This window comes from Streptomyces abikoensis, assembly GCF_014648775.1.
Taxonomy (GTDB): domain Bacteria; phylum Actinomycetota; class Actinomycetes; order Streptomycetales; family Streptomycetaceae; genus Streptomyces; species Streptomyces abikoensis.
Genome location: NZ_BMRT01000003.1, coordinates 627,175 through 824,050 on the forward strand (window position 1 = coordinate 627,175; position 196,876 = coordinate 824,050).

The window sequence follows — 196,876 nt, forward strand, 5'->3', positions numbered from 1 at the left end:
CTACTCGGCCAGACGACGGACCGCCGCCTCCACCCGCTCGTCGGTGGCGGTGAACGCGATCCGTACGAAGCGCTCGCCCGCCGGACCGTAGAAATCACCCGGCGCGACGAGGATGCCGCGCTTGGAGAGCTCGCCGACCGTCTCCCAGCACGACTCGTCGCGCGTGGCCCACAGGTACAGCGACGCCTCGCTGTGCTCGATGCGGAAGCCCGCCGCCTCGAAGGCGGCGCGCAGCGCGTCCCGGCGCCGGGCGTAGCGGGCCCGCTGCTCGGCGACGTGCGCGGAGTCGCCCAGGGCCGCGACGGTGGCGGCCTGGACGGGGGCGGCGACCATCATCCCGCCGTGCTTGCGGATCTGGAGCAGCTCGCCGAGGACGGCCGGGTCGCCGGCGACGAACGCGGCGCGGTAGCCGGCGAGGTTCGAGCGCTTGGAGAGCGAGTGGACGGCGACGATCCCCTCGTACGAGCCGCCGCAGACGTCCGGGTGGAGCACGGAGACGGGCTCCGCCTCCCAGCCCAGCTCCAGGTAGCACTCGTCGCTGAAGACCAGCACGCCGTGCTCGCGCGCCCAGGCCACCGCGCGGCGCAGCTCCTCCTTGGACAGCACCCGGCCGGTGGGGTTGGACGGCGAGTTCAGCCAGAGCAGCTTCAGGCCGGCCGGGTCGAGCTCCGTGGGGTCGTCGTAGACGACGGGCTCGGCGCCCGCCAGACGCGCGCCGACCTCGTAGGTCGGGTAGGCGAGGCGGGGGTAGGCGACCTTGTCACCGGGGCCCAGGCCCAGCTGGGTCGGCAGCCAGGCCACCAGCTCCTTGGAGCCGACGACCGGCAGCACGTTGGCGTGCGTCAGGCCCCGGGCGCCCAGGCGGCCCTCCACCCAGCCGGTCAGCGCGTCGCGCAGCGCGGCCGTGCCCCACACCGTGGGATAGCCGGGGCTGTCGGCCGCGTCGGCCAGCGCCCGCTGGACCACGGCGGGCACCGGGTCGACCGGGGTGCCCACCGACAGGTCCACGATGCCGTCGGGGTGGGCGGCCGCGGTGGCCTTGTAGGGCTCGAGCCGGTCCCAGGGGAAGACGGGGAGACGGGAAGAGACTGCGCTCACGGTGCTCGCTGCTCGCTCTCGTGCGCTAGGGGTGGCCGGCGGGGGAGAACGCCGATGGGAAAAGCCGCGGCCCCGTACGGCGGTGGCCGTACGGGGCCGCGGTCGGGACCGCTGTCGGTCAGTGCTCCGCCGGGTTGATGTCCGCGGGCAGAGCGGCGATGAAGGGGTGGTCGCGCTCGATCAGGCCCAGCTTGGAGGCGCCACCGGGCGAACCGAGCTCGTCGAAGAACTCGACGTTCGCCTTGTAGTAGTCCTTCCACTCCTCCGGCGTGTCGTCCTCGTAGAAGATCGCCTCGACGGGGCAGACCGGCTCACAGGCACCACAGTCGACGCATTCGTCCGGGTGGATGTACAAGGACCGGGAGCCCTCGTAGATGCAGTCGACGGGGCACTCCTCGATGCACGCCTTGTCCTTCACGTCGACACAAGGCTGCGCGATGACGTAGGTCACGCTGTCGTTCCTCCTCGGTAGGGCTCATCTCGCGCGGGAGCGCGGCGTCGTCGATGCCCACACCTAGTATCTCCCTCCCCGGGCACATGACGAACAAGAGGGGCGGACAGAGCTGTGGAATTCACCACGGGCGGAAGACTGGAGGTCCGGATCTCCACGGCAGATGTGGGAAAAAGGGTCTCCGTACGACGGCTGAACGAGTCGGGGAGTTCGGAGCGTTTCACCGACGCGGTGGGGGTACTGACCTCCTGGAGCGGCGGTGTGCTGCGAATCACACGGCGTACCGGTGAGATCGTGGAGGTCCCCGAGGCCACCCTGGTCGCGGGCAAGGTCGTGCCCATGACCCCCGCCCGGCGGCGCGGCCCCGCCGCCGGGCTGCGCGAGCTCCAGGAGGTCGCGGCGCGCGGCTGGCCCGCGCGCGAGACCGCCCGGCTGGGCGGCTGGGCGCTGCGCGCCGCGGGCGGCTTCACCCACCGGGCCAATTCCGCCCTGCCCCTCGGCGACCCCGGGCTGCCCCTGCCGGAGGCCCTGGAGCGGGTGGCCGCCTGGTACGCGGAGCGCGGCCTGCCGGCGTACGTCCAGGTCGTCACGGGTCACCCGGACGCGGACGAGCGGCTGGACGCGGAGCTCGCCCGGCGCGGCTGGACGGCCGAGCGGCACGCCCTGACCCGGACGGCCACGCTGGCGCCCGTCGCCGACGCCGTGGCCCCCGGCTCGGGCGAGGTACGGCTGACCCGCGAGCCGGACGCGGCCTGGCTCGCCGCCTACGGGCGGGGCGGCGCGGACCCGGCGGACGCGCGGGCCGTGCTGGGCGGCGGGCCGTCGGTGTGGTTCGCGACCGTGCCGGGAGCCGCCGGGGAGCGCCCGGCGGCCGTCGCGCGCTGTGTCGTCGACGGCCGGTGGGCCGGGTTCGCGGCGCTGGACGTGGCCCCGGAGCGGCGCCGCGAGGGGCTGGGCACGCTGGTGATGGCCCGGCTGGCCCAGGAGGCGCTCCGCGAGGGCGCCTCGGCCGCGTACCTCCAGGTGGAGGCGGACAACACGGCCGCCGCCGCGCTCTACGACGAGCTCGGCTTCACCACCCACCACGCCTACCACTACCGTCGCGGCCCGCAGCGCTGACACGGTCGCACCATGGACAGTGGCGGTGGCTGCGCCACCGCCCCGAGGGGTACGAGGCACGCATGTACGACGACACCACCGAGCGGCGCCGCCGCTTCGCCGGGGCCGCCCGGGACGACCGGCCCGACCTCGCGCTGCTGTGCCTGCTGATCGCCGAGGAGGCCGAGGCCGTCGCGGCCGGGGAACCCGGTGGGAAGGCGGGCGACGCCATGACCGACGCGGCGCAGATCGAGCTCGACCGGCTCGCCGGGTCGCTGCCCGCGCTGGACCGCGGGGCGGCGCCCGTCCTCTGGGCGGACGCCCTGGCCGCGCTCCTCGGCGAGCGCCACGGCTTCCACGGCACGCCCGCGGACTACCGGCGGCTGGAGTCCTCGCTCCTGCCCGAGGTGCTGCGGCGGCGGCGCGGGCTGCCGATCCTGCTGTCCGTGGTGTGGATGGAGGTGGCCCGCCGGGCGGGCGCGCCCGTGTACGGGGTGGCGCTCCCCGGCCACTTCGTCGTCGGCCTCGGCGACCCGCAGGGCGAGCACGTGCTCGTCGACCCCTTCGACGGCGGCCGGGTCCTCTCCGAGGAGGACGCGGGGCTGCTGGTCGCGGGCGCGACGGGCACACCCCTGACGCCGTCGATGTTCTCCCCGGCGGCCCCCCAGGAGATCGTGCTGCGCGTCCTGAACAACATCCGCGCCTGGGCGGCGGCGCGCCCCGAGCGCAGCGACGTCCAGCTGTGGGCCGTCGAGCTGTCGCTCCTGCTGCCCAGCCACCCCGCCCGGCTCCGCTACGAGCGCGCCGAGCTCCTCGTCGAGCGCGGCGACTTCGCACGCGGGGCGCGGGAGCTGGAGGAGTACGCGGAGGTCATCGCGACGGTGGAGCCGGACGCGGCGGAGACGGTCCGCCACCAGGCGCTGGCCGCGCGGGCGATGCTGAACTGAGGGGCGCGGCCCCGTCTCCGGGCCACGGCTGGTTCGGCACCGCCGGGCACCTCGCGGTGGGCTGGTCACCGTTGCGACGGGGAGGAGGCCCCTACAGCCACCCCTTGTCCCGCGCGATGCGGACGGCCTCCGCACGATTCCGCGCCCCCGTTTTCTGGATCGCCGTCGACAGATAATTCCGCACCGTCCCGTGCGAAAGATGCAGCTTCCGGGCCAGCTCGGCATTGGTGGAGCCGTCCGCCGACGCCGTGAGAACCGCCCGCTCGCGGTCGGTCAGCGGGTTCGCCCCCTCCGCGAGCGCCGCCGCCGCCAGCGTCGGGTCGATGACGCGCTCGCCGCGCAGCACCCGCCGCACCGCGTCCGCCAGCTGGGACGCCGGCGCGTCCTTGACCAGGAACGCGTCGGCGCCGGACTCCATGGCCCGGCGCAGATAGCCGGGCCGGCCGAAGGTCGTCAGGATGACGACCTTGAGCCCCGGCAACTCCCGCCGCAGCAGCGCCGCCGCGTCGAGCCCGGTCATCCCGGGCATCTCGATGTCCAGCAGCGCCACGTCGAGGGCCGTGGCACGAGCCGCGTCCAGGACCTCGTCACCCCGGGCCACCTGCGCGACGACCTCGATGTCGTCCTCCAGGCCGAGGAGCGCGGCCAGCGCCTCCCTGACCATCGACTGGTCCTCGGCGAGGAGGACACGAATATTCCCGGGCGGCTGTGCTGAAGTCACAGCGACAGGGTAGAGGTCAGACGGCCACCCGCCGCGAGAGCGGTACGCACGCCCGCAGCCGGAACCCGCCGCGCGGGCCCGTGCCGGTCTCCAGCCGACCGTCGGCGAGGACGAGCCGCTCGCTCAGGCCCGTCAGCCCGTTCCCGTAACCGCGCCCCGGCCCCCGGCCGTTGTCGGTGACGGTCAGGCACATGTCGTCGCCCGCCTCCGTGAGCGTCACCTCGCAGCGCGTGGCGCCGCTGTGCCGGACGACGTTGGTGACCGCCTCGCGCAGCGCCCAGGCCAGGGCGCCCTCCTCGTCGGGCGGCAGATCGGGGTGGCCGGTCGCGGCCCGGGTCAGGTCGGCGGCGATGCCGGCGGCGGCCAGGGCGGTACGGGCCCCGGCCAGCTCGGCCTCCAGGGTGGGGCGGCGAAAGCCGCTCACCGCCTCCCGGACGTCCACGAGCGCCTGCCGGCTCACCCGCTCGATGTCGGCGACCTGCCGGGCCGCGTCCTCCGGCCGGTCCGGGAGCATCCGCCCGGCCAGCTCGCTCTTGAGCGTGATGAGCGAGAGCGAGTGGCCGAGCAGGTCGTGGAGGTCGCGGGCGAGCCGCAACCGCTCCTCGTTGGCGGCGAGATGGGCCACCGTCGCCCGCGCCTCGCGCAGCGCGCGGGTCGTCAGGGCCATCTGCCGCACCCCCACCATCGCGAAGCCGCCGAGCAGCGCGGGGACGACGAGCGCCACCACGAACTCGGCCACCGGGCCCCGCATGCTCGCGCCGACGGCCACCAGTACCCCCGTGACCAGTGGAACGGCGGCGCGAGCGATCTTGGTGGGGAAGACCGCCCCGCAGGCGATGCTGGAGAAGACGAACAGCACCAGCCAGGGCGTCCCCAGGGTGAGGGACAGGACGAGGGCCAGGCCCAGCATCACCCCGATCCAGCCCAGTACCTTGGGCCGGTCCAGGGCCCGTGAGGTGTGGCGGAAGACCAGGGTCAGATAGGCGGCCACGAAGGCCACCAGGCCCGCGCCGCCCAGGACGTCGCCGACCAGGGTGTGGTGGTCGCCGAGGACGTCCTCCGCCGGGGCGGCGAGGTAGAAGAACCAGATGGAGATCCACAGCAGTTTGATCACTACCTGGCGGCGGTTCTCGGGCTGGGTTCCCATGCCGTTGTGGGTCTCGGCGGCCGACGGGTCGTCCTCGATCTCCATGACGGCTCGCCAGGGGTTGCGGCGTCGTTCGCGTCCGGCCATCGGCCCGTCTCTCCCTCCGTCCGTCCCGGCAACCGTCCCGCTTCGGCTCAGGCCTTGCGGGTGTCCTTGCGGTAGAGCCAGGCCGCGCACCCGGCGAAGACGACAAGATAAGCCAGCAGCAGGCCGACGTCCTTCAGGTGCGGCGCGTCGCCCCCCTCGATGGAGTGGCCGAGCGCGGCGTAGGCGTAGGTCGGCGTCCACTTGGCGACGGACTGCAGCCAGTCCGGGAAGGTCGTGGTCGGCATCCACAGGCCGCCCAGCATGGACAGCGCGAAGTAGACGATCATCGTGACGGGCCGGACGGCGTCACCGGAGACCAGGTAGCCCAGGGCCACGCCCAGCGCGGCGAAGACGATGCTGCCGGCCCAGATCGAGCCCGTGAGCGCGCCCCACTGCCACGCGTCGAGCCGGACGTTCTTGACCGCCACGGCGACGGCGAAGACGACCAGGATGGAGGGGAGGGAGACCACGGCGGCCGAGGCCACCTTGGCGGCCACGTAGCCGCGGCCGGGCAGGGCGGTGAGGCGCAGCTGGCGCACCCAGCCCTTCTCGCGCTCCTTGGCGATGCGCTCGCTGTTGCCGACGAGGACGGCGGTGATGGCGCCGAAGGAGGCCATCGAGACCATCATCAGCAGCGGCAGCGTCAGGTTCGTGCCCTTGACGAGCTCCTTCTCGCTCGCACCACCGGCGATGAGCAGGAACAGCAGCGCCGGGTAGAGGATGGAGAAGAACATGAACTTCTTGTTGCGCAGGGTGCGCGTTATTTCCAGCGTGATGAGAGTCTTCACTTGGCCGCCTCCTCGGCGGTCGCGGCGTCGTTGATGGCGAGGAAGGCCTGCTCCAGGCCGAGGCCCGCGACCTCGAGGTTGCGCGGGTAGAGGCCCAGCCCGTAGAGGGCGTGGACGGTGGCGTCGGCGTCGTGGGACTGGATGCGCACCGTGCGGCCGGACACCTCCAGCGAGGAGAGGAACGGCAGCTCGCGCAGCGCGCCCTCGCCGACCGGCTGGTCGAGGTCGAAGACGATCCGGCGGGCGCCGGCCTTGGCCTTGATCTCGGCGGCCGAGCCGTCGGCGAGCAGCTTTCCGCCGCGCAGCACGATGACGCGGTCGGCGATGGCGTCGGCCTCTTCGAGGTAGTGGGTGGCGAAGAGGACCGTACGGCCCTGGCGGGTCTGCTCGCGCATCACGCCCCAGAACGCCTGGCGGGCCGAGACGTCCATGCCGGTCGTCGGCTCGTCCAGCACGATGAGGTCGTTGGCGCCCGCCGTGGCCATGGCGAAGCGCACGCGCTGCTCCTGGCCGCCGGAGAGCTTGTTGACCATGCGGTCGGCGATGCCGGTGAGGTCGGCGGCCTCCAGCACCTGCTCGACGGGGAACGCCTTGGGGTGGAGGTCGCAGGCGAGCTTCACGATCTCGCGGACCTTCACCTCCTCCATCAGCCCGCCGGTCTGGAGCATGGCGCCCACCCGGCCCTGGAGGATGGCCTGCTGGGGCGTGGTGCCGAAGATCTCGACGCGCCCGGCGTCGGGATTGCGCAGGCCCAGCAGCAGGTCCAGGGTCGAGGACTTGCCCGCGCCGTTGGGGCCGAGCAGGGCGACGGTCTCGCCCGGGTAGAGGTCGAGGCTCAGATCGGACACGGCGCGCACGGTGCCGTAGTTCTTGCTGACGTTCTCAAAGCTGACCACGGGGGCGCCCGTGCGGCGCCCGTCCCCCGTGTTGACGCTTGCAGTAGTGGTCATGGAAGACATCTTCGCTGGTCAGGGGGTGCCGCCGGCAGTGTCGGACGTCGTGGACCGGGGATGACAGATGTCATGGACAAAGCCATGCCCGGACGCACACGAGCCCCCGTGCCGCGGGGGCACGGGGGCTCGTGAGTACGGGCCGGGGCTCGCTCAGCCGGTCTGCATGATCGTTCCGACGCGCTCGGCGGGCGTCTTGCCGCGCAGCGCCTTGCCGAGGGCGCCCGCGACGTCCTGCGGGGTGACGGGCTTCTTGGTGCCGTCGCCGCGCTGGATGAGGACGCCGTCGAACTTCTTGCCGTAGAGCTTCTTGAGCTCCTCCAGGTCGTAGCTCTCGACCAGCTTGCCGCCCACCTCCTTGACGGAGAGGATCTTCGGCAGCGAGAGCTCCGGCCCGAACTGGATGCTGTGGGCCGGGTCCGTCTGCACGGTGACCAGGCCGGACATCGCGGGCTTCGCGAAGTCCTGCATCATCCGGTCGACCTCGGCGTTGGACACCTTCGGCTGCTGCGAGGACGTCGTCAGCTCGACGGGCTTGTCCTTGCCGGTGGCCGCGCGGTCGCGGTACGCCTGGGCGATCACCTTGACCGACTTGTCCACGTCCACGCCCTCGTACGGCTTCCCGTACACGGCCACGGCCTTGCCCGGCTCGAACTTGATCGTGCCGTCCGTCGCCGAGCCGCTCTCGCCGGCCAGCGACTTGAGGGCGGCGGCGACCTTCTCCTCGTCGACGCTCAGGGCCGGCTCGGCGGCGTGGGTGTTGCCGATGAGCGAGCCGAGGACGGTGACGGGGTTGTAGTCCCGGCCGGACGCGTCGCGCACGGTGGCCTGGGTGTCGATGGACAGGCCCGCCACGGACGGCTTGAGGGCGGCCGGCTTGCCGCCGATGGAGAGCTTCAGCGGGGCGGTGGCGCGGTCACCGAGGGCCGAGTCGAGCTTCTTGACGGCCTCGTCCTTGGACTTGCCGCCGATGTCGACGCCGAGGACGGTGGTGCCGTTCGGCACGTCGGCGTGGTCGAGCAGCAGGCCCGCCGCGTAGGCGGCGGCGACGAGGCCGATGACCCCGCCGGCCAGGAGGACGAGCTTGGAGCGGCCCTTCTTCTTGGGCGCGGCCTTGGGTGCCGGCTTGGGCGCCGACTTGCCCGCCGGGGCGGGCGGCTTGGGCACGCCGGTGCCGGACGGCGCCGGCGGCGGCGGGACGGACCCCTTGGGCTTGGGCACGGCGACGCGCGGCGCACCGGCGTCCGCCGGGGCCTTCGGCCCCTGTCCGGCGGCCGGCTTCGGCGCGGGCACGCCCGTAGGGGCGGAAGCGGAGGGGGAAGCGGAGTCCTTCGGGCCGCGCTTCTTGCCCTTGCCCTTGCCCGCGCCACCGCTCTGCGGGGCGCCGGCCTGCGGAGCTCCGGCCTGCGGGCCCGGCGGCGGGACCATGGGCACGCCCTGGCGGGGCGTGTCGGTACGCCCGGTGGCGAACGCGGCACCCCCGGCGGGCACGCCACCGATGGTGGGGCCGACGGTGGGCATGGACATCTGCTGGGTGGTCCCGGCGTTCGGCACGGCACCGCCCTTGGCGTCACGGGGACGCCCCTTGCCACCCGGCTGCGGAACGCCGCCACCGGGCTGCGAGGCGCCGCCCGGCGTCGAGGCGTCACCCGGCCACGGCGCACCGCCGTTGCCGACGGGACCACCGGGGCGGCCCTTGCCACCGGCCGCACCGGGAACGCCCGGCTGCGGCACGGCACCGGTCGTGGAGGCGTCACCGGGCCAGGGCGCACCACCGTTGGCGGCACCCGGGCCACCGGGGTGGCCCTTGCCACCCGCCTGCGGGGCGCCGCCGGTCGTCGAAGCGTCACCCGGCCACGGAGCGCCGCCGTTGGCGACCGGGCCGCCGGGCTGCGGCACGGCGCCCGTCGTCGAGGCGTCAGCGGGCCACGGCGCACCGGCGCCACCCGGGTGACCCTTGCCACCCGCCTGCGGGGCGCCACCGGTCGTCGAAGCGTCACCCGGCCACGGAGCGCCGCCGTTGGCGACCGGACCACCCGTCTGCGGGACGCCGCCAGTCGTCAGGGCGTCACCCGGCCACGGAGCGCCGCCGTTGCCGACGGGACCGCCGGGCTGCGGCACCGCGCCGGTCGTCGAGGCGTCAGCGGGCCACGGCGCGCCGGCGCCACCCGGGTGGCCCTTGCCGCCCGCCTGCGGAGCACCGCCCGGCATCGAGGCGTCACCCTGCCACGGGGCGCCTCCCGTCGGCGCGGGGTCGTTCGGGTGCTGCATGGCGCCCGGGGTCGCGGGGGTGCCGCCGGGCCAGTCGTCGCCGGAGGCGGCCGCGCGGCGGCGTGCGGCGCCCTTGCCGGTGGGGAGGCCCTGCTGGGCGCCACCGGTCGAGGCGTCACCCTGCCACGGGGCGCCGCCGTTGCCGACGGGACCACCGGCCTGCGGGGCGCCACCCGGCGTCGAGGCGTCACCCGGCCACGGCGCACCGCCGTTCGCGGCACCCGGGCCACCCGGGCGGCCCTTGCCACCCGCCTGCGGAGCACCGCCCGGCGTCGCGGTGTCGCCGGGCCACGGCGCACCGGCACCCGGCGTGCCGGCCTGCGGCACCGCGCCCGTCGTGGTGGCGTCGCCCGGCCACGGGGCGTCGGCGCCCGGGACGGGCGGCTGGGGCATCGCGGCGGTGGTCGAGGGGTCCTGCGGCCAGGAGCCGCCGGAGCCGGCGGCCGGGGCCTGGTTGCCGCCGAACGCGCCACGGGCGGCCGCGCCACGGCGCGGCAGCGGCGGCGCGTGGCCGGCGGCGCCGGCGCCCGCGCCGCCCACGGGCGGCTGGCGGCGGGCGGCGGCGGGCGGCGGCGGGGTCGTCCCGGAGGACTTGCGGGGCGCGAACCAGTCGCTCGTCCCCGAGCCCGAACCGGAATCGGAAGCGGAACCGCCGCCTGCGGCCGCGGCCGCACCGGCCGCCGCGGCGGGGGACTTCTTGCCCGTCTTGGGGCGCGTCGGCAGCCCCGACTTACGGGAGCCGGCGGGCGCGGAAGCGGAGGACGCGGAAGGCGCGGCGGGCGCGGCCGGCCCGGCGGACGCGCCGGGCCCGGACGGCGCGGCGGCGGCCGCGTCGGCGGCACCGCCCTCGCTGTCGACGGGCGTCCGCATGACGACGGGCGGAATGGGCCGCGAACCCGGGATGTTGATGCGGATCCGCGTCGTCATCGTGGTCTCGGTCTTCGGCTCGCTCGGCCTGGCGCCCGAGGCCGGCGAACCGGCGGAGCCGGACGCGGCGGCTTCCTCCCCCTGGGGGGACCCGTAGGGCGTGGTGCCCGAGGGGTAGGCGGCACCGCCGCGGCCCTGGGCCCCGGAGGACGAACTGTCAGATGCACGGCTCAAAGCAGGATCTCCCGGTTACTCTTCGCCGCCCTCTTTTGACCTCGCTATGGGTCGCCCATTGCCGGAGGCCAGGGGAGGCTCGGCGGCGCGCACCACCATACTGGGGACCACGGGCCCGTATTCGACGACTGCTGGATCGCTCCCCCGACCGGCCGGATGACAGTCGGGTAGAAATCATCACGACACTTCCCAAGTCGGGCCTAAGCGCCGTCCGGTTGCGGCACTTTCGCAACCGTGGCGCACATCACAGCGACAGCCATGCCGCCCAGGAGGTAGGCGTACGAGCCCAGGCCCGCCTCGAAGAGGAAGTCGCCCTCGGCCCGGTTGGCCGCCAGGAGCACCACGGAGACGAGCCAGCCCGTGCCGGCCGCCGCGCCGCCCGCCCGGCCGCGCATGGCGACGACCGAGCCGTAGCAGAGCCCGCCGACGGCGAGGAGGGCCAGCAGCAGTCCGCCGGGGAACCAGCCGCCCTGGACGAGGGCGCCCGCGACGCCCGTGACGAAGCCGAGGACGGCCAGCCCCAGATAGGCGGCGAGCCGGCCGGGGCCGGGCAGGGTGAAGAGTCCGTTGTTGTCCATGGGCCCGGCCATCACACGCCCGTCCCGGCGAACAGGTCGTCCTCGCGGACGCCCTCGGCCGCCCCCGGCTCGCCCCGGACGAGCCGGTAGTACTCGACGGGGAAGAGCGGCTGGCCCAGATCGTTGGAGAGGGCGAAGAAGGGGCCGTCCACGGCGATCTGCGTGGCGTGGGCGCGCATCGCCGCCGCCTTCCGGTCGGCGTGGGCGGAGGCGTCGACCGCCGCCGTGACCTCCTCGTCGGGCAGCACGCCGGGGACGTCGTCGACGGAGGCGATGCCGGGGAAGAGGTCGCCCTCCCGGCCGGCCTCGCGCAGCCGGGCGAAGCCGGCCTCGACCACGGAGCGGGGGACGCAGTTCCAGTAGATCTTCGCGATCTCGTGGGGGTCGCCCAGGTCGCGGCGGAAGACCGGCTCGGCGGCCAGCTCGGCGGCGCGCATGGCGACGCGGTGCGCCTGGATGTGGTCGGGGTGGCCGTAGCCGCCGTTCTCGTCGTAGGTGACGAGGACCTGGGGGCGGACCCGGCGGATCACCTCCACGAGGGACGCGGCGGCCTCGTCGACGTCGGCGCGCCAGAAGCAGTCCGGGTGCTCGTTCTGCGGGGCGCCCATCATGCCGGAGTCCCGGTAACGGCCGGGACCGCCGAGGAAGACGTGGTCGGTGACGCCCAGCTCGGCCATGGCGGCGGCCAGTTCGCCCGCGCGGTGGGCGCCGAGGGTGTCGTCCCGGTCGGCGGCGAGGTGCGCCAGGGCCGGCGGGATGACCTCGCCCTCCTCGCCGAGCGTGCAGGTCACCAGCGTGACGTGGGCACCCTCGGCGGCGTACTTGGCCATGGTCGCGCCATTGTTGATCGACTCGTCGTCCGGGTGCGCGTGCACCAGGAGCAGCCGGCGGCCGGGAAGATCGGTCATGGGGACAGCCTACGGTTCACGGCGGCCCGCCGGGGCGCCCCCCGCGACCGCCGCACCCGCGCGCCGCGCCGCCCGTCGCTCCGGCCGGCCCGGCCCGTTCGGCCCTCAGAACTTGATGTTGCTGACCATGGCCGTGACGCTGGACGTGAACTGGTGGATGGTCGGGCCCACGGAGGAGCTGGCGAGGTAGAACCCCAGCAGCACGCAGATCGCGGCGTGGCCCGTCTTCAGCCCGGATTTCCGGACCAGCAGGATGACGATGATCGCCAGCAGCACCACCGCCGAAATCGAGAGTGCCACAGCGGCTCACCTCCAGGTACGCGCGGTCGGTCGGACGGCTTCGAGCGGATGGCATACGAATGCCCGAGGGCACGCGGACACCGGAGTTCTTACCCACTATGCGCGAGCGATCATAACTTTCCGTGCGCGTGCATGACTCGGAGCACAGGAGCAAACACGGGGCGCACGGCGAGTTCTCGCCGTCTTGGGTGAACCCGGTGGTAGGGGCCGTAGGCTCCCCCGCATGACCGGTCAGCTCTCGTTTCCCCGTCAGCACGCCCGTACTCAGCGCTTCACCCTCGGCGCGCCCCGTTCCTTCAGCGTCTCCCCGGACGGCACGCGCGTCGTCTTCCTGCGCTCCCGCGCGGGCACCGACCGGGCCAACGTCCTGTGGGTGCTGGATCTGGAGGAGGGCCGGGAGTATCCGGCCGCCGACCCGTTCGCCCTGCTGGGCGGCGCGGACGAGGAGCTGTCCGCCGAGGAGCGGGCACGCCGCGAGCGCAGCCGTGAGGGGGCGGCGGGCATCGTGGCGTACGCGGTGGACGCCGCCGTGGAGTTGGCCGCTTTCGCGCTCTCCGGACGGCTGTTCGTGGCCGAGCTGCGCGGCGGCACGGCCCGTGAACTGGACGTGCCGGGCCCGGTGAGCGACCCCCGGCCGTCCCCCGACGGCCGTTATGTGGCGTATGTCGCGGACGGCGCCCTGCGGGTCGTGGGGACCGGCGGCGAGGGCCACGACAGGGCGCTGGCCGAGCCGGACGGCGCGACCGTCTCCTGGGGGCTGGCGGAGTTCGTCGCGGCCGAGGAGATGGACCGTTCGCGCGGCTTCTGGTGGTCGCCGGAGAGCGACGCGCTGCTGGTCGCCCGCGTGGACGACGCGCCCGTGCGCCGCTGGTGGATCGCCGACCCGGCCAACCCGGACAGCGCGCCCGCCGAGGTCGCCTACCCGGCGGCCGGCACCCCCAACGCGGAGGTCTCGCTGGCCCTGCTGGGCCTGGACGGTTCGCGGACGGACGTCGAGTGGGACCGCGAGCGCTTCCCCTATCTCGCGCGGACGCACTGGTCGGCGGACGGGGCGCCGCTGCTGCTCGTCCAGGCGCGCGACCAGCGGACGCAGGCGTACCTCACCGTCGACACGGGCTCCGGGGCCACGCGTGTGCTGCGCACGGACGAGGATCCGAAGTGGCTTGAACTTTTCGACGGTGTGCCCGCCTGGACGCCCTCCGGAGAGCTGTTGCGGATCTCCGACGAGAGCGGCGCCCGCGCCCTGCTGGCCGGCGACCGGGCCCTGACGGGACCGGAGCTGCACGTGCTGGCGGTCCTGGACATCGGGGAGGACGACGTCCTGATCTCCGCCTCCGCCGGAGCGGGAGCCTCCGATCCCGAGCTGGGCGAGGCCCATGTGTACCGGGTCGGCGAGCGGGGCGTCGAGCGCGTCTCGGAGGGCCGGGGCCGGCACTCGGCGGTCCGCACGGGCGCGGTGACCGTCCTGGCGACGGCGACCCCCGAGCGGCCCGGGACGGAGGTCCGGGTGCTGCGCGACGGCAAGCAGATCTCCTCCGTGGTCTCCCACGCCGAGACGCCGGTGCTGGCCGCCCGGCCCCGCCTCGTCGCGGCGGGCGCGCGCCGGATCCCCACCGCCGTGCTGCTGCCGAGCGGCTACCGGGAGGGCGACGGCCCGCTGCCGGTGCTCATGGACCCCTACGGCGGCCCGCACGGGCTGCGCGTCGCCGCCACCCACAACGCCCACCTGACGTCGCAGTGGTTCGCCGACCAGGGCTTCGCGGTCGTCGTCGCGGACGGCCGGGGCACCCCGCACACCTCGCCGGCCTGGGAGAAGGCCGTCCACGAGGACTTCGCGGGCGTCACCCTGGACGACCAGGTGGAGGCGCTGCGCGCGCTGGCGGAGGAGTTCCCGCTGGACCTCGGCCGGGTGGGCATCCGCGGCTGGTCGTACGGCGGCTACCTGGCGGCCCTCGCGGTGCTGCGCCGCCCCGACGTCTTCCACGCCGCCGTGGCGGGTGCGCCGGTCACCGACTGGCGGCTGTACGACACCCACTACACCGAGCGCTATCTGGGCCTGCCCGGGGAGCGGCCGGAGGTGTACGCCCACAACTCCCTCGTCACCGACGACGGTCTGTCGTCGCCGGCGGATCAAACCCGTCCGCTGATGATCGTCCACGGGCTGGCGGACGACAACGTGGTCGCCGCCCACACCCTGCGGCTCTCCTCCGCGCTGCTGGCGGCGGGCCGTCCGCACGAGGTGCTGCCGCTGTCGGGCGTGACCCACATGACCCCGCAGGAGCAGGTGGCGGAGAACCTGCTGCTGCTCCAAGTGGACTTCCTCAAGCGCTCGTTGAAGATCGACTGACGCTCGTGGGGTGAGCTCGGGCGCGGCGTGCTTGACCTGCTGTCAAGCACGCCGCCACCTCAATCCGCACAACCTTCGCTCAAAATGCGGGAGAAGAGCGCGTCTCGCGCACCGGCCCCCTTGACTGCACCGCGCGCCCATTGCGAAAGTCCGCTCAGCTCACCCGTGTTGGTGATTGCCACGAGTGGCCGTGGTGACGAGAGTTGCGGGGGATGTGCGCGATGACGAGTCCTTCCCAGAGCCCTTCCGAGGCGCCCTCCCCGGCCGCCCCTCCCGACGGGGCCGTCGCCGTACCCGGGACGGCCGGGCTCGTGGGCCGCTCCCCCGGACAGCTGATGTGGCGGCGCTTCCGGCGCGACCGCACCGGCGTCGTCTCCGCCTGGATCGTGCTGTTCTTCTTCGTCGTGGCGCTGGCGGCCCCGCTGATCTCCCTGCTCTACGGCAAGGACCCCACCACGACCTACGGGCTCAACGAGCCCGGGCTGCTCAATCAGTACGGCTATCCGGTCCGGCCCAACGGCGGGATCTCCGGGGAGTTCTGGTTCGGCGTGGAGCCGACGCTGGGCCGCGACGTCCTCACCCAGCTCGTCTACGGCATCCGCACCTCGCTGCTGATCGCCGCCGCGGCCACGGTGCTGTGCGTGCTCACCGGCATCGTCGTCGGGGTGACCGCCGGCTACGTCGGCGGCCGGACCGACTACTTCCTCGGCCGCTTCATCGACCTGCTGCTGGCCTTCCCGGCCCAGCTGTCGTTCGTCGCCTTCACGCCCGTCGTCTACTCGCTCTTCGTCAGCCCCGGCAAGGAGACCCCGACCTATCTGCGGGTGATCACACTGATCCTGGTGCTGTGGGTGCTGGGCTGGATGGGGCTCGCGCGACTGCTGCGCGGGCAGGTGCTGAGCCTGCGGGAGCGGGAGTTCATCGAGGCGGCGAAGGTCACCGGCGCCTCGCCCTGGCGGATCATCACCAAGGAGCTGCTGCCCAACCTCTGGACGCCGATCCTGGTGCAGGCGACGCTGATGCTCCCCACCACCGTGACCATCGAGGCGGGGCTGTCCTTCATCGGCGTGGGGATCCTGGAGCCCACGCCCGACTGGGGCCGGATGTTCGCCAACGGCGCCAAGTACTACGAAAGCGACATCACCTACATCTTCTTCCCCGGGCTCGCGATGATCGTCTTCGTGGTCGCCTTCAATCTGCTCGGGGACTCGGTCCGGGACGCCTTCGACCCCCGGACCAGACGCTGACGGCCCACCGGCCACGCGTCACTGCCATGACATGTCCCGATCCGTCCGGCGAACAGGCAGGTGCAGCGATCCATGACTCGAACGTCGAGGTCCCTCAGATACCGGGTCCGGTTCTCGGCCGTCGCCGTGGCGGCGGGCGCCGTGGTGCTCTCCGCGTGCAGCAGCGGCGGCGGTGGCGGCGGGGACGGTGACAAGAGCCAGGGGCCGGGCGAGGACAAGACCAGGTCCGCCAACTACTCCATCGGCACCAAGGCCGACTCCACCGGCCCTGCCCCCGCGGTCGCGGGTGCCAGGAAGGGCGGCACGGTCGGCGTCCTCCAGCGCGACGCCTTCAACCACCTGGACCCGGGCCAGATCTACTACGCCGACGTCCTCACCAACCAGATGCTCTACAACCGCACCCTGACCTCCTACAAGACGGACGACAAGGGCCGGGTCAAGGTCGTCGGCGATCTGGCCACCGACGCGGGCACGGCCTCGGACGGCGGCCGCACCTGGAAGTTCACCCTCAAGGACGGGCTGAAGTTCGAGGACGGCTCGCCGATCACCGCCCAGGACGTCCGCTGGGGCGTCGAGCGGCTCTACGCCTCCTTCGAGACGGACGGGCCCCTCTACATCCCTCAGTGGCTCTCCGGCGACGGCAACGACTTCCGCAAGGCGCTGCCCGACGGCCCCTACAAGGGGCAGCACCTCCCGGCGTCCGTCCTGGACACCCCGGACGACAAGACGGTGATCTTCCACTTCCGCACGCCGCACGCCGACACCCCCTTCGCCACCGCCATGCCCAACATCGGCCCGGTGAAGGCCGAGAAGGACACACAGGCGAAGTACGACAACGCGCCCTTCTCCTCCGGCCCGTACAAGGTCGGCGACTACAAGGTCGGCAAATCCCTCACGCTCGTGCGCAACGAGCACTGGGACCCGAAGACGGACCCCATCCGCCACCAGTACGCGGACCGCTTCCAGATCAGCTTCGGCCACCAGTACGCCGACTCGACCCGGCGCTTCCTGGCCGACCAGGGCGACGACAAGAACGTCATGTCGTTCAGCAACGCCGTCGCCCCGGAGATGACGGAGAAGGTCCTCGCCCAGGCCGACACCAAGAACCGCCGGCTGCTGGAGATCCAGCCCTACGTCGACTACATCAGCTTCAACACCGACCGCCTCAAGGACGTACGGGTCCGCAAGGCCCTCGCCTACGCCATGCCCAACGGGCAGATCCTCCAGCAGAACGGCGGGGCGACCGCCGGGGTGATCGCCACCAACTTCCTCTCCCCCGCCATGGACGGCTACCAGCCCACCGACCCCTTCGGGAAGAAGGCCAAGCCCGCCGGCGACCCCGACAAGGCCAAGGAGCTGCTGAAGGAGGCCGGGAAGCTCGGCCAGGAGGTCGTCTACGCCTACGCGAACACCGACGTCCAGCAGAAGGTCCAGGTCGTGGTCGTCCAGGCCCTGGAGCGGGCGGGTTTCAAGGTGCAGCGCAAGGAGATCGACTCCAATGTCTGGCGCACCGAGATCGCGAAGGTGAAGAACGACTACGACCTCTACCGCACCTCCTGGGGCGCGGACTGGCCCGTCTCCTCGACCGTCGTCCCGCCGCTCTTCGACGGCCGGCAGATCGCCGACGGCGCCCAGAACTACGGCCACCTCAACGACCCCGAGGTGAACAAGGAGATCGACCGCATCAGCGCCCTGCCCGACGTCAAGCAGGCGGCCCCCGCGTGGCAGAAGCTCGCCGACAAGGTCCTCACCGAGGACGTGCCGGGCGTGCCGACCTTCTACAACAACCAGTTCTCGCTGTGGGGTTCGAACCTCGGCGGGATCAAGTACCACCCGGTGTACGGGACCGTGGACCCGACCGGCGTGTTCCTGAAGCGGTGAGCTCGTGCTGAGATTCCTCGCCCGCCGGACCCTCGGCGCGATCGTCATCATCCTGCTGATCAGCGCGATCACGTTCTTCCTCTTCTTCGCGCTGCCCGCCGAGCCCGCCCTGATGTCCTGCGGCAAGAACTGCACCGCCGACTCCCTCGCGGTCATCAACAAGAACCTGGGCCTCGACCAGCCCGTGCCCGTCCAGTACTGGCACTACATGGTGGGCCTCTTCGCCGGCCGCGACCTCACCGTCGGCCACTGCCCGGCCCCCTGCTTCGGCTACTCCTTCTCCAACCAGCAGCCGGTCTGGGGCACGATCGTCGACCGCTTCCCCACCACGCTCTCCATCACCCTCGGCGGCGCGGCCGTCTTCCTGACCGTCGGCGTCGGCATCGGCATGCTCGCCGCCGCCTTCCGGGGCACCTGGATCGACAAGGCCGTCAGCTCCCTGTCCCTCCTCGGCAACGCCCTGCAGATCTACTTCGTGGGCGTCATCGCGCTGGCCGTCCTGGTCAGCGGGCTCCACTGGATGGACAACCCCGCCTACTACCCGATCACCGAGAACCCGGTGAAGTGGTTCACCGGAATGATCATCCCCTGGCTGGTGCTCTCCATCATCTTCATCGCCAACTACAGCCGGATGACCCGCTCCCAGATGATCGAGCAGCTCGCCGAGGACCATGTGCGCACCGCGCGCGCCAAGGGCCTGGGCAGACGCACGGTCTTCTTCCGCTACGCGTGGCGCGGGGCGATGGCGCCGATCGTCACCATCTTCGGCATCGACCTGGGCTCGCTGTTCGGCGGGGCGATCATCACGGAGTTCACCTTCAGCCTCCACGGGCTGGGGCGGCTCGCGGTGTCCTCCGTCAGCGAGACGGACCTGCCGACGCTGATGGCCGTGATGCTCGTCGGCTGCACGGCGATCGTCGTCGCCAACATCGTCGTCGACGCGGCGTACGCCTTCATCGACCCGAGGGTACGGCTGGCATGACCACGAGCCCCGCGGGCCGCTCCCCCCGGGCACACCCCCGGCGGCGGCCGCCGTCCGGCTCACCGCAGGCGCCCCGCACAGCCGCAGACCGCCCGCCGTCAGGAGCCCCATGACCACCCCCTTCCTCTCCGTGCGAAGCCTCCGCGTCCGCTTCGCCACAGAAGACGGCACCGTCCACGCCGTGGACGATCTCTCCCTCGACCTCCACCGTGGCCGCACCCTCGGCGTCGTCGGCGAGTCCGGCTCCGGCAAGTCCGTCACCGGCCTCGCCGTGCTGGGGCTCCACGACCCGCGCAACACCGCGATCCAGGGCGAGATCCTCCTCGACGGCCAGGAGATGACCACCGCCCCCGAGCCCGTCCTGGAGAAGCTCCGCGGCGACAAGGTCGCCATGATCTTCCAGGACTCGCTGACCGCCCTCTCGCCCTACTACACCGTCGGCCGGCAGATCGCCGAGCCCTTCCGCAAGCACACCGGCGCCTCCCGCCGCGACGCGCGGCTGCGCGCCATCGAGATGCTGGAGAAGGTCGGCATCCCCAACGCCGCGCTGCGCGTGGACGACTACCCCCACCAGTTCTCCGGCGGCATGCGGCAGCGGGCGATGATCGCCATGTCCCTGGTCTGCGACCCCGAGCTGCTGATCGCCGACGAGCCGACCACGGCCCTCGACGTCACCGTCCAGGCGCAGATCCTCGATCTGCTGGGGGACCTCCGGCGGCAGTCCGGCTCGTCGATCGTCCTCATCACCCACGACCTGGGCGTCGTCGCCAACACCGTCGACGACCTGCTGGTGATGTACGCGGGCCGGGTCGTCGAGCGCGGCCCGGTCCGCGAGGTGCTGCGCGAGCCCTACCACCCCTACACCTGGGGCCTGTTGGGCTCGATGCCGCGCCTCACCTCGGACGTGGACACGCCGCTCACCCCCATTCCCGGCACCCCGCCGAGCCTGCTGGCGCCACCGCCGGGCTGCCCGTTCCAGCCGCGCTGCGCGTACACCTCCCTCGTCGGGGGCGACCGGTGCCGAACGGAACGCCCGGAGGCACCGGCGGGCCGCGGGGCGGCCTGCCACCTCACGGCGGAACAGCGGCGGACCGTCTTCACCGAGCAGATCAGGCCCCTACTGGGCTGAGGAGCGCCTCCATGACCCACAGCATTCCCGCCCAGGCCCGCGACGGCGAGCCGCTGCTCGTCGCCGAGGGGCTGACCAAACACTTCCCGATCATGGGCGGTTTCCCGGTGAAGCGGAAGGTCGGCGCCGTCCAGGCGGTCGACGGCATCGACCTGGCCGTGCGCGCCGGGGAGAGCTTCGGCCTCGTCGGCGAGTCCGGCTGCGGCAAGTCGACGACGGGCCGGCTGCTGACCCGGCTGCTGGAGCCGACGGCCGGCCGGATCCACTACCGGGGCGAGGACATCACCCACGCCGACCGCAGACGGCTGGCCCCGATCCGCTCCGAGATCCAAATGATCTTCCAGGACCCCTACTCCTCGCTCAACCCCCGGCAGACGGTCGGCAAGATCATCGCCGGGCCGATGGAGATCAACGGCATCGCGCCCCCGGGCGGCCGCGAGGCCCGGGTCCGCGAGCTGCTGGAGGTCGTCGGCCTCAGTCCCGAGCACTACAACCGCTTCCCCCACGAGTTCTCCGGCGGCCAGCGGCAGCGGATCGGCGTGGCCCGCGCGCTGGCGCTGGAGCCCAAGGTGATCGTCGCGGACGAGCCGGTGTCGGCCCTGGACGTCTCCATCCAGGCCCAGGTGGTCAACCTGCTGGCCCGGCTGCGTCGGGAGCTGGGCATCGCGTTCCTGTTCATCGCCCACGACCTGGCCGTCGTACGGCACTTCTCCCAGCGCGTCGCGGTGATGTACCTGGGCAGGATCGTGGAATCCGGCGACCGCGACGACATCTACCGCCGCCCCCGCCACCCGTACACCCACGCGCTGCTGTCGGCGGTACCGGAGGTGTCAGGGCTGTCGGACGCCGCCGGAACGGCCCGGGAGAGGATCCGGCTGACCGGGGACGTCCCCTCCCCGATCCTGCCGCCGTCCGGCTGCCGTTTCCGTACGCGCTGCTGGAAGGCGCGGGAGAAGTGCGCGGAGGAGGTGCCTCCGCTGGTACCGGCGGAGGGCGACGGCGAGGGCCACCTGACCGCGTGCCACTTTCCCGAGTTCCCGCCCGGCCCGTAATGGGAGGCTCCGGGTTACGGTGAAAGGGCGCGCGAAACCGGCGCTCGGCAAGCGGAACACCACCCGCCGAACCACGCGCGCGGGACATCTGTCAACTCTTGTTATCCCAGAGGCACATGCCTACTGTCTCCCCCATCGCGGAGCGGTGGTGGCCACACCAGGAAGCGAACCCTCAGGGAATCGACGAGCTCGAGAAGGAGGTGCACGCCATGCGCAAGATGATCCTCACCGGGGCCCTTTTCGCCCGGCTCACTCGTAAGGACCGCCTCACCCTGCCGTACTCGTACTACTAAACCGGCACGGTGACTCACCCGGTGGCCGCGGCAGCGATGCCGCGGCCACCGGCCTTCCGGCTCCCGACCGGCCTCCTTCCGGCCTCCGACCGACCTGCGAGGCGTCCATGACCACCGCCGCTTCCCCCAGCGCCGGCACCGGCATCCCGGGCCCGGGCGGGGACAAGTACCTCGGAAACCTCCACGCGTTCAGCACGGACCCGCTCGGCTTCCTCACCGAGTGCTCCCGCACCTACGGGGACGTGGTGCGGCTCGGCGCCAACAACGTACTGCTGACCTCGCCGGGCGACGTCGAGCGGATGCTGGTCGACCGCAACGCGAAGTTCTCCAAGGCCAGCGCGGACACCCGACGCGGCTCGCGCCGCCAGGGCTTCCCGCGCTCGACCATGAACAGCGACGGCGCCACCTGGCAGGCCAAACGCCACCGGATGCAGCCCGCCTTCGGTCGCAAGCTCTCCACCAAAGCGGCGGAGATCGTCGCCGACCAGGGCGAACGCATGCTCGCCGGCTGGCGCCCCGGCACCCCTCGCGACCTCCAGGACGACGTCTCCGTGCTCACGCTGCGACTGGTGACGTCCCTGATGTTCGGTGACGAGTTCGGCGAGGAGGACACCGCCGAGGTCGCCCGGCTGGTCGCCCCCATCATGGATATGTCGACCTCCCCCGTGCTGCTGCCCGAATGGGTGCCCACCCCGCGCAAGCTGCGCATCCGGCGCTCGATGGCCCGCGTCGACCGCACCCTGCGCGCCCTCGCCGCCTCCCCGGCCGCCGCCGACCCCGACCGGGCGCCCGTCCTCCACGCGCTCGTCCACGGCGACCCGCCCCCGACCCCGGACGAGCTCCGCGACGAGCTCGCCACCCTGATCATGGCCGGGTTCGAGACGACGAACGACGCCGTCGTCTGGACGAGCGTCCTCCTCGCCCGGCACCCCGGGATCGCCGAACGCGTACGCGCGGAGGCCGAGGCGGCCTTCGCCGCCACCCCGGCCGGGCTCGCCCGCATGGAAGCCCTGCCGTACACCAACGCGGTGGTCCGCGAGTCCCTGCGGCTCTACTCGCCGGTCTGGCTGACCAGCCGGGACGCCATGGAGGACATGGAGTTCAGCGGCCACGTCATCCCCGCCGGGACGACGGTGACCGTCAGCCAGTGGGTCGCCCACCGCGACCCCCGCCACTGGGAGGACGCCGAGGAGTTCCGCCCCGAACGCTGGCTGGGCAAGGGCCCGTCGGTGCCGCGCGGCTCGTACTTCCCCTTCGGCCTCGGGCCGCGCGTCTGCATCGGCGCGGCGGTCGCGACGACGGAGACGGTCCACATCGTCGCGGACATCTGGCGCCGCTTCCGGCTCGAACTCGTCCGCCCGGAACGGATCCGGCCCCGGCCGGCGCTGGCACTCCAGCCAGTGGGCGTGGAGGTCGTCCCTCGGGAGTGGTAGGCCCCGGTCCCGCCCTTTCACCGTTTCCGAGCGGGGCTGCACCCCCTCGCACCCCCGCCGGACGGGCTGATTTCAGCCCGTCCGGCGTTTGAGGAGCGGGGTCTGGGGCGGAGCCCCAGGAAACGGGAAGGGGCGGGACCGGGGCACCCTCACCCCGGAACAACCCGCCGCTCCTCCGCGAAATGGCACGCCGAGACATGGGCCACGGGGCCCCCGCCCCGAAACCACTCCGGCACCTCCAACCCCGGCACAACCTCCGCACACTTCTCCCGCGCCTTCCAGCACCGCGTGCGGAACCGGCACCCCGACGGCGGGTCCGCCGGGGACGGAATGTCGCCGGACAGCAGGATCCGGTCCCGACGGGCCCGCGCGAGCGGATCCGGCACCGGCACCGCCGACAGCAACGCCTGCGTGTACGGATGCGTCGGATGCTCGTAGATCTCCGCGTCCGTCCCCACCTCCGCGAAGCGCCCGAGGTACATCACCGCCACCCGGTCGGAGATGTGCCGCACCACCGACAGGTCGTGCGCGATGAAGACGTACGACAGCTCGAACTCCTCCTGGAGCCGCGCCAGCAGGTTGACCACCTGGGCCTGCACCGAGACGTCCAGCGCCGAGACCGGCTCGTCGGCCACGATCACCTCGGGCCGTAGCGCCAGCCCCCGCGCGATGCCGATGCGCTGCCGCTGCCCCCCGCTGAACTGGTGCGGATAGCGGTTGATGTGCTCGGGGTTGAGCCCGACCACCTCCAGCAGCTCCCGCACCCGCGCCCGCCGGCTGCCCTTGGGGGCCGCCTCCGGGTGGATCTCGAAGGGCTCGCCGACGATGTCCCCGACCGTCATCCGGGGGTTGAGCGAGGTGTACGGGTCCTGGAACACCATCTGGATGTTGCGCCGGACCGCCTTCAGCGCGCGCCCGGACAGCCGGGTGACGTCCTCGCCCTTGTAGAGGATCCGCCCGGCCGTCGGCCGTTCCAGGTGGACGAGCAGCTTGGCGACGGTGGACTTGCCGCAGCCGGACTCCCCCACGATGCCGAGCGTCTCGCCGCGCCGCAGGTCGAAGGAGAGGTCGTCCACGGCGTGGACGGCGCCGACCTGCTTCCTGAAGAGAATTCCCCGGTGCAGCGGGTAGTGCTTGACCAGCTCCCGTACCTCGAGGATCGCCTCGCCGTCAGCCCTCACCGAGGGTCTCCTTCCAGAAGTGGCACGCGCTGCCGCGCCCCGGCGCCACGTCGTACAGCGGCGGCCGGTCCGTGCGGCAGACGTCCCGGGCCAGCGGGCAGCGCGGGTTGAAGGGGCAGCCGGGCGGGACGGCGGTGAGGCTGGGCGGCATGCCCTTGATCGCGTAGAGCTCGCGGCCCTTGCGGTCCAGGCGGGGGATGGATTCGAGCAGGCCCTTGGTGTACGGGTGGGCGGGCGCGGCGTAGAGCTCGCGCACGGGGGCGGTCTCGACGATGCGGCCCGCGTACATCACCGCGATCCTGTCGGCGACGTCGGCGACGACGCCCAGGTCGTGGGTGATGAGGATGAGCCCCATGTCGTACTCGTTCCGCAACTCCGCCAGCAGGTCCATGACCTGCGCCTGGACGGTCACGTCCAGGGCGGTCGTCGGCTCGTCGGCGATGATCAGGTCGGGCTCCAGGGCCAGCGCCATCGCGATCATGATGCGCTGGCGCATGCCGCCGGAGAACTGGTGGGGGTAGTCCCCGGCCCGCTGCGCGGCCGCCGGGATGCGGACGCGGTCCATCAGCCCGACGGCGCGGGCGCGGGCGTCCTTGCGGGTCATGCCCTCGTGGACCTCGTACATCTCGCCGAGCTGGGCGCCGACGGTCATCACGGGGTTGAGCGCGGAGAGCGCGTCCTGGAAGATCATGGCCAGTTTGGCGCCACGGATCCGCCGGCGGTCCTCCGCGCCCATGGTGAGCAGGTCACGGCCGCGGAAGAGGACCTCGCCGCCGGTGACACGTCCGGGCGGCGAGTCGAGGATGCCCATGACGGCCTGCGCGGTCACGGACTTGCCGGAACCGGACTCGCCGAGCACGGCCAGGGTCTCGCCCGCGTCGACGGAGTAGCTGACGCCGTTGACGGCCTTGGCGACCCCGTCCCGGGTGCGGAACTCCACGCGCAGGTCGCGTACGTCGAGCAGGGTGTTCGTCATGTCGCCGTTCCTCAGCGCAGCTTGGGGTCGAGGGCGTCGCGGACCGCGTCGCCGAGCATGATGAACGCGAGGACGGTGACGCTCAGCGCGCCCGCCGGCCACAGCAGCATGTGCGGGGCGTTGCGGATCTGGATCGAGGCGTTGGAGATGTCGATCCCCCAGGAGACGGTGGGCGGCCGGAGGCCGACGCCGACGAAGGACAGGGTGGCCTCCAGCGCGATGTACGTGCCGAGGGCGATGGTCGCGACGACGATGACGGGCGCGACGGCGTTGGGCGCGATGTGGCGGAGCAGCAGGCGCGCGTCGCCGGCGCCGAGGGCGCGGGCGGCCTGGACGTAGTCGTGCTGTTTGGCGCCGACGACCGCGCCGCGGGCGATCCGGGAGATCTGTGGCCAGCCCAGCAGCACGATGAAGCCGACGACCGGCCAGACGGAGCCGCTGGGGACGACGGAGAGGAAGACGAGTCCGCCGAGGATGATCGGGATGCCGAAGAAGATGTCGGCGAGCCGGGAGAGCAGGGCATCCCACCAGCCGCCGTAGAACCCGGCGAGCCCGCCGAGGACGCTGCCGAGCAGCGCGGCCCCGGCGGTGGCACAGACGCCGACGGTGATGGAGGCCCGCGCTCCGTGGACGGTACGGGTGTAGACGTCGCAACCCTGGGTGTCGAAGCCGAAGGGGTGGCCGGGCGCGGGGCCGTCCTGGGCCCTGGCGAGGTCGCAGCTGAGCGGGTTGCCACTGGCGACGAGGCCCGGCCAGATCGCGATGAGGAGGAGGAAGACGATGACGAGCGCCGAGACGAGGAAGACGGGGTTGCGGCGCAGGTCGTGCCAGGCGTCGGACCAGAGGCTGCGGGCCTTGCCGCTGCCGGTGCCGCCGGGCAGGGGGCCGTTCTCGAGGGTGGCGGCGTCGCTGGTGGCGAGGGTCATGGCACCGCCGTCCCCGGGGGTGATGGTGGCGTTGGGGTCGGACGGGTCGGCGTACGGGGGCCCCGGCGGTCCCTGGGGCGGGTCGGGAGAGGGTGCCGGCGGGGTCTCAGGCATAGCGGATCCTCGGGTCGAGCACGGCGTAGAGGAGGTCGACGAGCAGGTTCGCCATGAGGAAGACGATGACGAGGATGGTCACGAAGCCGACGACGGTGGGTGAGTTCTGCCGGAGGATCCCCTGGTAGAGCTGGAAGCCGACGCCGTGGATGTTGAAGATCCGCTCGGTGACGATGGCGCCGCCCATCAGGGCGCCGATGTCGGTGCCGATGAAGGTGACGACGGGGATGAGGGAGTTGCGCAGCAGGTGCCGGGTGATGACGCGGTGCCGGGGCAGGCCCTTGGCCACGGCGGTGCGGAGGTAGTCGGCGCGGGAGTTCTCGGCGATGGAGGTGCGGGTGAGGCGGGTGACGTAGGCGAGCGAGGTGAGGGCGAGCACGACGCCCGGCAGGAGGAGTTCGCCGAAGGGCGCCTCGGGCGAGACGGACGGGGAGACCGCCGCCCATTTGACGCCGATGAGGTACTGGAGCACGTAGCCGCTGACGAAGGTCGGCACGGAGACCACGATCAGGGTGAGCAGCAGCACGCCGGTGTCGAGGGAGCGGCCGCGGCGCAGCCCGCTGAGGAGGCCGAGGGTGACGCCGATGACGATCTCGAAGAGGATCGCGACGAGCGTGAGGCGGACGGTCACGGGGAAGGCGTCGGCCATCAGCTCGGTGACCTCCTGCCCGTTGAAGGCGACGCCGAAGTCCCCGGTGAGGATCTGCCCCATGTAGTGCGCGTACTGGAGCCACAGGGGCTTGTCGAGGTAGAGCTCCTGGCGGATGCGCGCGGCGGTGGCGGGGTCGGGGGCCTTGTCGCCGAAGAGCGCGGCGATGGGGTCGCCCAGGGCGTAGACCATGAGGAAGATCAGGAACGTGCTGCCGATGAACACGGGGATCATCTGGAGCAGCCGCCGGATCACGTACCGTCCCACCAGGACTCCTGACTGTCTTGACCGAGGGACTACTTCACGGTGATCCGCTCGTAGACGGGCACGCTGAAGGGGTTGAGCTCGACGTCGGCGATGTCGGTGGAGTAGCCGGCGCTGCCGTTCTGGTACCAGAGCGGGATGGCCGCCATCCGGTCGGCGAGGATCCGCTCCGCCTGCTGGAACTTGGCGACGGCCTTGGCCGTGTCGGATTCGGCGTTGGCCTCGTCGACGAGCTTGTCGAAGCGCGGGTCGCTGAACTTGCCGTAGTTGGAGGAGGCGTCGGTGTAGTAGAGCGGCTGGAGGAAGTTCTGGACCAGCGGGTAGTCCATCTGCCAGCCGGAGCGGAACATGCCGGTCATCCGGTGGTCGGTGATCTGGTTGCGGAAGTCGGCGAAGGTGCCGACGGGGTTGACGGTGCAGGCCTGGTCCTTGCCCAGGGCGTTGTTGATGCTGTTGCAGACGGCGTCCATCCACAGCCGGTGGGAGCCGGTGTCGACGTTCGAGGTGATGGTGACCCGGCCGCCGGGGAGCCCGCCGCCCTCCTCGATGAGCTTTCTGGCCGTGGTGGGGTCGTAGCCGCAGGCGTCGCCGCACAGCCCTTCCTTGTAGCCGCCCTTGGCGCCGAGGACGGGTGAGGTCCAGTCGGTGGCGGGGGTGCGGGTGCGCCGGTAGATCTGCTCGGTGATCTGCTTGCGGTCGATGGCCATGGACAGGCCCCGGCGGACCTTCTCCATGCCGGGCTTGTTCCAGGCGGGGTCGTACATGGGGAAGTCGAGGGTCTGGATGATGCCGGCGGGCTGGTTGATGTAGCGGTCGCCGAGGTCCTTCCTGACGTTCTTCAGCTGGGCGCTGGGGATGTCGTCGACGAGGTCGATGTTGCCGGCCTGGAGGTCGGTGTAGGCGGTGTTGTTGTCGGTGTAGACCCGCAGCTCCACGCCGCTGTTGCGGGCCTTGTCGGGCCCGGCGTAGCCGTCCCAGCGGGTGAGCCGCATCTGGGAGCCCTTGGTGTAGGAGTCGATGACGTACGGCCCGTTGCCGATGGGCTTCTTCAGCCATTGCTCGTGGTGGTCGTAGAAGGCCCTGGGCAGGGGCGAGTAGGCGGTGTAGCCGAGGGTGTCGGGCCAGGTGGAGAAGGTGGTGCGCAGCGCGACGGTGAAGGTCCGCTCGTCCTTGACGGCGAGGCCGGAGAGGACTCTGGCCGTGGCGGACCCCTGGGTGGGATGGACCTGGTCGTAACCCTCGATGTCCTGGAAGAAGGGGGCGTTCTTCTGTTTGTTGTCGACGAGGGCGGCGTAGTTCCAGGCGTCGACGAAGGATCGCGCGGTGACCTTCTCGCCGTCGCTGAAGATCCAGCCGTCCTTGAGGGTGATGGTGAAGTGCCGCTGGTCGGGGCTGTCGATCCGCTCGGCGACCATGTTGACGGCGGCGCCGGTGCGGGGGTCGTACCGCTTCAGCCCCCGGAAGATCATGTCGAGGACCTTGCCGCCCTGCACCTCATTGGTGTTGGCCGGCTCCAGCGGCCCCTGCGGGTCGCCCCAGGAGGCCCGTACCGCGCCCACGGCGGTGCCGCCCCGGCTGCTTCCGCAGCCGCTGATCACGCCCGCCAGCAGGGCGGCGACCGCGCAGACGGCGAGCCCGTAACCGCGTGGCCGCATGCGTGCCTCCTCTGGTGGGCGGGGTCCGGTTCCGGCCACATCACACCTCATGCGATGCCGGGATGTGACCCTTCTCGTGGTGTTCGTCATGGAAACCGCCCGTATGCGGGAGTGATGATCACCACCGGACCGGGGCAAGGATGAGTGGCCGAAGGGGGGGCACACCGCACGAGAGGCCCCCGATGCCCACGACCGCCCCGCAGCTCCACAAGACCTGGTTCGTCACCGGCACCTCCTCGGGCATCGGCCGCCAGCTGGCCGAGCTGCTGCTCGTCCGTGGCTGCCGCGTCGCCGCGACGGCGCGCAGGACCGAGACGCTGGCCGACCTCGCGGCGGAGCACGGCGACCGGCTGCGGGTCCTCTCCCTGGACGTCACCGACACCCCGGCCGTCCGGCGCGTCGTCGACGAGGCGTTCGCGGCGTTCGGCCGCGTCGACGTCGTGGTGAACAACGCGGGCTACGGGCTCTTCGGCGCGGCCGAGGAGCTGACGGACGAACAGATCGACCGGCAGATCGCCACCAACCTCACCGGCTCCATCCAGGTGGCCCGGGCGGCGCTGCCCCACCTGCGGAGGCAGGGCGGGGGCCGGATCGTCCAGATCTCCAGCATCGGCGGCCAGGTCGCCTTCCCGCTGCTGAGCCTCTACCACGCCACCAAATGGGGCATCGAGGGCTTCTTCGAATCGCTGCGCCAGGAGGTCGCCCCCTTCGGCATCCAGACGACGATCGTCGAGCCGGGCGCGATCCGCACCGCCTTCATCGACCGGGGCCTCGACCAGGCGGCCCCCTTGGAGGCGTACGAGGACACCGACCTGGGCGAGTACCGGCGCAGCATGCTGGCCGGGACCGCGATCGACCCCATCGGCGACCCGGCCAGAGTGGCCCGCGCCGTCATCGACAGCGCGGACAGCGATCCCGCCCCCGCCCGCCTCGTCCTCGGCAGCGACGCGTACGAGATGGGGCGCACGGCGCTGTCCCTGCGGCTGGCCGACCTGGAGGCGCAGCGGAGCGTGGCGTACTCGACGGACGCGGAGGACGCGCGGGGCTGAGGGGGCGGCGAGGCCGAGGGGGGGCCATCGTCACACGCGTGTACCGAAAAAACGGGTGTGTCAGTCGCTTATGGCAAGGTGTCATATGAAGCGATCGAACATGTGATGGGGACCGGGGGATCGGGGGATTCTGTGACAGCGTGGGACATTCGTCCGGCGGAAGTGGGCGGTGTGCTCCAGCGGACGGCGACGGCGGCCGAGGGCCTGTCGAAGGCGGGCGAGAGCGTGCAGAAGACCCTGCCGAGCGCGGCGACGGCGGCGGGCACGATCAGCGGCATGGTCTGCGGCCCGGTGCCGAGCGGTCCCGTCGCGGCGGCGCTGGCGGAGTTCGCCAACAAGTGGTCGGGCGACCTGCAGTACATCGCCAAGCGCACGGCCGCCTCGCTCAACGGCGCGTCAGAGGCCACCCGTCACTACGTCGAGGGCGACCTGGAGATGGCCGCGACCACCCAGAGCGACGCCCTGAAGGAGCCCAAGACAGACCTGCCCGGACAGGGCGGCGGCGAGGGTGACGGCAAGGGCGGCGGTGAGAAGAAGTGAGCGACGAGGAGCTCATCGTCCCGTCGGGCATACCCCAGTTCACGGGCAACGTCGACACGCTGGTGTCCGACGCCAAGACCATGACCTCGGACGCCAAGCTCTTCCGCGACTCGGGCGCGTCCGTCCACTCCACGTTCCAGGGCCTCCATGCCTGCTACAAGGCGCCGGAGGCGGAGAAGCTCTTCGCGACGACGGCACCGGTGGCGGCGAAGGCCGGCGCGTTCGCGAGCGACCTGGAGAAGGTCTCGGGCGCGCTGAGCACGTACGCGACCGAGATACGCCCGCTGGCGAAGAAGCTCGGCGACCTCAAGGACGAGGCCATCGCCTTCGTCGCGAGCGTCGAGGGCGACGACCACTGGCGCCGGGACAAGAAGAAGGTCGACCACAACAACAACCTGTGGCGCAGCGTCAACGCCACGGTCGCCGCCTTCACCGACGCCGAACGCTCCTGCCACGACAAGATCGTCGCCCTGGTCGGCGGCGACAAGCTCATCGCCGACGACGGCACCCACAAGCCGAACATGTACGGCTACAAGGCGAGCGACCTCGACCACGCCGAGCAGACGCCCTGGGGCTCGATGGCGGAACGCGAGTACACGGGCATCGCCTGGCTGGGCCACCAGATCAAGAGCTTCGTCTGGGACGGCTTCATCGTCGACGGCGTCTGGGGCACGATCAAGGGCCTCGGCACCCTCGTCGGCACCGACGGCTGGGACAAGGCCGGCCAGGCCTGGACGGGCCTCGCCAAACTCGCCACGGGCCTGGCCATCACCGCCTCACCGCTGGGCGCGGCCTACTGGATGACCCCCGACGACAAACTCCCCAGCTGGCTGCGCGACTCGCGCACGGCGATGAAGGAGACCGGCAAGGCCCTGGTCGCCTACGACCAGTGGGGCAAGAACCCGGCCCGCGCGGCGGGCGGGGTCACCTTCAACGTTCTCACCACGGTTTTCACGGGCGGATCGGGCGCGGCGGCAAAGGGTGGCGCTGTCGCGAAGACGGTCGGGGCGCTGAGCAAGGTCGCCAAGGTCGTCGACCCGATGACGTACGTGGGCAAGGCGGGCAAGTTCGCCTTCGTCAAGGTCGGCGACCTGATGTCGGGCCTGAAGAACCTCCGGGTGGGCTCGACGGTCCATCTCGCCGAAGAAACGTTCAAGCTCCCCGGGGAGGGCGCGACCCTCCCGAAACGCCCGCCGAACCTGCCGGAGACCGCGGTCCCGTTCCTCGCCGACGGCAACAAGGTCGTCTACCTCGACAAGGGCAGCAGCCGCTTCTTCGACGCGGAGGGCAAGGAACTCCAGGCCGCGACGAAGGAACTCTCGGCGGACGAACGCGCCGCGAAGGCAGCCGCCGAGCGGCAGAAGCAGCCGCAGCACTCCACCGTTTCGGAGCACGAAAAGGTCCCGGTCGCGGCGGGCGTCCACGTGGGCGGCGACGCGACGTCGCCGGCGGCTCGCGGCGGGGAGCACATACCGGGCGGCGGCCACGGGCCGGGCAGCGGCCCGGCGGGGCACGTGCCGGGCGGGCCTGGCGGGCACGTACCGGGCGGGTCGGCGGGCCACACCCCGACCGGCGGCATCGGCGGCCACACGCCGGGCGGGTCCGCCCAGCACATACCGGGCGGCGGCGCCGGCAGCCACGTGCCGGGCGGCGCGGCACACGACGTCGGCCGGGGACCGTCGGCGAGCCACGAGGTTCCGGGCACGGGTGGCGGTAACGGTGGGCACGGCTCGGCTCACTCCGGCGGCGGGGGCCATGACATACCGGGCTCCGGCCACGGCGCGTCCCCGCACCCCGGCCACGACGCTCCTTCCTCCGGCGCAGGCGGCGGCCACAACTCCGGGGGCCACGGCGGCCACGGCGACTCCCCGTCGGGCCCGCACGAGCCCGCCGGTCCGCGCCACGGCGACGAGGCCCCGCCTCGGGACGGCGGCGGCCACGGCGGCGACCACGACACCCACCCGGGCAACGCCCACGAGGGTGACGGTGCGCACGCGCCCGGGCCGCACGGCACGGAGAACGCCGGTCACGGCGGCGCCCACCACCCCGACGGCGACGCCGCTGCCCCGCATACCCCGAGTGGCCCGTCCCGCCCGCCCGTCGGCGACCTCATCCCCGGCGGCAAGGGCGTGGAGCTCACCGCGGAGCAGCTCCAGGAAGGACTGCAGAAGGCGCTCGACGGCACCTACGGAGGACTCCGGATCAAGGTCGACGGTGCGTTCCCCATGGGTGACGGCGTCCTGGGCTGGAGCGCGAAGATCGTCGACGAGGCCGGGAACACCGTCGGCCGGATGGAACGGGACTTCATCCGCAAGGACGACGGTTCCCTCGTGGTCAAGCACCTCATGTTCAAGATCGACAATCCGGCCTTCCGAGGAAAGGGTGCCGGTTCGGCGATCAGCAAGGAATTGGAGAACTGGTACCGCCGATCCGGCGTCTCGGAGATTCAGCTCACGGCCGCCAAGGAAAACGGTGCGTACACTTGGGCACGCCGCGGATACGACTGGGTCAACGAGAAATCGGCCAAGAAAATCATCAACCGCGTCGGCATGAAGATGAAGGATCCTGAGTTCCCGCTCTCCAAGGACGAGTTCGAGGCGGCTCAGGACATTGTGGACCGCGCGAGGAAGTACCCGTTCGGAAGTCCCGCTTACCCGACTCCCGCAGAGATCGCGGACATCGGCCGTGAAGCGGCAGGCAAGGGTGGCGACTCCTTCGGCAAGCGCGTTCTCGTGAATCAGAGATGGGAAGGCAGGAAGATTCTGTGACCGAGCGTGGCAAGGTGGAGCCGTCGGAGCCGGTTCACCCCTTGGTGGTCAAGCGGCACCGACTCCTCTCGGAGTGGTCGTACGAGTTCTGCGCCAAATACGGCGTCGACTATCCGGACGAGGCGACGCCGGAACAGGAGGCGGAATACGACGCCGGCGTGAAGGCTATCTACGCTCGGATCCGTGAGGAATTCGCAGCCGAAGAGGAAGCCGCCGAGCGCGGCGACTGACCGGGCTCTCACCTACCCGGAATCCGTCTGTCGAGGGCGATGCGCCCGCCCTCGACAGCCACGGGCCACTTACGTTCGCATTCGCGCCGGCGGGCAGAAGTCTGCCGTCGGTTGAGAGAGACACATGAGTACGTTCCGACTGCGGCCGGTCGATGCCCTGTGGGCGGCCGCCCGTTCCATTGAGGTCGCCCCTCGGTGGTCAACGGAGGCCGAGCGGTCGGTCATGGTCGGGGATGTGGATGAGATCGCCGAGCTGGCCAATCTCTTGGAAGTCGATCCGTCGGGCAGACCCTTCGACTGCATGTGCTTGGGAGACGTCAGCTTCACGGTCCGGGGTGAGATGGGTGCAGTGCTCGGCGTGCTGACGCTTCACCTGGACAGTCGCTTGGACTGGCCTCAGTGGGACGGCCAGATGCCGCTGCTGCGTCCCGACCGGCTGAACCAATGGCTGGTCGAGCACGGTGTGATCGACCCGCACCCCTGACGCCGGCCTGCCCGTCCCATTCCGCCCCTCAGGAGAGACATGAAAGACGTCATAGCCCTCACCCCCAAGATGCCCGACTCGTGGGCCGTCGTGGCCGGGCTCTACGCGGGTGGGCCGGAGGCCGAGGCGGCTGGGGTCAATGACGGGGCCGTGGTGCAGTTGCGGACGGCGGATGGGCGGCCGTTGGTGGCTGTCGAGGCGCCGTTGCTGGTGCATGTGGCCGGGGAGGCCGAGCGGCTGCTCGGGGACGGGGTCGGGGCGCCCCCGGTGCCGTATTGGTGGACCGAGGTGCGGGCCTCGACCGCCGTGCCCGAGGCCGCGCCGCTCGCCGGGTCCGTGGCGGGGCGGCTGCGCATGCTGCTCGGCGGCGCGGTGTGGCCCGCCGAGGCGGCGTCGCTCGATGTCGTCCCCGTGCCGTCCGCCACGGATGCCGGTGAGGTCACCGCCACCACCGCCGAGGCCGGGCTCGCCGTCGACGTGCTCACCGGCTCCACCGCCGTCGTCCTCGTCGACCGGCCCGTCGTTCCCCTCAACGCGTGGATGTCCGAGATCCTGCGGACGGTCGCCGCGGCCGGCCTCGCCCTCCAGATCGTCACACCGCCCCACGTACGCCTCACCCTCCCCCTGCGTACCGCCCTCGCCGGGGCGCCCAACCGGTGGGTCGTCCAAGACAGCGGGAACCTCTACTACGACGGGCTCTCCGGCGCGGAACTGCGCTGGCAGGACGGGACGTTCGCCCCCGTCCGGACGGACGCCGGCGAGGGCCGAGTGGCCGAGGTGTTCGCGGACGCCTCCCCCACCACCGACCGGCAACTGATCGTCTCCTTCCGCGTCCTCCACGAGAACGTCACCGACGACCTCGTCCTCGGCGGCGCCCTCCGCACCGCCTGGACCACCCTCACCGGCAGCGGACCCGTGGGCTGGGGCACCGCCGAGCCCGTCAACCTCCCCTGGTCCACCGGCCAGTTGACCGCCCTCGCCCGCGACCGCTCCCCCGAGCCCACCCACCTCCTCGCCGTCGGCCACCCCGACCGCCCGGCCCTCGCCACCCTCCGCGTCAGCCGCACCGAGGGCGGCGTCGCCGAGGACGTCACGCTCACCCTCGGGTACGGCCCGGACGAGGCGCCGCCGCTCGACGCCGTCGAGCCCCTCGCCCGTGCGCTCGCCACCGAGCACGGCCTGACGTCCATGCTCGCCTCGCTGCGCCGGGGCCGCCGCGACCTCACCGTCCCGCCGCGGTTCGAGGCCCCGCCGATCCCCCTCTCCTTCACCCTGGGCGGCGCCGACGTGCGCGCGGCCGGCCTCGACCACGCCCTCCGCCCACCGCTCGACCTCAGCCCCGTACGCCTCGGGCCCGCCGTCCACTACCCGCTCGGCGACGGCACCGACGCCCAGGCATGGACGGTGCTCCAGCGGTTGTCCGCCCACCTCAAGGCCGTTCCGGCGGCTGGTTAGGGTGGTCCGGTGATCGAATCGCGTCCCCACACCCTGTTCTCCTTCGGCACGCTGCTGGACGAGAAGGTCCAGAAAGAGCTCTTCGGGCGAGCCGTGCCCACCTCCCCCGCCTCGCTGGCCGGGCATACGACCAGGCCGATTCGGATCACCGACGAGTCCGTGATCGCCACCAGCGGTCTCGACGTCCACCTGACCCTGGAACGCAGGATCGGCGCCGCGGTCGAGGGCGCCGTCCTCCACCTCACCGACGCGGACCTCGCCGCCGCCGACGACTACGAAGTCGACGACTACACCCGCCGGCGCGTGCGGCTCTCCTCCGGCGAGACCGCCTGGGCCTACCTGGACGCGAATCCGCTCCGCCCGGCGGAGCGCATCGTGATCGTGGGCGACAGCATCGCCTACGGCCGCTGCGATCCGCAGGGCGGCTGGGCGGCCCGGCTGGCCGCCGCCCACATCGCGCGAAACGAGTCCGCGCACCGGGTCTTCAACCTGGCCATCCCCGGCAGCACCCTCGCCGACGTCAGCGAGCAGACTCCCACGCTGCTGGCCCCACGCCTCCCCGACACCCTCCTCGTCGCCGCCGGCATCAACGACTCGGCCGCCCACGACGGGCTGACGCTTCTCACCGACAACCTCGGCTCCCTCGCCTCCACCGCCCTGCGCCACAACGCGCGACTCGTCGTCGCGGGGCCGATCTGGCTCGACGAGGAGCACACCCCCGACTACGAGGGCCTGTCCTTCACCCGGGCCCGAGCCCTGGAACTCCGCGCGTCCCTGCGGGCGTGGTGCGCCGCGCACCACGTCGACTTCGTCGACATGTGGGAGCCCCTGCGCGAGCGGCCCGATCTGCTCGTCGACGGCCTCCACCCGTCCGCGGAAGGGCACGAGGTCCTCTACCGGCACCTCAGTACCCTCGGCGGCTAGAACCCTCGAGGGCCCTTCCTCGTCTTCGAGATCGGCGCTTGGTCCCACCTGGCATACTCATGCACCCTGAAGCTACTTTCGACAACCGGCTGGCATAGGTGGGGATATGAGCGCGAGCGAAGCCGTCCACAGCGAGACCTACGAGAAGCTGGTCGCCCTGCTCGACGAGCGCGGCGCCGCCTACCGGGTGATCGAGCACGCGGCCGAGGGCGGCACCGAGGCCGTGAGCCGGCTGCGGGGGCATTCGCCGGCGCAGGCCGCCAAGTGCATCGTCGTCATGGTGAAGCTGGGCAAGAAGGAGAAGCGGTACGTGCTCGCCGTCGTGTCCGGCGACAAGCGCGTCGACCTCGGGGCGATCAAGGGGCTGCTCGGCGGGAGTTACGCCGGTTTCGCCTCGCAGGACGTCGCCGAGCGACTCTCCCAGTGCGTCAGCGGGACGATCCTGCCGTTCTCGTTCGACCCGGAGCTGGAGCTGATCGTCGACCCGGCGCTGCTCGAGCACCCCGAGTTCTTCTTCAACGCCGCCCGTCTCGACCGCTCGCTCGCCCTCTCCACCAGCGATTATCTCAAGGTCGCCGAGCCTCGGGTCGAGAGCATCGCTGTCGGCTGACACGGAAGCGCGAAAACGTGAAAACGTGGAAGCGCCCGGGCCGATCCCGTCAGGAATCGACCCGGGCGCTTCCATGAAGGCGACGGGCTTACGCCGCCCCCACCACGTCCTTCTCCTCCGCGAAGTGGCACGCCGACTCGTGCGCCGCCGGCGTGGACTTGCCCACGAAGACCTGCGGCACCGCCAGCAGCGGCACCTCCTCCGCGCACTTGTCCTGCGCCTTCCAGCAGCGGGTGCGGAAGCGGCAGCCCGACGGCGGGTTGGCCGGCGACGGCACGTCGCCCGTCAGGATGATCCGCTCGCGGCGCTCGCGCGCGTCCGGGTCCGGGACCGGGACGGCGGAGAGGAGCGCCTGGGTGTAGGGGTGGGTCGGGTGGTCGTAGATCTCGGCGTCCGTGCCGATCTCCGCCATCTTGCCCAGGTACATCACGCCCACGCGGTCCGAGATGTGCCGCACGATGGACAGGTCGTGGGCGATGAAGACGTAGGAGAGGTTGAACTCGTCCTGGAGCTTCTCCATCAGGTTGATGACCTGCGCCTGCACCGAGACGTCCAGCGCCGAGACGGGCTCGTCGCAGATGATGATCTCGGGGTTGAGGGCCAGACCGCGCGCGATGCCGATGCGCTGCCGCTGGCCGCCCGAGAACTGGTGCGGATAGCGGTTGATGTACTCCGGGTTGAGGCCCACGACGTCCAGGAGCTCCTGGACCCGCTTGCGGCGGTCGCCCTTGGGGGCCACCTCCGGGTGGATCTCGAAGGGCTCCCCGATGATGTCGCCCACCGTCATCCGGGGGTTGAGCGAGGTGTACGGGTCCTGGAAGACCATCTGGATGTTGCGGCGGACGGCCTTCAGCGCACGCCCGGACAGCTTGGTGATGTCCTGGCCCTTGTAGAAGACCTCGCCGGAGGTGGCCGTCTCCAGGGTCATCAGCAGCTTGGCGACGGTGGACTTGCCACAGCCGGACTCGCCGACGATGCCGAGCGTCTCGCCCTGGTAGAGGTCGAAGGAGACGCCGTCGACGGCCTTGACCGCGCCGACCTGCTTCTTGAAGAGGATGCCCTGGGTCAGCGGGAAGTGCTTGACCAGGTTGCGCACCTGCAGGATCGGCTCGCCGCGCTCCACGGGGGCGTCCAGGACGGCCTCGACCTCCTGGGTCGTCGACGCGTCGCTGACGTGTACCTCGGAGACGTTCGGTGTCGCGGCGACGTCCTTCTTACCCGTCTCAGCCATGGATCGTCTCCTTCCAGAAGTGGCACGCGCTGCCGCGGCCGGCGAGCTCCGTGCCGTCCCGCTCGGTCACCTGGTGGAGGACGGGGACGTCCACGCCGCAGGTTTCCTGCGCCATGGGGCAGCGCGGGTTGAACGCGCAACCGGCCGGGATGCGCAGCAGGTTGGGCGGCAGGCCCTTGATCGCGTAGAGCTCCTGGCCCTTCTGGTCCAGGCGCGGGATGGAGTCGAGCAGACCCTTGGTGTACGGGTGGGCCGGGCGCTTGTAGAGCTCGTGGACCGGCGCGGTCTCGACGATGCGGCCCGCGTACATCACCGCGATCTTGTCGGCGACGTCGGCGACGACGCCCAGGTCGTGGGTGATCAGGATCAGGCCCATGTTGTATTCCTGCTGGAGCTCCGCCAGCAGGTCCATCACCTGGGCCTGGACGGTGACGTCCAGGGCGGTCGTGGGCTCGTCCGCAATGATCAGGTCCGGCTCCAGGGCCAGCGCCATCGCGATCATGATGCGCTGACGCATACCGCCCGAGAACTGGTGGGGGTAGTCGTCGACGCGCTGCTTGGCGGCCGGGATGCGGACGCGGTCCATCAGCTCGATGGCCTTGGCCTTGGCCTCCTTCTTGGAGAGGCCCTGGTGCACCCGGTACATCTCGCCGAGCTGGTAGCCGACGCTGAGGACGGGGTTCAGCGAGGAGAGGGCGTCCTGGAAGATCATGGCGATCTTCCGGCCCCGGATCTTCCGCCGCTCGTCGGCGGACATGGTGAGCATGTCCTGGCCGCGGAAGAGGATCTGGCCCTGCGGGATCTTCCCCGGGGGCATGTCGAGGATGCCCATGATGGCCTGCGCGGTCACGGACTTACCGGACCCGGACTCGCCGAGCACGGCCAGGGTCTCACCGGCGTCGACGGTGTAGTTGACGCCGTTGACGGCCTTGGCGACGCCCTCGCGGGTGTGGAACTCCACGTGGAGGTCGCGCACCTCGAGCAGCGGGGCCTTCTTGTCGCCGTCGGTCCCCGGCTCGGGGGCGTTCGCGGTCTTCTCTGTCACGGTCACGTACGCCTCCCTCAGCGCAGCTTGGGGTCGAGGGCGTCGCGCACCGCGTCGCCGAGCATGATGAACGCGAGCACGGTGATGCAGAGCATGCCGGCGGGGAAGAACATCACATGCGGGTTGTCCCGGATGGAGTCCTTGGCGTCCGAGATGTCGATGCCCCAGGAGATCGTCGGCTCGGAGAGGCCGAGACCGAGGTAGGACAGCGTGGCCTCGGCCGCGATGTAGCCGCCGAGGGCGATGGTGGCGACGACGATGACGGGCGCGATGGCGTTCGGCAGGATGTGCCGGAACATGATGCGCCCGGTGCCCGCGCCCAGCGCGCGGGCGGCCGTCACGTAGTCGGACTGCTTGGTGGTGATCACCGAGCCGCGCATCACGCGGGCTATCTGGGTCCAGCCCAGGAAGGCCATGGCGGAGGCCACGACCCACACCTTCCGGTCGGAGAAGCTCACCAGGATGACCATCGAGCCGAGGAAGAAGGGGATGCCGAAGAAGATGTCGGTGACGCGGGAGAGCACCGAGTCGACCCAGCCGCCGTAGTAGCCGGCGATCATGCCGACCAGGCCGCCGAGGAGCGTCACGGCGATGGTGACGAGCACGCCGACGCTGATCGAGGCGCGGGCGCCGTAGATGACACGCGCGTAGATGCTGCGGCCCTGCTTGTCGTAGCCGAACCAGTCGGCCGAGAAGACGTCGCCGTACTCCGGCTTGGTGAGGAAGTGGTGGGTGAGGTCACCATTGCGCGGGTTGGTGCTGGTGAACAGCGACGGCCAGGCGGCCATCACCAGCAGCAGCACGATCAGCAGCGCGGAGATCACGAAGAACGGGTTGCGGCGCAGGTCGCCCCAGGCGTCGCTCCACAGGCTGCGGGGCTTGCCGGACGACGCGGGGGCGGCCACCACCGCGGCCTCGCCCGCGGCCGCCGCGGTCTCCGCCGCGCTCTCCGCCGCCGTGCCGGGGGTCTTGGTCACGTCAGGCATACCGGATCCTCGGGTCCAGGACCGCGTAGAGCAGGTCGACGATCAGGCTGGTGAACAGGAAGACGAGGACCAGGACGGTGACGATGCCGACGGTGGTCGTGCCCTCGCCCTGGTTGACGGCCCGGTAGAGCTGCTGGCCGACGCCCTGGACGTTGAAGATGCCCTCGGTGACGATCGCGCCGCCCATCAGGGCGCCGATGTCGGTGCCGAGGAAGGTGACGACGGGGATCAGCGAGTTGCGCAGCAGGTGGACACCGACGATCCGGCGCCGGGGCAGGCCCTTGGCGAGCGCGGTGCGCATGTAGTCGGAGCGCAGGTTCTCGCTGATGGTGGTGCGGGTCAGCCGCGCCACGTACGCCAGCGACAGCGAGCCGAGCACGGCGCCCGGCAGGATCAGCTCCGTGATGTCCTCGGAGTTCCTGACGTTGGGAGTCACCCAGCCGAGCTGGACGCCGAAGACGGTCTGGAAGATGTAGCCGAGGACGAAGACCGGCACCGAGATCACCAGCAGGGTGAAGACCAGGACGGCGGTGTCCAGCGCCTTGCCCGCCTTGAGGCCCGCGAAGACGCCGAGGGTGATGCCGAGGACGACCTCGATGACGAACGCGACGACCGCCAGCCGGATGGTGACGGGGAAGGCCTCACCCATCACGTCGGAGACCTGCCGGCCGCCGAAGGTCTCACCGAAATTGCCCTGGAACAGATCGGTCATGTAGTTCCAGTACTGGTGCCACAGCGGCAGGTCGAAGCCGTACTTGTGGCGCAGCGCCTCGACCTGGGCCGGGTCGGGCACCTTGTCGCCCCACAGCGCCTTGATCGGGTCGCCGGGGAGCCAGTGCACCATCAGGAAAATCAGTAGCGTGGTCCCGATGAACACCGGGATCATCTGGAGCAGTCGCCGCGCGACATAACGCCCCATCATGCCTCCAAGTCAGTCGCAGCCCGCGACGCCGGACAGCCTGACTTCCCTTGCGCGTGGGGGGAATTGCCGTGCCGGGGATGTGCGGGAGCGCCGGTGCCGCCGACGGGTCGGCGGCACCGGCCTTGCGGGTGTACGAGTACCTGGGCGTCGCCGCCCTTGGTGTTACTTCTGCTTGACCTGGATGGCCCAGAAGAGGGGCTCGCCGTCCTGGCCGTACTTGATCTTGTCGTACACCTTGGTGGACTGGCCGGAGTTCACGGCGTAGTACCACAGCGGGATGACGGGAAGCTTCTTGGTCAGGGCCTTCTCGGCCTCCTGGTAGAGCTTCACCGACTCGTCCAGGGAGTTGACGTTGTCCGCCTTGGCGGCGAGCTCGTCGAACTCCTTGTTCTCGTAACCACCCTGGTTGCCGTCGGCCTTGGAGCCGTAGAGGTCACGCAGGAAGTTGGCGTTGACGGGGTAGTCGAGGTTCCAGCCCGACCGGTACAGCGACTTGACCTGCTTCTTCTCGCGGGTGTCGAGGTCGGCCTTGAAGTTCGGCTTGGAGTCGCCGACGCAGTCCACACCGGTGTTGGTGCGGATGCTGTTGCAGACCGCGTCGACCCACGGCTTGTGGTTCAGGTCGGCGTTGTACTGGATGAAGATCTTGTTGCCCGGGACGCCGCCGCCCTCCTTGATGAGCTGCTTGGCCTTCTCCGGGTTGAAGGTGCAGGCCTCGCCGCAGGAGTTGGCCTGGTAGCCCAGCACGCCCTTGGCGACGAAGCTGTTGGCCGGGATGCGGGTGCCGTGGAGGGTGTTCTTGGTGATGGTCTCGCGGTCGACCGCCATCGACAGGCCCTGGACGACCTTGTTGTCGATGCTCTTCCACTGGTCCGAGTAGTACGCGACGGCGACGTCCTGGATCGCCGAGTACTCCACCGTGGCCGCGCGGTCGCCGAGGTCCTGCTTGTAGCTGGTCAGCGACGTGTCCGGGATCTGCTCGACCCAGTCGAGGTTGTCCGAGCGGAGGTCGTTGTAGGCGGCGTCGGCGGTGGTGTAGTTCTTGAAGGTGATGCCGCCGTTCTTGGCCTTGTTCGGGCCCGTGTAGCCGTCCCACTTCTTCACAACGATCTTGTCGTTGTGCGCCCAGGAGTCGAACTGGTAGGGACCGTTGCCGACCGGCTTCTCACCGAAGCCCTTGGGGTCCTTGAAGAAGGCCTTGGGCAGCGGCGCCCAGACGATGTACCCCAGCTTGTAGTTGAAGTACGGGACCTTGGTCTTGAGCGAGATCGTGAACTCGTTGTCGTTGACGACCTTCAGGCCCGACATCGTGTCCGACTTGGGCTCCGCGCCCTTCTCCGCCGGGTGGACGTCGTCGAAGCCCTCGATGTCGCTGAACCAGTTCGAGTTGATCTGGTTGTTCTTGGTGTTGGCCGACCAGTTCCAGGAGTCCACGTAGGACTGCGCGGTCACGGTCTCGCCGTTGTGGAACTTCCAGCCCGGCTTGAGCTTGACCGTCCAGTGCTGGGCGTCCGTGGACGTCACCGACTCGGCATTGACGTTCACGATCTTGGCCGTGCCGGACTCGTACGTCACCAGGGTCGAGAACAGGGTGTTCAGCACCCGGTGCCCCTGGCTCTCCTTGGCGTTCGCCGGCTGGAGCGGGTTCTGCGGCTCATTGGTCTGGACGGTGATCGTCCCGTTGGGGTCGACCTTTCCGTCCGTCAGACCGCCACCGCTGTCGCTCTTGTCACCGCCACAGGCCGTCGCGGCCAGCGCCACGACTATCGCGCACGTGACCCACTTGGCGCTCCTGGCACCGCGCATGGGTTTGCCTCCTCAAGAGTCCACTTTTCGCTACAAGTGAGGCGCCGGTCCCTCGCTGACACCCCTGACAGCGAAGTCGGAACCGGCACCTCGAGTGTGCTCGTGAGTCGGCGCTCCCCACAGCGCGTGACCCATTGACCCGAGCTCAGTGAACCCAACTATTGAGTACGACCGCCCTTTAAACCACACTTACAGGGTCTCGCTTTGGTCACATCGATCTTCGCCGACATCGGTAAATCCGGACAAAGCAACTACAGACAGACACGTCTGAAACGGACTGTTAACACAACATCCGGACCTGAGGGACCGACTTCCGGACAATCCCTCAGTGACGGCCGCCCGTCATCGGTACGTGCCGTAGTCGCGCCCCGCGCGCATCCGGAACCATTCCGGCCCGACGTACGCGTCCACGGTCCACTCCAGTTGCCCCGCCCCGAGCGCCTGCCGGGCCAGCAGCGGAAGCCGGCCGGCGATCCCCGGCCGGACGCCCAGCAGGCGCGGCCCGTCCGGGGTGCGGCGGAAGACGGAGTGCGCCGGGCCGGTACGTAATCGGAGGGCGTCGAGCGCGGCGAGGGCGGCGGACACGAGCCGGTCCGCCTCGGCCCCCCGCCGGGGGAGCAGCTCCACCTCGCCCGCCGGGTCCCAGACGTCGGCGCCCGGGGGGCCCGGCGCCCGCCAGACGTCGCAGATGTGATGCAGGCCGTCCAGGCTCACCGTATTGACGTGAAACGTATCCCCCGCGGAGGTTTCCTCGCGGCCCACTTCACCGCCCGGCAGGGGACCCACCGCGCGGGCCGCGATCGGCCCCGTGCCGTTGCCGGGCAGGCCGAGGCCCTCGGCGAGGAGATCCGCGAGCCCCGCCCCGCCCGGGGCGCCGGCCAGCACGGCGACCGGACGGTGCGCGGCGACGTCCGCGAGGAGATCACCGCCCCCGGGGAGCTCCTCGCGGACGTGCAGCACCGCGTAGCCGCGCTCCCGGAGGAGCGGGCCGAGGTGGCCCGCGGTGCCCTGCGCGTCGACGACGGCGACGACGGGGTTCCGTAACATCTCGGCCTCCTCCCCCGGGTCCTAGGCCCCGGCGATCCGGACGATCATCTTTCCGGTGTTCTCCCCGCGCAGCATGCCGAGGAACGCGTCGACGACGTGGTCGAAGCCGTCGGCCACCGTCTCGTCCGGCACCAGCCGCCCGGAGCGGATGTGCGGTATCAGCGCCTCCTCCATTTCCTCCTGGACGTGGGGGTACTCGCGGACCAGGAAGCCCTCCAGGCGGAGGCTCTTGCCGACCACCTCGTAGAGGTTGCGGGGGGCGGCCGGGGGGTTCTCCGGGTCGTTGTACGTGGAGACGGCGCCGCACCACACGATGCGCCCGTGGGGACGCACGACGTCGATGGCCGCCTCCAGGTGATCACCGCCGACGTTCTCCAGGCAGGCGTCCACACCGTCGGGTGCCGCCTCGCGCAGGAGCGCGGTGACGGGCCCGTCGTGGTAGTCGAAGGCGGCGTCGAAGCCGAGGTCCTCGACGAGGTGGCGCACCTTGGCCGCAGACCCGGCGCTGCCGATGACGCGCCCGGCGCCGAGGATGCGGGCGAGCTGCCCGGCGGCGGTGCCGACGCCGCCCGCGGCGGCGGAGATGAACAGGGACTCGCCCTCCTGGAGCCGGGCGATCCGGGTGAGCGCCACATAGGCGCTGAGCCCGGTGCCGCCCAGGACGCTGAGGTAGGCGCTGAGGGGGACGCCCTCGGCCTGCCGGATCACCCGGGCCTCGTCGGCCGTGACCAGCGCGTGGGTGCGCCAGCCCTGCCGGTGGAAGACGAGGTCCCCGACGGCGAGGCGGGGGTCCTCGGAGGCGAGGACGCGTCCGACGGAGCGGCCCTCCAGGGGGGCGTTCAGCTCCCAGACCCCGTTCATGCACTCGCGCATATAGGGGTCGACGGACAGGTAGAGGTTCTCGACCAGGGCCTGGCCCGCCCCGGGGTCGGGCAGGGTGCCGGTGACGAAGGCGAAGTCGTCGGCCGTCGGCATCCCCTTGGGCTGGGCGACCTGGTGTACGGCGCGGAACGTGGTGGGCATGCTGGGGTCCTCACTTCTTCCGGGGTTCGGCGGCCGGGGTGATGCCGGCGAGGATCGGCTCCCCGCCCACGGGGTTGACGACGACGCCGCTGACCCGCGGCGAGTGGAGCGTCGAGCCCCGGACGTACCAGACGGGCATGGCGGGCATGTCCTCGGCCACCAGGTCCTCGGCCTTCTGGTAGGCGGCGATGGCCTCGTCCTGGCTCGCGGCCCGGTTCCCCTGGGCGACGAGTTCGTCGAAGCGGGGGTCGGTCCAGCCGGTGACGGCCGTCGAACCGTTCTTGCCGTAGAGCGGGTTGAGGAAGTTCTCCATGCTCGGGTAGTCGGAGTTCCAGCCGCTGCGGAACATCCCGGTCATGGTGTTGGTGTGGATCTTGTCCACGTACTGCGAGTAGGGCAGGTCGGCCTTGACCTCGTAGTCGATGCCCAGGTTCTTCTTCAGCTGCTCACCGAGCGCGGCCATCCACACCTGGTGGTCGGCGCCGGAGTTGGTCCACAGCTCCAGCTTGCCGCCCTGCCAGCCGCCCGCTTCCGCCAGCAGCTTCCGGGCCCGCTCCGGGTCGTACGCGCAGTAGCCGCAGGAGTTCCGGGCGCCGGGGAAGACCGGGGAGACGAAGCCCGCGGCCGGCACGTGGGCGCCGGCGTAGAGGTCGTCGACGAGCGCCTTGCGGTCGACGGCCATGGACAGCGCCTGGCGCACCCGCTTGTCCTTGAAGCGCGCGTCGTAGGTGGGGAAGGCGATCCGCTGGAGGGAGGCCATGGGCACCTCGATGAGGGTGTCCTTGTGCTTCTGGCGGGCGTCGCGGAGCTTGTCGCCGGGCAGCAGCTTGCGGACCACGTCGAGCTCGCCGCGCTCCAGGGCGTCGTAGCCGTCCGACACGTTGTTCATCAGCTTGAACGTGATGCGCCGGGACTTGCCCTTGGGGGCGCCCTTGTAGCCGTCGAAGCGGACGGTCCGGATGACCTTGCCGTGCTCCCAGGACTCCATCCGGTAGGGGCCGTTGCCGATCGGCTTCTCGTCGCATGCCTTGACGTCGGCGAGGCACGCCTTGGCGAGCGGGTGGAAGCCGATGTAGCCGAGCATCGTCCGGAAGCCGCTGTAGGGCTCGGAGAGGGTGACGGTGAACGTCCGGCGGTCGGTCTTCTTGAGGCCGGAGAGGGTCTTCGCCTTGCCCTGCTGGACGTCGCCGTAGCCCTGGACGCTGCGGAAGAAGTCGTTGTTGGCCTGCTGGTTGGGGCCGTAGGCGGTGTAGTTCCAGGCCCTGATGTAGGCGTCGGCGTCGACCGGCTCGCCGTTGTGGAAGGTCAGGCCCTTCTTCAGCCTGACGGTCCAGACCTTCTGGTCGGCGGACGGCGTGATGGACTCCGCCTGGACGTTCACCGGCTGGAGGGTCTTGGGGTCGTAGCGCACCAGCCCGCTGTAGAGCACCGAGTCGACGATGAGGCTCTCGCTCTGGTCGACGTTGCCGGGCATCAGATGGCCCGGTTCCTCGGCGAAGACGCGCAGCTCCCCGCCACCGCCCGGGCCGGTGGCGCCGGCGGGCGCGGTGGTGCTCACGAGGGCGCATGCGGTGGCCGCGCAGACGGCCAGTCTGGCGAGGGTGGATCTGGTCAGCATCAGTGTTCCCTGGCGATAGCGGTGGTCACGGACACGAAGTACGGAGTACGGAAGGGAGCGGGAGGCTCAGCCCACGGGCACCCGGGGCCGGAAGCGCGCGGCCACCCAGACGCCGCACAGGGCGAAGGCCAGCATGATCGCGGCCACCCCGGCGTAGCCGGTGCCGAGCGAGACCTTCGCCGCCCGGCCCACGGCCGGCATCAGCAGCACCGAGCCCAGGCCGATGGCCAGCAGCCGCAGCGAGGCCATCTTGGCCTTGTCCCCCTCGCCCGCGTGCTGCTGGAGCGAGGCCAGCAGCCAGACGAGGCTGTTGAGGTTGGCGAAGCCGCCCAGCAGGAACGCCGCGAAGTGCACGACCGGGTTCCCGCCGGCGGACAGCAGCAGCGCGATCGCCGCCTGTACCGCCAGCCAGAACGGCAGCAGCTTCTGCTTCGCCGTGCGGGAGGTGAAGAAGGAGGCAGTGACCATGCCCACGCCGAAGGTGGCCTCCAGCGCGGAGACGTACCAGCTCCGGCCCTCGTAGAAGCGGTCGACCAGCGGGACGACCAGGGTGCTCATGCTGTTCGCGAAGAGGAAGTCGGCGGCGCAGGTCACCACCATGGCGAAGACGACGGCCTCGCCCCGGTAGCGGCCGAACATCCGCCGCCAGTCCCCCAGCATGCCCGTCAGCGCGGCGCGCAGCAGCGCCGGGGACAGCGGCCGGGTGTTCTCCGTCCTCTCCGGCCGGACGCCCCGGGCCACCCCGGCGCACAGGGCGGAGGCGGCCACGCTCACCAGCAGCGCCCTGGCGGGCGTGCCGAAGGCCAGGACGACGCCGAGCAGCGCCATCCCGATCACCACGCCGACCTGGAAGGCCATGCCGGTGACGGCGTTGAACCGCACCACCAGGCCCCGGTCGATGTGGTGCGCCGTGAACTTGAACAGCGCGGCCCGCTCGACGTTGTCGAAGACGGCCAGCAGCACGGCCGCCGCCATGATGAACGGCACCGGATCGCCGACGGGCGCGGCGGCGAAGCCCGCGATGGCCAGCACGCAGGCGGCCTTGCAGAGGGCCGCCGTCACATAGACCCGCGTGGAGCGCAGCGCGTCGACGACCGGCCCGCAGAAGGGCAGGACGCAGATCGCGCCGATGCCCTGCGAGGCGAGCACGGTCACGAACGCGCCGGTGCTGCCGGTGAGTTCGAAGAGGAGCTGGCCGAGCGCGAGGACGTTCAGGCCGAAGCCGAGGCTGGACATCAGGATCGCGCCGAGCATCCGGCGCGCCCTCGGGTCCTGCCAGACGGTTCTCATCTCACCCACCGGCCTTGACGAGCCCACCGGCCTCGGCGAGCCCACCGGCTTCAGCGGGCTCGACCGTGATCGTCCGGGCGCACTCCCGCAGGAACGCGCCGAGCTCCTCCGGGTCCTCGTGCGACGCCTCGATGAAGACGGGCACCAGCCACTCGTGGTAGGTGACGTGGTCGGGCAGCGGCCGCTCGCGGTCGAGGACGTACAGCGCGTCCACGGCGGGGTGGTCCCGCAGCTCCGGCGGCACGTGGATGGTGTGGCCCGGGGCGGGGTCGAGGTGGTGGCCGGGGACGGCCAGCCAGCCGTGGTGGCGGCCGCTGGGCTGGGCGGGGGCCGGTCGCTGGAGCCCCAGCCGGATGGCGATCTCGTGGGAGGGCAGGTGCACTCCCGTGTGACGCAGGTGGGCGTCCACGACTCCGGCGCCGCCCATGCGGTTGGCGACCTCCAGGAAGACGAGCTCGCCCTCCTCGGTCTCGAAGAGCTCCAGGTGGAGGGTGCCGGCCTCGATCTCCAGCGCCTCGACCACGCGCTCGGCGAAGTCCCGGTAGCGGCCGTCGCGGTCGGGGATCTGGTGGGAGGCCAGCGGGAAGCCGCCCAGGTAGTCGACGGGCTTGTTGACGTACCGGCTGACCGCGAGGTCGACGAGCGTGCCGCCGCTCACCAGGCCGTCGGCGTGGAGGATGGCGCCGTCGATGTACTCCTCCAGCTGGACGTCCTGCCGGTGCTCCAGCTTCCAGTAGGCCGTCAGCGCGTCGCGGGCGGTGTCGTGGACGGTGACGCCCTCGCTGGAGGCGCCCTGCCGGGGCTTGATGACGGTCCGGCCCGTCCAGGGCAGGGCGTCGCAGGGGGCGGGGGCGGCCTCGAAGCGGGGGTAGCGGATGCCGGAGTCGGCGAGGGCCCGCTTCATGCTGACCTTGTCGCGGACCCGTTCGAGGTGTTCCAGGGAGGGCCCGGCAAGGCCCAGGTGGCGGCGGATGTGCCAGGACTCCAGCATGCCGAACTCGGAGAGGGACAGCATCCCCTCGTAGCCGTCGGCGCGGGAGACGCGGGCGGTGACGCCCGCCACCAGGTCCTCGCCCTCGGCGAGTTCGATCCGCCGGCAGCGCAGACCTGTGGGGAGGTCCGCCATGCGCGCGGGGTGCCCGATGTAGGTGACCTCGTGCCGCTCGTGGTCGAGGCCGAGGTGGTAGGAAATCTTGCGGTACGGGACCTGGTGGATGACCAGAATCTTCATGCGTGAAACTCCAAGGCCGTGATCCCCCAGCTGAAGCCCATGGCGCTGCTGGCCAGCAGCACCAGGTCGCCGCGCGCCAGTTTCTTGTCCGTGAGCAGGCCCTGGAGGGCGATGAGGGTGTCGGCTCCGCCCATGTGGCCCAGCCGGTGGTAGTTGAAGACGCTCTTCTCCCGGGGCAGGCCGATGCTCTCCAGCAGCCGCTCGTGCATGTCCTTGTCGCCGTGGTTGATCAGGAAGTAGGCGACATCCGCCAGTTCCTTGCCCAGGGCTTTCAGGGTCTCGTCGACGAGCGCGCCGAAGTTCTCGACGTAGGCGTCGGCGAGGCCCGCGCGGTGTGGGGCCCGCCGGATGACGACCCGGTTGTCCCGGTGCTCGCCGTAGTAGTAGTCCGACCAGGAGGGGTCGGTGCGCATCGCCGAGTGGAGCAGGGAGAAGGACAGGTCGCCGCCGGAGAGGAGCACGGCGGCCGCCGCGTCCCCGAAGTTGAACAGCGCCTTCGAGCCGGGGTCGGTGTGGTCGACCATGCGGCTGAGCCGGTCCCCGATGAGCACCAGGGTGTATCCGGTCCGGCCCAGGGTGATGGCGTCGGTCGCGATCCGCAGCGCGGTCATGCCCGCGTTGCAGAAGTTCGCGACCTCGAAGGCGTGCGCCCCCTCGATGCCGAGGGCGTCGGCCACCCGGGCCGCCGGCGACCAGAACGGCTTGTCCCAGTCGCCGGAGCCCGCGTAGATGACCTGTCCGATGTCGGCGGGGCGGACGGCGGTGCGGGCCAGTACGGCCCGCGCCGCCTCGGCCGCGAGTTCCCACGCCTGCTCCCGCTCGCCGAGGACGGGGAAGCCCTCGCCGTGGGTGATCCGGCGGATGCCGTCCTCGGGCACGCCCGAGGAGGCGGACATCTCCTTCACTCCCAGGTACGAGGCGGGGAAGCGGACGTCGAAGTCGACTATGCCGCCCACGGCTCACTCACCCGCGTCGATGCTGACCCGGTGGACGGTCCGGGAGACGCCCGGCTCGACGGCGGTGGCCTGGTGGAAGGTCGTCTTCGTCTTCCAGATCACGAGGTCCTTGGGCGTCCAGCGGTGGGTGTAGACGTGGTCCTCGTCGGCGAGCAGCTCGTCGACGAGCGAGAAGAACGCCTCGTTCTCGTTGGGGTCGAAGCCCGCGACCGAGTCCATGTACTCACGGGAGCCGTAGAGGTACGGTCGCCCGGTCACCGGGTCGGTCTGCACCAGCGGGTGCTCCACCTTGGGGTGCTCGATGTCGATGAGCGCGCGGAACTCGGCGACCGACAGGCCGACGTGCTCGGGCCGGATGCGCAGCCGCTTGCCGACGGTGTGGACGCCGGTGCGCCCGGCGAGCTTGTCCTTCCACTCCTGGGGCAGCCGGTCGTAGACGTCCAGCGCGCTGGCGTAGAGGGTGTGGCCGCTGGTGCCGGGGACGTTGACGCCGTGGAGCATCGTGTACGGCGCCGGGTCGGCGACGAACGTGGAGTCCTGGTGCCAGAAGTTGCCGACGCGGGCGACGCCCAGCGGCTTGTCGTTCTTGACCTCGTTGGACGAGATCATGATCTCGGGGTACTCCGGGTGCCGGTACTTCTGGATGACGAACGGCACCGGCCGGCCGAGGCGGGCGGCCAGGGAGATCTGCTGCTCGGGGGTGAGCTCCAGCTCGCGTACGACGACGAGTTCGTGGCGGTGGAGCCGGTCCACGAGCTCCTGGAAGACCTCGGGGCGGGTCAGGTCCTCGTAGGTGACGCCGGTGAACTCGGCGCCGATGAACGGGGTGATCTCACGGATCTTCACGATGTCTCTCTCAGTCCTCCGCCAGGCACTGCTTCAGCGCGCCGACGAAACGGTCGATCTGCTCATGGGTGCGGTAGGGCGGGGCGGTGACGCGGAAGCGCTCGCCGCCCCGGGGCACCGAGGGGAAGTTGATGGGCTGGACGTAGATCCCGAACTCGCCGAAGAGGCGCTGGGAGATCCGCCGGACGCGGTCGCTGCCGGGCACCATGACGGGCACCAGGTGGCTCTCGGCGTCGATGAAGTCGATGTTCTCGGCCCGCAGCCGGGCCTTGAGGTACTCGGCGTTGGCCATCACGTCGCGGCGCAGGTCGTTTCCGGTCTGGACGAGTTCCAGGCCCCGGAGGGTGGCGTCCATGCTGGCCTTGGGCAGCGCCGTGGTGAAGATGAAGCCGGGGGCGGTGGAGCGTACGTAGTCCATCGCGACGTCGGGGCCCACGACATAGCCGCCGACCGTGCCGATGGCCTTGCCGAACACGCCCTGGACGAAGGTGGCCCGGTGGTCGCCGAGCAGCTCGGAGAGCCCGGCGCCCGTGGCGCCCATGATGCCGATGGCGTGGGTCTCGTCGAGGAACGTCAGCGCGTTGTGGCGCTCGGCCAGATCGAGGATGGCCGTCAGGGGCGATACGTCCCCGTCCATGGAGTAGACGGACTCGAAGACGATCAGCTTCGGGCGGTCGGGGCCGTAGGCGGCCAGCGCCGTCTCCAGCGCGTCGACGTCGTTGTGGGGGAAGACGACCTTCTCGCAGCCGCTGCGGACGATGCCCTCGATCAGGGAGCGGTGGTTGAGGGCGTCCGAGAAGACGACCATGTCCGGGACGGCCGCGATCAGGGTGCTCAGCGTCTCGAAGTTGGCCACGTAGCCGCTGGAGAAGACGAGGGCGCGCTCCTTGCGGTGCCAGGCGGCCAGCCTGGCCTCCAGCTCGACGTGGGTGGAGCTGGTGCCGGCGATGTTGCGCGAGCCGCCGTTGCCGGTGCCGTGGAGGCCGGTCGACTCGGACTGGATCTTGATGAGGTCCGGGTGCTGGCTCATGCCGAGGTAGTCGTTGCTGCACCAGACCTGCACCCGGCGCCCGTGGTGGAGCGTCTGGCCGGGGTCGTCCGCGAGGTGGCCGACGGGAATGAATTCCCGGTAGAGGCCGTCGCTCTTCAGCCGGTCTATCTTCCGTCGGTACACATCGAATATCGCGCCGGAATCCACGGCGCGCACAGCCGTCGTCACTTCTTTGTCTCCGATTTCGTGTGCGGTTTACGGATACGGGGTACCGTCCGTCAGCCCCAGGCCGAGTCGCCCGGGGTGGCCGGGGCCGGTGCGGCCTCCGCCGTCACCACCGAATCCGCGGCCCCGCCCGTCGGAGCCATCGCGCCGAGAGCCGCGAGAAGAGCGACCGTGAACGCGCCAATAAATTTCCGCAAAGAATTCGTGAGCCGCATGGCCCCCGTCCCCCTATTCACCGGCGGGGCGTGATCGCCCTCGCTTCGATAAATCGATCCTGCCCGAGGAACCGAATCGGAAGACAGCCGTCACTGGCATCATGATCATGCAATTGAGGAACCTGAAGGGGGAACGGATGTGCACAAAGGGGAGCAATCCCGGTGTAGTCGACCTCGTCGAGGTGTGCCCGGCGGGCCTGGACGTCTACGGCAAGGCACTGGAGGAGGGCGGGGTCACGGGTGAGGTGCCCGAGTGCCTCACCGCCCTGGGACTGCTCCGGCCCGTGCCCGGTGCCGCCGGACGGTTCCTGCCCGTGGCCCCGGACGTCGCGGCGGCCGCGCTGGCCCGCCCCGTCGAGCGCGCCCTCCTGGAGCACCAGCAGGCCCTGGCCGCCATCCGGGACTCGGTCGCCGGCGTGGAGGCCGTCCACCGCGCCGCCCGGTCGCGCGGGGACCAGTCCGTCCGGCTGCTCCAGGGCAAGGAGGCGATCAGCACCGCCCTGGAACGGGCCGTCGGCGCCTGCCGCGAGGAGATGCTCACGGCCCAGCCGGGCGGCGGCCGGGCGCCGGAGCTGCTGGCCGAGGCGCTCCCCCGCGACCTGGACCTCAGCGGGCGCGGCGTGCGCCAGCGGACGCTCTACCAGCACACCGTGCGCAGCCACGGCCCGACCCTGGCCTACATCGAGCGGATGTCGGCGGCGGGCGCCGAACTGCGCACCCTCAACGAGGTCTTCGACCGGGTGATCGTCTGCGACCGGACGATCGCCTTCATCCCCGACCACCGCTACGAGGTCAACGGCGCGGCCCTCGCCGTCGAGCACCCGGGGATCATCCGCTTCCTGGTCACCGCCTTCGAGAACGCCTGGGCCCGCGCCGAGCCCATCGTCTACACGCCCAGCCACCAGCGCCCGCAGCTGCTCACCAACGAGACCCGCCGCACGGTCCTGAGCCTGATGGTCAGCGGGTACACCGACGACGCCATCGCCGGCCGGCTGGGCCTGAGCACCCGCACGGTGGCCACCCACATCAAGAAGACCGCCGAGACCCTGGGCAGCCGCAGCCGGGCGCAGCTCGCCTATCTCGTGGCGCGCTCGGGGCTGCTGGAGGAGGAGCCGCCGGAGCCGCCGGTGTCCGGATAGGCCGAAGGCCCGGCCCCCGCGCATGCGGGTGCCGGGCCTTCGGGAGCGGACGCCGGGGCGTCAGCGCTTGGCGCGGGAAGCCGTGCGGCCGCGCTCCTTCTGGTCCAGGACGACCTTGCGGATGCGGACCGCCTCCGGGGTGACCTCGACGCACTCGTCGTCGCGGCAGAACTCCAGGGACTGCTCCAGCGACAGCTTGCGCGGCGGGACGATCGCCTCGAAGGAGTCGGCGGAGGAGGAGCGCATGTTGGTGAGCTTCTTCTCCTTGGTGATGTTGACGTCCATGTCGTCGGCGCGGGAGTTCTCGCCGACGATCATGCCCTCGTACACCTCGGTGCCCGGGTCGGTGAAGAGGACGCCGCGCTCCTGGAGGTTCGTCATCGCGAAGGCGGTGACGGCACCGGCGCGGTCGGCGACCAGCGAACCGTTGTTGCGGGTCTTCAGCTCGCCGAACCACGGCTCGTGGCCCTCGTGGATGGAGTGGGCGATACCGGTACCGCGGGTGTTCGTCAGGAACTCCGTGCGGAAGCCGATGAGGCCGCGGGACGGGACGACGAACTCCATGCGGACCCAGCCGGAGCCGTGGTTGGACATGTTGTCCATGCGGCCCTTGCGGGTGCCCATGAGCTGGGTGACGGCACCCATGTGCTCCTCGGGGACGTCGACCGTGAGGCGCTCGACCGGCTCGTGGAGCTTGCCGTCGATCTCCTTGGTGACGACCTGCGGCTTGCCGATGGTCATCTCGAAGCCCTCGCGGCGCATCTGCTCGACCAGGATGGCCAGCGCCAGCTCACCGCGGCCCTGCACCTCCCAGGCGTCGGGGCGCTCGGTGTCCAGGACGCGCAGCGAGACGTTACCGATCAGCTCGCGGTCCAGACGGTCCTTGACCTGGCGGGCGGTGACCTTGCGGTCCTTGACGGCGGACTTGGCGTCCGCGCCCTTGCCGGTGCCGCCACGGCCGACCAGCGGCGAGGTGTTGGTGCCGATGGTCATGGAGATCGCGGGCTCGTCGACCGTGATCAGGGGCAGCGCGACCGGGTTCTCCGGGTCGGCCAGGGTCTCACCGATCATGATGTCGGGGATACCGGCGACGGCGCAGATGTCACCGGGGCCGGCCACCTCGGCGGGCTTGCGGGTGAGGGCCTCGGTCATCATCAGCTCGGTGATGCGGACGTTGGAGATCGTGCCGTCCCGCTTGATCCACGCGACGGTCTGGCCCTTGCGGAGCTCGCCCTGCTCGATGCGGAGCAGCGCGATGCGGCCGAGGAAGTTGTCGGCGTCGAGGTTGGTGACGTGGGCCTGGAGCGGCGCGTCCTCCTCGTACGTCGGGGCCGGGACGTGCTCCAGGATCGTGGAGAAGAACGGCTCCAGGTTCTCGCTGTCGGCGGGGACGGTGCCGTCCTCCGGCTTGGTCAGCGAGGCGATGCCGTCACGGCCGCAGGCGTAGACGATCGGGAACTCGATCTGGTCCTCGTCGGCGTCCAGGTCGAGGAAGAGGTCGTAGGTCTCGTTGACGACCTCGTCGATGCGGGAGTCCGGGCGGTCCGTCTTGTTGATGCACAGGATGACCGGCTTGCGCTGCTGGAGCGCCTTGCGGAGCACGAAGCGGGTCTGCGGCAGCGGGCCCTCGGAGGCGTCGACGAGCAGGACGACCGCGTCGACCATCGACAGACCGCGCTCGACCTCGCCACCGAAGTCGGCGTGGCCGGGGGTGTCGATGATGTTGATCGTGATCGGGGCGCCGCCGTCCTTGGGGTGGTACTTCACCGCCGTGTTCTTGGCGAGGATCGTGATGCCCTTCTCACGCTCCAGGTCGTTCGAGTCCATGACGCGGTCGTCGACGGAGTCGAGCTGGTGCGCGGCGAAGGCGCCGGCCTGCTTGAGCATGGCGTCGACGATGGTCGTCTTGCCGTGGTCGACGTGGGCGACGATGGCGACGTTACGAATGTCGTGGCGCGTGGGCATACTTGCGGCGCTTCTCCCGGAATCGTGGATGGCGGCGCGTACGGTCCGGTACGCGTGCCTCGCCGGGCGGAACAGGCCACGGCTGCCTTCCATGGTACGGGGACGCCGCGCGCTTGGCGTTCCGGGACCGGGTGCACCCTCGCTGACCTGCGATTTTACTCCCGGGTCCCAGCTCCGGACGGGCTGGAATCAGCCCCTCCGGAGCTTGCGGTCACCGCGTGTCAGCGTTCGAAGCCGATGTCCTGGTACCTCGGGCTCGCCAGCCCGAAGGCGCCCGCGTTCACGACCGTCTTCCGGGCCCCCACCAGCTCGGGCCGCTGGTAGAGCGGCAGGGACGCCGCCACGGCCCAGATCCGGGCGTCCGCCCGGCCGATCAGGTCCCGGGATGCCTCGTCGTCGAGTTCGGTCGACGCCTGGTCGAAGAGCCGGTCGATCTGGTCGGTGCCGACGCGGGTGTAGTTCTGCTCGACGACCAGGGAGCCGTCGGCCGCCGGCTGGGGCTTGGCGAAGACGGGGCGGGCGTCGGTGGCCGGGTAGGGGCCGGTGGGCCAGCCGTAGAGGGCCAGGTCGAAGTCGCCGGAGGCGATGTGGTCCTTGAAGAAGCCGCCGTCGTCGACGGTGACGAGCTCGGTGCGGACGCCGATGGCGTCCAGCTGGCGGGCGATCCGCTCGCCCACGGCCCGGAGCGGCTCGGCGCCGCTGCCCTTGGGCAGAACGAAGCGGAGGACGAGCTTCTTGCCGTCCTTGAAGCGGGCGGGGGCGGCCCCCGCCTTGCCCCCGTTGTCGTACGCGGTGCCGTGGCCGGCCTTGCCGTCGGCGACGGCGCCCGCGTTGCTCTGGTCGTCTCCGCCGCCGTCGTCGTCATCGTCCTCGTCCCCGTCGTCGCCCTTGCCGAGGCCGGGCACGCCGCCTGCGTCGGCGGCCTTCTTCCCGGGGGCGGCGCCGTGGCCCTCCTTCCAGCCCGCGTCGGTGAGCAGGGCCATGGCGGCGTGGGGGTCGACGGAGCCGACGGCGTCGCTGTTGTCCTCGTAGCCCGGCTGCCCGGCCACCAGGAGGTGGCTGCCGAGCGGCTGGGCGGGCAGGCCCAGCGGGGTGAGGACGTACTCGGCGAGGGCCTTGCGGTCGACGGCCCGGGCGATGGCGCGGCGGACGCGCTCGTCCGCGAGCGGGCCGGAGGCGGCGTTGAGGGCGAGCTGGGTGTAGGCGGGCTCCAGGGACTTGCGGACGACCAGGCCGCGCAGGGCGGTCACGTCGGCGGCGGCGGGCTTGTTCGCCCCGTCCAGCCGGGAGCCGTCGGGGCGGGCCCGGCCGCCCGGCGCGGAGGGGCTGCCGACGACGGAGGGGTGGTCGGCCGGCGGGGTCACGGGGGAGCGGCTCCCGGTGAGGCCCGGGGAGCGGCCGTCCTTGTCGGACTTGTCCTTCGGCGCCGCGGTGACCTTCATGATGCGTTCGGCGGCGGCCGGGGTGAGCTCGGCGAGGTCGGCCTTGCCGCTCGCCAGGGCCTCCACGCGCTGGTCGCGCGGGACGGCCCGGAGCACCAGCTTCTCCAGCCGGGCCCGGTCGCCCCACCAGCGGGGGTTGCGGGCGAGGGTGAGCGTGCCCTGCTTGTCGTCCCGGGCGGCGACCTGGAAGGGGCCGGCGGCCTGGGGGGCCTCCTTGCGGAGGGAGTCGTTGAAGGCGGCGCCGTTGCCCATGACCGACTTCGGGTACAGGGGTGTGAAGAGCGCGGGCCAGTCGGCGAGGCTCTTGGCGAAGGTGACCTTGACCTCGCGGTCGTCCGCGCCGCGCTCGACGCGGTCGATGCGGTCGTAGCCGGCGTTGTGGGCCGCCCAGAAGGCGCTGTCCTTGCCGCGCAGGGCCTTCCACTGGGCCTCGAAGTCGGCGGCGGTGATCGCGCCGCCGTCGCCCCAGACGGCCTTCGGGTTGAGCTTGTAGACGACTACCTGCCGGGGGCGGCGCTGGGTGACGGCGGCGGAGACCAGATAGTCCGGGTTCCGCTGCGGGCGGCCCCGCTCGTCGAGGGTGAACAGGGCGGGCAGCACCGCGCCGGCGACCCGCTGGGTCGCCGCGTCCGCGTCGGCCTGGAAGGCGTTGTAGGTGCTGGGCAGCGCGTCGACGGCCCAGGTCAGGGTGCCCCGGTCGGCGACCTTGGCCCGGGCGGCGGCCGCGATGTCCCGGGGGGCGGGCGGGCCCTCGGCGTCGTCCTCCTCCCCGCCGCCGGAGCAGCCGGCGAGCAGCGGCAGGGGCAGCAGCACGGCGGCCGCGAGGAGGACGGCTCCCCGGCGCGGCCGGCGGGCGCGCCGCGTACGGCCGGCCCGGGAGCGGTCGGCGGCAGCGGCGGCACCGGGCCCGGGCGGGGGCGACGGCGGGGACGACAGGGGTGCCACGCGTGCCATGGGTGCTCCCTCCGCCGGACCGGTCCGGGATCGTTCGCGGCCGGCGCGGTGGCGCCGCGCCAGGGCGTCTGCTGCCGCCCACTGAAAGCGACGGCCCGTTCGAAGCCGTGCCGACACGTCGCCGTCCCGGCCGAGGCCACCCACCCGGCCGAACGAAGAGGCGGCCAAAGGGGGTCGGGTGAACGCGTTCCGCCATTGGCGCGATCGCGGCGGCTATCTTCCCCTCAAGGGGTGTGACGCGCGACACTCTCTGTCGCATGACCGGGCGCCACCCGCCATCACCGAAGCGGAAGGCCACATCATGTCCGTCAACGATGACTTGAACGCCATTCAGCGCAGCCTCGACGAGCTCGGCCGCTCGGTGGACCGGCTGGAGAGGCAGCTGGGCAAGGGCGGGCTGGAAGTGCGCAGGCTGCGCACCGACTCGGACCATCTGCGCGACGACCTGGCCCTGCTCCGGGAGCGCGCCACGCGGTCCGGACGGCAGCCGCAGCCGGTCCAGCAGATGGTGACGATCCCCGACGCCCCGTACGACACGTCGCTGTGGACGGACGCGGACGAGGAGGGGCTCGGCTGCCGGGACCGGCGCGCGCCCTAGGGGCCGTCGCGCAGCGGCGAGTCCACCGTCCACTCCTGACCGGAGTCCTCCTTGGCCACTGGTACCGACCCCGAAACCGCCGCCGCGGGCCACGCGCCCGCGCGCGGCGTCCACCACTCCACGCGCGCCGCGATCCCGGCCCCCCATCTGCGCGCCGACCGCTGGTGGCTGTCACCCGCCGTCACGGCCGCCGGGCTGCTCGCCTTCGTCGTGTACTCCACCTGGCGGGCCTTCGCCGGCGCCGACTACTACGCGGCCCCCTACGTCTCGCCCTTCTACTCCCCCTGTCTCGCCGACAACTGCGTGGAGATGAAGGGCGGCGCCGACTGGGGGCTCGTCGGCTCGTGGTGGGGACTGTCGCCCGCCCTGCTGGTGCTGATCTTCCCGCTGGGCTTCCGGCTGACCTGCTACTACTACCGCAAGGCGTACTACCGGGGGTTCTGGGCCTCTCCCCCGGCCTGCGCAGTGCCCGAGCCGCACAAGAAGTACAGCGGTGAGACGCGCTTTCCGCTGATCCTGCAGAACGTCCACCGCTACTTCTTCTACTTCGCGGTGCTCGTCGCGGGGATCCTCACCTACGACGCGGTCCTGGGCTTCCGCGACGCGGACGGCGCCTGGGGCCACATGGGGCTCGGCACGCTCGTCCTGCTCGCCAACATCGCGCTGATCTGGGCGTACACGCTGTCCTGCCACTCCTGTCGGCACATCGTCGGCGGCCGGCTGCGCAACTTCTCCAAGCACCCCGTGCGCTACCGCATGTGGGGCTGGGTGAGCGCGCTCAACGCCCGCCACATGCAGCTGGCCTGGGCGTCGCTGGTGAGCGTGGCGGTGGCGGACTTCTACGTCTATCTGGTCGCGAGCGGCGCCTTCAGCGACCCGCGCTTCTTCTGACGCGCGCCTCTTCTGACGCGCGCTTCTCCTGACAAACGAACAAAGGGATCTTCTCTCACATGACTCGGGTGGACCGGCAGTCCTGGGACGTGGTCGTGGTGGGCGCCGGGGGCGCCGGGCTGCGGGCGGCGATCGAGGCGCGCGAGCAGGGGCTGCGCTGCGCGGTGATCTGCAAATCGCTGTTCGGCAAGGCGCACACGGTGATGGCGGAGGGCGGCATCGCCGCCTCCATGGCCAACGTCAACCACAACGACAACTGGCAGGTGCACTTCCGCGACACCATGCGCGGCGGCAAGTTCCTCAACAACTGGCGGATGGCCGAGCTCCACGCCCAGGAGGCCCCCGACCGGGTGTGGGAGCTGGAGACCTGGGGCGCCGTCTTCGACCGCACCCCGGACGGCCGGATCTCCCAGCGGAACTTCGGCGGCCACGAGTACCCGCGGCTGGCGCACGTCGGCGACCGTACGGGCCTGGAGCTGATCCGCACCCTCCAGCAGAAGATCGTCTCGCTCCAGCAGGAGGACCACCGGGAGTACGGGGACTACGAGGCGCGGCTGAAGGTCTTCCAGGAGTGCACGGTCACCCGCGTGCTGAAGGACGGCGGCAGGGTCTCCGGCGTCTTCGGCTACGAGCGCGAGTCCGGCCGTTTCTTCGTCATCGAAGCGCCGGCGGTGGTGCTGGCGACCGGCGGCATCGGCAAGTCGTTCAAGGTGACCTCGAACTCCTGGGAGTACACGGGCGACGGGCACGCGCTGGCGCTGCTGGCGGGGGCCCGGCTGGTCAACATGGAGTTCGTGCAGTTCCACCCGACGGGCATGGTCTGGCCGCCGTCGGTGAAGGGCATCCTCGTCACCGAGTCGGTGCGCGGTGACGGCGGGGTGCTGCGCAACAGCGACGGCAAACGGTTCATGTTCGACTACGTGCCGGACGTGTTCAAGGAGAAGTACGCCGAGTCCGAGGCCGAGGGCGACCGCTGGTACACCGACCCGGACAACAACCGCCGCCCGCCGGAGCTGCTCCCCCGCGACGAGGTGGCGCGCGCCATCAACGCCGAGGTCAAGGCGGGCCGGGGCTCCCCGCACGGCGGGGTGTTCCTGGACGTGTCGACGCGGATGCCGGCCGAGGCGATCAAGCGGAAGCTGCCGTCCATGCACCACCAGTTCAAGGAGCTGGCGGACGTGGACATCACGGCCGAGCCCATGGAGGTCGGCCCGACCTGCCACTACGTCATGGGCGGGGTGGAGGTGGATCCGGACACCGCCGCCGCCGTGGGCGTGCCGGGTCTCTTCGCGGCGGGCGAGGTCGCGGGCGGGATGCACGGCTCGAACCGGCTCGGCGGCAACTCGCTGTCCGACCTGCTGGTGTTCGGGCGACGCGCGGGGCTGTACGCGGCGCGGTACGCGGCCTCCTTCGCCACGGAGGCGGCGCCCGTGGTCGCGGACGCCGACGTCGAGCTGGCGGAGGCGGAGGCGCTGCGGCCGTTCGGGGCGGAGGCGCCGGACGGGGCGGCCGAGAACCCGTACGCCCTCCACCAGGAGCTCCAGCAGGGGATGAGCGACCTGGTCGGCATCATCCGCCGGGCCGGGGAGATGGAGGAGGCGCTGCACCGGCTGTCCGGGCTGCGGGCGCGGGCCCGGCGGGCCGGGGTGGAGGGCCACCGGCAGTTCAACCCGGGCTGGCACCTGGCGCTGGACCTGCGGAACATGCTGCTGGTCAGCGAGTGCGTGGCGCGGGCGGCGCTGGAGCGCGAGGAGAGCCGGGGCGGGCACACCCGGGACGACCACCCGGGGATGGACCGGCGGTGGCGGCGGATCAATCTGGTCTGCCGGCTGGCCGACGAGTCGGCCGAGCCGGCCGCGGCGGACTCCGCGCTGGGGCTGGTGCGGCTGGAGCGGCAGGAGGCGCAGCCGATCCGGGAGGATCTGCTGGCGCTCTTCGAGAAGGAAGAACTGGCGAAGTACCTGACCGACGAGGAGCTCACCTCATGAGTTATCAGGCCCGCTTCAAGGTGTGGCGGGGCGATGCGGACGGTGGTGGCCTCGCCGACTTCGAGGTGACCGTCAACGAGGGCGAGGTCGTCCTCGACGTCGTCCACCGCCTCCAGGCGACCGCGGCGCCCGACCTCGCGGTGCGCTGGAACTGCAAGGCGGGCAAGTGCGGTTCGTGCAGCGCGGAGATCAACGGCCGGCCCAGGCTGCTGTGCATGACCCGGATGTCGGTCTTCGACCCGGCGGAGACGGTCACGATCACCCCGCTGCGGGCCTTCCCGGTGCTGCGGGACCTGGTCACGGACGTGTCGTACAACTACGCCAAGGCGCGCGAGGTGCCCTCCTTCGTCCCGCCCGCCGAACTGGGGCCCGGGCAGTACCGGATGAAGCAGGAGGACGTGAACCGCGTCCAGGAGTTCCGCAAGTGCATCGAGTGCTTCCTGTGCCAGAACACCTGCCATGTGGTGCGGGACCACGAGGAGAACAAGCAGGCGTTCGCCGGGCCGCGCTTCCTGATGCGCGTCGCCGAGCTGGACATGCACCCGCTGGACGCGGCCGCCGAGGCCGGGGTGGACCGCAGGCGGGGGGCGCGCGAGGAGCACGGACTGGGGTACTGCAACATCACCAAGTGCTGCACCGAGGTCTGCCCCGAGCACATCAAGATCACGGACAATGCCCTGATCCCGCTGAAGGAGCGGGTCGTCGACCGCTCGTACGACCCGCTGGTGTGGCTGGGGAGCAAGATCCGGCGCCGCAAGGCGTAGCGGGTCATCGCCTCCCCATCCGCCATCCGGCGTAGCCGGGGTACGTCCGACCGGGCGCACGAGACCCGGCGCGCGATCGGCGGCGTGCGTAACGACGGAGGCGCCCGCACATGGGCGTGAACACCCTCCGTATAACCTCGCACGCCCCCGGTAGCGGGTCGACCAATCCGGTCATACGCTCCAAAACGTGACGCGGCTTTCGTGGGGGTACGGGCCGAGGGCGCCGGGCTGGGCCATGATCTGCGCCCTCGTCGCACTGTGCGCCCTGCTGCTGCCGACCGTGCCCGCCTCGCGCGCCGACACCCCGCTCGACCTGGACGCCGCCGGCCGGATCACCGACACGGTCGGCGCGCTGGGCAAACGGCGCACCCAGGTCGAGGCCGCCCTGGACCGGCTGCACACCGACCACCACATCCAGCTCTACGTCACCTACGTCCACGACTTCTCCGGACGCGCCGCCCACACCTGGGCCGACGCCACGGCCGACCGCAACGGCTTCGGCCCCCACGACATCCTCCTGGCCATCGCCACCCACGGCGGCCAGTACGCCGTCTCGGCCGACAAGCAGTCCGGCTTCCGCAAGGACCAGCTGGAGCTGGTCGCCACCGCCGCCATCGCCCCCGCCCTCCGGGAGCACGACTGGGCCGGGGCCGCCATCGGCGCCGCCGACGGCTACCGGGCCGTGCTCCGGGGCGAGCCGGTGCACGCCCCCCTCATCCTGCCCGGCACCACCGACCCGGGCGGCGACGGACTCCTCCCCGGCCATCGCGCGGTCTGGGTGCCCATCGCGGGCGGCGCCCTCGTCCTCCTCACCGGCCTGGCCCTGCGCTCCCGCCGCTCCCGGCGGGCCCGCACCGCCGCCCTCCGCCGCCCCGGCGCGGCCCGCGACGGCGGGCGCGGCCGCGAGCGCCCGGCCGTCGCCACGAGCACCGAACCGGGCCTGGCCCGGCTGGCACAGCCCCTCACCCCGCTGCCCGACCTGGACGCCGAGGCGTCGGCGAACCTCGTCGACACCGACGACGCCGTCCGCACCAGCGCCGAGGAACTCCGCTTCGCCACCGCCCAGCTGGGCCCGGCCGCCACCCGGCCGTTCGCCGAGGCCGTCGCCTACGCCCGCGGCGAGCTGGCCGACGCCTTCCGGCTCCGCCAGCACCTGGACGACGCCCCCTACGAGGAGGAACGGATCCGCCGGCACGCCCTGGACGAGATCTGCTCCCGCTGCACCAGCGCCAACCGGCGCCTCGACGCCGAGTCCGAGGCCTTCGACCGGCTCCGGGACCTCAAGGCCAACGCCGCCGGGATCCTCGACCGCGCCGAGGCCACCGCCCGCGCCCTCGCCCCGCGCCTCGCCGCCGCCGAGGCCGCGCTCGCCGCCCTCGCCCGCTGCCGCGCGCGCAGCGCGCTGGCCCCCGTCGCGGAGCACGTCGCGGAGGCCCGCGACCGGCTCTCCTTCGCCGACACCGCGCTCGCCGAGGCCCGCACGGCCCTCCTGGTCGCCGACCCCGACCACGCCGCGGTCTCCGTGCGCGCCGCCGAGGCCGCCCTCTCCCAGGCCGCCACCCTCACCGCCGCCGTGCTCCGCCACACCCACGCCCTCACCGCCGCCACGACCCGGCTCCACACCGTCCTCGCCGAGGCCGCCCACCGGCCCGACGCGGCCCCGGCCGTCAAGGCCGCCCGCCGCGCGATGGCCCACGGCCCCTACGACCCCCGCGAGGTGCTGCGCCTCCTCGACGAGGCCATGACCACCGAGGCCCGGGCCGCGCGCACGGTGCTGGCCGCCCGCGCGGAGGTGTCGGCGGCACGCGACTACATCAGCACCCACCGGGGCGCCATCGGCTGCCGGGCACGCACCCGGCTGACGGAGGCGGAGCGGCACATCGCCCTGTGCGGCGACGACGTGCCGACCGCCGTCGCGAAGGCGACACGCGCGATGGCCCTCGCACAGCAGGCGCGGGCGCTGGCGGAGGACGACGTCGTCACGTACGGCACGTCGTACGACGCCGAGTCGACCCCGGAACCGGCACGGGCACTGGGCGGGGCGCTGCTCGGGGGGATCATCCTGGCGGGGTTGCTGCCGGCGACGTTCGGGGGTGGAGCCACGCGGGGCCGGCTGGCGGGGTGACGCCCCCGAAGGGGCGCGGGACAATGTCGATATGCGGCTACCGCCGCGTGGGCGCGACCAGCCACGACGGGCCCGCGGACGACTCACCGCGCATTCGGCGGAGCGCTCAGTACAGGCTCAGCAGCGCCTCCACCGCGTCCGGCGCCGGGGAATCGCCATCGGGGAGCCCCAGCTCGAACCACACCGTCTTCCCGTGGGGAATGCGACGGCTGCCCCAGGCGGCGCTCAGCAAGCCCACCAGCTGCAACCCCCGACCCCCCTCGTCCGTATCCCGCGCCCGCCGCCGCCGAGGCTGCACGTGCCCGCTGTCCCAGACCTCGCACACGAGCGTCCGGTCCAGCAGCAGCCGCAGCCGGATCTCGCCCTCGCCGTACCGCAGGGCGTTGGTGACCAGCTCGCTGACCAGCAGCTCCGTGGTGTCGACGAGATCCCCGAGCTCCCAGCCCTCCAGCTGCTCGCGGGCCAGCTCCCGGGCCCGGGCGACCGAGCGGGGCTCGGGCGGCAGGGTCCAGTCGCCGACGCAGCCGGGGCTCAGGCCGCGCAGCCGGGCCATCAGCAGGGCGATGTCGTCCTCGCCGTGGTGGGTGTCCAGCGCGCTGAGGACGTGGTCGCAGACGTCCTCCAGGGGCCGCTCCGGGTCGGCGAGGGCCTCGCGGAAGGCGTGGAGGCCCTCGTCCAGGGGATGGTCGCGGGACTCGACGAGGCCGTCGGTGTAGAGGGCGAGCAGCGCCCCGTCCGGGAGCTCGATCTCGGTCTCCTCGAAGGGCTCGCCGCCCACGCCCAGCGGCATGCCGGGCGGCACCTCCAGGAGCATCGCGGGCTCCCCGGCCTCGACGAGGACGGGCGGCAGATGGCCGGCGTTGGCGACCGTGCAGCGCCGGGTGACCGGGTCGTACACGGCGTAGACGCACGTCGCGAGGTAGACCTCGGAGAGGTCGGCGGGGCGTACCGAGCCGCGCACGCCGCGCGAGGCGGACTGCTTGCCGCCGGGGCGGCCGAGGCCGTGGGCGATCTCGTCGAGCGCGGAGAGCACCTCGGCCGGCTCCAGGTCGAGCATGGCCAGGGTGCGGACGGCCGTACGGAGCTCGCCCATGGCGACGGCGGCCCGCAGGCCGCGGCCCATGACGTCGCCGACGACGAGGGCCGTGCGGTGCCCGGGCAGCTCGATGACGTCGAACCAGTCGCCGCCGACCTCGGTGGCGGCGTTGCCGGGCAGATAGCGGCAGGCGATCTCGACGCCGGCGGCCTCCGGGTCGCCGGGGGGCAGCAGGCTGCGCTGGAGGATCAGGGCGCGCTCGTGCTCACGGCGGTAGAGGCGGGCGTTGTCGATGCAGACGGCCGCGCGGGCGGCGAGCTCGACGGCCAGGGCCGTGTCCCGCTCGCCGAAGGGCTCGCTGCCCTTCGTACGCGAGAACTGGGCGATGCCCAGCACCGCGTCCCGGGCGACCATCGGCACGGCGAGGGTGGACTGCACGACGGCGCCGAGCCCGTCGCCGTCCTCGCTCTCGCGGCCGGGCACGACCTGGACGTGGGCGGTGCGCAGGGCCTGGGCGCACGGCGAGTGGAAAGGGTAGCGGTGGACCTCGCCGACCTGGACGGGCTTGGCGCCGGTCCCGGCGACCGGCGCCCCGGAGACGGCGCTGGAGTAGGCCACGCGGCGCAGCTCGGCGCTGCCGTCGGCGAGCCCCGGCGGGGCCTCGTCGCCGACGAGCAGGCCCTGGTAGAGGTCGACGGAGGCGAGGTCGCAGAACTGGGGGACGGCCACGTCGAGGAGTTCGCGGGCGGTCTTCTCCAGGTCGAGGGAGTTGCCGATGCGGGCGCCGGCCTCGTTGAGGAGGGCCAGGTTGCGGCGGACGCCCGCGGCCTCGCGCTCGGCGCGGCGCCGCCCGGTGACGTCGGTGGCGATCGCGGCCACCCCGATGGGGCGGCCGCTGCCGCTGTGCAGCCGGTAGAGCGAGACCGACCAGCGGCGGCGTTCGTTGTGGCCGGGCACGGGGCCGACGAGCTGGATGTCCGCCACCGGTTTGCCGGTGTCGAGGACCTGGCGCAGCGCGGCGGTGAGCCGGTCGGCCTCGGTGCGGGGCAGGAAGTCGTGCGGGGTGCGGCCGCGGTGCCAGGCGGCGGGGCGGCCGAAAGTCTGGGCGAAACTCTCGTTGACGCGCAGCAGGGTCAGGTCCGTGCCGAAGAAGAAGAAGCCGAGCGGAGATTGGCCGAAAACGGCTTCCGAGGCGGCGATGTCCGTCTCTATTCCGCGCAGCGCCCGGACGTCGACGGCGACGCAGAGCGCGGCACGGTCGCCGCGGCCGTTCTCACTGGGCATCACATAGATCTCGGCGAGGCCCTCTTGCCGGTCGCCCCGCTCACCGCGCTGATAGGGCACCAGGCCCGTCCAGGCCCGGCCGTCGAGCCCGCCCTCGGTGAGGAAGGGCGCGGCGGGGGCCCGCCCGCGCCGGCCGTCCCCGACGGGGGCCAGGACCTCCAAGGGGTCCCGGCCGACGGCCTGCCGGGCCGTTATTCCGAAGAGCTCGGCGGCCCGTTCGCTCCATTGGTCGATCCGGCCGTCCGGGCCGAGGGAGAACGACGCCACGCGGATGTGGTCGTACAGGGAGCCGGGCGGACTGTTCTGCCACATCACCGTGGCGTCCCTGCTCTCTGGCCTGCCCGCCGTACCCGCTGGCTTTTCGCTCACGTGCCCGTCCCCTCCGGCTCTCGTGCTCGCACCGGCATCAGAAGGCCGAGTATCCAGCACAGGGGGCCTTCGGAACACGGACTTCACGATCACAGCACGGTCTCAACCCGCTATGTCTTCCCACCGGGTTACTAACCAGGCAGGGACAGCTCGAACCACACCGTCTTCCCGGTGTTGCCCGGGCGGGTGCCCCAGCGCCGGGAGGCCAGGGCGACGAGCTGGAGTCCGCGGCCGCCCTCGTCGTCCGCGTCGGCGACGCGTTCGCGGGGCGGGTCGGGCAGCGGGTCGGAGACTTCCACCAGAAGGGTGGGTCCCGCGTGGGAGTACATCCGCACCCCGATGGGGCCGCTGGCGTAGCGCAGGGAGTTGGTGACGAGCTCGCTGACCAGGAGGACGGTGACGTCGGTGACGGACTCCAGGCCCCATTCGCGCAGGGTGTCGCGCACGAGCGTGCGGGCGGTGCGGACGGCCGCGGCGTCGGCGGGGAAGCTCCACTCGGCGAAGCCGGGCGTATGTGCCAAGGTCCCCGTGCTGTCGCTCACGCCGACCACTTCCCAGACCGCTGACCGCAGACCTCTGGCGTCTTCGACGCCGCTGACCCTGACCCGTGGCCGCCTCCGGCATGTCCGCCTTTGGGGCCAATAATCAGCACATACCCGGTATAGGGGTCCGGCTATCTTCTTCAGCCGGGTCCATGGGTGGCGGTTGCCGCATTCGGCGTAGCGCTCACGCGTCCGCCCCGGCGCGCAACCGGGCCACGGCCTCGGCGACGGCGGGGCGGTCCTGCTCCAGCCAGTCGACCTCGTCGACGCGCTCGGGGGTGAGCCAGCGCAGCTCGTCGTGGTCCTCCAGGGGGCGGGGCTCGCCCGCCAGCAGCCGGGCCGTCCACACCTGGAGGACGTAGCCGGGCTTCAGGGGCCATTCTCCGGCGATGCGCCCGACCGGCTCGGTCTCCACGCCGAGCTCCTCCCGGAGCTCCCGTACGAGCGCCTCGGGGGCCGTCTCGCCGGGCTCCAGCTTGCCGCCGGGCAGCTCCCAGCGGCCGGCCAGCTCGGGCGGGGCGCTGCGCCGCGCGGCCAGCAGCCGCCCCTGGTGAAACACCGCTCCCGCCACCACCACACGCACCGTCGTCATGGCGGTAAAGCGTAGACGCCGGGTGGTACCGAGATCTTCTCTCGGTACCACCCGGCGTCCGGGAGGCCGTGGGCCTAGGTGACCGTGTGGCCGACCCGCTCGACGACGTACAGCCTGCGGCTGCCCTCCGTGTCGAGCCGGTCGGCGACGCGCTCCGCTTCCGTCCTGGTGGCGTAGCGGCCGACCCGGTAGCGGTTGCCGTTCTCGTCCTGGCGGATCACCAGCCAGGGCAGGACCGGTCCGGTGTCAGTCATCGCTCCTGCCCTCCCGTCCCGCGCGCACCGGCGCACGCCCGTCGGTGAATCCTCCGGGGGTTCCCGGAGAAACCGCAGTACGCATATGCCCGAGCCTACGCCCGACCTTTACGCACCGGATACGGGTTTTCACGAAGAGGTACGCATTCGGCCACCCGTCGGGGTTACTTGCTCTTGGCGAGCTCCGGCTCCTCGGCGGCCTCGGCCACCTCGGCGGCCAGGATTTCCTTCTCGACCTGCTCAAGGGTGGGGTTGCGCCACGCGCTGCGCACGCCCCACACGTAGAAGGTCAGCGCGATCAGGACAACGACGGCGATGTCGACGCCCTGCGGCAGGTAGCCCTTGCCGCCGAACTCGGTGCCGCCGGCCCACGAGACCACGGCCATGACGAGCAGGTAGGCCACCATCCAGGAGCCGGCCTTCAGGTGCGGCTTGAGCTCGGCCCACGGCTTGCGCAGCTCGTACCAGGCCCAGATCGGCAGACCGATGGCCATGATGAAGATGACCTTGCCCGTCAGCGGCCAGCGGGCCCAGTACATGACCAGCGAGCCGAAGATCATCGCGATGGGGGCGATGACCGGCATGGCCTTCAGCTTGACCGGGCGCTTCATGTCCGGGGCGATCCGGCGCAGCGACATCACGGCGACGGGGCCGGTGATGTACGAGATGACGGTGGCGACACCGACGATCTCGGCGATCGAGCCCCAGCCGCGGAAGACGGCCAGGAAGATGAAGGAGATCACGAGGTTGAGCAGCAGGGCCGGCTTCGGGACACCGGTCTTGGGGTCGACCTTGCCGAAGACCTTCGGCAGGTGGCCGTTCTCCTGGACGCCGTTGATCATGCGCGAGGTGGTGGCCGCGTAGATCATGCCGGTGCCCGACGGGGAGATGAAGGCGTCCGCGTAGAGCAGCAGCGCGAGCCAGTTCAGGCCCCAGGTGATGGAGAGGTCCGCGAGCGGGGACTTGTAGGCCAGGGTGTTCCAGCCACCGGAGAGGTCCGCGGCCGGGACGGCCATCAGGAAGGCGACCTGCAGCGCGATGTAGATCACCAGGGCGATCAGGATCGAGCCGATGACGGCCTTCGGCAGCGACTTGCCGGGGTTGCGGGCCTCGGCGGCCATGTTCAGCGGCGACTGGAAGCCGTTGAAGGCCCAGACGATGCCCGCGACGGCGACGGCGCTGAAGACGGCGCTCCAGCCGTTGGGGGCGAAGCCGCCGTGGGCGGAGCCGACGTTGCTGGTGTCGAAGTGCGCGAAGATCAGCGCGCCCGCGGTGAGCACCGGGACGACGACCTTGAACACGGTGATCGCGTTGTTCGTCTTGGCGAACAGGGTGATCGCGAACCAGTTCAGGAAAAAGTAGAAGACCACCAGCACGCTCGCGGCGGCGAGACCGGTACCGGTGAGCTCCTTGCCGTCGAAGAGGTGCTCGGCCCAGCCGAACTTCCACGAGCTCATGTACTGGATCGAGGCGGTGGCCTCACCCGGGATCACGGAGACGATCGCGATCCAGTTGGCCCAGGCGGCCATGTAGCCGGCCAGCGAGCCGTGCGAGAACTGGCCGTACCGCACCATGCCGCCCGCCTTGGGGAACATCGAGCCGAGCTCGGTGTAGGTGAGGGCGATGGTCAGCGCCACGACGGCGCCGATGACCCAGGCGAAGATGGCGGCCGGCCCGGCGAGCACGGCGGCACGCTCGGCACCGAACAGCCAGCCGGAGCCGATGATCGACCCGAGGCCGACGGCGGTCAGCGCCGTCGTGCCGAGGGTCCGGCGGTAATTCGAGTGGGAACCCTGTTCGGTGCTCAAACCCCGGATCTCCTTTGCTTTCTACTCCCCCACGGCAGGACACAAACCGCGCCATCGTACGAGCGATTTGGCCGAGTTGGTTCTGCCAAAAGGCCCTGACCTGGGCCTATGTGAGGTTTGCAACACCGGGAGCCCCCATTTCAAATGGGGGCAAACCGGGGCACAGGGCACAGTTCCTACCGGCCGGTACGGTCCGGGAGGCGGGGTTTTGCGAGATCGAAAACTTACTTGGGAGTCAGCAGGGAACCGTTTCACGCGCCGTTCACGTCTACTTCACCGGCAGGTGGTAGGCGACCCGGTACCGCTCGGCGAGCATCACGATGTCGGCCGTCTCGACGGGACAGCCGCCCGCGAAGTACGTCCGCGAGACGACCACCACGCAGTGCCCGGGCACCCCGCCGAGGGCCAGCGTCTCCCCGGCCAGCCCCGGCCGGGCGCTGACCTCCTCGGTGACGTTGTCCACGACGATGTCGATGGCGGCCATCCGCTCCACCACGCCCCGGCCCGCCAGCGGCCCCTCCTCGGGCAGCATCACCGGCGTGCGCCCGGTGACGGCCAGCGGCTCCCAGGAGGCCGAGAGCATGCACGGCTCACCCGCGGAGCGGAAGAGGTAGTCCGTGCGCATCACCCGGTCGCCGGGGCCGATCCGCAGCCGCCGGGCGATCCGCGGCTCGGCCGCGACCTGCTCGCTGCGGGACTCCCAGGTGCCCTTGACCCGGTCGTCCCCCTGCTCCTGCCGGAACGGCGTGGACTCCCCCGCCGCCCGGTACCCCGTGCGCACCACGGGCCGCGAGACGGGCTGCTCGCGCACATACGTCCCGGAGCCCGACCGGCCCTCGACCAGGCCCTCGGCCATGAGGACCTTGCGAGCCTCCAGGGCGACGGTGTCGGAGACGCCGTACTGCTCCCGGATGCGCGCCTGGGAGGGGAGCCGGGTGTGCGGCGGCAGCTCGCCGGCGACGATTTTCTGCCGTAGATCACCGGCTACTCGAAGGTATGCGGGCTGGTCACCGAAGGCCACGTCCACTCCCAAGGGGTTGACAGTCCGCAACAGCTTGGCAACCGTAGGTTGCGATCCGCAACCTTAACCCAAAGATTCACAGGAAGTAGCGAAGTCCAGCTCAGAAAGGCCGAGTTGAGATCGCGGGGCACATGCGGAGGGCACTCACCCGCGGCATTCCCGCAACTATGCGCAAACCCTCCGCCACATTGCGGGCGGACATACGGCCACTTACCGTGATCTTGCGATGCTCTCGGTCATCACTGCTGGAGGTGCGGTGAGCGTGCGGTGATCCCCCGGAAGGCGGCACTCGCCCTCGCGGCCTTCGTGTGGTGGACGGCGCAACCGGCGTGGGCCGTCACGGGGACGACCGAAGCGACCGCCTGCCCGGCGATCCGGCGACCCGAGAAGATCGATCTCCGTTACAAGCTCACCTTCAACCAGCACCACACCGACTTCGTCGAGGTGCGACAGCTGACGAGCATCGACATTCCGGCAGCGCAGTGGCCACTCGCCAACGATCTGACGCTCAGCGAGGACAGCCCCAAGTACCGAAACGCCATGCGCTGCCTTCTGCACGAGAAGAGGAACGCGCCGGCGAAGTTCGGCACGTGGCATCCGGAGTGGCACGACGTTTCCGGGGCGACCGAGCAGCAGGACGTGGTCGCGGTGCAGTACGAGTCACGGAACCTGGTCGGCAACACCGCCGGTCAGTTCGAGGCGGGACCGTGGACGGTCGACGCCGAACCGGACAAGGACTGGAAGGTCGCCCTCCACTCGCCGGAGGTCCTTCGCGGGGTCCCCCGGAGGACGGTCGAGATCGACCCGGGCGGCCTGGAGATCAGCAACGCCCCCGGAGCGTCGAGCGCGAACGAGACCCACCGGGTGTGGACCCCACCCGGCCCGGACGCGGAAGCCTCGATCATGCGGCCGAAGCACCTCATCTCCCTGAGCCGCCGCGACTCCTTGGTCGCGTACCTGGGCATCACCTCGTGGTGGGTCTTCGGCTCGGCCTTGATCGCCGTGTCGGCATGGCCCTTCCGGAGGAAGAACGGTGACGACGACAAGGCCGCCGCCGGCCGCCCGGAGACGGCCGCTGCCAGAACGCTGGCCCACACGACCGTGCAGTGGGCCGGACTGAGTGCGGCCCTCGCCCTGACGCTGTCCCTCCTGCTCCAGCTCTACCCCGCCACGATCCGCTGGCGCGCCCTCATCGGCATCTCGTCAGGACTCGCTCTCGTCCTCTTCGCCCAGCCATGGCTTCCCGTCGTCGAGCACTCCGACGACAGCGGGAAACAGCTGACGAAACGCACGGTGCTCGCCACCGCCCTCACGGCGGCGGCGATCGGCCTGCTGGTGGTCGTGTCCCCCCAGCTCTTCGGCCTCCCGGCGCAGCTCATGCCCGCGGCCTCGCCCTCGCCCTCGCCCCTGGGCATCGTGGGACTGGCCCTGCTGGAAGCGTCCATGTTGTGGCTGTGGTTCACCGCGATGGCCGCATGGGCCTGGCGTTTCGCTCGGGAAGGAAAACTGGGCGGCTCCCCGGCCGAAGGCGGCCGGAACGAACCCGGACGCCACCTGCGCCGGGTCATGGTGGCCGGAGCCGCACTCGCCGTGATCACGGCCCTGGTGGTGCTCTGGCATGTGCTGTCCTTCGAAGCCAGATGGCAACGCGCCAACTGGCTGGGGGAAGCCGATTCGCTCTTCGGCAGTGACCACATGGGCATCCTGGGCCAGCAACTGGCGCAATTCCTGTTCTTCGGCCCCCTGTGGACGTACACCCACACGGGCGTGCTGACGGTGATCGCGCTCGTGGCCCTCCTCCATCTCAGCTCCCGGGACGGTTCCGGGGCCAAGTCCCTCGGGCCGATGAGCTGGGATCTTCTGCTGGTTACCGCCATCTTCGCCCTTGTCGCATCGCGCGTGACCAAGCTCGCGGGAACGGCGGGGAACCTCTACGGCCTCTGGCTGCCTCTGAACATGCTCGCGCTCTACGCCCTGGTGAAGGCGGGCCGTAGATGGTCGACGCTGGGCCGAGTGGACCGAAAAGCAATGAACTGTCTCGGGGCGAACACGGCGAGGGGCGAAAGCCGCGTCACGGCGGAGCTGAGCACCCGGGCGGGGTACCAGCGGCTGATGAGCGACGCCCGCCGCTGCCGTGACCTGCTCCACCGGCTGCAGCTCGTCGATCATGATCACGCGGAGAGCAGCACAAGACGGGCACTGGAGGATCAGCTCAGCGAACTGCACCACTGGCGGCCGGCCGGATGCAGCCGCGACTGCCTGCCGGATCCCGTATCCGTGCTCGACGTCGCCCTCTCCTGGGGCCCGCGTCGGCGCTGGTGGCGCAACGCCCTCAACGCCGCGCGCTGGGCCGCCGTCTTCGGCGTTCTCCCGAGCATGGTCACCGTCTGGTTCGAGTACGCCTCCGACCCGGACCAGTGGGCGCTCACGCTCGACGGGGCGACGGGTATTCCGGATGTGGTCTGGAGGTTCGTGTCCCTGGAGGTCTTCTTCGCCGGCGCGGGGCTGGTCATGGGAGCCCTGTGGCGTGTACTGCCCGGAGGGCGCGGCCCGCTGCGGGCCCTGAGCCTCTTCGTCGCCTGGCTCGTCCCCATCGGCATGGTCGCCGCCTTCAGCCACGGCATCGACCGCAGGACGGTGGGCCTGGCCCTCGTGAACATCGTCCTGATGCTCATGGTGCTGACCCTGACGAGCATGTGGATGGACACCGACACGTTCAGCCGTGAACGGCCCTACTGGACGAAGCGCCTGAGCCTCCTGGCGTCGATCTACCAGGTGCACGGCCTCTCCGGGCAGCTCGCCTTCCTGGTCATGCAGGCGGTGGCCGCGGTGACGATCTGGCGGCAGATCGCGACGGGATAGCGAAGGGGACCGCCCTCGTGTCCCGGCCCGACAGACGCCGTCTTCGGGTCGGCGACCACTGGGTGATCTGGGCACGTCAGACGTTGAAGCGGAACGTTTAGCAAAGAGCTCCGACCTGCGAAAACGCGGTTTTGGGCGCCCTTGTCCAGCACCGATCCAGCACAGTGTGGGTTCATCCAGCACATCCAGCACGCGCGCCACAACAAAGGGGGCCGCTCCACCCCGCACCATTGTGTACACATAGGACACTCGGTACGCTTGAGCGCATGACGCAGCCGCTGCCCATAGAGTCCATCCGCGACGTGCGCGCCCACCTGGCGGAGGTCGTGGAGCGCGCGGACCGCGACGACGTACCCACGGTGATCACGCGCCGCGGCAAGGAAGTCGCCGCAGTCGTCTCCATCGAGGTGCTGCGCAAGTACCAGGAGTGGGAAGAGCGCGAAATCAATCGGATCATCGACGAGCGCATGGCAAACCCCGCACCCGGCATCCCGATCGAGGACATCATGAGGGAGACGCTGGCGCGCAGTGAGTGAGTACCGAACCGTCTTCCGCCCCGAGGCGCAGGCCGAACTTCGGAAGATCCCTCGCGACATGGCGCTGCGCATCCTGGCCAAACTGACCGAACTGGAAAGCGACCCGCTCGGCTTCAACACCACCGCACTCGTGTCCCAGCCAGATCGCCGCCGACTGCGGGTCGGCGACTACCGCGTCGTCTACACGATCGACAACGGGGAACTGGTGGTCTGGATCGTTCACGTGGGCCACCGGTCCACCGTTTACGACACCTGATTGCCGCTGACCACACGTCAGAATATCCAGCACCCATCCAGCACGGTGACGACGAAGGGGTCGGACTCGACAGAGCCCGACCCCTTCTGACTTGCGCGTTTGACTCAACGCCTAACGTGCAGTATGCACGCGGCTACACGTTGAAGCGGAACTCCACCACGTCCCCGTCGACCATCACGTACTCCTTGCCCTCCATGCGGGCCTTGCCGGCGGCGCGGGCCTCGGCGACGGAGCCGGTGGCGACGAGGTCGTCGAAGGAGATGACCTCGGCCTTGATGAAGCCCTTCTGGAAGTCGGTGTGGATGACACCGGCCGCCTCGGGGGCCGTGGCGCCCTTCTTGATCGTCCAGGCGCGGGATTCCTTGGGGCCGGCCGTCAGGTAGGTCTGGAGGCCCAGCGTGGCGAAGCCGACGCGGGCCAGCGTGGCCAGGCCCGGCTCCTCGGCGCCGACGGACTGGAGGAGCTCCATGGCGTCCTCCTCGTCCAGCTCGGCGAGGTCGGCCTCCAGCTTGGCGTTGAGGAAGATGGCCTCGGCCGGGGCGACCAGGGCGCGCTGCGCGTCCTTGAAGGCGTCGTCGGTCAGCTCGTCCTCGTCGACGTTGAAGACGTACAGGAACGGCTTCGTGGTCAGCAGGTGGAGGTCGTGGAGCAGCTCGGCCTTCTCGGAGCCCTGGACGATGCCGGCGGAGAAGAGCGTCTCGCCCTTCTCCAGGAGCTCCTTGGCCGCCTCGACGGCCGCCACCTTCGGGGCGACGTCCTTCTTGATCCGGGACTCCTTGACCAGACGCGGCAGGACCTTCTCGATGGTCTGCAGGTCGGCGAGGATCAGCTCGGTGTTGATGGTCTCGATGTCGTCCTTCGGCGAGACCTTGCCGTCGACGTGGACGACGTTCTCGTCCTTGAAGGCGCGGATGACCTGGCAGATCGCGTCCGACTCGCGGATGTTCGCCAGGAACTTGTTGCCCAGGCCCTCGCCCTCCGAGGCGCCGCGCACGATGCCGGCGATGTCGACGAAGTCGACGGTGGCGGGCAGGATCCGCTGCGAGCCGAAGATCTCCGCGAGCTTGGTCAGCCGGGCGTCCGGGACGCCGACGACGCCCACGTTGGGCTCGATGGTGGCGAACGGGTAGTTGGCCGCCAGCACGTCGTTCTTGGTCAGGGCGTTGAACAGGGTCGACTTGCCGACATTCGGCAGACCGACGATTCCGATCGTGAGCGACACGTGGCGACTTCCCGTTGTTCCCGTAGTAGCGAGGGTTCCGCGCCCCGTGACGCGCCCGGTCATCCAGTCTACGGGTCCGCGTCGCCGACCGGCCCCGGACGGAGGATTATCCGAACGCATGCCCAAGGTGGCGCAAACGGCGTGTCCAACGTGGGATTCCCCCGGCCCGCCTGCCTAGTTTGGTCGCGTGGAGCAACCGAGCACGCGCATCCCCCAGGGCAAGGTCCGCCGCGGCTCCCCCGTGCCCCGGCCCGCCGCGCCCCCCGGCCAGCGGCGGGGCGCCACCGCGCGAGGGCCCGCCGCCGGGCGCTCCTCCTCCGCGCTGGACCGCCTGCCGGCCGCCCGGCTGACCGGGCTCGGCAGCGGGCTGCTCACGGCGCTGGGCATGCTCACGATCGGCGGCCTGGACGCGCTGGTGGGCGGCTCGCCCCGGATCTACGGCGTGTTCTTCCTGCTCGGCAGCGCGGCCTGCGCCCTGTGGGTGCGCCCGGCGGAGCTGATGACCGCGCCCGTCAGCGTGCCCATCGCCTTCGCGGTGGGGGCGTTGCCCCTGAGCGACGGCACGGGCGGCCTCGGCGGCCGGGTGATGAGCCTGGTGACCCTGCTGTCGCTGAACGCCGGCTGGCTCTACGCGGGCACCCTGCTGGCCACGCTGATCGCGCTCGTCCGCCGGGTCTCCCTCGTCAGGCTGCGGCGGCGGGAACGACTCCGGCAGCGGCAGCGGCCATCGCGGCCCCCACGATCCCCGCGTTGTTCTCCAGCCGAGCGGGGACGACCTCGGCGCTGACGCCCTCCAGCAGCGGCAGGAACTTCTCCGCCTTGCGGCTGACCCCGCCGCCGATCACGAACAGCTCGGGCGAGAAGAGCATCTCCACGTGGGCGAGGTAGCGGCTGACCCGCTTGGCCCAGCGGCTCCAGTTGAGGCCCTCGTCCTCCTTGACCCGTGTGGACGCCCGCGTCTCGGCGTCGTGCCCGTGCAGCTCCAGATGCCCGAGCTCGGTATTGGGCACCAGGCTGCCCCCGGTGAAGACCGCGCTGCCGATGCCCGTGCCGAAGGTCAGCACGATCACCGTGCCCGTGCGCCCCCGGCCCGCGCCGTGGGACATCTCCGCGAGCCCGGCGGCGTCGGCGTCGTTGAGGACGGTCACGGGCGCGCCGACGCGCTCGCCGAGCAGCCGGGCGGCGTCCTGGCCGAGCCAGCTCTTGTCGACGTTGGCGGCCGTCCGGGTCGTCCCGCCGACCACCACGCCGGGGAACGTCACACCGACCGGCCCGACGGGCAGCCCGAAGTGCCGGACCACCTGCCGGACGCAGTCGGCGACGGCGTCCGGCGTGGACGGCTTCGGCGTGAGCACCTTGAAGCGCTCTTCCGAGAGCTCACCGCGCGCCAGGTCCACCGGTGCGCCCTTGATGCCCGATCCGCCGATGTCCACGCCGAATACGTCCATGCCCAGCAGCGTAGGCGCGGACGGGGTGGTTCACCCCTCGACGGCGGCCCGGGCCTCGGCCCGCAGGTCGCGGCGGAGCTCCTTGGGGAGGGAGAAGGTGATGGACTCCTCGGCGGCCTTCACCGTCTCGACGTCCTCGAAACCACGCTGGGCGAGCCACTCCAGCACGCCCTCGACGAGGATCTCCGGGACGGAGGCACCGGAGGTGACACCGACCGTGCTCACACCCTCCAGCCAGGTCTCGTCGATCTCCTCGGCGTAGTCCACCAGGTGCGCGTCCCGCGCGCCGGCGCCGAGCGCCACCTCGACGAGCCGCACGGAGTTCGAGGAGTTCTTCGACCCCACGACGATCACCAGGTCCGCCTCGGCGCCCATCTGCTTGACGGCCGTCTGGCGGTTCTGCGTGGCGTAGCAGATGTCGTCGCTGGGCGGCGACAGCAGGTTCGGGAACCGGCCCTTCAGGGCATCCACCGTCTCCATGGTCTCGTCGACCGAGAGCGTGGTCTGCGACAGCCACACGACCTTGTCCGGGTCGCGCACCTCGACCTTGGCCACGTCCTCCGGGCCGTCGACCAGCGTGATGTGATCGGGCGCCTCGCCGCTGGTCCCGATGACCTCCTCGTGGCCCTCGTGACCGATCAGGAGGATGTCGTAGTCCTCCTTGGCGAAGCGGACGGCCTCCTTGTGGACCTTCGTCACCAGGGGGCACGTCGCGTCGATGGTGGCGAGCTTGCCGCGCGCGGCCTCCTCGTGCACCACGGGGGCGACACCGTGCGCGGAGAAGATGACGATGTTGCCCTCGGGCACCTCCTCCGTCTCGTCGACGAAGATCGCGCCCTTCTTCTCCAGGGTCTTCACCACGTACTTGTTGTGGACGATCTCGTGCCGCACGTAGACGGGGGCGCCGTACTGCTCGAGCGCCTTCTCGACGGCGATCACGGCACGGTCCACGCCCGCGCAGTAGCCACGGGGGGCGGCGAGCAGAACCTTGCGGGCGGGGGAAGCTGTCATGCGGTCCATCGTAAGGGCCCGCCTCCACCGGCGTGGCCCGGCCGCCGCCCGGCCGGGGCGCCCGAATACTGACCCCATGGCCACCCCTCCCCCCTTCGCCGACGAGGGGACACTCCATCGCGCCCTCGGCTTCCGCGACCTCGTGGTCTACGGCCTGCTGTTCATCGCCCCCATGGCACCGGTGGGCGTCTTCGGCACGCTGTCGGCGAAGTCGCACGGGGCGGTCGCGCTGGTCTACGTCATGGCGACGGTCGCGATGGCCTTCACGGCCCACTCCTACGCCCGCATGGTGCGCGTCGCCCCGCAGGCGGGCTCGGTCTACACCTACGCGCGCGTGGGCCTCGGCGAGGGCCCGGGGTTCATCGCGGGCTGGATGGCGATGCTGGACTACCTGCTGATCCCGGCGGTCGCCTACCTCTTCTCGGGCATCGCGATGCACGCGCTGGTGCCGTCCGTCCCGTCATGGCTCTGGACGGCGGCGGCGGTGGCCGTGACGACGGCCCTGAACCTGTGGGGAGTGCGGGCCGCGGCGGCCGTGGGGTTCGTCGTCCTCGCGGTGGAGCTGGCGGTGCTGGCGGTCTTCGTGGTCACGGCGGTCATCGCCCTGGCGCAGGACGGGCCGCGCCGGGGCTGGCTGACGCCCTTCACGGGCGAGGGGGACTTCGACGCGGGGGCGGTCCTGTCGGCGGTATCGGTGGCGGTCCTGTCCTACCTGGGGTTCGACGCGATCGCGGCCTTCGCGGAGGAGTCGGCGGGCGGCTCGCCGAAGGTGGCGCGGGCGCTCGTCACGTGCCTGGCCGTGGCCGGGACCCTCTTCGTGCTCCAGGGCTGTCTGGCGGCCCTGCTCGCCCCCATGTCCCCGGCCGAGCTGGCGGCGCGGCCGGCGGGCCAGGGCGCGGCGTTCTACGACACGGTCGACGCGGCGACGGGCCTGTGGCTGCACCACCTGGTGGCGGCGAGCAAGGCGCTCGGCGCGGCCTTCGCCGCGCTGGCGGGCCAGGCGGCGGCGGGCCGCCTCCTCTTCGCGATGGCCCGCGACCGCCGTCTGCCCGGCCGCCTGGCGAAGGTCGACCGCGCCTCGGGCGTCCCCCGGCTCGCCGTCCTGGGCGCGGCGGCGGTCACGCTGCTCGCGGCGGTGTGGGCGGCCCAGCGGCCCGACGGGCTGGGCCGGCTGGTGTCGGTGGTGGACGTGGGGGCGCTCACCGCGTTCGGGTTGCTGCACGTCTCCGTCGTGGGGTGGTACGCGCGACAAGGCGCGGAGCGCCTGCTGTCCCGGCACGTGGTGGTGCCGCTGCTGGGGCTGGCCGTCGTGACCGCGGTGATCGCCACGGCGGCGACGGCCGCCCAGCTGGTCGGAGCGGTCTGGCTGGCCGCCGGCCTCCTCGTCCTGGCGGGCCAGGCGGCGCGGCGCCCCCACGCGCCTGCCGGCTGACTTCCGGGTACCCCCGGTGGGGGCTTTCCGCGCCTGCGGCGCGGGTTCTACCCCACCCACCCGCCCGATTGCCCGGCACGGATTGCCCCGGGTAGGGGGCCGGCCCGGCCGGGGTGACGTGAGGGGGCGGGGTGGGGTGGATGGGCCCTGGTAGGGGCGTAAAGAGCTCTTCGCCGCTGGAGACAAGGGCGGGGCAACCAGCACCGTGTTACCAGGCACCGCGAAGAGCTCAGCCCCGGAAGGGCCCGTCCGCCCCACCCCGCCCCCGACCCACCAACCACCTGTCACCCACCCCCGCTACGCTCAACCGCATGGCCGCCCAAACGTCCCCCGACGCCCCCCTCCCCGTCGGGGAGGTGTCCCGCCTCATCGGCGGGTGGATCGACCGGCTCGGTGCCGTCTGGGTCGAAGGGCAGATCACCCAGCTCTCCCGCCGCCCCGGCGCCGGCGTCGTGTTCCTCACCCTTCGCGACCCCTCCCACGACATCTCCCTCTCCGTCACCTGCTACCGCGCCGTCTTCGACCGCGTCGCCGACGTCGTCTCCGAGGGCGCCCGCGTCGTCGTCCACGCCAAGCCCGAGTGGTACGCCCCCCGCGGCCAGCTCTCCCTCCGCGCCGCCGAGATCCGCCCGGTAGGCGTCGGCGAGCTGCTGGCCCGCCTCGAACAGCTCAAGAAGTCCCTCGCCGCCGAGGGCCTCTTCGCCGCCGAACGCAAGCGCGCGCTCCCCTTCCTCCCGCAGCTCATCGGCCTCGTCTGCGGCCGCGCCTCCGCCGCCGAGCGCGACGTGCTGGAGAACGCCCGCCACCGCTGGCCGGCCGTCCGCTTCGAGGTGCGCAACGTCCCCGTCCAGGGCGTCCACGCCGTGCCGGGCGTCATCGAGGCCGTCCAGGAACTGGATGCCCACCCGGACGTGGACGTGATCGTCGTGGCCCGCGGCGGCGGCAGCGTCGAGGACCTCCTCCCCTTCTCGGACGAACAACTCGTCCGCACCGTGGCCGCCTGCCGCACCCCCGTCGTCTCGGCGATCGGCCACGAGCCGGACACCCCGCTCCTCGACCTGGTGGCCGACCTGCGCGCGTCGACGCCCACGGACGCGGCGAAGCGGGTCGTCCCGGACGTGGGCGAGGAGCTCACCCGCGTCCGCCACCTCCGCGACCGCGCGCTGCGCTGCGTCGAGTCGCTGCTGGACCGCGAGGAGCGGGGCCTGGCGGCCGCGCGGGCGCGCCCCTGCATGGAGCGCCCGCACCGCATGGTGGACGAGCGCGCGGAGCAGATCGACGCGCTGGCCGCGCGCGGCCGCCGCACGCTGGGCCACCTGCTGGACCGGGCGGCGTCCGAGCTGACGCACACCCACGCGCGCGTGGTGGCCCTGTCCCCGGCGGCGACGCTGCGCCGCGGCTACGCGGTGCTGCAGCACGAGGACGGCCGGGTCGTGCGCGCGGCGACGGAGGTCGGCCCGGAGGAGGAGCTCCGCGCCCGGGTCGCCGAGGGCGAGTTCGCGGTACGGGCCGTGGCACCGGCGCCCGGCGCGACGGACGAGCCGGCGCCCGCTGTCACACCCCCCGCCTAGGCTGTGGGCCATGGCGACGACAACGGACGCGGGTACGACGGACGACGCGCTGGGCTATGAGCAGGCGCGGGACGAACTGATCGACGTGGTGCGCCGGCTGGAGGCGGGCGGCACGACGCTGGAGGAGTCGCTGGCCCTGTGGGAGCGGGGCGAGGCGCTGGCGAAGGTGTGCCGCCGCTGGCTGGAGGGCGCGCGGGCGCGCCTGGACGCGGCCCTGGCGGAGGAAGAGGCGGAAGAGGCGGCGGAAGCCACCGGCTGACCCAGACCTTCCTTCTCGGATCTGTGAGCCGGGTCTCACGCACCCCCGATTTAGTTGAAGCTTCACTCATCTAGTTGTAGATTCAACTTCATCGGCCGGGCAGCCCCGCCCACCGGTAAGCCGCAAGGCGCACACGCAAGCCGCACTCCCCCGAGAAGGTGCACCCCCATGACTCTCGCCCTCGACGCCGCCGCCCAGGACCTGCTCTTCCGCGAGGCCCACACGGCCAACACCTTCACCGACGAGCCCGTCACGGACGAGCAGATCCAGGCCGTCTACGACCTGATCAAGCTCGCCCCCACCGCGTTCAACCAGTCGCCGCTGCGCATCGTGCTGGTCCGCTCGGAGGAGGCCCGCGCCCGCCTCGTGCCGCTGATGGCCGAGGGCAACCAGCCCAAGACGGCCGCCGCCCCGCTGGTCGCGATCCTCGCCGCGGACAACGAGTTCCACGAGGAGCTGCCCACGCTGTTCCCGCACTTCCCGCAGGCCAAGGACGTGTTCTTCAGCGAGCGCCCGGTCCGTGAGCAGGCCGCCGCGATGAACGCCACCCTGCAGGCCGCCTACTTCATCCTCGGCCTCCGCGCCGCCGGCCTGGCCGCCGGCCCGATGACCGGCTTCGACTTCGCGGCCGTGCAGAAGGAGTTCCTGGACGGCGACCACAGCCCGCTGATGATCATCAACATCGGCAAGCCGGGCGAGGGCGCCTTCCACCCGCGCTCGCCGCGCCTGTCCTTCGAGCAGGCCGTCACCACGGTCTGACGCCGAAAACGCACGGTCTGACGTCGAAAACGACAGACATGACAGCCGTGGCCCAAGGGCCACGGCTGTAGTGCGTCCGGCGCGTCCGCCTACCCCTTCGCGGGAGCCTTCAGCGCCGCCGCCATCTCCTTCAGCCGCTCCGCGCCCGCCGTCCCCGTGACGACGGTCGTCACACCGGACTCCCGGCGCACGAGCGCGTCGTACTTCGGCCCCTCGTAGCGCTGCCAGACGCTGTCGCCGATCTTCTCCGTGGCGTGGGTCTTCTCCGCGCGCTGGCTCACGTTCTCGATGAACGGGCCGGCCGGGGCGTCGCTCTGCTCGACCGCCACGTACTGCCGCTGCGGGTCGAGGAAGCCCAGGTGCCAGGCCGAGCCCTCCTTGTCGCCCGGCTTGTACGACACGGACGTCGCGCGCCAGCCGTCGCCGAGGCCCTCGGGGGCGGCCACCGCGTACGGCGCCGCGCGCCGGGCGGTGTCCAGCTCCACGCGGTAGTTCACCGTCCTGACGGGGTCCTTCTTCTCGTCATGGGGAATGAAGAGATAGCTGAATCCCGCTACGGGAACCACGACCGCCATCGAGAGCAGCATGTTCCGAATCGTCTGCGTCTTGCCGTTCCTACCTGCCACGCCCCCATCGTCCCCCATGCCGTGATCGATCTTGACGGCGACCTGCCCGCATTCCCCGGCCCCACCCCGGCCCCATCCCCGACCTCACGCCCTTGACGCCGCTCATGCGTGGGGCCCTCTGCTCAATCTGGCAGTCAGCAGATAAAGTCATCATCACCCTCACCCTCCTGACCCAATCGGGGTAAGGAGGGGCCCTACGGCCGCCGCCGTACAGAAAGGTGCGCATCCGATGTCCGATCACCATCTGCCGTCCCAGCTCGAGGTCAGCCCGGAAGCCCCGGACCGCAACCTCGCGCTGGAGCTCGTCCGGGTCACCGAGGCGGGTGCCATGGCTTCGGGCCGCTGGGTGGGCCGCGGTGACAAGAACGGCGCGGACGGCGCGGCCGTGCGCGCCATGCGCTCGCTGATCCACACCGTCTCCATGAACGGTGTCGTCGTCATCGGCGAGGGCGAGAAGGACAACGCCCCGATGCTCTACAACGGCGAGCGCGTGGGCGACGGGACCGGCGCCGAGTGCGACGTCGCCGTGGACCCCGTGGACGGCACCACCCTCACCGCCAAGGGCATGGCCAACGCCGTCTCCGTGATGGCCGTCGCCGAGCGCGGCACCATGTTCGACCCGTCCGCGGTCTTCTACATGGACAAGCTGGTGACCGGCCCCGAGGCCGCCGACTTCGTCGACATCGACGCCCCGGTCGCCGTGAACATCCGCCGGATCGCCAAGGCGAAGCGCTCCGCCGTCGAGGACGTCACCGTCGTCGTCCTGGACCGTCCCCGGCACGAGGGCCTGGTCAGGGAGATCCGCGAGGCGGGCGCCCGGATCAAGTTCATCTCCGACGGCGATGTCGCCGGCGCGATCATGGCCGCGCGCGAGAACACCGGCATCGACCTGCTGCTGGGCGTCGGCGGTACGCCGGAGGGCATCATCGCGGCCTGCGCGATGAAGTGCCTCGGCGGCACCATCCAGGCCAAGCTGTGGCCGAAGGACGACGAGGAGCGCGAGCGCGCCCTGGCCGCCGGCCACGACCTGGACCGCGTCCTCCACACCGACGACCTGGTCAGCGGTGAGAACGTGTTCTTCGTCGCCACCGGCATCACCGACGGCGAGCTGCTGCGCGGCGTGCGCTACCGCGCCGAGACGGCGACGACGCAGTCGCTGGTCATGCGCTCCAAGTCGGGCACGATCCGCCTGATCGACTCCGAGCACCGGCTGTCGAAGCTGCGCGCCTACAGCTCGGTCGACTTCGAGCGCCCCAGCTGACCGTCCCGTCGTCCTGACCGGGCACGCCAACGGGCCGGGCCCCGCCGTCAGTCGGCGGGGCCCGGCCCGTTGGCGTGAAAAATGGCGCGGGCTACCCCGCCGCCGCGACACGCGTGGCGCGCTGCAGCTCGGCCTCGCGGCGCCGGCGGCGGGCCAGCACCACGCGGCGCTCGGCGGCCGTGAGACCGCCCCACACCCCATAGGGCTCCGGCTGGAGCAGCGCGTGCTCCCGGCACTCCACCATGACGGGGCAACGGGCGCATACGCGTTTGGCGGCCTCTTCACGGGAAAGGCGGGCAGCCGTGGGCTCCTTTGATGGTGCGAAGAAAAGCCCGGCTTCATCCCGGCGGCACACCGCCTCCGAATGCCAGGGGCCGGCCTGTTCCCTGGCGGAAATCCGCTGGGCCGGAACGGCGGCTTCCTGCAGGGGCTGATGCGGTAGCAGCACGGTCTACTCCTGACGACGGCTTTGCTTGGCCGATTGAGTCACCTTTGCCCGTCTCGACGCGCACGGCCATTCGCACCCGCAGCCGTACGAGAGACGATGCACCAAGCTTTACCCGCTGTGCGCGAGCTTATTCACACCGTTGCCATGACCGGAATGACGTACGGACGCCGCCGGACTCGGCGGAGCGCCCGTACCGGAGGTCACCCCGAGGTCATCCCGGGGACTTCCGGAGGTTCTTCAGCCGCTTTCCTCGCTTGGCCTTCGCCTCCACACCGCCGAAGACCGCCGTGCCCCTGACCACGACGACCGGGGCGTCCGGATCCGGGGACTCCGACGTCCGCACGTCGAAGGCGCCGAAGACACCGGTGCCGGCACCGTGCACGGACACGTTCTCCGGCACCTTGATCTCGACACCGCCGAAGACGCAGTTGACGTTGATCACGATCTCCCGCTGTTCGAAGACCGCCTCCGTCAGGTCGATCTCCACCCCGCCGAACAGCGCGAAGACATTGGTGCGCGGCCGGGGGCGCCAGCGCCCCTTGCGGGTGGCGCCGGCGAAGACGGCGACCAGGCTCTCCGCCTCGCTCACGGCGGGGCGCACGGAGGCGTCGTACGGGCGCGCGGGGGCCGGGGCCGCGGCGTGCCGCGCGCCGACGGGCAGATCGCGCACCAGCGGCTCCAGCTCGCCGACCGTCTTCGCCTCGTACGCCGCGCCGACCCGCTCCGCGTGCTCCTCGGCCGTGAGCCGGCCCTCGGCCAGCGCCTCACGGAGGATCTCGGCGATCCGGTCACGGTCGGCGTCGGAGGCGCGCAGCGCCACCGGCGCGGCGTCCTTCCGCAGCGACACCTTGTTCTCGGGGGAAGACTCGTCCACGGACAGCAGCGTAAGCCAGACGCGATAGATCGCGACAGTGGGCGGCACGACGAACTGAGCCTTACCTCACAAACTCACCACGCCGCCCGCCCCCTACCCTGAGAATTGCGCTGTCGACGACGCCAGCCACCGTTTTCCGCAGAGTGAGTGAGGAATCTCCGCGATGTCTGCCGGCCCCGAGTTCGCCTACACCGACCTCCTGCCCCTGGGCGAGGACAACACGCCGTACCGTCTGGTCACCGCCGAGGGCGTATCGACCTTCGAGGCCGACGGCCGTACGTTCCTGAAGGTCGAGCCGGAGGCGCTGCGCAAGCTCGCCGCCGAGGCCATGCACGACATCTCGCACTACCTGCGCCCGGCCCACCTGGCCCAGCTGCGCAAGATCCTGGACGACCCCGAGGCCTCGCCCAACGACCGCTTCGTCGCCCTGGACCTGCTGAAGAACGCGAACATCGCGGCCGCCGGCGTGCTCCCGATGTGCCAGGACACCGGCACCGCGATCGTCATGGGCAAGCGCGGCCAGAACGTCCTCACCGAGGGCCGTGACGAGGAGGCCCTCTCGCGCGGCATCTTCGACGCCTACACCAAGCTCAATCTGCGCTACTCGCAGATGGCCCCGGTGACGATGTGGGACGAGAAGAACACCGGCTCCAACCTGCCCGCGCAGATCGAGCTCTACGCGACCGACGGCGGCGCCTACAAGTTCCTCTTCATGGCCAAGGGCGGCGGCTCGGCCAACAAGTCCTTCCTCTTCCAGGAGACGAAGGCCGTGCTCAACGAGGCGAGCATGATGAAGTTCCTGGAGGAGAAGATCCGCTCGCTCGGCACGGCCGCCTGCCCGCCGTACCACCTGGCGATCGTCGTCGGCGGCACGTCCGCCGAGTACGCGCTGAAGACCGCGAAGTACGCCTCCGCGCACTACCTCGACGAGCTGCCGGAGGAGGGCTCCCCGCTGGGCCACGGCTTCCGTGACAAGGAGCTGGAGGAGAAGGTCTTCGAGCTCACGCAGAAGATCGGCATCGGCGCCCAGTTCGGCGGCAAGTACTTCTGCCACGACGTCCGCGTCGTCCGCCTCCCGCGCCACGGCGCGTCCTGCCCGGTGGCCATCGCGGTCTCGTGCTCCGCCGACCGCCAGGCCGTCGCGAAGATCACCGCCGAGGGCGTCTTCCTGGAGCAGCTGGAGACGGACCCGGCGCGCTTCCTGCCGGAGACCACGGACGAGCATCTGGACGCGGACGGCGACGTCGTCAAGGTCGACCTCAACCGCCCGATGGACGAGATCCTCGCCGAGCTCACCAAGTACCCGGTGAAGACCCGTCTGTCGCTGACCGGCCCGCTGGTCGTCGCGCGTGACATCGCCCACGCGAAGATCAAGGAGCGGCTGGACGCGGGCGAGGAGATGCCGCAGTACCTCAAGGACCACCCGGTCTACTACGCCGGCCCCGCCAAGACCCCCGAGGGCTACGCCTCGGGCTCCTTCGGCCCGACCACGGCCGGCCGCATGGACTCCTACGTCGAGCAGTTCCAGGCGGCGGGCGGCTCCATGGTCATGCTCGCCAAGGGCAACCGCAGCAAGCAGGTCACCGACGCGTGCGGCACCCACGGCGGCTTCTACCTCGGCTCGATCGGCGGCCCGGCGGCGCGGCTGGCGCAGGACTGCATCAAGAAGGTCGAGGTCGTCGAGTACGAGGAGCTCGGCATGGAGGCGGTCTGGAAGATCGAGGTCGAGGACTTCCCGGCGTTCATCGTCGTCGACGACAAGGGCAACGACTTCTTCGTCGACCCGGCGCCGGCCCCGACGTTCACCTCGATCCCCGTGCGGGGGTAGTCGCGCCCTTCGGTGGGTGTTTCCTCAGGGGGCTGCCGCCCCCTGAGGATCCCCGCCCGGGGTCACGCGAAGCGCTGGGCCGCCGATCCGTCGCACTTCTGCAGCCGGACCGGCTCCTTGGCCCCCGCCAGGGTCAGGCACAGACCCGGCGCGGCCGCCGGGCTGAACGCCGCGCCCGTCCGCGTGAACTTCTGGTTCGCCCCGCCGTGGCAGTCCCACAGCACCACGGCCGCCCCGGCCGCGTACTTCCCCTCCGGCACGTCCACGCACCGGTCGTGCGTCAGCGCGGTGTGCAGCGAGCCGCGCTGCCCGTCGAACCACCACTGCTGGTTCCGGGCCCCGGAGCAGTCCCAGCCGCCGACCTCGGTCCCGTTGGCGGAACCCGCCCCGTAGGCGTCCACGCACGTCCCCGTGGCCGCGCTCTTCAGCGGCCGGAAGGCGTCGTCCCACGCGCCCTCGTGCAGCACCGGCGACCCCGTGCTCGCCGGGTCCGCGCAGCTCGCCTCGCGCAGGCCCGAGCGGTAGAGCTGGGTGAGGCAGGACGCGAAGGCCGCGTGGCCGCGCGCGTTGGGGTGGAAGGACTGCCGCACGGAGTTCTCGTTCGGCGGGAAGGGGTTCGTCACGTCGACGTACAGCCCCCGGGCCCAGGTGTTCTCCATGCACACCTCGTGCCCGTGGAAGAGCCGCGAGTTGTCGAGGTAGGTCGCGCCCGTCTCCCGGGCGGCCTTCCTCATGCCCCGCTCGAACGCGGGCACCGCGGTGTTCCGTCCCCACGCGGAGTCCGAGGTGTAGCCGACGCAGCCGCCGGGGAGCTTGCCGGGGTAGTCGGGGTTGTCCTCGATGTCGGGGCCGATGGGGCTCGGGTAGCCCATGACGACGAGCTTGTAGTCGCCGTCCGCGTAGCCCGCGTCCGTCATGACCTTGCGCAGGTCGCGGACGGTCGCCTCGACCTTGGGCACCAGGCCGTCGACGCGCGCCTGCCAGCCGGGCGCGTACTTGGGCTCGCACGGCCCCTGGAGGGTCAGGTAGCGGGTGACGCAGTCGGTGATGACCGGGCCGAACTGGAGGTCGTCGTTGGCGCCGGCGACGAGCAGCACCAGCTTCACGCGCGTGTTGCGGGCCTTGACGGCGAGCGCGTCGCTCTGCACGAGCTCGTCCGCGTACTGCTTGCCGCCGCCGATGCGGATGTTGCCGGTGGTCGCGCCGGAGCAGGCGACGTTGTAGGTGACGTCCGCGGGGATGCCGGTGCGGTGGATGGCGGAGTCGGGCGAGCGGTGGCACCAGTTGTCCGGGCCGTTCGTGCCGGGCTCGTACGTGCCGACGCCCTCGCCGGAGATCTCGCTGTCGCCGAGGGAGAGCAGCGAGGACTTGCGCTGTGCGAGGGGGCGCTCGGCGGCGTCGCCGTAGAGCTTGACCGCCTCGGCGGCGCGGATCCTCTCCAGTTCGGGCGACAGGGGGGTGGACGCGGCCGCCCCGCGCGACCGGTCGGCCGCCGGGGCCGCGGTGGCGGACGTGACGGACAGTCCGCCGAGCGCCGCCGCGAAGGCGGCGAGCGCGGCGAGGGAACAGCGCAGGGTGGGTCTGCGTGTCCGGGTCATGGAGCCTCCCCGAGTTCTGTTGTTACTCGCGGTATTTAGTAGCCACGAGCGACTTTTGGGAACACGGGGATCAGGACAAACGCTGTGACCGGCAGGAGGTAAGTGATGACGACCGACAGTGGGACGACCGACAGCGGGACGACCGGCAGCGCGCGGTACCGGATCGAGCACGACTCCATGGGCGAGGTGAGGGTCCCGGCGGACGCCAAGTGGCGGGCCCAGACCCAGCGCGCCGTGGAGAACTTCCCCGTCAGCGGGCAGCGCCTGGAACGCGCGCACATCGAGGCGCTGGGCCGGATCAAGGCCGCGGCGGCGAAGGTCAACGCCGAGCTGGGCGTGATCGACGAGGACGTGGCGGCGGCGGTCGTGGCGGCGGCCGGCGAGGTCGCCGAGGGCCGCTGGGACGACCACTTCCCCGTCGACGTCTTCCAGACCGGCTCCGGCACGTCGTCGAACATGAACGCCAACGAGGTCATCGCCACCCTCGCCACGGAGCGCCTGGGCCGCCCCGTCCACCCCAACGACCACGTCAACGCGAGCCAGTCCTCCAACGACGTCTTCCCGTCCTCCATCCACATCGCCGCGACGGCCGCCGTGACCGGCGAGCTGATCCCGGCGCTGGAGCACCTCGCGGCCGCCCTGGAGCGCAAGGCCGAGGAGTTCGCGGAGGTCGTCAAGGCGGGCCGGACGCATCTGATGGACGCCACGCCCGTGACGCTGGGCCAGGAGTTCGGCGGCTACGCCGCCCAGGTCCGGTACGGCGTCGAGCGGCTGCGCGCCTCGCTGCCCCGGCTCGCCGAACTGCCCCTGGGCGGGACGGCCGTGGGCACCGGCATCAACACCCCGGCCGGCTTCTCCGGCGCGGTCATCGCCGAGGTGGCCCGCACGACGGGGCTGCCGCTGACGGAGGCCCGCGACCACTTCGAGGCGCAGGGCGCGCGGGACGGTCTGGTGGAGACCAGCGGGCAGCTGCGCGTGATCGCCGTGGGCCTGACCAAGATCGCCAACGATCTGCGCTGGATGGGCTCTGGCCCGCGCACCGGGCTCGCGGAGATCGCCCTGCCCGACCTCCAGCCGGGCTCCTCGATCATGCCGGGCAAGGTCAACCCGGTGGTCTGCGAGGCCGTCCTGATGGTCGCCGCGCAGGTCATGGGCAATGACGCGACGGTCGCCACGGCGGGCGCCGCCGGGAACTTCGAGCTCAACGTGATGCTCCCGGTGATGGCGAAGAACCTCCTGGAGTCCGTCCGGCTGCTCGCCAACGTCTCCCGGCTGCTCGCCGACCGCACGATCGACGGCATCACCGCCAACGTCGAGCGGGCGCGCGAGTACGCCGAGTCCTCGCCCTCCGTCGTCACTCCGCTGAACCGGTACATCGGCTACGAGGAGGCCGCGAAGGTGGCCAAGAAGTCCCTTGCGGAGCGGAAGACGATCCGGGAGGTCGTGCTCGAATCGGGCTATGTGGACCGCGGGCTGCTGACGACGGAGCAGCTCGACGAGGCGCTCGACGTCCTGCGCATGACCCGCCCGTAGCCGAAGCCCCTCCGTTCGTCCCTGCGGTATTCGTCCCTGCGGTATTCGTCACGGCGCATAGGTGTCCCCGGCACCTAAGATCTGCGCATGGCAGCGGAGACCACGGACACGACGGGCACGGCGGGCGCGGGTGGCAGCGGGAACGGCCGCTGGGCGCCGGGCGACCAGATCCTCTGGCGCTACCGCGGCAACGCCAGACCGGGCACCGGGGGCGGCATCCACATCTGCCGTCCCGTCACCGTCGTCGAGGACACCGCCGAGCTGCTCGCGGTGTGGATGGCGCCCGGCACGGACTGCGTCAAACCGCTGCTCGCCGACGGCACGCCCGTCCACCGCGAGCCGCTGGCCACGCGCTACACCAAACCGCGGACGACGTCGGTGACCCGCTGGTACGGTCCGGGCGTGCTCAAGCTCGCCCGGCCCGGCGAGCCCTGGTCCGTCTGGCTCTTCTGGGACCTCGACTGGCGCTTCCGGAACTGGTACGTGAACCTCGAGGAACCGCTCGCGCGCTGGGCCGGCGGCGTGGACTCCGAGGACCACTTCCTGGACATCGCCGTCTACCCCGACCGCAGTTGGGAGTGGAAGGACGAGGACGAGTTCGCCCAGGCCCGCCGGGCCGGGCTGATGACGGACGCTCAGGCGGAGCGGGTGCGGGCCGCGGGGCGCGCCGCCGTCGAGCTCGTCGAGGCCTGGGGCCCGCCGTTCACCGCCGGCTGGGAGCGGTGGCGGCCCGACCCGGCGTGGCCGGTGCCGGCGCTCCCCGAGGACTGGGACCGCGCGCCGGTCGACCACCTGCCGGCGGACCGCGCGCCGGTGGACCGTGCGCCGGCGCGCGTTGAGGGCGTGAACCCGGTGTGAACCCGATGTGAGCAGGATGCGAGCCGGTGGGGCGACAGCGTGTGAATCGGGGCCCGAACCGCTTGCCGACTCCCCGCGCGGCAACCGTAGGATCGGCCTCCGCGATACTTCGGTCAGTACGGCACTTCACTCGGTACGGCACTGCACTCAGTACGGCACTGCACTCAGTACGGCACTGCACGACCCGGCACACCGGCACAACGGACAGACAGCACAGCCACAGTCAGCAGGAGGGGCGGAGCCGTGAGCGGTGACGACCAGCGGGACTACGACGGCTTCGCCCTGTTAGGGCTGGACCGCACCGGCCAGGCCGAGGCGTTCGACGCCATCGGCGACCGTTACGACGAGGCGTTCCCGCACAAGGACGGCCAACTGGCCGCCGGCGAGTGGCTGGCCGGGGCCCTGCCGCCCGGCTCCCGGGTCCTGGACCTGGGCTGCGGCACGGGCCTGCCGACGGCCCGGCAACTCGTGGACGCCGGCCATGAGGTCGTCGGCGTCGACCTCTCCCCCGGCATGCTCGACCTCGCCCGCGCCAATGTGCCGGACGCGACCTTCCACCTGGCCGACCTCGCCGATCTGCGCGACGGCCGGCTGGGCGTCTTCGATGGCGCGGCCGCGTTCTTCTCCCTGCTGATGCTGCCGCGCCCGGAGATCCCGCACGCCCTGCGGATGCTGCACGGCCTGCTCAGACCCGGTGGCCTGCTGGCCCTCTCCATGGTCGAGGCCGACGTCGACGACTACGCGATCCCGTTCCTCGGCAGCACGATCCGGGTATCCGGATATCTGCGGGACGAACTGCGCCAGGTCGTGCGGGACGCGGGATTCGACATCGCCGGGGAGAGCTCGTGGGCGTACGCCCCGGCGAGCACGGACGTACCACCCGAGATCCAGCTCTTCCTCGACCTGCGCCGCGTCTGACCCACGTGTGCCCGCCCGCCCCCGGGCGGGCGCACGGCCCCTACGGATGGAACCCCACGCGTGACGGAGCACTCCAACTCCCACGGAAGACCACGGCCCGCGCCGCGCTCCGGCGCCGACGCGCCGGGCGCGCCCGAGCACGCCACCGTGCCCCGGCAGTGCGGCGCCCCGGCCGCCGAAGCGACCCCGGCGGCCCACGGCGCCGCCCACCCGGACCCGGCCGGCCTGCCGGCCGGGTCCGCAGCCCACGAGGCCCACGGCCCGGCGGCCACCGCCGGCCGGGACGACGTACCGGCCCGCCGGAGCCCGGGTGTCGACGCCGACGCGCCGTCCGCGCCTGCGGCAGGCGAGGCACACGCCGTCGCCGGACCCGATGGTGGCGCCGACGAGCCGACGGACGAGACCCACGCCCCGGCCGGCCCCGACGACGGACAGGGGCCCGGCCCCGAAGGACGCGAACGACCCGCGCCCGGCACCGACGAGCCGGCCGACGACGCCCACGGCCCGGCGGAACCGGCCGGGGCCGGAGGCCGGTCGGGCCGCCGCGCGGGCCGGAAGGCGGCGGCCGACGACGCCCAGCGGACCGCCGAGAGCCACGGCCCGGCGGGGCGCCGGCCTGCCCGGAGGACAGCCGCCGCGTCCGGTGACGTGGCCGATGGCCCGGGCGAGGCCATGGCCGACGAGCCGGCCGGGGCCGGAGGCCGGGCGGGCCGTCGCGCGGCCCGGAAGGCGGCGGCCGCCGGGGCCGGGGGCCCCGGCGAGGCCGATGCCGGCGGAACCCCGGGCGGGGCCCCCGGCGTACCGCCGCACGGCGGCAGCGGTGGCGGGGGCGGCATCGGGCCCGCCGACAACGCGCGGGAGCGGGCCGGGACGTCCGGTGGCGGGGAGCGGCTGCGGTTCGTCGGGGCCGCGACACGCCGGATCGCGCGCGGCATCGATCTGGACGAGATCGTGCTGGGGCTGTGCCGGGCGACCGTGCCGACCTTCGCCGACGCCATCCTCGTCTACCTGCGCGACCCCCTGCCCGTCGGCGACGAACGCCCGGTGGGCCCCGTCGTGCTGCGGCTGCGCCGCACCGACCGGCTGCCCGAGTACGTCCAGGCCGGCGAGGCCGCCGTCGAGGGCGAGGCCGCCCCGCCCGACCCGGGGCCGGAGCTCGCCGACTCGGCGGCGGAGCGCTGCGAGGTGCGCATAGGCGGGCCGCTCGCGGAGGTGCTGCGGGGTGTCAGGCCCGTCTTCGGGGACTCCTCAGCCGCGCGGGCGGCCCTGCCCGAGCTCCTCGGCGAAGGCCGGCACGTGCCCGACCGGCACCGCACCATCCTGGCGCCGCTGCGCGGCCGCCGCCGGGTGATCGGCGCGGCCGTGTTCGTCCGCCGCCAGGACCGGCCCGCCTTCGAGGGCGACGACCTGCTGGTCGCCGCGCAACTGGCGACGCACACCGCCCTCGGCGTGGACAAGGCCGTCCTCTACGGCCGCGAGGTCTACATCGCCGACGAGCTCCAGCGCACCATGCTGCCCGACTCCCTCCCCCAGCCCACGGGCGTCCGGCTCGCCAGCCGCTACCTCCCGGCGGCCGAGACCGCCCGGGTCGGCGGCGACTGGTACGACGCGATCCCGCTGCCGGGCAATCGCGTGGCCCTGGTCGTCGGCGACGTCATGGGCCACTCCATGACCTCCGCCGCGATCATGGGCCAGCTGCGCACCACCGCGCAGACCCTCGCGGGCCTGGACCTGCCGCCCCAGGAGGTGCTCCACCACCTCGACGAGCAGGCGCAGCGCCTGGGCAGCGACCGCATGGCCACCTGCCTGTACGCGGTCTACGACCCGGTCGCCCACCGCATCGTCATCGCCAACGCGGGCCATCCGCCGCCGGTCCTGCTCCACCGGGGCGGCCGGGCCGAGGTGCTGCGGGTGCCGCCGGGCGCGCCGATCGGCGTGGGCGGGGTGGACTTCGAGGCCGTGGAGCTGGACGCGCCCGCCGGGGCGACGCTGCTGCTGTACACGGACGGCCTGGTGGAGTCCCGGATACGGGACGTGTGGACCGGCATAGAGCAGCTGCGCGAGCGGCTGATCGACACGGCCCGGCTGACCGGCCCCAACCCGCCGCCGCTGGAGCCGCTGTGCGACGAGGTGCTGGGCATGCTCGGGCCGGGCGACCGGGACGACGACATCGCCCTGCTCGCCGCCCGCTTCGAGGGCATCGCGCCCAGCGACGTCGCGTACTGGTTCCTCGACCCGCGTCCCCAGACGCCCCGCCAGGCCCGTCGGCTGGCCCGCCGGGCGCTCGCCCGCTGGGGTCTGGAGGATCTGACGGACGGGGTGGAGCTGCTGGTCAGCGAGGTGATCACCAATGCCGTGCGGTACGCCGAGCGCCCGATAACGCTGCGGCTGCTGCGTACGGACGTGCTGCGCTGCGAGGTGGGCGACGACGTGCCGCAGCTGCCGCGGCTGCGTCAGGCCAGGCCCTCGGACGAGGGCGGCCGGGGGCTGTACCTGGTGAACAAGATGGCCCGGAGGTGGGGTGCGACGCGGCTGAGCACGGGGAAGGTGGTGTGGTTCGAGCTGCCGCTGCCGGCTCACGGACGGTGACGAGCGCTCACCGGTTCCGGACAGAGTCCGGAGCCCCGTTGCCGACACTTTGTCGGCGCGGTTGACTGGCTCGGACGGAGGGCGGTTCCTCACGCGCCCTCACCGGTCCCCGTCCCGGGAGGCGTCCCATGTCCGACTCGGCGCAGAACACCCCGTACACCACGAACAACGTCGGCATACCGGTGGAGAGCGACGAGCACTCGCTCACCATCGGTGACACCGGCCCCATCCTGCTCCAGGACCACTATCTGATCGAGAAGATGGCCCAGTTCAACCGGGAACGGGTCCCCGAGCGGGTGGTCCACGCCAAGGGCGGCGGCGCCTACGGCACCTTCCAGGTGACCAACGACGTCAGCCAGTTCACCAAGGCCGCTCTCTTCCAGCCCGGCCGGCGGACGGAGATGCTGGCCCGCTTCTCGACCGTGGCCGGCGAGCAGGGCTCCCCGGACACCTGGCGCGACCCCCGCGGCTTCGCGCTCAAGTTCTATACGGAACACGGCAATTACGATCTGGTCGGCAACAACACCCCGGTGTTCTTCGTGCGCGACCCGCAGAAGTTCCAGGACTTCATCCGCTCCCAGAAGCGCCATCCACGCACGGGGCTGCGGAACAACGACATGCAGTGGGACTTCTGGACGCTCTCGCCGGAGTCGGCCCACATGGTCACCTGGCTGATGGGCGACCGGGGCGTCCCGAGGACCTGGCGGCACATGAACGGGTACGGCTCGCACACGTTCATGTGGGTCAACGGCGGCGGCGAGAAATTCTGGATCAAGTACCACATCAAGACCGACCAGGGCATCGAGTTCCTCACCCAGGCGGAGGCCGACGAGCTGGCGGGCGCGGACGCCGACAAGCACCGCCGGGACCTGTACGAGGCCATCGAGGGCGGCGACGCCCCCTCCTGGACCATGTACGTGCAGGTCATGCCGTTCGGTGACGCGGCGGACTACCGCTTCAACCCCTTCGACCTCACCAAGGTCTGGCCGCACGGCGACTACCCGCTGATCGAGGTCGGGCGGATGACGCTCGACCGGAACCCGGAAGACTTCTTCGTCCACATCGAGCAGGCCGCCTTCGAGCCCTCCAACCTGGTGCCCGGCATCGGCCCGTCACCCGACAAGATGCTGCTGGGCCGGCTCTTCTCGTACCCGGACACCCACCGCTACCGGATCGGCCCGAACTACGCCCAGCTCCCGCCCAACCGCCCCCACTCGGCCGTGAACTCGTACGCCAAGGACGGCCCCATGCGCTACGAGCCCGCGAACACGGCCCGCCCGTACGCGCCCAACTCCTACGGCGGCCCGGCCGCCGACACCGCCCGCTTCGGCGAGATCGCGGGCTGGGCGGCCTCGGGCGAGATGGTGCGCGAGGCGTACCGGCTCCACCGCGAGGACGACGACTGGGGCCAGGCCGGCACGATGGTCCGCAAGGTCCTCGACGACGCGGCCCGTGAGCGGCTGGTCTCGAACGTCGCCGGCCATCTGAAGGCGGGCGTGAGCCGCCCCGTCCTGGACCGGGCGTTCCAGTACTGGCGCAACATCGACAAGAACGTCGGCGACGCCATCGCCACCCGCGTCAACGGGACCTGACCGCCCCGCCCGGAAACGGGACCGGCCGCCCTTCCCCCGTGGGGAAGGGCGGCCGGTCCGTCCGGGTCACGGCAGCTGTTGCTGTCCGGCCCCGTTGGAGTGGACGTCGGGGTCCGGCTTGGTGGTGTCGGTCGGGCGGGTGGTGCCCGTCTTCGTCGGGACCGGCTGGGTGGACGGCGAGTGCTTGTCCCCCGTCGGCGTCGGGTCCTTCGACGGCGTCTGCTTGCCCGACGAGGACGGGTCCTTCGACGGCGTCTGCTTGCCCGAGGCGGTCGGCGTCGGCGTGACCTTGCCCTGGCTGGGCGTGCCGGCCGGGGTGCGCGGCGGGGGCGGCGGTGCGTAGCCGTCCTCGGTCTCCAGGTCGAACTTCGACTCGTCGTCGTCACCGAAGACGGCGGAGTTGTACGCGTTCCAGATCTTCGCCGGGTACGTACCACCGTTCACACGGCCGTTGCCACCGGTGTTCATCAGGGTGACCTGCTTGCCGCCCTGGCCCTCACCGAAGAGGCCGACGGTGGTGACCAGGCTGGGCGTGTAGCCCGCGAACCAGGCCGACTTGTCGTCGTCGGACGTACCGGTCTTGCCCGCCACCTGGTAGGCGCCGCTGGCCACCCTGTTGGCCGTACCGTCGTTGACCACCTGGGTCATGACGGAGGTCATGCCGTCGGCGGTGTTGCGGGAGACGACGCGGTCGCCGACGGCGTGGGGCAGCGAGAACTCCTGGCCGCCCTGGGTCGCCGACTTGATGATGCTCGGGGTGACCTTCTTGCCATGGTTGTCGAGCGTGGCGTAGACGCCGGCCATCTCCATCGGGCTCGCACCCATGGCGCCGAGCGCCATGGCCGGGGTCTCCTGGAAGTCGCCCTTCATACCGAGCTCGGTGGCGGTCTTCTTGACCTTGTCCATGCCGACGTCGACGATCATCTGGGCGAAGACGGTGTTGACCGACTTGTTCATCGCTTCCTGGACGGTGATCGAGGGGTTCGAGTAGCCGTCCTCGTTCTCCGGCGCGTAGCCGCCACCGCCGGGGCCGACGACCGCGCGCTTGTCGGTACCGTCGTAGATCGTGCTCGGCGTGACCGGCCGCTTGTCCTGGGTCTTGGACTCGTTCTGCAGGGCGGAGGCCAGGATGATCGGCTTGAACGTCGACGCGGGCTGGTAGTCGGCGCGGGTGGCGTTGCTGATCTGGTGCTGGACGAAGTCCTGGCCGCCGTAGAGCGCCACGACCTTGCCGGTCTTGGGGTCCACGGAGACCGCGCCGGCCTGGACGTGGCCGTCGACCTCACGGGACTTGGGGTCCAGGTCGTCGATCAGCTCGTCCTTGACGGCCTTCTCCAGGGCCTTCTGCTTCTTGGAGTCGATGCTGAGCGTGATGGTCCAGCCGCCCGCCGCGAACTCGCTCTCCTTGCGGCCCTGGGCCGCCAGGTCGCGGATGATCTCGCGCTTGGCCGCCTCGACCAGGTAGCCGTTCTGACCGGAGAGGCCGAGGGCCGCCTTGGGCTTGCCGGGCTCCTTGAACGTCATGCGCTGACGCTCGTCGGGCTTGAGCCACTTCTGCTCGACCATCTTGTCGAGGACGTAGCCCCAGCGGGCCTTGGCGTTCGCCTTGCCGGCCTCGGTGGCGGTGGCCCAGTCGTACTGGCTCGGCGCCTGCAGCAGGGCGGCCAGGTAGGCGCCCTCCTCCAGGGTGACCTTGTCGATGTCCTTGTTGTAGTACGCCCGCGCGGCGGCCTGGATGCCGTAGGCGCCACGGCCGTAGTAGCTGGTGTTGAGGTAGCCCTCGAGGATGTCGTCCTTGGACTTCTCGTCCTGGACCTTCAGCGAGATGATCAGCTCCTTCACCTTGCGGGTGACGGTCTGACGCTGGTCCAGGTAGTAGTTCTTGACGTACTGCTGGGTGATCGTCGAACCACCCTGCTTGCCACGGCCCATGACCGTGTTGACGATGCCTCGGGCGGTGCCCTTCAGGTCGACGCCGGGGTCGTTGTAGAAGTTCTTGTTCTCCGCGGCGACCACCGCGTGCTGAACGACCACGGGGACCTTCGACAGCGGGACTTCCTCGCGGTTGACCTCACCGATGCGGGCGATGGTCTTGCCGTCGCTGGTCTTGTAGATGTTGCTCTGCAGCTTGGCCGCCGAGTTGCCCTTCGGCACGTCCACATAGAGGTAGAGCGCGTAGAACGTGCCCAGCCCGAGGGCTATGACGGCCACGAAGTAGGCCAGCAGCATCTTCCATGTGAAGAACCGGCGTATGCCCTTCTTCTTGGGCTTCCCGCCGCCCTGTTCGGGGCGACCGCCCTTCTTCTGCGCCCGTCGCGCTTCCGCTCGGCCCATCTCTCCCGTAGCTCCAGTCCGTCCGCCCCCAACCCAGCTCACGAAGCTAACACCGCAACTGTCATCAAACGCCCATCGATCACGGCAATAACGGACGTGACATACAGCACCCCGGTTGGCGGGAACCGGGCACGGAGTCGTGCGGAAAACCGTACAGGGCCTCGATCCGCCGCTTAATGTGCTATCACTTTGATAGGGCCGCACGGCGGCTCCCACGACCGAACGAAACGGGGGACCCTCATGTCCGAAGCCATGGCCACCGCGACCTCGCGACCACGCATCCACGAGCACCCGGCCGCCGACATCGGCGGCGGCACGGCCCTGACGCTGGGCCTCCTGGGCCTGCTCGCCGGCGCGGGCACCATCGCCACCGGCGCCGCCACCAGCTCCCACGTGGCCGGCGGGGTGACGGCCGCGCTGGTCGCGGGCGGCATCCTGATCGGCCTGGCCTCGCTCGTCGCGATGTCCGGGCTGTGCACCGTCGCCCCGGGCCAGGCCCAGGTCGTCCAGCTCTTCGGCCGCTACCGGGGCACCATCCGCACCGAGGGCCTGCGCTGGGTCAACCCGTTCACCAGCCGCGAGAAGCTCTCCACCCGGGTCCGCAACCACGAGACCGCCGTACTGAAGGTCAACGACGCCTACGGCAACCCCATCGAGCTGGCCGCCGTCGTCGTGTGGCGGGTCGAGGACACCGCGCAGGCGATGTTCGAGGTGGAGGACTTCCAGGAGTTCGTCGCCACCCAGACCGAGGCGGCCGTCCGCCACATCGCCATCGAGTACCCCTACGACGCCCACGACGAGGACGCCCTCTCCCTGCGCGGCAACGCCGAGGAGATCACCGAGAAGCTGGCCCAGGAGCTCCACGAGCGCGTCGAGGCGGCCGGCGTGCGCATCATCGAGTCGCGCTTCACCCACCTCGCCTACGCCCCGGAGATCGCCTCGGCGATGCTCCAGCGCCAGCAGGCGGGCGCGGTCGTCGCGGCCCGCAAGATGATCGTCGAGGGCGCGGTGGGCATGGTCGAGATGGCGCTGGAGCGCATCACCGAGCAGGACATCGTGGAACTGGACGACGAGCGGAAGGCGGCGATGGTGAGCAATCTGATGGTGGTGCTGTGCGGTGACCGGGCCGCCCAGCCCGTGCTGAACACCGGCACCCTCTACCAGTGACGGAGGAAGCGGAGCCGGACCGGCCCGCGCGGCGGCCGCAGCAGCGCAAACAGGTGCTGCTGCGGCTCGACCCGTCGGTCCACGACGCGCTGGCCCGCTGGGCGGGCGAGGAGCTGCGCAGCGCCAACGCCCAGATCGAGTTCCTCCTGCGCAAGGCCCTCGCGGACGCGGGCCGGCTGCCCAAGGACGTGACCGCGATCCGCAGACGCGGGCGTCCACCGAAGGCGGAGTAGCGGTCCTGACGCGGTCGTACGCACCGGACACCGGAGTGCGTACGGCCGCTCCGGCCGCTCCCGGCGCCGACGGCGGCGCGGCCGCCGTCCCGGCCGGCGCAAGGCGCCGCCACCGGCCCGCAACCCTCTGACCAGCGCGTATCCCACGCCGACGCCCAGCCCCACACCTCTATACACACTGTGTATACACACGGTGTAGAGTCGCCCGCATGTCCATCGCGCACACCCTTCTCGGCCTCCTGGAGGCCGGCCCCCGCCATGGCTACGACCTCAAGCGCGCCTTCGACGAGCGCTTCGGCCACGACCGCCCCCTGCACTACGGCCAGGTCTACTCGACCATGTCGCGGTTGCTGAAGAACGGGCTCGTCGAGGTCGACGGCGTCGAAGCCGGCGGCGGCCCCGAACGCAAGCGGTACGCCATCACCGACGCCGGCGTCACGGACGTCGAGCAGTGGCTCGGCCGGCCCGAGAAGCCCGAGCCGTACCTCCAGTCGACGCTCTACACCAAGGTCGTCCTCGCTCTGCTGACCGGCCGCCCCGCCGACGCCATCCTCGACGCCCAGCGCGCCGAGCACCTGCGGCTGATGCGCGACCTGACCCGCCGCAAGAGCTCCGGCGACCTCGCCGACCAGCTGATATGCGACCACGCCCTGTTCCACCTGGAGGCCGACCTGCGCTGGCTGGAACTGACGGCCGCCCGGCTCGACCGGCTCTCGAAGGAGGTCCAGGCGTGATCCCCGCCGGTTCCCTCCTCGCCGCCTCCGGCCTGCGCAAGGCGTACGGGCTGACGACCGCGCTCGACGGCGCGGACTTCTCCATCCACCCCGGCGAGGTCGTCGCCGTCATGGGCCCCTCCGGCTCCGGCAAGTCCACGCTCCTCCACTGCCTCGCCGGCATCCTCCGCCCCGACGCCGGCACCGTCCGCTACGACGGCCGCGACCTGTCCGCCCTCTCGGACGCCGAGCGCAGCGCCCTGCGCCGCAGCGAGTTCGGCTTCGTCTTCCAGTTCGGCCAGCTCGTGCCCGAGCTCACCTGCCTGGAGAACGCCGCCCTCCCGCTGCGCCTGACCGGCACCAAGCGCAAGGACGCCGAGGCCACCGCGCTGCGCTGGCTGGAGCACCTGGAGGTCGCCGACGTCCGCCACCACCGGCCCGGCCAGATATCCGGCGGCCAGCAGCAGCGCGTCGCCGTCGCCCGCTCCCTGGTCACCACCCCGCGCGTGATCTTCGCCGACGAGCCCACCGGCGCCCTCGACTCCCTCAACGGCGAGCGCGTCCTGGAGCTGCTGACCAAGGCCGCGCGCGAGACCCGCGCCGCCGTCGTCCTCGTCACCCACGAGGCGCGCGTCGCCGCCTACTCCGACCGCGAGGTCGTCGTCCGCGACGGCCGGGCACGCGACATGGCGGGTGTCCATGGCGCGGCCTGAGCCCACGACGGGCCCCGACTCCCCGGGCACCGACTCCACAGGCCCCGACTCCCCGAAACCTGACCGCCCCCGCCCCACCGGCCCCACGGGCCCCGCCGCCTGGGCCCGCGACCTCGCCATGGGCGCCCGGTTCGCCGTCACCGGAGGCCGCGAGAGCCTCCTGCGCACCGCGCTCGTCGCCATCGGCGTCGGCCTCGGCGTGGCCCTGCTGGCGATCGCCGCGTCGGTGCCCCATCTGTCCGCCGCCCGGGAGCACCGCGAGAACGCGCGCTCCGTGAACGACGAGGGCAACAGCCGGAGCATCAAGGCGAGCGACCGCACCCTGCTCTACCAGGCGGTCACCACCGACTTCCACGACAAGCCCGTAGAAGGGGCCCTGCTGCGCCCCGAGGGCCCCCTGGCCCCGCTCCCGCCGGGCGTGTCGGCCATGCCCGCCCCCGGCGAGATGGTGGTCTCCCCCGCGCTGGACGACCTGCTGCGCTCCGCCGACGGCAAGCTGCTGCGCGAGCGGTTCCCCTACCGCGTCGCGGGCGTCATCGGCGAAGCGGGCGTCATGGGCCCCGACGAGCTCTTCTACTACGCGGGCAGCGACCGGATCCGGCCGGACGCGCCCCACGGGCCCGGCATCCACGACGCCACCGTGCGCATCGACCGGTTCGGCCACGAGGAGGGCGGCGACCCCGTCAGCCCGGTGCTCGTGGTGCTGATGAACATGACGTGCGTGGTGCTGCTGCTGCCGATCGGCATCTTCATCGCCACGGCCGTCCGCGCCGGCGGCGAACGCCGCGACCGGCGGCTGGCCGCGCTGCGGCTCGTGGGCACCGACATCCGCGCCACCCGGCGGATCGCCTCCGGCGAGGCGCTGTGCGGCGCCCTGCTGGGCCTGGTCGTCGGCGCGGGGGTCTTCCTCGTCCTCCGCGACTTCGCCTCCGGCATCACGATCCGGGACGTCGCGGTCTCCCCCGCCGATCTGGTCCCGTCCCCCGCCCTGGCGGCGCTGATCGCCGTCGCGGTACCGGCCGTCGCCGTCCTCGTCACCCTGATCACCCTGCGCCGCGTCACCATCGAACCGCTGGGCGTCATGCGCCACACCGCGCCCCGGCGCCGCCGCCTCTGGTGGCGCCTGCTGATCCCGGCGGCGGGCCTGGCCCTGCTGCTCCCGCTCTTCGGCGGCGTGACGATGGACCCGTACGCGGGCGACGCCAGCACCTACCAGGTGGCCGGCGGCGGCATCCTCGTCCTGGTCGGCATCGCGGCCCTGCTGCCCTGGCTGCTGGAGGCGGGTGTGGCCCGCTTCCGGGGCGGCCCGGTCTCCTGGCAACTGGCCACCCGGCGCATCGAGTCGAACCCCGGCCCGGCCGCCCGCGCGGTCGGAGGCATCACCGTGGCCATGGCCGGAGCCATCGCCATCCAGATGCTCTTCGCGGGCGTCCAGGGCGAGTTCGTCGAGGACCTGCCGACCCACTCCCAGATGATGGGCGTCTACCGGGGAAGCACACCCGCCGAGGCCCGGAGCTACACCAACAGCTTCCGCGCCACCCAGGGCGTCCGGGACGCGCTCGTCAGCGTGGAGCAGTTCGCGCACAAGAGCGACAGACCGGCGACCGGCTTCACCGGCGTGACCGTCGGCGACTGCGACACCCTGCGCCGGCTGGCCAGGCTCGACTCCTGCCGGGACGGCGACGTCTTCATCGCGGACGCGCCCGACCGCTCCGCCGAACTCCTGCCCGGAACGGCGCTGTCCATGGAGGACCGGCCCTACGAGCGCGACGGCCGCAAGCCCCGGACGTACGAGTGGACGATCCCCGCTTCCGCCAGGACCGTCCAGGCGGTCGAGGACCCGCTGGGCCGCTACCACCGCGGGGTACTCGCCACCCCGTCCACCATCGACGTCGCGGCCCTGCCCGACCCCTCGACCGAGGTGGCGATCCAGCTCGAACCGGGGAACCTCGAAGCCGTCGAACGCGTCCGCAACACGGCGGCGTCCATAGACCCGTTGATGCGGGTCCACCGCATGGGCGGTGTGCGGAAGGAGTCCAACTACGCCATGATCCAGCAGGCCCTGCTCGTCGGCACCGGCCTCCTGCTGGCGCTGATCGGCGCGGGTCTCGCGGCGACGACGCTGGAGCAACTGCGCGAGCGCAGGCGCCTGATGTCCACGCTCGCGGCCCTGGGCGCGCGGCGTACGTCCGTCGTCGGCTCGGTGCTCTGGCAGACCGCGATCCCCGTGGCCCTGGGCACGGCCCTCGCGGTGGCGGGCGGCCTGGGCCTGGGGTGGGTGATGCTCAAGGTCGTCAACGGCACGGTCCGCGACTGGCTGGGCTTCCTCCCGGTGGTGGGGGTGGGCGTAGGCATGATCGCCCTGGTGACGACCCTCTCCCTCCCGGCCGTCCACCACATGACCCGCCCGAACGGCTTGCGAACGGAGTAGAGCCAGCCAGCCGGTTTGTGGGCAGTCGTTCCGCAGGGCTGGGGGCACCTCCCAGCGGTAGCTGGGGGAGGGTGGGCACAAACCGGCCACCGGCCCGCACCCGCCCCGCAAACCTCAGCCAGTGACAACCCGTACGGGCAACCTCGCCAACTCCTTCCGCAACGCCGAGGCGAACGCCTCGAACTCCCCCTGCCGCGCCGCCCCCACCCGCATCGCCAACGCGATCCGCCGCGAAGGCGCCGGCTCCGCGAAGTACCCCGTCGCGAGCCGGTCGCTCCGCCCGGTCTCCACCCGCAACGCGGTCCGCGGCAGCAGCGTGACACCCAGCCCACCCCCCACCAACTGCACGAGCGTGGAGAGCCCGGCCGCACTGGTGGTCGTCTGGATCCCGTCCGTGCGCCCGGCCTCGTGGCACACGTCGAGCGCCTGGTCCCGCAGGCAGTGCCCCTCGTCGAGCAGCAGCAGGTCGAGTTCGCGCAGCGCCTCGCGCGGGATGTCGTGCCGCCCGGCCAGCCAGTGGTCACAGGGCGTGACGAGGACGAAGTCCTCGTCGAAGAGCGGGATCTCGCTGACGCCGGGCACCCCGAGCGGCACGGCGAGCAGCAGCAGGTCGAGCCGCCCCTGGGTGAGCCCGTCGAGCAACGACGAGGTCTGCTCCTCATGGACCTGGAGATCCAGGTCCGGATACGAGTCGTGCACCAACCGCAGAACGATCGGCAGCAGATACGGAGCAACGGTAGGGATCACCCCGAGCCGCAGCACACCCGTGAACGGCGCCCGCGCGGCATCGGCTTCCTCCATCAGCGCGCCCACCGCGTCGAGGACCGTGCGGGCACGGGCGGCCAGCCGCTCACCCGCCGGGCTGAGGAGCACCTTCCTCGTCGTACGCTCGAGAAGCTGAATGTCGAGCGTCTCCTCCAGCGCCGAGACGGCGCTGGAGAGGGCGGGCTGGCTCATCCCGATGGCCGTGGCGGCGTCCCGGAAGTGGAGATGCTCGGCGACGGCCACGAAGGCGCGCAGCTGCGCCAGGCTGGGCTGGCGGGGGCGCGCCGGAGACCCTCCGGGCCCTCGTTCCGGCCGCCCCTGGGTTATGGACGACGACATCACTGATAACCACCTCCGATCAACATCACCCAGTCTAGCTATTTCCGCTATCAATGCCTCCTGTGGCACTGTGGTTCCTGTCCAACCCGCAGGAAACCCCACGAACGGGAGGTTTCCTCGTTGCAAGGAGAGCGCGTGCTCACTGTCGGTGACAAGTTCCCCGAGTTCGACCTGACCGCCTGTGTGGACCTCGACGCGGACAAGGCCTTCGCGCAGATCGACCACAAGACCTACGAGGGCAAGTGGAAGGTCGTCTTCTTCTGGCCGAAGGACTTCACCTTCGTCTGCCCGACCGAGATCGCCGCGTTCGGCCAGCTGAACGACGAGTTCGCCGACCGTGACGCCCAGATCCTCGGCGTCTCCGGCGACTCCGAGTTCGTGCACCACGCCTGGCGCAAGGACCACAAGGACCTGCGCGACCTGCCCTTCCCGATGCTGGCCGACGCCAAGCACGAGCTGATGCAGGCCTGCGGCGTCGAGGGCGAGGACGGCTACGCCCAGCGCGCCGTCTTCATCGTGGACCCGAACAACGAGATCCAGTTCGTCATGGTGACCGCCGGTTCCGTCGGCCGTAACCCCAAGGAGGTCCTGCGGGTCCTCGACGCCCTGCAGACGGACGAGCTGTGCCCCTGCAACTGGAACAAGGGCGAGGACACCCTCGACGCCGTCAAGCTCCTCTCGGGCGAGTGAGCTGATCTCCCATGGCCCTCGATGAGCTGAAGTCCGCCATACCGGACTACGCCAAGGACCTGAAGCTGAACCTCGGCTCGGTCATCGGCAACTCCGACCTGCCGCAGCAGCAGCTGTGGGGCACCGTCCTCTCCTGCGCGATCGCGACCCGTTCGCCGATCGTCCTGCGCGAGCTGGAGCCCCAGGCCAAGGAGAACCTCTCCCCGGAGGCGTACACCGCCGCCAAGGCCGCTGCCGCGATCATGGCGATGAACAACGTCTACTACCGCACCCGGCACCTGCTGTCGGACCCGGAGTACGGCAACCTGCGCGCGGGCCTGCGGATGAACGTCATCGGCAACCCGGGCGTGGAGAAGGTCGACTTCGAGCTGTGGTCCCTGGCCGTCTCCGCCATCAACGGCTGCGGCATGTGCCTCGACTCCCACGAGCAGGTGCTGCGCAAGGCCGGTGTGAGCCGTGAGGTGATCCAGGAAGCGTTCAAGATCGCCTCGGTCCTCCAGGCCGTCGGCGCCACGCTGGACGCCGAGGCCGTGCTGAACGGCTGAGCCTTCGCTCCACACGGAACGGGCCCCCGACCGACCGGTCGGGGGCCCGTTCCGTCATGTGCGGCGACGCCGTCAGGAGGAGACCTCCGGTGGGGTCTCCTCCTTCGCGTACGCCCGTAGGTATCCGACGACCGTATTGGTCACCGCCACCAGCGGCACCGCGACGACCGCGCCGCCGATGCCCGCGGTCATCGAGCCCGCGGCGACGGCGAGGACCACGGCCAGCGGGTGGACGCGCACGGCGCGGCCGAGGATGAAGGGCTGGAGGACGTGGCCCTCGATCTGCTGCACCGCGAGGACCACGACGAGCACCATCGCCGCCGTGAAGACGTCCCGGGTGACGAGCGCCACGACGACCGCCAGGGCGCCGGAGACGACGGCGCCGACCAGCGGGATGAAGGCGAACAGGAAGATGAAGACGGCCAGCGGCACGTACATGGGCACCTTGAGGAAGTAGAGCCCTATGCCGATGAAGATCGCGTCGATCAGGGCCACTATCACCGTGCCGCGCACATAGGCCGTCAGCGTCGCCCAGGCGCGCGGGCCCGCGCCCGCGACGCCCTCGCGGGCGGCCTCGGGCACCAGCTTGAGGAGCCACTGCCAGATGCGGGGGCCGTCGTAGAGCAGGAAGAGCGTGCTGAACATCGCGAGCAGGATGCCCGTGAGCACCTCGATGATGACCTGCACGCCCTCTATGCCGGCGGAGGTGATGTCCTTGGTGCTGGTGCCGATGGCCTCGCTGAGCTTGTCGGCGATGTTGTTGATCTGGCCCTGGGTGACGTGGAAGGGGCTGTTGAGCAGCCAGCGCTTGAGCTCGGTGATGCCGTGCTGGACCTGCTTGGACAGGTCGTCGAGGTTCTCCGTCACCTGCCAGACCACGAACCAGCCGACCAGGCCCATGACCACGAAGCCGGACAGGAAGGTCAGGGCCGTGGCGAGCCCGCGCGGCACACCGCGCCGCTTGAGCAGGGCCACGGTGGGCTGGAGCAGGGCGGTGATCAGTAGTCCGGCGACGAAGGCCAGCACCACCAGCCGCACCGCGCTGATCACCCGCATCAGCACCCACAGGGTGCCCGCGAGTACCAGCAGCCGCCAGCCGACCTCGGCCGCGACCCGGACGCCCCAGGGGACGGCGGCGACGGGATCGGGGCGCGCGCCGGGCGCGGCCCGGTCCACCGGGACGGACGGCGGCACGGCTCCGGCACCGGATCCCGTCGCGGGATCGGGCACGGGACCGGATGCCGGTCCCGCCGGGCCGGCCGGGGCGGCCCCCGGCGCGGAGGGCGAGGCGGCGGACGGGGGGACGGGCGTGGCGGCGGACGCGGCGGGCGCGGGCACCGGCGTGGCTACGGCCCCGGACGCGGCCCCGGGCGTCGAGCCGGCCGCGGGCTCCGCCTCGGCGGTCGCCTTGCGGGCCTCGAGCCGTTCGCCGAGCCGTACCAGACCGGAGCCCAGCCCGCCCAGCCATTGTGGCAATCTGGACATTTTTCTTCCTCTACCCCCACTCCCCCGTGGCCATACCCGTCGACGTTACCTGGCCGGTGGGACAACGAAGCCCCCGACCTTCGCAGGTCGGGGGCTTCCGCTGGTCAAGAGGTGGCGGCGGGGCCTAGTACCACTGGTTGGCCTGCCAGAACGACCAGGCGCCACAAGGGCTGCCGTAGCGCTCGTTCATGTAGCTGAGGCCCCACTTGATCTGGGTGGCCGGGTTGGTGCGCCAGTCGGCGCCCGCGGACTCCATCTTGGTGCCGGGCAGCGCCTGGACGAGACCGTAGGCACCGGAGGAGGCGTTGGTGGCGGTGTAGTCCCAGGTGCTCTCGTTGTTCACGATGTTGCTGAAGCACTGGAACTGATCGCCCGGGACCATCTGCCGGGCCATCGCCTGGACCTCGGCGACGGAGTAGGAGCCCTTGACCGCGAAGGACGAGGCATCGCGGGTGGCGGAGCGGCTGGAGACCTGCTCCTTCTCCTCGCGCTCCTTGGCCTTCTTCTCGGCCTCTTCCTTCTCCTTGGCCTCGGCCGCTTCCTTCTTCGCCGTGGCGTCCTCGGCGGCCTGCTTGCGCGCGGCCTCCTCGACGTCCTTCTTCGCGGCGTCGTCGGCGGCCTGGGACTGCGTCTCCGCCTGCTGCGTGAGGGAAGCGGTCTGCGCCTGGACGTTCTGTCCCGAGGGGATGGCGGCGAGAAGCGTCGTGTCCGCTGCGGTGGCCTCGACGTGATCCGTCGTGCCCTGATCGTTGCCCGCTGCGACACCGACGACGGCGCCCACGGTGGTGACCGCGGTGGCGGATGCCACGGCGAATCCCCGGACAGAAATCCGGCTCACACGTTTTCCTTCCAGCATCGCCCGCATAGGTGACCTCGCGGACGCGACGTGCCCCTGGCGCGGGCCTCCGTCAGCACCGGTCCCGATGGGGACCGGCCGGTCACTGGAGGCACTGACCCGGTGGGCCCTCCTTGCGGAGGTCCGCGAATGCTCGGGCGGCATACGGCGACGCTGTTCAGTTGTCCGTTCCGCATCGCCCCCGGAGGGGCTCAAGTGCCGTATGCGGGGCCTGACAGGAAGCAGACTCTGCCTGAACGCCGCACTCCGAGGCAATTCTTGGTCACGTGGGAAAGCTCACACCCTGTTTATCCCTGCGGCTTTGCGGAAACAGCGGCGGCACACGACGGCGCGCGGCTAAGCTCCTCGGCTTCGCCGCGCGCCCGCCGGGACGGAGCCGGTCAGATACGACCGTCCTCCAGCAATTCGGTCACCAGCGCCGCGATGGGCGAACGCTCCGACCGCGTCAGGGTCACGTGCGAGAAGAGGGGATGCCCCTTGAGCTTCTCGACCACGGCGACCACGCCGTCGTAGCGCCCGACGCGGAGGTTGTCGCGCTGGGCCACGTCATGGGTGAGCACCACCCGGGAGTTGGCCCCGATCCGCGACAGGACCGTGAGCAGCACGTTCCGCTCCAGCGACTGGGCCTCGTCGACGATGACGAAGGCGTCGTGCAGCGAGCGGCCGCGGATGTGGGTGAGCGGGAGGACCTCCAGCATGCCCCGCCCCACGACCTCCTCGATCACCTCGGTGGTCGTCACGGCCGAGAGGGTGTCGAAGACCGCCTGGGCCCAGGGGCTCATCTTCTCGGCCTCGCTGCCGGGCAGGTACCCCAACTCCTGCCCGCCCACCGCGTACAGCGGCCGGAAGACCATCACCTTGCGGTGCTGGCGGCGCTCCAGCACCGCCTCCAGGCCCGCGCACAGCGCCAGCGCCGACTTGCCCGTGCCCGCGCGGCCGCCCATGGAGACGATCCCGATGTCCGGGTCCAGCAGCATGTCCAGGGCCACCCGCTGCTCGGCGCTGCGGCCGTGGATGCCGAACGCCTCCCGGTCGCCGCGCACCAGCCGCACCTCGCCGTCCGCCGTGACCCTGCCGAGCGCCTTGCCGCGCGCGGACTGGAGCACCAGTCCGGTGTGCACGGGCAGTTCGGCGGCCTCGGGGACGTACACGCGCTCGGCGGTGAAGAGTTCGTCCACCTGCTCGGCGGTGACGGTGAGCTCGGCCATCCCCGTCCAGCCGGAGTCGGTGATGGCGAGCTCGGCGCGGTACTCCTCGGCCAGCAGTCCGACCGCGGACGCCTTGATGCGCAGCGGCAGGTCCTTGGAGACGACGGTGACGTCGTACCCCTCGGCCTGGAGGTTGCGGGCGACCGCGAGGATGCGCGAGTCGTTGTCACCGAGGCGGAAGCCGGCGGGCAGTATGCCCGGATCCGAGTGGTTGAGCTCCACCCTGATCGTGCCGCCGAGGTCGCCGGTCGGGATCGGCGAGTCGAGCCGGCCGTACCGCACGCGGTACTCGTCGAGCAGGCGCAGCGCCTTGCGGGCGAAGTAGCCGAGCTCGGGGTGGTGCCTCTTGGCCTCCAACTCCGTGACCACCACGACGGGCAGCACGACCTCGTGCTCCTCGAAGCGGGACACGGCTCCTGGGTCGGCCAGCAGGACGCTGGTGTCGAGGACATAGGTGCGCCGGTCGCCATCACGGCGCTTCTTGCTGTTCACCACGGGTGGACGAACCCCCTCGTGCTTCAGGTAAGGGCGCACCGCCGTTGCGAGAAACGGTGGCGCGGGAGATGGGCCGGGGCCTGGCCCTCCAGGGTCGCCGGTCGTCATCCGGCCCACCGTCCTTGCCGCGCGGGCGCTCCGGCCCGCTCGGTCCGCACGGTCGTCGTCCTGGTGCAAAGGGCCTCCCGGGCGGGCGGCCCCGTGCCGCCCACTGGCAGAGCGACGGTCGCGGTTCCGACCGTCGGCCTGCTGGGGATATTCCCGCTGTACCGCGTGAGCATGCAACGGCATATGCGTCGCGCAGGTGAACGATTGATCCGCCGTTACCCGTACGCCAGTTCGCCAGGCGTGGGAGCGGGCGTTCCGTCAGCACCCGTAGCCGGGCCCGTACGCGGGCCCCTCGGATCAGCCGCCGTAGCGGCGGTGGCGCGCGGCGTAGTCGCGGAGCGCGCGGAGGAAGTCGACCTTGCGGAAGGCCGGCCAGAAGACCTCGCAGAAGTAGTACTCGGAGTGGGCGCTCTGCCAGAGCATGAAGCCGGACAGCCGCTGCTCGCCGCTGGTGCGGATGATGAGGTCCGGGTCGGGCTGGCCGCGCGTGTAGAGGTGCTTGGTGATGGCGTCGATGTCGACGGTCTCGGCCAGCTCCTCGTGGGAGACGCCGTTCTCCGCGGCTTCCAGGACCAGGGAGCGGACCGCGTCCGCGATCTCCTGCCGGCCGCCGTAGCCGACCGCGACATTGACCAGTATGCCCTCGCGGTCGATCGTGTCCTGCTCGGCCTCCTTCAGGACCGACTGGGTCCGGGCCGGGAGGAGGTCGAGGGTGCCCACGTGGTGGACGCGCCAGCGGCCGTCCGCGGCCAGGCCGCGCACCGTGTTCTCGATGATGCCGAGCAGCGGGTTGAGCTCCTCGGCCGGACGGTCCAGGTTGTCCGTGGAGAGCATCCACAGCGTGACGACCTCGACGTCGGTCTCCGCGCACCAGCCGAGCAGCTCGGAGATCTTGTCCGCGCCCGCCTGGTGGCCCTGCTCGGTGGTCCGGCCGTCCGCGCGCGCCCAGCGGCGGTTGCCGTCGAGGATGACACCGATGTGCTTGGGCACCTGGGCGTGGTCGAGGCGGCCCTCCACCCGGCGTGCGTAAAGCCTGTACACCAGGTCGCGCAACTTCACTCTTCCTGCCCCTCCATGCCACGGCGGTCGCCCCGAGGGCGCCACACTACTGCCAGCGTGTCGCGAGGACCCAACTCGGCCTGTCACAGGACCGTGATAGTCAGATGCACATGACCGATTCCTCGCTCTACCGCGCGGCCGAAACACGCTACGACTCCATGGAGTACCGGCGTACGGGCCGCAGCGGGCTGAAGCTGCCTGCCATCTCCTTGGGACTGTGGCACAACTTCGGTGACGACCGCACCCTCGACTCGCAGCGGGCCATTCTGCGCCGGGCCTTCGACCTGGGCGTCACCCACTTCGACCTGGCCAACAACTACGGGCCGCCGCCCGGTTCGGCCGAGCTCAACTTCGGGAAGCTCTTCGCCCAGGATTTCCGGCCCTACCGGGACGAAATCATCATCTCCACCAAGGCCGGCTATCTGATGCACCCCGGCCCGTACGGCGAATGGGGCTCGCGGAAGTACCTGCTGTCGTCACTCGACGCGTCGTTGCGCCGGATGGGTGTCGATTACGTCGACATCTTCTATTCGCACCGTTTCGACCCGCACACCCCGCTCGAGGAGACGATGGGCGCCCTGGCGTCGGCCGTCCGGCAGGGCAAGGCGCTGTACGCGGGCATCTCCTCGTACAACTCCCAGCAGACCCGTGAGGCCGCCCGGCTGCTGCGCGAGATGGGCGTGCCCGCGCTGATCCACCAGCCGTCCTACTCGATGATCAACCGCTGGACGGAGGACGACGCGCTGCTCGACACCCTGGAGGACGAGGGCATGGGCTGCATCGCCTTCGCACCCCTCGCCCAGGGCCTGCTCACGGACAAGTACCTGCTCGGCGTCCCGGAGGGCTCCCGTGCCTCCCAGGGCAAGTCGCTCGACCCGGCGCTGCTCACGGAGGACGTGGTGCGCCGGCTGAGCGGCCTGAACGAGATCGCGGCCCGGCGGGGGCAGTCCCTGGCCCAGCTGGCGCTGACCTGGGTGCTGCGGGACGAGCGGATGACCTCGGCGCTCATCGGCGCGTCCAGCGTGGCGCAGCTGGAGGCCAATATCGCCGCGCTGGGCGCCGCCCCGCTGGACAAGGCGGAACTGGCCGAAATCGATGCCCTGGCGGTCAGCACGGAGGGCGTGAACATCTGGGCCCGCCGGGGAGATTCCTAGTTCGTCAGCGGCCGGAATCCCGGTCCGCGTCCTCTTCGGGATACCCGGCGATGGTTGGCCAGGCCATGATCATCGCATTGGCGTGGCACAACTCGACACGGAGAGTGACGAGGGGGAAAGAAAACGGGCCGGTCCGTGGGGGGGATACGGACCGGCCCGAGGGGGGGTTTCCACCATAACCGGTCCGAGGCCCTCCTTGCTGCATCGGCGGGGGTGACAATGCGTGGCGTGCTGACTTGCGGCCAAGAAGTTGATCTTGTGCGGGCCGTTTTGCGGAGCCGGGCCGAGCCTCCTCGAACCCTTCATTGCTGGGCTGAAGGCGCAGAACCGGCCATCCGGTCGCTATCCGGAATCCGGCCCACCGCTCCGCTGAAAATGTCTTGCAAAGTCATCATCGGCTTGACGTGATTCCGCATTCCGGACGTCATTCACATCACGGCGAAGTCACGAGGACATCACGCGGGCCTCTCGACGGGCTCCCCGGCCGTCCTCCGCCATCCTCATCGGCTTGATGAGGACGTCGGGAACGAGGGTGAGGGCGCCGACCGCCGCCAAACCGGCTCCGAGCCACAGCGGCGCGCGAAGGCCGAAATCGGCTATCGCCAGTCCACCGATCGACGAGCCGATGAGGACCCCGAAGGTGATGAAGGACGAGTGGACGGTGTTGACCAGCGGCCGGGCATTGCCGACCCGCTGCACACGCGTCACCATCGCGGGATTCATGGTCACGCCAACGAGTCCGACACCCATCATGAACACCACCGTCGGCGCCTTGAGATGGGCCAGCAGTGCGAATCCCGTGAGAAAGAACAGGTTAAGGACTAGACCAAAGAGCAGGACGGCCACGGCGTGGCGATCGGCGAGCCGCCCCACGATGTTGTTGCCGATCACGGTCGCGGCCCCATAGCCGATAAGCAGCAGCGGGACGGTACCGCCGCCGAAACCCGTCACCTCGGTGAGGATCGGGTGGAAATACGAGAACGCGCAGAACGTCGCGCCGATGACGCAGGTGCTGGTGGAGAGGGCACGCCAGAGCCGGCGATTCCGGAAGACGCCCATCTCCTCGCGCAGGCTTCCGCCACCCCCGGCGTGCGGCGCGTCCGGCACCCCGGCGAGCGTGCACAGCGCCGCGACGGCGGCGAGGCCCGTGATGACCCAGAAGGCGGCGCGCCAGCCCAGCCGCTCCCCGATCACCGTGGACACCGGCAGCCCCAGCAGCGTGCCCAGCATCAGCCCGTTCATCAGCACGGCCACCGCCCGGCCCCGGGCCTCGGGACGGGTCAGCTGGGCGCAGAGCGAGACGGCCGTGCCGAAGAAGGCCTGCGAGGCCATGCCGGTGACCACCCGCGCCACCAGCATGACCCCGTAGCCGGGTGCCGTGGCGGCCAGCACGTTGCCGAGCAGGAAGACCACGAAGAGCACGGCCAGCGCCCGCTTGGGCCGCAGCCTCAGCACGGCGACGGCCAGGAAGGGCCCGCCGAGGGACATGGCGGCCGCGAACGCGGTGATGAGGTAGCCGATCTGCGGAACGGTCGCGTCCAGCCCGGCGGCCATCTGCGGCATCAGTCCGGCGACGACGAATTCGCTGGTCACCATGGCGAAGACGCCTAGGGCCAGGACGTATACGGCTCGGGGCATGGGAGTTCCCTGGTCTGGTTCGGTTCGGTCGAGTTTTTGTATCGATCAGTTCAAAACGCGGGTATGCGTGAGTGCGCGTGGATGGAGACGGTGGATGGGGACGAAGGAAGGCGATCCGGGGTCAGATCGCGTCGAGGGCGGTACGGGCGACGGCGCGCAGCGCCGCCTCGCCCGCACCGGCGCGGGCCGCGACGCGGATGCCGCTGACGGTCGCGGTCACGAAGTGCGCGAGCGCGCTCGCGTCCTTGGCCCGGTCGATGTCGCCGGCTCGCCGCCCGGCCTCAAGGGCCGCGGTGAGCGCGTCGTGGCGCCGGGCGTAGTCACGCTCCAGCTCGTGCGCCACCTCGGGGTCGCGCGAGGCGAGTTCGACGGCGGTGTTGACGTAGAGACAGCCCCGGCCGTCGTCCTCGGCGCCGGTCTCCTCGGCGATGACGCTGTCCAGCAGGGCGCGGACCTTCTCGCGGGCGGGAACGTCCTCCTCCAGGAGCGCGGCCAGTTGCTCGCTCCTGCGCCGCATGTACAGCGCGAGGGCGCGCCGGAAGAGGTCGCGCTTGCTGTGGAAGGTGTTGTAGACGCTGCTGCGGCCCAGACCGGTGGCCTCGCAGAGGTCCTGGGTCGAGGTCGCCTCGTACCCGGCGGTCCAGAACGCCTCCAGCGCGGCGTCGACCGCCCGCTCCTCGTCGAACTTCCTCGGTCGGGCCATGGGGCGACCGTAACAGCTTTTGGATCAGTCGGTCCAATACTGGTGCGCCCGCTAGACGACCTGGAAGTCGCCCATCATGGCCATGTCCTCGTGTTCGAGGTTGTGACAGTGCAGCATGTAGCGGCCTCTGTAGCCGGCGAACCGTGCGAGAACCTCCACCACCTCGTACGGGCGGACGTCCACGGTGTCCTTCCAGCCGGCGTCCGCGGCGGCCGGTGGCCTGCCGCCCCGGGCGACGACCTGGAACTGGGCGAGGTGGACATGCACGGGGTGGTGGAAATCGCTGCTGAAACGCCACCGCTCCACACTGCCCAGGCGCGGGGACGCCAGCACGGCGCCGGTGCGGAACGGCCGACCGTTGATGGTCCACATCTGCCGGTCCTCGCCGCCCCCGCCGGTGTGGGTCCGGCGGAAGTCGAAGACCCGCACCGGCATCGCCGCGCTCGGCGAGAGCCTCTCGAAGGAGGCGGCGAGCCGGGCCGGGACGCGGCTGTCGTCCCGTTCCCCGCGCCGCCCCCGGCGCACGACGTGGAACCTCATGACGTCGCGCATGCCGCCCTCGGCCGCGGTGTTGCGGAGGGTGATCCGGCTGCCGAGGGGAAAGCCTGCGAAGTCGACGACGGCGTCGCAGCGTTCGCCCGGCGCCATGTCGATCGCGGCGAGTGACTGGGGCGCGGCCAGCAGCCCACCATCGCTGCCGATCTGGACGAACCGGCCGCCGGGTCTGCCTCCTTCGGCTTCGAGGCGGAGCCGGTAGCGGCGGGCGTTGGAGGCGTTGAGGAAACGGAAGCGGTAGCGGGTGGCGGACACCTCCAGGACGGGCCAGGGCGCGCCGTTGACGAGCTGGACGTCGCCGAGCACCCCGTCGGGAAAGGCGTCGTGACCGTGCCCGGGGGCGGGGGCGCTTGTGGGGGCGGGGGCGGGATGGCGAAAGGAACCGTCCTCCTCGAAGGAGCGGTCGCACAGCATCAGCGGGACGTCGCGGTCACCGCCAGGCAGCGGGAGCCTCGCTTCTTCCTCGTCGCCGATGAGGAAGAAGCCGGCCAGGCCGCGCCAGACCTGCGGGGCGCTGAAGTCCATGCGGTGGTCGTGGTACCAGAGCGTCGCGGCCCGCTGCGGCAGCGGGTACTCGTAGGTGCGGTAGCCGATGGATACCCGGCCGTCATGCTCGTCCCCCATGCCGTCGTCCCCCATGCCGTCGTGCGCCTGGCTCGGACCGCCGGGTGAGCAACGGGCGGGCAGGAGCAGGTCGGTGGGGTAGCCGTCGGACTCCGGCGGGGTGACGCCGCCGTGCAGGTGCGTCACGGTCGGGACGGCGAGGCCGTTGCGCACCCGGAGCACGGTCCTGCGCCCCGAGCGGGCGACGAAGGTCGGGCCGGGGAAGATCCCGTCGTACCCCCACACCGTGGTCTTCCGGCCCGGCAGGATCTCCACGCGGCCCTCGCGCTGCTCGACCTCGTAGACGTCGGCTCCGCCCTCGCCGCGTACCGGCCGGGCGACCGGCGGAACCGGCAGCGGGACGCCGAACGGCTCGGGCAACGGCCCCTCGCTCGCCAGCACCCGGCCCGTCGACGCCCCGGCCAGGCGGGCCCAGCCCGCCGCGCCCACGGTCATCGCCGCGCCGACCCCGGCCGTCAGGCCGAGGAACCCGCGCCGGCTGCTCGGTCTGCCCAGGCGTCTCATCCGGCCATCTCCAAGGGCTGGCCCGCCTGTTGCGCGACGCGGGTGCTGGTGCTGATGCTGATTCGGTTGGTGAACGCCCAGCAGGCCAAGGCCGTGGCACAGCCGAAGATGGCCATCCCCAGCGGTATGTGGCCCGCGAGCACGCGGGCCTCGCCGAGCCCCCGCTGCGCGCTCACCAACGCCACCAGCACCACGCTCGCCACCACGGGCCAGTGTGGACCGCGCAGGCGCCGCCACACCAGCAACGCCGCCATCGCCTCCAGGACGGTCAAGGCGCTCAGCACGCCGGCGTTGGCGGCGTGCCAGGCCAGGAGGTCGAGATCCCCGGTGACGAAGAGACCGGCCAGTGCGGCCTGCGCGAGCGTGTCCAGCAGCACGAGCACGGCCGTGGCGCGCAGCAGCCGCAAGGGCCAGCGACGCTCGTATCCCGTCCGCGCGTTCACCGGGCGTCGTTCCGGGTCTGCTCGTACGCCTGGAAGCCGTCCTCGACGCCCAGGAAGATCTCGCCGAAGGTGAGGTAGCCCTCGGCGATGACCGGTGTGTCGCGCAGGGCCTCGATCAGGAAGTAGTACGCGCCCAGGTCCTCGGTCTCCAGCACGACGAAGTCCGAGAAACGGCCGCTGAACGCCTCGGCGTCGAAGAACCGGGCCCGGACGCGGTCGGCGTAGGCGGCGAAGGCCGGCTCCAGATGCGCCTCGCGCATCGCGTTGCGCTGCTCGCGCGACAGCGCCAGCCACCGCTCGGTGACGGTGTAGGTGAGGACGATGCCGTACTTCATGGGACTCCCCCGACAAGCAATTGCTAACGGTGTTAACTTTCGAGGGAAAGGTAAAGTGATAGGCGTTAACTTTGTCAAGGGAAGCGTCGAGGGAAGGCGGGCCGAGCCCCATGTCCAGCACCACGGGAGCCCGTACCGGCCGCAAGCACCGCGTTCGCGAGGAGGCGCTGGCGGAGATCCTGCGCACGGGGCGGCGACTGCTGGTCGAGGAAGGGCCGGGGGCCGTCACGCTGCGGGCCATCGCCCGCGAGATGGGCATGACCGCACCCGGCCTGTACCGCTACTACGCGGGCCACCGTGACCTGATCCAGGCCCTGGCCTCGTCCCTCTACGACGAGCTGGCCACCGCGCTCGCCGAGGCCCGCGACCGCCACCCGGCCGGCGAGCCCGGACGACGGCTGCGCGAGGTGTGCCGCGAACTGCGCCGCTGGGCGCTGGACCACCCCCGCGAGTTCGGCCTGCTGTTCGCCAAGCCGGACGCCGACGCCGACACCACGCCCGGCACCGCCGCCCACGACTCCAGCTGGCGCTTCGGCGGCGTCGTCCTCGACCTGATGGTCCAGCTGTGGCGGAACGGCGGCGTCCAGCCGCCGCCCACCACCCTGGACCCCGCCTGGGCGGCCCAACTCGAGGAGGTCCGCGAACACCTCTCCGGCGAACCCGTGCCCCTGGACGGCATCTACGTCTTCGTCGCCTGCTGGGCCCGTCTGTACGGAGCAGTCGCCGTGGAAGCCTTCGGCCACCTCGACTTCGCCCTCACCGACCCCGAACCCCTCTTCGAGCACACCCTCGACGACATCCTGACCGCACTGGGCGCCACCCCCGACGCCAACCACCGCTGAGAACCGCTGCCAGAACGCTGTGACCGGGATGGTCCACCGTGATCGGAAGGCGGCTCGCGGGACGAGCGCACGCGCAACGGCTGGTAATACTGGGGCATGCAGGAAGAGACGGCACGCTCCGCGATCGACACGTTCATCTCCGCGTTCAACGCCTCGGACGACAGCTATGTGACTGCCCTGCTCTCCCAGGCCCTGACCTCGGACGTGGTCTTCTGGGGGCCGTTGGGCCGCAGCGAAGGAATCGCGGCGGTCGAGCGGTTCGTGCTGGACATCCGGCGCCACCCGGCGGGGACCGGCACGATGGTGCGCTGCTCGGCGGTGGACATGCCTGACGAGTGGGCCCGGTACCAGTGGGTCTTCACCACGCCGAACGGAGGCCCCCGCCTGGCGGGAACGGACGTCGTCCACCTGCGGCGGAGCCTCATCGACCAGGTCATCGTCTTCGCGGGGGAGATCGAGCCGTCCGCCTCCTGAGTCGTCCTTCCGCTGTCCTTCTCGCGGACTTGTCCCTTTCGCCCCCTCCCCCTCCCCCTCCCCCACCCCTCGCCCCTCGCCCCTCGTTCAGCCCTTGGCTCGTAGGGCGCCTGCCAGGACGCCGGCCCAGGCGCCCGCGATCAGGAACGGGCCCAGGGGTATGGACGCGCCTCGGGGTACGCGGCGGGTGATGCGCAGGACGTTGCCGTAGCAGGAGGCGAGGAGCAGACCTGCCAGAGCGCCCTGGAGCAGGGGCCACCAGCCGTACCAGCCGAGGGCGCAGCCCAGGCCCGCGGCGAGTTTCACGTCGCCGAAGCCCATGCCGCTCGGGTGGAGGAGGAACAGCACGAGATAGCCGCCGCCCAGCGCCAGCCCGCCCAGGAGGGCATGGGGCCAGGAGCCCGCCGCGCCCGGTATCAGCGAGGCCGCTCCGAGCAGGAGCGCCACCCCCGCCGCCAGTGGCAGGGTCAGGACGTCCGGCAGGCGGTGCACCTGCCGGTCGACACCCGCCAGCACCACCCCCAAGGGCACCGCGAGCAGCCATACGGCCAGCTCGGGCCGTATCCCGACCGCCGCCGCGAGCCCCCCGCACACCACGGCCGTCATGACCGCCGGCCACCACGGCGGCGCCGGCGCGCCCGGCCCGTACCTCTCTCCGCACACGCCGCAGCGTGCCGCGCCCACCCAGCCGCCGACGGCATGCCCGCACGGGGCCGTGGATCTCCACCCCTCCCCCGGCTCCACGGCCAGCCGGAACCGCGCGCGCCGTGTCAACACCCCGGCGAGGGCGCCATACACAGCGGCAACGGCGATCAACACAACGTCCATGCCCCGAGGTTACGTACGTTCGCCGATTCTCGCCGGGGCCTGTGGATAACCTTGGCGCATGGCCCGCCACCAGGACGGTTCCGCTCAACTCCACGTCGTTTCCAGCGGGATGATCACACCGCTGGAGATCGCCGCCTCCTACCGGGCCCGGACGCGCGGCCTCCTCGGCCGCGATTCCCTCACGGGCGCCCTCCTGCTGACCCCCGCCTCCGGCGTCCACACCTGGCGCATGCGCTTCCCCATCGACGTCGCGTATCTCGACCGGCACTTCACCGTGCTCACCGTCCGCACCATGCGACCCGGGCGCCTCGGGCTCCCCCGGATCAGGGCCCGTCACGTCCTGGAAAGCGCGGCGGGCGCGATGGCGGAGTGGGGCGTGGCGCCCGGCGTGCGCGTCGAGATCCTCCCGTCCGGCTGACCCCCGCCCGCCACGGCCCCTCCCCGCCCCACGTCTGCGCCGGGCACGGAGCGGGTAGTACGGATTTATCCGGCACGTCCCTTCTGCGCGCCCCTCCTGTACGCGCGTCTCACGAGGAGCCAGCCACCATGAGCGCCACGTCCCCCGGCCCTGACGCCCTCCTGCGGATCGCCTCCGGCTTCATGACCGCGAAGGTCCTGCTCACCGCCAGTTCCCTCGGTCTCTTCTCGGAGCTGGCCGAGCGCCCGCTCACCGGCGACGAACTACGCGCCCGCCTCACCCTTCACCCGCGTTCCGCGCACGACTTCCTCGACACCCTCGTCGCCCTCGGCCTCCTGGAGCGCACCGACGGCACATACGCCAACACCCCCGCCACCGCCCGCTACCTTGTCCGCGGCGAACCCACCTACCTCGGCGGATTCCTGGAGATGACCGATGCCAGGATGTACGGGCTCTGGGGCCGGCTCGAAGCGGCGCTGCGCACGGGCGAGCCGCAGAACGAGATCGAGTCCGGCGACGAGGACATCTACGCCACCCTCTATGCCGACCCCGATCGCCTCGCCGCCTTCCAGCAGGCCATGACGGGGCTGTCCATGGGGTCCATCCTCGCCCTGGTCGACGCGATCGACTGGTCCCCCTACCGCACGGTCGCGGACATCGGCTGCGCCGAGGGCTTCCTGCTGACCAGGCTGCTCCGCCGCCACCCACACCTCCGGGGCACCGGCTTCGACCTGTCCGCCGTCGCGCCCGGCTTCCAGCAGCGGCTCGCGGAGTCCGGTCTCACAGACCGGCTCGCCTTCCGCGCCGGCGATTTCTTCACCGAACCGCTGCCACAAGCGGACGTGCTCATCTTCGGCCACATCCTCAGCAACTGGGACCTCCCCACATGCCGGACGCTGCTGCGCAAGGCCCACGAGGCGCTGCCGGACGGCGGACTCGTCGTCATCTACGAGACGCTTCTCGACGACGACCGCCGGGAGAACGTCGACGGTCTGCTCATGAGCCTCACCATGCTCCTGGAGACCCCCGGCGGCTTCGAGTACACCGGCGCCGACTGCCGGGGCTGGCTGGCCGACGCCGGATTCCGCGAGAGCCATGTGCGGCACCTGGCCGGGCCCGAGTCGATGGTGATCGGCAGGAAATGACCCTCGGCGTCCCCGTCCAAGCCGTCATCCGGACCGCCCCCCTGGCCCCCCGGCCGTCACCCGTCACGCCTACGCGCCAGCAGTGCCCACGCCCCCAACCCCAGCAGCAACGTCGTCCCCGTGCCGATCCCCACATAGCCGATCGTCCGCAGCCACTCCTTGCGCGGCCCGGTCCCGGCCGAGGCCACCAGTTCCCCTCCCACGCCGCCGCCCTCGCCGCCCGGGTGGCCGCCGCTCCCCTGCGACCGTCCGACACCCTGGTCGGCCTTGCGCGCGCCCGCGACGTCCACCCGCAATGTGACCGGCACGCCCGCCCCACGCGATCCCTGCCGCACCTTCGGGCTCAGGCTCACCTGGAGGTAGTACCAGCCCGCGAAACGCATGCCCCGCACGGCCTCACCACCGCCACCAGCACCACCGCCGTACGCCGCCGGGGGCGTGGCCAGCGAGACGGTGGCCGGTTTGCCCTGGTAGCCGGTGGTCTTGTTCATGACGAAGCCGCGCGCGGCGTTGTTCAGCCCCAGCCGTACGCCGCCGATCACCATCGGAACCCCCTTGTCCGACCCGCCGAACTCCGCGTCCGCGAAGAGCTGTTCGCCCGCGTCGACCGATACGCGGTAGAACCGCGTGTCCCCGGGCCTGAGCTCGTCGCGCCAGATCCCCGGGCGCAGTTCGGCGGCGTCGTTGAAACCCGTGCCGCCCGTGACGCCCTCCGCCGCGCCCTGCGGCGGTTTCGGCGGCGCCTGCGAGCTCCACGCCCCCGGCGCCGACAACGTATCGGCGGATTCCGTGCGTTGCGGCGGCTCCGCCACGTACTTCAGCTCGATCGGTACGGCCGAGGCGTCCCCGCCCAGCGCGTCCCCCCGCTCCACGACAAACCGGTACGAACCCGGCGCCCCGCACGCCGCGCCCGGCTTCACCACGCGTTCCGCGTAGTCCGCGACGGGGTACGCGCCCCCGACCGACAGGAACGACCGGTGCCGCACCGTCCCGCACTGCGTACCGTCCGGCGCCTGTAACGACACGTCGATCCCGTCCCGCAACCCCATCGCACTCCCGGCCTTCGGAACCGCCACCGCCGACACGTACGCGCTCGACTGAGCGTCCAATTCGACCGTGTAGTACTTCGTTTCCTTCGGCTTGATGCTGTCGGTGTACGTACTCGCGCCCGCCTTCAGCTCAGGACCGCGATCAGCGCTGTTTTCAGCCCCCTGCACGGCAGTCGCCCCCGACGCCATCCGGTACGCCGCCGGCTCATCCGCCGCCCCGGCCGCCTCCGCCTTACCCGCAGCCCCGACGAGCACTCCGAACGCCGTCGCCACCACGACGAGCCCGCCCCTCATGTCCCGCCTCCCTCACCGCTCCCCGCTCGGGCGGCCCCATCCTGCCCTGCCATCCCGCATACGCGCGACCGCTCCAACTCGTATACGGTGAACGATCAGTTCCGGCCAAACGTGTGGCTGGATTGATCCGTATCTCTCGGTAAGGAAACCTATGCGTCGTCGCATATCCGCACTTGTCCTGACCGCCGTCATGGCCGGCACCGGTGCCGCTCTCGTCACCGCCCCCACCGCCCAGGCCGCCGCCATCACCTGCGACGTGGCGAAGCTCCACCGCGACGCCGACGTCCTGAAGCAGAAGGCCGCCCGCCAGAAGCGCGCGGGCCAGCGCGAGGCCGCCCGCCGCACCCTCGCCCAGGCCGACGCCCTCCAGCGCCGCGCCGCCCAGTGCGACGCCTCGGACCGCAACGCGTCGCACCACTTCTGACGGGTTGCCGGCCAGGGCCGAACCACCGCGTCGCGGTGAACCGACCCTGAACGTGCGGCACCTTCTGTCAGCAGAGCGCCGCCGCGTAGTCGGCTGCCCCTTGGCGCGGGAGGTTCACCCATACCCGGGTGCCCTCCCGCGCCGGGGCCGGGCGGATCACCCCCCAGCTCCCCTTGCACTCGTGCACCACGCACGCGAGGAGATAGAGCATCTTGCTGCGGCGCGCCGCACACTTCGCGGAACCGTCCGGATCCACGTGCCGCGTGTGCGGATCCCACACGACGATCCTCACCCCTTCCTGCTGCCAGCCGACGGACAGGTACAGGACCTGTCCCGGCTCGAACAGCGCCGCGCACGCGACGAGTTCGCCGGTTGCCTGGAGGGCCGGTGGCAGCAGGTCCGCCAGCCCGTGCGCGGCGAGCGCGTTGTGCACGCTCGTGCGGGCCACCGAGACCGCGTGCGGTTCGCCCGGGATGGCGTAGCTGTACGCGAGCGATTCCGGGGAGCGGGTGGTGAGGGTGGTGAGTGAGAGGTGGTCGGAGGGGTCGGTTGCGCTTGGGGTGACGGATGGGCAAATGCTTGCGGATGGCATGGCGACGACTCCCGTGTGGGTGGTCTGAACTTGCGGAGTTCGCACGCGCGCTGCGGTGTACGCCGGTGGCTTGTCTCCCTGACGCGGGCACGCCCCTCCCAGGGACGGAGAGTTCGGGCATGCCCACGTGATGCGCTTCCGGCTACGCGCCTGGCGTTGGCGGTGCGCAGTTGAAGGTACGCGGCACTGTGACACGTTGCCACGATGGGAGTGGCTATTGCCTCGATCGAGTGAAGCCGGGACTTCTGTGTACGGCTGCCGCCCTGCCCGCTGTAGGAATTGGGCTATGCCGCCCAGAAAGACACCCACAGAACGCCAGAAGCGCCTTGGGGCCGAACTGCGCAGGATGCGCCTTGCCGCCGGCCGCTCCACCGACTACGCCGCCGGACTGCTCGGCGTCGACCGCACGAAGATCTCCAACATCGAGTCCGCCGTGCGCGTCATCACCCCTGAACGCGTCCGCACGCTTGCTTGCCACTACGCCTGCTCCGACCAGGCCTATATCGACGCACTCGCCGACATGGCTGCAGATCGCAAGCGCGGTTGGTGGGAGCACTTTCGTGGCACATTGCCCGCTGGGATGTTGGACATTGCCGAGTTGGAGTGGCACGCCGAACGGGTACGGACTTCACAGGTCATGCATCTCCCCGGACTGCTGCAGACTGAGGACTACGCCCGCTCGATCTTCGGGTCCGTGCTGCCGCCCATGCCCCGACTGGAGGTCGAACTCCTCGTGGCACATCGCATGCAACGACAACAGGTATTCGAGCGGGATCAGCCGCTGGACTACATCGGGTACATCCATGAGGCAGCGCTGCGCATGCAATTCGGTGGCAGGAAGGTGACCCGCGAGCAACTCAACCACCTGCTGCTCGCGTCCGAGCGCGACCGCACCGTGCTGCGTGTGATCCCAGTGGAAACCGGTGCGTTCCCCGGAGCAGGTCACGCCATGCTGTACGCAGAGGGCCCGGTTCCAGCGCTCGACACCGTCCAGCTGGACTCGGCAGGTGGACCACTCTTCGTTGACGCGGAGTCGGAGCTCGCCAGGTACCGCTCGCACTTGGACTGGATGCAGCAATCTGCGCTCGATGCTTCCCGCTCCCGCGACTTCATTCACCGCATCGCGTGCGATCTCTGAAGGGGCAAGCCATGAGCCACATCACCTGGGAAGAACCGTTCTGCGGCGCGGGCAACAACTGCTTCCGAATAGGCACCGACGGCGAGGGCCGGGCCTACATCGCCGTCGCCGGTGCCGAAGACCACTACCTCACCGACACCCACGAAGCGCTCCGCGCCCTCATCCGCGACATCAAGGCCGGCAAGGCCGACCACCTCCTCTGAGGAGCGCGCCCTCATGCCCGACATCCGCTGGGGAGCCCCGTTCTGCGGCGAAGGCAGCGCCTGCTTCCGCGTCGGTACAGACAGCGCCGGCCACGCGTACATCGCCGTCGCCGGTGCTGAAAACGTCTACCTCACCGGCACCCACGAAGCGCTCCGCGCCCTGATCCGCGACATCAAGGCGGGCAAGGCCGACCACCTCCTCCAGGCTCCGGGACCGCCGGGCGATGCCCGGAAACCGACCGGGCGCGGCCGCCGGGGGGCGGCGCGCCGCAAGGTGGTCGCCCGGTAGGCGATCTCTTGCCCGGGCCAGGCGGAGGTTGCTACCGCCGCGCCGGCGCGAGAGGCGCGTGATCGTGGGGCAGGCATGCCCTTGTCCGGACCGCGCGTCAGCAGAGCGGTGCCTGTCCGAGGTCGCCGGGGTTCTCGGCAACACCAGGTCCGTCGACTGGGCGGACGACTTCCCCGCCGAAGGCGACCGCGTCGTCGCCAGCCTCTTCGAGCAGTACCCCGACTGACAGCGGTCTGGTGGTGGGCTCGATCGGACTGTTCTGGCCGCCCAGCGAGGGAGCCCTCGAAATCGGGTACGGCATCGTGGGTTCCCGGCACGGGTGGGGTTATGCCCCAAGGCCACGCGAGCCCTCACCGAGTTCGCTCTCACCGCCCCCGGCGTCCACACGGTGTTCGCCGACGTGGAGCCGGCCAACCCGGCCTCCGTCCGCGTCCTGGAGAAGGCCGGCTTCCGGCGACGGGCCGCCGACGAGGGCGAGGACACGGCCCGTTTCACGATCACGAAGCCGGGGCACCACGAACGGTGATCAAGTAGGAGGCGTCGGCCAGGGCTACGGGATACGCCCCTGGTCCTAGGCCCAAAAGGCGAGCCGGCCCCGTCGATATACAGAGGCGCGGACCGCGCTCCACCGCCTACCGTCGAGCCGTACGGAACGTTGAACCCGAAAGGGATGGACATGACGCAGGCCGACTCCGGACGCGGGTGGCACGGTGATCAGCTGGACCTGGACGCCTACCTGGCCCGTATCGGGTACGAGGGGGAGCGGGCGCCGACGCTGAAGGTGCTGCGGGGGCTGCAGCGGGCGCACGTCACGTCGATCCCGTTCGAGAACGTCAACGCCGTGCTGGGCGTGCCCGTGCTGCTGGACCTCGAGTCCGTGCAGGACAAGCTGGTGCGCGGCCGGCGCGGAGGCTACTGCTTCGAGCACGTCGTGCTGTTCGCCGCCGCGCTCGAACGGCTCGGGTTCACGTTCACCGGGCTGATAGGCCGGGTGACGATGGGTGCGCGGAAGGTGCTGCCGGCCACGCACGCCCTGCTGGCGGTCACGGCCGTGGACGACGACCGGCTGTGGCTGTGCGATGTGGGATTCGGCGCCGGGCCGCTGGAGCCGGTCGAGATCGCCGACGGCGTGGAGGCCGACCTCGACGGCTGGCGGTTCCGGATGGAGCGGCGGGACGGCACGTTCGGCATCGACGACTGGTGGCTCCACCAGTACCGGGCGGACGGCTGGGAGGACCGGCACACCTTCACACTGCGACCCGCGTACACGATCGACTACGTGGTGGCCAGCCACTACGTCGGCACGCACGCGCGCTCGCCGTTCGTGAAGCGCCTGTTCGCCCAGAAGTTCAGCTCCACAGAGCACCACCGGCTCGACGCCACGACGTGGACCACGTTCAGCCCCGACGGTTCGCCGACCGAGCGGAAGGTCGAACCGGACGAGCTGGGGCAGGTGCTGGAGGAGACGTTCGGGATCGTGCTCGGCGCGGAGGAGCTCGCACGGCTGTGCGAGGAAGGGCTCGACTCGGACTGACCCGGGAGAGCCGGAATCCCTACTTCCTGGGGAAGCTCACCTCCACGCGGCGGTTCTTGCGCCGGCCGTCCTCCGTGGCGTTGTCGGCGATCGGGTACTGCTCGCCGTAGCCGCGGATCTCGTACTGGATCGTGGCCGAGCCCAGGTCCTTGGCCAGCTCGCGCTGGACCATGTTGGCGCGCTCCTTGCTGAGGGAGACGCCGTGGTCGGCGTCGCCGAGGTTGTCCGTGAAGCCGAAGACGCGCAGGGCCGTCGCCTTCTGCTTCTTCACCTCGTCCGCGATCGCGCGGATGCGGGCGCGCGCGGCGTCGCCCAGGTCGGCGCTGTCCTTGTCGAAGATGACCTCCGCCTGGAGGGCGAAGGTGACGTCGACATTGGTGTCCTCGCGGCGCTCGCCGCCGTCGTCCGTCTCGACGACCGACTTGATGTCGAGGACGCGCCCCGGGGCGAGCTTCCTGCCCGGCCGGAGCTTGAGGCCCGGGGCCGTGGGGTCGAGTCTCACCGGTGGGGTGGTGTTCGCCTGGCGGCCGGGGCCCGCGTCCGCGTACGCGTTCACCGCCGCCGGGCCCGGCATCGTGACAGCGAAAGCCAGCGTCACCGCCAGGAAGGTCCCCAAGGGAATCGCTGCCGGAGTCACGCCGCTCACCCCGCTCACCCCGAGATCCTGATCCGCGCGGACGGCATCGCTGGCAGCTGGAAGTCCACGTCCGTGACGGACGCGGGCGGCGCCGGGAACTGGGCGAAGACGGGACGGCTCTCACCGGGACGGATGTTGACGAGGCCCGTGGTGCACAGGCACTCGCCGTCCGTGTCGCGCAGGACCAGATACCGCTTCTTCCCCGCCGAATCGATCAGCGAGGCGCCCGAGACCGAGGACTGCGACTTCATCTCCGTCTCCTTCGAACGCCAGGTCAGCGGCGTGTACGGCTTGCTGCCCCGGTTCGCGACCGTGCCGTTGACGGTGACGAAACCGCCCTTGTCGCGGACGGCCGACGTAAGGGTGACGACCACGCCGTCCGGGCCCTTGATCTCGCCCAGCTTCGCGCCGCCCGACGAGGACGCGGGCGCCTCCGACGACTTCGGCGCGGTGCCGTCGGGCCCGGAGCCTCTCGCCGCGTTCAGGTCGATCGTCTTCTTTCCGTCATCGTTCCCCTCACCTCCACAGCCCGCCAGAGCGAGGGATATGACGATCACAAGGGCCGCACCTGCGATACGAGAGCTCATGGTGCCGTTCCTTCACTGGTCGGACGGACGGTGGGATCACTCTGCGAGGCGTACGGCGAACAGGTCCGTCGCCTTCACCGTCGCCTCGGGACGCCTGGGGTCGATCACCAGCACCTTCCCGCCGTCGCAGGTGAGGTCGATGACCGGAGGAGGGGACGGAGCAGGGGACGGGGTTGAAGTCGAGGTGGGCGTAGGCGTGGGGGGTGTCGGACGGGCGTCGCAGCGCGGGGTCACCGTCGCCTTCGCCGTCGCCGTCGCGTGCTTGTCGCCCGTACCGGGGACGACGGACTCCCCCACCGTCCGCTCCGACGTGACCGTCACCGTGAACGAACCCGGCTCACCGCCCGGATCGCAAGTGATCGTCGGCTGGGCGCCGTTCAGCCGCGCGTAGGACTCCGCCGCCTCGCAGGCCCGGCCGTCCCGGCCGCCCCGGCCCGCGAGCCAGTCGGCCCAGCCACCGGTGCCCACCGCGCCGCCCGTACCGACCGCCAGCAGGAAGCCCGTACGGAGCTGGTCGCGGTAGTCCTGGGCGGCGGCCAGGGCGGCCGCGTCGGCGGCGGTCTGGGCGGCGTTCTTGACGGCGCCCGCCCGGCCGACGGCGAAGAAGGCGAGCGCGAGGAAGAGCAGGGCCGCCACGGCCGTGATGTACAGCGGGAACGCCTGCCCCGCGTCGCCGTGGAACCGCCGCTCGGGCGGCCGGTTCAGCCGGTGATGCGGCTGATCTGGTTGGTGATCGCCGTCGCGATCATCGTGCCGAAGTCCGTCGTCGTCAGGACGAGGATGATGGCGACGACCACGGCGATGATGCCCAAATACTCGACCGAGGTCTGTCCCCGATCGTCGGCCGAGAGTCGCAGCCGCTGGATTCGCTTGCTCCTCATGTTCTCCTCCTAGGGAGATCTCCGTACGGACCGTACGGTCCCGTTCCCTTCCCTCACCGGGAAGTTGGGACACCATCTGTCTCACCCCCGTTCGGCGGCGATGCCCTCGGACGTCGACGCCGACGACTGTCCCACATCCGATTGCAGGCGCGAAGGCCCTTCACGGTCTTCCCTCAACTCCCCCAACGGGTGGGCCCCGGCGGGCTCGGAGCAGGGGGCGGCGTGGTGCGGGGATATGTGTATGTGCTGCGAGGCGTGCGTCATGGTGGTGGTTCTCCTCTCACAGGTGGTGATCACCAGTTGGCCCTCACTCCCCCGTGATGGAGCCGAAATCCGTGCCCGAGCCCAGGAAGAACCCCGCGATCAGCAGGATCACCGTGCCCGGAACCATGAACGTCGTGATGACCATCGTCGCCTTGGGCACCGCCCTGGCCGCTCGCCGCCGGGCCAGCTGGGCGTCCGTGCGGCGCATGTCCTTGGCGATGCCGATCAGGGTGTCGGCGATGGGCGTGCCCAGTTCCTCGCCCTGCTGGAGGGCGGTGACGAACTGGGCGACCTGCTCGGAGTCATTGCGCTTGCGCAGCTCGTCGAAGGCCTGGCGGCGGGCGACTCCCATGTCCAGCTGGCGCAGCACGATCCGCAGCTCGTCCGCCCACGGGCCCTCGTAGTGCTCGGCCACCCGGTCGAGCGCCTGCCGGAAGCTCAGCCCGGCGCTCACGACGACGGCGAGGACGTCGAGGAAGTCCGGCAGGGTCCGTTCGATGGCGGCCCGGCGCTCCCGGACGGCCGCCCTGATGCCGACCTCGATCCAGAACAGGCCGAAGGCGACCATCAGCACGGCGAGCAGGGGCTGGCCCTTGGCCAGCATCACCAGCGCCCCGACGGAGCCGAGCGCGCCGTAGACGGCGCGGCGGGCCGCGTAGCGGTCGACGGTCAGGCCGGCCGGGTTGCCGGCGCGGTCGATGCGGCGCCGTACGGCCGCGACGCGCTTCTCGCCCATCAGGCGGAGCACCAGCGGCGCGTGGCGCATGCCGAGCCGGTCGACGGCCGAGCCGACGGCCGTGGTGCGCGTGGAGCCGACCTCGAGGGCCAGGACGAGGTCCGGCGGCAGTCTGGCCTCGCTGCGGACGAGCGCGATGCCGTAGCAGGCGCCTACGACGGACACGCCGGCCAGCAGCGCCAGCAGGATTCCCACGCCGCTCATCTCCCCACGCCCCGAGTCCCCACGCCCCCAGTCCCCACGTCCCGGGCCCGGCTCATACGGCGATCCTCGACATCCGGCGGATGAGGAAGAACCCCACCCCGTAGAGGCAGAAGGCCGCCACGACCGCGGCCTGCCCCAGCCAGCTTCCCGTCATCCTGTCCAGCGATCCCGGGGCGATGCGGTCCATCAGCAGCAGCGTCCCGATACCCATCAGCGGTACGACGTAGGCCGTGACCGTCACTTGCGAGAGCTGCGTCCGCACCTCGCGCCGGGTCTCCTTGCGCTCTTCGAGAGTGGCGGTGAGATTGCGCAGGGAGCTGACGACCGTGCCGCCCGCGCGATGGGAGAGGACGAGCGTGGTCACGAGCACCACCAGTTCGCGGGAGGGCAGCCGCCGGGCGAGCTCGCCCAGGGCGTCGTCGACGGAGTGGCCGACGGCGAGCCCGTCGGCGACCTTGGCGAGCTCCTCGCCCGCAGGGGCCTCCATCTCCTCGGCCGCCATGCCGAGGGCCGTGCGGAGGGCGAGCCCGGCCTGGGTGGCGTTGGCGAGGATCCGGGAGAGCTCGGGAAGCTGGTTGATGAACTTCTCGGTGCGTTTGCGGCGCTGCCACACCAGGAACGCGTGGGAGGACCAGACGGCGACGGCGGCCGCCAGCGGCCCGAAGAACGGCGCGAGGAGCAGCGCGGCGGCGATCCACAGCGCGGCCGCCGCGCCGATCGTCGCGGCTGTGAACTCGCCCACGGTGATGTCCAGTCCGGTCGCCGCGATCTCCCACTCCAGCCGTCGGCCGGGGCGGGTGGCCCTCAGCCACCGGTCCAGGCGCCGGAAGGGCCGGGCGGGGCCGGCGGGGGGTGGGGCGGGGGCGTCGGAGAGCCGGTCGACGAGCGCCTGGTGGCGGTCCCTGCCGGTGACGTACGTCCGTACGCCCGCGACGGCCAGCGTCCCGCACAGCGCGGTGGCGCCGACGGTCAGCAGTGCGAGCTCGTCCAGGTGGTCCATGTCCGCTTCCTCGGCTACCTATTCCCTCTGATGCCTTGCCGGCTCTGTCCGGTTCCTGTTCCTGGCCCGGTTCCTGTTCCGGTTCCTGTTCCGGTCCCGGTTCCTGTTCCTGTCCCCATCCCGGTTCCCCGGACGGTGAGTTCCTGGGGGTACGCGGCGACGCCGAAGGCCGGTGGTACGGGCTCGTTCGCGAGCCGTAGCCGCTCGGCGGCGCGTTCGGGGAGCGGGAAGTGCGTGAACGTGCCGCGTACGACGCGGTCGGCGCCGATGGGCTCGGCGTCGAAGCGGGCGACGGTGGCGAGGCGGTGGTCGCCGCGCCCGTCGGTCCCGTACCCGTCCTGGGCCGAGGCCAGCAGGGCTATCTCCGCGATGCGGCGCGTGCCGTCCGCGTGGCGGACGAGCTGCACCAGACAGTCCACGGCGCTGTCGATCTGGTCGCGCAGCGCCTCGTAGGGGATCTTGACCTCGGACATCGACGCCAGCGTGCGCAGCCGCATCAGCGCGTCCTCGGCGCTGTTGGCGTGGACTGTCGCGAGGGAGCCGTCGTGGCCGGTGGACATGGCCTGGAGCATGTCGAGGGTCTCCCCGCCGCGCACCTCGCCGACGATGATGCGGTCGGGGCGCATGCGCAGGGAGTTGCGGACGAGGTCGCGGATGGTGATCCGCCCCTTCCCCTCGACGTTCGGGGGGCGGGACTCCAGACGGATCACGTGCCGCTGTTGCAGTTGCAGTTCGGCGGCGTCCTCGACGGTGATGATGCGTTCGCCGTCCGGGATGAGGCCGGAGAGGGCGTTGAGGAGCGTCGTCTTGCCGGCGCCGGTCGGCCCGGAGACGACCACGTTGAACTTCGCCCGGACGAGCGCGGCGAGCAGCATCAGCATGGGCTCGTCCAGCGTGCCCGTCGCGATCAGCTCCTGGAGGGTGTACGCGCGGGGGAAGCGGCGGATGGTGAGGGTCGCGCCGTTCAGCGCGAGCGGCGGGATGATGACGTTGACGCGCTCCCCGGTGGGGAGCCGGGCGTCGACCATCGGATTCGACTCGTCCACGCGGCGGTTGACGGTGGACACGATCCGCTCGATCGTCTGCATCAGCTGCTCGTGGGAGGCGAACCGCACGGGGACGGGCTCGACGCGGCCGGCGCGCTCGACGAAGACCTGGTCGGGGCCGTTGACCATGATCTCGGTGATGGACGGGTCCTCCAGGAGCGGCTCCAGCACGCCCAGGCCGAGGGCCTCGTCGACGACCCTGCGGATCAGGCTGTCGCGTTCGGCGGTCGACAGGACGGGGCCCTCGCGGCTGATGATGTGGCCGAGCACGCGCTCCAGGCGCGAGCGGCGCTCGTCGGCGGCGAGCGCGGACATCTCGGCGAGGTCGATCTCCTCCAGCAGCTTGGCCCGGTAGACGGGGACGAGATGGCCGGGCTCCCGGCCGTCGGGGCGGGCCTCGGGGGCGGCGGTGATACGGGCGCGGAGACTCATGGGGTGGTCCTCGCCAGGGGACAGGCCATGGTGGCGCTGCGGGTGACGGTGAAGCCGGTGCCGGGGAGGAGGGGCGGGACGTCGACGGTCACGGTGGCCGTCGCCCGGTCCGCGCCGGGGGCGCAGGGGGCGGCGTCGACGTCCGCCCTGGCCGCGACCCAGGGGCTCACGGCCGCGCGGGCGGCTGCCGCCGGGGCGGTCCTCGGGGTGTCGACGGTGGCGGTCCGGGCGGCCGCGCGGGCGGCGGTGCCGGCTTGCTGGGTGGCGTAGGCGGCTATGCCCAGGTAGGCGGCGGCCAGGGCGAGGGTGAGGAGGAGGGGGAGGAAGCCGAGGAATTCGATGGAGGCCGAGCCTCGGTCGTTCCCGGGGGCTCCGCCCCCGGACCCCCGCTCCTCAAGCGCCGGAGGGGCTGGATTGTTGCCCGGAGAGGCTAAGTTCCCCATCTCTCAGTCCTCCCTCGCCACGCCCGCCGTGCTTTCCACCGTCCATGGCCAGTCGGCGGCGCCCGGGAAGAGGAGGGGGACCTTCACGCGGACGCTCGCGCTGTAGACCCCGGCCGCCGGGCCCGGTCCGCAGGACGGTTCCGTGTGCCAGGACTTCGGCATGTCCGCGCGGGCCGCCGCCGCGCAGTCGCGGCCGACGACGCCCGCGCGGGCGCCCTTGTCGGCGGCGTGCCCGGCCAGGGAGTAGCTGTAGCCGACCAGGACGCACTGCCAGACGACGGCCAGCGCGACGAGGATCAGCGGCAGGATCCCGACGAACTCCACCGCGACCTGACCCCGGTCGCCGAAACGCTCGCCGAAGCGGTCTCGTCGCCGGAAGCGGCCGCCGGCCGGGGGCACCGGGGACAGCTGCTCCGGGCCCGTGCCCGGGCCCGTGCCCCCGCCGGTGGGAGCCGTGGCAGCGCCGCCCTCTATGGCACGGCGCCTCCGCAGGCCGCCCAGCGCTGCCGGGCGTTCGGCGGCGCCCGTACGGGCCGGGGACGTGGCCAGGCCCAGTTCGCCGGCCAGGGTCCACAGGGCCTGGCGGACGCCGGAGCGGGCGTCGAGGTCCTGCATCCGGCCGGAGTCCACGGCGCCCTGGAGCTCCTTGTAGCCGGCCGGGATGGTCGTGCGGGCGGCGCGGGTGCCGGTGGAGCGGGCGATGAGGGGCGGCTGGATCTCCGCGTTGCGGGTGTGGCGGTTGACCACGGTGGTCGTCTCCTCGGCCGTGCGGATCTGAAGCCGTTCCCAGAGCCGGACCATGCGCTTGGCCGCCCTGACGGACACCACGTCCGGCGTGGTGACCAGTAACGCCAGGTCGGCCGCCTCGATGACGGCGGCGCCCGCCGCGGTGATCTGGGTGCCGCAGTCGGCGACGACGAGTTCGTAGCGGCCGCGCAGGGCGGCGGTGATCTGCCGCGCGGCGGGTTCGCCGACGTCCTCGCCGCGTTCGCCCTCGGCCGGGGCGAGGAGCAGGCCGAGGCCGGTGGGGTGGGGGAAGACGGCGTCCGCCAGGACGCGCGGGGTGATGTCGCTGATGCCGGCGAGGTCGGCGATGGACCGGCGGAACTGTACGTCGAGGTAGGAGGCGACGTCGCCGGACTGGAGGTCCAGGTCGGCGAGGGCGACGGCCCGGCCGGCGGCGGAGGCGGCCAGGGCGAGCTGGACGGCGGTGACGGTCGTGCCGACGCCGCCCTTGGCGCCGACGACGGCGACGAGCGTGCCGCCCGCCCGGTCGGAGGCGGCGCTTCCGTCAGCGGTTCCCTCGGCCGCCGCGCCCAGATGACGGCGGACCCCGCTGGCCCAGTGCGCGGCGGCCTGGACGCGGGCGCCCAGTTCCTCGTAGGTCGGCGGCAGTATGGCGAGGCCGCGCGCGCCGACGTCCATGGCGGCGGCGTAGAGGGCGGGCCCGGCGTCCGCCGACATGAGGATCACGCCGGTGGCGGGGAAGCGCAGGGCGATCTCGCGGACGCTTTCGAGGGCGGGCGCGGGCCCGAGGCGCTCGTGCACGAGGACGACCTCGGGCAGGTGGGCGATCCCGCCCGCGCCCAGCGCGGCGAGCGCGTCCAGCAGGCGGGCGGAGTCGCCGACGCCGGGCAGGACCGCCACGCCGGGGAGTCCGGCGAGCACTCCGGCGACGGCGCGGGCGGTGCCGGGGTCGCCGACGGCCGGGAGGATTCTGATCGTCACCGGGAGCCTGCCTCCTCCATCCACACTCGGGTCCTCGAATCCTCGGGTCCGGCTACTTGTCACCGTCGAGGGTGTACGTGCGGTCGCTTCCGCCGACGGGTTCCTGGCTGCCGGGGGCGACGAGGGCGAGCCGGACGTGCGAGGCGAACGACTCGGCGTAGGCGACGCGCTGGGCGTCCTTGGTGTCCAGGGCGAAGGTGATCGGCACGGCCTCGCCCGCCTGCCGGGTGGTGGCGGCGGACCGGCTGTCGCCGTCCCGCTTGAAGGGCGTGAGCTTGCCGACGTCGATGACCTGGGCACCGCTGACGATCACCTTGGAGACGGGCTTGGCGCCCTGTTCCTTGGCGTCGAAGGTGGCGTAGATGTTGACCCGCGCGCCCGGCTGGATCTTGCCGGCGACGCCCGTGGCCGCGTCGATCATGATGGCGATCTCCTGCTTGCCGGGGGCGAGGGCGGGCCGGGCGACGATCATGTCGCTCTGGAGCAACGAGCCCTTCCGCAGCGGGGTGACGGCGATCTTGCCGTGCACGGCGGAGAGGTCGGTGACGGCGGTGACGGGGAGCCAGCGCCTGGGCATGGAGATCTTCTCGAACTCGTCCGTGTCCAGGTCGCGGTAGGCGGGGATGTCGGTCTTCAGCCGGTACGCGGTGATCTCGGGTCCGGTCTTCGACTCGGCGTCGTGGATGACCGAGAACACCCCGGCGAACGCGCCGACGGCGCAGAGGGCCGACAGGAGCAGCAGGACGATGCCGCGTCGCTGGCGTGAATTCATGGGGTGGCGAACCTCGTTCGGACCGGGGTCGGGGGCGGGACGGGCATCGGGTCAGGCATCGGGGCGGGCTGCGGGTCAGGCATCGGGGCAGGCATCGAAACGGTCATCGGACGGTCGCGCCCGCTCAGCGGCCGCTCGTCGCCTGGGCGGCGTGGCGGGCGCCGGGCCCCCGGGCGACGGGCGGGCCGAGGGCGTGGGAGTGGGCGCGGGAGTGGGCGGTGCGGTCGCCGGCTGCGCCGGCCTCGCCGGTCGCGGCGTCCGCGCGCGGCACGGGCGCGGAGCAGAAACCGCAGCGGTCACCGATGAGTTCGAGGCCGCACCAGCGGCACTCCTCGCGGCGCACGGAGGTGACGAGCTGGTAGAGCACGGACGGGTCGGGGATGGCGGCCGCGAACTCGACGGCCCGCCGGTTGCCCCACCAGCGCCGGGAGTCGGCGGGCAGCGGGAGGATCTCCTGGACGCCCTGGACGCGCCAGCCCGGGGCGAGGGTGTCGGTGACCCAGTCCTCCCCGGTGCCGGAGCGGGGGCGGGAGCGGGCGACGGTCAGCCGGGTGGCGAAGCCGGGGCCGTCGGGGGTCTCGCCGGGCCCGGTGCGCAGCAGTCTGCGGGCGGGATTGACGAGGACGCCGAAGCGGGTGCCCGGAACGAGCGAGCTGACGTGCGCGCCGATGCCCACGTCCACGCGGTCGCAGCGGGCGACGGAGGACAGCTGGGCGCCCGCGTAGATGTAGTGGGTGAGCAGCCGGGCGGCGGAGGCGAGCACGCCGGGGCTGAGGTCGGAGACCGACAACTGCCGTAACTGCCGGGCCAGGACGCCGACGGCGAGCGGTGGCAGGGCGACGGGCAGCAGGGCGACGCGGTCGCTCTCCAGGACCGAGCGCACGGTGTGCAGCCGGCGGACGTAGGCGGCGGGGAGGGAGTCGGGGTAGAGGACGACGAGGTGCCCGCACTGTTCGAGCAGGAGGGCGGCCTGGGTGACGGCGGTCTCCAGGGGCTGCTCCTCGGGGGGCCGCAGCACGGCGGCCGCCGGGACGGGCCCGCCGGGCGGGGGGAGCACCAGATCGGAGCTGGTGACCGCTATCGCAATCGGCACGTCGGCTTCCCCGTTCACTCCGGCCGCGGGGGCTCCGGCGGTCGCAGATCGATACTGCCCAGTGCTGGCGCCTCCGCACTTTATCCACGAATGGAGCGGCTGAGAACAGTTCCTCGATGTTTGCCCCACGGGGTGGTGGCGGTGGTGCCGAAGCCTTGACGAAAGCATTGGTCTGGACCACATTGGCGCCACGGACGGTGGCCACCGTTCCGTATGAACACCCCCCAATCACACCTCATCGCAGCGTCAACTTCCTTCCCACCGGAGGCAGTAGTGGAACGCATACCCGACCATCGGCACCGGCCACGTCCGCCCCGCCCACCCCTCAGACGCCGACTCGGACGACGACTCGGACGACGCTTCGGCGGCGCCCTCGCCGCCGTCGCGCTCGCGACCGGCGGACTCGTGGCCCTGGGCGGTACGAGCGCGGGGGCCGCCCGGGCCGCCGCCCCGGCCGCCGACGGCCCGAATCTCGTCAAGAACCCCGGCTTCGAGTCCGGCCTCTCCTCCTGGAGCTGTACCGGCGGCAGCGGCACGACGGTCGCCTCACCCGCGCACTCCGGCTCCGCCGCGCTCCGGGCCGCCCCCACCGGCTCGGACACCGCCACGTGTGCGCAGAGCGTGAACGTGCGGCCCAACTCCTCCTACACGCTGAGCGCGTGGGTGCGGGGCTCGTACGTCTACCTCGGCGCGAGCGGGACGGGCACCACGGACGCGTCGACGTGGACGCCGAACGCGGCCGACTGGCAGCAGCTCACCACCGGTTTCACAACCGGAGCGAACACCACCTCCGTCACGGTGTTCACCCATGGGTGGTACGGGCAGCCCGCCTACTTCGCCGACGACATCACCCTCACGGGTCCCGGCGGCGGCGACCCGGGCGATCCCGGCGGCCAGGTGCCCGACGCGCCGGGCGGGCTGGCGGCCGGCGCGGTCACCGCGTCGTCCGTGGCCCTGAGCTGGCAGGCCGTGCCCGGCGCGACCGGCTACACCGTCTACCGGGACGGCGCCAGGGCACTGTCGACGACCGGTACGTCCACCACCGTCACCGGGCTGGCGGCGGCCACCTCGTACCGCTTCCAGGTGACGGCTTCCAACGCCGCCGGCGAATCGGCCGCCTCGGCGGCCGTCACCGCCACGACGGCCGGGGGCGGGGGCGGCACCCCGGGCGTGCCCCGGCACGCGGTGACCGGCTACTGGCAGAACTTCGACAACGGCGCCACCGTCCAGAAGATCGCCGACGTCCCGGCCGCGTACGACATCATCGCCGTCGCCTTCGCGGACGCGACGACCACACCCGGGGCCGTCGACTTCGCCCTCGACCCGGCGCTGAAATACCCGGAGGCGGCGTTTAAAGCGGACATCGCCGCCAAACAGGCGGCGGGAAAGTCCGTCGTCATCTCCGTCGGGGGCGAGCGGGGCGCGGTGAGCGTCAACGACGCGACGTCCGCGAACAACTTCGCCGACAGCGTGTACGCGCTGATGCGGAAATACGGCTTCAACGGCGTCGACATCGACCTGGAGAACGGGCTGAACCCGACGTACATGACGCAGGCGCTGCGCGCGCTGTCGGCGAAGGCGGGCGACAAGCTCGTCATCACGATGGCGCCGCAGACGATCGACATGCAGTCGACGTCCTCGGCCTACTTCAGGACCGCGCTCGACATCAAGGACATCCTGACCGTCGTCAACACGCAGTTCTACAACAGCGGCGCGATGAACGGCTGCGACGGGAACGTGTACGCGCAGGGCTCGGTGGACTTCCTGACCGCGCTGGCCTGCGTCCAGCTGGAGGGCGGGCTGGACCCCTCCCAGGTGGGCCTGGGGGTGCCCGCCTCGCCGCGTGGGGCGGGCAGCGGGTACGTGGCGCCGTCCGTGGTCAACGCGGCCCTGGACTGCCTCACCAAGGGGACGGGCTGTGGTTCGTTCAAGCCGTCGCGTACGTACCCGGGGCTGCGGGGCGCGATGACGTGGTCCACGAACTGGGACGCCACGGCGGGCAACGCCTGGTCGAACGCGGTGGGGGCGCACGTTCACGGTTTGCCGTAGGCGACCGGGTGCCGGACGGGCCGAGGTCAGCCCGCCCGGCACCGCAGGACCGAGCCGGTCAGCGGCGGGTCAGTTCCTCCCCCGCCGGCTTCGGGAGCTCGCAGCCCGGCAGGTCGAGGTCGATCTTGTTGCCGGTGCCGACGCACTTCGTGATGCCGTACGTCTGCTCGGCGTAGTTGATGCCCCGGCGGACGGTGACGGTGCCGTTCTCGTCGACCTCGCACGGGTTGTTCATCGTGCAGCGCTCGCCGTTCTCGTTGCCCGTGTTGTTGATGGCGACGACCTTGCCGGAGTTCACGTCGATGACGGGCGAGCCGGACGTGCCACCTATGGTGTTGCAGGACGGGGTGTAGCGGAGCGAGTCCTTCCAGGTCCAGTCGGCCTCGCGGAGCTGGTGGACGAACCCGTCGACGTTGCAGGAGTAAATGCGCTTCCAGTAGCCGGAGACGACCTTGATGGGCGTGCCGGCGACGGGGTGGTCGCCCGAGAGACGGAGGGCGTCGATGCCGTACTGCTGCTTGATCCGCGCGTAGGTGGTGTTCAGCTCGTAGAGCGTGACGTCGGTGTCCGTCATCGTCGCGTACGAGACCTTGGTGGCCTGGAGCGTGGCGACCTTGCCGGCGGTGGAGTTGAGCAGGCTGAAGGTGCGGCTGGAGGGCTGGTCGACAAGGACCTCGCCGGGGCCGGGCATGCCGGTCTCCAGGCAGTGGCCGTTGGTCATCACGAGGGCGGGGTCGTTGTCCGCCGAGCTTGGCATGCGGATCAGCGAGCCGGAACAGTTGCTCAGCGCCACGGTGCCGGCGAAGTCGACGGCTTTGGTCTTGGCCTTGGCCTGCGCGGCGGCCGGTGTGGCCGGTGCGGCCGTGGCGGGTCCGGCGCCGACGCCGGCGACGGTCGCCCCGGTGAGCAGCAGCGTCGTGAGCGCACCGACGAGAGGTCGTCTCATGGGGGGTGGTCCTCTCCGTTCAGAAGTGCATCCGGTTTTGACGTGTGCATTGTTGGGGCCGGTGTGGGCGCCCGGCAATCAAGCGGTCTGAAGTGGTGGGGAAGTTGGCCTGTTTCCCTCGCACACTTCTCCTTGACCCGCTCATGACATCCCTCGAACACTGGGGAGGATCGGCACAGCGAACACCCCCCTCATTCGTCGCACGAACGCCCCTCAGGAGGCCGCATGCGACCCCACACCCCCCGTACCCGCAGGAGCCACGGCCGGTGGGCCGCCGCCACGGGCGCCGCCCTGCTCACCCTGGCCATGGCCGCCCCTGCGTCCTCGCACGGCGCGGACCGCCCGGACCGCTCGAACGGAACCTTCTCGAACGGAACGTTCTCGAACGGCACCCGGACGGACGGCACTCACGCGGATGAGATCCGTGCGAACGACACCCGCTCGTACGAGGTCGCCGGGCCGAGAACCGCCGCCCAGCGCACCGCCGTCGCCGCGACCGGCGTCTCGGTCGACGCCGTGCGGAAGGACTCCGTCGTCGTCACCGCCAACGCCGCGCAGGTCGAGCGCATCCGCGCCATGGGCCACCGGGTGACGGCCCTGCCCGGCGCCCCGGACCGCGGCCGCGCCGCCCAGCCGTACGACTTCCCGCCGGCGGACTCGAAGTACCACAACTACGCCCGCGCCATGGCGGAGATCGACGCGGACATCGCCGCGTACCCGTCCCTCATGAGCAAGCAGGTCATCGGCAAGTCCTACGAGGGCCGGGACATCATCGCCGTGAAGGTCACCAACGGCTCGGCGCCGACGGACGCCGCCAAACCCGAGGTCCTCTTCACCCACCACCAGCACGCCCGCGAGCACCTGACCGTCGAGATGGCGCTGTACCTGCTCAAGGAGTTCGGCTCCCAGTACGGCAAGGACGCGCGCGTCACCAAGATGCTCGACAGCCGGGTGATCTGGATCGTGCCCGACGTCAATCCCGACGGCGGCGAATACGACATCGCCACCGGCACCTACCGCGGCTGGCGCAAGAACCGGCAGCCCAACGCCGGTTCGAACTCCCGGGGCACGGACACCAACCGCAACTGGGACTACAAGTGGGGCTGCTGCGGCGGCTCGTCGGGCAGCACCGGCTCGGAGACCTACCGCGGCTCCGGCCCGGAGTCGGCCCCCGAGGTGAAGGTCGTCGCGGACTTCGTCCGCAGCCGCGTCGTCGGCGGCAAGCAGCAGATCAAGGCCGCCATCGACTTCCACACCTACAGCGAGCTGGTGCTCTGGCCGTTCGGCTGGACGCACGACGACACGGCGCCCGGCATGACGCAGGACGACCGCGACGCGTTCGCGACCGTCGGGAAGTCCATGGCCGCGAGCAACGGCTACACGCCGGAGCAGTCCAGCGACCTGTACATCACGGACGGGTCGATCGACGACTGGCTCTGGGGCAACCAGAAGATCTTCGCCTACACCTTCGAGATGTACCCGGACTCGAGCGGGGCGGGCGGCGGCTTCTACCCGCCGGCATCGGTCATCGACCGCGAGGTGGCGCGCAACCGGGAGGCGGTGCTCCAGCTCCTGGAGAACGCGGACTGCATGTACCGGTCGATCGGGAAGGAGCAGCAGTACTGCTCATGACCGCCCCGCTCCGCCCCTGCTGGGTCCGGGCCCGCTGACGTCCGGGCCCGCTGAGGCTCAGCCCAGGACCGCGAGCGCGTCGATCTCGATCAGGAGGCCCTTCGGCAGGCCGACGTAGACCGTCGTCCGGGCCGCGGGGGCCTCCTTCAGGTCGGCGAAGTAGTCGTTCCAGATCTCGTTCATCTCCGCGAAGTGCTCCGTGTCCGTCAGGTAGACGCGCAGCATCACCACGTCCTCCCAGCTCGCGCCGCCCGCCTCCAGCACGGACCGGACGTTGGCCAGCGTCTGGAGCGTCTGCTCGCGCAGACCCGGGCCGGCGACGACGGGGCCGTCCTGCCCGGGCTCGGCGGGCAGGAAGCCGACCTGCCCGGCGACCTGGAGGATGTTCCCCTTGCGCACGCCGTGCGAGAACGTGGCGGGCGGGGTGGTGTGGCCGGCGGGGGTGACGGCGGTTTTGGAGATCTTGTCGCTCATGGCATCGCTTTCGTCGGGGAAACGGTGGACGGGAGTGAGATTCCGGAGTACTCGGCGCTGATCGCGTCCGCTGTGCGGCGCAGCAGCGGCAGCAGGGCGAGGAGTTCGTCGGAGGAGACGACGACGTTGGGCGCCGAGACCGAGCAGGCGGCGACGACCCGTCCGTCCGGGCCGCGGACGGGGGCGCCGACGCAGTTGATGGACTCCTCGTGGCCGCCGAAGTCGGTGGCCCAGCCGCGTTCCCGTACGGCGGCCAGCTCCTGGAGGAAGGCGGTGGCGTCGGGGGTGGAACGGGCGGTGTAGGCGGGGTAGTCGAGGCGCCCGGCGACGGCGCGGCGCTCGGGCTCGGGGAGGTCGGCGAGGAGCAGCTTGGCCACGGCCGCCACGGTGATCGCCACGGGCTTGCCGATGCGGGAGTACATCCGTACGGGGTAGCGGCTCTCGACCTTGTCGATGTAGAGGACCTCGTCCTCCTCGTACACCGCGAGGTGGACGGTGTGGCCGCACTTCTCGTTGAGGGCGACGAGGTGGGGGTGGGCGATCTCCCGGATGTCGAGGCTCTCGACGGCCTGCTGGGCGAGGGCGAAGAGGCGGGCACCGAGGCGGTAGCGCTGGTCCTGCTGCCGGTAGACGATGCCGTGCTCGTGGAGGGTGCGCAGCAGGCGCAGCGCGGTGGACTTGTGCACGCCGAGGCGGCCCGCCACCTGTTCGAGGTTGGCGGGGCCCTCGGCGAGCAGCGGCAGGATGCTCAGGGCGCGGTCGACGGTCTGGCTCATGTGCGGGGGTTGTCCTTCGTCCGTGTGTCCGTGGTCCAGCCCGGGGCGAGTCGCAGTCTTCCCCAGGCGGCGGCGTCCAGTCCCGCCAGGGCGTCCGCGAGGGCGGTGGGCGGCGGTTCGGCGAGGTCGCCGGGGACGGTGAGGGCTGCGGCGGCCATGAGGTGGCCGTACCGCAGGCGTGCGGGCAGCGGGAGTCCGCGCAGGGTGGCGGAGAGGAAGCCGGCCGCGAAGGCGTCGCCCGCGCCGACGGGCGCGACGACGTCGACGGCGGGCGCGGGCACGGAGACGACGGCTTCACGGGTGTGGGCCGTGGCCCCGGCGGCGCCCTGTTTGACGACGAGCACGGCGGGTTCGGGCAGGGCGGCCCGTATCGCTTCGGGGGCGCCGTCGATGCCCCAGGCGGCCTCGGCCTCGTCCTCGCCGACGAAGACGATGTCGCAGGCGCGGGCGAGCTCGGCGAGGACGCGCGGGCTCGTTCCGGTGTTCCGCCACAGCGCGGCGCGGTAGTTGACGTCGAAGGAGAGCAGCGGGCCGCTGCCGGGGGCCCGGTCGACGAGCTCGCGGAGCAGGGCGAGGCAGTCGGGGGAGAGGGCGGCCGTGATGCCGGTGAGGTGGAGGATCCGTCCGGCGTGGGCGGCCGTGCGGGGGATCAGGGCGGGCGACATCGCGGAGGCGGCCGATCCGGCGCGGTAGTAGAGGGTCTCCGCGTGGTGCGGGGCGGTCGCGCCGGTGGTCGTGGGCCGCTCCCCCGCCGTCCGGAAGTACACGCCGGTGGGGCGGGCGGGGTCGTACTGGACGTGCGTGGTGTCCACGCCGTGGGCGGCGACGGCGGTCACCAGGTGGGTGCCGAAGGCGTCGGCGCCGACGCGGCTGATCCAGCGGGCGCGGTGGCCGCTACGGGCCAGGACGCAGGCGACGTTCGACTCGGCGCCGCCGATGCCGCGGTCGAAGGAGGGCACGTCGGCGAGGCGTCGCCCTGCTCCGGCCGGGCCCGGGCGGAGGACGACCATCGACTCGCCGAGGCACACGACGTCGGGGCCGCTCACCACATCCCCCTACCGTTGACCCGGCACTTGCGGGGATGTTAGACACCGTGCAGCGCCACACGCAATGAACGTTGCGGTAATTGCAACGCACCCACCGCACCGCACCCTCGAACCTTTGGGGAGGCCCCATGGCCAGCACGGCCCGAACGGCCAGCACGGCCGGCACGCCCGCCGCCATAGCCACCGACGCCGTCGCCGAGCTCGCCCGGGAGCGGGTGGACCACCGCTTCAAGGGGCTGCCCCCGGACGCGGACGGCCGGAGCGTCGGCGAGCTGGCGGCCGAGCGGCGCTCGCTGTTCACCGGCGGCTTCACCACGCCCGTGCTGGCCCTCTCCGCCGAGGCGCTGGACCACAACCTCGGGCTCATGGAGCAGTGGTCCGCACGGCACGGCCTGGCCTTCGCCCCGCACGGCAAGACGTCGATGGCCCCGCGGCTCTTCGAGCGCCAGCTCGACCGCGGCGCCTGGGGCATCACCGCCGCCACCCCCGCGCAGGTCCGCGTCTACCGCGCCTTCGGCGTGCGGCGGATCTTCCTCGCCAACGAGGTCGTCGACGCCGCCGCGCTGCGCTGGCTCGCGGCCGAGCTGGCCGCCGACGCGGAGCTGCGGATCGTCACCTACGTCGACTCCGTGCGCGGCGTCGAGCTGATGGACGCCGCCCTGCGCGACGCGGGCGCGGGCCGCCCGCTGGACGTCGTCGTCGAGCTCGGCGCGGAGGGCGCCCGTACGGGCGTCCGCACGGAGGCGCAGGCCGAGGCCGTCGCGGACGCGGTGGCCGCCACCGGCACCCTGCGCCTGGTCGGCGTCGCCGGCTACGAGGCCGAGATCCCGGACGCGGACGCCGAGGCCGTCGACGCGTGGCTGCGCCGGCTGACGGGGCTGGCGGTCGCCTTCGACAAGGCGGGCCGCTTCGCCGGGGTCGAGGAGATCGTGGTCAGCGCGGGCGGCAGCGCGTGGTTCGACGCCGTCGCGAGGGTCTTCGCGGAGCTTCCGCCGCTGTCCGCGCCGGTGCTCAAGCTGCTGCGCTCCGGCGCGTACGTCACGCACGACGACGGCCAGTACCGCCGCAAGACCCCCTTCAACCGCCACCCCGACGAGGGCGCCCTCCACCCCGCCTTCCGCCTCTGGGCCCAGGTCGTCTCCCGCCCCGAGACCGGCATGGCCTACCTCAACGCGGGCAAGCGCGATGTCTCCTACGACCTGGACCTCCCGGAACCGCAGGTCGTCCGCTCCGCCCGCGACGGCTCCCTCCGCCCGGCCACGGGCCTGACCGTCACCCGCCTCGCCGACCAGCACGCCTTCGTCTCCCTCACGGGCGAGGAAGCGGAACGGCTGGAGGTCGGCGACTGGGTGGGCCTGGGCCTGTCGCACCCGTGCACGGTCTTCGAGAAGTGGCCGCTCATCCCACTGGCGACGGCGGACGGAACGGTCACGGAGTACGTGCGGACGTTTTTCTGACGGATGCCGCCGGTTGTGGGCAGTCGTTCCGCTGGGCTGGGGGCACCTCCCAGCGGTAGCTGGGGGAGGGTGGGCACAACCGGCCCACGGACCGCACCGACCGGGGTCCGGGGCGCAGCCCCGGGAAACGGGAAGGGGCGGGACCGGGGAAGGGACCACGCATGGACCTCGTCATCCGCGACGCCCGCGTAGTGGACGGCACCGGCCGCCCCTCCTACCGCGCCGACGTCGCCCTCGCCGACGGCCGGATCGCCGAGATCCGCCGTCCGGGGGCGGGCCCCAGACCATGGGCCCCCCGCACCCTGGACGCCACCGGCCTCGCCTTGTCCCCCGGCTTCATCGACATGCACGCCCACAGCGACCTCGCCCTCCTCCGCGACCCCGCCCACACCGCGAAGGCCGCGCAGGGCGTGACCCTGGAGGTCATCGGCCAGGACGGCCTGTCGTACGCGCCCGTCGACGACCGCACCCTCGCCGAGGTGCGCGCCCAGATCACCGGCTGGAACGGCGACGGCGCGGACATCGACTTCACCTGGCGCACCGTGGGCGGCTACCTGGACCGCCTCGACCACGGCTTCGCCGGCGAGGGCATCGCCGTCAACGCCGCCTACCTCGTCCCCCAGGGCACCGTCCGCATGCTGGCCGTCGGCTGGGAGGACCGCCCGGCGACGGCCGCCGAACTCGACCGCATGAAGCGCCTGGTCGCCGAGGGCCTGGAGCAGGGCGCGGTGGGCCTGTCCTCCGGGCTCACCTACACCCCGGGGATGTACGCCGACGACGCCGAGTTAGCCGAGCTGTGCCGGGTCGTGGCGCGGTACGGCGGCTACTACTGCCCGCACCACCGCTCGTACGGGGCGGGCGCGCTCCGGGCGTACGCGGAGATGATCGAGCTCTCCCGGACGGCGGGCTGCGCCCTCCACCTGGCGCACGCCGTCATGAACTTCGGGGTGAACGAGGGCCGCGCCCCCGAGCTGCTGGCCCTGCTGGACGCCGCGCTGGCCGACGGCGCGGACGTCTCCCTCGACACCTATCCCTACACCCCCGGCTCCACCACGCTCGCCGCGCTGCTCCCGGGCTGGGCGGGCGAGGGCGGCCCGGAGGCGGTCCTGGCACGGCTGCGCGACGACGCCACGGCCGCCAGGATCCGGCACGCGCTGGAGGTGACGGGTTCGGACGGCTGCCACGGGGTGACCGTCGACTGGGAGAGCGTGGAGATCTCGGGCGTCTGGGACTCGGCCCTCGCGCCGTATGTCGGCCGGAGCATCGCCCGCTCGGCGCACGAGCGCGGCGAGGAGCCATGGGCGACGGCCCGCCGGCTCCTGCTCGAAGACCGGCTGGGCCCCACGATCCTCCAGCACGTCGGCCACGAGGAGAACGTCCGCACGATCATGCGGCACGCGGTGCACACGGGCGGCAGCGACGGGATCCTGCACGGCGCGAAACCGCATCCGCGCGCCTACGGAACGTTCCCGCACTACCTCGGCCACTACGTCCGCGAGCTGGGAGTGCTCTCCCTGGAGGAGTGCGTGGCGCATCTCACGTCGCGTCCGGCGGCCCGGCTGAGGCTGCCGGACCGGGGCTTGATCCGCGAGGGACACCGCGCCGATCTCGTTCTCTTCGATCCGGAAACGGTTGCGGCCGGTGCCACTTTCGAAGCCCCACGGACGCTTCCGACCGGCATTCCTTATGTCCTGATTGCCGGACGCTTTGTGATGGAAGACGGACACCGGACGGACGTACTGGCCGGACGGACAGTACGGCGCACGCCGACGAGCTGACCAGGGCGTTACGGGCGAGCCGCGTGGGACCAAAGCGACGGAAGAAAGCGCGCGCACAGCGTGTGGCGCCCCCGTATGGTGGCCGTCATGCAGGTGATCCAGTCAACGAAGCTCGCCAACGTCTGCTACGAAATCCGTGGCCCGGTGCTCGAGGAGGCCATGCGGCTGGAAGCGGCAGGTGAGCGCATCCTCAAGCTGAACACCGGCAACCCGGCGATCTTCGGTTTCGAGTGCCCGCCCGAGATCCTCGAGGACATGCTGCGCAACGTGGGCGACGCCCACGGCTACGGCGACGCCAAGGGTCTGCTCTCCGCCCGCCGCGCGGTGGTGCAGCACTACGAGACCAAGGGCATCGAGCTGTCCGTCGAGGACGTCTACCTCGGCAACGGCGTCTCCGAGCTGATCCAGATGTCGATGCAGGCGCTGCTCGACGACGGCGACGAGGTCCTCGTCCCCGCGCCGGACTACCCCCTGTGGACCGCGTCCGTCTCCCTCGCGGGCGGCACGGCGGTGCACTACCGCTGCGACGAGCAGTCGGACTGGATGCCGGACCTGGCCGACATCGAGAGCAAGGTGACGGACCGCACCAAGGCGATCGTCATCATCAACCCCAACAACCCCACGGGTGCGGTCTACGACGACGAGATGCTGCGGTCCCTCACGGAGATCGCCCGTCGCCACAATCTGATCGTCTGCTCCGACGAGATCTACGACAAGATCCTCTACGACGGCGTCACCCACACCCCGACCGCCGCCATCGCCCCGGACCTGCTGACCCTCACCTTCAACGGCCTGTCCAAGGCGTACCGGGTGGCGGGCTACCGCAGCGGCTGGATGGCGGTCTGCGGCCCCAAGGCCCACGCCGACAGCTATATCGAGGGCCTGACGATCCTCGCCAACATGCGGCTGTGCGCCAACATGCCCGCGCAGTACGCGGTGGCCACCGCGCTCGGCGGCCGGCAGTCGATCAACGACCTGGTACTTCCGGGCGGCCGGCTGCTGGAGCAGCGCGACGTGGCGCACGAGCTGCTCACGCAGATCCCGGGCGTCACCTGCGTCAAGCCGAAGGGCGCGCTCTACGCGTTCCCCCGGCTGGACCCCAAGGTCTACAAGATCAAGGACGACCGGCAGATGGTCCTCGACCTGCTCCGGGCCGAGAAGATCATGGTGGTCCACGGCACGGGCTTCAACTGGCCGGAGCCGGACCACTTCCGCCTGGTCACCCTGCCCTCCGCCAAGGACCTGGCGGACGCGGTCACCCGGATCGGGAACTTCCTGGACGGCTACGGACAGCCGTAAGGCCACTCCACTCTGCTAACCGAGACAACTTTAGACTGGGTCTAAGTTAGGATGGCCTTCAGAGGTAACTCAGGAGGCCATCCATGTACGAGCCGACCCGCACCAAGCACACGGTTTGCACGCACGGGCCGCACCGCTCCCGCGAGGAGGAGCTCACCATCCGGCTCGCCGGCCACCTCACGGCCCTGCTCACCGTGACGGACGAGCTCCGCGCGCTGACCCCGTCGCCCGAGCTGGACGACGCCGCACGCCGCCTGGCCCTGCGCGTGCGGCACCTGCGCGGCAGCGCCCCGCTCCGCGCCCGGCCGACGACCCCCACCGCCACCCCGACCCGCGTCACCGCCCTCCACCAGCGCGCCCACACCCTCGCCGGCCAGGCCCTGGTCGTCGCCACCCAACGCGGCGACGCCACGGGCGCCACCCTGGCGGCCGAACGCCTCCACGCCCACGCGGCGGAACTGGGCATCACGGACGCGGTGTAGCGCCCGTGCCGACTTCCGGGCAGGGCAGACCGGGGGCGGCGCGGTTGGGGGAGCAGGTCACGAGGGCGACGGAGTGGAAGACGGTGCCGTTGAGGTAGTGGCCGAGGGATACGTCGCCTCCCCACGCCAGCCGCTCCACGGCGGCCTTCACCAGGACAACCAGCCTGGTCACCTCCCGGTCTTCCTCGGAGGCGAACCGGGGTGCGAACTCGGCGAGCTGGAGGCCGAGCCATGCGCCGGCATCCTTGGGCTCCTCCCACGTCCCCCGGATCATCGAGGGCGGTTTCATCAGCCAGTGCGCCGTCTGGATCGGCGGCACGTCAGAGGTGGGGAAGGTGGCCACCGCCTCCCGGTACCGGTCGACCACATCCTTCTCACTGCTCGCGGTCGGGGCCTGGCCGGGCGGTCTGCGGATGCTCTCCTTGTCGAAGGTCTTCTTCTCCCCGAGCCATGCGTAACCGTGGTGGTGCACCGCTGCTCCGTTCCATGGAATGGCGTCGGCCCCGCCCGTCGGCGCGAGGGCGGGGCCGTCAGTTCAGGTGGTCCGGATGGTTCAGGCGGACAGTGTGAAGCGGTCGGGGTCGATGCCCGCCGCGTTCAGCTCCGCCGTGGTGAAGCGCAGCGGTGTGGTGTCGGGGCACTTGCTGTCGCCCAGGGCCCACCCGTCCGGCCCGATCTTCGCGAGCGTCACGCACGCTTCGCCGTCCGGGTGGGTGTTGCCTCCGCACGCCTTGGAGAACGCGGCTCCCTCGATCGGGAGCTCGTACAGGTCGGTCATCGGTATGTCCTTCCTGATGTGCCTGACGGCCGCTGGAGGCCGTCCTCCGCCCGCAGTGGGCGGAAGCCTTGAAGGTGGGTGCTCCGGCTTCCCTGGGTCCGGAGCGGTGCCCTCACCGCCCAGGGCGGCACCCCAGCCAAGGGGCGGACCGGGGGAGAGAACCTGAGCACGTCAGCCCAGACGGGACACGTCCTGTCCCTGTTCAAGCCTTGTCCGGTCGGGGGCTTGCCTGTCACTCCGCCGGGGAGACGCCAGTGACAGGGGCCATCACACCGCAGCCGTTCCCGACGCGGGCACTGTCCCGCATGTCGGTACACCACCACGGGTGGACCAGAAGCCCGCTCAATGGTTCCCCTGCGGACCGGGTCGAGAGACCTCACGTCGCAGCGGCAGACCACGCACTTCTCCCCCTGGGGCGCGTAGGTCACGTACTCCCATTCATCGGTCCCGGCCGCCATCACGTACCCCTTCACTGCCGTCTGTGCGCGTCAGGAGTCGATGGTGTCCGGGCCGGGGCGTCGGGATCTAGCTGGTTTCCTGTTCGTGCAACAACTCATCTCGGATACGCACCAGCATGGCGCGCATGTCGTCACCGGACAGAGCCGCCGACGCGAAGCGCTCGAACTTCTCGACATACAAGGAAACATCCCGGGGATCGGTGACAACGATCTCAGCATGGATCGTCTCGACCGTCACGGTCCTGTCGTCCCGGATGACGAATGCGTGGTTGGCGATGTCCGGTTGTGGCGCCGACAGGGGAACGGTCCGAATGTCAATGTTGCGGAGGCGCGAGAGGGAAACGAGTCGGTCCAGTTGTTCCGCCATCCTGGCGGCCGACACAATCCGCCATCGCAGCACGGACTCGGTGATGACGAAGTGGAGGTCCTTGGCTGAGTCGTAGAGCACCTGCTGGCGGTCGATCCTCGCGCTGATGGTGCGGGTGAGAACCTCCTCGCCAAGGTTATGCCGAGCAAGAATGGCCCGTATGTACTCGGGCGTTTGAAGCAGTCCCGGGATCAGGGCCGGTTGGAAGAGGCGCAGCACGGCCATCTGGGCCTCTAGCGATCTCGTCTGCTCCTGCGCCTTGTGCACGCCCATCCGACGGACCAGGCGCCAGGCCGTGGCTTCCGTGGACGCCGCCCGGGCGACTTCCAGGTACTCGGCCTTGACCTCGTCCGAGACCCCGATGGCGGTAAGGATGCGTTCGACGTCCGCCGGGGACGGTGCGGCCTTGCCCGTTTCAATCTTGCTGAGCTTGCTTGTGGACATCACAGCGCTGCGGGCGACGGTTTTGGCCTCCTTTCCGGATGCCTGCCGAAGCGCCCGCAGCGCTGCTCCGAGCTGCCCTTTGTTCACGCGCCGGCGTGCTTCTCCCACCAGTCGGAGAACGGCTCGGCGTGCGCCAGCGCTGTATCCCGGATGGTGACGAAGTCTTGTGCCCGGCTGTCAGGCATCGTTTCCCGCCCTGTGACGGCTCCTGTGTCGTCGTAATGCATGACGACTGCCGTTCTCTCGTCGAAGAGCCAGAAGTCTCCTGCCCCTTCGAGCGGGTTTGGCTTGTTCGTCGCATCAAGGATGAAGAACTCTTCGCCCCCGGTCGCGTTCTTCCGGTATCCCCAGCCGAGTTCGAACCGAAGATACGGCGTGAGGGGGCGCGACAGGATGTGCACGCGGTAAACGCGCTTTCCGAGGTTCGTGAGGGTCCGGAGTTCCGACACCCAGGCTTCGTTGTAGTCGTCGGGCTGTGGCTGCCCGGAGAGGAAGGCTCGGTAGGCGTCCACGTTGCCCGACCCGCTGTAGTCGGCGAGGGTCTCCAGCCTGAATGCTTCTCGCTCGAAGGAGTCGAACAGCTCCCCGAGAGTCTTAAGCGTCACGGAGGCCCTTCCGGATCAGGTCGAACACGAGCTGCATCGGGATCTCCACGAGGGTCTCGTGCGCCGGAATCTCCAGGCCGTGATCGGTAGGCGTCTCACCCTGGACCAAGAGGGTGTCCCTGTCCGTGGCGTAGATGGTTGGGCAGTCCTTGATGTCGCACGTGCTCACGAGCTTGGTGACCTTCACGCTGCTCCCTCCCCGGTCTGCTCCGGTGTGTCCGGTTCGATGCTTCCGACCTCGCAGGGTGAGGCGCAAGAGGTTCCGGTTTCCGAAACGGGAAAGCGGGGCGGGAGGGGGTGAGCGGCGGCGCGTCGCAGCCTCACCGCTACCCGCATGGGCGCAGCGCCGCTCGTGCTGTCGCCACGCCCCATGTGGCAGCAGAATGGGGCGTCTCCGTGGCGGTCGGGGTGGTGGTTTCCGCTGCCTGTTCCCGGCGGCAGGCCGGGCACAAGGTCTCCTCCGCCACCGGGCGGAACAGGCGCGGCTGGACGTGCTCGCCCCGGCATTCGCGCATGCTCGCCACGCGCGGCTCGATGGCAGGGTTTCCTGGACCCGCTGCTCAGTGAACGACGGCATCGGCGGCAGCTTGCGCGTCAGGCGGTTGCGGGCGAGGGCCGCTGCCGAGTGGACGCGTTCGGGAAGTCCCGAGGTCAGCGCCTCACGGAGGTCGGTCAGCGAAGCGCCGCGCAGGAACCACTCGGCGGCCAACGGGGCGAGCTCGGCCACCTCCCGCCCCGTCAGGCGAAGTTGGCGTTCGCGGTGCGAGACGGAGGAGAGCGCCAGGGCGCCGCGCTCGATCAGCCGGGAGGGTCGGGAGGGAGGGTTCTGCGTGTTCTCCTCAGTGTTGTTTTGGGAGCGACCGACGGACCGGTCGTCCGGCTCACCGATGGCCGGTTCCACGGCCGTCGGCGGCTCGGCGGGACGGCCCCCGTCCCGAACCACCAGCGCCTCCTCGGCGCTCAGCGGTACGTTCGAGACGAGCTGCCTGGTCGCCCAGCGGCCGTGCGGGCCCTGGCCGCGCCACTCGTGGACGTACCCCTCCGCGATCAGCTCCCGCTTCGCGCGCTGGAACGCGGTCTTCTTGATCCCCGCACGTTTCGCCGTCTCCGACAACAGCTGGTCAACGCCGTCGGGGAGCGAGAGCTGCCACATCAACAGGCGTACGGCTTCGGCCGATAGACGCGGATGGCGGATGATGTCGTTCGAGACCTGCGTGAAGAAACGCGCAGGAGGGATAGCATGCTTGTGCATTCGCGAGTCTCCTTGGGATAGCACCTCGCGGGTGTAGACCCCCTTCGCCGGTTGCAGCCAGCGTCGGGGGTCGCTTCATTCACTCTACGAAGCGACCCGATTACTCGCGACCGTAGCGCATCCCCACACACGGACGCGGCCCTTCCGATGGAACGCGCGCCATCAGAACCAGGAGGCTCCCCCTCGCCGCCTCCTCTTGACCTTGCGCTGCTCCTTGTCGAACTCCTTCATGACGTCGGGATCGATCGTCATGACATAGGCCACGGTGAGGCGGATGGGCTCACTGTCCTGCCTGGCGACAGTTGCCGAGGCCCGATCCGTTTCTTCGACCAAGGTTTCGACGAACGACTCGAAGCTGACGATCGATGCACGCATAAAGCGCGCTGCCAGCTCGAACAGCCGGAGCATGTGCGCAGGTGGACTTACCGATCGCAGGTCGATGGACCAGTCGATCAGGGATTCGTAGATACCCAGGAAGCGCCTGGCGAGGTGCGTGATGAGGTCGCGATCCCCCGGTTCCCCGGGGAGACCGAACGCTTTGTCCTGCGCTTCTTGAGACATCCATCTGTCGACGTCCGAGCCGATCCGTTGTGCCTCGGCGAAGGCCGCTGCGAGATAGGCGTTCGCTTCGACCTCGTCCCGAAGCGTTCGACCGATTACGCGATGCCCCAGGCTGTAGTCGAACCGCTTCAGCTCAAGTTCCTTCAGCCCCACATACAACTCTCCTGCGAAGAGGAGGTACTCCCAGACGGCAGGCATCGCCTCGCGCGTCCTTGCGAGCTCCTCGCGAGTCCGGAGCACCGTCGCCCCCAGAGCCCCGGCAGCCGGAACCTCGCTTGCCGGTGGATCGGGGGCCACGACTGGGTCGGCCTGGTAATTGAGGGTGACGTTGTGCACCACCCCGGCTTGAATGACCGGCCCCGTGACATTCCCGGAAAGGTCGTTGGTCACCTGCCTCGGCGGTTGGAGGAGGTAGTCCCCGTCATGAGGCCCTGCTGACAGCACACCCACCCCATCCCCCCGGAAATCCTCAGCGACACACTTCTGCGGTCCAGGTCAGTGCTGGATCAGGGGCACGCATGGTCGGATGTGACATCACTGTCCGGCCGTCCCGGCTGGAGCAGCCGCTCGAAGCACAGGGAGCCCTCCACGCCCGCGTACGCGCCGAAGTTGGGGATCGAACCCGGCTCGACGTACATGTGCTTGACCTCGCCGACGCCCGCGCCGAGGTCGCAGAGCCCGTCGCAGCCGACGACCGTGCCGTCGGGCGTGTGGGCGAAGGAGAACGCCGCGCCACGCGGTGGTGGCCCCGGCCCGGCGGGGAGCCGGCGCGGGGCCACCGTACCTCGGCGGAATCGGCCGGGGTCAGCCCAGCCGCTGGACCAGTGCCCGGTACTCGTCCCACAGTTCCTTCGGCGTGTGGTCGCCGAAGGTCTCCAGGTGCTGGGGCACCAGGGCCGCCTCCTCGCGCCAGACGTCCTTGTCGACCGTGAGGAGCAGGTCGAGGTCGGCGTCCGGGATGTCGAGGCCGTCGGTGTCGAGGGCGTCGCGCGTCGGGAGGATGCCGATGGGGGTCTCGACGCCGTCGGCCGTGCCGTCGAGGCGCTCGACGATCCACTTCAGGACGCGGCTGTTCTCGCCGAAGCCGGGCCAGACGAAGCGGCCGCCCGCGTCCTTGCGGAACCAGTTGACGTAGTAGATCTTGGGGAGCTTCGACTGGTCCTTGCCGGCGCCGACCTTGACCCAATGGCCCATGTAGTCACCCATGTTGTAGCCGCAGAACGGCAGCATGGCGAACGGGTCGCGGCGCAGCTCGCCGACCTTGCCCTCGGCCGCGGCGGTCTTCTCGGAGGCGACATTGGCACCGAGGAAGACGCCGTGCTGCCAGTTGAAGGACTCGGTCACCAGCGGGACGGCCGTGGCGCGGCGGCCGCCGAAGAGGATGGCCGAGATCGGCACGCCCTTGGGGTCCTCCCACTCCGGGGCGATGATCGGGCACTGCGACGCCGGGACGGTGAAGCGGGCGTTGGGGTGGGCGGCCGGGGTGTCCGAGGACGGGGTCCAGTCGTTGCCCTTCCAGTCGATGAGGTGCTCGGGGGCCTCCTCCGTCATGCCCTCCCACCACACGTCGTCGTCATCGGTGCGGGCGACGTTGGTGAAGACGGCGTTGCCCCAGAGGGTCTTCATGGCGTTGGCGTTGGTGTGCTCGCCGGTGCCGGGGGCGACGCCGAAGAAGCCGGCCTCGGGGTTGATGGCGTAGAGGCGGCCGTCCTCGCCGAAGCGCATCCAGGCGATGTCGTCGCCGATGGTCTCCACCGTCCAGCCGGAGACGGTGGGCTCCAGCATGGCGAGGTTGGTCTTGCCGCAGGCGGAGGGGAAGGCGGCGGCGACGTACTTCGGCTCGCCGTGCGGCGGGGTGAGCTTGAGGATGAGCATGTGCTCGGCGAGCCAGCCCTCGTCCCGGGCCATCACGGAGGCGATGCGCAGGGCGTAGCACTTCTTGCCCAGCAGGGCGTTGCCGCCGTAGCCGGAACCGTAGGACCAGATCTCGCGTTCCTCCGGGAAGTGCGAGATGTATTTGGTGGAGTTGCAGGGCCAGGGCACGTCCTGCTCGCCCTCGGCCAGCGGGGCGCCCAGGGTGTGAACGGCCTTGACGAAGAAGCCGTCGGTGCCGAGCTCGTCGAGGACGGCCTGGCCCATGCGGGTCATGGTGCGCATCGAGACGGCGACGTAGGCGGAGTCGGTGATCTCGACGCCGATCGCGGAGAGCGGCGAGCCGACGGGGCCCATGCAGAAGGGCACGACGTACATGGTGCGGCCGCGCATGGAGCCGCGGAAGATCCCCTGCTCACCGGAGAAGATCTCGCGCATCTCCGCCGGGGCCTTCCAGTGGTTGGTCGGGCCCGCGTCCTCCTCCTTCTCGGAGCAGATGAACGTACGGTCCTCGACGCGCGCCACGTCGCTGGGGTCGGAGGCGGCGTAGTAGGAGTTGGGGCGCTTGACCGGGTCGAGTTTCCGGAAGGTCCCCTTGGCGACGAGCTCCTCGCTCAGGCGCTCGTACTCGGCCTCGGAACCGTCGCACCAGACCACCTGGTCCGGCTGGGTGAGGGCGGCGATCTCGTCGACCCAGGAGATCAGCTCCTGGTGGTTGGTGGGGGTGGTGGGAGCCGCACTGGTGCGCGCCACGATCGCTCCGTCCCGCCGGAACCCGCTGTCCGGCGTCGCTATTGAGGGTGGAACGGCCCATGGGCACCGGGGATCGCCGGTGCCGGACCGTCTCTGCACATTGGTTGCCCCTTGGGGGCCGCGACCCAGACGCTTCGTGACCGCTCATCCGGTGCCGCCCGCACTCATTTGATCATCCGACTCATCATCCGATCTGTCCAGGGGGCGCCCCCGTGACCATCACCACCCGATACCCGCCCGTAACCTACGGTTGCGTAGGTAGCATGACGGCCATGACACCCGCGCCCGACACAGCGCCCTCTCCGTCCTCCGGTTCCCCCGGGGCGCCGCATGCCGCAATCCTGAACGCCAGTTCGTCCGATTCCGGTTCGCCAGCCGCCGATGTCACCGGCGTGGCCGAGGCCGTCGCCGCGGCGGCCCCGGTCAAGCCACGGCTGCGCGGCTGGCTGCACGCCGGGATGTTTCCCGCGGTGCTGATCTCCGGCGTCTTCCTCACCGCCCTGGCGGACAGCACCCGGGGCAGAATCGCCTGCGCGGTCTACGTCCTGACCGCCTGCCTGCTGTTCGGCATCAGCGCGCTCTACCACCGGGGCGACTGGAGCCCGCGCGCGGCGGCCGTGCTGCGCCGGCTCGATCACGCCAATATCTTCCTGATCATCGCGGGTACCTACACCCCCCTGACCATGCTGCTCGTGCCCGGCGGCCGGGGACGGCTGCTGCTCTGGGCCGTATGGCTCGCGGCCGCCGCCGGAATCGCCTTCCGCGTCTTCTGGGTCGGCGCGCCGCGCTGGCTCTACACCCCCTGCTACATCGCGATGGGCTGGGCCGCCGTCTTCTTCCTGCCGGACTTCCTCCGCAAGGGCGGCATCGCCGTCCTCGTGCTGGTGATCGTCGGCGGCCTGCTCTACTCGGCGGGCGGCGTGATCTACGGGATCAAGCGCCCGAACCCCTCACCCCGGTGGTTCGGATTCCACGAGGTGTTCCACTCACTCACGCTCGCCGCGTTCATCACCCACTACGTGGGCATCTCACTGGTGGCCTATTCGCACGCCTGAGCGCGAGCCGGAGGGGGCACGACGCGCTCCGCGGCCCCCGCGCGGCGGCCGCGGCCTCGACGCCGCGGCCACCCGCCACGTCAGCCCGCCCACGCCGGCCACGACCACGGCCAGCACGGCGACCTCCCCCACGAACACGTACCCGGCGACGCTCAACACGGCCACCAGCAAAGCGGCAACGGTCATGACATACCCCCTCCATCACCTTTTGGCTGACTCCCCGCTCCCCTGCCCCGCACACAGCGTCACACACCCCACTGACAATCAGCGTCCCGTCAAAGCCGGCCACTCCCGCGCTCGGTGTGGTCCGTGAAAAGACCGATGCCGGAGAATGCGGCCATGGCCACAGCCCACTCCTCCCCCGCGGCGCCGACCGCGCCCGTCCTCGGGCTGCGCGAGCGGAAGAAGATCCAGACCCGCCGCGCGATCCGGGGTGCCGCCTACCGCCTCTTCGAACGGCAGGGGTACGACGCCACGCCCGTCGACCAGATCGCCGAGGCCGCCGACGTCTCCACCAGCACGGTCTTCCGCTACTTCCCCACCAAGGAGGACATCGTCCTCACCGACGAGTACGACGCGGTGATGGAGGCCGCGATCCGCTCGCGCCCGGCGGACGAGCACCCCGTCGAGTCCATCCGGCACGGCGTCACCGGCGCCGTCCGCCAGCTCGTCGAACGCGACATCGCCGAGCTGCGCCAGCGCACCCGGCTCGTGCACGAGGTGCCCGCGCTGCGCGGCCGGACGGCGGAGGGCATGGCGGAGTCGGCCCGCGTGCTCTGCGCCGTCCTGGCCGGACGCACGGGCCGGTCGCCCGGCGACCTGGAGCTGCGGGTCGTGGTCGCCGCCGTCCTGGGGGCGATGCAGGAGGCGACGATGCACTGGGTCGAGCAGGGGCAGACGGACGATTTGCCCGCGCTGATCGACCGGGCGCTCGGGGTGCTCGTGCGTGGGCTGACGCTTTAGCGCTTCGCGGGTCCGGTATGTCGGCCGCGGGTGCGTCGTGGTTGATCGCGCAGTTCCTCGCGCCCCTTCGGGCGCTACCCGCCCAGTTGTCCCGACAAAGCCTCCGCGTCCGTTGTCGGGGCGTCGCACGTGAAGGCGCGGCATACGTACGCCGCCGGGCGGGCGTCCAGGAGGGTGCGGCCCGCGAGGAGGGGGATCTCCTCCGAGCCCGGCTCGCCGACCGCGACGACCAGGCCCGGGGCCGTCGACAGCAGCGCGGTGCGGTGCAGCCGCGCCGTCGCCGGGTGGTCCGCCGGGCCCACGACGGCCACCTCGCGGGGCCCGTCCAGCAACGCCTCGGCGACCGCCAGGCCCCAGCTGATGAAGCGCGGCGCCTTCGGCCCCAGCGCCGTCACCACGCCGAGCGCCTTCTCCGCCGCCTCCCGGTGCCGGGCGCTGCCCGTGTACGCGGCGTACGACAGGAGCGCCCCGGCCGCCGCCGTCCAGCCCGACGGCGTGGCGTTGTCGGTGGGGTCCTGCGGGCGGCGGATCAGCTTCTCGGCGTCGTCGGCGGTGTCGAACAGCGCGCCGTCGGGCGTGGTGAAGCGGTCCAGGACGGTGCCCAGGAGCAGCCCGGCGAAGTCGATCCACACGCCCTCGCCCGTGACGCCGGCCAGCGCGAGGAAGCCCTCGGCGACGTCCGCGTAGTCCTCCAGGACGCCCGCGTGGGTGCCGGGGGCGCCGTCCAGCGAGGTGCGGGCGAGCCGCCCGTGCCAGTCCATGTGGACGCGGACGATCAGGTCGGCGGTGTCCGTGGCGGCCTGGATCAGGTCGGGGCGGTCGAAGTAGGCGCCGGCCTCCGCGAGCGCGGCGATGGCCAGCCCGTTCCAGGCGGCGACGATCTTGTCGTCGCGGCCGGGCCGGGGCCGCCGGTCGCGGGCGGCCAGCAGCCGCGCCCGGACGGACGCGACCTTCCCCGCCTCCCACAGCCGCTCGGTGTCGGGGAGCTGGAGGACGGACGCGCCCTCCTCGAACGTGCCCTCCTCGGTGACGCCGAAGTGCTCCGCCGCGAGCGCCGCGTCCTCTTCGCCCAGCACCTCGCGCAACTGCGCGGGCGTCCAGACGTAGTACGCGCCCTCGACGTGCCGGCCGCTGCCGTCGTCGCTGTCGGCGTCCAGCGCGGACGCGAAGCCGCCCTCGGCCGTGCGGAGTTCGCGGATCATGAAGTCCGCCGTCTCCAGGGCCACGCGCCGGGCGAGCTCCGAGCCGGTGGCCCGCCAGAGGTGGGCGTACGCCCGGCAGAGCAGGGCGTTGTCGTAGAGCATCTTCTCGAAGTGCGGGACCGTCCACGTGGCGTCGACCGCGTAGCGGGCGAAGCCGCCGCCGAGCTGGTCGTAGATCCCGCCCCGGGCCATGGCCTCGCAGGTGGCCGTGGCCATCTCCAGGGCGGCCTCGGAGCCGGTGCGCACGTGGTGGCGCAGCAGGAACTCCAGCGTCATGGACGGCGGGAACTTGGGGGCGCCGCCGAAGCCGCCGCGCGTGGCGTCGAAGTCGCGGGTGAGCCCGAGCAGGGCGGCGTGGAGCTCCTCCGGGCCGGGGGGCCGGACGGCGTCCACGGCGAGGGAGCGCTCGGAGAGGTCGCGGACGATGCGCCGGGCGACCTGGCCCACCTCGTCGCGGCGGTCGCTCCAGGCGGCCCGGACGCCCTCCAGGACCTGCCGGAAGCCGGGCATGCCGTGCCGGGGGCCGGGCGGGAAGTAGGTGCCGAAGTAGAAGGGCTCGGCGTCGGGGGTGAGGAAGACGGTCATGGGCCAGCCGCCGTGGCCGGTGGCGGCCTGGACGGCCTCCATGTAGACCGCGTCGACGTCGGGCCGCTCCTCGCGGTCGACCTTGACGGAGACGAAGTGCTCGTTGAGGTAGGCGGCCGTCGTTTCGTCCTCGAAGGATTCGTGCGCCATCACATGGCACCAGTGACAGCTCGAATACCCCACGCTCAGGAGCACGGGCACGCCTCGGCGCCGCGCCTCGGCGAAGGCCTCGGGCGACCAGGGCCACCAGTCGACGGGGTTGTCGGCGTGCTGGAGGAGGTAGGGGGACGTCTCGTGCGCCAGGCGATTGGGCATGGGCCCATCCTCGCGCACGACGGGCTCCGGGGCGGGCTCCGGCGGCGCCGGACGGGCCGCGGGGGCCCGTCCGGTCATGCCGTCGTGTACGCCACCGTCACGATGCCGCCGTGAACGACGCCGCCGTCACGGACACCGCCGTTACGCCGCCGGCGTCAGGCGGTCGTCTTGCCGGCCTCGCCCGACGGGTCGGGCGCCTCCTCGAAGTCCACCCGCTTCATGTGCTTGTTCATGGACTTCATCAGAAACCACACGGCCCCGCCGATGACGGCGAAGACGATGAAGCCGAGGACTCCGGGGGTGACCTTGTTCTGGTCGAGATCCGCGGCGGCAAGCGTAAGGGCGCTCATCATCATGGGGTCAATTGTTGCGGATGCCCGCGAAGAGGTCGTCCTCGGGGAGGGAAGTGTCGACGAGGGACTTCGCCAGCTCGTACTCCTCGGTCGGCCAGACCTCGCGCTGGATGTCCATCGGCACCCGGAACCAGCCGCCGTCCGGGTCGATCTGCGTGGCGTGGGCGATCAGGGCCTTGTCGCGGATCTCGAAGAAGTCGGCGCACGGCACGAACGTGGTCAGGGTGCGCTCGCGGCCCATCTCGTCCCAGCGCTTGAGCCACTCGCCGTACGGGGACTCCAGGCCGCGCTCGATCAGCGCGTCGTGGAGGGCCTGGGTGCGCTGACGGTTGAAGCCCTGGTTGTAGTAGAGCTTCTGCGGCTGCCAGGGCTCGCCGGCCTCGGGGTAGCGCTCGGGGTCGCCCGCGGCGTCGAAGGCCACCATCGAGATCTTGTGGGTCATGATGTGGTCGGGGTGCGGGTAGCCGCCGTTCTCGTCGTACGTGGTGATCACGTGCGGGCGGAACTCGCGGATCAGCTTCACCAGCCGGCCGGCCGCCTCCTCGACGTCCTGCAGTGCGAAGCAGCCCTCGGGCAGCGGCGGGAGCGGATCGCCCTCGGGGAGACCGGAGTCGACGAAGCCCAGCCACTCCTGCTTGACGCCGAGGATGTCGCGGGCCTCGGCCATCTCCTTGGCGCGGACCTCGTGGATGTTCTTCTCGATGTACGGGTCGCCCTGGAGCTTGGGGTTGAGGATGGAGCCGCGCTCACCACCCGTGCAGGTGGCGACCAGCACGTCCACCCCCTCGGACACGTACTTGGCCATCGTGGCCGCGCCCTTGCTCGACTCGTCGTCGGGGTGGGCGTGAACGGCCATCATTCGCAGCTGCTCAGTCAACGCTCGGTCCTCAGTCACTGGTCATGGCCCCTCCCATTGGACATCCGGGGCGCCTCCTATAGTGACCGAAGCGGGACGCGTTTCATTCCGCGTTCACAAATCGGCGCCCAGGAGGAACGATCATGGCTGCGGAGCGCGATGCCCTGCCCGAGGGCCGCTACGGCCGCTCGGCGGACGAGCGCGCCGACCGCAAGCTGAAGATCGTCGGGGCGGTGCTCGGCGCGGCGCTGCTCGGCTTCGTCGGCTGGGCCGGTGTGCACTACATCACCTCGTCGGAGGTGACCGGTCAGCTCATCCGGTCGAAGACCGTCTCCGACACGGCCGTGCAGGCGGTCGTGGAGGTGCGCAAGGAGAAGGACGCCGTCGCGGTGTGCACCCTGCGCTCGCTGGGGGCGGACGGCGGCGAGGTGGCCCGCAAGGACGTGACCTTCGACCGGCGCGAGGACCACTTCAGCCAGCTGGTGGAGATCCGGACGACGGCCCACGCCAGCGCCACGGAGCTGGAGGGCTGCCGGACCGCGTCGCGGGGCTGACACCGCCGGGCGTACCGCCGAGTGTTACCCGGAGATACCGCGCTGACCTGCGTTAACAGGATTCTTGCGCGTTTTCTCCCGCTTACTCCTTCCCCCCTTCGGGACGTAATTGTTAGGCTCGTGGTTTCGCCCCGCTTTGAAGGTGCACCCTTCTGAGTAGGGCGTTCATTTGTATCGAGATGCATCCCCAGCATTCCCCAGTACCGACGAGGAGCACCTGTGACCCAGACCAGCGACAACGTCACCTGGCTGACTCAGGAGGCGTACAACCAGCTCAAGGCCGAGCTGGAGTACCTGTCTGGTCCCGCTCGCACCGAGATCGCCGCGAAGATCGCGGCGGCCCGCGAGGAAGGTGACCTGCGAGAGAACGGCGGGTACCACGCGGCCAAGGAGGAGCAGGGCAAGCAGGAGCTCCGCGTCCGGCAGCTGACGCAGCTCCTCGAGTCCGCCAAGGTCGGCGAGGCCCCCGCCACGGACGGCGTGGTGGCCCCCGGCATGGTCGTCACCATCGCCTTCGACGGCGACCCGGACGACACCCTGGACTTCCTGCTGGCCTCCCGCGAGTACGCCAGCTCGGACATCGAGACGTACTCCCCGCAGTCCCCGCTCGGCAGCGGCGTCAACGGCAAGAAGATCGGCGAGGACGCCCAGTACGAGCTGCCGAACGGCAAGAAGGCCATGGTCCGCATCCTGGAGGCCAAGCCCTACAGCGGCTGAGCGCCCCCGGAGCGACGCGCCGGAGCTCCGGACCCGTGCACGGGTCCGGAGCTCCGGCGTATCCGCACCGCGTTCACGCCGTCGCCGAGCGGTACTTGCGCACCGACAGCGCCCGGAAGACCGCGATGATCAGCAGGGACCAGAGCACCGACGCCCACACCGGGTGCTGCATCGGCCACGCGGCCGGTACCGGATAGCCCTGCGGCACGTTGCCGAACAGCTCCCGGGCGGCCTGCACGGTGGCGCTGAAGGGGTTCCACTCCGCGATGGTGCGCAGCACGGTGGGCATATTGCCCGAGGGCACGAAGGCGTTGGAGATGAAGGTGAGCGGGAAGAGCCAGATCAGCCCGCCCGAGGTGGCCGCCTCCGGGGTCCGGACGGACAGCCCGATGAGCGCGCCGATCCAGGAGAACGCGTAGCCCAGCAGGAGCAGCAGGGCGAAGCCGCCGAGCGCCTTGAGGACGCCCTCGTGGATCCGCCAGCCGACGATGACCGCCACGATCGCCAGGACGACGAGGGTGAGGGCCGTCTGCACCAGGTCGGCGAGGGTGCGGCCGGTGAGCACCGCGCCCCGGGCCATGGGCAGGGAGCGGAAGCGGTCGATGAGGCCCTTGTGCATGTCGTCGGCGATGCCCGCGCCCGCGCCGGCCGTGGCGAAGGTGACGGTCTGGGCGAAGATGCCCGCCATGAGGAACTCGCGGTAGGTGCCGGGGTCGGTGCTGCCGCCCACGGCGATCGAGCCGCCGAAGACATAGCTGAACAGCACCACGAACATGATCGGCTGGACGAGGCCGAAGACGACGACCTCGGGGATCCGGATCATGCGGATCAGGTTCCGCTGGGCGACGACCAGGGAGTCGCGGACGGACTGGACGGCCGCCCCGCCGCGTGCCGCGGGCACGGGCCGCCGGGACAGGGTGGTGCCGGTCACGGTCATGGCCCCGCCACCTCCTTCGGCTCGACAGAACGCTCGACGGAATCGTCCGGACCGGAGGCGGATCCGCCCGGGCCGGGTTCGTCGCTCGCGGCCGCGTGCCCGGTGAGCGAGATGAAGACGTCGTCGAGGGTCGGGCGGCGCAGGGCGATGTCGTCGATCTCGATGCCGCGCCCGTCCAGCTCCCGGATGACCTCGGCGAGCAGCTTGGCGCCGCCGGAGACGGGGACGATGACCTTGCGGGTGTGCTCCTCGACGGTGGGCTCGCCCTTGCCGAAGGCGCGGATGACGCCGAGGGCGGGGGCGATGTGCTCGCGCTCGTGGACGACCAGTTCGACGCGCTCCCCGCCCGTGCGCGCCTTGAGCTGGTCGGAGGTGCCGCGGGCGATGACCCTGCCGTGGTCGATCACGCAGATGTCGTGGGCGAGGTGGTCGGCCTCCTCCAGGTACTGCGTGGTGAGCAGCAGGGTCGTCCCGCCGGCGACGAGCTCCTGGATGACCTCCCAGAGCGCCTGGCGGTTGCGGGGGTCCAGGCCGGTGGTGGGCTCGTCCATGAACATCACGGGCGGGCTGACGACCAGGGCGGCGGCGAGGTCGAGGCGGCGGCGCATGCCGCCGGAGTAGGTCTTGGCGGGCCGGTCGGCGGCCTCGGCGAGGTTGAAGCGCTCCAGCAGCTCGCCGGCGCGGGCCTTGGCGTCGCGCCCGCTGAGCTGGTAGAGCCGGCCGACCATCCGGAGGTTCTCACGGCCCGTCAGGTATTCGTCGACGGCGGCGAATTGGCCGGACAGGCCGATGGCGTGCCGGACGTCGTTGGGTTTCCTCAGTACGTCGATGCCCGCCACCACGGCTTTACCGCGGTCGGGTTTGATCAGGGTGGTGAGCACGCGCACGGCGGTGGTCTTGCCGGCGCCATTGGGGCCGAGCAGTCCTAGAACGGACCCTTCCGGAACGTCGAGATCGACGCCGTTCAGAGCCGTGACGTCGCCGAAGGTCTTGACCAGGCCTTCGGCGTAAATAGCGCCTGGCATGGATGTTCTCCCCGTTTGGGTGACGTAATAGTTGATTTTACGTTCATCGGTGGCGATCCGCCCTCTGAATGAATGCCACCGGATAATGGGTGGCCCTTACTTCCGGATATCGGGGGCGGCCCGGATATCCGGGGACGGTCAGAGGGACAGCGGATAACCGGCGGCGCGCAGGGCCTCGCGCACCTCCGCGCGGTGCTCCGGGCCCGCCGTCTCCAGGTGGAGCTCGACCTCGGCCTCCGTCAGTCCCAGGCGGGGGTCGGTGCGTTCGTGGACGACGTCGACGACGTTGGCGTTCGCGACGGAGAGCACTTCCAGCAGCGCGGCGAGCGCCCCGGGGCGGTCCGGCAGCGGCAGCCGCAGCGACAGGTAGCGGCCCTCGGCGGCCATACCGTGGCGCAGGACCCGCTGCAACAGCAGCGGATCGACGTTGCCGCCCGACAGCACGGCCACCACCGGGCCCCGGTCCCGGAACGAGCCGGGGTCCGCCAGCAGCGCCGCCACCGGGCTCGCGCCCGCCGGCTCGACGACGAGCTTGGCCCGCTCCAGACAGAGCAGCAGGGCGGCGGCGATCCCGTCCTCGGAGACGGTGCGCACCTCGTCGACCAGCCGCGCGACGATCCGGAACGGCACCTCGCCGGGGCGGGCGACGTTGATGCCGTCCGCCATCGTCACGGCGTCCGCCACCGCCACCGGGTGGCCGGCGGCCAGCGACGGCGGGTACGCGGCGGCGCCCGCCGCCTGGACGCCCACGATCCGCACGTCCGGCCGCAGCGCCTTGACCGCCACCGCGATCCCGGCGATCAGCCCGCCCCCGCCGACCGCCACGACGACGGTGCGCACCTCGGGGCACTGCTGGAGGATCTCCAGCCCGACCGTGCCCTGGCCGGCCACGATGTCCGGGTGGTCGTAGGGGTGGACGAGCACCGCGCCCGTCCGCTCCGCCCACGCGCGGGCCGCGCCCAGCGCCTCGTCCAGGCCCTGGCCACAGGCGCGCACCTCGGCGCCGTACTCGCGGGTGGCGGCCATCTTCGGCAGCGGGGCGCCCTCCGGCATGAACACCGTCGACCGCACCCCCAGCAGGGAGGCGGCCAGCGCGACGCCCTGCGCGTGGTTGCCGGCGCTGGCGGCGACGACGCCCGCCGCGCGCTCGGGGGGCGTCAGGGCGGCGATCCGCGCATAGGCGCCGCGGATCTTGAACGAGCCGGTGCGCTGGAGGTTCTCGCACTTGAGGCGGACGGGCGCGCCGACGAGCCCGGACAGGTGGCGGCTGCTCTGCAGGGCGGTGACCCGGGCGATCCCCGACAGCGTCTCCCGCGCCCGGCGCACATCGTCGAGGGTCACCGGACGTGCGGCCATGTCCTCAGTATCGCGCCGTGGCGAAGGCCCCGGCCGGGGCGGATAAATGGGGCATACAGCAAGGACGTAAGGGGCGATCCGGGCGGCGCATACATACATACCGACCGGTTTGCGGAGCACTGGTACAACAGCGTGCGGGGACGCGTACTCTGTCCCCCATTCTCAGCGATTCCAGCTCCGCATCCCCTGCCCGCCGTACGAAGTGAGCCCCAGGCCATGCCCACCTCTCAGGACATGACGACCGACCTCGCCCCCGGTGTCCTCGACGCCCTCCAGCACCAGGTGGCCGTCTTCGCCCGCCGCGCCGAGCAGACCCGGCTCGGGGGCGTAGGCCGGGTCCACAACTCCATGGACCGCGCCGCCTACCTCCTGCTCAACCGCCTCGACCAGGAAGGCCCCATGGGCGTCAAGGCGCTCGCCGCGGGCATGGGCATCGACTCCTCGACCGTCACCCGCCAGGTGGCGCCGCTCGTCGACACCGGTCTGGTCAAGCGCACCTCGCACCCCGAGGACGGCCGCGCCGTCGTCCTTCAGCTCTCCCCGCGCGGCAAGGCCCGCCTGGAGGAGGTCCGCGCCTCCCGGCGCGAGCTGATGGCGCTGTGCACCCAGGGGTGGTCCGAGGACGAGCGGGACGTCTTCTGCACCCTGCTCACCCGCTTCAACTCGGCCCTGTCCGACATCCACTTCACCCAGCCCCAGCAGGTTCCGCCGGCCTCTTGACCGGATCGCGCGGCTGTCCTCTTCTGGAGGGGTGCGAGCCTCTTCTGGAGGGGTGCGAGAGCGGCGGGACGCCCGGGAGCGCCGCCGCGCCCGGGAGTTCGAAGCGTTCGCCGGCGGCGCGGGCGGCAGGCTGCTGCGCACCGCGCTGCTGCTGACCGGCGACCGGGAGGCCGCCGAACGACTGCTGACCCGCGCCCTCGCCCGCACGTACGCCGCCTGGGACGGCCTCGGCGGCGAGGATCCGTACGAGCGCACCCGCCAGGAGCTCGTGGCGCGTTACGCCCGCTCCCGCTCGGCGAGGTGTCACCGCCAGGGGGACGGGGACGGGCCGTTGGCCCGGCTCACGTCGCGGGAGCGGCTGGTGGTCGTGCTGCGGCTGTACGAGGGGGTCGCCGAGGAACAGACGGCGGCGGCGCTCGGGGTATCCGTGGAGCGCGTGCGCGCGCTGTGCGCGCGGGCCGTCCTCACGGTGGCCGCGTGAGCGGCCAGGACCGCCGGGAGGCGGAGGTCCGGCGGCTGCTGGACGGGCCGCGTCCGGCGGTGCCGGCGGAGGTGGTGGCACGGGCGGCCGCGCGGGGCGCGCGCATGGTGCGCAGGCGACGGGTGGTTCGGGCCGTGGCCTGGGCAGCGCTTTTCCTCGCCGTGGTGGCGTTCGGGGTGTGGGCGGCGATGGCGGAACCGTGGCATCCGCCGGCGTCGGGGACGGCGCCACCGCTGTGGGGCGGGGACTGAGGATGCCCCGGTCCCGCCCCTTCTCCGTTTCCCGGGGGCTCCGCCCCCGGGCCCCCCGCTCCTCAAGCGCCGGAGGGGCTGAGAATCAGCCCCCCGGTCGTCAGCCGAGCGCCTGCGTCAGGTCGGCCAGCAGGTCGTCGGCCGACTCGATGCCCACCGAGGCGCGGACCAGGTCCGCCGGGACCTCCAGCTGGGAGCCGGCGACCGAGGCGTGGGTCATCCGGCCCGGGTGCTCGATCAGGGACTCGACGCCGCCCAGGGACTCGCCCAGCGTGAAGAGCTTGGCACGGTTGCAGACCTCGACGGCCGCCTCCTCGCCGCCCGCGACGCGGAAGGACACCATGCCGCCGAAGGCGCGCATCTGCTTGGCCGCGACCTCGTGCAGCGGGTGCTCGGGCAGGCCCGGGTAGTAGACCTGCGTCACCTTCGGGTGCGAGACGAGCAGGTCCACCACGCGCTCGGCGTTGGCCGTGTGGCGGTCCATGCGCACGGCGAGGGTCTTGATGCCGCGCAGCGTCAGCCAGGAGTCGAAGGGGCCGGCGACGGCGCCCATCGCGTTCTGGTGATAGGCGAGCTCCTCGCCCAGGCCGGTGTCCGCCGTGATCAGGGCACCGCCGACGACGTCGGAGTGGCCGCCCATGTACTTGGTGGTGGAGTGGACGACGACGTCCGCGCCCAGGGACAGCGGCTGCTGCAGGTAGGGGCTGGCGAAGGTGTTGTCGACGACGAGCTTGGCACCGGCCTCGTGGGCGACGCCCGCGACGGCGGCGATGTCGGTGATGCCGAGCAGCGGGTTGGACGGGGTCTCGACCCAGACCGCCTTGGTCTCGGGCCGGATGGCCGCGCGCACGGCGTCCGGGCTGGAGGTGTTGGCGACCGACCACTCCACGCCCCAGCGGCTGACGACCTTGGCGAAGAGCCGGAACGTTCCGCCGTAGGCGTCGTTCGGGATGACCACGTGGTCACCCGGCGCGAGCAGCGTGCGCAGGAGGGTGTCCTCGGCGGCCAGGCCCGAGGCGAAGGCGAGGCCCCGGACGCCCCCCTCGAGGGCCGCCAGGTTCTCCTCCAGGGCCGTGCGCGTGGGGTTGGCGCTGCGGCTGTACTCGTAACCGCCGCGCAGACCGCCGACGCCGTCCTGCTTGTACGTGGACACTTGGTAGATGGGCGGTACGACGGCCCCGGTCAGCGGGTCCGCTTCCTGCCCGGCGTGGATCGCGAGGGTCTCGAAGCTGTGCTGGTCGCTCATTCACCCGAGGGTAGTGCCCGTTCGCCCGATCGCTCCTGTTCACTTGTAACCGGCAGATGAACGATTCGCCGGTTTGTCACGTTGTACCGTCGTCCAGCCTCTTCCTTCGGCCCGTTCGGCTCCTTCCGTCAGCCTCTTCGTTCATCAGGACAGTTCATGGAGATTCTGCTCATCCTCCTCGCCGTCACCGTGATCTGCGGTGTCGTGGTGGCCCCCGCGATCCGGCGGTACCGGGCCGTGCGAGGTGTCGTCCAGGGCGCCGAGGCGGCCACGGACCCGGTCGGCGGGCTCGGCCTCGTCCCGCCCGAGCGGCTCGACGTACGGCTGCCCGGCCCGGACGAGGAGCTGCTGGCCGCCGTGGCGGAGGCCCGCCGCACCCAGGACTGGAAGCCGGCGGCCGATCTGCTGGCCCGGACGCCCGCCACGGGCGACGCCGAGCTGCGCTGGCAGCGGGTGCAGACGCTGGCCGGCGCGGCGGCCCAGGAGCTGGCCGAGGCGCCGGGCACGGGCGGGATGTGGCTGCGGCACTGGCGCGTGGTGGCGCCCAAGGACGCGGGCGGCGCGGCGGTGCAGGCGGAGTTCCTGGTCCAGCAGGCGATGCGGAACCCGTCCTCGCAGGACTTCCGGATGATCCTGGAGGAGGCGCGCACGGTCTGCGCCGAGGCGGCCCTGCTGGCGCCGGGTGACCCCGTCCCGTACATCGTCGAGCTGGGCGTCGCCCGGGGGATGGGCGCGAGCGAGGCGGAGTTCCAGTCCGTGTGGGAGACCGTGACCACCCGCGCGCCGGGCCACATGGGGGCGCACCTGAGCGCGCTGCGCTACTGGAGCGCGAAGTGGCACGGCTCCCGGGAGCAGGCCGAGTCCTTCGCCCGGCGCGCGGCCTCCACCGCGCCGGAGGGCAGTCTGCTGCCCGCGCTGCCGCTGTTCGCGGTCTTCGACCACCTGCCCGACGTGCAGCTGGTGCGCGGCCTGTTCCAGAGCGCGGTGGTCGGCGACGCGATCGAGGCCGCCCAGTACGCGGTGCACCACGCGCCGGAGAACCACCCGGTACTGCCGCACGTCCGGCACCTGCTGGCGTGGTTCCTGGTCCGGGCCGAGCGTCACGCGGAGGCCCTGGAGCAGTTCCGGAAGGTCGACGGCCACATCGGAGCCCTCCCGTGGACGTACGAGCCGGACCCGGTGGCCACGTACACCGCGTACCGGGCGATGGCCGTGGCGGGGGCACGGCAGGGACCGGTCTGACCTCGGACGGGCGCCCGGGCCGTCGCACAGTCGTCGCACATATGATCCCCACATTCCGTTTCTCGCGGATCTTTCGCACCTTTCGAACCCGTGTGGGGGTCTTCGCCCAGTGGGCACATCTCTGCGTGCGCTGCGCGCGCTCGTCCTCCTGGCCGGCTTCTATCTGATCGCCGTCCTCATGCTCGGCGTCCTCGTGGCCGCCGACGTCGCCGCGACGCTCTGGGCCCCCGGCCTGGCCATGGTGAAGGTGTACTTCTGTTCCGTCGTGCTCGCCGTCCCGGTGCTGCGGGGCGTCTTCGTGTTCAGCACCGCCCGGGCGAAGGAGCCGGACGGACTGCCCGTCACCGAGGCCGGGCAGCCGGAACTCTGGCGTACCGTCCGCTCCCTGGCCGAGCGGACGGGCACCCGGGCGCCCGACGCGATCGTCCTCACCGGCGACGTCAACGCGGGCGTCACCGAGGACACCCGGCTGCTCGGCCTGCTCCCCGGCCCCCGCCGGCTCTACCTCGGCGCCCCGCTGCTGACCGGGCTGACCGAGGCCCAGTTGCACGCCGTCATCGCCCACGAGCTCGCCCACTACGGCAACACCGACACCCGCCTGGCGGGCATCGCCCTGCGGGGACGCGCCGGCGTGCTGCGCACGGTGGAGACCTTCCGGGAGCGGGAGGAGGAGCGGATCGCCAAGGAGCGGGCCATCCAGGAGAAGGCGGCCGAGGAAGCCGTCCGCAAGGGCCGCAAGCCCAAGAAGATCGACGCCGACCGCGCGGGCGCCGGCCACCGCCTGATGGTCAAGCCCTTCCTGGCGTACGCGGCGTTCTACCTGCGCGCCACGCACAGCACCGGCCGGCAGCAGGAGCTCGCCGCCGACCGTCTGGCCGCCCGGGTCGCGGGCCGGGACGCGACCGCCTCCGCGCTGCGCGAGACCGCCGCCCTCGACGCCGCCCACGACTTCTACATGAGCCGCTACGCCACCGCCGGCGTGGACATCGGCCTCCTGCCACCGCGCGGCGAAGTCTTCGGCGGCCTCCACCGGCTGCTCACCGCGCCCGGACGGCAGGAGGGCCTGGCCGGCCTGCGCGACGAACTGCCGCCGGCGGAGCCTTCCCCGTACGACACCCACCCGCCGGTGGCCGTGCGCGTGGAGCTGGTCGAGGCGCTGCCCGACGACGGCCGAGCCCTGGACGGCCGAACCCTGGACGGCCGAACCCTGGGGGACGCCCGTCCCTCGCTGGGGTTCGCGCTGGGGTTGCTGCGCGATCGCGAGCGGGTCATGGCGGATCTCGAGGGCGCGGTCCTGACGCCCAAGGCGCGGGCCATGACGCGGGTGGACTGGCCCGAGCTGATGCACCGGTCCGTCCACGCCCGGACGGAGGAGGCGGCCGAGCCGCTGCGCACGGCGCTGGGCGCGACGGGCGCCCGGGTTGCCGGGGCCGGCGCGCTCGCCGACCTGTCCGTCCTCCTCGACCTGGCCGACGCCGGACGGCTGTGGGAGGTGGCCGACCACCTGCCCAAGTCGCCGGAGGCCGCCAGGGCCGGCGGCCGCGCGGCCCGCGAGTTCGCGCGGCCGGCGCTGTACGCGGGGCTGCGCGAACTGACCGAGCTCGCGCTGGCCGAGTCGGCGGGCGCGCGCTGGGAACTGTCGTGGTCGGGCCCGGCACGGCTCCTGCTGCCGGACGGCGGGCCGACGGACGTGAGCGCCGAACCCCTGGCCGAGCTCGTGGCCGACGCGGTACGCCCCGTCGTGGAGGACGAGCCGGACACGAGACGCGTGCGCGACCTGATCGCCTACGCGAACTGATCGGCTACGCGAACTGATCGTCCTCCCCACCCCCGCTTGATTGGAAGAACCCCACCCCCATGCTCCTGATCTCCCTCATCGTCGTGGCCGTCCTGGCCGTGGCAGCCGCCTTCTGGATCCGGCGGCAACTGCACTGGGCCCGCATAGGCCGCTACATCAACGCGGCGGGCATGCTGCCCGAGGAGCAGCAGATCACCGACCGGACGGGCCCGGACCCCGAGGGGGACGCCCTGCGGGAGGCCGTCTCGCGCGGCGAGTGGCGGGCGGCCGCCGAGGCCCTGGCGGCGGCCGGCACGGACTGGGAGCGGCGCTACGAGATCGTCGCCACCCTGGCGGAGGCGGCCGCAGAGGACGACGCCTGGCTGAGGGCCTGGCGTGCGGAGCGTCCGGACGACCCGGGCGCGGCCGTCGTCCACGCCGACGCGAAGATCTCCCTGGCGTGGGAGATCCGTGGCAGTGCCACGGCGAACCGGACCACCGCCGAGCAGTTCGCCGGCTTCCACCGGGTGCTGGGCGAGGCGCGCGAGGACTTCGCGCGCGCCGTCGCGCTGGCCGACCCCGCCGACCCCACCCCGTACGCGGCGCAGATCCCGCTCTACATGGGCACGGGGGCCGCGCACGAGGCGATGGGCGAGCTGTGGGCGGAGATCACCGCGCGGGCGCCGCACCACTACCAGGCGCACAAGGCCGCGCTCCAGTACTGGTGCGCGAAGTGGCGGGGCTCGGAGGAGCTGGCCCGCGAGTTCACGGCGAGGGCGGTGGCCGCGGCCCCGCCCGGCAGCGTACTGACGGTGCTCCCGCTGATCAGCTGGTACGAGCACAAGGACACCGGCGCCACCGAGGCCGACTACCGCTCCCCGGAGCTGACGGCCCTGGTGGACGCGGCCCTCCGCGACGTGGCGGCGGCCCGCCCCGGCCACCCGCGCGTGGCGGGCGCCCGCCACCTGCTGGCGTACTTCCTCACCCGCCAGGGGCGCCACGAGGAGGCCGTCGCGCAGTTCCGCGTGATCGACGGCTACGTCGGCGCCTTTCCGTGGACGTACTCCACCGACCCCGCCGAATTCTTCTGCGCCGTGCGCACCCAGGCGCTGGCGGGCGCTGCCACGAGCGGACGGCGGAATCCCGGGGGCGGCGCGTACGTTGTCCCGGACGGACCGCCGAAGCGAGGAGCCCTGTGATGTTCGTCAGCCGCCACCGGAACCACCTCCCCACCCCCGAGGAGACCCTGCCCGGCCGCCCGGCCCCGGCCTTCCCCCTCCAGGAGCGCCACAGCGTCCTGGACACGCCCCTGGCCGCCCCCTACCCGGAGGGCCTGGCCGTCGCCGACTTCGGCCTGGGCTGCTTCTGGGGCGCGGAACGGAAGTTCTGGCAGACCGAGGGCGTCTGGACGACCCTGGCCGGCTACCAGGGCGGCACCACGCCGCACCCGACGTACGAGGAGGTGTGCAGCGGCCTGACGGGCCACACGGAGGTCGTCCGCGTCGTCTTCGACCCGTCCCGCGTCTCGTACGAATCCCTGCTCAAGCTCTTCTGGGAGTCCCACGACCCCACCCAGGGCAACCGCCAGGGCAACGACCGCGGCACCCAGTACCGCTCGGCGGTCTACACCCACTCCCCCGACCAGCAGACCGCGGCCGAGGCCTCGCGCGAGGCGTACCAGTCGGTGCTCAGCGCGTCGGGCTACGGCGCCATCACCACGGAAATCCTCCCGGCGGCCCCGTTCTACTACGCGGAGTCCTACCACCAGCAGTACCTCTCGGACGCCAAGAACCCGACGGGCTACTGCGGCATCGGCGGCACGGGCGTCTCCTGTCCGGTGGGGATAGCGTCCGCCGGCGACTAGGCCAGGGGTGCCGCCTCCGCTTCCACGATCGAGGCGAAGCCCGGGGTGGGGAGGGTGCGGACGTGGCGGAGGCCGGATCGGGTGAAGAGGGTGGCCAGTTCGGTGGGGGTGCGGGTGCTGCCGCCTAGGGCCGTCAGCATCAGGAGGTCGAGGTCCTTGCCGGGGTGGGGGGCGTTGCCCGGCGGCGGGGCGGCGTCGATGACCAGGACGCGGCCGCCCGGGGCCAGGGCTTGGCGGCAGGAGCGCAGGATGCGGACGCAGTCGTCGTCGCTCCAGTCGGGCAGGACGTGCTTGAGGAGGTGGACGTCGCCCTTCGGGACGGCGGTGAAGAAGTCGCCGGGCTCGGCGCGCCAGCGTCCCGTCAACTCGTCTGCGGCGAGGAGGGGTTCGCGCAGCGCCGGTGCCTGGTCGAAGAGGACGCCCGACAGGCCGGGGTGGCGCAGCAGGACGGACCGGAGCAGGCCGCCGCGGCCGCCGCCGACGTCCACGACCGTGCCGTGGTCCGGGAACGGGTACGCGGCGGCGACCACGTCGTCGAGGGGGCCGGAGAAGGCCGCCATGCCGGCGTCGAAGACCTCGCGGGCCGCGTCGTCGGTCCGGAGGTGCTCGAAGAAGGGAGTGCCGAAGACCCTGGGGAAGGCGGATTCGCCGGTGCGTACGGTCTCGGCGAGGTCGGCCGCGGGGCGCAGGAACATGTCGTCGGTGAGCAGGAGCACCGCGTCGTGCAGCGAGCCCGGTATGCCGGTGCGCAGGGCGGACGCGGCGGGGGTCAGCCCGAACGCGCCCGCCTCGTCCTCCTGGAAGACGTCGCGCGAGGCCAGGAGCCGCAGCAGCCGGCGCAGTGTCGTCGCGTCGGTGCCGGTGGCCCCGGCGAGTTCGTTGGGGGTGCGCGGTCCGTCGGCGAGGTGGTCGGCGAGCCGGAGGCGCGCGGCGGTCCGCAGTGCGGCGGAGTGGAGGAAGCCGAAGGTCTCCTCCATCAGCCGGAGGGCGCCCGAGGGGTCCAAGGGGGGTTCCGGGGCGGTTTCGGGGGTGTGGGCCGGGGTGGTGGCGGGGTCCATCACGGCCTCCCTGGCGGCGGTTCCGGTGGGTATCGGAGGATCATCACCCTTTCAGCCCCCGGCCGGACCACGGCTCCGCCGCTGTGTCGATCTCCGGTAGGACTTCCGCCCTAGGGCCGCCGCGCCCCGTTCGGTCCGGCTCAGACCGCCAGGTGGAAGCCCGCGCCGACGCCGCCGTTGGTGTTCATCTCGGCGATGATGTCCAGGATCGCCGAACTGTGCTGCACGCCCCAGGCGTTGCCGACCAGCGTCTGGCCGCTGACCACGGGGGAGCCGGAGTCCCCGCCGTTGGTCCAGATGAGGTGGGTGAACCAGATGTCGTGGGTGCCCAGCTTGATGCCGCAGGTCAGGCCCGTGCGGTGGCCCTGCTTGCACATGCGGACGCCGTTGGGGGGCGGGGCGCCGATCGAGGTGATGGTGACGCCGCCGACGGTGGCGGTGGGGGCGACCCTCGTCTCGTCCAGCTTGATGACCGCGAAGTCGAGGCCCTTGGGACCGGCGTTGAGCAGGTTGTTGGGCGTGCTGACGTACGTCACCGTGCCGATGGCGCCCGTCTCCAGGTCGGCGCGGCTGGCGTTGAGGTCGGCGGGGGCGGCCGCGGTTCCGGCGGGGGAGGTGTCCCGGTAGACCTTCTCGCCGACGAGCTTGTTGCCCTTCTCGTCGATGAAGCAGTGGGCGTTGGTCAGGCCCACCAGGTTGCCCGCGTTGTCGCGGCCGACGGCGGTGAGGGTGCAGACGTAGAAGCTCTGGCGCTCCTCCGGGGTCGGGGTGATCCGGAAGATGATGCCGGTGCCGCCGCCGATGGGCGTCAGCGGCCGTTCGGCCGCGGGGGCGGCGGCCGAACCGGCGGCGGGGGTGGCGGCGGTGGCGGCCGGGACGGCGGTGAGGGTCAGGCCGGCCGTGAGAACGGCGAGGCCGAGGGCGCGTAACGCGCGCAGCATGCGATCACTCCTGTACGGGACGGGAACAGGGACGGGAACGGCCGGGGTGGGGACGACGGACGACGGCCCCGGCCGACTGCCGCAGCGGCAATCACGCACATCGAAGAACACGGATGCGGGTTTGTCACTAGTGGTCGAGTGAAGCTCGAGTACCGCTTCACGGCGATTTCACTGCCGCCGCGCTACCCCGTCTCCTCCGGCCCCATCTGCTCCAGCCGCGCCGCGATCTCGCGCGGGTCGCCGTGGTGGTGGCAGATCGCGTCGCGGTCGCGGCCGGGGCGGGGGTCGCGGAGGGAGACGGCGACCTCCGCTGCCTCGCGGAGGGTGCACCGATCGCGTCCCAGCACTTCCCTCAACGCGATCAGCGTGCCGATGCTGGAAACCGTGCGCTCGGCGAACCACAGCGCGACGGCCTCCATGCCGCCCGCCGCATACTTCTCCCGCACGGTCCCGGTGAGGTCCTCGTAGGCGACGGCCAGCCGGGCGTACGCGCTCGGCTCGTCCGGCACATGACTCCGGGACAGGGCGGCGGCGAAGCGCACCAGGTAGCCACCGCCGGTCTCCGTGTCGTCCGGGTAGTCCTTCTCGAACTCGGGCCAGTCGATCTCTCCCGCCTCCGCGAGGACGGACGGGATGTCGGCCCACTCCCCCGCCGCCGAGAGGACGCGGTCCAGGAGCTCGTACGGCGCGGTGACGCTCTCCGCGAGGAGAACGGCGTCGTAGAGGTCCTTGGCCTCGGGGTGGGTGTCGCTCACCAGCCACATGACCTTCCAGACGAGCGAGAGCTCCGGGCTCGCCGCCATGAGGGTGACGGGGGCGCCCTCGCCGCCTGCGAGGGGCGGGATCGCGGTGCGGACGGGCGGGGCGGGCAGGGGCTCGTTGAAGACGAAGTCGAGCTGGACCGTGCCGGACGGGGCGTCGTCCGTTCCGGTGGCCGTCCAGGGCAGGACGAGCCGGCGGCCCGGCACCCGGTCGTACGTCCAGATCTCGTCGCTGACGGCGCCCGCCGCGTCGATGCGGACCGGGCTGCCGGACGCCCGCGCGGCGGCCTCGGCGGCGCGAGCCACTCCGTCGAGCATGGCGTCCGTGCGGTCGTCCTCCAGCCGCCAGGTGTCGGGGACGACGACGAAGTCCAGGTCACCGGGCTCGCGGGCCGCGTCGCCGAACCACGCCTTGAGCAGCACGCTGCCGCGCAGCACCAGGTGCCCGGCCCACGGGGAGGCCGCGACCGCCGCGAGCGCGTGGTCGAGGGCGTGACGCCGGGCCGCGAACCACGCCTCGCCCCGGTCCGGGTCCGCGAACCGGGGCTCGCTCAGCCGCATGCCGAGGAGGTGGTGGTTGGCCGCCGGGTCGTACACGGGAAGCTGCACGACGCCCTCGCCGGGCACCGGGCGCAGCGTCGCCGGCAGGTCCTTCTTCCGCCGCGTGGCCTCGTCGGGCGGGAGCTGCGGGACGACCGTCGTGGCCTCCCACGGTCCGTACGGGAACTCTTCCCACGGTGTCGTCGTCATCGTCATCGCTTCACGTCCTCGGTGGTGGTCTCTTCGCCGGATGTCGCTTCGTCGATCCAGCCGTCGTCTGTCTCTTCGTCGATCCAGCCGTCGTCGACCGTCTCGTCACTGTCGTGGACGACGAATTCCCGTTCACTGGAGGCCATGTCGTACCCCGCGTCCCGCAGGGCCGCCAGCAGCGCGTCCAGCCGTCGCTCCGCCGTCGGGCGGCCCACGAGGCGGCAGCGCTGGGTGACGAACCGCTCGGCGCGGCCGTCCGCCCGCACCCGGCGGGCGTTGCGCGACAGGTGCGCGGCGTGGGCCTCGGCGAGCGCCGTGAGGGCGGAGGTGTCGGTGCCGGGGGTGAGCAGGAGTTTCACGTGGTGCTCGAAGTAGTACCGCGCCCCGAGGGCCGCCGCCTCCGCGTCGGTGCCGGGCACGCCCTCCGCCCAGGGGGTCGCCTCGATCTTCGTCCGGACGACCGCGAACCCGGCCCCCCGCACGTCGCGCGCCGCGTCCTCCACCGCCGCCCGGACCACGGGCAGCGGCCCGGAGCCGCGCAGGGTGAGCATCGGCTGGCTGGGCGTCCGGCCCCGGTCCAGCACGATGTGCGCGCACTTCATGCCGTGTCCGGCCGCGTACCGTTCGAGCGCGTCCACGGTCGCGGGCCCGTCATCGGCGCGCACGGTGAGGTGGGCCTCGAAGTCCCCCTCGAAGTCCCCGGCGAAGCGAGCTGTGGTGGTCGCGGTGGTGCTGGATATCACCGGGGGATGATCTCAGGGCACGACCTCGCAGGTCATCGGCGCCCTCGCGGCGGCGGGCGGCGGCGCTCCGGCACGTGATTCGGCCAACGCCGCGCTGGGGCGGAAGCAGACGCGGTACAACGCCTCCATGAATATTCGTTCGATGGCGATGGCGGGAAGTCTGGTGGCGGCGCTGGTCCTTGGCGCGCCGGGAGTGGCGGGAGCGGCGAGTGCCACGGCGGCCGGGAACGCCGAGCGCCCCGACCGGTGCGGGCGGCCGGCGGCCGTCTCCGTGTTCCACGACGGTGGCGCGCCCCTGCTGGACTGGCGGGAGAACCTGGAGTTCGACGGGCGCGGCACCTTATGGGTCTCCCATGTGACCAGGAACCGCGTCGAGGGGTACGCCCCCGACGGGACGCTGAAGGCGTCCTTCCCCGTGCCCGGCCCCGGCGGGATCCGCCGGGGGCCGGACGGGCTGATGTACGTCAACTTCGGTGTGAACCCGCTGGAGCGGGACGGCGGTGTCATGCGCTTCGACCCGGCCGCGGCCGAGCCCCGCGCCGAGAAGGTCTTCGGCGGCACGCCCAGGATCAACGGCCTCGCCATCGACTCCGCCGGCAACTTCTACCTCAGCCGCGAGCTGGCCACCGGCATCCTCAAGATCCGGCCGGACGGCACCCGGGACGAGGAGTGGACGCGGAAGGCCGACGTCTTCGGCACCAACGGCCTGGAGATCGTCGGCGATCAGCTCTACGCGAGCGTTCTCGTCAACGGCACGTCCCCGGTCGTCCGCGTCCCCCTGGCCGACCCGGCGCGGCACACCGCAGTCACCCGGCTCAGCCGCACCGTCCTGGACGGCAAGTTCCTCGACGACCTCACCGCCTTCGGCGGCGACCTGGTCGTCGCGGCCTTCCGGAGCGGCGAGCTGATCAAGGTGGACCCGGTGACCGGACGGTCCTGCGTGCTGGTGAGCGGGCTGCGGATGCCGACGAGCGTCCGCGTGCCGCGTGCGTTCGGCGACCACGACGGGCGCCGCGAGCTGTTCGTCACGGAGGCCTCCGGCCGCGTCGTCACGGTGACGCTCGGCTGACCGTACGAGCGCGGTACCGCCCCGCCGCCCGACCCCCGTACGGACGGCGGGGCCACCCGCTACCCCACCGGGACGGCTCGTACCGCCCGGAAGCGGAAGCTGCCCGTCCCCACTTCCACCGCCACCTCCGTGAACCCCGCCGCCCGCAACCGCGTCTCCAGAGTCGCGGGCGGCACCGGCACACACGTGTCGCCCCAATGGATCAACCGCCAGCGCCAGTTGCTCAGCGAGTCGCAGCCGGCGAAGACACCGCCCGGGCGCAGCACGCGGTGCGCCTCGGCGAAGAGGGCGTCCTGCCGGGCGGGCGAGGGGACGTGGTGGAGCATGGTGAAGCAGGCGACGGAGTCGAAGCGGCCGTCGGGCCAGGGCAGGGCGGTGCCGTCGCCGTGCACGACCTCGACCTCGGCTCCGCCCCCGACTCCCCCCTTGGCCCGGTCGCCGAACTCGCGGCGCAATCGGGCCGCGTACTCCGCGTCGACCTCGACGACGCTCAGCCGCGCGAGGCCCTCCCGGCGCAGCAGGACGCGCGTGGTGGCCCCGTAACCCGGCCCGATCTCCAACGCGTCGGGCCCGAGCGGCACTCCGTCCAGGACCCACGGCAGTAAACGGTCCTCGACGGCGCGGGCCCACTTCTCGGAACTGCACAGACGGCGGTGAACGAGATTCATCGGCATGCGGCAAGGCTAGGAATCAGGCGACCGTGTCGTATACGGGCCAGGAGGCCAACTCATGTCGCCGAAAGGACATACCGCCGTCACGGGGGTACATCCCGCCGCCCACGTCGTCGCCCCGGCCGGCAGTGCCATAGCCGTCGGGAGCTTCGCGCTCGGCGAGGACGAATGGTTCGACGTTCATCGGCACAGCGCCCATCAACTGGCGTGGGCGCCGCGCGGCGTCCTGGCCGTGCGCGCGGCGGGACGTACGTGGGTGCTGCCGTCGACCGTCGCGCTGTGGATCCCGGCGGGCGTCCCGCACGCCACGGGCGCCACGTGCGCCGCGCTGATGCGGAGTCTGTACTTCTGGCCGGACCGTTGCCCGTTCGGCTGGGAGACGCCGCAAGTCATGGCGGTATCCGGGCTGTTGCGGGAGCTGATCGGCCATCTGTCGCGGGAGGACCTCGACACGGGGGCGCGGCAGCGCGCGGAGGACGTCCTGCTGGACCAGCTGCGTCCCGTCTCCGTGACGACGGTCAGGGCGCCGATGCCCTCCGACCCCCGGGCCCGGCGGGTGGCGGAGGCCCTCCGCGCGGACCCGGCGGACGGGCGCACGCTCGCGCAGTGGGGCGCGCTGGTGGGCGCGAGCGGCCGGACGCTCGCGCGGGCCTTCGTCGAGGGCACGGGCATGTCGTACGGGCGGTGGCGTGCCCAGCTGCGGCTGGAGGCGGCGATGCCGCTGCTCGCGGCGGGGGCGACGGTGTCCGCGGTGGCGCGGCGGGTGGGGTACGGCTCGCCGAGTGCGTTTGTGGCGGCGTTTCGGAGGGGGGTGGGGGTGCCGCCGGGGGCGTATTTCTCGCCGCGATAGGGCTGCGCCGAGGGGTGGCCTGATCACCTGCGGGCCGGTGGGGGCTTGTCGCGCCCGCGCGGCGGCAGCCGCATATCGACACAGCCCCGCGCCCCTAACGGGGCGCGTCGGCGCTGGTCGCGCTCGCGCGGCGGCAGCCGCGTACGCCCCCTACGGGCGCTTCCCCGCCAGTCTCGCCGCGTTCGCGGCTTCCGTGCCTCGGGCCCAGCCCTCGGGGTCGCGGCCCTTGAGGCGGTGGGAGGTGGTCTCGGGGAAGAGGCGCCCGGCGGTCTCGCCGACCGCCACGTCCCGGGCGGCCAGCACGGGCAGGACCTCGGGGCGGGTCTCCTCGGCGGCCACGTCGCGGACGGCTGCGGACAGCCGGTCGCCGATGCGGCCCGCGTAGGCGATCAGGAAGGACTCGCGGAAGTCCCGGGTGCGGCGGGAGCGGCCACGGGCGTGGTGGTCGTCGGCGGCGCGGCCCATCGCGGTGGTGGCCTGGACGAGGAGGGAGGTGTAGAGGAGCTCGACGAGCTCCAGGTCGGCGTCGAACCCGACGACGGTCGAGAAGCCGTACTCGCTGGACCACACCGCCTGGCAGTGGTTGGCGGCGGCCACCGCGTTCAGGAGCAGGGCCTTGGCGGATTCGTACGGGCCCTCGACCCCGATCCGGCAGGCGCCCGGCCCGTCCCCGGCGGCGGCCGCGCCGGCGGCGAGCAGGGCCTCGTCTATGGAGTGCCGGGCCATGAGCTCCTGGGCCTTGGCGGAGAGGGCCTCCGCCTCCTCCGGGAACTGCGTCGACTCCGCCTTCGCCAGCAGTGCCCGGACGCGGCCGAGCATCCGGGGCGGGGCGGCCGCGGCGGCCGCGGCGACGTGCCCGCCGGTGCCGGGCAGCGGGCCGACGCCGCCGACCCTCGGCAGCCCGTCGATCAGCCGCAGCGTGGCCAGGGCGCGGACGGCGGTCTCGAAGCGGCTCAGCCGCTCGCGCTCCGCGAAGCCGTCGAGGAAGGTGTCGTCCGTCTCCCACCAGGCGCGCGCGTCGAGCTCCTCCAGCTGGGCGACCCAGCGCGCGTCGAGCGTCTCCGGGGCGTAGCGCCGGCCCTCGGCGGCTATGAGGGCGACGGCGAACCGGGTCTCGGCGGGGGGCGGTTCCCGCCGTACGAGCCGGACGACGTCGGCGGGCTGCCAGCCGTACTCCCAGGCCCGCCGCACCGTCGCCGAGCCGTGCCGGACGACCGCGCCGCTGATGGCCTCCCAGCCGGCGGGGGCGGCGGCCAGGACGGAGGCGGCGGCGTAGACGGCGTCGTCGAGATCGTCCCCGCGCACCGCCCGCAGCCCGCGTACGGCCGCGGCGACGGTTTCCAGGGGCGACTCGGTGCTCTGCACTGTGGGGGGCTCGCTTCCTCGGGGGCCCGGGGCTGGGGGTGCGCCGGAGTGGAATCCCATCTTCCCGCATCCCCGCAGGCAGGGCACACGCCCGGTGCCCGCCCCGGCTCCCGCAGGTCACAACGGGGTCGGAGCGGGCCGCAAGCCGGGGTCGGAGCGGGCCGCAAGCCGGGGTCGGAGCGGGCCGGAAGCCGGGGTCGGAGCGGGCCGGAAGCCGGGGTGGGAGCCGGGTCAGAACCGGGCCTGGAAGACTCCCACGGACCGCTCGGGCCGGTAGCCGAGCAGCTTGTTCACGGCGCGCATGGGCCCGTTGTCGTCGGACACGCCCGTGACGATCTCCCGTACGGGCATCCGTCCCTCGCGCACGAGCCGCAGCATCCGCAGCTTGACCGCCCGCCCCAGGCCGAGCCCGCGGTGGCCCGCGGCCACGGCGGTGCCGTACTGCGTGGCCCGCGCGCCGTCCGGGGAGCGCCGCACCAGCTCGGTGTACCCGGCGAAGGAGCCGTCGGGCGCGACCGCGGCGACCGTGAGCATCTCCCCGCCCCGGTCGACGACGAGCTGCTGGACGGCGCGGGAGCGCGCGGCGTCCCAGCGCGGCCGTTCCTCCTCGAAGTCGCCCCAGGGGCTGTCGGACATGGCGTCGCGGACGGCCGCGAAGGGCTCGGCGAACTCCTCGGGCACGGCGCCCTCCCACTCGACGAAGCGGTACCCCTCCGGCAGGACCGGCTCCTCGGCCGCCGCTTCATCCGTCACGTCCTGCACGTACATCACCAGCGGGAGGGCGCGTACGAAGCCGCGCGCGAGGGCGAACTTCTCGCCCGCGCCGCCGATCTCGATCTGGGCGCCGACCGCGCCCCGCCGCTCCCGCTCCAGGATCGCCCGCACCTCCTGCCACAGGCGCATACCGATGCCCCGGTTCCGCAGCTCCGGCCGGACGACGAGGTGCTCGATCCAGGCCGTCTTCCGGTTCGCTCCCTCGTCGAACAACCGCAGGGAGACGACCCCTGCGTACCCGCCCTCCCCCGGCACGGCCAGCCGTACGTACCGGCTGTCGCCGTCCGTCACACACAGCACCCCGGCCGTCTCCACCCGCCCGGGCGCCGGCACGGCGGGCAGGTCGTGGGCGTGGGCGGCGGCTATGACGGCGTGCCAGCCGTCGATCTCGCTCTCGGAGGGGCGGTCGTTCAGGCGCAGCAGTTCACTCATTCCGCGCACGCTACGACGCGAGCTCCGCGCTGTCGTTCGGTTTTCCACGAGCACGGACGAGCCCGGACGACAAAGGGGCCCTCCCCACGGACGAATCCGCCGGGAGGGCCCCTTCACGCATCAGCGACCGGGGGTCACGCGCCCGTGGCGCTGCCCGCGACCCACTGCGCCCAGTCCATGTTCCAGCCGTTGAGGCCGTTGTCCGGGGCGATGGTCTTGTCGTCGGAGTTCTTCACGTCGACGACGTCACCGATCAGCGAGTTGTTGTAGAACCAGGCACCCGGGGTGTTCGGGTCGTTGGCGCCCTGCTTGTCCTCCAGGCCCACGCAGCCGTGGCTGGTGTTGGAGACGCCGAAGACGCCGCTGCCCCAGTAGTTGCCGTGGATGAACGTGCCGGACGTGGACAGGCGCATGGCGTGCGGCACGTCCTTGATGTCGTACTCGCCCTTGCCGTCCTTGCCGGTGAAGCCGACGGTGGAGCCGTTCATCCGGGTCTCCACGAACTTCTCGGAGATCACCATCTTGCCGTTGTACGTCGGGTTGGACGGGCTGCCCGCCGAGATCGGGATGGTCTTGAGGGTCTGACCGTCCCGCACCACCGTCATCTGGTGGGTCTTGGCGTCGACCGTGGAGACCTGCGAGCGGCCGATCTTGAACTGGATCGTCTTCTTCTGGACGCCCTTGATGTTCGGGCCGCCCTCGACGCCGTCGAGGTCCATCTTCAGCGTGACCTCGGAGTTGGCCTTCCAGTACTCCTGCGGCCGGAAGTCGATGCGCTGGTCGCCGAACCAGTGGCCCACGACCTTCTGGCCGCTGCTGCTGGTGACCGTCAGGTGGGACTGGACCTCCTTCCGGTTCTTGATCGGCTTGTCGAAGTCGATCGACACGGGCATGCCCACGCCGACCGTCGAGCCGTCCTCCGGCGTGAAGGAGCCGATGAAGCTGTTGTCGGGAGAGACGGTGGAGAAGGAGGAGTTCTCAGTGGCCTTGCGGTCCTTGGAGTCCTTGGCCTCAGCAGTGATCTTGTACTTGGTCGAACGCTCGAGCTGCTTGTTCGGCTTCCAGGACTTCTTGTCCGAAGATATTGAACCCTCGACGGGAGTGCCCTTGTCCGTCGTCATCTTGACGCTGGTGAGCTCGCCATCACTCACGGTGACGGACACGGCATCGGCCGTGATGCCGACGCCATTGGCGCCGTTCTTGGGCGTGATCTTGATCTGCGCCTTGGAGGCGTCCTTGGCGGCCGCGGCGTCGACCTGACCCTGGGACTTCCCCTTGGCGTCACCGCCGCCCTTGGCGTCGTCGCCGTCGCCACCACAGGCGGCCAGGGTCAGTACCCCGCCGAGCACAGCGGCCGCGGCCACCAGGCCCTTGCGGCGCTTGCCGTACGTCATCACACGCTTCTCCATTGCTCCTGGACCCCGGAATCCCCCGAGCCGATCGTGGGGCTCGTGGGGCTACACGTATCCCGGCTACTACATAAGGGAACGCGTGCACCGTTTGGCCCGGTTCCACTCATCGGCAAACTGTGGGAAAGACCACGCCAGTAAAGCCCCTCGGGTCCCGAGGTCCACAACCGGGGTCTTGAAAAAGGGCAAACGCCCTGCTACTGGACCGCCGGTTACCCCATGGCTTCCCCACCGGCCGCCGGTGTCACTAACATCGTGTCAGTCGGGACGCGCCACAGCTCACGACCGTCAATCTCTGTCGTCGCCAGGGGGTTTCATCCCGTGACCACACGTCGCCCGCTGCTGACCGCCGTCGCCGCCGGCACGGTGCTGTGCGCGCTGTGGTTCGTCCCCACTGCCCACGCTACGCCCGAGCGTCCCGAGAAGCAGCAGGACGCCCTGGCGGCGGCAGCGGCCCCGGCCGCCCAGGAGCTGGCGGCCAGCGGGGGTGTGGACACCACTCCGTATGTCTTCGGTGGCATAGCGTTCGTCGCCGCGGGCGGCGCGCTGGTCACGGGCGCCGCGCGCAGGTCGCGCGGCGCCGCTCGCTGACCGACCGGCCGTCAGGCCAGCGGGCCCGTCACCGGCTCCACGGCCGCGACGAGCTCCCCGGACCGGACGAACTCCTCGGCCGCCGCCAGGTCCGGCGCCAGGAAACGGTCCCCGCCGGGGCCCTCCACGCCCGCCGCGCGCACGGCCTTCAGCACCGCCCGCGAGGCCGGGGACGGCTCCATGCCCTCCCGCAGCTCGATCGCCCGCGTCGCGGCGACGAGCTCCACGGCGACGACCCGGCCGAGCGCCGCCACGGCGGTGCGCAGCTTGCGCGCCGCCGACCAGCCCATGGAGACGTGGTCCTCCTGCATCGCGGAGGACGGGATCGAGTCCACCGACGCCGGGACCGCCAGCCGCTTCATCTCGCTGACCAGCGCGGCCTGGGTGTACTGGGCGATCATCAGCCCCGAGTCCACCCCGGCGTCCCCGGCCAGGAAGGCCGGCAGGCCGTGCGAACGGTTCTTGTCCAGCAGCCGGTCGGTCCGCCGCTCGGCGATGGAAGCAAGGTCGGCGGCCGCGATCGCAAGGAAATCAAGGACGTAAGCCACCGGCGCACCATGGAAATTGCCGTTCGACTCCACGCGGCCGTCCCTCAGCACCACGGGGTTGTCGACCGCGGCGGCCAGCTCGCGGTCCGCCACCAGCCGGGCGTGCGCCAGGGTGTCCCGGCCCGCGCCGGCCACCTGCGGGGCGCACCGGATCGAGTACGCGTCCTGGACGCGCGGCGCGTCGTCCTGGTGGTGCCCGGTGAGCCCGGAACCGGCCAGCACCGCCGCCATGTTCGCGGCGCTCGCACCCTGCCCCGGGTGGGGGCGGATGGTGTGGAGCTCGGGGGCCAGGACCTTCTCCGAGCCGAGCAGCGCCTCCAGGGACAGCGCGGCGGTGATGTCGGCCGAGGTGATCAGACGGGCCAGGTCCGCGCAGGCCATGACGAGCATGCCGAGCATGCCGTCCGTGCCGTTGAGCAGCGCGAGCCCTTCCTTCTCCCGCAGCTCCACGGGCTCGATGCGGTGCTCGGCGAGCAGCTCCGCGGCCGGGCGCACCACGCCGTCGGGCCCCTCGGCGTCGCCCTCGCCCATCAGCGTGAGCGCGCAGTGCGAGAGCGGCGCGAGGTCGCCGGAGCAGCCGAGCGAGCCGTACTCGTGCACCACGGGGGTGATACCCGCGTTGAGGATGGCGGCCATGGTCTCGACGACCAGCGGGCGTACGCCCGTGTGCCCGGAGGCGAGCGTCTTCAGGCGCAGGAACATCAGCGCCCGCACGACCTCGCGCTCGACGCGCGGGCCCATGCCGGCGGCGTGCGAGCGGACGATGTTGCGCTGGAGCTGGACCCGCAGGTCGGGGCTGATGTGCCGGACGGCGAGGGCGCCGAAGCCGGTCGAGACGCCGTACACCGGGTCCGGCTTGGCGGCCAGATCGTCGATCACCTGCCGCGCGGCGGCGACGGCGGCGAGGGCCTCTTCCGACACGACCACGCGGGCGCCGTCGCGGGCGACGGCGATCACGTCTTCCGCGGTCGTGCCGGACGTTCCCACCACCACAGAGTGCATATCCATATTCAGGCACCCTAGAGACTGAATCGCTACCTGTCACTAGTCGACTTTGTACTCGTGTAACGCCGTGCGGTGACGATCCATGCCGGCTCCCCGCCGGTGGGCGAAACCCGCCCGATCACCCGGAACGCCCCCGGCCCCGGAACCGGCGCCGCTCCGCCGACAGCGGCGACGGCGGCCGGTCGGCCATCCGCACCACCGGATCCGCACGCCCCCCGTCCCGCCCCGCCACCACCGGCCCCGCCGACCGTGCCGCCTTCGCCCGGTACTGCGCCGCGTCCGCCAGCCGGAACAGCCGGCGCGCCGAACGCACCGTCCCGATCGGATCCCCCGTGGAGGCGACCCCGCAGGCCACCCCCTCCCCCAGCTCCAACGCCCCCGCCCGCCGGCACAGTTCGTCCGCGACCCGCACCACCTCGTCCGCCGTCGGCCCCACCGACAGCAGACAGAACTCGTCGCCCCCCAGCCGCGCCGCCAGCGCCCCCGGCAGCTTCGCCCCGCACAGCGACAGCACCGAGCCGAACCGCTCCAGCAACCGGTCCCCGACCGCGTGCCCCAACGTGTCGTTGACCTTCTTCAGCCCGTTGAGATCGCACACCAGCAGACTGACGACAGCGCCTTCCCCCAGGTGCCGTTCCACCGCCTCGTCCAGCCGGGCGTCGACCGCCCGCCGGTTGGCCAGACCCGTCAGCGGGTCGGTGAACGCCAGCCGCCGGACCTCCTCCAGCCGCTCGGTCTGCGCGATGCCGGACGCCGCCACCGCCGCCAGCACCGTCGCGAAGTCCGCGTCGCCGGGCCCGAAGAGCGGCGCCCGCACCGAGCGCGCGACGTACAGCTCGCCCCACGCCCGCCCGTGCAGCACGATCGGCGCGACGACACAGCAACCGCGACCGCGCCGCCGCAGCGCGGCGACCCTTGCTTCCTCGTCCCCCCGAGCCGTCTCCACCCAGGCGTGCGGCTGCCCGCCCACCCTCCCCCAGCTACCGCTGGGAGGTGCCCCCATGCCGTGCAGGAACTCCGTGATCTCGGGAAAGACGTCCACGGGATACGACTCGTCCCCGGGGAACCGCTCCTCCCCCTCCGCGAGCTCGCCCACGTTCACCAGCACCCGCAGCCGGCCGCGCTCCCGCTCCCACACCGAGATCGCGGCGAACGTCCCGTCCAGCGCGCGGCGCGCGCCCTCCGCCGCGGCCTCGACGCTCTCGAGCGGGGTGGGCGCGGCGGCCATCGCCTGCGCGAGCTCCACGACAGCGCGCAGCCGGGCGTCGCACTCCCCGTCACCAGCCACCCGAGCCTCACATTCCGTGACCGCAAGGGCCTCCCGACCCGTACTCCAGCGTAAGAACGTCGGGCGCATTCCGCGCAAGAGAACTCATAAGCGCTTATGCCCTACTCCCCGGGCCAGTCCGGCTTCCGCTTCTCGTTGAACGCCGCCACGCCCTCGGCCCGGTCGCCGGAGAAGGCCACCGACCGCCAGGCCGCGTCCTCGACCTCCAGCCCGGCCCGCAGGTCCAGCCCGTGCCCCAGCCGCAGGGCCCGCTTCGCGGCCCGCAGCCCGACCGGGGAGTTGCCGGCGATCCGGGCGGCCAGCGCCAACGCCTCGTCCCGGTCGCGGCCCTCGTCGACGAGCAGGTCCACCATGCCCAACTCCCGGGCCTCGGCGGCCTCCACCCGCCGGGCGCTGAAGATCAGCTCGGCGGCGCGGGCGGCCCCGACGCGGCGCGGCAGCAGCTGGGTGCCGCCACCGCCGGGGATCACGCCCACGGACACCTCGGGCAGCCCCACCACGGCCGTCCGGTCGGCCACGATCACGTCGCAGGACAGCGCGAGCTCGTACCCGCCGCCCAGGGCGAAGCCGTGCACGGCGGCGATGGTGGGAACGGGCAGCTCCAGCACGCCGGTGTAGCAGGCCCGGGCGTGCGGGCGCTGGCGGACGAGGTCGGCGTCGGTGAAGGAGTTGCGCTCCTTGAGGTCGGCGCCGACGCAGAAGGCGCGTTCGTGCGTGGAGGTGAGGACGACGACCCGGACGTCGCGGTCGGCGGCGAGCTCGGCGGTCGCCTGCCCGATGAGCCGGCCCATCTCCGTGGAGACGGCGTTCATGGCCTTGGGGCGGTCCAGGACGAGTTCGGCGACGTGACCGTTCTCGTGCGTCCGGATCGCGATCCACTCTCCGATGCGGCGCTCGCTCACGCTGGTGCCCTCCCGGGTCTCCGTGTACGGACTGACGGCGTACGGACGTACGGACGGCACCGATCATGCCTCCCGACGGCTCCGGGGGCCATACCCAAGATCGCACCGGTGCCACGACGACGCGGCGGCAAACCCGGCGCCACCGACGCGGCGGCCGCTCAGCCGTTCTCCCGCCGCGTGAGCAGCCACGGCTCGACGACGCCGAGGCCACGCACCGGCCGCTGCCACATCGGCTGGAGCGCGAACCGGTACTCGCCCCGCTCGCCCGCCGCCGCGACCTCCGCCTCCGACTTGGGCGCGTCCCCGTTGCGCGTGAGCTCCTCCGCCAGGGCGCCGTCGACGAGGACGGCGTCCTTCGGCGCTATCGAGGTGAGCCGGCTGGCGAGGTTGACGGTGGTGCCGAAGACGTCGCCCATCCGCGTCGTGACCGTCCCGAACGCGATGCCGACCCGCAGCTCGGGCATGGTCTCGTCGTTCGTGAGGGTCTCGATGAGCCGCAGCCCGATCTCCGCCGCCGTACCGGCGTCGTCCGCCGCGTACAGCACCTCGTCACCGAGCGTCTTGATCAGGCGCCCGCCGTGGGCCGCGACCAGATCCGCCGCGGTCGTCTCGAAGGCCTCGACGAGCTCGCCGAGCTCCTCCTCCTCCAGCCGCCGCGTCAGCCGGGTGAAGCCCACGAGGTCGGCGAAGCCGACGGCCAGCCGCCTGTCGACCATCTCCGCGTCGTCGGCCGCCTGGACGACGCGACCGGTGGCGGCGGCGAGCTGCCGCCGCCAGACGTAGATCAGGAACTCCTCCAGCTCGGGCAGCAGCAGCTCGACCAGCGGATAGGTGATCTCGGCCCGGCTCAGGCCCTCCTGAGGCTCGGTCAGCCCCTCCAGGAAGGAGTCGATCTGCCAGTCGGCCAGCCGGGCCGTGGTCTGGCCCGTGGACCGGGCGACCTGGACGGCCATGGGCTCGCTGAGCAGACCCGCCTCGACGAGGCCGGCGAGGCGCCGCAGCGCCAGCACGTCCGCCTCGGTGAGCGCCTTGGCCTGGCCGATGTCGGCGAAGCCCATGGCACGCCAGAAGCGGGCGGCCAGGTCCATGGAGACCCCGGCCGCGCGGGCGGCCTGGAAGGGGGTGTAGCGGCGCTCGGCGCCGAGGATCAGCGACTCAAGCCGGAGCGCGAGAGGGTCGCCCTCCTCGCCGATGTCCTCCTCGCCGATGCTCCCCCCGACGCCGGGGTGACCGGCGTGGCGAACACCGTGGTCGCCGCCGCCCGTACCGTCGTCCCCCGTGGCCCTGCCGGCTCGGGTGGTTCCCCCATCGTCGGCGGTCACCGCCCGCCCCCTGTCCGATCCGTGCGCACTGCCCTGCCGATCACTGCTCGCTTAGGTTCCAGGCACAACGATACGTCAGGTGTGCCGTAGCTCACTCTCCCGACGGCGCGGCGGTCACTCTTTACGACGTTTACGATCCGGCCGCCCGCAAATGGACGATGTCGCCCGCTCCCACCGGTTGCCGCACCCCCTCGGCCGTCGCCAGCACCAGCCGTCCGTCGCCGTCGACGGCCACGGCCTCGCCGACCAGCTCGCGCCCGCCGGGCAGTTCGGCGCGGACGGTCCGGCCGAGGGTGGCGCACCCGGCGGTGTACATCTCCTGGAGCCGGCAGGCGGCCGGGTCGCCGCCCGCCACGCGCCACGCCTCGTAGAGGTCGGCGAGGTTGCGCAGCACGGCCCGCAGCAGCGGGTCGCGGTCGGTGACCTCGGCGCCGGCGAGGGCGAGGGAGCCCGCCTGCGGGACGGGGAGCTCGTCGGCGCGGAGCGTGACGTTCAGCCCGATGCCCACGACGACGGCGTCGCCGGAGCGCTCGGCGAGGATGCCGCCGGTCTTGCGCTCCTCCCCGTCGACGGTGACGAGGAGGTCGTTCGGCCACTTCAGGGCGGTGTCGACGCCGGCGGCGCGGGAGAGGGCGGTGGCGGTGGCGACCCCGGCGAGCAGCGGGAGCCAGCCCCAGCGCTCGGCGGGCACACCGGGGCCGGGGGTGAGGCGGACGGAGAAGAAGAGCCCGGAGCGCGGGGGCGCGGACCAGGTGCGGTCCAGGCGCCCGCGCCCGGCGGACTGCTCCTCGGCGACGAGTACCGCGCCCTCGGGACCGCCGGCGGCGACGAGGTCGGTGTTGGTGGAGCCGGTGCGCGGGACCACGTCGAGGGAGGTCCACAGCCCGCCGGGGCGGAGCAGCGCCCGGCGCAGGGCACCGGCGTTGAGCGGCGGGCGGTCCAAATCGGACCAGGGGTTTTCGGACCGGGGGTTTCCGGAGGCGTCGGAGGGCGTCATAAGAGCCACCATAGGAGGCGAGAGCCCGACGAACCGGACGGCACCGACCGGCGCCGGTGCCGCCGAAGGTGTGGCCAAAGACGCACTGCCGCAGCGCATGCGCGCGGATACGCTACGAACCGGTAGCCAGGGCGGGCCCGTCGGGGGGCACCGCCATGTCCGCCTTCCCACCCCTCCGGACGAGCAGGAGCCGCATCCCGTGTCCGAGCCAGTAGCCGACGAATTCGACATCCACACGACCGCGGGCAAGCTCGCGGACCTCCAGCGCCGGATCGAGGAGGCGACGCACGCCGGCTCCGCGCGGGCGGTGGAGAAGCAGCACGCCAAGGGCAAGCTGACGGCGCGCGAGCGGGTCGATCTGCTGCTGGACGAGGGCTCGTTCGTGGAGCTCGACGAGTTCGCGCGGCACCGTTCGACGAACTTCGGCATGGACGCCACCCGTCCGTACGGGGACGGCGTGGTGACCGGCTACGGCACGGTGGACGGCCGTCCGGTGGCGGTCTTCTCGCAGGACTTCACGGTGTTCGGCGGCGCGCTCGGCGAGGTGTTCGGCCAGAAGATCGTCAAGGTGATGGACTTCGCCCTGAAGTCGGGGTGCCCGGTCATCGGCATCAACGACTCGGGCGGCGCCCGCATCCAGGAGGGCGTGGCGTCCCTGGGCATGTACGGCGAGATCTTCCGCCGCAACACCCACGCCTCCGGCGTCATTCCGCAGATCTCGCTGGTCGTCGGCCCGTGCGCGGGCGGCGCGGTGTACTCGCCCGCCATCACGGACTTCACGGTGATGGTGGATCAGACCTCGCACATGTTCATCACCGGCCCGGACGTCATCAAGACGGTCACCGGCGAGGACGTGGGCTTCGAGGAGCTGGGCGGCGCGCGGACGCACAACACCACGTCGGGCGTGGCGCACCACATGGCGGGCGACGAGAAGGACGCCATCGAGTACGTCAAGGCGCTGCTGTCGTACCTGCCGTCGAACAACCTCTCCGAGCCGCCGGCCTTCCCTGAGGAGGCCGATCTGGAGGTCTCTGACGCCGACCGCGAGCTGGACGTCCTGATCCCCGACTCGGCGAACCAGCCCTACGACATACACACCGTGATCGAGCACGTGCTGGACGAGGGCGAGTTCCTGGAGACGCAGGCGCTGTTCGCGCCGAACATCATCACGGGCTTCGGCCGGGTCGAGGGCCGCCCGGTGGGCGTCGTCGCCAACCAGCCGATGCAGTTCGCGGGCTGTCTGGACATCGCCGCGAGCGAGAAGGCGGCGCGGTTCGTGCGCACCTGCGACGCGTTCAACGTCCCGGTGCTGACGTTCGTGGACGTGCCGGGCTTCCTGCCGGGCACGGACCAGGAGTACAACGGCATCATCCGGCGCGGCGCCAAGCTGATCTACGCGTACGCGGAGGCCACGGTGCCGCTGATCACCGTGATCACCCGCAAGGCGTTCGGCGGCGCGTACGACGTCATGGGCTCCAAGCACCTGGGCGCCGACCTCAACCTGACGTGGCCCACGGCGCAGATCGCGGTGATGGGCGCCCAGGGCGCGGTCAACATCCTCCACCGCCGTTCGCTGGCCGCGGCCGCCACGCCGGAGGAGCAGGAGGCGCTGCGCGCCGAGTTGCTCGCGGAGTACGAGGACACGCTGCTCAACCCCTATGTGGCGGCCGAGCGCGGCTACGTCGACGCGGTGGTCATGCCGTCGGAGACCCGCCGCCACATCGTGCGGGGGCTGCGCGCCCTGCGCGACAAGCGCGAGGCGCTGCCGCCGAAGAAGCACGGGAACATCCCGCTGTAGCGAACGCAGGGAACGCAGGGAACGCAGCGAAAGGGACGCCGACGTGATCAAGGTCGTTCGGGGCAACCCCACACCCGAGGAGCTGGCCGCCGCCCTGGCGGTGGTACGGGCCCGCGCGGCGGTGGGCGCCACCGCCGCGCAGGACGCCCCGGCCCGCTCGGAGTGGTCCAATCCGGCCCGGCTGGCGGCGGGCCGGCGCGTCCCCCACCCGGGCCCGCTGGCCTGGCGCACCAGCTACTGGCCTTCCTGAGCCCCTCGGCGTCGTGGCGGCCTGAGTACGCGTACTCAGGCGCCACACGCCTCGCGGGCGGACCATGGAGGTCATGCTCTGGTCCGACCCGTCCGACGAACCGCCCGAGGAGCTGCGCGAGGCGCAGCTCATGCTCCGGCGGGCCGGGATCGTGCTGGCGGTGGGGATGGTGCTGCTCTTCCTGGTGCTGGGCGTGCACTGACCTCGTGATGGTCACGCTGTGTCACAGAATCCTCATAGGTTTGTCCGTTCTGGAACTGGATTCACCCGTTTCACGTCCTGCCCCATATGAACAAGCCCGTCCGTCACATAGCGGTATTCACCGGAATACTGGTGCTCGCCCTGCTGGTCAGGGCGACCTGGGTGCAGTTCGTCCGCGGCGACGAGCTGTCGAACCACGAGAAGAACCGGCGCGTCGCGATCGCGAGCTTCTCCCAGCCACGCGGCGACATCATCGTCGGCGGCCGGCCCGTCACCGGGTCGGTGGAGACCGGCGGCGACCTGAAGTACAAGCGGACCTTCACCGACGGGAAGATGTACGCCCCCGTCACGGGCTTCTTCTCCCAGGGCTACGGCAGCAGCTACCTGGAGGGCGTCAACAACAAGCTGCTCAGCGGCACGGACGACCGGCTGTTCTTCCAGCGCACCGCCGACATGTTCACCGGCAAGAAGGCGCGCGGCGGCGACGTCGTCACCACCATCGACCCCAAGGCGCAGAAGGCCGCGTACGAGGGCCTGGGTGACCGCAAGGGCGCCGTCGTCGCCCTCGACCCCCGGACGGGCAAGATCCTCGCGCTGGCCTCCACGCCCTCGTACGACCCGTCGACCATCGCCGGGAACGGCAAGAAGGACAAGGCCGCCTGGGACGCGCTCCAGAAGGACCCGGACAAGCCGATGAACAACCGGGCGCTGCGCGAGACGTACCCGCCCGGCTCCACCTTCAAGATCGTGACGGCGGCCGCGGCCCTGGAGAACGGCCTCTACTCGGACATCAACGCCGCCACGGACTCCCCCGACCCCTGGACCATGCCCGGCACGGTGACCAGGCTGCCCAACCAGAACCCCCTGGCACCCTGCAAGAACGCCTCCCTCAACGTGGCCATGCAGAACTCCTGCAACACCGTCTACGGCAAGGCGAGCTCCGACCTGGGGCAGGACAAGATGCGCGCGATGGCGGAGAAGTTCGGCTTCAACCAGGAGCCCTTCACTCCGGTGCGGGCGAGCGCCAGCACCTTCCCCAAGAACATCAACAAGTCCCAGACCGCCATGGCGGGCATCGGCCAGGGCAGCCTGACCGCCACCCCGCTGCAGGTCGCCATGATGACCGCCGCGATCGCCAACGACGGCAAGCTGATGAAGCCCTACATGGTCGAGGAGCTGCGCGACCCGGACCTGAAGACGGTCGAGAAGCACAAGCCCGAGGTGATGTCGGAGGCCGTCTCGCCCGGGATCGCCAAGAAGGTCCAGCAGATGATGGAGGACACCGCCACCAAGGGCACCGGCAAGGCCGCCCTCATCGACGGCGTCACCGTCGGCGGCAAGACGGGCACCGCGGAGCGGGGCGCGAACCAGAAGAACCTGGCGTGGTTCATCTCGTACGCGAAGACGGACGAGGGCTCGCCGGTGGCGGTCGCGGTGATGATCGACCCGGACGACAGCGTCCCGGACGACCAGATCTCGGGCGGCAAGCTCGCGGGCCCGATCGCGAAGAAGGTCATGGAGGCGGTGCTGGGCAAGTGACCCCGCCCGCGCGGGGTCCGGGGCGGAGCCCCCGGGAAACTACGCTGGCCCCCATGAGCAACCACACCCCCTCCCGCCGCCTTGTCCTCGCCTCCCAGTCCCCCGCGAGGCTCGGGCTGCTGCGCCAGGCCGGCCTCGCCCCCGAGGTGATCGTCAGCGGGGTGGACGAGGACGCCCTGGACGCCCCGACCCCCGGCGAGCTGGCCCTCGTCCTGGCCGAGGCCAAGGCGGTCGCGGTGGCGGAGCGGGAATCCGCGGCGGGGGCCCTCGTCATCGGCTGCGACTCCGTCCTGGAGCTGGACGGCCAGGCCCTCGGCAAGCCCGCCGACGCCGAGGAGGCCACCGCGCGCTGGAAGTCCATGCGCGGCCGCGCCGGCGTCCTGCGCACCGGCCACTGCGTCGTCGACACCGCCACGGGCCGCCGCGCCTCGGCGACGGCCTCCACGACGGTCCGCTTCGGCGAGCCGTCCGACGCCGAGATCGCCGCCTATGTGGCCTCCGGCGAGCCGCTGCACGTCGCGGGCGCCTTCACCCTCGACGGCCGCTCGGCACCGTTCGTCGAGGGCATCGACGGCGACCCCGGCAATGTCATCGGCCTGTCGCTCCCGCTGCTCCGCCGGCTGCTCGCGGAGCTGGGCGTCGGCATCACCGACCTCTGGACCTGACGGGCCCGGCGCCCCTGCGGGGCGCCGCGTGACCCGCCGGACAGGGCCTAGAGCGGCAGCGCGCTCGTCGCGGCGCCGACCTGCTTCAGCTGGCTGAGCTGGTCGAGCTTGCCGAGCCCCTTCACCACGCCCGGGTAGACGCTCTGGTCGTGGTCCGGGGCCATGTCCTGCATGGCGGGGGCGGCCTGCGGCGCGGGCATGCCCTTGGGGGGCTGGACCTGCGCCGGGGCCGGGGCGCCGTGGACGGCCGGGGCCTTCGGCCCGGCGGGGCCCTTGCCGCCCTGTGCCTTGGGGGCCTGCCCCTTCGGCGCGGCGGCCTGGCCCTTGACGGCCTGCCCCTTCTTCGGCGCCTGTCCCTTGCCGGGGTCGCCCTTACCGGAGTCGCCCTTGGCGGGCGCGCCCTTGCCCGGGGCCTTCTTGCCGGGAGCGCTCTTGGCCGGACCCTGCTTCCCCGGGCCCGCCTTGGGGTCGCCCTTCACCGGTGCGTCCGGCGAGGGGGCCGTGACACCGACCGGCCCCGCGTTCGACGACGGGGGCGGCCCCACCGGCGTCGGCAGCGTGGGTACGGCGGCGGCAGCGACGGAGGACATGGACAGTGCGGCGCCGGCCAGAACGGCAGCGGCAGCAATGCGCTTGATCATGACTTCATCAACGATGTCAGGGTATTTCGGTCACGATCCCCTGGGCCACCGGAGGCAATGCCCGGCACAGTCAGCGCAGTTCGCCACCCGCGTCTCCCCCGCCCCCGGGAATTACCGCACCACCCCGGCCTCTTACGACCGATTCCCCTGGTTCCATTGATCCCACCGGCCCGATCCCCGAAGGAGCCCCGCCCGCCATGCCGCAGTCCGTCGACCGGGCCCTGGACGTCCTGGACGCCGTCGCCGCCGCCACCGGCCCCGTCCCCGCCAAGGCGCTCGCGCGCCGGCTGGGCTGCGGCCTGTCAACGGTGTACGAGCTGCTGGGCGCCCTCACGGACCGCGGCCACCTCACCCGTACGCCCGCCGGCTACGTCCTCGGCTACCGGGTGCCCGCCCTCCACCGGGCCTTCCAGCAGCAGATGCGGATGGGGGACGAGGTGCAGGAGCTGCTGACGAGGGCGCACCGCACGGCCGGGGTCGACACGTACTTCAGCACGTACCGCGACGGTGACATCGCCGTGCTCGCCGGGGCGACCACGACTCACCCCACCGGCGGCTTCGGCACCGGCCAGGACGCCCACGGGTACGCCACCGCCCACGGCAAGGTCCTGCTGGCCGCCCTCCCCCGGGCGGCCCGGCTGCGCTATCTGGCCGCCTCGGGGATGCGGGCGATCACTCCGCGCACCATCACCTCGGCGGAGCGACTGGACGTCCAGTTGCGACGGGTGCGCGACGAGGGGGTGGCCGTGGAGGTGGAGGAGTGCGTGCCGGGTGTGGCCTGCGTGGCGGTGCCGGTGCCCTCGTCCGAGGGCCTGGCGGCCGTGTCGGCGGCGCTCCCGCTGGACGACTTCCACCGGCGCGGCGCACAGGTGACGGAGACCCTGCGAGCGGTCGCCGCGGAGGCGGCGAAGTGGCGGGGCGTGTCGGACATCAGCCGCCTTACTGACGGGTAGATCTATCGGCAACGGTGCCTACGGCCCGGGACGGCACGCAAACTTTGTGTCACCCGTTCGTAGGGACTCCACAAAGATTCGGCGTCGCCACTCCCGGTCGCCATCCGAGAGCTTGGCCACACGGTCGCGCCAACGGCACCCCGGGAAACCCGGCGTACCGTGGATGATCTGGGGACTTGGGCTCACGCACGGCTCCCTTCTCACGCTCCGTGTGGGCAAGGTCACCCCGGAAGTCGGGTCGGCACAGAGTGTCGCCAGTACCTAAACTCACCTTGTTTCAAGGAGGGAGCCATCGTGCGCAAGGTGCTTATCGCCAATCGTGGCGAAATCGCTGTCCGTGTCGCTCGTGCGTGCCG

Annotated in this window: 183 protein-coding genes and 2 pseudogenes; 84 read left to right on the plus strand and 101 right to left on the minus strand. The window is 71.6% G+C overall.

Annotation, left to right across the window (positions count from 1 at the left end; all coding sequences use genetic code 11):
• Complete coding sequence (gene dapC / locus IE096_RS13100; RefSeq protein ID WP_189451589.1) at window positions 1-1,098, minus strand: succinyldiaminopimelate transaminase; 1,098 nt, start codon at window positions 1,096-1,098, stop codon at window positions 1-3.
• A 118-nt stretch (window positions 1,099-1,216) separates the two neighbouring features.
• A complete protein-coding gene (gene fdxA / locus IE096_RS13105) occupies window positions 1,217-1,549 on the minus strand; it encodes a ferredoxin (protein WP_058046091.1) in 333 nt (110 codons plus the stop codon).
• 114 nt (window positions 1,550-1,663) lie between these two features.
• Here fdxA and IE096_RS13110 point away from each other — a divergent pair, with 114 nt between their 5' ends.
• Both IE096_RS13110 and IE096_RS13115 read left to right on the plus strand, forming a co-directional pair.
• On the plus strand, window positions 1,664-2,668 hold the full coding sequence (locus IE096_RS13110) for a GNAT family N-acetyltransferase (protein WP_189451590.1): 1,005 nt from the start codon (window positions 1,664-1,666) through the stop codon (window positions 2,666-2,668).
• Between the two features lie 62 nt (window positions 2,669-2,730).
• Window positions 2,731-3,594 (plus strand): transglutaminase-like and tetratricopeptide repeat-containing protein, encoded by an 864-nt coding sequence (locus IE096_RS13115; RefSeq protein WP_189451591.1) that lies wholly within the window; start codon window positions 2,731-2,733, stop codon window positions 3,592-3,594.
• 91 nt (window positions 3,595-3,685) lie between these two features.
• Here IE096_RS13115 and IE096_RS13120 read toward each other — a convergent pair whose 3' ends face one another.
• From IE096_RS13120 to IE096_RS13155, 8 genes are all read right to left on the minus strand, one after another.
• Window positions 3,686-4,315 carry a response regulator transcription factor gene (locus tag IE096_RS13120; RefSeq protein WP_268248308.1) on the minus strand — a complete coding sequence of 210 codons (630 nt, stop codon included), beginning with the start codon at window positions 4,313-4,315 and terminating at the stop codon, window positions 3,686-3,688.
• Between the two features lie 16 nt (window positions 4,316-4,331).
• Window positions 4,332-5,549: a sensor histidine kinase gene (locus IE096_RS13125; RefSeq protein ID WP_373298100.1), complete on the minus strand. Its 1,218-nt coding sequence runs from the start codon at window positions 5,547-5,549 to the stop codon at window positions 4,332-4,334.
• A 47-nt stretch (window positions 5,550-5,596) separates the two neighbouring features.
• Window positions 5,597-6,337, minus strand: coding sequence for an ABC transporter permease (locus IE096_RS13130; RefSeq protein ID WP_189451592.1), 741 nt, complete (start codon window positions 6,335-6,337; stop codon window positions 5,597-5,599).
• Window positions 6,334-7,287, minus strand: a complete 954-nt coding sequence (locus IE096_RS13135) for an ABC transporter ATP-binding protein (RefSeq protein WP_189451593.1) — start codon at window positions 7,285-7,287, stop codon at window positions 6,334-6,336. Before IE096_RS13135 ends, IE096_RS13130 begins: the two co-directional genes overlap by 4 nt.
• Before the next feature lie 153 nt (window positions 7,288-7,440).
• Entirely contained in the window at window positions 7,441-10,659 is a 3,219-nt protein-coding gene (locus tag IE096_RS13140; RefSeq protein WP_189451594.1) for a hypothetical protein, read from the minus strand.
• A 200-nt stretch (window positions 10,660-10,859) separates the two neighbouring features.
• A complete protein-coding gene (locus IE096_RS13145) occupies window positions 10,860-11,237 on the minus strand; it encodes a DUF6113 family protein (RefSeq protein ID WP_189451595.1) in 378 nt (125 codons plus the stop codon).
• A gap of 11 nt (window positions 11,238-11,248) precedes the next feature.
• The gene (mshB, locus tag IE096_RS13150; protein ID WP_189451596.1) at window positions 11,249-12,145 is read right to left on the minus strand and encodes an N-acetyl-1-D-myo-inositol-2-amino-2-deoxy-alpha-D-glucopyranoside deacetylase; all 897 of its coding nucleotides are present in this window, start codon (window positions 12,143-12,145) and stop codon (window positions 11,249-11,251) included.
• 105 nt (window positions 12,146-12,250) lie between these two features.
• Complete coding sequence (locus IE096_RS13155; protein WP_126915863.1) at window positions 12,251-12,445, minus strand: hypothetical protein; 195 nt, start codon at window positions 12,443-12,445, stop codon at window positions 12,251-12,253.
• A 223-nt stretch (window positions 12,446-12,668) separates the two neighbouring features.
• On the opposite strand from IE096_RS13155, the gene IE096_RS13160 reads away from it, so the two are divergent.
• The 8 genes from IE096_RS13160 to IE096_RS13195 all read left to right on the plus strand — a co-directional run bounded on the left by IE096_RS13160 (window position 12,669) and on the right by IE096_RS13195 (window position 22,809).
• Window positions 12,669-14,792, plus strand: a complete 2,124-nt coding sequence (locus IE096_RS13160) for a S9 family peptidase (protein WP_189451597.1) — start codon at window positions 12,669-12,671, stop codon at window positions 14,790-14,792.
• Window positions 14,793-15,013: 221 nt separating this feature from the next.
• On the plus strand, window positions 15,014-16,039 hold the full coding sequence (locus tag IE096_RS13165) for an ABC transporter permease (protein ID WP_189451598.1): 1,026 nt from the start codon (window positions 15,014-15,016) through the stop codon (window positions 16,037-16,039).
• 72 nt (window positions 16,040-16,111) lie between these two features.
• Entirely contained in the window at window positions 16,112-17,920 is a 1,809-nt protein-coding gene (locus IE096_RS13170; protein WP_189451599.1) for an ABC transporter substrate-binding protein, read from the plus strand.
• A gap of 4 nt (window positions 17,921-17,924) precedes the next feature.
• The gene (locus tag IE096_RS13175; RefSeq protein WP_189451600.1) at window positions 17,925-18,902 is read left to right on the plus strand and encodes an ABC transporter permease; all 978 of its coding nucleotides are present in this window, start codon (window positions 17,925-17,927) and stop codon (window positions 18,900-18,902) included.
• 109 nt (window positions 18,903-19,011) lie between these two features.
• Window positions 19,012-20,031: an ABC transporter ATP-binding protein gene (locus tag IE096_RS13180; RefSeq protein ID WP_189451601.1), complete on the plus strand. Its 1,020-nt coding sequence runs from the start codon at window positions 19,012-19,014 to the stop codon at window positions 20,029-20,031.
• 11 nt (window positions 20,032-20,042) lie between these two features.
• Window positions 20,043-21,083, plus strand: a complete 1,041-nt coding sequence (locus IE096_RS13185; protein WP_189451602.1) for an ABC transporter ATP-binding protein — start codon at window positions 20,043-20,045, stop codon at window positions 21,081-21,083.
• A 116-nt stretch (window positions 21,084-21,199) separates the two neighbouring features.
• Entirely contained in the window at window positions 21,200-21,376 is a 177-nt protein-coding gene (locus tag IE096_RS13190; RefSeq protein ID WP_189451603.1) for a cittilin family RiPP precursor, read from the plus strand.
• Between the two features lie 107 nt (window positions 21,377-21,483).
• A complete protein-coding gene (locus IE096_RS13195; protein ID WP_189451604.1) occupies window positions 21,484-22,809 on the plus strand; it encodes a cytochrome P450 in 1,326 nt (441 codons plus the stop codon).
• Window positions 22,810-22,958: 149 nt separating this feature from the next.
• Here IE096_RS13195 and IE096_RS13200 read toward each other — a convergent pair whose 3' ends face one another.
• Genes IE096_RS13200 through IE096_RS13220 form a run of 5 tightly spaced genes read right to left on the minus strand, consistent with a single transcriptional unit; the run spans window position 22,959 to window position 28,574 of the window.
• Window positions 22,959-23,990, minus strand: coding sequence for an ABC transporter ATP-binding protein (locus IE096_RS13200; protein ID WP_189451605.1), 1,032 nt, complete (start codon window positions 23,988-23,990; stop codon window positions 22,959-22,961).
• A complete protein-coding gene (locus IE096_RS13205; protein WP_189451606.1) occupies window positions 23,980-24,966 on the minus strand; it encodes an ABC transporter ATP-binding protein in 987 nt (328 codons plus the stop codon). The genes IE096_RS13200 and IE096_RS13205 overlap by 11 nt, the downstream gene beginning before the upstream one ends.
• Window positions 24,967-24,977: 11 nt before the next feature.
• Window positions 24,978-26,006, minus strand: coding sequence for an ABC transporter permease (locus IE096_RS13210; protein ID WP_189451607.1), 1,029 nt, complete (start codon window positions 26,004-26,006; stop codon window positions 24,978-24,980).
• On the minus strand, window positions 25,999-26,922 hold the full coding sequence (locus tag IE096_RS13215; RefSeq protein WP_189451608.1) for an ABC transporter permease: 924 nt from the start codon (window positions 26,920-26,922) through the stop codon (window positions 25,999-26,001). Before IE096_RS13215 ends, IE096_RS13210 begins: the two co-directional genes overlap by 8 nt.
• 29 nt (window positions 26,923-26,951) lie before the next feature.
• Window positions 26,952-28,574, minus strand: coding sequence for a peptide ABC transporter substrate-binding protein (locus IE096_RS13220; protein ID WP_189451609.1), 1,623 nt, complete (start codon window positions 28,572-28,574; stop codon window positions 26,952-26,954).
• Between the two features lie 182 nt (window positions 28,575-28,756).
• On the opposite strand from IE096_RS13220, the gene IE096_RS13225 reads away from it, so the two are divergent.
• The 8 genes from IE096_RS13225 (at window position 28,757) to IE096_RS13260 (ending at window position 36,634) form a co-directional block, all read left to right on the plus strand.
• Complete coding sequence (locus IE096_RS13225) at window positions 28,757-29,623, plus strand: SDR family oxidoreductase (protein WP_189451610.1); 867 nt, start codon at window positions 28,757-28,759, stop codon at window positions 29,621-29,623.
• Window positions 29,624-29,728: 105 nt separating this feature from the next.
• Window positions 29,729-30,163: a DUF6507 family protein gene (locus tag IE096_RS13230; RefSeq protein WP_268248309.1), complete on the plus strand. Its 435-nt coding sequence runs from the start codon at window positions 29,729-29,731 to the stop codon at window positions 30,161-30,163.
• A complete protein-coding gene (locus tag IE096_RS13235; RefSeq protein ID WP_189451612.1) occupies window positions 30,160-32,931 on the plus strand; it encodes a GNAT family N-acetyltransferase in 2,772 nt (923 codons plus the stop codon). Before IE096_RS13230 ends, IE096_RS13235 begins: the two co-directional genes overlap by 4 nt.
• A complete protein-coding gene (locus tag IE096_RS13240; RefSeq protein WP_189451613.1) occupies window positions 32,928-33,161 on the plus strand; it encodes a hypothetical protein in 234 nt (77 codons plus the stop codon). Before IE096_RS13235 ends, IE096_RS13240 begins: the two co-directional genes overlap by 4 nt.
• Window positions 33,162-33,285: 124 nt before the next feature.
• Window positions 33,286-33,645, plus strand: coding sequence for a hypothetical protein (locus IE096_RS13245; RefSeq protein WP_189451614.1), 360 nt, complete (start codon window positions 33,286-33,288; stop codon window positions 33,643-33,645).
• A gap of 39 nt (window positions 33,646-33,684) precedes the next feature.
• Window positions 33,685-35,100: a DUF6177 family protein gene (locus IE096_RS13250; protein ID WP_189451615.1), complete on the plus strand. Its 1,416-nt coding sequence runs from the start codon at window positions 33,685-33,687 to the stop codon at window positions 35,098-35,100.
• Between the two features lie 9 nt (window positions 35,101-35,109).
• The gene (locus tag IE096_RS13255) at window positions 35,110-36,024 is read left to right on the plus strand and encodes a GDSL-type esterase/lipase family protein (RefSeq protein ID WP_189451616.1); all 915 of its coding nucleotides are present in this window, start codon (window positions 35,110-35,112) and stop codon (window positions 36,022-36,024) included.
• Window positions 36,025-36,130: 106 nt separating this feature from the next.
• A complete protein-coding gene (locus tag IE096_RS13260; protein WP_189451617.1) occupies window positions 36,131-36,634 on the plus strand; it encodes a YbaK/EbsC family protein in 504 nt (167 codons plus the stop codon).
• Between the two features lie 88 nt (window positions 36,635-36,722).
• Here IE096_RS13260 and IE096_RS13265 read toward each other — a convergent pair whose 3' ends face one another.
• The 13 genes from IE096_RS13265 to hemA form a co-directional block, all read right to left on the minus strand.
• A complete protein-coding gene (locus tag IE096_RS13265; RefSeq protein WP_189451618.1) occupies window positions 36,723-37,865 on the minus strand; it encodes an ABC transporter ATP-binding protein in 1,143 nt (380 codons plus the stop codon).
• A complete protein-coding gene (locus tag IE096_RS13270) occupies window positions 37,858-38,916 on the minus strand; it encodes an ABC transporter ATP-binding protein (protein ID WP_189451619.1) in 1,059 nt (352 codons plus the stop codon). Before IE096_RS13270 ends, IE096_RS13265 begins: the two co-directional genes overlap by 8 nt.
• An 11-nt stretch (window positions 38,917-38,927) precedes the next feature.
• Window positions 38,928-39,896: an ABC transporter permease gene (locus IE096_RS13275; protein ID WP_189451620.1), complete on the minus strand. Its 969-nt coding sequence runs from the start codon at window positions 39,894-39,896 to the stop codon at window positions 38,928-38,930.
• A complete protein-coding gene (locus tag IE096_RS13280; RefSeq protein ID WP_189451621.1) occupies window positions 39,889-40,815 on the minus strand; it encodes an ABC transporter permease in 927 nt (308 codons plus the stop codon). The genes IE096_RS13275 and IE096_RS13280 overlap by 8 nt, the downstream gene beginning before the upstream one ends.
• 165 nt (window positions 40,816-40,980) lie before the next feature.
• Window positions 40,981-42,624 (minus strand): peptide ABC transporter substrate-binding protein, encoded by a 1,644-nt coding sequence (locus tag IE096_RS13285; protein WP_189451622.1) that lies wholly within the window; start codon window positions 42,622-42,624, stop codon window positions 40,981-40,983.
• A 342-nt stretch (window positions 42,625-42,966) separates the two neighbouring features.
• Window positions 42,967-43,671 carry a hypothetical protein gene (locus IE096_RS13290; protein ID WP_189451623.1) on the minus strand — a complete coding sequence of 235 codons (705 nt, stop codon included), beginning with the start codon at window positions 43,669-43,671 and terminating at the stop codon, window positions 42,967-42,969.
• A gap of 21 nt (window positions 43,672-43,692) precedes the next feature.
• The gene (locus IE096_RS13295) at window positions 43,693-44,694 is read right to left on the minus strand and encodes an NADP-dependent oxidoreductase (protein ID WP_189451624.1); all 1,002 of its coding nucleotides are present in this window, start codon (window positions 44,692-44,694) and stop codon (window positions 43,693-43,695) included.
• A gap of 10 nt (window positions 44,695-44,704) precedes the next feature.
• Window positions 44,705-46,312 carry a peptide ABC transporter substrate-binding protein gene (locus tag IE096_RS13300; protein WP_189451625.1) on the minus strand — a complete coding sequence of 536 codons (1,608 nt, stop codon included), beginning with the start codon at window positions 46,310-46,312 and terminating at the stop codon, window positions 44,705-44,707.
• Window positions 46,313-46,378: 66 nt separating this feature from the next.
• On the minus strand, window positions 46,379-47,602 hold the full coding sequence (locus IE096_RS13305) for an MFS transporter (protein WP_189451626.1): 1,224 nt from the start codon (window positions 47,600-47,602) through the stop codon (window positions 46,379-46,381).
• A 1-nt stretch (window position 47,603) separates the two neighbouring features.
• Window positions 47,604-48,833: an ATP-grasp domain-containing protein gene (locus IE096_RS13310; protein WP_189451627.1), complete on the minus strand. Its 1,230-nt coding sequence runs from the start codon at window positions 48,831-48,833 to the stop codon at window positions 47,604-47,606.
• The gene (locus IE096_RS13315; RefSeq protein ID WP_189451628.1) at window positions 48,830-49,789 is read right to left on the minus strand and encodes a 3-oxoacyl-ACP synthase III family protein; all 960 of its coding nucleotides are present in this window, start codon (window positions 49,787-49,789) and stop codon (window positions 48,830-48,832) included. The genes IE096_RS13310 and IE096_RS13315 overlap by 4 nt, the downstream gene beginning before the upstream one ends.
• 3 nt (window positions 49,790-49,792) lie before the next feature.
• A complete protein-coding gene (locus IE096_RS13320) occupies window positions 49,793-50,635 on the minus strand; it encodes a TauD/TfdA dioxygenase family protein (protein WP_229820137.1) in 843 nt (280 codons plus the stop codon).
• Window positions 50,636-50,645: 10 nt separating this feature from the next.
• Window positions 50,646-51,842, minus strand: a complete 1,197-nt coding sequence (gene hemA / locus IE096_RS13325) for a 5-aminolevulinate synthase (protein ID WP_229820138.1) — start codon at window positions 51,840-51,842, stop codon at window positions 50,646-50,648.
• 361 nt (window positions 51,843-52,203) lie between these two features.
• Here hemA and IE096_RS13330 point away from each other — a divergent pair, with 361 nt between their 5' ends.
• Complete coding sequence (locus tag IE096_RS13330) at window positions 52,204-53,205, plus strand: helix-turn-helix transcriptional regulator (protein WP_189451630.1); 1,002 nt, start codon at window positions 52,204-52,206, stop codon at window positions 53,203-53,205.
• 60 nt (window positions 53,206-53,265) lie between these two features.
• On the opposite strand, the gene typA is transcribed toward IE096_RS13330, so the two are convergent.
• Window positions 53,266-55,170 (minus strand): translational GTPase TypA, encoded by a 1,905-nt coding sequence (gene typA / locus IE096_RS13335; RefSeq protein WP_189451631.1) that lies wholly within the window; start codon window positions 55,168-55,170, stop codon window positions 53,266-53,268.
• Between the two features lie 221 nt (window positions 55,171-55,391).
• Window positions 55,392-57,566, minus strand: coding sequence for an ABC transporter family substrate-binding protein (locus IE096_RS13340; RefSeq protein ID WP_189451632.1), 2,175 nt, complete (start codon window positions 57,564-57,566; stop codon window positions 55,392-55,394).
• 301 nt (window positions 57,567-57,867) lie between these two features.
• On the opposite strand from IE096_RS13340, the gene IE096_RS13345 reads away from it, so the two are divergent.
• From IE096_RS13345 to IE096_RS13365, 5 genes are all read left to right on the plus strand, one after another.
• Window positions 57,868-58,164 (plus strand): Rv0250c family protein, encoded by a 297-nt coding sequence (locus IE096_RS13345; RefSeq protein WP_126915836.1) that lies wholly within the window; start codon window positions 57,868-57,870, stop codon window positions 58,162-58,164.
• Window positions 58,165-58,215: 51 nt separating this feature from the next.
• Entirely contained in the window at window positions 58,216-59,055 is an 840-nt protein-coding gene (gene sdhC / locus IE096_RS13350; RefSeq protein WP_189451633.1) for a succinate dehydrogenase subunit SdhC, read from the plus strand.
• A 59-nt stretch (window positions 59,056-59,114) separates the two neighbouring features.
• Window positions 59,115-61,043, plus strand: a complete 1,929-nt coding sequence (locus IE096_RS13355; protein ID WP_189451634.1) for a fumarate reductase/succinate dehydrogenase flavoprotein subunit — start codon at window positions 59,115-59,117, stop codon at window positions 61,041-61,043.
• The gene (locus IE096_RS13360) at window positions 61,040-61,807 is read left to right on the plus strand and encodes a succinate dehydrogenase/fumarate reductase iron-sulfur subunit (protein ID WP_189451635.1); all 768 of its coding nucleotides are present in this window, start codon (window positions 61,040-61,042) and stop codon (window positions 61,805-61,807) included. Before IE096_RS13355 ends, IE096_RS13360 begins: the two co-directional genes overlap by 4 nt.
• A gap of 187 nt (window positions 61,808-61,994) precedes the next feature.
• Window positions 61,995-63,932, plus strand: a complete 1,938-nt coding sequence (locus IE096_RS13365) for a TPM domain-containing protein (protein ID WP_229820139.1) — start codon at window positions 61,995-61,997, stop codon at window positions 63,930-63,932.
• Between the two features lie 106 nt (window positions 63,933-64,038).
• Here IE096_RS13365 and IE096_RS13370 read toward each other — a convergent pair whose 3' ends face one another.
• The 6 genes from IE096_RS13370 to IE096_RS13395 form a co-directional block, all read right to left on the minus strand.
• On the minus strand, window positions 64,039-66,564 hold the full coding sequence (locus IE096_RS13370) for a SpoIIE family protein phosphatase (protein ID WP_189451787.1): 2,526 nt from the start codon (window positions 66,562-66,564) through the stop codon (window positions 64,039-64,041).
• 188 nt (window positions 66,565-66,752) lie between these two features.
• The gene (locus IE096_RS13375; protein WP_189451636.1) at window positions 66,753-67,172 is read right to left on the minus strand and encodes an ATP-binding protein; all 420 of its coding nucleotides are present in this window, start codon (window positions 67,170-67,172) and stop codon (window positions 66,753-66,755) included.
• A 175-nt stretch (window positions 67,173-67,347) separates the two neighbouring features.
• A complete protein-coding gene (locus IE096_RS13380; protein WP_126915832.1) occupies window positions 67,348-67,755 on the minus strand; it encodes a (deoxy)nucleoside triphosphate pyrophosphohydrolase in 408 nt (135 codons plus the stop codon).
• 74 nt (window positions 67,756-67,829) lie between these two features.
• Window positions 67,830-68,009, minus strand: coding sequence for an SPOR domain-containing protein (locus tag IE096_RS13385; RefSeq protein WP_126915831.1), 180 nt, complete (start codon window positions 68,007-68,009; stop codon window positions 67,830-67,832).
• Between the two features lie 164 nt (window positions 68,010-68,173).
• Complete coding sequence (locus IE096_RS13390; protein ID WP_189451637.1) at window positions 68,174-69,817, minus strand: APC family permease; 1,644 nt, start codon at window positions 69,815-69,817, stop codon at window positions 68,174-68,176.
• A gap of 268 nt (window positions 69,818-70,085) precedes the next feature.
• Complete coding sequence (locus IE096_RS13395; RefSeq protein WP_189451788.1) at window positions 70,086-70,838, minus strand: GntR family transcriptional regulator; 753 nt, start codon at window positions 70,836-70,838, stop codon at window positions 70,086-70,088.
• Between the two features lie 267 nt (window positions 70,839-71,105).
• Here IE096_RS13395 and IE096_RS13400 point away from each other — a divergent pair, with 267 nt between their 5' ends.
• From IE096_RS13400 to IE096_RS13410, 3 genes are all read left to right on the plus strand, one after another.
• The gene (locus IE096_RS13400; protein WP_189451638.1) at window positions 71,106-73,700 is read left to right on the plus strand and encodes a DUF6185 family protein; all 2,595 of its coding nucleotides are present in this window, start codon (window positions 71,106-71,108) and stop codon (window positions 73,698-73,700) included.
• A gap of 266 nt (window positions 73,701-73,966) precedes the next feature.
• Window positions 73,967-74,236 carry a type II toxin-antitoxin system Phd/YefM family antitoxin gene (locus IE096_RS13405; RefSeq protein WP_007266282.1) on the plus strand — a complete coding sequence of 90 codons (270 nt, stop codon included), beginning with the start codon at window positions 73,967-73,969 and terminating at the stop codon, window positions 74,234-74,236.
• Window positions 74,229-74,492 carry a type II toxin-antitoxin system RelE family toxin gene (locus IE096_RS13410; RefSeq protein ID WP_189451639.1) on the plus strand — a complete coding sequence of 88 codons (264 nt, stop codon included), beginning with the start codon at window positions 74,229-74,231 and terminating at the stop codon, window positions 74,490-74,492. Before IE096_RS13405 ends, IE096_RS13410 begins: the two co-directional genes overlap by 8 nt.
• Before the next feature lie 133 nt (window positions 74,493-74,625).
• Here IE096_RS13410 and ychF read toward each other — a convergent pair whose 3' ends face one another.
• Window positions 74,626-75,714 (minus strand): redox-regulated ATPase YchF, encoded by a 1,089-nt coding sequence (ychF, locus tag IE096_RS13415; RefSeq protein WP_189451640.1) that lies wholly within the window; start codon window positions 75,712-75,714, stop codon window positions 74,626-74,628.
• 187 nt (window positions 75,715-75,901) lie between these two features.
• On the opposite strand from ychF, the gene IE096_RS13420 reads away from it, so the two are divergent.
• Window positions 75,902-76,501 carry a DUF6542 domain-containing protein gene (locus IE096_RS13420; protein WP_229820140.1) on the plus strand — a complete coding sequence of 200 codons (600 nt, stop codon included), beginning with the start codon at window positions 75,902-75,904 and terminating at the stop codon, window positions 76,499-76,501.
• On the opposite strand, the gene ppgK is transcribed toward IE096_RS13420, so the two are convergent.
• Together ppgK and IE096_RS13430 are read right to left on the minus strand one after the other, a co-directional pair.
• Window positions 76,398-77,162 (minus strand): polyphosphate--glucose phosphotransferase, encoded by a 765-nt coding sequence (gene ppgK, locus IE096_RS13425; RefSeq protein WP_189451641.1) that lies wholly within the window; start codon window positions 77,160-77,162, stop codon window positions 76,398-76,400. The two genes, IE096_RS13420 and ppgK, sit on opposite strands and share 104 nt — an antisense overlap.
• Window positions 77,163-77,192: 30 nt before the next feature.
• Complete coding sequence (locus tag IE096_RS13430; protein ID WP_189451642.1) at window positions 77,193-78,173, minus strand: 4-hydroxy-3-methylbut-2-enyl diphosphate reductase; 981 nt, start codon at window positions 78,171-78,173, stop codon at window positions 77,193-77,195.
• A 76-nt stretch (window positions 78,174-78,249) separates the two neighbouring features.
• Here IE096_RS13430 and IE096_RS13435 point away from each other — a divergent pair, with 76 nt between their 5' ends.
• From IE096_RS13435 to IE096_RS13450, 4 genes are all read left to right on the plus strand, one after another.
• Complete coding sequence (locus tag IE096_RS13435) at window positions 78,250-79,605, plus strand: APC family permease (protein ID WP_189451643.1); 1,356 nt, start codon at window positions 78,250-78,252, stop codon at window positions 79,603-79,605.
• Between the two features lie 311 nt (window positions 79,606-79,916).
• Window positions 79,917-81,176, plus strand: a complete 1,260-nt coding sequence (gene xseA, locus IE096_RS13440) for an exodeoxyribonuclease VII large subunit (RefSeq protein ID WP_189451644.1) — start codon at window positions 79,917-79,919, stop codon at window positions 81,174-81,176.
• Between the two features lie 10 nt (window positions 81,177-81,186).
• Window positions 81,187-81,435 carry an exodeoxyribonuclease VII small subunit gene (locus IE096_RS13445; protein ID WP_189451645.1) on the plus strand — a complete coding sequence of 83 codons (249 nt, stop codon included), beginning with the start codon at window positions 81,187-81,189 and terminating at the stop codon, window positions 81,433-81,435.
• 168 nt (window positions 81,436-81,603) lie between these two features.
• A complete protein-coding gene (locus IE096_RS13450; protein ID WP_189451646.1) occupies window positions 81,604-82,194 on the plus strand; it encodes a malonic semialdehyde reductase in 591 nt (196 codons plus the stop codon).
• A gap of 89 nt (window positions 82,195-82,283) precedes the next feature.
• On the opposite strand, the gene IE096_RS13455 is transcribed toward IE096_RS13450, so the two are convergent.
• Window positions 82,284-82,820 (minus strand): DUF4245 domain-containing protein, encoded by a 537-nt coding sequence (locus tag IE096_RS13455; protein WP_229820141.1) that lies wholly within the window; start codon window positions 82,818-82,820, stop codon window positions 82,284-82,286.
• A gap of 229 nt (window positions 82,821-83,049) precedes the next feature.
• Here IE096_RS13455 and glpX point away from each other — a divergent pair, with 229 nt between their 5' ends.
• Complete coding sequence (gene glpX / locus IE096_RS13460) at window positions 83,050-84,081, plus strand: class II fructose-bisphosphatase (protein ID WP_189451648.1); 1,032 nt, start codon at window positions 83,050-83,052, stop codon at window positions 84,079-84,081.
• A gap of 91 nt (window positions 84,082-84,172) precedes the next feature.
• Here the strand turns inward: glpX and IE096_RS13465 are convergent, their stop codons facing one another.
• Both IE096_RS13465 and IE096_RS13470 read right to left on the minus strand, forming a co-directional pair.
• Window positions 84,173-84,529: a WhiB family transcriptional regulator gene (locus IE096_RS13465; protein ID WP_189451649.1), complete on the minus strand. Its 357-nt coding sequence runs from the start codon at window positions 84,527-84,529 to the stop codon at window positions 84,173-84,175.
• A gap of 211 nt (window positions 84,530-84,740) precedes the next feature.
• On the minus strand, window positions 84,741-85,403 hold the full coding sequence (locus tag IE096_RS13470; RefSeq protein WP_189451650.1) for a DUF1707 SHOCT-like domain-containing protein: 663 nt from the start codon (window positions 85,401-85,403) through the stop codon (window positions 84,741-84,743).
• Between the two features lie 163 nt (window positions 85,404-85,566).
• Between IE096_RS13470 and IE096_RS13475 the strand changes: the two genes are divergently transcribed.
• On the plus strand, window positions 85,567-87,231 hold the full coding sequence (locus tag IE096_RS13475) for a fumarate hydratase (RefSeq protein ID WP_189451651.1): 1,665 nt from the start codon (window positions 85,567-85,569) through the stop codon (window positions 87,229-87,231).
• 62 nt (window positions 87,232-87,293) lie between these two features.
• On the opposite strand, the gene IE096_RS13480 is transcribed toward IE096_RS13475, so the two are convergent.
• On the minus strand, window positions 87,294-88,829 hold the full coding sequence (locus tag IE096_RS13480; protein ID WP_189451652.1) for a ricin-type beta-trefoil lectin domain protein: 1,536 nt from the start codon (window positions 88,827-88,829) through the stop codon (window positions 87,294-87,296).
• Between the two features lie 105 nt (window positions 88,830-88,934).
• Here IE096_RS13480 and IE096_RS13485 point away from each other — a divergent pair, with 105 nt between their 5' ends.
• The 5 genes from IE096_RS13485 (at window position 88,935) to IE096_RS13505 (ending at window position 96,319) form a co-directional block, all read left to right on the plus strand.
• Window positions 88,935-90,362: a class II fumarate hydratase gene (locus IE096_RS13485; RefSeq protein ID WP_189451653.1), complete on the plus strand. Its 1,428-nt coding sequence runs from the start codon at window positions 88,935-88,937 to the stop codon at window positions 90,360-90,362.
• An 87-nt stretch (window positions 90,363-90,449) separates the two neighbouring features.
• Entirely contained in the window at window positions 90,450-91,220 is a 771-nt protein-coding gene (gene fomD, locus IE096_RS13490; RefSeq protein ID WP_189451654.1) for a cytidylyl-2-hydroxypropylphosphonate hydrolase, read from the plus strand.
• Between the two features lie 243 nt (window positions 91,221-91,463).
• Window positions 91,464-92,138, plus strand: coding sequence for a class I SAM-dependent DNA methyltransferase (locus IE096_RS13495; RefSeq protein WP_189451655.1), 675 nt, complete (start codon window positions 91,464-91,466; stop codon window positions 92,136-92,138).
• A gap of 60 nt (window positions 92,139-92,198) precedes the next feature.
• On the plus strand, window positions 92,199-94,727 hold the full coding sequence (locus tag IE096_RS13500; protein ID WP_189451656.1) for an ATP-binding SpoIIE family protein phosphatase: 2,529 nt from the start codon (window positions 92,199-92,201) through the stop codon (window positions 94,725-94,727).
• A gap of 128 nt (window positions 94,728-94,855) precedes the next feature.
• Entirely contained in the window at window positions 94,856-96,319 is a 1,464-nt protein-coding gene (locus IE096_RS13505) for a catalase (RefSeq protein ID WP_189451657.1), read from the plus strand.
• A gap of 66 nt (window positions 96,320-96,385) precedes the next feature.
• Here IE096_RS13505 and IE096_RS13510 read toward each other — a convergent pair whose 3' ends face one another.
• Complete coding sequence (locus IE096_RS13510; protein ID WP_189451658.1) at window positions 96,386-98,653, minus strand: transglycosylase domain-containing protein; 2,268 nt, start codon at window positions 98,651-98,653, stop codon at window positions 96,386-96,388.
• Between the two features lie 240 nt (window positions 98,654-98,893).
• Here IE096_RS13510 and IE096_RS13515 point away from each other — a divergent pair, with 240 nt between their 5' ends.
• The 5 genes from IE096_RS13515 to IE096_RS13535 all read left to right on the plus strand — a co-directional run bounded on the left by IE096_RS13515 (window position 98,894) and on the right by IE096_RS13535 (window position 103,910).
• The gene (locus tag IE096_RS13515) at window positions 98,894-99,820 is read left to right on the plus strand and encodes an SPFH domain-containing protein (RefSeq protein ID WP_189451659.1); all 927 of its coding nucleotides are present in this window, start codon (window positions 98,894-98,896) and stop codon (window positions 99,818-99,820) included.
• The gene (locus tag IE096_RS13520; protein WP_189451660.1) at window positions 99,817-100,053 is read left to right on the plus strand and encodes a type II toxin-antitoxin system antitoxin; all 237 of its coding nucleotides are present in this window, start codon (window positions 99,817-99,819) and stop codon (window positions 100,051-100,053) included. Before IE096_RS13515 ends, IE096_RS13520 begins: the two co-directional genes overlap by 4 nt.
• A 209-nt stretch (window positions 100,054-100,262) precedes the next feature.
• Window positions 100,263-100,787: a PadR family transcriptional regulator gene (locus IE096_RS13525; RefSeq protein WP_189451661.1), complete on the plus strand. Its 525-nt coding sequence runs from the start codon at window positions 100,263-100,265 to the stop codon at window positions 100,785-100,787.
• On the plus strand, window positions 100,784-101,479 hold the full coding sequence (locus IE096_RS13530; RefSeq protein WP_229820142.1) for an ABC transporter ATP-binding protein: 696 nt from the start codon (window positions 100,784-100,786) through the stop codon (window positions 101,477-101,479). The genes IE096_RS13525 and IE096_RS13530 overlap by 4 nt, the downstream gene beginning before the upstream one ends.
• On the plus strand, window positions 101,466-103,910 hold the full coding sequence (locus IE096_RS13535) for an ABC transporter permease (protein WP_229820143.1): 2,445 nt from the start codon (window positions 101,466-101,468) through the stop codon (window positions 103,908-103,910). The genes IE096_RS13530 and IE096_RS13535 overlap by 14 nt, the downstream gene beginning before the upstream one ends.
• 114 nt (window positions 103,911-104,024) lie before the next feature.
• On the opposite strand, the gene IE096_RS13540 is transcribed toward IE096_RS13535, so the two are convergent.
• Complete coding sequence (locus IE096_RS13540) at window positions 104,025-105,014, minus strand: LysR substrate-binding domain-containing protein (protein WP_189451663.1); 990 nt, start codon at window positions 105,012-105,014, stop codon at window positions 104,025-104,027.
• 135 nt (window positions 105,015-105,149) lie between these two features.
• On the opposite strand from IE096_RS13540, the gene IE096_RS13545 reads away from it, so the two are divergent.
• Complete coding sequence (locus tag IE096_RS13545; RefSeq protein ID WP_189451664.1) at window positions 105,150-105,704, plus strand: peroxiredoxin; 555 nt, start codon at window positions 105,150-105,152, stop codon at window positions 105,702-105,704.
• A gap of 11 nt (window positions 105,705-105,715) precedes the next feature.
• On the plus strand, window positions 105,716-106,249 hold the full coding sequence (locus tag IE096_RS13550; RefSeq protein WP_126915797.1) for an alkyl hydroperoxide reductase: 534 nt from the start codon (window positions 105,716-105,718) through the stop codon (window positions 106,247-106,249).
• Between the two features lie 72 nt (window positions 106,250-106,321).
• Here the strand turns inward: IE096_RS13550 and IE096_RS13555 are convergent, their stop codons facing one another.
• The 4 genes from IE096_RS13555 to IE096_RS13570 all read right to left on the minus strand — a co-directional run bounded on the left by IE096_RS13555 (window position 106,322) and on the right by IE096_RS13570 (window position 111,460).
• Window positions 106,322-107,734, minus strand: a complete 1,413-nt coding sequence (locus IE096_RS13555; RefSeq protein ID WP_189451665.1) for an AI-2E family transporter — start codon at window positions 107,732-107,734, stop codon at window positions 106,322-106,324.
• A gap of 124 nt (window positions 107,735-107,858) precedes the next feature.
• A complete protein-coding gene (locus IE096_RS13560; protein ID WP_455678543.1) occupies window positions 107,859-108,572 on the minus strand; it encodes an aggregation-promoting factor C-terminal-like domain-containing protein in 714 nt (237 codons plus the stop codon).
• 398 nt (window positions 108,573-108,970) lie between these two features.
• The gene (phoH2, locus tag IE096_RS13565; protein WP_189451667.1) at window positions 108,971-110,293 is read right to left on the minus strand and encodes an RNA 5'-3' helicase PhoH2; all 1,323 of its coding nucleotides are present in this window, start codon (window positions 110,291-110,293) and stop codon (window positions 108,971-108,973) included.
• A 405-nt stretch (window positions 110,294-110,698) separates the two neighbouring features.
• Complete coding sequence (locus IE096_RS13570; protein ID WP_189451668.1) at window positions 110,699-111,460, minus strand: isoprenyl transferase; 762 nt, start codon at window positions 111,458-111,460, stop codon at window positions 110,699-110,701.
• Window positions 111,461-111,570: 110 nt separating this feature from the next.
• Here IE096_RS13570 and mgrA point away from each other — a divergent pair, with 110 nt between their 5' ends.
• Window positions 111,571-112,614 (plus strand): L-glyceraldehyde 3-phosphate reductase, encoded by a 1,044-nt coding sequence (mgrA, locus tag IE096_RS13575; RefSeq protein ID WP_189451669.1) that lies wholly within the window; start codon window positions 111,571-111,573, stop codon window positions 112,612-112,614.
• Window positions 112,615-113,058: 444 nt separating this feature from the next.
• Here the strand turns inward: mgrA and IE096_RS13580 are convergent, their stop codons facing one another.
• The 5 genes from IE096_RS13580 to IE096_RS13600 form a co-directional block, all read right to left on the minus strand.
• Entirely contained in the window at window positions 113,059-114,252 is a 1,194-nt protein-coding gene (locus tag IE096_RS13580; protein ID WP_189451670.1) for an MFS transporter, read from the minus strand.
• 121 nt (window positions 114,253-114,373) lie between these two features.
• Window positions 114,374-114,955 carry a TetR/AcrR family transcriptional regulator gene (locus IE096_RS13585; protein WP_189451671.1) on the minus strand — a complete coding sequence of 194 codons (582 nt, stop codon included), beginning with the start codon at window positions 114,953-114,955 and terminating at the stop codon, window positions 114,374-114,376.
• Between the two features lie 51 nt (window positions 114,956-115,006).
• Entirely contained in the window at window positions 115,007-116,638 is a 1,632-nt protein-coding gene (locus IE096_RS13590) for a multicopper oxidase family protein (protein WP_189451672.1), read from the minus strand.
• Window positions 116,635-117,081 (minus strand): hypothetical protein, encoded by a 447-nt coding sequence (locus IE096_RS13595; RefSeq protein WP_189451673.1) that lies wholly within the window; start codon window positions 117,079-117,081, stop codon window positions 116,635-116,637. Before IE096_RS13595 ends, IE096_RS13590 begins: the two co-directional genes overlap by 4 nt.
• On the minus strand, window positions 117,078-117,416 hold the full coding sequence (locus tag IE096_RS13600; protein WP_189451674.1) for a darcynin family protein: 339 nt from the start codon (window positions 117,414-117,416) through the stop codon (window positions 117,078-117,080). Before IE096_RS13600 ends, IE096_RS13595 begins: the two co-directional genes overlap by 4 nt.
• Window positions 117,417-117,526: 110 nt before the next feature.
• Between IE096_RS13600 and IE096_RS13605 the strand changes: the two genes are divergently transcribed.
• A complete protein-coding gene (locus IE096_RS13605; RefSeq protein WP_189451675.1) occupies window positions 117,527-118,258 on the plus strand; it encodes a TetR/AcrR family transcriptional regulator in 732 nt (243 codons plus the stop codon).
• Window positions 118,259-118,354: 96 nt separating this feature from the next.
• Complete coding sequence (locus IE096_RS13610) at window positions 118,355-118,732, plus strand: nuclear transport factor 2 family protein (protein ID WP_189451676.1); 378 nt, start codon at window positions 118,355-118,357, stop codon at window positions 118,730-118,732.
• Between the two features lie 87 nt (window positions 118,733-118,819).
• On the opposite strand, the gene IE096_RS13615 is transcribed toward IE096_RS13610, so the two are convergent.
• Entirely contained in the window at window positions 118,820-119,338 is a 519-nt protein-coding gene (locus tag IE096_RS13615) for a prepilin peptidase (protein ID WP_308430343.1), read from the minus strand.
• Window positions 119,339-119,618: 280 nt separating this feature from the next.
• On the opposite strand from IE096_RS13615, the gene IE096_RS13620 reads away from it, so the two are divergent.
• A complete protein-coding gene (locus tag IE096_RS13620) occupies window positions 119,619-119,978 on the plus strand; it encodes a DUF192 domain-containing protein (RefSeq protein ID WP_189451678.1) in 360 nt (119 codons plus the stop codon).
• 128 nt (window positions 119,979-120,106) lie between these two features.
• A complete protein-coding gene (locus tag IE096_RS13625) occupies window positions 120,107-121,123 on the plus strand; it encodes a methyltransferase (RefSeq protein WP_189451679.1) in 1,017 nt (338 codons plus the stop codon).
• A gap of 56 nt (window positions 121,124-121,179) precedes the next feature.
• Here the strand turns inward: IE096_RS13625 and IE096_RS13630 are convergent, their stop codons facing one another.
• The gene (locus IE096_RS13630; RefSeq protein WP_189451680.1) at window positions 121,180-122,466 is read right to left on the minus strand and encodes a hypothetical protein; all 1,287 of its coding nucleotides are present in this window, start codon (window positions 122,464-122,466) and stop codon (window positions 121,180-121,182) included.
• Between the two features lie 151 nt (window positions 122,467-122,617).
• On the opposite strand from IE096_RS13630, the gene IE096_RS13635 reads away from it, so the two are divergent.
• Window positions 122,618-122,890 carry a hypothetical protein gene (locus IE096_RS13635; protein WP_189451681.1) on the plus strand — a complete coding sequence of 91 codons (273 nt, stop codon included), beginning with the start codon at window positions 122,618-122,620 and terminating at the stop codon, window positions 122,888-122,890.
• Between the two features lie 67 nt (window positions 122,891-122,957).
• On the opposite strand, the gene IE096_RS13640 is transcribed toward IE096_RS13635, so the two are convergent.
• On the minus strand, window positions 122,958-123,482 hold the full coding sequence (locus IE096_RS13640) for an ATP-binding protein (protein WP_189451682.1): 525 nt from the start codon (window positions 123,480-123,482) through the stop codon (window positions 122,958-122,960).
• Between the two features lie 286 nt (window positions 123,483-123,768).
• Between IE096_RS13640 and IE096_RS13645 the strand changes: the two genes are divergently transcribed.
• From IE096_RS13645 to IE096_RS13665, 5 genes and pseudogenes are all read left to right on the plus strand, one after another.
• The gene (locus tag IE096_RS13645; RefSeq protein WP_189451683.1) at window positions 123,769-124,620 is read left to right on the plus strand and encodes a helix-turn-helix domain-containing protein; all 852 of its coding nucleotides are present in this window, start codon (window positions 123,769-123,771) and stop codon (window positions 124,618-124,620) included.
• 11 nt (window positions 124,621-124,631) lie between these two features.
• A complete protein-coding gene (locus tag IE096_RS13650; RefSeq protein WP_189451684.1) occupies window positions 124,632-124,823 on the plus strand; it encodes a hypothetical protein in 192 nt (63 codons plus the stop codon).
• A gap of 13 nt (window positions 124,824-124,836) precedes the next feature.
• Window positions 124,837-125,025, plus strand: a pseudogene (locus IE096_RS13655) (hypothetical protein); the annotation flags it as partial.
• A gap of 148 nt (window positions 125,026-125,173) precedes the next feature.
• Window positions 125,174-125,638 (plus strand): annotated as a pseudogene (locus IE096_RS13660) (GNAT family N-acetyltransferase).
• Between the two features lie 144 nt (window positions 125,639-125,782).
• Window positions 125,783-126,646 (plus strand): arylamine N-acetyltransferase family protein, encoded by an 864-nt coding sequence (locus tag IE096_RS13665; protein WP_373298106.1) that lies wholly within the window; start codon window positions 125,783-125,785, stop codon window positions 126,644-126,646.
• Window positions 126,647-126,665: 19 nt separating this feature from the next.
• Here the strand turns inward: IE096_RS13665 and IE096_RS13670 are convergent, their stop codons facing one another.
• The 11 genes from IE096_RS13670 to IE096_RS13720 all read right to left on the minus strand — a co-directional run bounded on the left by IE096_RS13670 (window position 126,666) and on the right by IE096_RS13720 (window position 136,469).
• On the minus strand, window positions 126,666-127,220 hold the full coding sequence (locus IE096_RS13670) for an OmpA family protein (RefSeq protein WP_189451791.1): 555 nt from the start codon (window positions 127,218-127,220) through the stop codon (window positions 126,666-126,668).
• A 77-nt stretch (window positions 127,221-127,297) separates the two neighbouring features.
• A complete protein-coding gene (locus IE096_RS13675; RefSeq protein WP_189451686.1) occupies window positions 127,298-127,870 on the minus strand; it encodes a hypothetical protein in 573 nt (190 codons plus the stop codon).
• A 36-nt stretch (window positions 127,871-127,906) separates the two neighbouring features.
• Window positions 127,907-128,575 carry a pilus assembly protein TadG-related protein gene (locus tag IE096_RS13680; RefSeq protein ID WP_189451792.1) on the minus strand — a complete coding sequence of 223 codons (669 nt, stop codon included), beginning with the start codon at window positions 128,573-128,575 and terminating at the stop codon, window positions 127,907-127,909.
• Window positions 128,572-128,751, minus strand: coding sequence for a Flp family type IVb pilin (locus IE096_RS13685; RefSeq protein ID WP_189451793.1), 180 nt, complete (start codon window positions 128,749-128,751; stop codon window positions 128,572-128,574). The genes IE096_RS13680 and IE096_RS13685 overlap by 4 nt, the downstream gene beginning before the upstream one ends.
• Before the next feature lie 307 nt (window positions 128,752-129,058).
• The gene (locus tag IE096_RS13690; RefSeq protein WP_189451687.1) at window positions 129,059-129,955 is read right to left on the minus strand and encodes a DUF5936 domain-containing protein; all 897 of its coding nucleotides are present in this window, start codon (window positions 129,953-129,955) and stop codon (window positions 129,059-129,061) included.
• Window positions 129,956-130,007: 52 nt separating this feature from the next.
• Window positions 130,008-130,955: a type II secretion system F family protein gene (locus IE096_RS13695; protein ID WP_189451688.1), complete on the minus strand. Its 948-nt coding sequence runs from the start codon at window positions 130,953-130,955 to the stop codon at window positions 130,008-130,010.
• Between the two features lie 14 nt (window positions 130,956-130,969).
• Entirely contained in the window at window positions 130,970-132,433 is a 1,464-nt protein-coding gene (locus IE096_RS13700) for a TadA family conjugal transfer-associated ATPase (RefSeq protein WP_189451689.1), read from the minus strand.
• Entirely contained in the window at window positions 132,430-132,876 is a 447-nt protein-coding gene (locus tag IE096_RS13705; protein WP_189451690.1) for a TadE/TadG family type IV pilus assembly protein, read from the minus strand. Before IE096_RS13705 ends, IE096_RS13700 begins: the two co-directional genes overlap by 4 nt.
• A gap of 3 nt (window positions 132,877-132,879) precedes the next feature.
• A complete protein-coding gene (locus IE096_RS13710; RefSeq protein WP_189451691.1) occupies window positions 132,880-134,604 on the minus strand; it encodes a CpaE/TadZ family protein in 1,725 nt (574 codons plus the stop codon).
• A 52-nt stretch (window positions 134,605-134,656) separates the two neighbouring features.
• Window positions 134,657-135,376, minus strand: a complete 720-nt coding sequence (cpaB, locus tag IE096_RS13715) for a Flp pilus assembly protein CpaB (RefSeq protein WP_189451692.1) — start codon at window positions 135,374-135,376, stop codon at window positions 134,657-134,659.
• Between the two features lie 124 nt (window positions 135,377-135,500).
• Window positions 135,501-136,469, minus strand: coding sequence for a hypothetical protein (locus IE096_RS13720; RefSeq protein WP_229820145.1), 969 nt, complete (start codon window positions 136,467-136,469; stop codon window positions 135,501-135,503).
• Between the two features lie 273 nt (window positions 136,470-136,742).
• Here IE096_RS13720 and IE096_RS13725 point away from each other — a divergent pair, with 273 nt between their 5' ends.
• A complete protein-coding gene (locus IE096_RS13725; RefSeq protein WP_373298107.1) occupies window positions 136,743-138,518 on the plus strand; it encodes a chitinase in 1,776 nt (591 codons plus the stop codon).
• Between the two features lie 58 nt (window positions 138,519-138,576).
• On the opposite strand, the gene IE096_RS13730 is transcribed toward IE096_RS13725, so the two are convergent.
• Window positions 138,577-139,464, minus strand: a complete 888-nt coding sequence (locus tag IE096_RS13730; RefSeq protein ID WP_189451694.1) for a trypsin-like serine peptidase — start codon at window positions 139,462-139,464, stop codon at window positions 138,577-138,579.
• A gap of 225 nt (window positions 139,465-139,689) precedes the next feature.
• Here IE096_RS13730 and IE096_RS13735 point away from each other — a divergent pair, with 225 nt between their 5' ends.
• Complete coding sequence (locus tag IE096_RS13735; RefSeq protein WP_189451695.1) at window positions 139,690-141,096, plus strand: M14 family metallopeptidase; 1,407 nt, start codon at window positions 139,690-139,692, stop codon at window positions 141,094-141,096.
• A 57-nt stretch (window positions 141,097-141,153) separates the two neighbouring features.
• Here IE096_RS13735 and IE096_RS13740 read toward each other — a convergent pair whose 3' ends face one another.
• The 3 genes from IE096_RS13740 to IE096_RS13750 are packed head-to-tail and all read right to left on the minus strand — an operon-like array spanning window position 141,154 to window position 143,356.
• Window positions 141,154-141,570: a RidA family protein gene (locus IE096_RS13740; RefSeq protein ID WP_189451696.1), complete on the minus strand. Its 417-nt coding sequence runs from the start codon at window positions 141,568-141,570 to the stop codon at window positions 141,154-141,156.
• On the minus strand, window positions 141,567-142,346 hold the full coding sequence (locus tag IE096_RS13745; RefSeq protein WP_189451697.1) for an IclR family transcriptional regulator: 780 nt from the start codon (window positions 142,344-142,346) through the stop codon (window positions 141,567-141,569). Before IE096_RS13745 ends, IE096_RS13740 begins: the two co-directional genes overlap by 4 nt.
• A complete protein-coding gene (locus IE096_RS13750) occupies window positions 142,343-143,356 on the minus strand; it encodes a sugar kinase (RefSeq protein ID WP_189451794.1) in 1,014 nt (337 codons plus the stop codon). Before IE096_RS13750 ends, IE096_RS13745 begins: the two co-directional genes overlap by 4 nt.
• Before the next feature lie 164 nt (window positions 143,357-143,520).
• Here IE096_RS13750 and IE096_RS13755 point away from each other — a divergent pair, with 164 nt between their 5' ends.
• The 4 genes from IE096_RS13755 (at window position 143,521) to IE096_RS13770 (ending at window position 148,408) form a co-directional block, all read left to right on the plus strand.
• Entirely contained in the window at window positions 143,521-144,849 is a 1,329-nt protein-coding gene (locus tag IE096_RS13755; RefSeq protein WP_189451698.1) for an alanine racemase, read from the plus strand.
• Window positions 144,850-145,010: 161 nt separating this feature from the next.
• Window positions 145,011-146,627: an N-acyl-D-amino-acid deacylase family protein gene (locus IE096_RS13760; protein ID WP_189451699.1), complete on the plus strand. Its 1,617-nt coding sequence runs from the start codon at window positions 145,011-145,013 to the stop codon at window positions 146,625-146,627.
• An 87-nt stretch (window positions 146,628-146,714) separates the two neighbouring features.
• Window positions 146,715-147,926: a pyridoxal phosphate-dependent aminotransferase gene (locus IE096_RS13765; protein ID WP_189451700.1), complete on the plus strand. Its 1,212-nt coding sequence runs from the start codon at window positions 146,715-146,717 to the stop codon at window positions 147,924-147,926.
• 83 nt (window positions 147,927-148,009) lie between these two features.
• Window positions 148,010-148,408, plus strand: a complete 399-nt coding sequence (locus tag IE096_RS13770) for an SCO4983 family protein (RefSeq protein ID WP_189451701.1) — start codon at window positions 148,010-148,012, stop codon at window positions 148,406-148,408.
• Here IE096_RS13770 and IE096_RS13775 read toward each other — a convergent pair.
• From IE096_RS13775 to IE096_RS13810, 8 genes are all read right to left on the minus strand, one after another.
• Window positions 148,392-148,880, minus strand: a complete 489-nt coding sequence (locus IE096_RS13775) for a hypothetical protein (protein WP_189451702.1) — start codon at window positions 148,878-148,880, stop codon at window positions 148,392-148,394. The genes IE096_RS13770 and IE096_RS13775 overlap by 17 nt on opposite strands.
• Before the next feature lie 81 nt (window positions 148,881-148,961).
• On the minus strand, window positions 148,962-149,186 hold the full coding sequence (locus tag IE096_RS13780; protein ID WP_189451703.1) for a DUF397 domain-containing protein: 225 nt from the start codon (window positions 149,184-149,186) through the stop codon (window positions 148,962-148,964).
• Window positions 149,187-149,711: 525 nt separating this feature from the next.
• On the minus strand, window positions 149,712-150,542 hold the full coding sequence (locus tag IE096_RS13785) for a helix-turn-helix domain-containing protein (RefSeq protein WP_189451704.1): 831 nt from the start codon (window positions 150,540-150,542) through the stop codon (window positions 149,712-149,714).
• Complete coding sequence (locus IE096_RS13790) at window positions 150,539-151,060, minus strand: DUF6879 family protein (RefSeq protein ID WP_189451705.1); 522 nt, start codon at window positions 151,058-151,060, stop codon at window positions 150,539-150,541. The genes IE096_RS13785 and IE096_RS13790 overlap by 4 nt, the downstream gene beginning before the upstream one ends.
• Entirely contained in the window at window positions 151,050-151,247 is a 198-nt protein-coding gene (locus IE096_RS13795; protein ID WP_189451795.1) for a hypothetical protein, read from the minus strand. The genes IE096_RS13790 and IE096_RS13795 overlap by 11 nt, the downstream gene beginning before the upstream one ends.
• A gap of 1,227 nt (window positions 151,248-152,474) precedes the next feature.
• Entirely contained in the window at window positions 152,475-153,263 is a 789-nt protein-coding gene (locus IE096_RS13800) for a hypothetical protein (protein WP_189451706.1), read from the minus strand.
• Window positions 153,264-153,379: 116 nt separating this feature from the next.
• The gene (locus tag IE096_RS13805) at window positions 153,380-153,652 is read right to left on the minus strand and encodes a hypothetical protein (protein WP_229820146.1); all 273 of its coding nucleotides are present in this window, start codon (window positions 153,650-153,652) and stop codon (window positions 153,380-153,382) included.
• Window positions 153,653-153,677: 25 nt separating this feature from the next.
• A complete protein-coding gene (locus IE096_RS13810; protein ID WP_189451707.1) occupies window positions 153,678-155,498 on the minus strand; it encodes a phosphoenolpyruvate carboxykinase (GTP) in 1,821 nt (606 codons plus the stop codon).
• A gap of 263 nt (window positions 155,499-155,761) precedes the next feature.
• On the opposite strand from IE096_RS13810, the gene trhA reads away from it, so the two are divergent.
• Entirely contained in the window at window positions 155,762-156,553 is a 792-nt protein-coding gene (gene trhA / locus IE096_RS13815) for a PAQR family membrane homeostasis protein TrhA (RefSeq protein ID WP_373298108.1), read from the plus strand.
• A 339-nt stretch (window positions 156,554-156,892) separates the two neighbouring features.
• A complete protein-coding gene (locus IE096_RS13820; RefSeq protein ID WP_189451709.1) occupies window positions 156,893-157,516 on the plus strand; it encodes a TetR/AcrR family transcriptional regulator in 624 nt (207 codons plus the stop codon).
• A gap of 74 nt (window positions 157,517-157,590) precedes the next feature.
• Here the strand turns inward: IE096_RS13820 and IE096_RS13825 are convergent, their stop codons facing one another.
• From IE096_RS13825 to mca, 3 genes are all read right to left on the minus strand, one after another.
• A complete protein-coding gene (locus IE096_RS13825) occupies window positions 157,591-159,618 on the minus strand; it encodes a thioredoxin domain-containing protein (protein WP_189451710.1) in 2,028 nt (675 codons plus the stop codon).
• A 155-nt stretch (window positions 159,619-159,773) separates the two neighbouring features.
• Entirely contained in the window at window positions 159,774-159,974 is a 201-nt protein-coding gene (locus IE096_RS13830; RefSeq protein WP_189451711.1) for an RAMP4 family protein, read from the minus strand.
• A 4-nt stretch (window positions 159,975-159,978) separates the two neighbouring features.
• Complete coding sequence (gene mca / locus IE096_RS13835) at window positions 159,979-160,848, minus strand: mycothiol conjugate amidase Mca (protein WP_126915746.1); 870 nt, start codon at window positions 160,846-160,848, stop codon at window positions 159,979-159,981.
• Window positions 160,849-160,970: 122 nt separating this feature from the next.
• Here mca and IE096_RS13840 point away from each other — a divergent pair, with 122 nt between their 5' ends.
• Window positions 160,971-161,381, plus strand: a complete 411-nt coding sequence (locus IE096_RS13840; protein WP_189451712.1) for a DUF4307 domain-containing protein — start codon at window positions 160,971-160,973, stop codon at window positions 161,379-161,381.
• A gap of 219 nt (window positions 161,382-161,600) precedes the next feature.
• Window positions 161,601-162,098 (plus strand): transcription elongation factor GreA, encoded by a 498-nt coding sequence (gene greA, locus IE096_RS13845; protein ID WP_189451713.1) that lies wholly within the window; start codon window positions 161,601-161,603, stop codon window positions 162,096-162,098.
• Window positions 162,099-162,171: 73 nt separating this feature from the next.
• On the opposite strand, the gene IE096_RS13850 is transcribed toward greA, so the two are convergent.
• The 3 genes from IE096_RS13850 to ilvA form a co-directional block, all read right to left on the minus strand.
• Window positions 162,172-163,035 (minus strand): ABC transporter permease, encoded by an 864-nt coding sequence (locus IE096_RS13850; RefSeq protein WP_229820147.1) that lies wholly within the window; start codon window positions 163,033-163,035, stop codon window positions 162,172-162,174.
• On the minus strand, window positions 163,032-164,060 hold the full coding sequence (locus IE096_RS13855; RefSeq protein ID WP_189451714.1) for an ATP-binding cassette domain-containing protein: 1,029 nt from the start codon (window positions 164,058-164,060) through the stop codon (window positions 163,032-163,034). The genes IE096_RS13850 and IE096_RS13855 overlap by 4 nt, the downstream gene beginning before the upstream one ends.
• A gap of 138 nt (window positions 164,061-164,198) precedes the next feature.
• Complete coding sequence (gene ilvA / locus IE096_RS13860; RefSeq protein ID WP_189451715.1) at window positions 164,199-165,416, minus strand: threonine ammonia-lyase; 1,218 nt, start codon at window positions 165,414-165,416, stop codon at window positions 164,199-164,201.
• A 216-nt stretch (window positions 165,417-165,632) separates the two neighbouring features.
• Here ilvA and IE096_RS13865 point away from each other — a divergent pair, with 216 nt between their 5' ends.
• Genes IE096_RS13865 through IE096_RS13875 form a run of 3 tightly spaced genes read left to right on the plus strand, consistent with a single transcriptional unit; the run spans window position 165,633 to window position 166,868 of the window.
• Window positions 165,633-166,136: a MarR family winged helix-turn-helix transcriptional regulator gene (locus tag IE096_RS13865; RefSeq protein ID WP_189451716.1), complete on the plus strand. Its 504-nt coding sequence runs from the start codon at window positions 165,633-165,635 to the stop codon at window positions 166,134-166,136.
• Between the two features lie 52 nt (window positions 166,137-166,188).
• On the plus strand, window positions 166,189-166,617 hold the full coding sequence (locus IE096_RS13870; RefSeq protein ID WP_189451717.1) for a sigma factor-like helix-turn-helix DNA-binding protein: 429 nt from the start codon (window positions 166,189-166,191) through the stop codon (window positions 166,615-166,617).
• A complete protein-coding gene (locus IE096_RS13875) occupies window positions 166,614-166,868 on the plus strand; it encodes a hypothetical protein (RefSeq protein WP_189451718.1) in 255 nt (84 codons plus the stop codon). The genes IE096_RS13870 and IE096_RS13875 overlap by 4 nt, the downstream gene beginning before the upstream one ends.
• 100 nt (window positions 166,869-166,968) lie before the next feature.
• Here the strand turns inward: IE096_RS13875 and IE096_RS13880 are convergent, their stop codons facing one another.
• Window positions 166,969-168,114, minus strand: a complete 1,146-nt coding sequence (locus tag IE096_RS13880; protein WP_189451719.1) for a cystathionine gamma-synthase — start codon at window positions 168,112-168,114, stop codon at window positions 166,969-166,971.
• Between the two features lie 156 nt (window positions 168,115-168,270).
• On the opposite strand from IE096_RS13880, the gene IE096_RS13885 reads away from it, so the two are divergent.
• From IE096_RS13885 to msrA, 4 genes are all read left to right on the plus strand, one after another.
• Complete coding sequence (locus IE096_RS13885) at window positions 168,271-169,356, plus strand: hypothetical protein (protein WP_189451720.1); 1,086 nt, start codon at window positions 168,271-168,273, stop codon at window positions 169,354-169,356.
• A 109-nt stretch (window positions 169,357-169,465) separates the two neighbouring features.
• A complete protein-coding gene (locus IE096_RS13890) occupies window positions 169,466-171,154 on the plus strand; it encodes a M48 family metalloprotease (RefSeq protein ID WP_189451721.1) in 1,689 nt (562 codons plus the stop codon).
• Window positions 171,155-171,213: 59 nt separating this feature from the next.
• A complete protein-coding gene (locus tag IE096_RS13895; protein WP_189451722.1) occupies window positions 171,214-172,332 on the plus strand; it encodes a hypothetical protein in 1,119 nt (372 codons plus the stop codon).
• Window positions 172,332-172,997 carry a peptide-methionine (S)-S-oxide reductase MsrA gene (msrA, locus tag IE096_RS13900; RefSeq protein ID WP_189451723.1) on the plus strand — a complete coding sequence of 222 codons (666 nt, stop codon included), beginning with the start codon at window positions 172,332-172,334 and terminating at the stop codon, window positions 172,995-172,997. The genes IE096_RS13895 and msrA overlap by 1 nt, the downstream gene beginning before the upstream one ends.
• On the opposite strand, the gene IE096_RS13905 is transcribed toward msrA, so the two are convergent.
• From IE096_RS13905 to IE096_RS13920, 4 genes are all read right to left on the minus strand, one after another.
• Window positions 172,994-174,055, minus strand: coding sequence for a methyltransferase (locus IE096_RS13905; RefSeq protein ID WP_189451724.1), 1,062 nt, complete (start codon window positions 174,053-174,055; stop codon window positions 172,994-172,996). The genes msrA and IE096_RS13905 overlap by 4 nt on opposite strands.
• 140 nt (window positions 174,056-174,195) lie before the next feature.
• Window positions 174,196-174,996, minus strand: a complete 801-nt coding sequence (locus IE096_RS13910; RefSeq protein ID WP_189451725.1) for a trypsin-like peptidase domain-containing protein — start codon at window positions 174,994-174,996, stop codon at window positions 174,196-174,198.
• Between the two features lie 182 nt (window positions 174,997-175,178).
• Complete coding sequence (locus tag IE096_RS13915; protein ID WP_189451726.1) at window positions 175,179-176,507, minus strand: nucleotidyl transferase AbiEii/AbiGii toxin family protein; 1,329 nt, start codon at window positions 176,505-176,507, stop codon at window positions 175,179-175,181.
• A gap of 2 nt (window positions 176,508-176,509) precedes the next feature.
• Window positions 176,510-177,250, minus strand: a complete 741-nt coding sequence (locus IE096_RS13920) for a hypothetical protein (RefSeq protein ID WP_229820148.1) — start codon at window positions 177,248-177,250, stop codon at window positions 176,510-176,512.
• Window positions 177,251-177,377: 127 nt separating this feature from the next.
• On the opposite strand from IE096_RS13920, the gene IE096_RS13925 reads away from it, so the two are divergent.
• Window positions 177,378-178,319: an SMP-30/gluconolactonase/LRE family protein gene (locus tag IE096_RS13925; RefSeq protein WP_189451727.1), complete on the plus strand. Its 942-nt coding sequence runs from the start codon at window positions 177,378-177,380 to the stop codon at window positions 178,317-178,319.
• Window positions 178,320-178,378: 59 nt separating this feature from the next.
• Here the strand turns inward: IE096_RS13925 and IE096_RS13930 are convergent, their stop codons facing one another.
• Window positions 178,379-178,993, minus strand: coding sequence for a class I SAM-dependent methyltransferase (locus IE096_RS13930; RefSeq protein ID WP_189451728.1), 615 nt, complete (start codon window positions 178,991-178,993; stop codon window positions 178,379-178,381).
• Window positions 178,994-179,048: 55 nt separating this feature from the next.
• On the opposite strand from IE096_RS13930, the gene IE096_RS13935 reads away from it, so the two are divergent.
• On the plus strand, window positions 179,049-179,840 hold the full coding sequence (locus IE096_RS13935; protein ID WP_189451729.1) for an AraC family transcriptional regulator: 792 nt from the start codon (window positions 179,049-179,051) through the stop codon (window positions 179,838-179,840).
• Between the two features lie 150 nt (window positions 179,841-179,990).
• Here the strand turns inward: IE096_RS13935 and IE096_RS13940 are convergent, their stop codons facing one another.
• The 3 genes from IE096_RS13940 to IE096_RS13950 all read right to left on the minus strand — a co-directional run bounded on the left by IE096_RS13940 (window position 179,991) and on the right by IE096_RS13950 (window position 183,820).
• Entirely contained in the window at window positions 179,991-181,205 is a 1,215-nt protein-coding gene (locus tag IE096_RS13940; protein WP_229820149.1) for a DUF2786 domain-containing protein, read from the minus strand.
• 231 nt (window positions 181,206-181,436) lie between these two features.
• On the minus strand, window positions 181,437-182,411 hold the full coding sequence (locus tag IE096_RS13945; RefSeq protein WP_189451731.1) for a GNAT family N-acetyltransferase: 975 nt from the start codon (window positions 182,409-182,411) through the stop codon (window positions 181,437-181,439).
• A gap of 134 nt (window positions 182,412-182,545) precedes the next feature.
• Window positions 182,546-183,820, minus strand: coding sequence for a L,D-transpeptidase (locus IE096_RS13950; RefSeq protein ID WP_189451732.1), 1,275 nt, complete (start codon window positions 183,818-183,820; stop codon window positions 182,546-182,548).
• Window positions 183,821-184,141: 321 nt separating this feature from the next.
• Between IE096_RS13950 and IE096_RS13955 the strand changes: the two genes are divergently transcribed.
• A complete protein-coding gene (locus tag IE096_RS13955; protein ID WP_189451733.1) occupies window positions 184,142-184,411 on the plus strand; it encodes a hypothetical protein in 270 nt (89 codons plus the stop codon).
• Window positions 184,412-184,422: 11 nt separating this feature from the next.
• Here IE096_RS13955 and hutH read toward each other — a convergent pair whose 3' ends face one another.
• The 5 genes from hutH to IE096_RS13980 form a co-directional block, all read right to left on the minus strand.
• Window positions 184,423-185,967 (minus strand): histidine ammonia-lyase, encoded by a 1,545-nt coding sequence (gene hutH / locus IE096_RS13960; protein WP_189451734.1) that lies wholly within the window; start codon window positions 185,965-185,967, stop codon window positions 184,423-184,425.
• A gap of 115 nt (window positions 185,968-186,082) precedes the next feature.
• Complete coding sequence (locus IE096_RS13965; protein ID WP_229820172.1) at window positions 186,083-187,192, minus strand: GGDEF domain-containing protein; 1,110 nt, start codon at window positions 187,190-187,192, stop codon at window positions 186,083-186,085.
• A gap of 161 nt (window positions 187,193-187,353) precedes the next feature.
• Complete coding sequence (locus IE096_RS13970) at window positions 187,354-188,154, minus strand: enoyl-CoA hydratase/isomerase family protein (RefSeq protein ID WP_126915726.1); 801 nt, start codon at window positions 188,152-188,154, stop codon at window positions 187,354-187,356.
• A 158-nt stretch (window positions 188,155-188,312) separates the two neighbouring features.
• Window positions 188,313-189,476, minus strand: a complete 1,164-nt coding sequence (locus tag IE096_RS13975) for an adenylate/guanylate cyclase domain-containing protein (RefSeq protein ID WP_189451736.1) — start codon at window positions 189,474-189,476, stop codon at window positions 188,313-188,315.
• A gap of 130 nt (window positions 189,477-189,606) precedes the next feature.
• Window positions 189,607-190,473, minus strand: coding sequence for a biotin--[acetyl-CoA-carboxylase] ligase (locus IE096_RS13980; protein ID WP_189451737.1), 867 nt, complete (start codon window positions 190,471-190,473; stop codon window positions 189,607-189,609).
• Window positions 190,474-190,672: 199 nt separating this feature from the next.
• Between IE096_RS13980 and IE096_RS13985 the strand changes: the two genes are divergently transcribed.
• The 5 genes from IE096_RS13985 (at window position 190,673) to IE096_RS14000 (ending at window position 194,926) form a co-directional block, all read left to right on the plus strand.
• Complete coding sequence (locus tag IE096_RS13985) at window positions 190,673-192,271, plus strand: acyl-CoA carboxylase subunit beta (RefSeq protein ID WP_189451738.1); 1,599 nt, start codon at window positions 190,673-190,675, stop codon at window positions 192,269-192,271.
• A 43-nt stretch (window positions 192,272-192,314) separates the two neighbouring features.
• Window positions 192,315-192,521 carry an acyl-CoA carboxylase epsilon subunit gene (locus IE096_RS13990; protein WP_189451739.1) on the plus strand — a complete coding sequence of 69 codons (207 nt, stop codon included), beginning with the start codon at window positions 192,315-192,317 and terminating at the stop codon, window positions 192,519-192,521.
• 73 nt (window positions 192,522-192,594) lie between these two features.
• Window positions 192,595-192,723, plus strand: coding sequence for a morphogenic membrane protein MmpB (gene mmpB, locus IE096_RS31845; RefSeq protein ID WP_268248314.1), 129 nt, complete (start codon window positions 192,595-192,597; stop codon window positions 192,721-192,723).
• 86 nt (window positions 192,724-192,809) lie between these two features.
• The gene (locus IE096_RS13995) at window positions 192,810-194,261 is read left to right on the plus strand and encodes a peptidoglycan D,D-transpeptidase FtsI family protein (protein ID WP_189451740.1); all 1,452 of its coding nucleotides are present in this window, start codon (window positions 192,810-192,812) and stop codon (window positions 194,259-194,261) included.
• A gap of 53 nt (window positions 194,262-194,314) precedes the next feature.
• Window positions 194,315-194,926 (plus strand): Maf family protein, encoded by a 612-nt coding sequence (locus tag IE096_RS14000; RefSeq protein WP_189451741.1) that lies wholly within the window; start codon window positions 194,315-194,317, stop codon window positions 194,924-194,926.
• A 47-nt stretch (window positions 194,927-194,973) separates the two neighbouring features.
• Here IE096_RS14000 and IE096_RS14005 read toward each other — a convergent pair whose 3' ends face one another.
• Complete coding sequence (locus tag IE096_RS14005) at window positions 194,974-195,567, minus strand: hypothetical protein (RefSeq protein ID WP_189451742.1); 594 nt, start codon at window positions 195,565-195,567, stop codon at window positions 194,974-194,976.
• A gap of 197 nt (window positions 195,568-195,764) precedes the next feature.
• Between IE096_RS14005 and IE096_RS14010 the strand changes: the two genes are divergently transcribed.
• Both IE096_RS14010 and IE096_RS32160 read left to right on the plus strand, forming a co-directional pair.
• Window positions 195,765-196,520 (plus strand): IclR family transcriptional regulator, encoded by a 756-nt coding sequence (locus tag IE096_RS14010; protein WP_189451743.1) that lies wholly within the window; start codon window positions 195,765-195,767, stop codon window positions 196,518-196,520.
• A 294-nt stretch (window positions 196,521-196,814) separates the two neighbouring features.
• The coding region (locus tag IE096_RS32160; RefSeq protein WP_344069737.1) for a biotin carboxylase N-terminal domain-containing protein at window positions 196,815-196,876 on the plus strand (62 nt) is incomplete at its 3' end.

Coding starts and splice junctions, on each gene's coding strand:
- IE096_RS13275 (WP_189451620.1), bottom strand. CDS start 39,896: ATGCCTGACGTGACCAAGACCCCCGGCACGGCGGCGGAGAGCGCGGCG.
- IE096_RS13160 (WP_189451597.1), top strand. CDS start 12,669: ATGACCGGTCAGCTCTCGTTTCCCCGTCAGCACGCCCGTACTCAGCGC.
- IE096_RS13445 (WP_189451645.1), top strand. CDS start 81,187: ATGGCGACGACAACGGACGCGGGTACGACGGACGACGCGCTGGGCTAT.
- IE096_RS13300 (WP_189451625.1), bottom strand. CDS start 46,312: ATGCTGACCAGATCCACCCTCGCCAGACTGGCCGTCTGCGCGGCCACC.
- IE096_RS13290 (WP_189451623.1), bottom strand. CDS start 43,671: ATGTTACGGAACCCCGTCGTCGCCGTCGTCGACGCGCAGGGCACCGCG.
- IE096_RS13685 (WP_189451793.1), bottom strand. CDS start 128,751: ATGAGGAGCAAGCGAATCCAGCGGCTGCGACTCTCGGCCGACGATCGG.
- IE096_RS13665 (WP_373298106.1), top strand. CDS start 125,783: ATGGACATGACGCAGGCCGACTCCGGACGCGGGTGGCACGGTGATCAG.
- IE096_RS13485 (WP_189451653.1), top strand. CDS start 88,935: ATGACGACCGACAGTGGGACGACCGACAGCGGGACGACCGGCAGCGCG.
- IE096_RS13135 (WP_189451593.1), bottom strand. CDS start 7,287: ATGACCACTACTGCAAGCGTCAACACGGGGGACGGGCGCCGCACGGGC.
- IE096_RS13625 (WP_189451679.1), top strand. CDS start 120,107: ATGAGCGCCACGTCCCCCGGCCCTGACGCCCTCCTGCGGATCGCCTCC.
- IE096_RS13220 (WP_189451609.1), bottom strand. CDS start 28,574: ATGCGGCCACGCGGTTACGGGCTCGCCGTCTGCGCGGTCGCCGCCCTG.
- IE096_RS13360 (WP_189451635.1), top strand. CDS start 61,040: ATGAGTTATCAGGCCCGCTTCAAGGTGTGGCGGGGCGATGCGGACGGT.
- IE096_RS13690 (WP_189451687.1), bottom strand. CDS start 129,955: ATGAGCGGCGTGGGAATCCTGCTGGCGCTGCTGGCCGGCGTGTCCGTC.
- IE096_RS13230 (WP_268248309.1), top strand. CDS start 29,729: ATGGGGACCGGGGGATCGGGGGATTCTGTGACAGCGTGGGACATTCGT.
- IE096_RS13910 (WP_189451725.1), bottom strand. CDS start 174,996: ATGCTGCGCGCGTTACGCGCCCTCGGCCTCGCCGTTCTCACGGCCGGC.
- IE096_RS13265 (WP_189451618.1), bottom strand. CDS start 37,865: ATGGCTGAGACGGGTAAGAAGGACGTCGCCGCGACACCGAACGTCTCC.
- IE096_RS13935 (WP_189451729.1), top strand. CDS start 179,049: ATGTCGCCGAAAGGACATACCGCCGTCACGGGGGTACATCCCGCCGCC.
- IE096_RS13205 (WP_189451606.1), bottom strand. CDS start 24,966: ATGACGAACACCCTGCTCGACGTACGCGACCTGCGCGTGGAGTTCCGC.
- cpaB (WP_189451692.1), bottom strand. CDS start 135,376: ATGAATTCACGCCAGCGACGCGGCATCGTCCTGCTGCTCCTGTCGGCC.
- IE096_RS13550 (WP_126915797.1), top strand. CDS start 105,716: ATGGCCCTCGATGAGCTGAAGTCCGCCATACCGGACTACGCCAAGGAC.
- IE096_RS13125 (WP_373298100.1), bottom strand. CDS start 5,549: ATGGCCGGACGCGAACGACGCCGCAACCCCTGGCGAGCCGTCATGGAG.
- IE096_RS13435 (WP_189451643.1), top strand. CDS start 78,250: ATGGCCACCCCTCCCCCCTTCGCCGACGAGGGGACACTCCATCGCGCC.
- IE096_RS13730 (WP_189451694.1), bottom strand. CDS start 139,464: ATGAGACGACCTCTCGTCGGTGCGCTCACGACGCTGCTGCTCACCGGG.
- IE096_RS13190 (WP_189451603.1), top strand. CDS start 21,200: ATGCCTACTGTCTCCCCCATCGCGGAGCGGTGGTGGCCACACCAGGAA.
- IE096_RS13820 (WP_189451709.1), top strand. CDS start 156,893: ATGGCCACAGCCCACTCCTCCCCCGCGGCGCCGACCGCGCCCGTCCTC.
- hutH (WP_189451734.1), bottom strand. CDS start 185,967: ATGGATATGCACTCTGTGGTGGTGGGAACGTCCGGCACGACCGCGGAA.
- IE096_RS13505 (WP_189451657.1), top strand. CDS start 94,856: ATGTCCGACTCGGCGCAGAACACCCCGTACACCACGAACAACGTCGGC.
- IE096_RS13165 (WP_189451598.1), top strand. CDS start 15,014: ATGACGAGTCCTTCCCAGAGCCCTTCCGAGGCGCCCTCCCCGGCCGCC.
- IE096_RS13195 (WP_189451604.1), top strand. CDS start 21,484: ATGACCACCGCCGCTTCCCCCAGCGCCGGCACCGGCATCCCGGGCCCG.
- IE096_RS13170 (WP_189451599.1), top strand. CDS start 16,112: ATGACTCGAACGTCGAGGTCCCTCAGATACCGGGTCCGGTTCTCGGCC.
- IE096_RS13330 (WP_189451630.1), top strand. CDS start 52,204: ATGTGCACAAAGGGGAGCAATCCCGGTGTAGTCGACCTCGTCGAGGTG.
- IE096_RS13115 (WP_189451591.1), top strand. CDS start 2,731: ATGTACGACGACACCACCGAGCGGCGCCGCCGCTTCGCCGGGGCCGCC.
- IE096_RS14005 (WP_189451742.1), bottom strand. CDS start 195,567: ATGATCAAGCGCATTGCTGCCGCTGCCGTTCTGGCCGGCGCCGCACTG.
- ilvA (WP_189451715.1), bottom strand. CDS start 165,416: ATGGCCGCACGTCCGGTGACCCTCGACGATGTGCGCCGGGCGCGGGAG.
- xseA (WP_189451644.1), top strand. CDS start 79,917: ATGGCCGCCCAAACGTCCCCCGACGCCCCCCTCCCCGTCGGGGAGGTG.
- IE096_RS13980 (WP_189451737.1), bottom strand. CDS start 190,473: ATGACGCCCTCCGACGCCTCCGGAAACCCCCGGTCCGAAAACCCCTGG.
- mmpB (WP_268248314.1), top strand. CDS start 192,595: ATGCTCTGGTCCGACCCGTCCGACGAACCGCCCGAGGAGCTGCGCGAG.
- IE096_RS13830 (WP_189451711.1), bottom strand. CDS start 159,974: ATGATGATGAGCGCCCTTACGCTTGCCGCCGCGGATCTCGACCAGAAC.
- IE096_RS13620 (WP_189451678.1), top strand. CDS start 119,619: ATGGCCCGCCACCAGGACGGTTCCGCTCAACTCCACGTCGTTTCCAGC.
- IE096_RS13695 (WP_189451688.1), bottom strand. CDS start 130,955: ATGGACCACCTGGACGAGCTCGCACTGCTGACCGTCGGCGCCACCGCG.
- IE096_RS13310 (WP_189451627.1), bottom strand. CDS start 48,833: ATGAAGATTCTGGTCATCCACCAGGTCCCGTACCGCAAGATTTCCTAC.
- IE096_RS13370 (WP_189451787.1), bottom strand. CDS start 66,564: ATGTGGCAGAACAGTCCGCCCGGCTCCCTGTACGACCACATCCGCGTG.
- IE096_RS13880 (WP_189451719.1), bottom strand. CDS start 168,114: ATGAGCGACCAGCACAGCTTCGAGACCCTCGCGATCCACGCCGGGCAG.
- IE096_RS13280 (WP_189451621.1), bottom strand. CDS start 40,815: ATGGGGCGTTATGTCGCGCGGCGACTGCTCCAGATGATCCCGGTGTTC.
- IE096_RS13850 (WP_229820147.1), bottom strand. CDS start 163,035: ATGACCGTGACCGGCACCACCCTGTCCCGGCGGCCCGTGCCCGCGGCA.
- IE096_RS13510 (WP_189451658.1), bottom strand. CDS start 98,653: ATGGGCCGAGCGGAAGCGCGACGGGCGCAGAAGAAGGGCGGTCGCCCC.
- IE096_RS13995 (WP_189451740.1), top strand. CDS start 192,810: ATGAACAAGCCCGTCCGTCACATAGCGGTATTCACCGGAATACTGGTG.
- IE096_RS13585 (WP_189451671.1), bottom strand. CDS start 114,955: ATGGCCCGACCGAGGAAGTTCGACGAGGAGCGGGCGGTCGACGCCGCG.
- IE096_RS13755 (WP_189451698.1), top strand. CDS start 143,521: ATGGCCAGCACGGCCCGAACGGCCAGCACGGCCGGCACGCCCGCCGCC.
- IE096_RS13385 (WP_126915831.1), bottom strand. CDS start 68,009: ATGACTGACACCGGACCGGTCCTGCCCTGGCTGGTGATCCGCCAGGAC.
- fomD (WP_189451654.1), top strand. CDS start 90,450: ATGGCAGCGGAGACCACGGACACGACGGGCACGGCGGGCGCGGGTGGC.
- IE096_RS13405 (WP_007266282.1), top strand. CDS start 73,967: ATGACGCAGCCGCTGCCCATAGAGTCCATCCGCGACGTGCGCGCCCAC.
- glpX (WP_189451648.1), top strand. CDS start 83,050: ATGTCCGATCACCATCTGCCGTCCCAGCTCGAGGTCAGCCCGGAAGCC.
- IE096_RS13760 (WP_189451699.1), top strand. CDS start 145,011: ATGGACCTCGTCATCCGCGACGCCCGCGTAGTGGACGGCACCGGCCGC.
- IE096_RS13340 (WP_189451632.1), bottom strand. CDS start 57,566: ATGGCACGCGTGGCACCCCTGTCGTCCCCGCCGTCGCCCCCGCCCGGG.
- IE096_RS13475 (WP_189451651.1), top strand. CDS start 85,567: ATGTCTGCCGGCCCCGAGTTCGCCTACACCGACCTCCTGCCCCTGGGC.
- IE096_RS13670 (WP_189451791.1), bottom strand. CDS start 127,220: ATGCCGGGCCCGGCGGCGGTGAACGCGTACGCGGACGCGGGCCCCGGC.
- IE096_RS13225 (WP_189451610.1), top strand. CDS start 28,757: ATGCCCACGACCGCCCCGCAGCTCCACAAGACCTGGTTCGTCACCGGC.
- IE096_RS13610 (WP_189451676.1), top strand. CDS start 118,355: ATGCAGGAAGAGACGGCACGCTCCGCGATCGACACGTTCATCTCCGCG.
- IE096_RS13355 (WP_189451634.1), top strand. CDS start 59,115: ATGACTCGGGTGGACCGGCAGTCCTGGGACGTGGTCGTGGTGGGCGCC.
- IE096_RS13295 (WP_189451624.1), bottom strand. CDS start 44,694: ATGCCCACCACGTTCCGCGCCGTACACCAGGTCGCCCAGCCCAAGGGG.
- ppgK (WP_189451641.1), bottom strand. CDS start 77,162: ATGGACGTATTCGGCGTGGACATCGGCGGATCGGGCATCAAGGGCGCA.
- IE096_RS13580 (WP_189451670.1), bottom strand. CDS start 114,252: ATGCCCCGAGCCGTATACGTCCTGGCCCTAGGCGTCTTCGCCATGGTG.
- IE096_RS13930 (WP_189451728.1), bottom strand. CDS start 178,993: ATGCCGATGAATCTCGTTCACCGCCGTCTGTGCAGTTCCGAGAAGTGG.
- IE096_RS13865 (WP_189451716.1), top strand. CDS start 165,633: ATGCCCACCTCTCAGGACATGACGACCGACCTCGCCCCCGGTGTCCTC.
- IE096_RS13645 (WP_189451683.1), top strand. CDS start 123,769: ATGCCGCCCAGAAAGACACCCACAGAACGCCAGAAGCGCCTTGGGGCC.
- IE096_RS13245 (WP_189451614.1), top strand. CDS start 33,286: ATGAGTACGTTCCGACTGCGGCCGGTCGATGCCCTGTGGGCGGCCGCC.
- IE096_RS13635 (WP_189451681.1), top strand. CDS start 122,618: ATGCGTCGTCGCATATCCGCACTTGTCCTGACCGCCGTCATGGCCGGC.
- IE096_RS13285 (WP_189451622.1), bottom strand. CDS start 42,624: ATGCGCGGTGCCAGGAGCGCCAAGTGGGTCACGTGCGCGATAGTCGTG.
- IE096_RS13735 (WP_189451695.1), top strand. CDS start 139,690: ATGCGACCCCACACCCCCCGTACCCGCAGGAGCCACGGCCGGTGGGCC.
- IE096_RS13210 (WP_189451607.1), bottom strand. CDS start 26,006: ATGCCTGAGACCCCGCCGGCACCCTCTCCCGACCCGCCCCAGGGACCG.
- IE096_RS13380 (WP_126915832.1), bottom strand. CDS start 67,755: ATGACGACGGTGCGTGTGGTGGTGGCGGGAGCGGTGTTTCACCAGGGG.
- IE096_RS13705 (WP_189451690.1), bottom strand. CDS start 132,876: ATGGGGAACTTAGCCTCTCCGGGCAACAATCCAGCCCCTCCGGCGCTT.
- IE096_RS13700 (WP_189451689.1), bottom strand. CDS start 132,433: ATGAGTCTCCGCGCCCGTATCACCGCCGCCCCCGAGGCCCGCCCCGAC.
- IE096_RS13895 (WP_189451722.1), top strand. CDS start 171,214: ATGCTCCTGATCTCCCTCATCGTCGTGGCCGTCCTGGCCGTGGCAGCC.
- IE096_RS13605 (WP_189451675.1), top strand. CDS start 117,527: ATGTCCAGCACCACGGGAGCCCGTACCGGCCGCAAGCACCGCGTTCGC.
- IE096_RS13615 (WP_308430343.1), bottom strand. CDS start 119,338: ATGACGGCCGTGGTGTGCGGGGGGCTCGCGGCGGCGGTCGGGATACGG.
- IE096_RS13675 (WP_189451686.1), bottom strand. CDS start 127,870: ATGAGCTCTCGTATCGCAGGTGCGGCCCTTGTGATCGTCATATCCCTC.
- IE096_RS13600 (WP_189451674.1), bottom strand. CDS start 117,416: ATGAAGTACGGCATCGTCCTCACCTACACCGTCACCGAGCGGTGGCTG.
- IE096_RS13740 (WP_189451696.1), bottom strand. CDS start 141,570: ATGAGCGACAAGATCTCCAAAACCGCCGTCACCCCCGCCGGCCACACC.
- IE096_RS13555 (WP_189451665.1), bottom strand. CDS start 107,734: ATGTCCAGATTGCCACAATGGCTGGGCGGGCTGGGCTCCGGTCTGGTA.
- IE096_RS13825 (WP_189451710.1), bottom strand. CDS start 159,618: ATGCCCAATCGCCTGGCGCACGAGACGTCCCCCTACCTCCTCCAGCAC.
- IE096_RS13770 (WP_189451701.1), top strand. CDS start 148,010: ATGTACGAGCCGACCCGCACCAAGCACACGGTTTGCACGCACGGGCCG.
- IE096_RS13430 (WP_189451642.1), bottom strand. CDS start 78,173: ATGACAGCTTCCCCCGCCCGCAAGGTTCTGCTCGCCGCCCCCCGTGGC.
- IE096_RS13925 (WP_189451727.1), top strand. CDS start 177,378: ATGAATATTCGTTCGATGGCGATGGCGGGAAGTCTGGTGGCGGCGCTG.
- IE096_RS13450 (WP_189451646.1), top strand. CDS start 81,604: ATGACTCTCGCCCTCGACGCCGCCGCCCAGGACCTGCTCTTCCGCGAG.
- msrA (WP_189451723.1), top strand. CDS start 172,332: ATGTTCGTCAGCCGCCACCGGAACCACCTCCCCACCCCCGAGGAGACC.
- IE096_RS13915 (WP_189451726.1), bottom strand. CDS start 176,507: ATGACGACGACACCGTGGGAAGAGTTCCCGTACGGACCGTGGGAGGCC.
- IE096_RS13765 (WP_189451700.1), top strand. CDS start 146,715: ATGCAGGTGATCCAGTCAACGAAGCTCGCCAACGTCTGCTACGAAATC.
- IE096_RS14010 (WP_189451743.1), top strand. CDS start 195,765: ATGCCGCAGTCCGTCGACCGGGCCCTGGACGTCCTGGACGCCGTCGCC.
- IE096_RS13650 (WP_189451684.1), top strand. CDS start 124,632: ATGAGCCACATCACCTGGGAAGAACCGTTCTGCGGCGCGGGCAACAAC.
- IE096_RS13950 (WP_189451732.1), bottom strand. CDS start 183,820: ATGGAGAAGCGTGTGATGACGTACGGCAAGCGCCGCAAGGGCCTGGTG.
- IE096_RS13480 (WP_189451652.1), bottom strand. CDS start 88,829: ATGACCCGGACACGCAGACCCACCCTGCGCTGTTCCCTCGCCGCGCTC.
- IE096_RS13590 (WP_189451672.1), bottom strand. CDS start 116,638: ATGAGACGCCTGGGCAGACCGAGCAGCCGGCGCGGGTTCCTCGGCCTG.
- IE096_RS13855 (WP_189451714.1), bottom strand. CDS start 164,060: ATGCCAGGCGCTATTTACGCCGAAGGCCTGGTCAAGACCTTCGGCGAC.
- IE096_RS13540 (WP_189451663.1), bottom strand. CDS start 105,014: ATGTCGTCGTCCATAACCCAGGGGCGGCCGGAACGAGGGCCCGGAGGG.
- IE096_RS13905 (WP_189451724.1), bottom strand. CDS start 174,055: ATGGACCCCGCCACCACCCCGGCCCACACCCCCGAAACCGCCCCGGAA.
- IE096_RS13260 (WP_189451617.1), top strand. CDS start 36,131: ATGAGCGCGAGCGAAGCCGTCCACAGCGAGACCTACGAGAAGCTGGTC.
- IE096_RS13840 (WP_189451712.1), top strand. CDS start 160,971: ATGGCTGCGGAGCGCGATGCCCTGCCCGAGGGCCGCTACGGCCGCTCG.
- IE096_RS13145 (WP_189451595.1), bottom strand. CDS start 11,237: ATGGACAACAACGGACTCTTCACCCTGCCCGGCCCCGGCCGGCTCGCC.
- IE096_RS13305 (WP_189451626.1), bottom strand. CDS start 47,602: ATGAGAACCGTCTGGCAGGACCCGAGGGCGCGCCGGATGCTCGGCGCG.
- IE096_RS13345 (WP_126915836.1), top strand. CDS start 57,868: ATGTCCGTCAACGATGACTTGAACGCCATTCAGCGCAGCCTCGACGAG.
- IE096_RS13745 (WP_189451697.1), bottom strand. CDS start 142,346: ATGAGCCAGACCGTCGACCGCGCCCTGAGCATCCTGCCGCTGCTCGCC.
- IE096_RS14000 (WP_189451741.1), top strand. CDS start 194,315: ATGAGCAACCACACCCCCTCCCGCCGCCTTGTCCTCGCCTCCCAGTCC.
- typA (WP_189451631.1), bottom strand. CDS start 55,170: ATGCCCACGCGCCACGACATTCGTAACGTCGCCATCGTCGCCCACGTC.
- trhA (WP_373298108.1), top strand. CDS start 155,762: ATGACGGCCATGACACCCGCGCCCGACACAGCGCCCTCTCCGTCCTCC.
- IE096_RS13945 (WP_189451731.1), bottom strand. CDS start 182,411: ATGAGTGAACTGCTGCGCCTGAACGACCGCCCCTCCGAGAGCGAGATC.
- IE096_RS13250 (WP_189451615.1), top strand. CDS start 33,685: ATGAAAGACGTCATAGCCCTCACCCCCAAGATGCCCGACTCGTGGGCC.
- IE096_RS13630 (WP_189451680.1), bottom strand. CDS start 122,466: ATGAGGGGCGGGCTCGTCGTGGTGGCGACGGCGTTCGGAGTGCTCGTC.
- IE096_RS13965 (WP_229820172.1), bottom strand. CDS start 187,192: ATGGCCGCCGCGCCCACCCCGCTCGAGAGCGTCGAGGCCGCGGCGGAG.
- IE096_RS13515 (WP_189451659.1), top strand. CDS start 98,894: ATGTCCGAAGCCATGGCCACCGCGACCTCGCGACCACGCATCCACGAG.
- IE096_RS13780 (WP_189451703.1), bottom strand. CDS start 149,186: ATGACCGACCTGTACGAGCTCCCGATCGAGGGAGCCGCGTTCTCCAAG.
- IE096_RS13750 (WP_189451794.1), bottom strand. CDS start 143,356: ATGGTCGTCCTCCGCCCGGGCCCGGCCGGAGCAGGGCGACGCCTCGCC.
- IE096_RS13885 (WP_189451720.1), top strand. CDS start 168,271: ATGGAGATTCTGCTCATCCTCCTCGCCGTCACCGTGATCTGCGGTGTC.
- IE096_RS13185 (WP_189451602.1), top strand. CDS start 20,043: ATGACCCACAGCATTCCCGCCCAGGCCCGCGACGGCGAGCCGCTGCTC.
- mshB (WP_189451596.1), bottom strand. CDS start 12,145: ATGACCGATCTTCCCGGCCGCCGGCTGCTCCTGGTGCACGCGCACCCG.
- IE096_RS13535 (WP_229820143.1), top strand. CDS start 101,466: ATGGCGCGGCCTGAGCCCACGACGGGCCCCGACTCCCCGGGCACCGAC.
- IE096_RS13180 (WP_189451601.1), top strand. CDS start 19,012: ATGACCACCCCCTTCCTCTCCGTGCGAAGCCTCCGCGTCCGCTTCGCC.
- IE096_RS13640 (WP_189451682.1), bottom strand. CDS start 123,482: ATGCCATCCGCAAGCATTTGCCCATCCGTCACCCCAAGCGCAACCGAC.
- mgrA (WP_189451669.1), top strand. CDS start 111,571: ATGACCGATTCCTCGCTCTACCGCGCGGCCGAAACACGCTACGACTCC.
- IE096_RS13525 (WP_189451661.1), top strand. CDS start 100,263: ATGTCCATCGCGCACACCCTTCTCGGCCTCCTGGAGGCCGGCCCCCGC.